The 230,686-nt window shown below is 60.6% G+C and carries 187 protein-coding genes, 10 tRNA genes and 8 pseudogenes (2 of these 205 cut by a window edge); 87 read left to right on the forward strand and 118 right to left on the reverse strand.

What is annotated here, in order from left to right; translation table 11 throughout:
• Positions 1-597, forward strand: partial view of a molecular chaperone gene (locus IWW33_RS04070; protein ID WP_174141829.1) — the 3' portion only. 141 nt of this gene lie to the left of the window's left edge; 597 of the gene's 738 nt are visible here — the last part of the coding sequence; its start codon lies beyond the left edge, outside the window; its stop codon occupies positions 595-597.
• A 14-nt stretch (positions 598-611) separates the two neighbouring features.
• Here IWW33_RS04070 and IWW33_RS04075 read toward each other — a convergent pair whose 3' ends face one another.
• The 7 genes from IWW33_RS04075 to IWW33_RS04105 all read right to left on the reverse strand — a co-directional run bounded on the left by IWW33_RS04075 (position 612) and on the right by IWW33_RS04105 (position 17,838).
• Positions 612-2,075 (reverse strand): hypothetical protein, encoded by a 1,464-nt coding sequence (locus IWW33_RS04075; protein ID WP_196997696.1) that lies wholly within the window; start codon positions 2,073-2,075, stop codon positions 612-614.
• A gap of 66 nt (positions 2,076-2,141) precedes the next feature.
• Positions 2,142-4,334, reverse strand: coding sequence for an autotransporter outer membrane beta-barrel domain-containing protein (locus tag IWW33_RS04080; RefSeq protein WP_119688510.1), 2,193 nt, complete (start codon positions 4,332-4,334; stop codon positions 2,142-2,144).
• A 170-nt stretch (positions 4,335-4,504) separates the two neighbouring features.
• Positions 4,505-6,505, reverse strand: coding sequence for a hypothetical protein (locus tag IWW33_RS04085; protein WP_115275604.1), 2,001 nt, complete (start codon positions 6,503-6,505; stop codon positions 4,505-4,507).
• A gap of 273 nt (positions 6,506-6,778) precedes the next feature.
• Positions 6,779-10,495 carry an RHS repeat protein gene (locus IWW33_RS04090; RefSeq protein WP_115275603.1) on the reverse strand — a complete coding sequence of 1,239 codons (3,717 nt, stop codon included), beginning with the start codon at positions 10,493-10,495 and terminating at the stop codon, positions 6,779-6,781.
• A 58-nt stretch (positions 10,496-10,553) separates the two neighbouring features.
• Positions 10,554-13,370 (reverse strand): hypothetical protein, encoded by a 2,817-nt coding sequence (locus IWW33_RS04095; protein WP_196914201.1) that lies wholly within the window; start codon positions 13,368-13,370, stop codon positions 10,554-10,556.
• Between the two features lie 2 nt (positions 13,371-13,372).
• Complete coding sequence (locus IWW33_RS04100; RefSeq protein ID WP_196914202.1) at positions 13,373-15,871, reverse strand: hypothetical protein; 2,499 nt, start codon at positions 15,869-15,871, stop codon at positions 13,373-13,375.
• A 170-nt stretch (positions 15,872-16,041) separates the two neighbouring features.
• Complete coding sequence (locus tag IWW33_RS04105) at positions 16,042-17,838, reverse strand: hypothetical protein (protein WP_196914203.1); 1,797 nt, start codon at positions 17,836-17,838, stop codon at positions 16,042-16,044.
• A gap of 303 nt (positions 17,839-18,141) precedes the next feature.
• On the opposite strand from IWW33_RS04105, the gene IWW33_RS04110 reads away from it, so the two are divergent.
• The 4 genes from IWW33_RS04110 to IWW33_RS04125 all read left to right on the forward strand — a co-directional run bounded on the left by IWW33_RS04110 (position 18,142) and on the right by IWW33_RS04125 (position 27,601).
• Positions 18,142-18,576 carry a hypothetical protein gene (locus IWW33_RS04110; RefSeq protein ID WP_115275599.1) on the forward strand — a complete coding sequence of 145 codons (435 nt, stop codon included), beginning with the start codon at positions 18,142-18,144 and terminating at the stop codon, positions 18,574-18,576.
• A 27-nt stretch (positions 18,577-18,603) separates the two neighbouring features.
• Positions 18,604-23,691 carry an RHS repeat-associated core domain-containing protein gene (locus tag IWW33_RS04115; protein ID WP_196914204.1) on the forward strand — a complete coding sequence of 1,696 codons (5,088 nt, stop codon included), beginning with the start codon at positions 18,604-18,606 and terminating at the stop codon, positions 23,689-23,691.
• Positions 23,692-23,942: 251 nt separating this feature from the next.
• A complete protein-coding gene (locus IWW33_RS04120; protein ID WP_119688506.1) occupies positions 23,943-26,522 on the forward strand; it encodes a fimbria/pilus outer membrane usher protein in 2,580 nt (859 codons plus the stop codon).
• On the forward strand, positions 26,519-27,601 hold the full coding sequence (locus tag IWW33_RS04125; RefSeq protein ID WP_119688505.1) for a fimbrial protein: 1,083 nt from the start codon (positions 26,519-26,521) through the stop codon (positions 27,599-27,601). Before IWW33_RS04120 ends, IWW33_RS04125 begins: the two co-directional genes overlap by 4 nt.
• 107 nt (positions 27,602-27,708) lie before the next feature.
• On the opposite strand, the gene IWW33_RS04130 is transcribed toward IWW33_RS04125, so the two are convergent.
• The 5 genes from IWW33_RS04130 to IWW33_RS04150 form a co-directional block, all read right to left on the reverse strand.
• Positions 27,709-27,784, reverse strand: a tRNA-Gly gene (locus IWW33_RS04130).
• An 85-nt stretch (positions 27,785-27,869) separates the two neighbouring features.
• A tRNA-Gly gene (locus IWW33_RS04135) sits at positions 27,870-27,945 on the reverse strand.
• Between the two features lie 3 nt (positions 27,946-27,948).
• A tRNA-Glu gene (locus tag IWW33_RS04140) sits at positions 27,949-28,024 on the reverse strand.
• 91 nt (positions 28,025-28,115) lie between these two features.
• A tRNA-Gly gene (locus IWW33_RS04145) sits at positions 28,116-28,191 on the reverse strand.
• 2 nt (positions 28,192-28,193) lie between these two features.
• Positions 28,194-28,269, reverse strand: a tRNA-Glu gene (locus IWW33_RS04150).
• A gap of 318 nt (positions 28,270-28,587) precedes the next feature.
• Here IWW33_RS04150 and IWW33_RS04155 point away from each other — a divergent pair.
• The gene (locus IWW33_RS04155) at positions 28,588-29,355 is read left to right on the forward strand and encodes a hypothetical protein (RefSeq protein WP_046786585.1); all 768 of its coding nucleotides are present in this window, start codon (positions 28,588-28,590) and stop codon (positions 29,353-29,355) included.
• A 93-nt stretch (positions 29,356-29,448) separates the two neighbouring features.
• On the opposite strand, the gene IWW33_RS04160 is transcribed toward IWW33_RS04155, so the two are convergent.
• Both IWW33_RS04160 and IWW33_RS04165 read right to left on the reverse strand, forming a co-directional pair.
• Positions 29,449-29,931, reverse strand: coding sequence for a GAF domain-containing protein (locus tag IWW33_RS04160; protein ID WP_115275595.1), 483 nt, complete (start codon positions 29,929-29,931; stop codon positions 29,449-29,451).
• Positions 29,932-30,819, reverse strand: a complete 888-nt coding sequence (locus tag IWW33_RS04165; RefSeq protein WP_046786587.1) for an ATP-binding protein — start codon at positions 30,817-30,819, stop codon at positions 29,932-29,934.
• A gap of 76 nt (positions 30,820-30,895) precedes the next feature.
• Between IWW33_RS04165 and IWW33_RS04170 the strand changes: the two genes are divergently transcribed.
• Entirely contained in the window at positions 30,896-33,253 is a 2,358-nt protein-coding gene (locus IWW33_RS04170) for a response regulator (protein ID WP_119688504.1), read from the forward strand.
• Here IWW33_RS04170 and IWW33_RS04175 read toward each other — a convergent pair.
• Together IWW33_RS04175 and msrB are read right to left on the reverse strand one after the other, a co-directional pair.
• Positions 33,243-33,731, reverse strand: coding sequence for a glutathione peroxidase (locus IWW33_RS04175; protein ID WP_046786589.1), 489 nt, complete (start codon positions 33,729-33,731; stop codon positions 33,243-33,245). The genes IWW33_RS04170 and IWW33_RS04175 overlap by 11 nt on opposite strands.
• A gap of 2 nt (positions 33,732-33,733) precedes the next feature.
• Positions 33,734-34,135, reverse strand: coding sequence for a peptide-methionine (R)-S-oxide reductase MsrB (gene msrB / locus IWW33_RS04180; RefSeq protein ID WP_046786590.1), 402 nt, complete (start codon positions 34,133-34,135; stop codon positions 33,734-33,736).
• Positions 34,136-34,303: 168 nt separating this feature from the next.
• On the opposite strand from msrB, the gene IWW33_RS04185 reads away from it, so the two are divergent.
• Entirely contained in the window at positions 34,304-35,515 is a 1,212-nt protein-coding gene (locus IWW33_RS04185) for a pyridoxal phosphate-dependent aminotransferase (RefSeq protein WP_060508805.1), read from the forward strand.
• Between the two features lie 292 nt (positions 35,516-35,807).
• Entirely contained in the window at positions 35,808-36,695 is an 888-nt protein-coding gene (htpX, locus tag IWW33_RS04190; RefSeq protein WP_115275592.1) for a protease HtpX, read from the forward strand.
• A gap of 141 nt (positions 36,696-36,836) precedes the next feature.
• Here the strand turns inward: htpX and IWW33_RS04195 are convergent, their stop codons facing one another.
• Entirely contained in the window at positions 36,837-37,484 is a 648-nt protein-coding gene (locus tag IWW33_RS04195; RefSeq protein ID WP_196914205.1) for a thiopurine S-methyltransferase, read from the reverse strand.
• Positions 37,485-37,585: 101 nt separating this feature from the next.
• Between IWW33_RS04195 and IWW33_RS04200 the strand changes: the two genes are divergently transcribed.
• The gene (locus tag IWW33_RS04200; protein ID WP_196914206.1) at positions 37,586-38,353 is read left to right on the forward strand and encodes a class III extradiol ring-cleavage dioxygenase; all 768 of its coding nucleotides are present in this window, start codon (positions 37,586-37,588) and stop codon (positions 38,351-38,353) included.
• 112 nt (positions 38,354-38,465) lie between these two features.
• Here IWW33_RS04200 and IWW33_RS04205 read toward each other — a convergent pair.
• A pseudogene (locus tag IWW33_RS04205) lies at positions 38,466-40,179 on the reverse strand (DEAD/DEAH box helicase).
• Positions 40,180-40,614: 435 nt separating this feature from the next.
• The gene (locus tag IWW33_RS04210) at positions 40,615-41,370 is read right to left on the reverse strand and encodes a spermidine synthase (protein WP_161872952.1); all 756 of its coding nucleotides are present in this window, start codon (positions 41,368-41,370) and stop codon (positions 40,615-40,617) included.
• A 118-nt stretch (positions 41,371-41,488) separates the two neighbouring features.
• On the opposite strand from IWW33_RS04210, the gene IWW33_RS04215 reads away from it, so the two are divergent.
• Positions 41,489-42,835 carry a 3-deoxy-7-phosphoheptulonate synthase class II gene (locus IWW33_RS04215; RefSeq protein ID WP_039603334.1) on the forward strand — a complete coding sequence of 449 codons (1,347 nt, stop codon included), beginning with the start codon at positions 41,489-41,491 and terminating at the stop codon, positions 42,833-42,835.
• A gap of 74 nt (positions 42,836-42,909) precedes the next feature.
• Here the strand turns inward: IWW33_RS04215 and IWW33_RS04220 are convergent, their stop codons facing one another.
• Positions 42,910-43,128, reverse strand: coding sequence for a DUF1127 domain-containing protein (locus tag IWW33_RS04220; RefSeq protein WP_115275588.1), 219 nt, complete (start codon positions 43,126-43,128; stop codon positions 42,910-42,912).
• A gap of 96 nt (positions 43,129-43,224) precedes the next feature.
• On the opposite strand from IWW33_RS04220, the gene IWW33_RS04225 reads away from it, so the two are divergent.
• Positions 43,225-44,076: a LysR substrate-binding domain-containing protein gene (locus IWW33_RS04225; RefSeq protein WP_012313384.1), complete on the forward strand. Its 852-nt coding sequence runs from the start codon at positions 43,225-43,227 to the stop codon at positions 44,074-44,076.
• Between the two features lie 22 nt (positions 44,077-44,098).
• Here IWW33_RS04225 and IWW33_RS04230 read toward each other — a convergent pair whose 3' ends face one another.
• Positions 44,099-44,848, reverse strand: a complete 750-nt coding sequence (locus IWW33_RS04230) for a sulfite exporter TauE/SafE family protein (RefSeq protein WP_115275587.1) — start codon at positions 44,846-44,848, stop codon at positions 44,099-44,101.
• 113 nt (positions 44,849-44,961) lie between these two features.
• Here IWW33_RS04230 and IWW33_RS04235 point away from each other — a divergent pair, with 113 nt between their 5' ends.
• The 3 genes from IWW33_RS04235 (at position 44,962) to IWW33_RS04245 (ending at position 47,001) form a co-directional block, all read left to right on the forward strand.
• Positions 44,962-45,918, forward strand: coding sequence for a LysR family transcriptional regulator (locus IWW33_RS04235; protein ID WP_046786598.1), 957 nt, complete (start codon positions 44,962-44,964; stop codon positions 45,916-45,918).
• 55 nt (positions 45,919-45,973) lie between these two features.
• On the forward strand, positions 45,974-46,429 hold the full coding sequence (locus tag IWW33_RS04240; protein WP_196914207.1) for a MarR family transcriptional regulator: 456 nt from the start codon (positions 45,974-45,976) through the stop codon (positions 46,427-46,429).
• 143 nt (positions 46,430-46,572) lie between these two features.
• The gene (locus tag IWW33_RS04245) at positions 46,573-47,001 is read left to right on the forward strand and encodes an organic hydroperoxide resistance protein (RefSeq protein WP_039605055.1); all 429 of its coding nucleotides are present in this window, start codon (positions 46,573-46,575) and stop codon (positions 46,999-47,001) included.
• 58 nt (positions 47,002-47,059) lie between these two features.
• Here IWW33_RS04245 and efp read toward each other — a convergent pair whose 3' ends face one another.
• Positions 47,060-47,629 (reverse strand): elongation factor P, encoded by a 570-nt coding sequence (gene efp, locus IWW33_RS04250; RefSeq protein WP_012271109.1) that lies wholly within the window; start codon positions 47,627-47,629, stop codon positions 47,060-47,062.
• Positions 47,630-47,677: 48 nt separating this feature from the next.
• Entirely contained in the window at positions 47,678-48,811 is a 1,134-nt protein-coding gene (earP, locus tag IWW33_RS04255) for an elongation factor P maturation arginine rhamnosyltransferase EarP (RefSeq protein WP_196914208.1), read from the reverse strand.
• Positions 48,812-48,941: 130 nt separating this feature from the next.
• Here earP and IWW33_RS04260 point away from each other — a divergent pair, with 130 nt between their 5' ends.
• From IWW33_RS04260 to IWW33_RS04280, 5 genes and pseudogenes are all read left to right on the forward strand, one after another.
• Complete coding sequence (locus tag IWW33_RS04260) at positions 48,942-49,334, forward strand: hypothetical protein (protein ID WP_046786601.1); 393 nt, start codon at positions 48,942-48,944, stop codon at positions 49,332-49,334.
• 2 nt (positions 49,335-49,336) lie between these two features.
• Positions 49,337-49,807, forward strand: a complete 471-nt coding sequence (locus tag IWW33_RS04265; protein ID WP_115275583.1) for a GreA/GreB family elongation factor — start codon at positions 49,337-49,339, stop codon at positions 49,805-49,807.
• Positions 49,808-49,880: 73 nt separating this feature from the next.
• Positions 49,881-50,086, forward strand: a pseudogene (locus IWW33_RS04270) (GreA/GreB family elongation factor); the annotation flags it as partial.
• A 73-nt stretch (positions 50,087-50,159) separates the two neighbouring features.
• Positions 50,160-50,365, forward strand: a pseudogene (locus IWW33_RS04275) (GreA/GreB family elongation factor); the annotation flags it as partial.
• A gap of 73 nt (positions 50,366-50,438) precedes the next feature.
• Positions 50,439-50,644, forward strand: a pseudogene (locus tag IWW33_RS04280) (GreA/GreB family elongation factor); the annotation flags it as partial.
• 329 nt (positions 50,645-50,973) lie between these two features.
• Here IWW33_RS04280 and IWW33_RS04285 read toward each other — a convergent pair.
• On the reverse strand, positions 50,974-51,909 hold the full coding sequence (locus IWW33_RS04285) for a LysR family transcriptional regulator (RefSeq protein WP_115275582.1): 936 nt from the start codon (positions 51,907-51,909) through the stop codon (positions 50,974-50,976).
• 117 nt (positions 51,910-52,026) lie between these two features.
• Between IWW33_RS04285 and IWW33_RS04290 the strand changes: the two genes are divergently transcribed.
• From IWW33_RS04290 to IWW33_RS04330, 9 genes are all read left to right on the forward strand, one after another.
• Positions 52,027-52,776 (forward strand): 3-oxoacyl-ACP reductase family protein, encoded by a 750-nt coding sequence (locus IWW33_RS04290; RefSeq protein WP_115275581.1) that lies wholly within the window; start codon positions 52,027-52,029, stop codon positions 52,774-52,776.
• Between the two features lie 79 nt (positions 52,777-52,855).
• Positions 52,856-54,049, forward strand: a complete 1,194-nt coding sequence (locus IWW33_RS04295) for an MFS transporter (RefSeq protein WP_115275580.1) — start codon at positions 52,856-52,858, stop codon at positions 54,047-54,049.
• A 95-nt stretch (positions 54,050-54,144) separates the two neighbouring features.
• A complete protein-coding gene (locus tag IWW33_RS04300) occupies positions 54,145-54,525 on the forward strand; it encodes a hypothetical protein (RefSeq protein ID WP_046786606.1) in 381 nt (126 codons plus the stop codon).
• A 122-nt stretch (positions 54,526-54,647) separates the two neighbouring features.
• Positions 54,648-56,786 (forward strand): TonB-dependent siderophore receptor, encoded by a 2,139-nt coding sequence (locus IWW33_RS04305; RefSeq protein ID WP_196914210.1) that lies wholly within the window; start codon positions 54,648-54,650, stop codon positions 56,784-56,786.
• A gap of 149 nt (positions 56,787-56,935) precedes the next feature.
• A complete protein-coding gene (locus IWW33_RS04310) occupies positions 56,936-57,844 on the forward strand; it encodes a LysR family transcriptional regulator (protein WP_196914211.1) in 909 nt (302 codons plus the stop codon).
• Positions 57,845-57,925: 81 nt separating this feature from the next.
• The gene (locus tag IWW33_RS04315) at positions 57,926-58,789 is read left to right on the forward strand and encodes an amidohydrolase family protein (RefSeq protein WP_119688490.1); all 864 of its coding nucleotides are present in this window, start codon (positions 57,926-57,928) and stop codon (positions 58,787-58,789) included.
• Positions 58,790-58,841: 52 nt separating this feature from the next.
• Complete coding sequence (locus IWW33_RS04320; protein WP_196914212.1) at positions 58,842-60,158, forward strand: dicarboxylate/amino acid:cation symporter; 1,317 nt, start codon at positions 58,842-58,844, stop codon at positions 60,156-60,158.
• Positions 60,159-60,227: 69 nt separating this feature from the next.
• Entirely contained in the window at positions 60,228-61,454 is a 1,227-nt protein-coding gene (locus IWW33_RS04325) for an OprD family porin (RefSeq protein WP_115272883.1), read from the forward strand.
• A 76-nt stretch (positions 61,455-61,530) separates the two neighbouring features.
• Entirely contained in the window at positions 61,531-62,436 is a 906-nt protein-coding gene (locus IWW33_RS04330) for a DUF1932 domain-containing protein (protein WP_115272884.1), read from the forward strand.
• Between the two features lie 49 nt (positions 62,437-62,485).
• On the opposite strand, the gene IWW33_RS04335 is transcribed toward IWW33_RS04330, so the two are convergent.
• A tRNA-Ser gene (locus IWW33_RS04335) sits at positions 62,486-62,575 on the reverse strand.
• A 289-nt stretch (positions 62,576-62,864) separates the two neighbouring features.
• On the opposite strand from IWW33_RS04335, the gene IWW33_RS04340 reads away from it, so the two are divergent.
• The 3 genes from IWW33_RS04340 (at position 62,865) to IWW33_RS04350 (ending at position 65,426) form a co-directional block, all read left to right on the forward strand.
• The gene (locus IWW33_RS04340) at positions 62,865-63,554 is read left to right on the forward strand and encodes a crotonase/enoyl-CoA hydratase family protein (protein ID WP_046786608.1); all 690 of its coding nucleotides are present in this window, start codon (positions 62,865-62,867) and stop codon (positions 63,552-63,554) included.
• Between the two features lie 117 nt (positions 63,555-63,671).
• The gene (locus IWW33_RS04345; RefSeq protein WP_046786609.1) at positions 63,672-64,391 is read left to right on the forward strand and encodes a lysophospholipid acyltransferase family protein; all 720 of its coding nucleotides are present in this window, start codon (positions 63,672-63,674) and stop codon (positions 64,389-64,391) included.
• A gap of 63 nt (positions 64,392-64,454) precedes the next feature.
• On the forward strand, positions 64,455-65,426 hold the full coding sequence (locus IWW33_RS04350; RefSeq protein WP_012313364.1) for a magnesium and cobalt transport protein CorA: 972 nt from the start codon (positions 64,455-64,457) through the stop codon (positions 65,424-65,426).
• Positions 65,427-65,458: 32 nt separating this feature from the next.
• Here the strand turns inward: IWW33_RS04350 and IWW33_RS04355 are convergent, their stop codons facing one another.
• A complete protein-coding gene (locus tag IWW33_RS04355) occupies positions 65,459-66,193 on the reverse strand; it encodes an amidotransferase (RefSeq protein ID WP_119688488.1) in 735 nt (244 codons plus the stop codon).
• 526 nt (positions 66,194-66,719) lie between these two features.
• Between IWW33_RS04355 and IWW33_RS04360 the strand changes: the two genes are divergently transcribed.
• Positions 66,720-67,520, forward strand: a complete 801-nt coding sequence (locus IWW33_RS04360) for a cytochrome c (RefSeq protein WP_115275442.1) — start codon at positions 66,720-66,722, stop codon at positions 67,518-67,520.
• 58 nt (positions 67,521-67,578) lie between these two features.
• Here IWW33_RS04360 and IWW33_RS04365 read toward each other — a convergent pair whose 3' ends face one another.
• From IWW33_RS04365 to IWW33_RS04380, 4 genes are all read right to left on the reverse strand, one after another.
• Positions 67,579-67,911, reverse strand: a complete 333-nt coding sequence (locus IWW33_RS04365; RefSeq protein ID WP_115272886.1) for a ribonuclease E inhibitor RraB — start codon at positions 67,909-67,911, stop codon at positions 67,579-67,581.
• A gap of 175 nt (positions 67,912-68,086) precedes the next feature.
• The gene (locus IWW33_RS04370; RefSeq protein ID WP_115272887.1) at positions 68,087-68,323 is read right to left on the reverse strand and encodes a hypothetical protein; all 237 of its coding nucleotides are present in this window, start codon (positions 68,321-68,323) and stop codon (positions 68,087-68,089) included.
• Between the two features lie 167 nt (positions 68,324-68,490).
• Positions 68,491-70,563: an LTA synthase family protein gene (locus IWW33_RS04375; protein WP_196914213.1), complete on the reverse strand. Its 2,073-nt coding sequence runs from the start codon at positions 70,561-70,563 to the stop codon at positions 68,491-68,493.
• A 148-nt stretch (positions 70,564-70,711) separates the two neighbouring features.
• Positions 70,712-70,906 (reverse strand): PLD nuclease N-terminal domain-containing protein, encoded by a 195-nt coding sequence (locus IWW33_RS04380; protein WP_039604611.1) that lies wholly within the window; start codon positions 70,904-70,906, stop codon positions 70,712-70,714.
• Positions 70,907-71,032: 126 nt separating this feature from the next.
• Between IWW33_RS04380 and IWW33_RS04385 the strand changes: the two genes are divergently transcribed.
• The gene (locus IWW33_RS04385) at positions 71,033-71,971 is read left to right on the forward strand and encodes a ZIP family metal transporter (protein WP_046786612.1); all 939 of its coding nucleotides are present in this window, start codon (positions 71,033-71,035) and stop codon (positions 71,969-71,971) included.
• Positions 71,972-73,863: 1,892 nt separating this feature from the next.
• On the opposite strand, the gene IWW33_RS04390 is transcribed toward IWW33_RS04385, so the two are convergent.
• Entirely contained in the window at positions 73,864-74,394 is a 531-nt protein-coding gene (locus tag IWW33_RS04390) for a hypothetical protein (protein ID WP_115272889.1), read from the reverse strand.
• Positions 74,395-74,452: 58 nt separating this feature from the next.
• Entirely contained in the window at positions 74,453-74,977 is a 525-nt protein-coding gene (locus IWW33_RS04395; protein WP_046786613.1) for an ankyrin repeat domain-containing protein, read from the reverse strand.
• A 269-nt stretch (positions 74,978-75,246) separates the two neighbouring features.
• Between IWW33_RS04395 and IWW33_RS04400 the strand changes: the two genes are divergently transcribed.
• Positions 75,247-75,519, forward strand: coding sequence for a DUF3509 domain-containing protein (locus IWW33_RS04400; protein WP_012313353.1), 273 nt, complete (start codon positions 75,247-75,249; stop codon positions 75,517-75,519).
• A gap of 117 nt (positions 75,520-75,636) precedes the next feature.
• Here IWW33_RS04400 and IWW33_RS04405 read toward each other — a convergent pair whose 3' ends face one another.
• The 3 genes from IWW33_RS04405 to aroC form a co-directional block, all read right to left on the reverse strand.
• A complete protein-coding gene (locus tag IWW33_RS04405) occupies positions 75,637-76,173 on the reverse strand; it encodes an oxidase (protein ID WP_196914214.1) in 537 nt (178 codons plus the stop codon).
• Positions 76,173-77,330 carry an MFS transporter gene (locus tag IWW33_RS04410; protein WP_196914441.1) on the reverse strand — a complete coding sequence of 386 codons (1,158 nt, stop codon included), beginning with the start codon at positions 77,328-77,330 and terminating at the stop codon, positions 76,173-76,175. Before IWW33_RS04410 ends, IWW33_RS04405 begins: the two co-directional genes overlap by 1 nt.
• A 146-nt stretch (positions 77,331-77,476) precedes the next feature.
• Positions 77,477-78,568 (reverse strand): chorismate synthase, encoded by a 1,092-nt coding sequence (gene aroC, locus IWW33_RS04415; RefSeq protein WP_046786616.1) that lies wholly within the window; start codon positions 78,566-78,568, stop codon positions 77,477-77,479.
• Positions 78,569-78,709: 141 nt separating this feature from the next.
• On the opposite strand from aroC, the gene IWW33_RS04420 reads away from it, so the two are divergent.
• On the forward strand, positions 78,710-79,672 hold the full coding sequence (locus IWW33_RS04420) for an alpha/beta fold hydrolase (protein WP_115272895.1): 963 nt from the start codon (positions 78,710-78,712) through the stop codon (positions 79,670-79,672).
• A gap of 81 nt (positions 79,673-79,753) precedes the next feature.
• Entirely contained in the window at positions 79,754-80,542 is a 789-nt protein-coding gene (locus IWW33_RS04425) for a hypothetical protein (protein ID WP_125924360.1), read from the forward strand.
• Between the two features lie 82 nt (positions 80,543-80,624).
• Here IWW33_RS04425 and prmB read toward each other — a convergent pair whose 3' ends face one another.
• Positions 80,625-81,533, reverse strand: a complete 909-nt coding sequence (gene prmB / locus IWW33_RS04430) for a 50S ribosomal protein L3 N(5)-glutamine methyltransferase (protein WP_196914215.1) — start codon at positions 81,531-81,533, stop codon at positions 80,625-80,627.
• A 179-nt stretch (positions 81,534-81,712) separates the two neighbouring features.
• On the opposite strand from prmB, the gene IWW33_RS04435 reads away from it, so the two are divergent.
• The 5 genes from IWW33_RS04435 to IWW33_RS04455 all read left to right on the forward strand — a co-directional run bounded on the left by IWW33_RS04435 (position 81,713) and on the right by IWW33_RS04455 (position 84,415).
• Entirely contained in the window at positions 81,713-82,303 is a 591-nt protein-coding gene (locus IWW33_RS04435) for a cysteine hydrolase family protein (RefSeq protein WP_012313346.1), read from the forward strand.
• Positions 82,304-82,392: 89 nt separating this feature from the next.
• Positions 82,393-82,713 carry a hypothetical protein gene (locus IWW33_RS04440; RefSeq protein WP_196914216.1) on the forward strand — a complete coding sequence of 107 codons (321 nt, stop codon included), beginning with the start codon at positions 82,393-82,395 and terminating at the stop codon, positions 82,711-82,713.
• A 96-nt stretch (positions 82,714-82,809) separates the two neighbouring features.
• Complete coding sequence (locus IWW33_RS04445; RefSeq protein WP_046786622.1) at positions 82,810-83,370, forward strand: Smr/MutS family protein; 561 nt, start codon at positions 82,810-82,812, stop codon at positions 83,368-83,370.
• Positions 83,371-83,440: 70 nt separating this feature from the next.
• Complete coding sequence (gene folE / locus IWW33_RS04450) at positions 83,441-83,986, forward strand: GTP cyclohydrolase I FolE (RefSeq protein ID WP_012313343.1); 546 nt, start codon at positions 83,441-83,443, stop codon at positions 83,984-83,986.
• Positions 83,987-84,043: 57 nt separating this feature from the next.
• On the forward strand, positions 84,044-84,415 hold the full coding sequence (locus IWW33_RS04455) for a glutaredoxin (RefSeq protein WP_115272898.1): 372 nt from the start codon (positions 84,044-84,046) through the stop codon (positions 84,413-84,415).
• A gap of 727 nt (positions 84,416-85,142) precedes the next feature.
• On the opposite strand, the gene IWW33_RS04460 is transcribed toward IWW33_RS04455, so the two are convergent.
• Complete coding sequence (locus IWW33_RS04460) at positions 85,143-85,745, reverse strand: glutathione S-transferase family protein (RefSeq protein WP_046786623.1); 603 nt, start codon at positions 85,743-85,745, stop codon at positions 85,143-85,145.
• A gap of 144 nt (positions 85,746-85,889) precedes the next feature.
• On the opposite strand from IWW33_RS04460, the gene IWW33_RS04465 reads away from it, so the two are divergent.
• A complete protein-coding gene (locus IWW33_RS04465; RefSeq protein WP_046786624.1) occupies positions 85,890-87,080 on the forward strand; it encodes a benzoate/H(+) symporter BenE family transporter in 1,191 nt (396 codons plus the stop codon).
• Positions 87,081-87,183: 103 nt separating this feature from the next.
• On the opposite strand, the gene IWW33_RS04470 is transcribed toward IWW33_RS04465, so the two are convergent.
• Together IWW33_RS04470 and IWW33_RS04475 are read right to left on the reverse strand one after the other, a co-directional pair.
• Positions 87,184-89,124 carry a methyl-accepting chemotaxis protein gene (locus tag IWW33_RS04470; protein WP_196914217.1) on the reverse strand — a complete coding sequence of 647 codons (1,941 nt, stop codon included), beginning with the start codon at positions 89,122-89,124 and terminating at the stop codon, positions 87,184-87,186.
• A gap of 201 nt (positions 89,125-89,325) precedes the next feature.
• Positions 89,326-90,087: an SDR family oxidoreductase gene (locus IWW33_RS04475; protein WP_196914218.1), complete on the reverse strand. Its 762-nt coding sequence runs from the start codon at positions 90,085-90,087 to the stop codon at positions 89,326-89,328.
• Positions 90,088-90,424: 337 nt separating this feature from the next.
• On the opposite strand from IWW33_RS04475, the gene IWW33_RS04480 reads away from it, so the two are divergent.
• From IWW33_RS04480 to kdsA, 3 genes are all read left to right on the forward strand, one after another.
• Positions 90,425-91,426: an NADP-dependent oxidoreductase gene (locus IWW33_RS04480; RefSeq protein WP_196914219.1), complete on the forward strand. Its 1,002-nt coding sequence runs from the start codon at positions 90,425-90,427 to the stop codon at positions 91,424-91,426.
• A gap of 136 nt (positions 91,427-91,562) precedes the next feature.
• The gene (locus IWW33_RS04485; RefSeq protein ID WP_196914220.1) at positions 91,563-92,402 is read left to right on the forward strand and encodes a lipopolysaccharide kinase InaA family protein; all 840 of its coding nucleotides are present in this window, start codon (positions 91,563-91,565) and stop codon (positions 92,400-92,402) included.
• Positions 92,403-92,438: 36 nt separating this feature from the next.
• On the forward strand, positions 92,439-93,281 hold the full coding sequence (kdsA, locus tag IWW33_RS04490; RefSeq protein WP_012313334.1) for a 3-deoxy-8-phosphooctulonate synthase: 843 nt from the start codon (positions 92,439-92,441) through the stop codon (positions 93,279-93,281).
• A gap of 129 nt (positions 93,282-93,410) precedes the next feature.
• Here the strand turns inward: kdsA and IWW33_RS04495 are convergent, their stop codons facing one another.
• Together IWW33_RS04495 and IWW33_RS04500 are read right to left on the reverse strand one after the other, a co-directional pair.
• Positions 93,411-93,674 (reverse strand): DUF3077 domain-containing protein, encoded by a 264-nt coding sequence (locus tag IWW33_RS04495; RefSeq protein WP_196914221.1) that lies wholly within the window; start codon positions 93,672-93,674, stop codon positions 93,411-93,413.
• Positions 93,675-93,687: 13 nt separating this feature from the next.
• Positions 93,688-93,969 (reverse strand): hypothetical protein, encoded by a 282-nt coding sequence (locus IWW33_RS04500; RefSeq protein WP_196914222.1) that lies wholly within the window; start codon positions 93,967-93,969, stop codon positions 93,688-93,690.
• A gap of 487 nt (positions 93,970-94,456) precedes the next feature.
• On the opposite strand from IWW33_RS04500, the gene IWW33_RS04505 reads away from it, so the two are divergent.
• Positions 94,457-95,347: a glycosyltransferase gene (locus IWW33_RS04505; protein ID WP_196914223.1), complete on the forward strand. Its 891-nt coding sequence runs from the start codon at positions 94,457-94,459 to the stop codon at positions 95,345-95,347.
• On the opposite strand, the gene IWW33_RS04510 is transcribed toward IWW33_RS04505, so the two are convergent.
• Positions 95,344-96,540, reverse strand: a complete 1,197-nt coding sequence (locus IWW33_RS04510) for an O-antigen ligase family protein (RefSeq protein WP_196914224.1) — start codon at positions 96,538-96,540, stop codon at positions 95,344-95,346. The genes IWW33_RS04505 and IWW33_RS04510 overlap by 4 nt on opposite strands.
• A 98-nt stretch (positions 96,541-96,638) precedes the next feature.
• Complete coding sequence (pyrF, locus tag IWW33_RS04515) at positions 96,639-97,340, reverse strand: orotidine-5'-phosphate decarboxylase (protein WP_196914225.1); 702 nt, start codon at positions 97,338-97,340, stop codon at positions 96,639-96,641.
• A gap of 180 nt (positions 97,341-97,520) precedes the next feature.
• On the opposite strand from pyrF, the gene IWW33_RS04520 reads away from it, so the two are divergent.
• A complete protein-coding gene (locus IWW33_RS04520; protein WP_012313328.1) occupies positions 97,521-97,688 on the forward strand; it encodes a DUF2897 family protein in 168 nt (55 codons plus the stop codon).
• Between the two features lie 51 nt (positions 97,689-97,739).
• On the opposite strand, the gene IWW33_RS04525 is transcribed toward IWW33_RS04520, so the two are convergent.
• Positions 97,740-98,072 (reverse strand): ComEA family DNA-binding protein, encoded by a 333-nt coding sequence (locus tag IWW33_RS04525; protein WP_196914226.1) that lies wholly within the window; start codon positions 98,070-98,072, stop codon positions 97,740-97,742.
• A gap of 358 nt (positions 98,073-98,430) precedes the next feature.
• On the opposite strand from IWW33_RS04525, the gene IWW33_RS26885 reads away from it, so the two are divergent.
• Positions 98,431-100,395, forward strand: a complete 1,965-nt coding sequence (locus tag IWW33_RS26885) for an acyltransferase family protein (protein ID WP_196914227.1) — start codon at positions 98,431-98,433, stop codon at positions 100,393-100,395.
• Between the two features lie 54 nt (positions 100,396-100,449).
• On the opposite strand, the gene IWW33_RS04535 is transcribed toward IWW33_RS26885, so the two are convergent.
• The 28 genes from IWW33_RS04535 to mtnA form a co-directional block, all read right to left on the reverse strand.
• On the reverse strand, positions 100,450-102,447 hold the full coding sequence (locus IWW33_RS04535; protein WP_196914442.1) for a nucleoside-diphosphate sugar epimerase/dehydratase: 1,998 nt from the start codon (positions 102,445-102,447) through the stop codon (positions 100,450-100,452).
• Positions 102,448-102,584: 137 nt separating this feature from the next.
• A complete protein-coding gene (locus IWW33_RS04540; RefSeq protein WP_196914228.1) occupies positions 102,585-103,601 on the reverse strand; it encodes a glycosyltransferase family 4 protein in 1,017 nt (338 codons plus the stop codon).
• Between the two features lie 2 nt (positions 103,602-103,603).
• Positions 103,604-104,554 carry an SDR family oxidoreductase gene (locus IWW33_RS04545; protein WP_196914229.1) on the reverse strand — a complete coding sequence of 317 codons (951 nt, stop codon included), beginning with the start codon at positions 104,552-104,554 and terminating at the stop codon, positions 103,604-103,606.
• Positions 104,551-105,735 carry a glycosyltransferase family 4 protein gene (locus tag IWW33_RS04550; protein ID WP_196914230.1) on the reverse strand — a complete coding sequence of 395 codons (1,185 nt, stop codon included), beginning with the start codon at positions 105,733-105,735 and terminating at the stop codon, positions 104,551-104,553. The genes IWW33_RS04545 and IWW33_RS04550 overlap by 4 nt, the downstream gene beginning before the upstream one ends.
• Complete coding sequence (locus tag IWW33_RS04555; protein ID WP_196914231.1) at positions 105,732-107,381, reverse strand: heparinase II/III family protein; 1,650 nt, start codon at positions 107,379-107,381, stop codon at positions 105,732-105,734. The genes IWW33_RS04550 and IWW33_RS04555 overlap by 4 nt, the downstream gene beginning before the upstream one ends.
• A 7-nt stretch (positions 107,382-107,388) precedes the next feature.
• On the reverse strand, positions 107,389-109,533 hold the full coding sequence (locus IWW33_RS04560) for a bi-domain-containing oxidoreductase (RefSeq protein WP_196914232.1): 2,145 nt from the start codon (positions 109,531-109,533) through the stop codon (positions 107,389-107,391).
• A 239-nt stretch (positions 109,534-109,772) separates the two neighbouring features.
• Complete coding sequence (locus tag IWW33_RS04565) at positions 109,773-110,621, reverse strand: glycosyltransferase (protein ID WP_196914233.1); 849 nt, start codon at positions 110,619-110,621, stop codon at positions 109,773-109,775.
• 2 nt (positions 110,622-110,623) lie between these two features.
• Positions 110,624-111,874: an O-antigen ligase family protein gene (locus tag IWW33_RS04570; RefSeq protein WP_196914234.1), complete on the reverse strand. Its 1,251-nt coding sequence runs from the start codon at positions 111,872-111,874 to the stop codon at positions 110,624-110,626.
• A gap of 51 nt (positions 111,875-111,925) precedes the next feature.
• Entirely contained in the window at positions 111,926-113,200 is a 1,275-nt protein-coding gene (locus tag IWW33_RS04575) for an oligosaccharide flippase family protein (RefSeq protein WP_196914235.1), read from the reverse strand.
• A gap of 26 nt (positions 113,201-113,226) precedes the next feature.
• Positions 113,227-114,453, reverse strand: coding sequence for an acyltransferase (locus tag IWW33_RS04580; RefSeq protein WP_196914236.1), 1,227 nt, complete (start codon positions 114,451-114,453; stop codon positions 113,227-113,229).
• 6 nt (positions 114,454-114,459) lie between these two features.
• Positions 114,460-115,029 carry a dTDP-4-dehydrorhamnose 3,5-epimerase gene (rfbC, locus tag IWW33_RS04585; RefSeq protein WP_196914237.1) on the reverse strand — a complete coding sequence of 190 codons (570 nt, stop codon included), beginning with the start codon at positions 115,027-115,029 and terminating at the stop codon, positions 114,460-114,462.
• Positions 115,026-115,907 carry a glucose-1-phosphate thymidylyltransferase RfbA gene (gene rfbA / locus IWW33_RS04590; protein WP_196914238.1) on the reverse strand — a complete coding sequence of 294 codons (882 nt, stop codon included), beginning with the start codon at positions 115,905-115,907 and terminating at the stop codon, positions 115,026-115,028. The genes rfbC and rfbA overlap by 4 nt, the downstream gene beginning before the upstream one ends.
• 3 nt (positions 115,908-115,910) lie before the next feature.
• Positions 115,911-116,801: a dTDP-4-dehydrorhamnose reductase gene (gene rfbD, locus IWW33_RS04595; RefSeq protein WP_196914239.1), complete on the reverse strand. Its 891-nt coding sequence runs from the start codon at positions 116,799-116,801 to the stop codon at positions 115,911-115,913.
• Complete coding sequence (gene rfbB / locus IWW33_RS04600; RefSeq protein WP_196914240.1) at positions 116,801-117,916, reverse strand: dTDP-glucose 4,6-dehydratase; 1,116 nt, start codon at positions 117,914-117,916, stop codon at positions 116,801-116,803. Before rfbB ends, rfbD begins: the two co-directional genes overlap by 1 nt.
• Positions 117,913-119,181 (reverse strand): UDP-N-acetyl-D-mannosamine dehydrogenase, encoded by a 1,269-nt coding sequence (gene wecC, locus IWW33_RS04605; RefSeq protein ID WP_196914241.1) that lies wholly within the window; start codon positions 119,179-119,181, stop codon positions 117,913-117,915. The genes rfbB and wecC overlap by 4 nt, the downstream gene beginning before the upstream one ends.
• Before the next feature lie 69 nt (positions 119,182-119,250).
• The gene (gene wecB / locus IWW33_RS04610; protein ID WP_196914242.1) at positions 119,251-120,375 is read right to left on the reverse strand and encodes a UDP-N-acetylglucosamine 2-epimerase (non-hydrolyzing); all 1,125 of its coding nucleotides are present in this window, start codon (positions 120,373-120,375) and stop codon (positions 119,251-119,253) included.
• A gap of 206 nt (positions 120,376-120,581) precedes the next feature.
• The gene (locus tag IWW33_RS04615; RefSeq protein ID WP_348635178.1) at positions 120,582-121,913 is read right to left on the reverse strand and encodes a Wzz/FepE/Etk N-terminal domain-containing protein; all 1,332 of its coding nucleotides are present in this window, start codon (positions 121,911-121,913) and stop codon (positions 120,582-120,584) included.
• A gap of 171 nt (positions 121,914-122,084) precedes the next feature.
• Complete coding sequence (locus IWW33_RS04620) at positions 122,085-123,143, reverse strand: Wzz/FepE/Etk N-terminal domain-containing protein (RefSeq protein ID WP_196914243.1); 1,059 nt, start codon at positions 123,141-123,143, stop codon at positions 122,085-122,087.
• Positions 123,144-123,360: 217 nt separating this feature from the next.
• Complete coding sequence (locus IWW33_RS04625; RefSeq protein ID WP_196914244.1) at positions 123,361-124,782, reverse strand: MBL fold metallo-hydrolase; 1,422 nt, start codon at positions 124,780-124,782, stop codon at positions 123,361-123,363.
• 103 nt (positions 124,783-124,885) lie between these two features.
• Positions 124,886-125,149 carry a lipopolysaccharide assembly protein LapA domain-containing protein gene (locus tag IWW33_RS04630; RefSeq protein WP_039601301.1) on the reverse strand — a complete coding sequence of 88 codons (264 nt, stop codon included), beginning with the start codon at positions 125,147-125,149 and terminating at the stop codon, positions 124,886-124,888.
• A 20-nt stretch (positions 125,150-125,169) separates the two neighbouring features.
• The gene (gene ihfB / locus IWW33_RS04635; RefSeq protein ID WP_012313292.1) at positions 125,170-125,466 is read right to left on the reverse strand and encodes an integration host factor subunit beta; all 297 of its coding nucleotides are present in this window, start codon (positions 125,464-125,466) and stop codon (positions 125,170-125,172) included.
• Positions 125,467-126,164: 698 nt separating this feature from the next.
• Positions 126,165-127,841: a 30S ribosomal protein S1 gene (gene rpsA / locus IWW33_RS04640; protein ID WP_012313291.1), complete on the reverse strand. Its 1,677-nt coding sequence runs from the start codon at positions 127,839-127,841 to the stop codon at positions 126,165-126,167.
• Positions 127,842-127,964: 123 nt separating this feature from the next.
• Complete coding sequence (cmk, locus tag IWW33_RS04645) at positions 127,965-128,651, reverse strand: (d)CMP kinase (protein WP_046787379.1); 687 nt, start codon at positions 128,649-128,651, stop codon at positions 127,965-127,967.
• On the reverse strand, positions 128,648-130,888 hold the full coding sequence (locus tag IWW33_RS04650) for a bifunctional prephenate dehydrogenase/3-phosphoshikimate 1-carboxyvinyltransferase (RefSeq protein ID WP_196914245.1): 2,241 nt from the start codon (positions 130,886-130,888) through the stop codon (positions 128,648-128,650). Before IWW33_RS04650 ends, cmk begins: the two co-directional genes overlap by 4 nt.
• 160 nt (positions 130,889-131,048) lie before the next feature.
• Positions 131,049-132,143, reverse strand: coding sequence for a prephenate dehydratase (gene pheA, locus IWW33_RS04655; RefSeq protein ID WP_039604669.1), 1,095 nt, complete (start codon positions 132,141-132,143; stop codon positions 131,049-131,051).
• Positions 132,143-133,228, reverse strand: coding sequence for a 3-phosphoserine/phosphohydroxythreonine transaminase (serC, locus tag IWW33_RS04660; RefSeq protein WP_039604670.1), 1,086 nt, complete (start codon positions 133,226-133,228; stop codon positions 132,143-132,145). Before serC ends, pheA begins: the two co-directional genes overlap by 1 nt.
• Positions 133,229-133,480: 252 nt before the next feature.
• The gene (gene gyrA, locus IWW33_RS04665) at positions 133,481-136,252 is read right to left on the reverse strand and encodes a DNA gyrase subunit A (protein WP_012313286.1); all 2,772 of its coding nucleotides are present in this window, start codon (positions 136,250-136,252) and stop codon (positions 133,481-133,483) included.
• Positions 136,253-136,566: 314 nt separating this feature from the next.
• On the reverse strand, positions 136,567-137,643 hold the full coding sequence (mtnA, locus tag IWW33_RS04670) for an S-methyl-5-thioribose-1-phosphate isomerase (protein WP_039602966.1): 1,077 nt from the start codon (positions 137,641-137,643) through the stop codon (positions 136,567-136,569).
• A 110-nt stretch (positions 137,644-137,753) separates the two neighbouring features.
• Between mtnA and ubiG the strand changes: the two genes are divergently transcribed.
• The 3 genes from ubiG to IWW33_RS04685 are packed head-to-tail and all read left to right on the forward strand — an operon-like array spanning position 137,754 to position 139,910.
• The gene (gene ubiG, locus IWW33_RS04675; protein ID WP_046787382.1) at positions 137,754-138,452 is read left to right on the forward strand and encodes a bifunctional 2-polyprenyl-6-hydroxyphenol methylase/3-demethylubiquinol 3-O-methyltransferase UbiG; all 699 of its coding nucleotides are present in this window, start codon (positions 137,754-137,756) and stop codon (positions 138,450-138,452) included.
• 2 nt (positions 138,453-138,454) lie between these two features.
• The gene (gene mupP, locus IWW33_RS04680; protein ID WP_012313283.1) at positions 138,455-139,126 is read left to right on the forward strand and encodes an N-acetylmuramic acid 6-phosphate phosphatase MupP; all 672 of its coding nucleotides are present in this window, start codon (positions 138,455-138,457) and stop codon (positions 139,124-139,126) included.
• A 43-nt stretch (positions 139,127-139,169) separates the two neighbouring features.
• Positions 139,170-139,910, forward strand: coding sequence for a YciK family oxidoreductase (locus IWW33_RS04685; protein WP_046787383.1), 741 nt, complete (start codon positions 139,170-139,172; stop codon positions 139,908-139,910).
• 135 nt (positions 139,911-140,045) lie between these two features.
• On the opposite strand, the pseudogene IWW33_RS04690 reads toward IWW33_RS04685, so the two are convergent.
• A pseudogene (locus IWW33_RS04690) lies at positions 140,046-140,297 on the reverse strand (TenA family transcriptional regulator); the annotation flags it as partial.
• A 15-nt stretch (positions 140,298-140,312) separates the two neighbouring features.
• On the opposite strand from IWW33_RS04690, the pseudogene IWW33_RS04695 reads away from it, so the two are divergent.
• Positions 140,313-140,471, forward strand: a pseudogene (locus tag IWW33_RS04695) (YciK family oxidoreductase); the annotation flags it as partial.
• A gap of 140 nt (positions 140,472-140,611) precedes the next feature.
• On the opposite strand, the gene IWW33_RS04700 reads toward IWW33_RS04695, so the two are convergent.
• The 7 genes from IWW33_RS04700 to IWW33_RS04730 form a co-directional block, all read right to left on the reverse strand.
• Complete coding sequence (locus IWW33_RS04700; protein WP_174142150.1) at positions 140,612-141,397, reverse strand: iron-containing redox enzyme family protein; 786 nt, start codon at positions 141,395-141,397, stop codon at positions 140,612-140,614.
• Positions 141,398-141,436: 39 nt separating this feature from the next.
• Positions 141,437-143,893: an EAL domain-containing protein gene (locus tag IWW33_RS04705; protein WP_196914246.1), complete on the reverse strand. Its 2,457-nt coding sequence runs from the start codon at positions 143,891-143,893 to the stop codon at positions 141,437-141,439.
• A gap of 116 nt (positions 143,894-144,009) precedes the next feature.
• Positions 144,010-145,842, reverse strand: a complete 1,833-nt coding sequence (locus IWW33_RS04710) for an ABC transporter ATP-binding protein (protein WP_046787386.1) — start codon at positions 145,840-145,842, stop codon at positions 144,010-144,012.
• A complete protein-coding gene (locus tag IWW33_RS04715; protein WP_196914247.1) occupies positions 145,835-146,467 on the reverse strand; it encodes a DsbA family protein in 633 nt (210 codons plus the stop codon). The genes IWW33_RS04710 and IWW33_RS04715 overlap by 8 nt, the downstream gene beginning before the upstream one ends.
• A 4-nt stretch (positions 146,468-146,471) precedes the next feature.
• Positions 146,472-147,404, reverse strand: a complete 933-nt coding sequence (locus IWW33_RS04720) for a rhodanese-related sulfurtransferase (RefSeq protein WP_046787387.1) — start codon at positions 147,402-147,404, stop codon at positions 146,472-146,474.
• A gap of 202 nt (positions 147,405-147,606) precedes the next feature.
• Positions 147,607-147,906 (reverse strand): BolA family protein, encoded by a 300-nt coding sequence (locus IWW33_RS04725; protein WP_046787388.1) that lies wholly within the window; start codon positions 147,904-147,906, stop codon positions 147,607-147,609.
• 10 nt (positions 147,907-147,916) lie between these two features.
• The gene (locus IWW33_RS04730; RefSeq protein WP_115272938.1) at positions 147,917-148,438 is read right to left on the reverse strand and encodes a DUF2059 domain-containing protein; all 522 of its coding nucleotides are present in this window, start codon (positions 148,436-148,438) and stop codon (positions 147,917-147,919) included.
• A 155-nt stretch (positions 148,439-148,593) separates the two neighbouring features.
• Between IWW33_RS04730 and IWW33_RS04735 the strand changes: the two genes are divergently transcribed.
• Positions 148,594-149,988, forward strand: coding sequence for a class II fumarate hydratase (locus IWW33_RS04735; RefSeq protein ID WP_046787390.1), 1,395 nt, complete (start codon positions 148,594-148,596; stop codon positions 149,986-149,988).
• A gap of 166 nt (positions 149,989-150,154) precedes the next feature.
• On the opposite strand, the gene IWW33_RS04740 is transcribed toward IWW33_RS04735, so the two are convergent.
• Positions 150,155-151,117, reverse strand: a complete 963-nt coding sequence (locus tag IWW33_RS04740) for a DMT family transporter (protein WP_174142149.1) — start codon at positions 151,115-151,117, stop codon at positions 150,155-150,157.
• A gap of 119 nt (positions 151,118-151,236) precedes the next feature.
• Positions 151,237-152,730 (reverse strand): polyphosphate:AMP phosphotransferase, encoded by a 1,494-nt coding sequence (gene pap / locus IWW33_RS04745; RefSeq protein ID WP_046787392.1) that lies wholly within the window; start codon positions 152,728-152,730, stop codon positions 151,237-151,239.
• A 156-nt stretch (positions 152,731-152,886) separates the two neighbouring features.
• Here pap and mnmC point away from each other — a divergent pair, with 156 nt between their 5' ends.
• From mnmC to IWW33_RS04770, 5 genes are all read left to right on the forward strand, one after another.
• The gene (gene mnmC, locus IWW33_RS04750) at positions 152,887-154,860 is read left to right on the forward strand and encodes a bifunctional tRNA (5-methylaminomethyl-2-thiouridine)(34)-methyltransferase MnmD/FAD-dependent 5-carboxymethylaminomethyl-2-thiouridine(34) oxidoreductase MnmC (protein WP_196914248.1); all 1,974 of its coding nucleotides are present in this window, start codon (positions 152,887-152,889) and stop codon (positions 154,858-154,860) included.
• A 167-nt stretch (positions 154,861-155,027) separates the two neighbouring features.
• Positions 155,028-156,815 (forward strand): N-acetylglutaminylglutamine amidotransferase, encoded by a 1,788-nt coding sequence (locus tag IWW33_RS04755; protein WP_196914249.1) that lies wholly within the window; start codon positions 155,028-155,030, stop codon positions 156,813-156,815.
• A 3-nt stretch (positions 156,816-156,818) separates the two neighbouring features.
• Positions 156,819-158,564 carry an N-acetylglutaminylglutamine synthetase gene (ngg, locus tag IWW33_RS04760; protein ID WP_046787395.1) on the forward strand — a complete coding sequence of 582 codons (1,746 nt, stop codon included), beginning with the start codon at positions 156,819-156,821 and terminating at the stop codon, positions 158,562-158,564.
• 118 nt (positions 158,565-158,682) lie between these two features.
• Positions 158,683-159,867 carry an osmoprotectant NAGGN system M42 family peptidase gene (locus tag IWW33_RS04765; RefSeq protein ID WP_046787396.1) on the forward strand — a complete coding sequence of 395 codons (1,185 nt, stop codon included), beginning with the start codon at positions 158,683-158,685 and terminating at the stop codon, positions 159,865-159,867.
• A 61-nt stretch (positions 159,868-159,928) separates the two neighbouring features.
• The gene (locus IWW33_RS04770) at positions 159,929-160,156 is read left to right on the forward strand and encodes a YheU family protein (protein WP_039603187.1); all 228 of its coding nucleotides are present in this window, start codon (positions 159,929-159,931) and stop codon (positions 160,154-160,156) included.
• A 54-nt stretch (positions 160,157-160,210) separates the two neighbouring features.
• On the opposite strand, the gene csrA is transcribed toward IWW33_RS04770, so the two are convergent.
• Together csrA and IWW33_RS04780 are read right to left on the reverse strand one after the other, a co-directional pair.
• Positions 160,211-160,399 (reverse strand): carbon storage regulator CsrA, encoded by a 189-nt coding sequence (gene csrA / locus IWW33_RS04775; RefSeq protein ID WP_046787397.1) that lies wholly within the window; start codon positions 160,397-160,399, stop codon positions 160,211-160,213.
• Positions 160,400-160,519: 120 nt separating this feature from the next.
• Positions 160,520-161,335 carry an SDR family oxidoreductase gene (locus IWW33_RS04780; protein WP_115272944.1) on the reverse strand — a complete coding sequence of 272 codons (816 nt, stop codon included), beginning with the start codon at positions 161,333-161,335 and terminating at the stop codon, positions 160,520-160,522.
• A 206-nt stretch (positions 161,336-161,541) separates the two neighbouring features.
• Between IWW33_RS04780 and IWW33_RS04785 the strand changes: the two genes are divergently transcribed.
• Positions 161,542-161,694 (forward strand): DUF3309 family protein, encoded by a 153-nt coding sequence (locus IWW33_RS04785; RefSeq protein WP_003252624.1) that lies wholly within the window; start codon positions 161,542-161,544, stop codon positions 161,692-161,694.
• Positions 161,695-161,778: 84 nt separating this feature from the next.
• Here the strand turns inward: IWW33_RS04785 and IWW33_RS26590 are convergent.
• From IWW33_RS26590 to IWW33_RS04825, 9 genes and pseudogenes are all read right to left on the reverse strand, one after another.
• Positions 161,779-164,856 (reverse strand): annotated as a pseudogene (locus IWW33_RS26590) (transporter substrate-binding domain-containing protein); the annotation flags it as partial.
• Between the two features lie 12 nt (positions 164,857-164,868).
• Positions 164,869-165,495 (reverse strand): response regulator transcription factor, encoded by a 627-nt coding sequence (locus IWW33_RS04790; protein ID WP_115272946.1) that lies wholly within the window; start codon positions 165,493-165,495, stop codon positions 164,869-164,871.
• A 30-nt stretch (positions 165,496-165,525) separates the two neighbouring features.
• Positions 165,526-166,707, reverse strand: coding sequence for a hypothetical protein (locus tag IWW33_RS04795; RefSeq protein ID WP_182445253.1), 1,182 nt, complete (start codon positions 166,705-166,707; stop codon positions 165,526-165,528).
• Positions 166,708-166,712: 5 nt separating this feature from the next.
• Entirely contained in the window at positions 166,713-167,447 is a 735-nt protein-coding gene (locus IWW33_RS04800; protein ID WP_119688433.1) for a molecular chaperone, read from the reverse strand.
• 87 nt (positions 167,448-167,534) lie between these two features.
• On the reverse strand, positions 167,535-169,955 hold the full coding sequence (locus tag IWW33_RS04805; protein ID WP_119688432.1) for a CS1-pili formation C-terminal domain-containing protein: 2,421 nt from the start codon (positions 169,953-169,955) through the stop codon (positions 167,535-167,537).
• A gap of 136 nt (positions 169,956-170,091) precedes the next feature.
• Positions 170,092-170,571 carry a CS1 type fimbrial major subunit gene (locus IWW33_RS04810; protein ID WP_046787402.1) on the reverse strand — a complete coding sequence of 160 codons (480 nt, stop codon included), beginning with the start codon at positions 170,569-170,571 and terminating at the stop codon, positions 170,092-170,094.
• A 193-nt stretch (positions 170,572-170,764) separates the two neighbouring features.
• Complete coding sequence (locus IWW33_RS04815; protein WP_046787403.1) at positions 170,765-172,429, reverse strand: cation acetate symporter; 1,665 nt, start codon at positions 172,427-172,429, stop codon at positions 170,765-170,767.
• On the reverse strand, positions 172,426-172,737 hold the full coding sequence (locus IWW33_RS04820; protein ID WP_039604303.1) for a DUF485 domain-containing protein: 312 nt from the start codon (positions 172,735-172,737) through the stop codon (positions 172,426-172,428). Before IWW33_RS04820 ends, IWW33_RS04815 begins: the two co-directional genes overlap by 4 nt.
• Before the next feature lie 241 nt (positions 172,738-172,978).
• Positions 172,979-173,839, reverse strand: coding sequence for a glycine betaine ABC transporter substrate-binding protein (locus IWW33_RS04825; RefSeq protein ID WP_174142144.1), 861 nt, complete (start codon positions 173,837-173,839; stop codon positions 172,979-172,981).
• Between the two features lie 197 nt (positions 173,840-174,036).
• On the opposite strand from IWW33_RS04825, the gene IWW33_RS04830 reads away from it, so the two are divergent.
• On the forward strand, positions 174,037-175,602 hold the full coding sequence (locus IWW33_RS04830; protein WP_196914250.1) for a beta (1-6) glucans synthase: 1,566 nt from the start codon (positions 174,037-174,039) through the stop codon (positions 175,600-175,602).
• A 39-nt stretch (positions 175,603-175,641) separates the two neighbouring features.
• Here the strand turns inward: IWW33_RS04830 and IWW33_RS04835 are convergent, their stop codons facing one another.
• The gene (locus IWW33_RS04835) at positions 175,642-176,010 is read right to left on the reverse strand and encodes a hypothetical protein (RefSeq protein WP_161872990.1); all 369 of its coding nucleotides are present in this window, start codon (positions 176,008-176,010) and stop codon (positions 175,642-175,644) included.
• 194 nt (positions 176,011-176,204) lie between these two features.
• On the opposite strand from IWW33_RS04835, the gene IWW33_RS04840 reads away from it, so the two are divergent.
• Both IWW33_RS04840 and IWW33_RS04845 read left to right on the forward strand, forming a co-directional pair.
• Positions 176,205-177,503 carry a serine/threonine protein kinase gene (locus tag IWW33_RS04840; RefSeq protein WP_039603299.1) on the forward strand — a complete coding sequence of 433 codons (1,299 nt, stop codon included), beginning with the start codon at positions 176,205-176,207 and terminating at the stop codon, positions 177,501-177,503.
• Positions 177,496-178,320, forward strand: coding sequence for a VacJ family lipoprotein (locus IWW33_RS04845; protein ID WP_115272951.1), 825 nt, complete (start codon positions 177,496-177,498; stop codon positions 178,318-178,320). Before IWW33_RS04840 ends, IWW33_RS04845 begins: the two co-directional genes overlap by 8 nt.
• Before the next feature lie 153 nt (positions 178,321-178,473).
• Here the strand turns inward: IWW33_RS04845 and IWW33_RS04850 are convergent, their stop codons facing one another.
• Both IWW33_RS04850 and IWW33_RS04855 read right to left on the reverse strand, forming a co-directional pair.
• A complete protein-coding gene (locus IWW33_RS04850; protein ID WP_196914251.1) occupies positions 178,474-179,622 on the reverse strand; it encodes a patatin-like phospholipase family protein in 1,149 nt (382 codons plus the stop codon).
• A 66-nt stretch (positions 179,623-179,688) separates the two neighbouring features.
• On the reverse strand, positions 179,689-180,624 hold the full coding sequence (locus tag IWW33_RS04855) for a lipid A biosynthesis lauroyl acyltransferase (protein ID WP_174142140.1): 936 nt from the start codon (positions 180,622-180,624) through the stop codon (positions 179,689-179,691).
• A gap of 111 nt (positions 180,625-180,735) precedes the next feature.
• Here IWW33_RS04855 and minC point away from each other — a divergent pair, with 111 nt between their 5' ends.
• The 5 genes from minC to IWW33_RS04880 all read left to right on the forward strand — a co-directional run bounded on the left by minC (position 180,736) and on the right by IWW33_RS04880 (position 184,849).
• Positions 180,736-181,488, forward strand: a complete 753-nt coding sequence (gene minC, locus IWW33_RS04860; protein ID WP_046787408.1) for a septum site-determining protein MinC — start codon at positions 180,736-180,738, stop codon at positions 181,486-181,488.
• Between the two features lie 100 nt (positions 181,489-181,588).
• On the forward strand, positions 181,589-182,401 hold the full coding sequence (minD, locus tag IWW33_RS04865) for a septum site-determining protein MinD (RefSeq protein WP_115272953.1): 813 nt from the start codon (positions 181,589-181,591) through the stop codon (positions 182,399-182,401).
• A 3-nt stretch (positions 182,402-182,404) separates the two neighbouring features.
• Entirely contained in the window at positions 182,405-182,659 is a 255-nt protein-coding gene (gene minE, locus IWW33_RS04870; protein WP_012313197.1) for a cell division topological specificity factor MinE, read from the forward strand.
• A gap of 141 nt (positions 182,660-182,800) precedes the next feature.
• Positions 182,801-183,436, forward strand: a complete 636-nt coding sequence (locus tag IWW33_RS04875; protein WP_012313196.1) for an RluA family pseudouridine synthase — start codon at positions 182,801-182,803, stop codon at positions 183,434-183,436.
• 123 nt (positions 183,437-183,559) lie between these two features.
• Positions 183,560-184,849 (forward strand): M18 family aminopeptidase, encoded by a 1,290-nt coding sequence (locus tag IWW33_RS04880; protein WP_039603106.1) that lies wholly within the window; start codon positions 183,560-183,562, stop codon positions 184,847-184,849.
• 44 nt (positions 184,850-184,893) lie between these two features.
• On the opposite strand, the gene IWW33_RS04885 is transcribed toward IWW33_RS04880, so the two are convergent.
• Both IWW33_RS04885 and IWW33_RS04890 read right to left on the reverse strand, forming a co-directional pair.
• Positions 184,894-185,631 carry a hypothetical protein gene (locus IWW33_RS04885; protein ID WP_174142139.1) on the reverse strand — a complete coding sequence of 246 codons (738 nt, stop codon included), beginning with the start codon at positions 185,629-185,631 and terminating at the stop codon, positions 184,894-184,896.
• A gap of 52 nt (positions 185,632-185,683) precedes the next feature.
• Entirely contained in the window at positions 185,684-186,115 is a 432-nt protein-coding gene (locus IWW33_RS04890) for a hypothetical protein (protein ID WP_148708292.1), read from the reverse strand.
• 213 nt (positions 186,116-186,328) lie between these two features.
• Between IWW33_RS04890 and IWW33_RS04895 the strand changes: the two genes are divergently transcribed.
• Positions 186,329-186,496 carry a hypothetical protein gene (locus tag IWW33_RS04895; protein WP_012313193.1) on the forward strand — a complete coding sequence of 56 codons (168 nt, stop codon included), beginning with the start codon at positions 186,329-186,331 and terminating at the stop codon, positions 186,494-186,496.
• Between the two features lie 44 nt (positions 186,497-186,540).
• Complete coding sequence (locus tag IWW33_RS04900) at positions 186,541-188,697, forward strand: mechanosensitive ion channel domain-containing protein (protein WP_125924314.1); 2,157 nt, start codon at positions 186,541-186,543, stop codon at positions 188,695-188,697.
• A gap of 15 nt (positions 188,698-188,712) precedes the next feature.
• Here the strand turns inward: IWW33_RS04900 and IWW33_RS04905 are convergent, their stop codons facing one another.
• The gene (locus IWW33_RS04905; protein WP_046787411.1) at positions 188,713-189,426 is read right to left on the reverse strand and encodes a UTRA domain-containing protein; all 714 of its coding nucleotides are present in this window, start codon (positions 189,424-189,426) and stop codon (positions 188,713-188,715) included.
• Positions 189,427-189,767: 341 nt separating this feature from the next.
• On the opposite strand from IWW33_RS04905, the gene IWW33_RS04910 reads away from it, so the two are divergent.
• The 6 genes from IWW33_RS04910 (at position 189,768) to IWW33_RS04935 (ending at position 195,038) form a co-directional block, all read left to right on the forward strand.
• On the forward strand, positions 189,768-190,832 hold the full coding sequence (locus IWW33_RS04910; protein WP_046787412.1) for an ABC transporter substrate-binding protein: 1,065 nt from the start codon (positions 189,768-189,770) through the stop codon (positions 190,830-190,832).
• A 109-nt stretch (positions 190,833-190,941) separates the two neighbouring features.
• Entirely contained in the window at positions 190,942-191,748 is an 807-nt protein-coding gene (locus tag IWW33_RS04915; protein ID WP_046787413.1) for an alkaline phosphatase family protein, read from the forward strand.
• A complete protein-coding gene (locus IWW33_RS04920; protein WP_039602573.1) occupies positions 191,745-192,584 on the forward strand; it encodes an ABC transporter permease subunit in 840 nt (279 codons plus the stop codon). The genes IWW33_RS04915 and IWW33_RS04920 overlap by 4 nt, the downstream gene beginning before the upstream one ends.
• Positions 192,574-193,380, forward strand: a complete 807-nt coding sequence (locus IWW33_RS04925) for an ABC transporter permease (protein ID WP_012313187.1) — start codon at positions 192,574-192,576, stop codon at positions 193,378-193,380. Before IWW33_RS04920 ends, IWW33_RS04925 begins: the two co-directional genes overlap by 11 nt.
• Position 193,381: 1 nt before the next feature.
• Complete coding sequence (locus tag IWW33_RS04930; RefSeq protein ID WP_039602575.1) at positions 193,382-194,371, forward strand: ABC transporter ATP-binding protein; 990 nt, start codon at positions 193,382-193,384, stop codon at positions 194,369-194,371.
• Positions 194,372-194,384: 13 nt separating this feature from the next.
• Positions 194,385-195,038, forward strand: coding sequence for an HAD family hydrolase (locus tag IWW33_RS04935; protein WP_012313185.1), 654 nt, complete (start codon positions 194,385-194,387; stop codon positions 195,036-195,038).
• A 100-nt stretch (positions 195,039-195,138) separates the two neighbouring features.
• On the opposite strand, the gene IWW33_RS04940 is transcribed toward IWW33_RS04935, so the two are convergent.
• Positions 195,139-196,101, reverse strand: a complete 963-nt coding sequence (locus tag IWW33_RS04940) for an NAD(P)H-quinone oxidoreductase (protein ID WP_046787416.1) — start codon at positions 196,099-196,101, stop codon at positions 195,139-195,141.
• Between the two features lie 142 nt (positions 196,102-196,243).
• Between IWW33_RS04940 and IWW33_RS04945 the strand changes: the two genes are divergently transcribed.
• A complete protein-coding gene (locus IWW33_RS04945) occupies positions 196,244-198,325 on the forward strand; it encodes a carboxy terminal-processing peptidase (RefSeq protein ID WP_012313183.1) in 2,082 nt (693 codons plus the stop codon).
• A gap of 111 nt (positions 198,326-198,436) precedes the next feature.
• Here IWW33_RS04945 and IWW33_RS04950 read toward each other — a convergent pair whose 3' ends face one another.
• From IWW33_RS04950 to IWW33_RS04965, 4 genes are all read right to left on the reverse strand, one after another.
• Entirely contained in the window at positions 198,437-198,805 is a 369-nt protein-coding gene (locus IWW33_RS04950) for a hypothetical protein (RefSeq protein ID WP_012313182.1), read from the reverse strand.
• The gene (locus IWW33_RS04955; protein WP_046787417.1) at positions 198,802-199,140 is read right to left on the reverse strand and encodes a helix-turn-helix transcriptional regulator; all 339 of its coding nucleotides are present in this window, start codon (positions 199,138-199,140) and stop codon (positions 198,802-198,804) included. Before IWW33_RS04955 ends, IWW33_RS04950 begins: the two co-directional genes overlap by 4 nt.
• A 100-nt stretch (positions 199,141-199,240) precedes the next feature.
• The gene (locus IWW33_RS04960) at positions 199,241-199,681 is read right to left on the reverse strand and encodes a YkvA family protein (protein ID WP_012313180.1); all 441 of its coding nucleotides are present in this window, start codon (positions 199,679-199,681) and stop codon (positions 199,241-199,243) included.
• A 279-nt stretch (positions 199,682-199,960) separates the two neighbouring features.
• The gene (locus IWW33_RS04965; RefSeq protein ID WP_012313179.1) at positions 199,961-200,725 is read right to left on the reverse strand and encodes an FKBP-type peptidyl-prolyl cis-trans isomerase; all 765 of its coding nucleotides are present in this window, start codon (positions 200,723-200,725) and stop codon (positions 199,961-199,963) included.
• Positions 200,726-201,086: 361 nt separating this feature from the next.
• Between IWW33_RS04965 and IWW33_RS04970 the strand changes: the two genes are divergently transcribed.
• Positions 201,087-202,409 carry a hypothetical protein gene (locus IWW33_RS04970; RefSeq protein ID WP_174142135.1) on the forward strand — a complete coding sequence of 441 codons (1,323 nt, stop codon included), beginning with the start codon at positions 201,087-201,089 and terminating at the stop codon, positions 202,407-202,409.
• 63 nt (positions 202,410-202,472) lie between these two features.
• Here the strand turns inward: IWW33_RS04970 and pcaQ are convergent, their stop codons facing one another.
• From pcaQ to IWW33_RS04990, 4 genes are all read right to left on the reverse strand, one after another.
• Positions 202,473-203,405 carry a pca operon transcription factor PcaQ gene (gene pcaQ, locus IWW33_RS04975; protein ID WP_046787419.1) on the reverse strand — a complete coding sequence of 311 codons (933 nt, stop codon included), beginning with the start codon at positions 203,403-203,405 and terminating at the stop codon, positions 202,473-202,475.
• A gap of 427 nt (positions 203,406-203,832) precedes the next feature.
• Positions 203,833-204,195, reverse strand: a complete 363-nt coding sequence (nirD, locus tag IWW33_RS04980) for a nitrite reductase small subunit NirD (protein WP_046787420.1) — start codon at positions 204,193-204,195, stop codon at positions 203,833-203,835.
• Positions 204,195-206,747, reverse strand: coding sequence for a nitrite reductase large subunit NirB (gene nirB / locus IWW33_RS04985; protein ID WP_174142134.1), 2,553 nt, complete (start codon positions 206,745-206,747; stop codon positions 204,195-204,197). The genes nirD and nirB overlap by 1 nt, the downstream gene beginning before the upstream one ends.
• Before the next feature lie 301 nt (positions 206,748-207,048).
• On the reverse strand, positions 207,049-210,822 hold the full coding sequence (locus IWW33_RS04990; RefSeq protein ID WP_174142133.1) for a bifunctional nitrate reductase/sulfite reductase flavoprotein subunit alpha: 3,774 nt from the start codon (positions 210,820-210,822) through the stop codon (positions 207,049-207,051).
• 333 nt (positions 210,823-211,155) lie between these two features.
• On the opposite strand from IWW33_RS04990, the gene map reads away from it, so the two are divergent.
• Complete coding sequence (map, locus tag IWW33_RS04995; protein ID WP_161871212.1) at positions 211,156-211,932, forward strand: type I methionyl aminopeptidase; 777 nt, start codon at positions 211,156-211,158, stop codon at positions 211,930-211,932.
• 86 nt (positions 211,933-212,018) lie between these two features.
• On the opposite strand, the gene IWW33_RS05000 is transcribed toward map, so the two are convergent.
• From IWW33_RS05000 to IWW33_RS05015, 4 genes are all read right to left on the reverse strand, one after another.
• Positions 212,019-212,095: transfer RNA gene (locus tag IWW33_RS05000), tRNA-Asp, on the reverse strand.
• A 13-nt stretch (positions 212,096-212,108) separates the two neighbouring features.
• Positions 212,109-212,184, reverse strand: a tRNA-Val gene (locus IWW33_RS05005).
• Positions 212,185-212,354: 170 nt separating this feature from the next.
• Positions 212,355-212,431, reverse strand: a tRNA-Asp gene (locus IWW33_RS05010).
• A gap of 13 nt (positions 212,432-212,444) precedes the next feature.
• Positions 212,445-212,520 (reverse strand) — tRNA-Val (locus IWW33_RS05015).
• 215 nt (positions 212,521-212,735) lie between these two features.
• On the opposite strand from IWW33_RS05015, the gene rdgC reads away from it, so the two are divergent.
• Positions 212,736-213,656: a recombination-associated protein RdgC gene (rdgC, locus tag IWW33_RS05020; protein ID WP_046787424.1), complete on the forward strand. Its 921-nt coding sequence runs from the start codon at positions 212,736-212,738 to the stop codon at positions 213,654-213,656.
• A gap of 186 nt (positions 213,657-213,842) precedes the next feature.
• On the forward strand, positions 213,843-214,160 hold the full coding sequence (gene sugE, locus IWW33_RS05025) for a quaternary ammonium compound efflux SMR transporter SugE (RefSeq protein WP_012313171.1): 318 nt from the start codon (positions 213,843-213,845) through the stop codon (positions 214,158-214,160).
• Between the two features lie 10 nt (positions 214,161-214,170).
• On the opposite strand, the gene IWW33_RS05030 is transcribed toward sugE, so the two are convergent.
• Positions 214,171-216,048 carry a 1-acyl-sn-glycerol-3-phosphate acyltransferase gene (locus tag IWW33_RS05030; RefSeq protein ID WP_174142132.1) on the reverse strand — a complete coding sequence of 626 codons (1,878 nt, stop codon included), beginning with the start codon at positions 216,046-216,048 and terminating at the stop codon, positions 214,171-214,173.
• Between the two features lie 267 nt (positions 216,049-216,315).
• On the opposite strand from IWW33_RS05030, the gene IWW33_RS05035 reads away from it, so the two are divergent.
• Entirely contained in the window at positions 216,316-218,235 is a 1,920-nt protein-coding gene (locus IWW33_RS05035) for a methyl-accepting chemotaxis protein (protein ID WP_174142131.1), read from the forward strand.
• Positions 218,236-218,300: 65 nt separating this feature from the next.
• Here IWW33_RS05035 and IWW33_RS05040 read toward each other — a convergent pair whose 3' ends face one another.
• Both IWW33_RS05040 and IWW33_RS05045 read right to left on the reverse strand, forming a co-directional pair.
• Positions 218,301-219,602: an SLC13 family permease gene (locus tag IWW33_RS05040; RefSeq protein WP_046787427.1), complete on the reverse strand. Its 1,302-nt coding sequence runs from the start codon at positions 219,600-219,602 to the stop codon at positions 218,301-218,303.
• A 32-nt stretch (positions 219,603-219,634) separates the two neighbouring features.
• A complete protein-coding gene (locus tag IWW33_RS05045; protein WP_119688415.1) occupies positions 219,635-220,468 on the reverse strand; it encodes an amidohydrolase family protein in 834 nt (277 codons plus the stop codon).
• Positions 220,469-220,634: 166 nt separating this feature from the next.
• Between IWW33_RS05045 and IWW33_RS05050 the strand changes: the two genes are divergently transcribed.
• Together IWW33_RS05050 and IWW33_RS05055 are read left to right on the forward strand one after the other, a co-directional pair.
• Positions 220,635-221,372 carry a GntR family transcriptional regulator gene (locus IWW33_RS05050; RefSeq protein WP_174142130.1) on the forward strand — a complete coding sequence of 246 codons (738 nt, stop codon included), beginning with the start codon at positions 220,635-220,637 and terminating at the stop codon, positions 221,370-221,372.
• Between the two features lie 154 nt (positions 221,373-221,526).
• A complete protein-coding gene (locus tag IWW33_RS05055) occupies positions 221,527-225,003 on the forward strand; it encodes a hybrid sensor histidine kinase/response regulator (protein ID WP_125924953.1) in 3,477 nt (1,158 codons plus the stop codon).
• Here the strand turns inward: IWW33_RS05055 and rmuC are convergent.
• Together rmuC and IWW33_RS05065 are read right to left on the reverse strand one after the other, a co-directional pair.
• Positions 224,975-226,348 (reverse strand): DNA recombination protein RmuC, encoded by a 1,374-nt coding sequence (gene rmuC / locus IWW33_RS05060; RefSeq protein WP_174142154.1) that lies wholly within the window; start codon positions 226,346-226,348, stop codon positions 224,975-224,977. The two genes, IWW33_RS05055 and rmuC, sit on opposite strands and share 29 nt — an antisense overlap.
• A 170-nt stretch (positions 226,349-226,518) precedes the next feature.
• A pseudogene (locus IWW33_RS05065) lies at positions 226,519-226,863 on the reverse strand (sel1 repeat family protein); the annotation flags it as partial.
• Between the two features lie 953 nt (positions 226,864-227,816).
• Here IWW33_RS05065 and IWW33_RS05070 point away from each other — a divergent pair.
• The 3 genes from IWW33_RS05070 to IWW33_RS05080 all read left to right on the forward strand — a co-directional run bounded on the left by IWW33_RS05070 (position 227,817) and on the right by IWW33_RS05080 (position 230,184).
• Positions 227,817-228,041 (forward strand): hypothetical protein, encoded by a 225-nt coding sequence (locus IWW33_RS05070; protein WP_012313162.1) that lies wholly within the window; start codon positions 227,817-227,819, stop codon positions 228,039-228,041.
• Between the two features lie 248 nt (positions 228,042-228,289).
• Entirely contained in the window at positions 228,290-228,772 is a 483-nt protein-coding gene (locus IWW33_RS05075; RefSeq protein ID WP_012313161.1) for a hypothetical protein, read from the forward strand.
• Positions 228,773-228,918: 146 nt separating this feature from the next.
• Complete coding sequence (locus IWW33_RS05080) at positions 228,919-230,184, forward strand: outer membrane protein transport protein (protein ID WP_046787433.1); 1,266 nt, start codon at positions 228,919-228,921, stop codon at positions 230,182-230,184.
• A 197-nt stretch (positions 230,185-230,381) separates the two neighbouring features.
• Here IWW33_RS05080 and IWW33_RS05085 read toward each other — a convergent pair whose 3' ends face one another.
• Positions 230,382-230,686: the 3' portion of a glutathione peroxidase gene (locus IWW33_RS05085; RefSeq protein WP_161871344.1), read on the reverse strand. Its footprint extends 247 nt past the window's final position; 305 of the gene's 552 nt are visible here — the last part of the coding sequence; its start codon lies beyond the right edge, outside the window — the gene reads right to left on this strand; it ends in the stop codon at positions 230,382-230,384.

The following is a 230,686-nucleotide window of genomic DNA, read 5'->3' on the forward strand; positions in this document are numbered from 1 at the left end:
ATTGTCGCAAACCCTTCGAAAACGGCGTTCGCCGCTCAGGCTTGGGTCAATACCGAAGCCGACGATGCAACCACTGCTGTCCCCCTCATAACCTCGCCTGGGCTGTTCCGTCTGGACCCCGGCAATGAGCAGACAGTGCAGATCAACGCACTACCCAATGACCTGCCGCAAGACCGTGAGTCGCTGTTCTATTTCAACTTGCAGGAAATTCCGCAGGCGACGGCCGATACCCGGCAAAATATTCTGAACATTGCCCTGCGTACGCGCATCAAGCTGTTCTATCGCCCCAGCCATCTGAAAGACCGCCCGCAAGACCGGCTCAAGGACCTGGCATGGTCGGTACAACTGATAGACGGCAAACCGCACCTGGTTGTCGACAACCCTTCGCCCTACCACTTCACTTTCAACCGACTGGTCATCAGCGGCGCTGGGTTTAGTGAAACCATTACGGCCCACGACATGGCCCTGCCATTGAGCCGTCAGACGTATGCGCTGAAGCGGTTACCGACAACCCAGGGCCTTCAGGTCAACTTCACCACGATCAATGACTACAGCGGCATTACAGCCGAACGCTCCAGCCCGGTGAAACCAGAGTGAGCCAACCTATACCCTCAGGCGCGCAACGTAAGGTTGATGGAGGGGAAACGGACCCAGTTGCCGCCCTCATCGAAACTCACCTGAACGCTGACAGTAAACCGTTCATTGAGCCTGAGGCTTGCCAGATAGGTTTTTGGCACCGTCACAGCGTTATCCATGCCAATCCCCTGCCTGGCTTGCGTAGCCGATACCGGATGTGCGACAAGTGCATCATGGGCGGGCGCCTCATTGCCACTTTGCAATACGCCCGTCACCTGGATGCTGACCCGCTGCCCTTCGGCGATCATCCGCCACGTGTCCAGCTTGATCGGTACATGGGCAGGCGCAGAAGCCAAGTGAAAGCCTGTACTGTCGGCACCCACCAGGTTTACCTGAGGCAGCCTTTGCGTCATCGCCCTCACCTCCAACCTGACCGGATCAGAGTCCAGAGCACTGTCACCACCATCGACTTGGTAGATGACCGGCAGGGTCCGCTTGCTTTGCGCCAAAACCTTCTGCACCGGAATTTCAAAGTGCCGGTCGCGCCCCTCGTACGGGGTCCGGGTTGAATAGTGCCCCACGCTTCCCGGCTCCCCCCACACGACAGTGATCGTTTCACCGGGATACACCATCACCTCGGCCGGAACCTCGATCAACAAGGGAGCGTCAAAGTCGTCAAGCGCAAGCGTCAGTTGTGGCCCTGAACCCTCAGCCTGGGCGATCAGCACCGGGCTCAAGCTCCTGGGCACCGGCGTGGCCGTTACCGCCAGTGTGACGGGCTGCGATCGTGCACTGACATTACCCGCGCGATCACGTACCCGATAATGGATATAACGCGCACCATCCTCACGCTCGCGAATCATGTCTCCGGGAAATTCGAGTACCAACGGCTGCCCGACGTTCTGATCTGTCACCTCAAGCTCGGCAACCTGCTCGTTGGCAAAGGGCGCTCGGTCCCAGTAATACGTCAGCATATCGCCCACTGCCGGGCTGTCGTACCCCGGCACAGTGGCCAACAAACGATCACCATGAGACTCCAGGTAGCTCACCGTAACGCCCTCGTCCAGGACCTGCTCCTCGACAATCAAGGCACCGTCCTCGCCCCCCAGCAACGGCGCGATCTTGTCGATCGTCAGTGTCAGCGGCTCAGACACCACCTGACTTCCGTTGTAACCATGGACGCGGTAGGTCACAAGCACCTGGCCGTGAGCCAATAGCGCTACCGGGACATCGGCGTACAGGTCTTGCGGCGGTATGGTGTCGAACCAGGTTTTCTCCTCGACCAACTGCGCGCCCCAATACAGGAAAAGCTTTTCCGGGTAGTCGGGTGAAGGGTTCGAGTAGTCCCACATAGGCACTTCAATCCGCAATGGACGTGCAAGCGCCGATACGGGCAGCAAGTTGTCCTGCCCTCCTGGGATATTGGGCAGAACATCTGGCGAAACAGGCGGTTCGAGGAGCGTATCGGTGGGCAGGCCTCTCGCTGATCGTTGCATCATGCTTCCCCTTACGTTTGTTACCGTGCACAAAAACGGGAAGGCTGAACCTTCCCTGTTGCGACCGACCTACCAGCTGTAACGCAGCCCGACGTTAGCCCCCCAAGGCTGCTCAATCTTTTCACCATTGGCATAATCAAAGTCTGCATGCAGCTGCAAGCGATCATTAAGGGTCGCGGCAACCCCTAGCCCAAGCTCGCCTCGCGAACCCGACAGATCGTTGTCGAATCGATTATTGTTGACCTTCACCTGATTGTTCTGAACGAACTCATGCGCATAGGCTGCGCGCAGATACGGCTGCAGCAATCGCCCCTCGCCCAGTTCGAAGGTCCGCCCAACGGTGGCACCGGCCTTGCCGAGCAGCGAACGGGTATCATCACCTTGGGCTTGCAAGCCATTGTCCAGCTGGTAGTCCTTGCCCTGGATATTGACCACCGACCATTGCGTGTAGGGCTCGATGAAGTAACCAGCCCCCAGCTCCAGGTGCCGACCAAACTCCACGGATGCCCCCACGCCAAGGTTGTCGTAGTCGCCCTTGGTCCGCGTGCCATCGCTCAAGGCGATTTTTGATGAGTTGTCAAAACGGTTTAGCTTCACCACACCGTCCAGGTAGTACCCACTCTGGGCATCGAGCCAGGTTGCATAAAGCCCCAGGTAGTAGCTCTTGACCTCTGCCGAGGCGCCCCGGACCAAGTCCAGATCAGAACCGCTGTGGCCCGCCATCACCCCGATCAACCATTGGCCATCGCCTACCGGAAGCGGCGCATCGGCACCCAACGAGAAACCCTGCTGAACTTGCCGGTAAGGGCTACCCGATGCGTCGGACACGTTGAATTTGTTGCCATAGGCTCTAACCCAGCCACCGGCACTTGCCTCATCCAGGCGTAACTCGCCCATGCGGCTACGCAACGTCGTCAGCTCGCCGTACCACACAGTCGGCGCCGTGTTGAACAGAGCCAGCACAGAAGCAGTGCCAGGGCTGATGACCTTGCGCGAGCCATCGAGGAACCAGTCGTTGCCTCGCTGCACCAGGTCATAGGAAAAAGCCCCCAGGTCGACTGGCCCGTTGAGTAATGAAAACTGCGCATCACCCGCCGCGGCGTGCACCAGATGCAGCTGGTTTTCAACCGAGGGATCAGCGCCGCTGCTGCCCACCAGCAAGCTATGGCTACCGGTGGCAGTTCCGGTGATATCAAGGAAGTCGGTCTGGCCAGTACTGAAGTCACTGTCCATGATGAACGTTCCGCTGCCTGCCAGAGTCCCCAAGGCCAAACGTTGATACTGGTCGGGTTCACCGAACCTGATACTGCCGCCATTGAGAGCCAGGCTGCCGACCTGGCTATCTTCGACCATGTTCCAACGCGCTTGGTCGTTAATGGACAGGCCGGACACATTCTCCAGGCGGCCTGTCAGGCTGGCCTGGTTGTCCAGCGTCAACGAGGCACTGGAGCCGGCTTCGACGCGTACATCTCCCACAAGTTGGCTGTTGTCGACAGTCATGCTCGCCGTCGACCGGCCCACCACTTCCAGCAGGGTACCGTTGCTACCGCGCAACGTGGAGCCGCCTGCCACGTTTATTACCCCATTGGCAGGGCCGAGCAACGGATTGCCGACAATGATGGCCGAGCCGTCCAGCCCTTGCACATCAGAGCCCACCAGGTTCAGCGTGGCTGTACCCGGCAAAGCAGCATCGGAGAAGATACGCACCCCAGCTTGCGCACCTACCAAGCGGCTGTCTTGAGCCGTCAGTGTCGCACCGCCAAACATGTTCGCTGCCGCAGCGGTCCCGGTACCGATCAACTCGCTGCGTTGCAGGCTCAAGGTGGCAGCTGATGACACCAATGCGCCGCCGCGGGCACCTTCAACATGACTGTCGCTGATCGTGGCCGAAGCCCCCGCAGTGCCGTCAGACTCCAAACGCAGGCCATAGCGGTCACTGACCACACGCGAGTTGTCCGCTATGGTCACCCTCGCCCCACCACGCAGGGCGATGCCATCAGCGCCTTGCGCATCCACGTTACTGCGTTGCATCTGCAACTGCGCACCGCTACCGATATCCAACTGCAGGGTCGATGCATCGACCGCCTCAAGCCAGGCGCCAGGGTTGAGCTGATAGCTGTCGACCGGCGTGGTGGCGTCGATCGCTCGCTTGCCCTCCACGACGGTCAACGCCTCGGTAACCGGGCTAGCCAGCAAGAGTACAGGTAACATGAGCACCGCCTGCATTGAAGGGTACGAGCGTTCTTTAAGCACAGTCGCCATTGAATCAAAGGTCTCCGTCGTATTAACTGAAATCACCCACGGATTAGGGGGTAAATTTCGTACAAGTTACGTGGCACTACCCGAAACCTCTGTAGGAATATTCGTCAATTGAGCAAAAGACATCTGACGGGAGATGAAGATGGCTGACGCCATCTTCATGCGTTGCCTGCTTACGGTTTGAGTGGGCAAGCTGCTCCCAGTTGATGCATTGAAATGATGCGTTCCTCAGTACCGGACGTGTACGTCGTACCGTCCAGTTCGAAGGTGTACCAAACACGGGCGCGCCCGTCTTTAAGGGCAGCATTGAAGTTAGGTATGGGCAGTATGTGTGTGTCATAGGGCTCCACACGCCATACAAACCCATTCAAACTTTCCGCTGTCAGGGTAATTTCCTCGACCTTGTCAATGTCCGGTATTGGCGTTTCACCGGTAAAGCCATGCACTGCCGTCCAATGCATCGTAACTTTGGCACCCGTCACTAAACCGTATGCCGCCAGGTCCGGCACCTGAACACGAATGGCCGCTGCGGCACCGCTATCGTCATCCGGGTCATACAATGATCGGCAGGTCAGCCAGCCCACGGGAGCCTCGGTATTGCCACCAAGAAACTCAGGGGCGTCCGGGACCAAGACAATGGCCGTTACGGTTACATCGGTCGATGGCGACACTGAGGCATTGGGAACACCGTCCCGAGTGATCCTGTAATGCACCGGCACTACGCCGTTTTTGTGGGCTTCGATGTAAGCCCAAGGGATCGTTGCCGTGACTTGCTCACCGGGATCGGTGTCCAGCACCTCATGATCCGCTTCAGTGATATGGGTTCCACCCCAATGGAAGGTAATTTTATCGCCCTCGATAAAGGTGCTATCGAGCACGAACGTCAGGGTCGCAGGCTTGAACTGATCGTCGGGCGTCAGTTCATTGTTTTTGCCCGAAACCTCACCTTTGACCGTGACGTTGTCCAACTTCGGGTTGACCGGGTCTGGCCAGGTTGGGTCTGGGCCTGGATCGACCGGCCCGATACGTTCAAGGTTAACGTCCACAGCCGTCCGCTCGGTGCCCGCTGGCACCGCCCCCCGTCGCAGTGCATAGCTGACAGGTGTCGACATCGCCCCGCTGCCTGCGGCCGCATACTCGCCCCACACTTGCAGCGGCAACAGGTTGATTGCCAGTGGGAAAGATGGCGCGTTGCCAATCGGCTGCCAACCCAGTTCGAGGGAGCCCCAGGTCACCTGTAACTCATCTGTGGGCTTGAAGTGCTCGAATGCCGGGATATGCACCGACACACCCGTGAACACATCCTCCTGGTCGATCACTCCATCGCCAGCCAGCGGCACTTCAGGAGCCTTCAAACCCGAAGGCAATGGCCCAAGCGCAACACCCACCGCGGTAGGAGGGGCGATTCGGCTGATGTTGCCGGCCTTGTCAACCAGCAGATAGAGGGCGTAAAGGCCACCATCGCCTGCGGCTTCGATGGCAGTCCGGGGCACCTTCAATTGCTGTGGTAACGTTCCGACATCTACAGTCACGGCAGGTAATACCGCGGTGAGGTCCTCGGGTACATCCTTCAACCAGTAGACGGCAACCTTGTCGCCGGCGGCATGATCAGGGTACGAACCCAACGTCAGCTCAACATCTGCCACGTTGGCGTCGGTGACATCTGCAATCGGCGCAAAAGCGGGCGGGACGTTACCTCGGTTGGGCGCAATGCGGTCAAAGATCAGCGCGAGCCTTCCGCCCTGAAGCCTCGTGCCCCCACTGTAAGGTAAAACCTCATAAGTGAATGTCTGTGTACCTTCACCCCACGCCTCAACTCTTTCCCTGGGCACGGTATACGGCAGGGGGAACTCGTCTCTATTACTTTCGTCAAGTTCCCTATTGATTAGTTCTTCCCGCCCCCCGTTCTCACTTAAATGATAAATATATAAAGTGTCGTAAACGCCGAAGCCGGGCGGCGCAAACGTGTCCCATGCCGGGATGCTGACTGTCAGTTCCCCATCAGCGCTGAGCAACACTTGGCTTTTCAGCGTGTTATCAGCGGGATCGGCCAATAGGCTCGGGTCGATCAACGGGGCTTCCAATGCAGTGGACACAGAAGCCTGCGCCCGCTGCTGACGCACGGCCTGGCGGGTTTGCTCGGCCGTCATGGTCCTTTTTTCATACGTGCTCATTACGTTTATCCTGTCGCGCTGGAGGGTTAAGGACGCCGAAACTAAGCGAGTTGCATACCGTTATTTAAAGGCCCCTGTTCAACACGAACAACTGGCAGAACTGACAGTTGACTTCTTGCATCAGCCTTTTAAACCGCCGAGTAATTATCGAGTTATCAACAAGATCGAGCGCCGCGCGGGCGGCGCTCGATCTCAAGGGCACCAGATCACTCCGGATATGCGCCTAACCGCATCGCCAAAGCCCAGAAACACCGGTTACACCGTGCGCACCGCTCAAAGGGTTTCCTGCATCGCCAGGCGATCCAGCGGGTCATACGCATAGTTCGCGCTGGCTGTACCGGCCGCCCCGTTGACGCTTTGCAAACGCCCCAGCGCATCGTACGCAAGCGTGCGCCCTTGCTCGTCAAGCACCAGGTTGCCGTCCAGGTCATACTCGAGCGCGACAATAAGCGGCGAATCCTCAAGCCCGCGAATTTCGAAACCAGTCAGCTGTGCAGGATCCAGTTCATTGTCGAACTGATAGCGGGCATCGAGGGTGCCACCGTCAAAACGCGTGCGCACTCGGGAGATATTGTCCAAGGCATCGAAATCGAAGCGCTGGGCCTGGATTTTCTTGCCGTAGGGGTCGACCGGCAGGTATGCGTCTTCGCCCTCACACATGTAATCGGTCAATCTGCCACGCTCGTCGTAGGTGTAAGCCTCCTCTCGCAGCACTCGCCCGTCCTCGGTGAGCGTCTTGCTCACGATCGCATCGAGCGCATCATAAGCCTGCGCCAGCACTTGTTGCGCATCGTCAAAATCAAAGCGGCGCGACGTTTCACGCTCAAACTCATCGTACTCAAGGGTGGTCTGCAAACTGCGAACGCTGCCATCGGCATCACGCGCCTGGGTCATGATCGACCTGTTACGCCCCAGCGAGTCATAGGTGAACGTACTGGTCAGCGTACCCAGGCTGGTTTGTTCGAGTTGGCCCAGCGAATTGTAGGTATAAGACTGAACCTGCCCGAGTACATCGGTGTAACTCAACAGGCGTCCGCCCAGGCTGTGTACATAGGCCATCTCGTAGCGAGCCCCCTGCTGAACTCGCGTCTCCGACCGTACCTGGCCGGTACTGAAATAAGTACGCGAAAGCTCCTCGCCCTGCTCCTTGCAGTACAGCAACCGCGCATTCTGCTTGTCATACTGGTATTGAGCCTCGACCCCCGAGTCAATCACCGTCCGTTGCAAAGGCTCTTCACCCAACTGAGGCAGATATTGGTAACGGATTTTCTGGCCACTGGGTGTGATGACCGATTCAGGCTGACGCATGCCATCGGCATACTGCAGCACGCGCCGGCGACCGCCGGTAATTGATTCGACCATGCGACCCAGGCCGTCGAACACCTGCTCACCCAGCACGCTCTGGGTAGCGCCATCGGGGTGCAGCACCTTGATCAGCACCGGCAAGTCTTCATCGCTGTGACCAGCATACTCACGCACCACCTGCGAGCCATCGGCCAGGGTATGCGTGTGCAAGCGGTCGAACTCATCAAAGGCGAAAGCAGTCTGGGCGGCGCGGCCGTCGATTTCTCGCGCCGTGCGCCCAAGGCCGTCATAAAAGTACTGGTGCAAGCTCTCGCGCGTACCATCCAGGCGCAAACGTTCGACCCGTACCGGCTTTTCGAAAAGATTCTGCCAGGTGACGGTCTTGCCAGTGCGCAACAGGCCGTCCGCCGACTCGCGCCACTGGGTGAGGATCGGCCCTTTCGATTCTGGCGTACCGATCGGGTCGATCTGCTCATGGGTGCGCACGCCGTCGGGGCCGATTTCACAGCTGCGCTGCCCCCAGGCGTCGTATTCGAAGCGGGTGCGCAGCGGCAGATCGTCCAGCGCCAGCCATTCATATTCGGTTTCTTCAAGCAGATTGCCCAAGGCATCGTAGGCAGCGCTGTAGCTCAACCGTGGCGCCTCCTGGGCGGCCATTGTCTGCGCGAAGTCAGGGTCCTGGCGCAACTGGCGAACCACACGATTGAGGCCGTCTACGTAGCTCCAGGTGGTAACCCCTTTGACATCTTTCATGACCTGCACAGCCTGATTTCCCGTGGAGGACAACTGGTAGCTGTATGCGCGCGCGGCTTTGAACTCCTCCATGTTCGGAGCCACCGTTTCCAGCACTACACGCCTGAGCTGGTCGTACTCGTAGGCAATCTGCACTTGGTTTTCATCATAGTTGAGCAGGGGCTCGCCGATCAGCTCCGAGTACTGCAGCGTATTGACCTTTTGCGCCCCGTCGAAGCCGGTCACCGTAGCTTGTGTCTCCACTACCGGGTGCTGATTCACCACCCGTAGGGCATAGCGGTAGTCGGTACGGGTAGGCTTGCCGCCCATGCTCCGCACCTCGCTCAGGCGCCGGCCATGCAGCAGCGGATCGGCCAGCGCCTCGGCGTACTCAATCCCGGTATGGCAGAGGATGGTGCCGTCAATCACACGCACCTGGGTTTCGCTGTCTGGCAAAAGCTGGCCCTTGGCCTGAGCATCGAGTGCGCCCAAGGCGATATAGGTGAAATTTCGGCTCAGCGCCTCTGCCCTCCCCTCACCGTCGGCTGCGGGCACCAGCACCTGTGATTTAAGGGTGCGCACGAAACCTTCCGGGTCGCTCGGACAACCCTCGCTGGCCTCGGCCGGGTAATAGCTATAGCGTGTCTGTACACCATTGGCCTGCACCTCCAGGGTGAGGTTGCCGTGACTGTCGTATTGCGTGGCGGACACTTCAGTACGGCGATCCCTGGAGTTGCCTTGTAACGACCAGGCAGAGGTCACCGTGTTTGGCAACTGGAAGTTGTTCGGCTGGTCTGCGAACCCAGTGTCACTTCGTTCGTGATAGGTCGTTGTGACGGTTTCGATGCAGCCTTGCTGGGTGGTGACCTGCGAGGTCAGCAAGTGAAAGCGATTGAATGTGCGCTCAGTCATACGCAGCGCGGTGCCGTCCTGATACTGACTCGCAGTCGAACTGTAGACAAAGCTGGAACCGGTGAACTTGTACAGGTTGTCCAGCCCGTTGTCCTCCCAGGCCACCCCCGTGCCATTACCAAGGAAGTTGTTGCTACTGAAGGCATACCGCGTTTCGATATCCGGCTGCCCCCCGCCCGGGCTCAGGACATGCCGCTGCACGTACGGCACCGTTCGCCCTTGGCCGCCGGGCAAGGCATGGCCGTCATCCTTGTACTCAATGACTTCGCGTGCACCGACGGGAGTGTGCAGATCAGTCAGGCAGCGCAACTCGCCCACCCGGCGATAAGTGAATGCCCAGCGTGCCTGGTCCGCAGTTGGCAAAACAATCTTGACCAGCTCATCACCCGTGCGCTCCAGGGTGTAGCGTGCGAACGCTTCGGAATCAGGGTTCAGGTCGATCAGCACCCGTGAATGGCTACTGTAATCGATCTTGAGCAAGGTGCGCGGGCGACCGTTGACCTGGGTGTCATCGGTAATGGATGCCAGGCACGGCTCGCCGTTTACCACCTGGTAGGTCAGATTGATGCCGTGCCCGCTCGCTGCCAGCACGCGTACAGGCAAAGCCACCGCAAATGTGGGTGCCTGCGGCTCAAGCAGCTCGATCAAGCCGGACTTGTGGGCGATCCGAAAACACTTGTTCCCTCCCTCGCTGACGTTGTCGAAATGAAAACTGTCGATCTTGCGTTCAGGTATCACGGCCTTTTCGCCAGGGCCATTGTCTGCCACCTTGAAACTCTCACCCGTATGCAAGCTGAGCATGCCGCTACTGACGACAAACTGGCTGAGGTTAAGGCTCCAGCCGACACCGAATCCGGTGTCCTGGCTGTTCAGCGGGTTGTAGCCCAGGCGCAGTGGCAGCGTGGGGCCGCTGAGGTGGTTGGCAGGCAACTCGGGCAGCTCTATCAGTAGTGAATACAACCCGGTTCGCGGGTCGACACTCCCCTGCACGAAGCTGAGAAAATTGAAAGCGTTGGAATGAATAAGGGATTGCGTCGTCATAGGAACACACTCGTTCTGATAGCGGAAAAAAGTCGCCCCGCCAAGGGGCGACAAACACTTACTGAAGTTCAAGCGTCAGTGTGTTTCGGCCATCGGCTCCGCCGCCAAAAGTGGCCTTGAGCCGGTGCGCAATGCCAAAGTTGTCGATCAGGGTGAACAACAATGGCTTGTCCAGCACTTCACGGTATTTCTTGCCGCCTGTGTCGTACCAGTAGTTCAGGTTGGGCGCCCGATCCAGGCTTAACAGCAGGCTGCCTTCGGCGACGTCTTCCTGCCCCTTGAAGCCGTAATCCAGTTCCTTGAAATTCACCAAGGACTCTTTCGCCAACAACTGCAACTCAGCCTGATACTCGATGCCCGTAGACGCAGGTACCGCACCCGGGTAACGGCGTGGCTTGAAGGCGAAGCCGGTGTACGTGCAATACGACTCCTTGAGCAGTTCGCTTTCCCACCTGATCATCGAGGCGTGATCGAAACGAGCGCTGGCAAACTGCACGTCCCTGGCGCTGATCACCCAGTAATCGGTGGTGTAGTGCCAATAGTTGAAGGTATCCAGCGGCTGGCCGTGATCCGAACCCATTCGGCTGGCCACACGTTTTGCCACCATCGAGTAGTTGCTGATGCTCGGTGCCGGTACACGCACCCCTTCAAGTTGCACGACCCCCTTGGTTTCGTCCTTTTCCTGCGAGTAGTGCCAGCCATTGGAATGGTCCTGGAACTTGGCCTTGAACTTACTGACTTCCGCCTCCAGGCAATGTACATAGACAGTCACCGTGCGCCTGGCATCAGCGGGCGTGCGCAATGGCACCTGCGCAGCCGGGGTGCTGCCGGTGGGCAAGTAGTCGAAGCGATTGCGAACCTTGCTGACCGCCCATTTCCTCGGGGAACCGGTTTCGTCCGGGTCAAGCCCTTCGCACCCGGGACTCAGATAATCGACTTCAGTGCCATCCTCATGCAGGATCACCAGCGTCGAGAGTTCCAGATCACTCACTGGGTCCCAGACCACACCCTCATCGCCCTCGAACGAGTTGGTTTCGATCAGAATGTCGATACCGACCTGCTGCAGCCCATTGGCCAGCACCCGGTTGCGGTTGGCGTTGTTGAGCGAAATTTCGAACCTGTTGAGCGTCTTCCAGCGCGCCCGCAGGCTGGCCACTTGTTGTGGCCTGTTAGGCTGGTGCTCGATAACGGCAAAACCGGAATGTATGCCAGCGATACCGGCGACCACGCTGACTTCGCCCGCGTCGCTTTCAGGCGCCGTGTACGCGCCGGTGGCCGAGTCGATCTCGCCGGCACCGAACAGTACCCACCGGTCAGCGGGGTAGTCGGCCAAAGTGAACGTCTGCATCCCGCTCGGTGGCATCGTGCTCACATGAAACGGTTCAACCTTCAGCACTGGGGCACGGTTGAGTATCACCACAGTGGCATAACCACTCTCGGCGCCGCAGCTGACCTTGATACGCTGCAGCACGACCTGGGCCGCCCCCGCCTGGTCCTTGGGCACAAAGTGGGCGATGCGCGGGTCGGCAGGGTCGGGCCGCAAGATGCCATGCTCCCCCCCCTCGAGCGACCATTGCACCCCTTCACTCTGGGACGCATTCAGCTTGATCGCAGCGTCTCCCTCGCCCCAAAGCACCACCCTGGGTGATATGGCCAAGGGGTCGCTGGACTCGACCACCAAGGCCGTACTGGTCTTGTTGCCCGTTTCGCCGGCAACGTGTGCAGTGACCACCACCACTTGTTGATGGCTGACGAACTCGTTCAGCGCTGAGGCGGTATAGCGGCCTTCGACGACCTCACCGCAGGCTCGCGGATGAAGCAGGTTGCGCGCCGACCATGCACCGGCGGGTGTTCCCTTGAGTTGGTAATTGACCTGGCGCGAGGCCGCGACACTGCTCAGGGCAGGTTGCAGGTCTGCGCTTTGCGCAGTGGCCCCGATGTCACCGAACAGAATTGCATCATGCGCAACATGCTCTTCGGCCATGCTCACCTGATAAGCCTGCACCAGCATTATCCGCGCCAGCGTGTTTTCGGCACGCCGGCTCAACAGTGACGCCCGCATGCGGTCTACCAGCAAGGCAGCGTTGTAGTTGCCGCCCCCGTCATCCAGCGCGGGCAACAGGTAGGGCAGCGCAGAAGGAACGTCCCCCCGGGCAGCACTGCCGCGCAGTTGCATCAACAGCAGCACTGCACCATCGTCTTCGGGTGAGGCGCCACTGCCGCCGCCCTCAGGTGCTTTCTGGGTCACGACATCGAAGCTCTCTATCGCCGTCGCGTCATAACCCAGCAAGTCGAGTGTCAGCACAGGCAGTACCCACTCAGTGCGTTGCTGATCAAGTTGCTGCTTGATGAAGTCTCCCATCGCACGGCTGGCGATCTCGGACGAGGCCAGATTACAGGTAGGCTCGGTGACAGTGCTCAGGTCCAGGATCAACTGGCTCTGGCTGGAAAAGGGTATGGGAATCACCCTCAACACCGCCTGCATCTGCAACTGGTAACCCATGCCCTGCATCAATACATGACTTCGACGCAGCCAGGCTGGCACCCCGGAATGCTGAGCGATCGCATGGCAGGTACCGGCGATCAACTCCATGCTGACGGTGACGTGCGCCGTTCTACCGCTGGCATGCTTGAACGACAGTTGCGGGGGGCCGAGCATGAGGTTGTCGAACACGACCTTCTCGGTACGATTCTCCATGAAGTACTCGCCGCTGATCGGCAAGGTAAAATCCTGCGTCGCGAAAGCATCGACAAATTGTGTCTGGAGCAACTGATTGAAGCGCTCACGCCCGATGGCCAGGATTGCGCCCCAGCCATGCAACACACTCCCTTTTTCCAGTTCATCGAGCAGGTTTTGTTTGGAGTTGGCAGCCATGATCAGCTCCTCCTTTGAGTGCTGTGCACCTGGACATGTTCGACCAGTTCGATGTGGGTCTGCTCGTAGGGCATGGGCAGCACTGCGTAGTCCCATAGAGGGAGCCGCGTGGAAGTCTTGTCAAACGCGGCAACGATGATGTAGTCACCTTCCGCACCCGGCGTGTAGATCCCTGTCGTTGACAGATCGCCCTCGCCCTTGACCAGAAACCACTGCGTGTCCGCAGGCGGTATCTCCACATCGCCCTCGTCCCAACTTTGTACCCACAAGGCCAGTTTGAGGGTATTGTCCGTTTGCGCAGTGACCCTTATCTCGGCAGTGGTGGTTGTCCACGGAATAACCACATCCATGGCCTCTGTGTGTGCCCCCGAGCTCACGGTGACCGTGTCCAGCTGCATCAGAAAATCGACTGTACCGGAAGCCCCCGGCTGTCTGGTTGGGGCGACGTAGATACGCGTTTCCTTGTCCACCGGAATGTCCAGGTCCGAATCTTCAGCGCCCGGTAACCGCAGGGTGCCTTTGGAGCCCGGCTTCATCGCCCAGCTCAACGGAGCGCCCAGGCTGCCGCCGACCACAACGTAACGGGATGGTTTGGCAGGCGACTGGTCAGAGAATTGGCCGCTGAGCATGAAGGGGAAAACCGAAACGCCCTGCGGCACGACGGTCACCAACGCCCGGCTGACCTGATCACCGGCCGTTGCGGTAACGATGACCCGCTTGGACGTCCCCGTGATCGCGTCGCTTGCCGGCGCGGTGTAAACACCGTTGGCAATGGTGCCCTTGTCCCCTGACTCACCTGGCAGGTGATCGAGGCTCCAGGCCACAGCTGCACCAGGAAGTGGCGCCAGCCTAAAGGTCTGTGTGGTGCCCGCAGAAAGCGTGGCTTCCAGCGGTTCGACGGCGAATGCGGTGAGCTTCGGTGCCAAAGTACCCAGCAATGACAGGTCGCCAGGTACCTGCAGGTTCCGAGGCTCAGCGATTTGCTCGCCACGGAACAGCAAACCGTTCAACCGCAGCACATCGATAGACGCGCCTGCCGACGCAACCGCCGTAACCACCTGATCGAACGCGTTTTTGAAAGAAGTTATGAAAAGGTCTTGGGCTGTTTTGAATACTTCTTCCAACCACACGAATTGCCGACCGTCGTATTGAGCCAGAGCAACATCGATCTGTTGTTCTTTTTTCACCACTTTGACACGGCCTTTGTGCTCGCCAGCGGTCTCGAGTTCAAGTGCAAAGTTTTGCCGACACGTATAGTCAATCACCACCGGATATTTGACTGCCAGACTGCCATTGCCCCCATTGGCTCTCCAGACAAATTCGTCAGACTCCAGAACCGGGTGGCCATCTTCAGACGGCGGCCATTGGCCTTTCCACTCCAGCACAATAACGCCGCCCTTTGAAGCAAGCGTCATGTTCACCGAGGTCCTCAGCAAATCAAACCGCCATGCTTTGAAGCCATCGATGCGCCTGGCGGTAATTGCACCGTCCAACCCTTCATACAAAGGAGGCGTTGAAAAACGGTGTGTCTGCTCGGGGCTTGTAACGGTGAGCCCCGGCCAAGTCAGCTGGGTGATGAAACCTGCCTGCGACTCATACTCCGGTTGCTCGTTTTCATAACCCGGGACTTTCTTGAACATCTGGGCAAGCACCTGTTTGCTCCAGACATCGTTGCCCACCAGCAGGTTCATCGTGAACGGATCCGAGGAACCCGACTCCGGCAACAAGTACGGCATGTCCTCGTCCCGGGTTGGGAAGTCGCCCCCCCGTGCACCATTGAACGCGACGCCGACCACCACTGCGCCCTCGTCCAGCTCAGCCGGATCACTGCTGACGATCGATTGCCCAGCCTTGGCCAACGAATGGGTACGCACCGCAAAAGACGTGGGTTTGAGTTCGCCCTCGACAGGCTTGAGAGTGTTCAGCTCCCACACCCGCTCCTCGGCCGGTAGCGCTGCGAAGGCGCGCTGAATGGCGCTGCCGACCTTTTCGTTCAAGTCTTTCCAACTCGACACTTCGAAGGTGTAAGCCGAACCCTGGGAGAGGTCCAAGGTCACTCGCCCTTCATCCGTGATCGTACCGTTATTACTTTGATTGAGGTTGATGTTCATGCGTACAGCCGGGGCGCTCAACGGATCGAGCCGCGAAAGCCCTACCAGTTCTGTTTGACCACTGCCGGGCGTTCTGCGCAGTTGTTTGAACTTGCCCCCCGACACGTGCATGCTTAAACGGGCAGCCGAACTACTGATGCTGGAATTGACGAACGACAGGCTGGGCTTGTCCAGCGTCAACTCAGAAATATCCGTCCAGCTGCCGCCCTCCGTTTCCACCCGCAGGCTGATCGGTTTCAACCAGTGACTGCCATCAAACCGTTCGATATGTTCTTGCGCCAACAGCATGTTGGTTTTAAACCGGTCATAAACCAGCAAGGCGCCCCACCCTTTCGTGCGGGGTTCGACGCTCAGGTAAGACAAATACTCTTCGAGTGTGGGCTTGGCCATTTAATGTATCTCCAGACAATCGAGTCTTCATTAACAGGCGAGCGACACCTGTCCTCAGGCCATGTAAATGCCTAAAGAAAACAGGTACGACGCACGTTGTTGGGTATCCGCAGACGCCCTTAATGGCGCAGTAGCAATGCGTTGGCCACAGGGCGGTCGGTCAGTTGTTTCTAGCGGTTCAACGTCAGTGTGATACTTCTAAACGGCGTGAAATAAACGCCGCCGTCAAAGCTGAGCCGTGGCGAAATGGTAAAACTTTCGCCCATTGTCAACCCTTCCAGAAATGCCTTGGGCAACTTCGCCCTTACGCCGTTCTCGGCTTGCTCGGCAGTGACAGGAGCGCTGTCCAGAATCACCTCTTCGACCTCGCCCGTCGCGGTCACGCCACTGACCACAACTGTCAGCAATTGGCCCTGCTTACCGAACAGCCAAGTGCCCAACGCCAGGTCGGCCCCCGCTGCCGGTACCTTCGCCAGAGAGAGCCCACCTGCATCGGCCTGCGTGCAGGTAATCTGTGGGTAGCTGGTGCTGGGCACCGGCGTAATCCGAAGGTTGTAGGGCGCCGAGTCGACTTGGCCGGTAGCACCGATCAGCCGGTAAAACACCTGAAAGCGCCTGGACTCGTCCTTTTCGCCGCGCCCAAAATTGGCTGGCACATAGTCTTTGGGAATGAAGAAGCGAAGCGGGTTGGCCGGGCTGACCGGCTCCTTGGCTATGTACTGGCCTAGCGCTGACTGGCCCATCCAGTGCACCTCGGCAAGCTCCCCTGGGGCCAGCGTGTCTGCAGGCACTACGACGTAAACCCCGTCCTTGGCTTCAAGGCCGGGGATGCGGCCAGCATCAGCCGGGCCTTCTGGAATGGCACCCCTTACATCGGCGGCAGGCAGCGACCGTATCAATGCCACAGTCACCTGAAGCTCACTCGAGCTCAAGTTGCCTCCCTTACGTCCATACAGGTAACTCAATCGCACACTGCTACCGGCGTTTTGCATCACATTCTCGACGGGCACTCGAAAAAAAAGCGAGCCGGCAGCCAGGCTGCTGGGATCGACCCGCGCCGCCTGGACCAAATCACCCGCCGGGCTGCGCCAATGCAGGACAACATGGTCAGACACCTGCATACCTGGATACGCCGGCACCGCAATGGCCAAACCATTGCGAAACTGTGTCGGGTCCAGAGGGTCACCTTCGCTGTGGCCCTCGATGCGCGGGGCAGCGAGCAGGTCGGGCAACGTTGCCTTCGAGTCGATTTCCCAGCGCTGCAGAGGCGAATCGACACTACCACCGTCCACCAGGTCAATGCGGTAGAAGCCTTCCATGTAGCCTTTTTCCAAGAAACCGAACCAGTTTTTGGGCACATCGGCAGACAATGGAATCTTGTCGAAATGGTCTTTTGTCACGGTCAGCGTACGCGACCAAACGCTATCCTCCACTCCGTCCTCGTCATACCCCACCAGTTGCAGCGTGATCGTGTCATCTACCTGCATGGCCTGATACGGTGCAACCAGCATCGTAATTGCCCCACCGGCGGGCAAGGCACCTGGCTGAAGTGTCAAGCCATGTGACGGCAAGGCATGCAGCACCGAAAGGGTTTCCGGTTCGGTCCGTGCGCGCAGCCCTACGTAACAGAACTTACGCAGGGACTCCTGCCCATCGTTGACCTGATAAGAGTAGAACGCCCAACCCCCTTCGGCGGCACGGAGCCTGTCGTTGCGGATAGTGACCTCAAGCCCATTGGCCACATCCTCCGGGCCAACTTGAAGCTGCGCTGTAACATCATCAAACGCCTCGCCGGACGGGCTGGCACCCACCCAACGGGGCCGAACAAAGTCTCCATCTTGCATACCGGTATATTTAATGTAGGTCATCAGGTTCCGGCCACCCAATGCCGTCAGATCAACTTCATCATATTCATTCAAATCAGGAACTTCTGGTTCCTCGAGCAATGCTCTGTGCTGCGCACTCATGTTTAACGACCTCGGATTAAAGACGGTGGATACCCAACCGTGGTAATGGCTGAATAACGCCGTTGACGGTTGATAAATAATGAAGGCGTTACCCCCTGCCCACCGTGTACCGCCTGCGACTGATCTGAACTCAGTTATAAACCGCCCTGAATAAGCCGGACAACTGGCAAAACTACTAGGTGCGCCTTAAGGCCAACTCTCCTAGCCTTTGATCAGGCTTTACAGGCCCTGCGCGCGAACCTGCGCTGACATTGGCGACTCACACCCAGATGAGTGAAGCGCTTAACCAATGAGGTTTCTGTCATGACACATGAAAATACTCCGCTTCAATCAGGGGTCATTATCGTTACCGATCCCGACCAGGATTCCCGGGCACTCAACATCCCTGTAATTACCAAGGGCGGCACCTTCACACTTGACCTGACAAGCGGCGACACTCGACTTGGCACACCGCGCAAAATTCAAATGGACGACATACCGTCTGCATCACTGATCACCTTGTATTCCAGAAATATGAAGGCGGGTGAACCCGAATGGAGTTTGCGCTTGAAAACCACGCACCATACGGCACGCTTGAACAATCAGGATGTTGATTATTTCTTCAACACCTATATTGCCAACGACTTTATCAAAGAGGGTTTGGGTATCGTCGTAGAGGGCAAAAGCACGGGTACAGTCAAGCGCGACACCCTCGGCAAAGTGGTCGTTGTAACTTCACCTACCCCCCCCACCCGCTGAGCTGAGTGGTTTCACGAGGAACACGGTATGTCTTTGCATTCCAATGCGTTCAACTTCATGAGTTTCGTTCAAGGCAGCGTCGATCCACGCACCGGCCAATATACGCTCGGTATCGATTTGCCGGAGCTCAACGCCAACGCGCTGTGCGGCCCCAACCTGCCCCTGCAACTGGGTTTCAACCCCCTGAACGAACGCAACACCGGCTTTGGCATCGGCTGGAGCTTGAAACTGACCAGGTTCAGCGTGCCCAACGGCATGCTTGACTTGCACACCGGCGAGAGCTTCCATGTCGCCGACAATGGCCCGGGAGAAACCGCCGTTATCACGGAGCGCAAGCTGGAAAGCTTCCAGTTCCGCAATATCAGCGAGGGGGAAAAAAAACGCTTTCGCATCGCGCACAAGTCTGGGCTCACCGAGATCCTTGAGCCACAGGCCCCCAACTTTGAAGTGGCCCTGCCGGTTCGAGTGCTGGCGCCTTCGGGGCATGGTATCGACCTGCTTTACACCCCGGTCAATGGCCAGCCTTGCCTGGCGACGATTCGAGACGACAGCCAGCGCACCCTGCTGAACATCGACTACGGCCGCAACGACCAGGTATTGCTGGACCTGCAACCAGAGACTGACGCCCGAGCCCGGTTCAGCCTGGGCCTGCAAGGCGACCAACTGATCAGTATGACTTTGCCCGGTGCCGACCAGGCCAGATGGGAGTTCAGCTATCGAGCCATCGGCGGGTCGTACTACCTGACCCGCTTGAGCAACCCGGTAGGTGGTGTCGAGACAGTGACTTACAAGGAAGACGGCCACGCGCTTCCCGGGGTTGCACAAACACTGCCCTATGCCGCCGAACATGTTCTCCAGCCCGATCCGCTGGATGAAACAACCCACATGAAAAACACCTACACCTTCAGCAGCAACAACTTTCTGGGCAACGGCGCGGGCGTCACCTGGACCGAAGGCGGCGAAGACAACCTCTACAAATCGACACAGGCCGGCTTCAGCTACGAATCCACGGCAAGCCACTACCTTGATGGCCAGGTACTGCGCACCGTCAAGCGCAGTTTCAACCGTTTCCATCTGATGACCGAACAGGTCACCACCCAGCAAGGCTGCATCGAAACCGTCAGCACCACCTATCACGAACTGGCCAATCGGCAATTCGCAGACCAGCCGAATTATTTCCAGTTGCCGCACAAGGTCACCAAGACCTTCACCCTGGAAGGCAACTCGCAAGACCGTCGCGATGAAACCCAGCTAACCCGCTATGACGCCAGCGGCAATCTGGTTGAAGAAATTCAGGCCAACGGCATGCGCACCGTGCGCGAGTACTATCCCAAGGAGCAAAGCGACGGCTGCCCGGCAGACCCGGAAGGTTTCGTGCGTAACCTCAAGTGCGAGACTGTCTACCCGGCCCCGGTTGATGATGACACGCTGCCAGCAGCCCCGATCAAACGTAATCGTTACCGCTATGTGCAGCTGCCCGGCCTGCGCCAGAGCACTTACAACGCGCTGCCTGATGGCTGGCTCGCGCTCGAGCAGGAAGACACCTTCGCGGTCACCCCCGAGCAGGGCGAGGAACATGAGACGCTGTTGCACAGCAATCATCGTACTTACTTGAACATGCCTGAAAAGCCACTTCTGCACGGCCGAATCGATCAGCATCAGTTCAGCATGAATGGTGTTTCGGCGGGCCGCCGCTGGCGCTATGAGTTGATCAATGACCCTGCAGGGCAACCTACCTGGATGCAGACCCGGGAGACCTACAGTGCGCCGTGCGGCACCCTGGAGGCCACCACTCGTTCGGCACAGTCGATCCTCAGTGGCCAACTGGTCGAAGAGCAAGACACCCTGGGCGTGGTCAACCGCTATCAATACGATGTGCTCAATCGCGTCGTGGAGCACACCACAGCGCCAGACGAACCGGCATACAAGGCGACCCGCCGCTTTGCCTATCCGCGTCTGAGCGAAGACGGCCGCACACGCACCTGCGAAGAAGTCATCGATGCCAAAGGAGTGCTCACGCGCATCGTCTACGACGGCCAGAACCGGCAGATCAGGGAAGAGCGTGAGGTCAGTGCCCCGGGCAACCCGCAACAGCGCCTCCAGTACACTGTGTCACAACAGCGCTATGACTCGGTGGGCCGCCTGATCGGCGAAACCTTCTACGACTACCCGCCTGACATCGTCGGTACTCAGGCGCTAGCGCCAGATGTGACCCGCAACTACAGCTATGGTTACGACGGCTGGGGCGCGCGCAGCGAGGTGCTTCGCCCAGATGGCATCAAGGAGGTGACGCACGCAACTCCTTTCGGTGACGGTGGCGATCTTGTCACTCGCTGGCGCGAGAGCCCGGATGCACCGGGGGTCAAGCAACAGCTACAAGTCAGCCAACTCAATGCCTTCAATAAACCGGTCTTCGAGTATCGCCAGCTCGAGCGGGGCGACCAGCCAGCCATTCAGGCGGGCCGCACGGACTTCGTGTATGACGGGCTTGGCCGCTGTATCAAAGACACGTTCAGTTTCACTGAGAGCAGCACCCAGGCAGCACGACGCGTCACCGAATACGTCTACGACGTTTGGGGGCGTATGGCCGAGACCGTGCGCCCGGACGGCACCGCACTGATCCGTCATTTTGCCCCGCAGAGCACCGGCGAGCTGACCACCTCGCTGCAGGTGCGCAAGGCGGGCGCCAGCGACAGCCAGACGGTTTGCGAGCGAGCGTTCGACGGCCTGGATCGCTTGGCCAAACTCAAAGTAGGCCCGCGGGTAGAAGAATACACCTACCAGGGCACAACCCAGCTGGTGGAAAAACGCACCGCCTACACCCTCCAGAGCACCGCCAAGGGCATGCGCAAGCGGGTGATCGGCTATCAGTACTTACCGCAGTTGACCGCGCAACCCACTCACGTGAACGCCAGTATCGAAATGGATGAGCAGGTACTGACCAACAGCACTCTGCAAGCCAATTTTGCATACGAACCGCTGAGCGCAGACATTTCCACTGCTGGCAACAGCAATGGGAGCCGCGAATACCAGTATTCCGATCAGGGCTACCTGGCAGCAGAATCCTGGAAGGTCGCCGGGCAGCTCAAGCATCACAGCGACTACCGCTACTCGCTGCAAGGCCAAATCAGGGCCCTCGAGCACTCCGATGTCCACGACAGCATCTATGGCCATGACGCATTGGGCCGGGTCACCAGCATCGAGCAGGGCACCCTGCAAGCGGCGTTCGAATACAATAGCCAAGGTTTGCTCGCCTGTACCACCACCCGCGACAGCGCCAATGCCGAGCGCCATGTGCAGTGCACGCAGGACTATGACTCGCTGGGACGCGAGGTAAAACGAACCCTGAGCGCAACCGGCAGTGAAATACAGGTCATCACCCTGACCTGGCTGGACAACGACATGCTGCAAAACCGCACCCTGGAACGCGGTGGTAAAGAGGTACGTAAGGAAACCTTCGAATACGATGAGCTCGACCGCCTGGTCGCGCACTACTGTGAAGGGGAGGCACTGCCGTGCAATGCCAAGGGGCGGCCGATCAGCAGCCAGCTGTTCCGCTTCGATGAGCTGGACAACCTCACCCGCTGCCAAACCGTATTTGCCGATGGCAACACCGACAGGGCTGACTTTACTTATGCCTCCGATGGCAGTTTCAAACTGTCAGGAGTCAAGCATCGGCTGCTTGAGGATTACCCCGAAGAGCAAGCCTTCGACTACGACGAACTCGGCAACATGCTCAATGACGAGCAAGGACGCAAGCTGGAGTACGACGCCCTCGGCCGCCTGCAACGAGTGCTGGATGCCGACGGGCTGACGCCTCTGGTCGAATACCAGTACGATGGCCATAATGTGCTGGTGGGCTCGCTGCACCGTGGCACCCGGCAGGACGCCCGCCGCTTCCTGGGCCAACAACTGCAGTGCACCTCGCAAGACGGTGTGCTCACACAGTACCTGTATGGCGCAAACCAACCCTTGGGGGTACAGCGCTACCCTACAGATCCCGCCGCCACGCAACTGCTGCTAAGCGACCTGCCCGGCAGCGTCATCGGCGAATGCGATGCTGACGGCACCCGCCATGCAGACTATAGCGCCTACGGCGAACGGCCTGAAGACAACGGCATGCGCAGCCTCCTGGCATTCAATGGCGAAGCCCGCGAGGAGGTACTTGGCTGGTACCTGTTAGGCAGCGGCTATCGCGCCTACAACCCCGCGCTGATGCGTTTCCACAGCCCGGACTCGTTTAGCCCCGAAGAGTCGGGAGTCAACCCCTACCTGTATGCCCTGGGCAACCCAGTCAACTGGCGCGACCCAACCGGGCACCGCTCTGAGGGCGTTTCGCCGCATCGCGATCCCCCCTCGTATGTCGACCCGCCCGAGAAGCCGAAGACGCCGTGGAGCGCATGGTTGGGGGTGGGCATCGCCGCTTTGATGCTGGGCGTATCAGTAATCACGATGCCTTGGACGGCACCGGCGAGCATCGGTATCACCCTCGGTTATATTGCAGGAATAGGCGGAGTAGCTGCCAACGCAGCGGCGCTAGGCATTCAAGCCTACTTGACGGCGACCAACGACGATAATGCCAACTTGGGCTACATCGCCTATGGGCTCAGCTTTCTGGGCGGCTTCGTCGGGGGTGTGGGGATCAATAGCGTCCGCGCTGCACTGCGCACAGCCAGGGCCGCCCAATCCGCGAAGGCGATGGCCGGTTATCAGGAGGCGAAAAAGAACTTCTTCAAGTATGCCAACGACCGCTACGCCCGCAAGAACTCAGGAAATTCGCAGACGCCGCCAGATTCACCGGCCGCCAACCGCCAGGAGTCCCAGCCGTTCGGCCAGGGGCCCCAGCACCGCAATTCGTCAAGTTCGTCAGACAACTTTGAAGGGCCGGGTCCGCAGACCAATGAAAACCATCAGTCGCCCCCACATACCCCTCCAAGCTCTCGCAGGAATCCGCAGTCGAACAACTCTCAAAAGGGTGGCGGTTCCAATACCGTTCCCGAATCAGTGCCGCCCAGTCCATGGAGACCGATTCCGGCTGACCTTACCTTAGTAGGTCTAGGTCAAAAAATAGCCTGGAGAAATAACGGCACGGAGTGGAGGATCGTATCGAGTTAACAAAAGCGTTAACTGATATGAACTCCCGCTGCGCATTGCGGCGGGAGTTCATTGCATTACGTGGACGACTCCACTGCAAAGCAAAGACCTTTCCTACATCCCACCTCCCCGCGCCAGCCTAACCTAGCGCCCTCGAACACGCTGTACCCAGGCCCTGATGCGGCCGGTACGCCGCTGCTCAACCCACGCACCACACATCGCTCACCGACCGCGCCCAGGCATTGATCGGTAGCGCAGTTCAGGACCCTCCCATGCTCCAATTTGACCGGCGCAGGCCTCTGCCGTCGCGCCTGCGCTTCGCCCTGCAACCGCCATTGATGGGCGGTTGCCTGACCCTGGTGCTGAGCGCCCCCTCTCTTGCCGCCGACCTTCCTGCACAGTTCCAGGCAGGCTTCATGCGCCAACCCCCTGGCCAGGCGGCAGAAGCCGGTGCGCTCGCGCTGCAGACACTGGCGGCCCAGACGCCGCTGACAGCAGGGCGCTATCGCGTGGCACTGCTGGTCAACCTCACGCCCGTCGAAGAACGCGAGATCGAATTCCATGAGGCCACCCAAGGTACAGGCCTGCAAGCCTGCCTGACCAGCGAACTGTTGCGCACTCTGAACCTGCGTGAACAGGCACTGGAAACGCCCCTGCCCGACGACGATCGCTGTGTCGACCTGCCAGCGCTGATCCCGCAAGCGAGCGTCGATTTCGACCCGTCGCAACTGCGCTTGTCGCTGTCCATTCCACAGATCGCCCTGCGCCAGGACCGCTCGGGCAACGTGCCGCAGGAGCGTTGGGATACTGGGATCAATGCTGCCTTCGTCAACTACCAGGCGTCTGCCCAGCACAGCACCAGACGCGACGGGCGCAACTCCAGCAGCCAGGACCTTTACCTGAGCAGCGGGCTCAACCTGGGGCCCTGGCGCCTACGCAGCCAGCAGGCCTTGCGCGAGAATGAAGAAGGCCTGCGCCGCTGGACACGCACCGACACCTACGCACAGCGCGACCTGCCCGGCCTGTATGCCAACCTCACGCTGGGTGAGACTTTTACCAGCGGCGAGGTATTTCGCACCTTTGCCTTCTCCGGTGCACGCCTGGCCTCGGACCAGGGCATGCTGTCCGACACCATGCGCCAATACGCTCCGGTAATCCGCGGTGTCGCACAGAGCCGGGCCAAGGTCGAAGTGCTGCGCAGCGGGTTTGCAATCTACTCGACCTACGTCGCGCCCGGGCCCTATGAAATCGATGACCTGAGTGTCGGCTCCGGCAACGGTGAGCTGGAAGTCGTGGTCACGGAAAGCGATGGCCAGGTCAGCCGTTTCATCCAGCCCTATTCATCGCTGGGCAGCCTGTTGCGTGAAGGCGTCTGGCACTACACCGCCACAGCCGGCAACTACAATGGCGCGAAGCACCTCGACAACCCGCGCTTCTGGCAGGGCACGCTGGCCCGCGGCGGCGCCTGGAACACCACCCTCTACGGCGGCGTGCTCGCCAGCGACCATTACCGCGCCACAGCACTGGGCATGGCCCGTGACTTTGGCGAGCTGGGCGCGCTGTCACTGGATGCCACCCAAGCCAATACAGACTTGGGAAGCACGCTTGGCCGCGTCCAGGGGCAAAGTTATAGCCTGCGCTATGGCAAGAGCTTCCAGACCCGCACCAGCTTGCGCTTTGCAGGCTACCGCTATTCCACCGAGGGCTATCGCGACTTTGACGAGTCCGTTCAGCAGCGCTATGCCGATGCTCGGTTTGCAGGCAGCCGGCGCAGCCGGGTCGAAGCCTCGATGTACCAGAACCTTGGGCGCAGCAGCTCACTGAGCCTGACGCTGTCCCAGGAAGACTACTGGCGCAGCGACTATCAGCGCCGCCAGTACCAGCTGCAGTACAACACACGCGTGGACAAACTGGCGATCAACCTGTTCGCCTCTCAATCGCTTAGCGCGCGCAATACCAACAGCCGCTTGTTCGGGGTAAGCCTGAGCCTGCCGCTTGATTTCGGCCGCCGCCCGCACACCGCCTCGTTCAGCCTGCAACATTCCGACGGCAAGCACAGCGAGCGGGCGAGCCTGCAGGGCGGCCTGCTGGATGATCGTCTCAGCTACCATGCTTCGCTCGCCAGCGACCAGAACAACCGCCAGAGCGGCGCTGTGGCGCTCGCGTATCAAGGCAGCCAAGGCAGCTTTGGCGTGGGTTACAGCGAAGCAAACGACCAACGCAGCCTGTCGCTGAACGCCAGCGGTGCGCTGCTGGTACATGCCGACGGCATCGCCTTGGGCAGCTACCTGGGCGAGAACCCTGCCCTGGTCCATGTTCCCAACGTCGCCAACGTCGGTGTGCAGAATGCGTCCTCGGCACGCACCGATGAGCAGGGCTATCTGCTGGTCTCACACCTGAACCCCTACCGGATCAATTCACTGGTGCTGGACACCGACCAGCTATCACCCGAAGTGGTCATCGACAATGCCAGCCAACAAGTGGTGCCTCGCCGGGGCGCAGTGATCAAAGCCCGTTTCGATGCACGCAAAGTGGTGCGCATGGTCCTTACCCTGCAGCAGCCCGACGGCCGGCCGCTGCCGTTCGGCGCTCAGGTCAGCGATACCCACGGCCAGGCACTGGGTGTGGTCGGCCAAGCCGGACAAACACTGCTGGCCACCACCGAACCCGGCCAGCAGCAATTGCAGGTGCACTGGGGCGACATCGAAATCCAGAAATGCCATGTGACGCTGGATGCACGCGCGATGCCGGTCAGCGACGGCTATCGCATGCAAACGATCGATTGCCTACCGCACTCAGCTGACGACACCGACCCGGCTTCCGCCAACGCCCCACAGGGACACACCTCATGACCTCATCTTGCCGCAGCCACCTGCACCCACTCGCTTTGATCCTGTGCAACCTGGCGCTCGGCCTGGCGTCCACCAGCGCCCACGGCAGCTGCGCATTTGCCGCTGGCGGCCCCACCTACCTGACCTTTCAAAAAGACCTGGGCACGTTCTGGGTCCCGCGCGACGCCCCGGTCGGAGCACTCATCGGCAAAGCCAACCTGTTCGCCCGCAATGAACAGGGCACTACGCTGCAATGCTTCTATAATCCCGTCACCCCGGTGACCGCCAGGCTTCTCAACACTGCACCGTTGTTCAGCGGCAGCCTGCCACCGGTCGACGGCAAAAACGTCGATGGCCATGTGCTGCAAACCAACATCCCGGGCGTGGGTGTCTACATCGATATGGGCATCCCGTACAATGGCGCTAGTAGCAACAGCTTCACACCGGACGACGGCACTGCCATTCCCTACTCCGGGGCCATGACCCAAGATACTGTGTTCGCCGCGCAACTGAGCGCGATCAACGGCCAAGCGCTGTTCATCAAGACCGGAGATATTGACCCAGGCCCGCAGCGGGTCAGTGGAGAGATGTTCCATGGCTTTGTCCACGACCTGGGCAAGGTGCTGGATTATCGGCTAACAGCGACGGTCAATCGCGCACAGTGCACCCTCAAAGCCGATGCGGTCAGTGCCGACCCTGTCCTGCTGGGCGATCACAAGGTAGATGACTTCAAGGGCGTCGGCACGCACACGCCGGCCACCCCCTTCCATATCACCCTCAACGATTGCCAGGACAACAGTACGCCGGGCGCCAAACGCGCAGATATCTACCTGCAACTCGACGGTGTCCGAGGATCCAGCGCCATTGACCCCGACCAAGGTCTGTTCAGCCTGACCACCACCTCGGATGCTGCAGGCATCGGTATCCAGATTCTACGCGGCGACGGCTCACCGATGCCCTTGGAGGCCGACCAATTGGTCAAAGAGCTTGACGTCGGCCTGACCCGCCTGGACTTTCAGGCACGCTACGTTCAGACCGCCCCAACGGTTAAACCTGGTGTGGCCGAAGGCGCCTTGAATTTCACCATCACTTACCGCTGAGCACGGCATCGCCCCTGCTCCAGGGGCATCGGCGTACTCACGCCGTCCATGGCAAAAAATCCAGACGCAAAAAAAGGGACCAGAGGTCCCTTTTTTCGTCTTACATTTGGAGCGGGAAACGAGACTCGAACTCGCGACCCCGACCTTGGCAAGGTCGTGCTCTACCAACTGAGCTATTCCCGCATTGTGAAGCTTTACCGCTGTCGGCGCGAAGCGTCTTGACGACCTTCACCACCACTGCACCGCATAGACGCCACAGTATTTAAACTGGAGCGGGAAACGAGACTCGAACTCGCGACCCCGACCTTGGCAAGGTCGTGCTCTACCAACTGAGCTATTCCCGCAAATGGCGTCCCCTAGGGGACTCGAACCCCTGTTACCGCCGTGAAAGGGCGGTGTCCTAGGCCACTAGACGAAGGGGACACACAACACTTTTCAGTGCACCAGATTTGAACCTCACGATTCACCCTGGGTTTTCTTTTCCTGCCCCGCCGTGAGGCGCTGCCGGAGAAACTGGAGCGGGAAACGAGACTCGAACTCGCGACCCCGACCTTGGCAAGGTCGTGCTCTACCAACTGAGCTATTCCCGCAATGGCGTCCCCTAGGGGACTCGAACCCCTGTTACCGCCGTGAAAGGGCGGTGTCCTAGGCCACTAGACGAAGGGGACACGCTACAAGCATTACTGCCTGCTTTCACTTCCTGCCGCGTTTCGCTTTGTGCTTTACGCTGCAAGTGGCGCGCATTCTATGGATGCCTTGAAAGGTCGTCAACCCTTTTCTAGAAATTTATTTAAATCAATGACTTCGCTCTCTATATAGGGTGCTCGAAAGGCGTGCCCAAGGATTGGCGTTGATTTTCTGGCGGGCTGAACGCAAAGTGCCATCACTGGAGAAATCCGGCGACGAGCCGACACAGAGTCACGTGGCGCCCTGGCTGGCCTGTTCGCTACACTCTCAATGTAAAACTTCCTGATGAGGCGTTAACGGTGACACCACTTCTGATCACACTGCTCATCGTTGCGGGTATCGCGTTGCTGATCGTGATCGGCTACCTCAACAACGTGGTCGAGAACAGCAAACTGGAGCGCGCGCGGCTGAAGATCGAACTCGCCGACCGCGTACGCCGCTGTGGCGAAATCACCGAGACCTTCCCCGGCCAGTTCATGACCCCGGCGCTCAAGCTGTTGCTCACGCGCCTGGAGCTCAACCTCGATCAGCGGCAACTGGCGCTGGACAAGAACAATGCCGAACTCAAAGCACGCATCGCCGAACTGGAAGGCCTGGTTGCCCAAGGCGAGCGAATCCCGGTGAACAACCCGCCCACCCCGATCCTGACCGAGGCCAAAGCCAAGGATGTGCGCTTCTTGCTGGAGGCTTTACACACGCAGATCGTCAAGGCCACCCAGGAGAACGTCCTGCAAACGACCGAGGGCAAGCATTGGGTAAAGGAGATTCGCCACCTGCTGGTGCTGCTGCACATCGAGTTCTTCAACAACCTGGGCCAGCAGGCGTTGCAGCAAGAGCAACCAGGCCAGGCGCGCCTGGCGTTCGAGCGCGGTGTGCAGTATTTGCGCAAACAGCCTGAACCCAAGGTATATGAAGAGCAGCTGACCTACCTGGAGAAACTGCTGGCCCGGGCCAATGCCCAGGTGCTGGACCAGATGGAGCCGGCCGAGAATGACGAAAACGCACTGACCCAAGGGCTCAAGACAGACCAGGAAGAAACCTGGAAAAAGCGGGTCATCTACGATTGATGTGAACAACGCCGGCAAGCCACAGATACAGCGCAGCCCCTGTAGGAGCCGGCTTGCCGGCGATGGGCTGCGCAGCAGCCCTGATAACGCAGGCTAGCAGTCGGTCAGCTCCAGGAAGACCGCCGCCAGCCGCTCCAACCCCCGCTGGTCCGCTTCACTGAAGCGCGCCAGCTTCGGGCTGTCCAAATCGAGCACACCAATCAGCCTGCCCTCCTTCACCAGCGGAATCACCAACTCACTATTGGATGCGCTGTCACAGGCAATATGCCCCGGGAAGGCGTGCACGTCTTCCACCCGCTGGGTCTGCCGAGTGGCCGCCGCCGCACCGCACACGCCGCGGCTGAACGGAATGCGCACACAAGCCACCTGGCCCTGGAACGGGCCCAGCACCAGCTCTCCATTACGGTTGAGGTAGAACCCGGCCCAGTTCAGGTCGTCCACCTGGTTGTACAAAAACGCCGAAAACTGCGCGGCATTGGCGATGAAGTCACGCTCGTCGGCGAACAGCGCCTGCACTTGCGCAGCCAGCAGGTCGTAGCCATCGAGGCCGGCGCCACTGGCATTGAGGTCGATCATTTATTTCTGCTCCAACAATTGCAGCCCCACCCAATAACGGGCGAACTGGTAGGCACAACGGCCATTACGGTTGCCGCGGCCGGTAGCCCAGCGCACGGCGAGGATGTCGAGTGCTTCGTCACGCTGCCAGGCCAGGCCGGCAGAGCGCGCCAGCTGGCCTATCCAGTGCTCGACCACATCGAGGAAATGCTCCTGGGTGAAGGGGTAAAACGACAGCCACAGGCCAAAACGGTCGGACAAGGCGATCTTGTCTTCCACCGCCTCGCTGGGGTGCAGTTCGCCGTCGACGCGCTTCCAGTTTTCGTTGTCACTCTCTTTTTCCGGCACCAGGTGGCGGCGGTTGGAGGTGGCGTACAACAACACGTTGTCCGGCGCCTGCTCCAGCGAGCCGTCGAGCACGCTCTTGAGCACCCGGTAGTCGCCCTCCCCGGCTTCGAACGACAGGTCGTCGCAGAACAGGACAAAACGTTGCGGCAGCTTCTGCAGTTGCTCGACCACACGCGGCAAATCAGCCAGATGGTCACGCTCGATCTCGATCAGGCGCAGGCCGGCTGCGGCGTGCTCGGCCAGCAGCGCGCGCACCAGCGACGATTTGCCCGTACCACGCGATCCCCACAGCAGCGCATGGTTGGCCGGCAGGCCATTGATGAACTGATGGGTATTGCGGCCCAGCTGGTCACGTTGCTTGTCGACGCCGATCAGGTCGGTCAGCCGGATGTCCAGGCTCACTTGCAGCGGCATCAAATAGCCGGTACGGCCATCGCGCTGCCAGCGGGCGGCCAGCGTAGTGTTCCAGTCGATGTCCGCACGCGGTGCCGGCAACAGCGGCTCAAGGCGCGCCAGCACGGACTCTGCGCGTTCCAGAAAAGCATTCAAGCGGGCGTCCATGACGACTCCTAGCAAGACAGGTGAGATTTGAAGCTGAATGTGCGACAGGCCCACCAGCAGCCGTGGCTGATCGGCTATGCTTGCGCAGCGCAAGGGACGTGAAACCGGCTCGGGGCTCATGGATATCAAGTTCACCAATCGCCTGTCATACAAGCAAGCCCGGTTGACAGTCCTGGTCGGCTTCATCCTGGGAACATTGCTCAGTCTCATCCAGATCGGCATCGATTATGCCAGCGAAGACGCATCCATCAACCGTGAAGTGCAAGCATTGCTGCAAATCAGCCACAACCCGGCCTCGCGCATCGCCTATAACATCGACTCGGAACTGGCCCTGGAGCTGACCCGGGGCCTGCTGCAGTCACCGGCCGTGTTCCGCGCGCGCTTGATCGACAACAACGAAACCGTACTGGCCGATGTCGAACGCGTCCGGCTGCAGGACAGCTACCGGCCCTTGAGCGATTTTCTGTTCGGCGAACAGCGCCAGTTCCAGGAGCGCCTGTTCCTTACCCATATGCCCGAAGAGTACCTCGGCACGCTGTACCTGGACGTCGACACCTTCGCCTTCGGCAGCCGCTTCCTGGACCGCGCCGGGGTCACGCTGCTCAACGGCTTTGCCCGCAGCCTGGTGCTCACCGGCATCCTCCTGGCACTGTTCTACATGATGCTGACCAAACCCTTGGTGAAAGTGATCGGCGCACTCAGCGGCCGCGACCCCCGCCACCCCGGGCAAACCCGCCTTGATTGCCCTCCCGGCCACGAACTCGATGAAATCGGCGTGCTGGTAAAGGTCGCCAACCAGCAACTGGTCAGCATGGCTACAGAAATCCAGCAACGGCGCACCGCCGAAAACCGCCTGACCCAGTACCTCAACGAGCTGGAAGACATCGTTTCGGCCCGCACCGAAGAGCTCAAGGCCAGCAACAGCCGCCTCAGCCAGTCCAACCAGGAGCTGGAGCAAGCCCGTCAGCGCGCCCTGGACATGGCCCAGGCCCGAGCGGCGTTCCTGGCCAACATGAGCCATGAAATTCGCACCCCGCTCAACGGCATGCTCGGCATGATCGCCCTGGCCCTGGACAGCCCGCTGGAGAGTGAGCAGCGCCAGCAGCTGTCGATTGCCCACGACTCGGGCAAGGTGCTGGTGGAACTGCTCAACGATATTCTCGACCTGTCCAAGTTCGATGCCGGGCAGCTTGAACTCGAACGCATCCCCTTCGACCTGGGCGCGATGGTGGAGGACACCGCCAACCTGTTATCGCAGAACGCCGCGCAAAACGTCGAGCTGACCTGCCTGATCGCCAGTGACTTCCCAAGTTCGGTATTGGGCGACCCCACCCGGGTACGCCAGGTAGTGAGCAATTTGCTGTCCAATGCCCTCAAGTTCACCCGGTTCGGCCGCGTCGACGTGTGCCTGACCACCATCGTCGGCGGCGTGCGCCTGGCAGTGCGCGACACCGGCATCGGCATTGCCGAAGATGCACAGGCACGCATCTTCCAGCCGTTCACACAGGCCGGCGCCGGCATTACCCGCCAATACGGCGGCACGGGCCTGGGCCTGGCACTGACCCGCAACCTGTGCAAAGCCATGCAGGGCCACCTGCACATCCGCTCCGAACCAGGTTTGGGCAGCTGCTTCAGCGCCGAATTACCGCTGACCACCCACACCGAGGCCATTGCACCTGCGCCCCTGGAGGGCCGCGTGGTGGCGCTGAGCAACGCCGCCAGCGGCCTTGGCGAACTGCTGCAGGACGTGCTGCCGCGCTGGGGCCTGAGCTACTCAAGGCATGACAGTGCCCAGGCACTGGCGGGCGGTACCATCGACCTGTTGATCACCGACGACCTGGACCACTTGTTCCAGCTGCGCCCTGCGCTGACAGCACCGATCCTGCTGGTGACCGCCTACGGCAATTTCCTGTCGCCAGAACAGGCGGCGCAACTGGCCCCGTTGCATCAGCTGGCCCGCCCATTGGCACGCAATGCCTTGTATCAGACACTGCGCCGCACCCTGCAGGGCCATGCACCCGAACACCCGCTGGCCATCCCCGCACTCACCGCCACCGACGGCCGGGCGCGCATTCTGCTGGTGGAGGACAACCCGGTGAACCAACTGGTGGCCAAGGGCATGCTGGCCAAGCTCGGCTGCCTGGTGCAAGTGGCCACCCAGGGCGTCGAGGCGCTGGAATGGCTCGAGCAGGAAGACTTCGACCTGGTGTTGATGGACTGCAACATGCCGGTGATGGACGGCTACGAGGCCAGCCGACGCATCCGCCAGAGCGGCCGCTGGCCAGAACTGCCGATCGTTGCCCTGACCGCCAACGCCATGCCCGAAGAGCGCGAGCGCTGCCGGGCGGCGGGCATGAACGACTACCTGGCCAAGCCGTTCCGGCGCGAAGAACTACTGGCGCTGATCGACCACTGGGTGCCGCTCAGCGGCTGAGCAGGCGCTCGATATCGGCCTCGAGTGCCTGTGGCTTGGTGGTTGGCGCATAGCGCGTGACCTTGCCGCTGGCCGGTTCGAACAAAAACTTGGTGAAATTCCACTTGATCTTCTGCGACCCGAGCAGGCCTGGCGCACGCTGCTTGAGCTCGACGAACAGCGGGTGGGCCCCCGGGCCGTTGACCTCCACCTTGCGAAACAGCGGGAAACTGACGCCGAAATTGCGCTCGCAGAACTGCGCGATCTCCCGCGCCTCCCCCGGCTCCTGCTTGCCGAACTGGTTGCACGGGAAACCCAGCACCACCAGGCCACGCTCGCGGTAAAGCTGCCACAGGTGCTCCAGCCCCTTGTACTGCGGGGTGAAGCCGCACTGGCTGGCGGTATTGACCACCAGCAGCGCCTTGCCTGCAAAGTCGCCCAGCACCTTGCGCTCACCGGCCAAGGTCACGCAGGGGATGTCCAGCATCGATTCAGCCATGGTCAGGCTCCGTCACGCGGTTTGAAGTCCAGGCACACCGAGTTGATGCAGTAACGCAGGCCGGTCGGTGGCGGGCCGTCGGGGAACACATGGCCCAGGTGGGCGTCACATTGCGCGCAGGTCACCTCGGTGCGGATCATGCCGTGGGAGGTGTCGCGCGTCTCGATCATCGCGCTGTCTTCGATCGGCGCGTAAAAACTCGGCCAGCCACAGCCAGAGTCGAATTTCGTGTTCGAATCGAACAGCGGCAGGTCGCAGCAGATGCAATGGTAGGTACCCGCACGTTTTTCGCTGTTGTACTTGCCGGTAAACGGCCGCTCGGTACCTTTGAGGCGGCACACCTGGTACTGCTCCGGGTCGAGCATCGCACGCCATTGTTCAAGGGTTTTGTCGATCTTTTGCATGTAGGGACCTCGGCAGGCTGAATTTCACCTCGCGCCGTCTTTTCCGTAGCGCGGGTGGCACGTATATTAGTTGGCTTCGTGTGCAAGGCCTCAAGTCTGGCACCCGCGCCCCGCCCTTTCAAACCTTTCGACGGCGGCGCACCGCGTATTCTCAATCGGGATCACATCATGCAGTTCAGCAAATCGAACAAGCTCGCCAATGTCTGCTACGACATTCGCGGCCCGGTGCTCAAGCACGCCAAACGCCTGGAAGAGGAAGGCCACCGCATCCTCAAGCTGAACATCGGCAACCCGGCGCCGTTTGGCTTCGAAGCGCCGGACGAAATCCTCCAGGATGTGATCCGCAACCTGCCCACCGCCCAAGGCTACAGCGACTCCAAAGGCCTGTTCAGCGCGCGCAAGGCGGTGATGCAGTACTGCCAGCAGAAAGAAATCGAAGGCGTCACCATCGAGGACATCTACCTGGGCAATGGTGTGTCCGAGCTGATCGTCATGTCGATGCAGGCACTGCTCAACAACGGCGACGAAGTGCTGATCCCGGCCCCCGACTACCCGCTATGGACTGCTGCGGTGAGCCTGGCAGGCGGCAAGCCGGTGCATTACCTGTGCGACGAGCAGGCCGACTGGTTCCCTGACCTTGAAGACATCAAGGCCAAGATCACCCCGAACACCAAGGCCCTGGTCATCATCAACCCGAACAACCCGACCGGCGCCGTCTATTCCAAAGCGTTGCTGCTGGGCATGCTGGAGCTGGCACGCCAGCACAACCTGGTGGTGTTCTCCGACGAGATCTACGACAAGATCCTCTATGACGAGGCCGTGCACATCAGCACCGCGTCACTGGCCCCGGACCTGCTGTGCCTGACCTTCAACGGCCTGTCCAAGTCGTACCGGGTGGCGGGCTTCCGCTCCGGCTGGCTGATCATCTCCGGGCCCAAGCACCACGCCCAGAGCTACATCGAAGGCATCGACATGCTGGCCAACATGCGCCTGTGCGCCAACGTGCCGGCCCAGCACGCCATCCAGACTGCGCTGGGCGGCTATCAGAGCATCAATGACCTGGTGCTGCCGCCGGGCCGGCTGCTGGAGCAGCGCAACCGCACCTATGAGCTGCTCAATGACATCCCAGGGGTAAGCTGCGTCAAGCCGATGGGTGCGCTGTATGCCTTCCCGCGGATCGACCCTAAAGTCTGCCCGATCCTCAACGACGAGAAGTTCGCGCTGGACCTGCTGCTGTCGGAAAAACTGCTGATCGTTCAGGGCACGGCGTTCAACTGGCCGTGGCCGGACCACTTCCGCGTGGTGACCTTGCCACGGGTGGATGACCTGGAAGCGGCGATTGGCCGGATTGGCAACTTCCTGCGCACGTATTCGCAGTAAGTACCGGCCTCATCGCCGGCAAACCGGCGCCCACAAGAACAGCACAAGTCTTCAGAACTGTGGTGTACCTGTGGGAGCCGGCTTGCCGGCGATTGGGCTGCAAAGCAGCCCCCTGCAACCCCACATAACCTTTCTTACATCCTGCAACGCTCTAGCTCACAGCCCCCGCCAGATCCTCTGCCATACTCCGCCGTACACAGTTTGAAATAGTCCCCCGATTGAATCAGCGCGTCCGGCCCCTTATATACCCCGCATACGCAACACACTCATCCGTCAGGAGAACGTAACAACCATGATGCGCATTCTGTTGTTTGTAGCCACCAACCTTGCGGTGGTGCTGGTTGCAAGCATTACCCTGAGCCTGTTCGGCTTCGACGGGTTCATGGCCGCCAACGGGGTTGACCTCAACCTCAGCAGCCTGCTGGTCTTCTGCGCCGTGTTCGGCTTCGCCGGCTCCCTCGTTTCGCTGTTCATCTCCAAGTGGATGGCGAAGATGAGCACCGGCACCCAGATCATCTCCCAGCCGCGTACCCGCCACGAGCAGTGGCTGCTGCAGACGGTCGAAGAGCTGTCCCGCGAAGCCGGCATCAAGATGCCCGAAGTGGGTATCTTCCCGGCCTACGAGGCCAACGCCTTCGCCACCGGCTGGAACCGCAACGACGCATTGGTAGCCGTGTCCCAGGGCCTGCTGGAGCGCTTCTCGCCTGATGAAGTGCGCGCCGTGCTGGCCCACGAGATCGGCCACGTGGCCAACGGTGACATGGTCACCCTGGCGCTGGTGCAGGGCGTGGTGAACACCTTCGTGATGTTCTTCGCCCGCATCATCGGCAACTTCGTCGACAAGGTGATCTTCAAGAACGAAGAAGGCCAGGGCATTGCCTACTACGTGGCGACCATCGTCGCCGAGCTGGTCCTGGGCATCCTCGCCAGCATGATCGTCATGTGGTTCTCGCGCCGCCGCGAATACCGCGCCGACGAAGCCGGAGCGCAACTGGCCGGCACCGCCGCGATGATCGGCGCCCTGCAGCGCCTGCGCGTCGAGCAGGGCCTGCCGGTGCACATGCCCGACACCATGAAGGCTTTCGGCATCAATGGCGGCCTCAAGCACGGCCTGGCCGGCCTGCTGATGAGCCACCCGCCGCTGGAAGAGCGCATCGAGGCGCTGCGCCGCCGCGGCTGATTCTCTGCCAACAAGCAAGGGCGACTTCGGTCGCCCTTTCTCATGCAGCCGGCCCGCACATGTAAGCCACAAATCCTCAGAACTGCGGGGGTATCTGTGGGCCGGCTTGCCGGCGATAGGGCCGGCACCGGCAAACCCACATCAGAACCGTACGCGATACACCCGCTCCATCAGGCGTTTGACCCCCGCCTGCAAGAACTTAGGGCTTTCCCCTATCACGTCTCGCGTCTCCACCTCCTCCACCTGCCACCCGGCAAAACCACGCCGCACTTCCTCGTCGGCGACCGAAAACGGCGGCCCCTCCAACAGTTTCTGCTCGTAGTCCAAAGTCACCAGAAGCCCACTACCCCCAGGCAGCATTCGCGAAAGCAAGCCCATGTAACGCTCACGCATTTGCGGTGGCAGGGCAATCAAGGCAGCCCGGTCATACAGCCCCACGCAATCGGCCACATCCTCGGCGCGCAAGGCGAAGAAATCGCCACACCACAGCTCCACCTCACCACTGCACCAGACCTCGAACGCCCCCTGTTGCCGGACCTGCGCCTGCAGCCCCTGCTCCTGGAAAAAATCCTCCACCGCCCGGCGCGACAGTTCGATACCCCGCACGCGATAGCCCTGCCCCGCCAGCCAGGCCAGGTCCAGGCTCTTGCCACACAGCGGCACCAGCACCCGGCTACCGGCAGCCAGGCCGAGCCCCGGCCAATAGCGTTGCAGATAGGGGTTGGCTTGAGCCTGGTGAAAACCGATCTGGTTATCGGCCCACTTTCGATGCCAGAACGCCGGCTCCATAGTTCCTCCTGGTTTTTAGATCGGTTGCGCAAAAATCTTATATTGGATATCGATCGGTGACTGATCGAAGATGACTGCATCTTACCCCTCAGGACCCTACCATGCTGCCCAGCCTGTTCATTTCCCACGGCTCCCCCATGCTCGCCCTGCAACCCGGCGCCAGCGGACCGGCACTGGCCCGGCTGGCCAATGGCCTGCCACGCCCGAAGGCGGTCGTGGTGGTTTCGGCGCACTGGGAAAGCCAAGAGCTGCGGGTTACCGGCAACCCGCACCCAGAAACCTGGCATGACTTCTACGGCTTTCCTGCAGCGCTGTATGCCGTCCAGTACCCTGCGCCTGGCCATGCGCAACTGGCCGCGAACGTCAGCGAGCGGCTGAACGCCGCCGGCCTGCCGGCTCGCCTGGATGCCCAGCGGCCATTCGACCATGGGGCCTGGGTGCCGATGTCGTTGATGTATCCCGACGCAAGCATTGCGCTGATTCAGGTGTCGCTACCGAGCCACATGGGGCCGGCGCTGCAAATCAAGGTCGGCCAGGCATTGGCCGGGCTGCGCAGCGAGGGTGTGCTGCTGGTAGGGTCCGGGAGCATCACCCATAACCTGGGCGAGCTGGACTGGCATGCCGGGCCGGACGTGATCGAGCCCTGGGCACTGGCGTTTCGTGACTGGGTGGTGGAGAAGCTGAGCGAGGACGACCAGGCCGCGCTGCTGGACTTCAAGCAACAAGCGCCGTTTGCGCTGCGTAACCATCCCAGTGATGAGCATTTCTTGCCGTTGTTCTTTGCCCTTGGGGCCGGGGGCAGATTTGGCATCGTGCACCAAGGGTTTACCCTGGGGGCGCTGGGTATGGACATCTATCGCTTCGACTGAAGAATCGCCCGTAGGAGCGGCCTTGCGTCGCGAAGGGCTGCATGGCAGCCCCAAAAACTGCAGGCAAAAAAAATCCCCGACCTAAGCCGGGGATTTTTTCATTACACCAGGATCAATCTTCGCGGTAGCGACGCAGCTTCAGCTGCTTGCCAGCCACGCGGGTGTCCTTGAGCTTGGTCAGCAGGCGCTCGAGGCCGTCTTCCGGCAGCTCGACCAGGCTGAAGCTGTCACGCACCTGGATGCGACCGATCGCATCACGGGCCAGGCCACCTTCGTTGAGGATCGCACCCAGCAGGTTCTTGGCGGCGATACCATCACGGGCACCCAGCGCGGTACGGCAACGCACGCGGCCTTCGGCCAGCGGCAGTGGCGCACGACGCTCGCGCTCACCACGGTCGCTACGCTCGGCACGGTCACCACGCTCCGGGCGCTCACCGCGCGGTGCGAAGCTTGGTACCAGCGGCTGCTCGCGCTCTACCGCTGCCAGGTCCAGCGCCTGGCCATTGGTGGCCTTGCGCAGCAGTGCTGCAGACAGGGCACGCGGGCTGCAACCCAGGGCGTCGGTCAGGCGGTCGAACAGTTCACCGTGGGTGGCTTCTGCTTCGGCCACCAGCGGCGCCAGGCTCGAGGTCAGCTTCTTGATGCGCGCATCCAGCACGGCCTGAGCGTTCGGCAGGCGCGCTTCGGCAACCTTCTGCCCGGTAACGCGCTCGATGACCTGCAGCATGCGGCGCTCACGCGGGGTGACCAGCAGCAGTGCACGGCCTTCGCGACCGGCACGGCCGGTACGGCCGATACGGTGCACGTAGGACTCCGGGTCGTACGGCATGTCCACGTTGAACACGTGGGTGATGCGCGGTACGTCCAGACCACGGGCAGCGACGTCAGTGGCGACGACGATGTCCAGGCGGCCATCCTTGAGCGAGTCGATGACGCGCTCACGCTGGTTCTGGGCGATGTCGCCGTTCAGCGCAGCAGCCTTGTAGCCTTTGGCTTCCAGGGCGGCGGCCAGGTCCAGGGTGGCTTGCTTGGTACGCACGAAGGCGATCAGCGCGTCGAACTCTTCCACTTCCAGCAAACGCAGAACAGCCGGGATCTTCTGGTCGGCGTGCACCATCAGGTGAGCCTGGTCGATCGCGGTGACGGTCTGGGTCTTGCTCTGGATCTTGACGTGCTTGGGTTCACGCAGGTGACGTTCGGCGATCGAGCGGATCGACGACGGCAGGGTAGCGGAGAACAGTACGGTCTGACGGCTGGCAGGGATGGCATCGAAGATCACTTCGAGGTCATCCATGAAGCCCAGCTTGAGCATTTCGTCGGCTTCGTCCAGCACCAGGTACTGCACGGTGGACAGGACTTTCTCGTCGCGACGCAGGTGGTCGCACAGACGGCCCGGGGTGGCCACGACGATTTGCGCGCCGTTGCGAATGGCACGCAGCTGTGGGCCCATCGGGGCACCACCGTATACAGCCACCACGTTAACGCCCGGCATCTGCTTGGCGTAGGTTTCGAAAGCGGTGGCTACTTGCAGCGCCAACTCACGGGTTGGCGCCAGGATCAGGGCTTGCGGTTCGCGCTTGCTCACGTCGATCTTGTTGAGGATCGGCAGGGCGAAGGCAGCGGTCTTGCCGGTGCCAGTCTGCGCCTGGCCGATCATGTCGTGACCGGCGAGGATGATCGGGATCGATTGATGCTGAATAGCCGAAGGCTCTTCGTAGCCGGTGGCCAGAACAGCAGCAACGATATTCGGATTGAGATCGAGAGCGGCGAATCCGCCGGTTTCCTGGGTCATGGGTCTGCCTCTATGTGCATCCGCAAAGACCCATGCTCCAAAGCTGCACATGCCTTGAAAGACCAAATGGTCACCCAGGCAGCTCTGGCGGCGGGGATTTGCGAAAACGATTGAAAAAGAAAAACTTGGGAAGGTCCGCCTAGCGGACGTGCAGCCGAAGCTGGACTCGGAGGATTTGCACCACCTGATTTTGAGGCCCGCTAAAAGACCGGCGCGTACTATACCCGAATTAATAGAGGGAAGTGTGGAAAATTTTCACGGGCATGGGGCCAGTACGAGGCCATCAATGGCCGATAGCTGAAACGATTATCTCTCAAAGCCTGGCACGGCCCCGGTAGGAGCGGCCTTGTGTCGCGAAAGGGCCGCAAAGCGGCCCCGGCAATGTATGCGGCGACGCTAAAATCCCGAGGGCGCTTCGCACCCTTTCGCGACACAAGGCCGCTCCTACGGGGGGGACCGCGCCAGGCCTTCACGTTGCGGGGCGGATTTCCTTGATCAACCCCTCAAGGCTGTACCCCAGCTGTGGCGCCAAGGCTTCAGCCCTGCCCTTGAGCCCACCCAGGTCCAGCGTTTGCTCCAGGTCCGCCGGCACCAGCAGGATCACATTGCCCTCCTTCACCGGCAGTTCCCAGTAATGCCGGTGGTACAAACCGCGCAACAGCGCCGCGCCGAGCGGCCTGCCGTCATCACCGGCCCACTGGTTGATCACCAGCCAGCCACCGGGGTTGAGCTGCTTCTGGCAATTTTCCAGAAAGGTCCAGGCCAGATGCCCGACACCCGGGCCGTGGTCGGTATACAGGTCGACGAACAACAGGTCGGTTTTCTCCGCCGTGGGCAGCAGCTCCAGCGCATCGCCAACCCGCACATAAAGGCGCGGGTCGTCGTCCAGGCCCAGGTACTCCATGGCCAGGCGCGGTACATCCGGGCGCAGCTCGATGGCCTCGATGTCTTCCAGCGGCAGGAATTTCATGCAGGCCTGGGTCAGGGTACCGGCGCCCAAGCCAAGAAACAGTGCGCTTTCAGGCTGTTCGTGGCACAGCGCACCGACCAGCATGGCGCGGGTATAGTCGTACTCCAGCCAGCTGGGGTCGGCCGTGAACACGCAGCTTTGCTCGATGGCATCGCCAAATTCGAGGAAGCGGTAATCATCCACTTCATACACGCTGATGACCCCAAAGGCATCCTCGACCCGAGCCAACAGCCGTTCTTCCCGCTCCGTCGCCATGAACCTGCCACCCGCCCGCGCAAAAACGCGCATTGTCCGCCAACGTCCCCGATGCAACAAGCTCAGCGCCAACTGTTACCATGGCAGACAGCCTATAACCGACAAGACCGAGCCTGTGATGAACCAACCGTGGAGCCCTGACAGCTGGCGTGCCCTGCCGATCCAGCAGCAACCGACCTACCCCGATGCCGCGCATCTGCTCAAGGTCGAGCAGACCTTGGCCAGCTACCCGCCGCTGGTGTTCGCCGGGGAAGCGCGCGAGCTGCGCCGGCAGTTCGCCGAGGTCACCGAAGGCCGCGCCTTCCTGCTGCAGGGCGGCGACTGCGCCGAAAGCTTCGCCGAGTTCTCGGCGGCGAAGATCCGCGACACCTTCAAGGTATTGCTGCAGATGGCCATCGTCATGACCTTCGCCGCCGGCTGCCCGGTGGTCAAGGTCGGGCGCATGGCCGGCCAGTTCGCCAAGCCACGCTCATCGGGTGACGAAACCATCGGCAACGTCACGTTGCCGGCCTACCGCGGCGACATCGTCAACGGGATCGGCTTCGACGAAAAAAGCCGCGTACCGGACCCGGACCGCCTGCTGCAGGCCTACCACCAGGCCACCGCCAGCCTCAACCTGCTGCGCGCCTTCGCCCAGGGCGGTTTCGCCGACCTGCACCAGGTGCACAAGTGGAACCTGGACTTCATCGCCAATTCGGCGCTGGCCGACAAATACCACCAGTTGGCCAACCGCATCGACGAGACCCTGGCCTTCATGCGCGCCTGCGGCCTGGACAGCGCCCCGCAATTGCGCGAAACCAGCTTTTTCACCGCCCACGAGGCACTGCTGCTGAACTACGAAGAAGCCTTCGTGCGCCAGGACAGCCTGACCGGCGACTACTACGACTGCTCGGCACACATGCTGTGGATCGGCGACCGCACCCGCCAGCTCGATGGCGCACATGTGGAGTTCCTGCGCGGGGTGCACAACCCGATCGGGGTCAAGGTCGGCCCGAGCATGAACCCTGAAGAGCTGATCCGCCTGATCGATACGCTCAACCCGGCCAACGACCCCGGGCGCCTCAACCTCATCGTGCGCATGGGCGCCGGCAAGGTCGGTGAGCACCTGCCAGGGCTGATCCGCACCGTCGAGCGCGAGGGGCGCAAGGTGCTGTGGAGCTCGGACCCGATGCACGGCAATACCATCAAGGCCAGCAGCGGCTACAAGACCCGTGACTTCGCGCAGATTCTCGATGAGGTGAAGCAGTTCTTCCAGGTGCACCAGGCCGAAGGCAGCCATGCGGGCGGCATTCACATCGAGATGACCGGGCAGAACGTTACCGAGTGCATCGGTGGCGCACGGCCGATCACCGAAGATGGGCTGTCGGATCGCTACCATACTCACTGCGACCCACGCATGAACGCCGACCAGTCGCTGGAGCTGGCGTTTTTGATTGCCGAAACGCTCAAGCAGGTACGCCGTTGAGGTAAGTGCCTGTCGCAGCCCTTCAGCGTTCTCAAGACCGAGCGCCGCCCCCGCGGCGCATCACGGCCCCACCCTCATTTACGCAGCGGATCATCCCAGAATGGCCGCTCTGCCTCCTGCTGGATATCTGCCCGGCTCAACCCCAGATCCTGCAACGTCGCATCGCTGAGACTGGCCAGCTCCCGACGCTGGCGGTACAGCTCCAACCAGCGAGCCGGGCGCTGCAAGGCCGCATGCCACAGGTGGCTAAGGGAAAAGGCTGGGTGCTGAATGCTGCTGACATGACCTTTCATCGTGAAGCCCTCCGTGTTGATGGCTTCAGTCTCGCGCCGGCCTTAAGATCAATCCAACGAATGTTTCTTATGCCATGCATCTAGGAGATTGATGCAATGTCCCACTACCAAAGCCTCGATGCCGACGTGCTGCGCACCTTTGTCGCCATTGCCGAGCAAGGTGGCTTCACCCGCGCCGGCGAAGTGGTCAACCGCACCCAGTCGGCCGTCAGCATGCAGATGAAACGCCTGGAGGAAGACGTCCTGCAGCGCCAACTGTTCGAGCGCGACGGCCGCCAGGTGCGCCTGACCGCCGAGGGCCAGGTACTGCTGGGCTACGCACGGCGCATCCTCAAGCTGCATGGCGAAGTGTTCAACACCTTGCGCATGCCGCACATGGTCGGCCTGGTGCGCATCGGCACACCGGACGACTACGCCATGCGGTTCTTGCCGACCATCCTGTCGAGTTTCGCCCAGGCCTACCCGCTGGTGCAGGTGGAGGTGCACTGTGATTCGTCGAAACACCTGATGCTGCGCCAGGACCTGGACCTGACCATCGTCACCCGCGAGCCCGGCAACGAGGTTGGCCAGTTGCTGCGCCAGGAACGCCTGGTGTGGGCCGCCGCCGAAAGCTTTTGCCCACAGGAGCAACGGCCCATGCCGCTCGCACTGTTCAACACCGACTGCTTCTGCCGCGCCTGGACCTGCAATGCCCTGGAGGCCCAAGGCATCGACTACCGCATCGCCTACACCAGCCCGAGCCTGGCGGCGATCTTCGCCATCGTCACGGCGGGGCTGGCAGTGACGGCGCAGTTGCAGAGCCTGATTGGCGGCAATATCCGCATCCTGGGCGAGCAGGACGGCTTGCCAGAGCTGCCGGTGGCCAATGTGATGCTGCTGCGCAATGCACAAAGCCAGTCACCGATCACCGATTGCATGGCTGACTACATCATCGAAGGCTTCCAGTAATGGCTGTGCCATACGCCACACCCTAAAGCTCAAAGCCCAGCATCACCGCGCACACCACCAAAAACACACAAAACATGCCGCGCAGCACCTTTTCCGGCAGCGCATGGGCCAGCCGCACTCCCCAGCTGATACTCAGCAGGCCGCCTACCGCCAACGGTATCCCCACACCCCAGTCGACACTGTGGTGCACGCCATAGGTCAGCAAGGTCACCATGGTGCTCGGCGCCGCCAGCGCCAGCGACAGCCCTTGCGCCACCACCTGCGTGGCGCCGAACACGCTGGTCAGGATCGGCGTGGCCACCACCGCGCCGCCCACCCCGAACAAACCGCCCATGGTTCCACTGAAGCAGCCCAACACTCCCAGCCAGGGCCAGGGATGGCGCAGCTCCGGGCTTGCCGGAGCTGCCTTGATAAACAGACGCGCCACGTTCCACAGGGCCAGCGCCACCAGAAAGCCGACGAAGCCCAGGCGCATGGCCTGCGCATCGACACCCACTGCCCAGATCGAGCCCAACCAGGCGAACACCAAGCTGCACACCGACAACGGCAAGGCATGGCGCAACTCGATGCGGTTGCGCTGGTGATAACGCCACAGCGCCAGCAGCACGTTCGGCACCACCATCACCAAGGCCGTGCCTTGGGCCAATTGCTGATCGAGCCCGAACAGCACACCCAGCGCCGGGATGGCGATCAACCCGCCGCCAATGCCGAACAACCCACCCATGGTGCCCAAGGCTGCGCCCAGCACGATATACAACAACCACTCGATCATCAGGGCCTCATCCGCCTGCGTTAACAATGCGAGCATGCTAACGATTACCCTCTGGCGGGGAAACGCACAGCAACGCACAATGGCTGTGCGATTCATGCAAAAGCAAGGCAGCCATGAGCCCTGACACCCTGACCGATCAACTGAGCCTGTTCCTCGATGTGCTGGAGACCGGCAGTTTTTCCGCTGCCGCCCGGCGCCATCCACTCACCCCCTCCGCCGTCGCCCGGCGCATCGACAACCTCGAGAGCGCCGTGGGCAGCCGCCTGTTCACCCGCAGCACCCATGCGGTGCGCGCCACGCCTGCAGGCAACGCTTTCGCCGAGCGCGCCCGGCGCATCATCGAGGAACTGCGCCTGGCCCGCGCCGAGGCCGTATCACTGAGCAGTGCTCCGGAGGGCTTGATCCGTATCGACGCCCCTGCCGCCTTCGGCCGCCGCCACCTGGCCCCGGCCATTGCCGACTTCCTGGTGGCCTACCCAGGCCTTGATGTGCACCTGCGGCTGATCGACAGCTTCGTCGACCTGCACGGCAGCCACCTGGGCGAGGTCGACCTGGTGCTGCGTGCGGGCCCTCTGGCCGATACCCGCCTGGTCGCCACACCGCTGGCCTACATGGTCCGCGTCGCTTGCGCCAGCCCCGCCTACCTGGCCAGCCGCGGCATACCCGCCTGCCCCAGCGAATTGCCCGACCACGACGGGCTGGACTGGGACGGCCTGGCACCACCGTTCGCCTGGCGCTTCAACGTCGATGGGCAATCACGGCTGTACCGGCCCTCGCGGATGCGCATGGCCGCCAACAATGCTGAAACGCTGCTGTTCGGCGCGCTTGCCGGCCTGGGCATTGCCCACCTGCCGACCTGGCTGGTCAGCGAGTACCTGCTGCGTGGCGAACTGGTGCCGCTTTTTTGCGACAACGGCCTGCCCGCGGCAGAGACCAGCGGTATTTATGCGCTGCGCCTGGCACATGAAACGAACTCTCGCAGCCGCTTGCTGCTCGAATTCCTCAAGAGCCGCTTCAGCCCGATCCCCCCGTGGGACCTGGCACTGCGAAGTGAGCTGCGATGGCAATGAGCGCGCAAACCTTCAGCGTGCTAGATTTCCCCATTGATCACATTCAAGGACCTGCATGAACGCCGACACCCAAGCTTCTTGCGACGAGCTGCTGCTGGACAACCAGGTCTGCTTTGCCCTGCACTCCACCTCGTTGCTGATGACCAAGGTCTACAAGCCCCTGCTTCAGGCATTGGGCCTTACCTACCCGCAGTACCTGGCCATGCTCGTACTGTGGGAACAGGACGGCCTGACCGTGGGCGAGATCAGCCAGCACCTGCTCACCGACCCAGGCTCCCTCACTCCCTTGCTCAAGCGGCTGGAAAGCGAAGGCCTGCTCAAGCGAACCCGTAGCCGTGAGGATGAACGGGTGGTGCTGGTGCAACTGACCGACAAGGGGCACGCCCTTCAGCAGCAGGCCAAAGAGGTGCCACAGTGCATTCTCAAGGCCAGCGGCCGCAGCCTGGAGCGCCTGCAACAACTACAGGCAGACCTGCTGGAGTTGCGCGACAGCCTGCAAAAGAACCTCTGACGGCTATGCTGTGCAATGCCCGTTCGGACGAGCGGTGAAGATTTATCTTGCGCGCTAACTAATTGCGCGCTAATTTAAATCCCGTACCCACCCGATGCACCCGGCATACACACGGGGCGCACAGCACACTAGCGAGGCTCAATATGCACAAGGTCACTCCGCTGTACATCGCAGAAGCCACCTCCACTGGCGGTCGCGACGGCAAATCCCGCTCCAGCGACGGCAAGCTGGAAGTCAAGCTGAGCACCCCCAAGGAACTGGGCGGCGCGGGCGGTGACGGCACCAACCCTGAGCAAATGTTCGCGGCTGGCTATTCGGCCTGCTTCATCGGCGCACTGAAATTCGTCGCCGGCCAGGAGAAAAAGCAACTGCCTGGCGACGCTTCGATCACCGCCAAGGTGGGCATTGGCCAGATCCCCGGTGGCTTCGGCCTGGATATCGACCTGCACATCAACCTGCCGGGCCTTGCCCAGGCCGAAGCCGAAGGGCTGGTGGAGAAGGCGCACCAGGTGTGCCCTTATTCCAACGCTACCCGCGGCAATGTGGATGTAAGGCTGCATGTAACGGTCTGAACACAGGCACAAAAAAACCCGGCCGAGGCCGGGTTTTTTGTGCACATCACAAGAAGAATTACTTCTTGGAACGGCCCTTGAAGCTGTTGTCGCGAGTGTCGATGTCGATCCACTCGTCGATCTGGATGAAGTCGGCAACCTGGATCTCGGTACCGTTCTTCAGCTTGGCAGGCTTCATGACCTTGCCCGAGGTGTCGCCACGCGCAGCGTTCTCGGTGTAGACAACCTGACGGCTGATGGTGGTCGGCAGCTCGACCGATACCAGACGGCCTTCGAAGAAGACGGCTTCGCAGATGTCTTCCATGCCTTCTTCGATGTACGGCAGAACGGCGTCGATGTCTTCGGCGTTCAGTTCGTACATGGTGTAGTCGGTGGTGTCCATGAAGGTGTACGAGTCACCGCTGATGAACGACAGGGTCGCTTCTTTGCGATCCAGGATCACGTCGTCCAGCTTGTCGTCCGCACCGTAAACGGTTTCGGTCTTGTAGCCGGTCAGCAGGTTTTTCAGCTTGGTCTTCATGATCGCGCTGTTGCGACCCGATTTGGTGAACTCGGCTTTCTGAACCAGCCACGGGTCGTTGTCGATCCGCAGTACGGTACCGGGTTTCAGTTCTTTACCAGTTTTCATTACGAAGTATCCGAATCTGGATGGATTTATAAAAATCGAGGCCGCATATCATAGCCAATTTCGGTAAAACTGTACCAGCGCCTTGGCGAGGTCCGGCCGAGCGGCTTGGCGCGCCGCCCACTCACGGGCATGCTGCTGCAGTTCCGGCCAGTGTTTACGGGCCCCTCGCCAGGCCTGGTGCATATCGTGGTTCATGTTCCAGGCGCGCCACAATGCCACCATTGCCTCGCCGGCAGCGTCCGACAGGCCCTGTCGATAAAGGTGCAGGAACGCGTCGAGCTTTTCCCAGTGGGCGTTTTCCTCTTGCACGTAGATGTGCCAGAGCATCGGCCGGCCGGCCCACTGCGCACGCACGAACGAGTCTTCGCCGCGTACGGCATTGAAATCGCAGCTCCACAGCAGGCGGTCATAGTCGTCCTGGCTGACGAACGGCAAGATCTGCACCCTCAGCGCCCCCCGCTGGAACACGTCGCCGACCTTGAGCCCCGGCTCGCCCAGCCAATTGGCCAGGTCCGGGAGAATACGGCCTTGCGGCACTAGCAAATGAGTGGCGCAGGTGTCGGTGGCCAATGCGTCGAGCCAGCTGCCCAGTTGCGGGTTTTCATAGGCGAACAGCGAGACCAGTTGCGCATCGGCCTGCACGTCTACACCCAGCCCTTGCAGGAAGGCGGCTCGCGCCTGTGCAGATTGCTCGAAAGCCTGCCGCTGCGCCAGCAACGAAGCCTCGCGCAGCAACCCGCCAGTCTTCTCGGTAAAGCCCGGGAAGAAAAACACCTTGCGCAGGCCATTGGGCTGCGGCGACGGCAAGCCGTGGCAGCCCTCCACCCAGTCTTCGGCACTGAGGTAGTCGAGGTTGAGCCAAAGGATCGGCGTGGAACGGGCACGCATCGCTTCGACGTACTGTGCGGGCAACTGGCAGGCAAAGGCACCAATCACAACATCGGCGGGCTCGACCGGCTGCCACTGGCCAGGCCAGGCGCGCACCTCGACGCCCTGCTGCCATTGCCGCGCGGCGCCGGCGTCGGCGCCTGGGCACAGGGGCACGAAAGCCTCCAGGTCGTCCACCCACAGGCGCACCGCCAGCCCGTGCTCGGCCACCAGCTGCCGGGCCAGGCGCCAGGTCACGCCGATATCACCGTAGTTGTCCACGACACTGCAGAAAATGTCCCAGGTGACGTTCATGTGCCCTGCCCTCGCCCTGCGCAAAATCACGAATTCTGCGGTTAAATTGTCGCCGACAAAAGCACCAACGCTGAAAAACCGCCCGATGCCATGCGACAATGGCCGACATAACGCCTGCCAGGAGGCCACCATGCCCCGCCACCGTGAACTGCAAATAACCCTCAAGCCTGTGCAACTGACCCTGTGTGTGGCATTGGGCCTGTGGCTCGGTGCCGTGGCCATCGCGCTGAGCCTGTGGCTGGCCGTACACCTGTGGCCCGAGCAGGTACAGCCGGTGGCCCAGGCCGTCGCCCCCGCCCTTGCCCGGCCCGCGGCCCCGCCGGCGCAACCGGCGGATGCGCAAAACGAGATGTTCGAGCGCTACAAGGCCATCCTGCACAAGCAGGAGCTGCAGCAGGCGGCCGAGGCCGCGCAAGGCAACCCACGCAACCTCAACAGCCCCAAGTGCCAGTTCTGGCTGTCGCAGAACCGCACTGCGCCGACCGAAAAGAGCCAGGCCAACGTGCTGGAGTTCTGTTACTGATCATGAACAAGGCCGCCCTGCTCACGCGTATCGTTGAAGCCCTGGAAACCGACATGGAAGTATTGCGCCGCGCCGCGCAAACCGCCTACGAAACCGCCACCGCCGAAGAAAACATCGCCGAAAACAAGTACGACACCCTTGGCCTGGAGGCCTCGTACCTGGCCACCGGCCAGGCGCGGCGCACGGCCGAGATTCGCCAGGCACTGCTGATCTACCAGCAACTGGTGCTGCGCGACTACGACCCGGCGCGGGGGATACAGATCGGCAGCCTGGTGATTCTGGAAGATGAAGCGGGGGCTCAGCGGCAGGTGTTCCTGGGGCCGGAAGCGGCCGGGTTGAAGATTGGCGAGGCAGACGCGCTGGTGACGGTCATTACCCCGCGCTCACCGCTAGGCCAGCAACTGATCGGTAAAAAAGTCGATGACGAGGTTAGCCTTGGGGCCCAGCTGTTCTTCATTATCGAGGTTGCCTGAACCGGCCCCATCGCCGGCAAGCCGGCTCCCACTGGTTTTGCGCTGAGCTTGAGAGCTGCGGGGTACCTGTGGGAGCCTGGTGATTCTGGAAGATGAAGCGGGGCTCAGCGGCAGGTGTTCCTGGGGCCGGAAGCGGCCGGGCTGAAGATTGGCGAGGCAGACGCACTGGTGACGGTCATTACCCCGCGCTCACCGCTAGGCCAGCAACTGATCGGTAAAAAAGTCGATGACGAGGTTAGCCTTGGGGCCCAGCTGTTCTTCATTATCGAGGTTGCCTGAACCGGCCTCATCGCCGGCAAGCCGGCTCCCACTGGTTTTGCGCTGAGCTTGAGAGCAGCGGGGTACCTGTGGGAGCCTGGTGATTCTGGAAGATGAGGCGGGGCTCAGCGGCAGGTGTTCCTGGGGCCGGAAGCGGCCGGGTTGAAGATTGGCGAGGCAGACGCACTGGTGACGGTCATTACCCCGCGCTCACCGCTAGGCCAGCAACTGATCGGTAAAAAAGTCGATGACGAGGTTAGCCTTGGGGCCCAGCTGTTCTTCATTATCGAGGTTGCCTGAACCGGCCCCATCGCCGGCAAGCCGGCTCCCACTGGTTTTGCGCTGAGCTTGAGAGCAGCGGGGTACCTGTGGGAGCCTGGTGATTCTGGAAGATGAAGCGGGGCTCAGCGGCAGGTGTTCCTGGGGCCGGAAGCGGCCGGGTTGAAGATTGGCGAGGCAGACGCACTGGTGACGGTCATTACCCCGCGCTCACCGCTAGGCCAGCAACTGATCGGTAAAAAAGTCGATGACGAGGTTAGCCTTGGGGCCCAGCTGTTCTTCATTATCGAGGTTGCCTGAACCGGCCCCATCGCCGGCAAGCCGGCTCACAAGTACAGTGCAGACCTCAAGAACTGCGCGTTCCCTGTGGGAGCCGGCTTGCCGGCGATAGGGCCGGTAAATCCGATGCAAGACTCAAAGGAAAGCCCCGCAAAGGTAATCCTGGCTAGAAAGTTCGCACGAGCGGCATTCGCCCTGATGAAAAATCAGGACGAATAGGTCACCAAAGGCGCGAAAATGGCTTGCTGATAACCATAGAATCTCCCACAGGTACCCCGCTGCTCTCAAGCTCAGCGCAAACCAGTGGGAGCCGGCTTGCCGGCGATGAGGCCGGCCATGCCAGCGACCGACTAACCGGCAAGCGCATCGAATTTGCGCGCCAACCCGCCATGAGCGAACTGCTCCTGCACGAACTCGATGAACGCCCGGGTCTTGCCCGGCAGAAGCTTGTGCTCGGCGTAATACAAGCTGATATGCCCATCATCCACATACCAGTCCGGCAACACCCTTTGCAGTTGGCCCGCCTGCAGGTAAGGCACGGCAAACGGCAGGCTGACCAATGCAATGCCCAACCCCTGCTGGGCTACGGCGCACGCTGCATCAGAGTCGCTCATGGTCATCGCCTGGCGCAATAGCAGTGGCTGCTGCGCCTGCCAACGGCTGGTCAACGGCCACGACCGCACACGGCCGGTCTGCGGTGAGCGAATCAAGATGCCGGCATGGTGGCCCAGCACCTGCGGGTCTTCAATGACCGGGTGCTGGCTCAAGTACCCAGGGGCTGCCACCAACACCCGATGCGCAGGGGTCAGCCGGCGCGCCACCACCCCCAGCGGTAGCTCGAACCCGCCGCCAATCGCCGCATCGAAACCTTGGCCGATCAGGTCTACCTGACGGTTGTCGAAATGCCAGTCCGGGGTGATCGCCGGGTAGCGCCGCAAGAATTCACCCAGCAGCGGCAATACGTACAGCCTGCCGAATACCGTCCCCATGCTCACCCGCAACAGCCCGGCCGGCTGGCCTTCGGCGCTGGCCAGGTTGGCCACGGCGTACTGGATGGTACGAAAGCTGTCACTGACTTCGCCTAAAAAACGCTGCCCGGCTTCGGTCAAGGTCAGCTTGCGGGTACTACGCTGGAACAGCCGCACACCCAGGCGCGCTTCAAGCTGGGCGACATGCTTGCCCACCGCCGCAGGGGTAATGCTCAAACGGCGGGCCGCTTCGGCGAAGCTGCCCACTTCGGCGCTGCGGATAAAACATTCAAGGGCGTTGAACGACTCCATGGCCATGATTACCAACCAAAGGTTTACTCTGCCAATAGTGATTGCCATCTTATCAGCAGGTAATCATCGGTCGATACTACGCCCATCCAAGGCATTCGGCCTTGCTTGCAGCAGGAGATCAGCATGTCCCAGCAACTTACCCTCGAAGGCAAAGTGGCCCTGGTCCAGGGCGGTTCACGCGGCATCGGTGCCGCCATCGTCCGCCGCCTGGCCCGTGATGGCGCCCAGGTTGCCTTCACCTACGCAAACTCCGAAGGCCCGGCCAACGACCTGGTGGCACAGGTCATAGCCGCCGGCGGCCAGGCATTGGCCCTGCGCGCAGACAGTGCCGACGCCGCCGCGGTGCAACTGGCAGTGGACGACACCGTAAAAGCCTTCGGCCGCCTCGATATCCTGGTCAACAATGCAGGCGTACTGGCCGTGGCGCCGCTAACCGAATTCGACCTGGCAGACTTCGACCGCACCTTGGCCATCAACGTGCGCAGCGTGTTCGTCGCCAGCCAGGCCGCCGCCCGCTACATGGGCCAGGGCGGGCGCATCATCAACATCGGCAGCACCAATGCCGAGCGCATGCCGTTTGCTGGCGGCGCACCGTATGCCATGAGCAAGTCGGCATTGGTCGGCCTTACCAAAGGCATGGCACGCGATTTGGGGCCACAGGGCATCACCGTGAACAACGTGCAGCCAGGGCCGGTGGATACCGACATGAACCCGGCCAGCGGCGAGTTTGCCGAAAGCCTGCTCCCCTTGATGGCAATCGGGCGCTATGGGCAGGTAGATGAAATTGCCAGCTTCGTGGCGTACCTGGCGGGGCCGGAGGCGGGTTACATCACCGGAGCAAGCCTTACCGCCGACGGCGGCTTTGCAGCCTGATCGAAATGTTTGCACGCTGGCGTCCACCTGAGCCGCCCAGATACTGAACGCCACTGACCTTCCCCGCACCGAGATATTGATGAACACCCCAACCTTGAGCCGCGCCCTGATCCTGCTGATGGCCACCGCCACCGGCCTGGCCGTGGCCAGCAACTACTACGCGCAGCCACTGCTGCACAGCATCGCCGAACAGTTCGGCCTGAGCACCGCCAGCGCCGGCAGCATCGTCATCGCCGCGCAACTCAGCTACGGCGCGGGCCTTCTGCTGCTGGCGCCTTTGGGCGACCTGTTCGAGCAGCGCCGCCTGATCGTGATCATGTCGGTCATTTCCACCTTGGGCCTGGTGATCAGCGCCTGCGCCCCCAGCCTGCCCTGGCTGATCCTGGGGACCGCGCTCACCGGGCTGTTCTCAGTAGTGGCGCAGATCCTCGTGCCCATGGCCGCCACCCTGAGCGAGCCGCATCAGCGCGGGCGCGCGGTGGGTACGCTGATGAGCGGCTTGCTGCTGGGCATACTGCTGGCGCGCACCGCTGCCGGCTTCATGGCCGAGCTGGGTGGCTGGCGCAGCATCTATGTGTTGGCCGCGGTGCTGATGGCTGTCACCGCCTTTGCCCTGTACCGCAGCCTGCCACAACACCACAGCCATGCCGGGCTGAAATACCCGGCACTGATCGGCTCTGTATTCCGCCTGTTCATTGAGGAGCCAGTGCTGCGCCTGCGCTCGCTGCTGGGGTTGCTGGCGTTCAGCCTGTTCGGGCTGTTCTGGACGCCGCTTGCGTTTCTGCTGGCGCGTGAGCCCTACCACTATTCCGACGCGGTTATCGGCCTGTTCGGCCTTGCCGGCGCGGCAGGTGCACTTTCGGCCAACTGGGCCGGCCGCCTGGCTGACCGCGGCAGAGGCTCGCTGGGCACCACAGTGGGCCTTGTTGCGCTGTTGCTGTCGTGGGTACCGCTGGGTTTCGCCGAAAGCTCGCTACTGGCCTTGCTGCTCGGCGTACTGGTGCTGGACCTGGCCGTGCAACTGGTGCACGTGAGCAACCAGAACGCGGTCATCGCCTTGCGGCCCGAAGCCCGTACCCGCCTCAATGCCGGTTACATCACCTGTTATTTCATCGGAGGGGCACTAGGCTCCTTGCTGGGCACACAGTTGTTCCAGTACCAGGGCTGGATGGGCATCGTGACGGCCGGCCTGTTGATCGGGGCGCTGGCGCTGCTGGTGTGGGGTTGGGCCGAGCACAAGCGCAAGCGCGCCGTGAAGGCCTGTGCGGCATGACACCGCAACCCTCCGTCGCCTGCTCGTTGACTTGCCCGTCGCGCCAGCGCTTCAGTAGGGATTGATCAAAGCCCCTTTACTGACAGGACGACTCAATGACAAGGCTCACGGTGCAATCCGGCGATTTCTTGCAAGGTGAAGGCGAGTATCGCAATGGATCGCTCACACTCAAGACCCCGCGCAGCCCCTCGCCTGGCGAGCGGATTTCCCTTGCCCGCATCAGCGACCTGCGCCTGGCCAGCCTGGAATCCAATCGCAGCCTGGGTACCGCGCTCGGCTGGGGCATGGCCGGTGCCCTGGTGGCCGGCCCGGTGGGCTTGCTGGCCGGGCTATGGCTCGGCGGCAAGGAGGAAGAAGCCACCTTCCTTGCGACGTTCAAGGACGGCCGCAAGCTGATGGCCAGTACCGATGGCAAGACCTGGTCCAAGATCGACGACAGCTGGCGCCAGCATCGGCACCCGCCTGCAGGGGATTGAACAACTTCAGGCGTACGGGGAGATACGCGCCTGATAACATGAGCGTTTTTTGACTGCACGGGCCCATTCGCGGGCTTACCCGCGAATGGGCCCGCGTGTGCTCACCGCTCAAGGACCCCAGCATGCCCCTGCCACACCCCCGCCTGCCCCTGAGCCTGCTCAGCCTGGGCCTGGCCCTGCACAGCCCCCACGGTTTGGCTCAAGACAGTGTCACCCTCGCCCCGGTAGAGGTTTCCGACACCTACGGCAACGACGGCTATCAGGTAACCGAAGCCTCGGCAGGCGGGTTTCAGGCAGCCCCCCTGCTCGATACCCCGGCATCAGTCAGTGTTTTCAACCGGCAACTGATCGAAGACCGCCAGGTACGCAAACTCAGCGAAGTGCTGCAAAGCGATGCCTCGGTCGGCGAAAGCTACGCCCCGATCGGCTATTACGAAAACTTCAACGTGCGCGGCTTCGAACTCAATGCCGCCAGCAGCTACCGCATCAATGGCCAGACCATCGCCGGCGAGCAGAACGTGGCGCTGGAGAACAAGCAGCAAGTCGAACTGCTCAAGGGCCTGTCGGGCCTACACAGTGGCGTGTCGGCGCCCGGCGGGCTGATCAATTACGTGACCAAGCGCGCCGAGGATGTGCGCAGCGTAACGGTATCGACCAACGAACAAGGCGAGCGCTACCTGGCCACCGACCTGGGCGGCTGGTTTGGCAGTGAACGGCAGTTCGGCCTGCGCGCCAACCTCGCCCACGAAGATATCCGCTCATATGTCGACCATGCCGATGGCAAGCGCGACTTTGCCTCGCTGGCGTTCGACTGGCAGATAAACCCCGATGCCACCTTGCAGCTCGATGCCGAGTACCAGCACCGCGAACAGCGCTCGGTACCGGGCTATCAACTGCTTGGCGGCAGCGAAGTACCGCACGGCATCGACCCGGATGACCGCCTGGCCTACCAGCACTGGGCCAAGCCGGTACAGACCGATTCACTGAACCTGGGCGGGCGTTTCCAGTACCGCTTCAACGATACCTGGAGCGGCACCCTCAGCGCCTCGCGCAGCAAAGTGGTGATCGATGACTACAGCTCGTTCGCCTGGGGCAGCGAAGCCGGCTGGCAGTCGCACTTCAGCCCGGAGGGCGACTACGACATCTACGACTTCCGCAGCCCTGACGACACCCGCCGCACCGATGAAGCGCAAGCGATGCTCGACGGCCACTTCGACGCGCTCGGCGTGAGCCATGAGCTGACGGTGGGTGCCAGCGCACAACGCCGCACGCTGGATCAGCGCCCCTACTACAACCAACTGGTCGGTAGCGGCAACATCTACACCGGCGCACCCGCCGTGGCGCCCTCGGACCTGCCGGTCGGTGCCAGCGAGCGGCGCCTGGACAGCCGCCAGTACGGCCTGTTCGTCAACGACCGCATCACCTTCAGCGAGCAGTGGCAGGCCGTGCTCGGCGCCCGCGAAGTACGCCTGGACGAAAAGACCTGGGACGAAACCGGCCTGGCCGGGCGCCATACCCGGCAATACCAGTTGCTGCCCAATGCCGCGCTGATCTACAAGCCGCGCCAGGACACCACCGTGTATGCCAGCTACTCCAAGGGCCTGTCCGCAGGGGGTACCGCGCCCTGGTACGCCAGCAACGCGGCAGAAATCCTCGCCCCTACCCTGTCGCATCAGCTTGAGCTGGGCATCAAACGCGACTGGCAGGGCATGAGTTTCAGCGCCGCGCTGTTCCAGATCCGCCAGGCCTATCAATACGCCCGCCCTGAAGGCGACGCCACCTTCACCTACGTGCAGCAGGGCCAACAGAAGAACATCGGCCTGGAACTGGGCGCCAGCGGCTGGGTGACCTCGAACCTGCAAATCCAGGCCAGCGCCGCAGCGATTCGCGCGCGCGTGAAGAACAGCGGTACCGAGGCCTACGAAGACCATCAGGCGATCAACGTGCCGCGCCTGCGCGCAGCCCTGCACGCCGACTACAGCCTGCCGGTGCCGGGCCTGGCCCTGCTGGGCGGGGCACGTTACAGCGCCAGCAAGTATGCGAGCCAGGCGGGGAATGTGCAGGTGGGCGGCTATACCGTGTTTGACGTGGGTAGCCGCTATCGCACGCGCATCGGCGGCTATGACACGGTGCTGCGCCTGACCGTGGATAACGTGTTCGACAAACGCTACTGGCGGGATGTGGGGGATTACCTGGGGGACAACTACCTGTTCCAGGGCGCGCCGCGGACGGCACGGGTGTCGGCTTCGGTGAGCTTCTAGACACCGTTGGCGGCGTATGTCAGAAAGCGGGATCTTCCGCTTGGTGAGCACGCATTACTCACCCGCCCATGGCTGTGATCAACAGATTCGCCCTTCGCAAATCAAGATGAATCCAACAGAATAATGTTTTGGATGCGGGGGCGTATCGGGTGGATCTCAAGCAACTGGAGTGCTTTGTACGCGTCGCTGAATTTGGTGGCTTCACCAGGGCGGCGGCGACACTGAACCTGTCCCAGTCGGTCGTAAGCCGTCAAGTGCGCCAGTTGGAGCTGGAGCTTGGGCAACACCTGTTACTGCGCAACGGTAGAGGCGTCACCCTTACCCCTGCTGGCACCCGGCTTTTCGAGCATGGCCAGGGCATCTTGCGTCAAGTACAAGTCGCCCGCGAGGATTTGCAAGAACAGCGTGACTCATTGACTGGCAAGGTGGTGATCGGCCTCCCCCCTAGTATTGCGCGGCGCCATACCGTTGGTATTGTCACAGCGTTTCAAAAGGCGTTTCCCGGGTGCTCGCTGGGCATCAAGGAAGGCTTGTCCCACTCCATGAGGGAGTGGCTGCTGTTGGGCCGCCTGGATTTTGCGCTGCTGTACAACCCCGCGCAAAACGCGCAACTGCATTTTGAGCCCCTTCAATCCGAACCCCTTTGGTTGATTGGTGCTGCCGGGGCAAGCCTCGCGCCAGAGGTGCCGCTAGCCACCCTCGGTGACTACCCACTGATCATACCCAGCCAGCCGCACTCCCTCAGGCGGCTGATCGAATCGGAAGCTGCACGGCATCATGTAGAACTCAACGTACACATGGAAATAGACGGCATTCCCTCTTTGATAGACCTGGTCGCCGCGGGCGCCGGCTTTGCCGTTCTGTCACGAATGGCACTCAGTGGCTCCTATGTGCCCCCAGGCTTGCAAGCGGCCCCAATCGTCGAGCCCACTATGAATACCCACCTGTTCGTCGCCACAACCAATCAGAGACCATTGACACGCCTGGCTTCGATGACCTTGGCCGTGGTCAAACATCAAATGCGCGATCAAGCCATGCAAAAACCACATAACTGCTAGTGGGGCTTGTCGATTGTTGCATGGCTCCTTGAGCGTCAAGATGGCTGAGAACTTACCCACGACAGCCAATAGAGACGTGCCATGAAAAGCTGCCTGCCACCCGACCTATTCCCCACCAAGCCTGTTGAGGCCCTGCCTGTTGGTTCGTGGGATGCTCACTGCCATGTATTTGGGCCAGCGGCGCAATTCCCCTACGCCGAAGACCGCAGCTACACCCCACCAGACGCCGCATTCGCGCAGCTTGTCGAACTTCATGACCACCTTGGCTTCGAACGCGGCGTTATTGTTCAGGCCAGCTGCCACGGCTCAGACAACCGCGCGATGCTAGATGCAATTGGCCGCAGTGCCGGGCGCTATCGAGGCGTAGCAATCATCGACGGCAGCGAGACTGACGAGGCGTTGGCGCGGATGGACGCCTGCGGGGTTCGGGGAGTACGGTTCAATTTCGTCGCTCACCTGGGCGGTGCGCCCGACCTTGCCATTTTCGACCAGGCACTGGAACGTATCCAACCCTTGGGCTGGCATGTGGTACTTCACCTGGATGCTCAGGACATCGTCACCTATGCCGATCGCTTGGCACGTATCCAGGTGCCGTTCGTAATAGACCACATGGGCCGCATCAAGGCTCAGGACGGCCTCGATCAAGCGCCGTTTCGGACGTTGCTTGAGCTGATGGACAATCCGCTGGCATGGGTGAAGGTCTGTGGCGCCGAAAGGGTCTCAGCGGGGCGCAAACCCTTTGATGATGCTATCCCCTTCGCCATGTCGCTTATCGAGACGGCGCCGGAGCGTGTGCTCTGGGGTACTGACTGGCCTCATCCAAACATCAGCAAGGACATGCCCAATGACGGGGGGCTTGTCGATCTGATGTACCGCTTCTGCCCGGACCCAGCGACACGTCAGAAGCTACTGATCGACAACCCCCTGAAGCTTTACGGACGCTGATTTCAGCGCTCGACCACACCAACTCCAAAAACAATCAGGTAGTGGAATCGATATGAACACTTCGACCGAAGCGACGCACCCTGCCGCGCAACTGAAGCCCGCGGCCCGCACACGACAGCCCTTCTATAAAGCGATGTATTTCCAGGTTTTGCTGGGGATTGTCTTGGGTGGGCTCGTCGGACATTTCTGGCCAGATTTCGCCGCCTCACTAAAACCATTGGGTGATGCGTTCATCAAGCTTATCAAGATGATCATCGGCCCTGTGGTGTTCTGTACCGTAGTGACCGGCATCGCGGGCATGCAAGACCTGAAAAAGGTCGGTCGTGTGGGAGGCAAGGCACTGCTTTACTTCGAGATAATTTCCACCGTCTCGCTGGTCATAGGGTTACTCGGCGGCCACCTGTTCAACCCAGGCGCCGGGTTTCACGTAAACCCTGATTCACTGGATGCCTCTGCAGTGACAGGTTTTGCTGAGAAAGCGCAGCACCTGGGTATCGTCGAATTCCTGATGAGTATCATCCCGAATACGTTCGTCTCAGCGCTGGCAGATGGCAACATCCTGTGCATTCTGCTGATTTCAGTACTTTTTGGCTGTGCCTTGTCCGCGATGGGGGATAAAGGTAAGCCGGTGTACACCATGATCGAAGGCGTTTCGGGCGTGTTCTTCGGTATTGTCCATATCATCGCCAAGTTTTCAGCAGTCGGCGCCTTTGGTGCAATCGCGTCTACCGTTGGCACATATGGCGCCGCATCGCTGCTGCCGCTGCTCAAATTGATCGCAAGCTTCTACGTGCTTTGCATATTCTTCATCGTGCTGGTGTTGGGCTTCGTTGCAAGGCTTTGCGGGTTCAGCATCCTGCGGTTCGTCTCGTATATCAAGGATGAACTACTGATTGTACTGGGCACCAGCTCATCTGAAGTTGTACTCCCCCAAATCATGGAGAAGATGGAACGACTCGGTTGTTCGAAATCGGTCGTCGGCCTGGTGATACCCACCGGCTATTCCTTCAACCTGGACGGCACCAACATCTATTTGACCATGGCTGTTCTGTTCATTGCTCAAGCGCTCGACATTGAACTTACGTGGGGGCAGCAACTGACCTTGATCATTGTTGCCATGCTGAGTTCAAAAGGTGCCAGCGGGGTTTCGGGGGCTGCGTTCGTGATGTTGACCAGTACCTTGCTCGTCGTGCCCGTTGTGCCCGTTGCGGGAATGGTGCTGATCCTGGGCATCCACCGCTTTATGGGCACTGGCTTGGCGATGACCAACCTCGTCGGGAATGGTGTCGCAGCACTGGTGGTATCCGCCTGGGAAAAAGAACTGGATCGCGGCAAGCTGAACCAGCAACTGCACCCCACCAAACACTGATCCCCACTGCTTGACCTCCACGGCCCTGCCGACAGGGCCGTGGATTGCTGCGCCCTGGAGAAAACAATAATGAATTCCAAACTGCGCTACGCCGTAACGCTGGCGGGGATGACGTGTGTCACACCCCTGCTGGCCGCCAGCTTTATCGAAGACAGCAAGGTACGCCTGGATATCCGCAATTTCTATTACAACGCAGACTTTCGCGACGGTACGGGTGTATCAAAGCGGGAAGAATGGGCTCAGGGATTTCTGCTCAACTATGAATCTGGATTTACCCAAGGAGATATCGGCGTTGGCCTGGATGCATTGGGCTATCTCGGCGTCCGTCTCGACTCCAGTGCAGATCGGACGGGAAGCGGGCTTCTGCCAACTACTGCATCGGGAGAGGCGGTTGAAGAGTACTCCAAGGGCGGTTTAGCAGCGAAAGTCAAAGTATCGAGGACTGAACTGCGCTACGGCATCGCGCTCCCCAAGGTACCGGTTTTGCAATTCAATGGTAGCCGGCTTTTCCCGCAGTCCTTCCAAGGGACGCAGATCAGTTCCAGCGAAATTGACGGGCTGACCGTCAACCTGGCCCAATTCAACCGCACAACCAGCCCCGACTCCACCGACCAACAACACATCATGCTGGCGGCAAAAAACGGCCGTTACTCAACCGCCGGCGTGGGTGATCACTTCCGGTACGCTGGCGCGAGCTACAAACCCGACCCAACACTGACGTTCAGTTACTACCACGGTGGCCTCGAGGACGTTTACGCGCAGCACTTTCTCGGCGCGACCCAGCGCCGAAAGCTTGGCCGTGGGTGGCTCGAGTTGGACCTGCGGGCTTTCTTCAGCCATGAAGCAGGCAATGCCAAGGCCGGTCGTGTTGACAACGAGGCTTACACCGCCCTGGTCAGTTACACACTCGACAATGGCCACAGCATGCTTGCCACCTATCAGCATATGGAAGGTGACACTGGCTTCCCCTACATCAATAACCCGTATTTGCCCAACTACGTTCAATACCACGACTTCGCAGAAGCAGGTGAGCGCAGTTGGCAGTTGCGCTACGGCTATGACTTCAGTCACCTGGGTGTGCACGGGCTGAGCTTTTATACCAGCTACATCCAGGGGGCACATCTGGACAAGCGAGGCGGCGGCGGCGAGTGGGAGCGCGACGTGGATGTGACCTACGAGATTCCACACTTCAAAGGCCTTTCGATTCGCTGGCGTAACGCCCTTTACCGAAGCGATATCAACCGTGGCATCGACGAGAACCGCTTGATCCTCAACTACTCGCTTGCATTCAAGTAAACAGCCTCTTTCTCTCCTGAAACGTTGCGAACAGAACGTTGCCGTTTTTCAGGCAACCGATTACGAGGAGCCCGTGATGTACATCAAAACGCTGGGGTTGATTGGTTTTGGCGAGGCCGGTGCGATACTCGCCCAAGATATCGCCCGCCAGGGTGTCCATGTGCAGGTATATGACAAGCTTCAGCAAGATGAAGCGTGTCGCGGCGCCCTGTTGACCAAGGCACAGGCGTGTGGCGTCAGGCTTTGTGCTTCGGCTATCGATGCCAGTGACGGCGCCGACCTGGTCATGTCTGCAGTGACCGCCGGTGCCGCCCTTGAGGTCGCCCTGCACCTCATGCCACAGCTCAGGTCCGGGCAAGTTTTCATGGATCTGAATTCTGTGGCGCCAGCAACAAAAAAAGCAGCGCACCAAGCCGCAACGCACCATGGTGTGGACTATGTCGATGCGGCAGTCATGGCACCGCTGCCGCCACAGCGCTTGAAAACCCCCATGCTATTGGGCGGCCCTCGGGCACTTGAACTCGAAACTGCGCTAAAGGGGCTCGGCTTGAAGGTTCAAACCGTAGCAAACACCATTGGTGTGGCGTCTTCCATCAAGATGTGCCGCAGCATAATGATCAAAGGGCTTGAAGCGTTGACAACAGAATGCATGGCCACTGCGCGGCAATATGGCGCCGAGGATTTCGTACTCGCTTCACTGCATGAAAGCTTTCCTGGCTCAGGCTGGGACGGAACACTTGCGCACTATCTCATCAGCCGGGTCGCCGAACATGGCTTCAGACGCGCAGAAGAGATGGAGGAAGTAGCGCGAACGGTATCTGACGTTGGCGTGGATGCGCATATGAGCTTGGCGACTGCCGCAACACAGCGCGCGTTTGCACAAGCAATCCGTAACGCAGGGCTTGTATATGCCGACCTTCTGCCTTTTGACTGGGCTCAGGTAGTCGATCAATTACAGGCCACGCCCACCAAGCGCCCGTAAAAAACAAAAAGCCCCCAAACCTTTCAGCTTGGGGGCTCTTCGTAGAATGTGGCGGTGAAGAAGGGATTTGAACCCTTGATACGATTTCTCGTATACACACTTTCCAGGCGTGCTCCTTCGACCACTCGGACACTTCACCGTTTCTCTTCAAGCCATTCAGCCTGTCGAGGCGCGCTAATTTAGTAGAAGACCTTTTCTTTGGCAAGCATTTTTTTCAGTTTTTTCATGCATTTAAGCCAGGCCACCGAAAAGCCGAGGCTGCCAAGGCAAAGCCGCCAATCTCGCCAGCGCTTTTACCGCACCCGGCCGCCCTGCCCTGATTGCGCAAGGCATGAGGGCCAGTCGCTGACTGGCTGGTCAGCCTTGCTGCTTTACCTGGCCCGCAGCGCTGGGTAACGTCATCGCCACGCCACCTAAAGGACTCTGTCATGAGCGAGCTGATTACCTACCACGCCGAAGACGGCATCGCCACCCTGACCCTGAACAACGGCAAGGTCAACGCCATCTCGCCGGATGTCATCACTGCCTTCAACGCCGCCCTGGACCGCGCCAAGGAAGACCGCGCCGTGGTCATCATCACCGGCCAGCCGGGCATCCTGTCCGGCGGCTATGACCTTAAAGTGATGACCGCAGGCCCCAAGGAAGCCATCAGCCTGGTCACCGCCGGCTCCACCCTGGCCCGGCGCCTGCTCTCTCACCCGTTCCCGGTGATTGTCGCCTGCCCCGGCAACGCCGTGGCCAAGGGCGCCTTCCTGTTGTTGTCCGCCGACTACCGCATCGGCGTCGAGGGGCCTTACAAGATCTGCCTGAACGAAGTGCAGATCGGCATGACCATGCACCACGCTGGCATCGAGCTGGCCCGCGACCGCCTGAGCCGCGCAGCATTCCAGCGTTCGGTGAACAATGCCGAAATCTTCGACCCACATGGCGCGATGCAAGCGGGCTTCCTCGACAAGGTGGTGCCGGCCGAGCAGTTGCTCGACACCGCGCTGGCCGCTGCGCGTGAATTGAAGAAGCTGAACATGCTGGCGCACAAGAACACCAAGCTGAAGGTGCGCAAGGGCCTGCTCGATGCCCTGGATGAGGCAATCGCGCTGGACCAGAACCCGATCGGTTGACCCTGCAGGCCCTCTGGCCGGTACGCCGCCCGGAGGGCCATTACGGCGAACCCAAGGTTTGCCCAACCCAGTGCACAGCCGTACACTGCACCGCGACTGTCTGGTGTGAGTCGTACCATGCTTTACTGCCTTCGCATGCTCCTGCTGGCGCTGCACTTCCTGCTGGTCGGGGTTTTAGGCCTGCTGATCGGCCTGCTGCGCCCCTTCAACCGCGACAACAGCCGCATCTTCGCCCGCTTATACAGCCTGCCGGCCACCTGGCTGCTGCGCATCAAGGTCAAGGCCGAAGTCGGCCCGCTGTGGGACCAGCCACCCGGCTGCGTGATCATTGCCAACCACCAGTCCAACTTCGACCTGTTCATCCTCGGCCACGTGGTGCCCCGGCGCACGGTCGCCATCGGCAAGAAAAGCCTCGGCTGGATACCGCTGTTCGGGCAGTTGTTCTGGCTGGGCGGCAACGTACTGGTGGACCGCAAGAACGCTTACCAGGCGCGCAAGGCCATGCAGGTGACCACGCGCATCCTGCGTGACGACACCTCGATCTGGATTTTCCCGGAAGGCACGCGCAACCCCGCAGACCAATTGCTGGCGTTCAAGAAAGGCGCCTTCCACATGGCCCTCGAGGCGGGCGTACCGATAGTGCCGGTGTGCGTCAGCCGTTATGCGCGGCGCCTGGGCCTGAACAGCTGGCGACGCCGCACAGTGATCGTGCGCTCACTGCCGCCGATCGCTACTGAAGGGCTGACCCAGCAGGACATCCCGGCCTTGATCGAGCAGTGCCGCGGGCAGATGCAGCAGTGCATCGACCACATGGAAGGCGAGCTGGCCAAACGCTAGGTTGCCCTCAAGGCCCATACGGCCCAAGCTGTAACCCGTGTGCAACCGGACAAGTGGATAACCATGGGTCGAGTCGTGGCATCGGCGGTATACAGCGCCGGCAGAAAAGTCACCAACATCAGCATCGACGAGGGCAGCGAGTGGGCGCGCAAGCCTGGGCATTTCGTCTGGATCGGCCTGGAAGAGCCCAATGCCGAAGAACTGGCCAACCTGCAGTGCCAGTTCAACCTGCACGAGCTGGCCATTGAAGACGCACTGGAGAAACACAGCCGGCCCAAGCTCGAGACCTTCGGCGACGCGCTGTTCATCGTCACCTATTCGCCCGTGCGCCATGAGGGCAAGCTGGAGTTCATCGAAACCCACATCTTCGCCGGCAACGGCTACATCATTACCTGCCGCAATGGCCACTCCAAATCCTATGCCCTGGTGCGCCAACGCTGCGAGGCGCGCCCCTTGCTGTTGGAGCACGGCGAAGATTTCGTGCTTTACGCACTGCTGGACTTCGTCACCGAAAACTACCAACCGGTCAGCGAAGCCATCCATGGCGAGATCGAGGAGCTGGAGCAAAGCGTGCTTACCGGCTCGTTGCTCGAAGACGACATTCGCCGCCTGCACAGCCTGCGCCGCGACATACTGCGCCTGCGCCGCTATGTGGCACCGATGGTGGAGATAAGCGAGGAACTGCAGCGCCTGAGTTTCCCGTTCATCGACAAGAACATGCGCCCCTACTTTCGCGACGTGCAGATCCACGTGACGCGGCAGATGGAAGACTTGGTCGGGATCCGCGACATCGCCAGCCAGACCATCGAGATCGGCATGCTGCTGGAGTCACGGCGGCAAAGCATCGTGCAGCGCAAGTTCGCAGCGTGGGCGGCGATTCTGGCTTTCCCCACGGCGATTGCCGGGATCTACGGGATGAACTTCCAGAACATGCCGGAGCTTGGCTGGCACTACGGGTATTTCGGGGTGCTGGCGGTGATCGGGCTGGGATGCACCGGGCTGTTCGCCAGCTTCAAGCGCTCCGGCTGGCTTTAGCGTGTCGGGGCTGCTGTTGCAGCCCCTGTGGCTCAGGCAGCGCTATCGCTGGCCTTGGCTGGCTGCTGGATGAAGCGCATCATCCACTCACCGACCAGGTCGCCCTGGTGTTCAGTGGCCAGGCTCGCCACCGCCTTGTGGTAAACCTCATCCCCCAGGTATTCCTGGCGCGCATCGAGCAAGGCCCGCGAATAGTCGTGGACAAACTCCGGATGCCCCTGGAAGCACAGCACCTGATCGCGAATGTGATACGCCGCATTCGGGCAGAAATCGCTCGAGGCGATCACCGTGGCACCTTCAGGCAGCTCGGTCACCTGGTCCTGGTGGCTGATCAGCAGGGTCAGCTCGGAAACCTCAGGGTCCATCCACGGCGCATGCGCCGCCAGCGAGTAGCGATGGATGCCCACACCCCACCCCTTGTCGGCCCGCTCGGCCTTGCCACCCAGGGTCAACGCCAGCAACTGGTGACCGAAGCACACACCCAGCAGCTTTTCGCCGCGCTCGTACAGCTTGAGCAGGTATGCCTTGAGGGTCTGGATCCATGGATCGGTACCGAACGAGTCCGCCTTGCTGCCTGTCACAAGGTAGGCATCGAAACGTTCATCGTCGGCGGGGTAGTCGCCGTTCATCACGTTGTACACACGAAATTCGGCGGCGATCGGCTGCCGCGAGAAGAGCTGCTCGAACATCCTGCCGTAGCCCTGGTACTGCGCGGTCAACTCCGGTCGCAGGACATCGGTCTCAAGGATGCAGATGCGTAACGACATAGGGATAGTCCTGAACGACGTGGGTGGGAATCAGCTGTAGAGACTGCCGTGAAAGGCACATACAAGCAAGTAGGCTGCACTGACGAACGGTCACATTTTGTCGAGTAGGCGCTGGGTGTTGCGCCACTGTCTAGCCAGAGCGTGCCAGATGGCTGGCTTTTTGCCTCATATCATCAAGCCACCGATTCTCAGCTTTAATAGAACAAAGGGTTCTTAAACATGGATGACGTTCACCCTACTGTTGGTTGTATATCGATACAAAGAGGTAAGTGGTAGGGCGTGCAGGCACGCTGCGGTGATCGACCCGAAGTGCGACAGGGAAGCCAACGGGTATTCAGGAATAACAACAAGAAGGCGGTCCGCCATGTTCAGACAATCGAAACTTCGCCAAGCTGGGCTCATTTTATTCGCCACGACGTTGCTGTTGATCTTGCCGAACCTGACACGTTTGTTCGGATGACGATGGCAGTGGCCTCAAGGGGCAACGCACAGGTAACCTGCCGGCCATGACGGTCGGAGAATGCTCATGCGCCTAGGTTTTGCCCTGCTAGCCCTTCTTCTGAGCCTGCCCCTTTCGGCGGCCCAACTGCACCTGGAACTCGACGGCTCGTCGCGCACTCTGGACAGCGCCGATTTGCTGCGCATGCCGCAAGCACGCGAAATAAACATCGAGCAGGACGTGTCCTATAAACGGCCCATGCGTTACCGCGCGGTGCCCTTGGCCACGCTGTTACAAGGCATAAAGGCAGATGACCACCTGCAGGCCGTGGCGCTGGACGGTTTCGCTGCCGAAATGCCGGCTGCGCCGTTGCTGCAGGAGGGCCCGGCGCGCGCCTGGCTGGCCATCGAGGACCCCGCCGCACCGTGGCCGGCACTGGGCAACGGCAAGCCAAGCGCCGGGCCGTTCTACCTGGTGTGGACCGCCCCCCAGGCAAGCGGCATCCGCCCCGAGCAATGGCCGTTCCAGATTGCCACGATCCGCCGCCTGGCGGCGGTGGAACAACGCTTCCCGGCGCTGCTCCCTGACCCGAAGCTGCCGGCCGAAGGCCCGGTGCGCCAGGGCTTTGCCCTGTTCCAGCAGAACTGCCTGGCCTGTCACCGGCTCAACGGTGCGGGGGATGCCCAGTTCGGCCCGGACCTGAACATGCCGCACAACCCGACCGAGTATTTCCAGCCGGGGTTCCTGCGCCAGTACATTCGTGACCCGCAAAGCCTGAGGCAGTGGCCACAGGCGCGCATGCCGGGGTTTGCCGAAAGTGTTTTGAGTGAAGAAGAACTGGATGCCTTGCTGGCTTACCTGGGGCATATGGCCAAGCGTAGGCCTTGAAGGCCAATCGCCGGCTGGCCGGCGATTGGATCGGGCTGCAAGGCAACCCCAGGGGGGTTCAGGCTGTCGGCCGTTCCTGCTTGACGCCCCACCCCTCTACCTCGCCGCCATAGGGTGACACGACCTGCTCGAAGGCCTCTTCGAAGTCCCCGATACCACCATAGGTGGCATACATGATCTTGCTCAGTTCCAGGTGCCACACACCATCATCCCGTTCTCGCACCTGAGCATTGAGAGACTCACCGCGAAACTGCCCGGCCGCGCGTCGCGCGCCGGCTTCATCTGGAAATACCGCGTAGAACTCGATGGGGTGGATACGGGTGAAGTCGAAACCGCCAGCTTTCATCTGACGCAGGACATTGCTGCTGATATCGTCGTTCTGGCTGCTCATGAATCGTCCTCCTGAATAAAGCAATGGATAGACTTTCCGTGCACTACGCACCTGCCGGCATTGCCGTGCAGTTCGAGCTGATGCAAGACGCGAATTGACAGGTGCAGCCCCGCAGAACAGGCCAACACCTCCCACTAGCGTAGTGCCTTGCGCGGCACCACGCCAACCGTGCGGGTCAGGAAGATTCCTGGATACGGGTGATGACTACGCCGTTCTGCTCCTTGAGCCAACGTGCCGTGGGGGATAGGGCACGGTCCTGGAAGTCGTTGAGGTCCAGCTCATCCATGACCGGGAAAAGATGCGAACGAATGGCCTTGGCCGCCTCTTCCTCGCTGGGGCACAGTTCACCGTGCATCAGCAGCGTGGTTGGCTCGCCTTTCTGGTCGGCAAAGATGACTTCCCACTCTTTCATTGAATAGCCCTCTCAAGCAGAGAACACCGGGGGTGATGCCTGTTAATGCTTGACCGTGGGCCGGGCGATTTGTTCAGTCAGTTGCAGCCACTGGTGACCGCAGGCCGGCGCCATCTTGTGGGAGCCGGCTTGCCGGCGATGGGCCGCAAAGCGGCCCTGTTTGCCAGTTACTTCGGTGTACCGTGCACCACACCGGCCGTGTTGTCGAGCAGGCTCTTGGTCGCGGTCTGGATATACGCTTCGAGCTGCTTGAGCATTTGCGGCTGGTCGGGGCTTTCGATCAGCTCGGCCTTGAACTCGCTGCCCAGCTGGTAGCGGTACAGGCGCGGGGTCATGTCCTTGGACTCGATGAGGATGCGGTCACCCTGCACCAGGCCAACGATCTGCTCGCTGCCCGACGGCTTGATCATACCGATGCCCTGGTCGCCCTCAGGCAGGTTGAGCAGGTCGCGGCCCCAGCACTGGTGCCGTGCCTGGCCACCCAGGCGGCCCATGATGGTCGGCACGATGTCGACCTGGGTGCCCACGGTGTGGTTGAGCGCACCGAACTTCTCCTGGATGCCCGGCGCGATCAGCAGCAGCGGCACGTTGAAGCGGCCCAGGTCCAGTTCGGTGACCTGCTGGTGGTTGCCAAAACCATGGTCGCCAACGATGACGAACAGGGTGTCCTTGAAGTACGGCTCCTTGCGCGCCTTCTCGAAGAACTGGCCCAGCGCCCAGTCGGAGTAGCGCATGGCGGTCAGGTGCTCGTCCAGGCGGCCCTGGCCTGTGACCTTCTCGACCGGCAGGTCCTTGGGCAAGGCATACGGGGTGTGGTTGGACAGCGTCTGCAGCAGCGCGTAGATCGGCTTCTTGCCATCGTGCTTGGCCAGCTCCTCGTTGCCACGGTCGAACATGTCCTGGTCGGAAACGCCCCAGGTTGGGTCGGAGAACACCGGGTCGACGAAGTCGTTGCGGCCGATGAAGGTGGTCATGCCCTGGTTGCCGAAGAAACCGGACTGGTTGTCCCAGGCGAAATCACCGTTGTAGACGTACACGTCGTCGTAGTCACGGGCGCTCAACAGCGCCGGCAAGCCCGACAGCTTGTGGCCGCCTTCCGGGGTCTGCATCAGGTATTCGAAGCCCGGCAGGTTCGGGAAGCAGGCCATGGTAGCGAACATGCCCTGGTGGGTATGGGTACCGTTGGAGAAGAAGCGGTCGAACAACAGCCCCTCCTTGGCCAGCTTGTCGAAGTACGGGGTGATGTTGTTCGGGCTGCCCAGGGCGCCTACCGAATGGCCCGCGAAGCTCTCCATGAGGATCACAACGACGTTCTTGACCGGCAAGGTACCTTCGGCCGGCGGCACGAAGTCACGGCGCACGGCGGCCTCATCGGCATCGACCAGCGTGTCGTAAGGGGTCAGGAGATGTTCACGCACGGTCTGCGTGGCCAGGTTCTGCTCCAGCACCGGCTTCCAGATGTTGGCACGGTCCTCGCCGAAACGGCTCTTGGCAGCGTCGATCAGTGTCAGGGTACCGTTGAGGCCCAGCTGGTTGACGAAGTTGGAGTCAGTGGTGAAGGCATCGCCCCAGCGCATGGGCGGGCCCTGGCGCAGGGTGCCACGGGCGGCAACCACAGCCACCAGCAGGATCACCATGAACACGGCCAGGCGGTGATACCACGGCGCAACACTGCGCTGCACGGTAACGCCACTGCCACCGATGCCACGGGTCAGGCGGTCGATGCCCTTGAACAGCAGGCTCAGCAGCCAGGTGCCGAACAGCCAGGCCAGCAGGTAGCGGACCACCGGGAAGCCGTACCAGAGCATGCTCATCACGGTTTTCGGGTCTTCCTTGATGTACTGGAAGACCAGGCCGTTGAGGCGCTGGTGGAACTCGCGGTAGAAGTCCAGCTCCATCAGGCCGAGGAACATCACCACGCTCGCGGTGATGGTCAGCCAGAAGCGGAACAGGCCGCGCCGGGCCATGGCCCATGGGCTCAGCGTTGCCAGCAGCAACGGGATGCTCAGGTACACCACCACGCGCAGGTCGAAGCGCAAACCGTTGAACAAGCCTTCGGCAACGGTGGAATAAGGGGTGTCGCCGATCATGTCACTGTTGTAGACCAGCAGCGCGAGGCGCACCAGGCTGAGCATCAGCATGATCACCAGGGCACTGAGCAGCGTATAGGCCAAGTGCGATTTCAAGGTCGGCGAGAAGGCTCGCGCGCCCTGTTGCTTCAAGGCATCCGTGTTAGCCATGAATGGGAAGGTCCTAGGATTGCGTGTTTGCGGGATGGCGCCGGCGCTAGACCAACGCAGCATTGTGCGGGTGCGGATTCTGTTTAAACCAATGTGAAAATTTTGTCACGGGGCTGTTGCTGGTTTTGTCTGCGCCAGCAAAATGCCCCTATCCAAGCCGCACATTGCCCCTGGGACCGGCAATGGCCCAGATCACCAGGCCGATCACCGGCAGCAGGGCGATCAGCAGTATCCACAGCACCTTGACCCCCACCTCCCGGCCACTCTTGATCACATTGAGGATTGCCCAGATATCCAGCGCCAGAATGATCAGGCCAACCAGCCCGTTGAACGTCGAACCCATGGCAAAACCCCCGTTGACAGTCAGTGTGGCTGAGCATAATCAGCTATCAGGTCGATAGAAGGGAATCCTTGGCCTGCCCTGCTGGTCACTGGGTAGACTGCAAGCATTCACAGATCCGAGGTTCGCATGCCCCCAGCCCAGACTCAAACCCCCGCCTCGCCCTCGTTGTTGAGTGCCTGGCGCCAGCAGGCAGTCAATACCCCGTGGCTCAGCGCGGGGCTGGGCGTGAGCTTGCTGGCGGTCATCGTGCTGCTGGCGGCGAGTTTCTGGAACGCCGTCAACGGCGAGCATGCCGACAGCCTGCACCTGGCGCTGCTCGGCGGGCTGTCCGGTTTCGGCGCCACGGCCTTGGGCGCGGTACTGGCCGTTGTGCTGCGCGATGTCAGTGCCCGCAGCCAGGATGTGATGCTGGGCTTTGCGGCCGGCATGATGCTGGCCGCCAGTTCGTTTTCATTGATATTGCCCGGCCTTGAGGCTGCCCGCGAAATTACCGGCAACGGCCCGGCCGCCGCTTTTACTGTGGTGCTGGGCATGGGCCTGGGTGTGCTGCTGATGCTCGGGCTTGACCGCTTCACCCCGCACGAACACGAAAGCACCGGCCCCTGCGGCCCCGATGCCGAGCGCATCAGCCGGGTGTGGCTGTTCGTGCTGGCGATCACCCTGCACAACCTGCCCGAAGGCATGGCCATTGGCGTGAGCTTTGCCAATGGCGACATGAATGTCGGCCTGCCGCTGACCAGCGCCATCGCCATTCAGGACATCCCCGAAGGCCTGGCCGTAGCGCTGGCCTTGCGCGCAACCGGTTTGTCCAACTTCAAGGCCGCGCTGGTAGCGATTGGCTCGGGCCTGATGGAGCCCTTGGGCGCGGTGATCGGGTTGGGGATTTCCACCGGCTTTGCCCTCGCCTACCCCATCAGCATGGGGCTGGCGGCGGGGGCGATGCTGTTCGTGGTGTCCCACGAGGTGATACCCGAAACCCACCGCAACGGGCACCAGACGGCGGCGACGCTGGGGGTGATGGGCGGGTTTGCGGTGATGATGTTTCTGGATACTGCGCTGGGTTGAAACGACTTACCGACGCCGCTCTTGTAGGAGCGGCCTCGTGTCGCGAAAGGGCTGCGCAGCAGACCCAGCAATTTGTGTTGCGCTGCTGAACCTTGGGGCCGCTTTGCGGCCCTTCGCGACACAAGGCCGCTCCTACAGGCGTGTGAGCTGCCTTGAGCGCTTTCAGTGCCATTATCACCTGGCTTTGTTCAGCGCGGCCATCTGCACCTTGCTGCAGGTAGGAGCGGCCTCGTGTCGCGAAAGGGCTGCGCAGCAGACCCAGCAATTTGTGTTGCGCTGCTGAATCTTGGGGCCGCTTTGCGGCCCTTTCGCGACACGAGGCCGCTCCTACAGGCGTGTGAGCTGCCTTGAGCGCTTTCAGTGCCATTATCACCTGGCTTTGTTCAGCGCGGCCATCTGCACCTTGCTGCAGGTAGGAGCGGCCTCGTGTCGCGAAAGGGCTGCGCAGCAGACCCAGCAATTTGTGTTGCGCTGCTGAATCTTGGGGCCGCTTTGCGGCCCTTCGCGACACAAGGCCGCTCCTACAGGCGTGTGAGCTGCCTTGAGCGCTTTCAGTGCCATTACCACCTGGCTTTGTTCAGCGCGGCCATCTGCACCTTGCTGCAGGTAGGAGCGGCCTCGTGTCGCGAAAGGGCTGCGCAGCAGACCCAGCAATTTGTGTTGCGCTGCTGAATCTTGGGGCCGCTTTGCGGCCCTTTCGCGACACAAGGCCGCTCCTACGGGCGTGTGAGCTGCCTTGAGCGCTTTCAGTGCCATTATCACCTGGCTTTGTTCAGCGCGGCCATCTGCACCTTGCTGCAGGTAGGAGCGGCCTCGTGTCGCGAAAGGGCTGCGCAGCAGACCCAGCAATTTGTGTTGCGCTGCTGAATCTTGGGGCCGCTTTGCAGCCCTTCGCGACACAAGGCCGCTCCTACGGGCGTGTGAGCTGCCTTGAGCGCTTTCAGTGCCATTATCACCTGGCTTTGTTCAGCGCGGCCATCTGCACCTTGCTGCAGGTAGGAGCGGCCTCGTGTCGCGAAAGGGCTGCGCAGCAGACCCAGCAATTTGTGTTGCGCTGCTGAATCTTGGGGCCGCTTTTCGGCCCTTCGCGACACAAGGCCGCTCCTACAGGCGTGTGAGCTGCCTTGAGCGCTTTCAGTGCCATTATCACCTGGCTTTGTTCAGCGCGGCCATCTGCACCTTGCTGCAGGTAGGAGCGGCCTCGTGTCGCGAAAGGGCTGCGCAGCAGACCCAGCAATTTGTGTTGCGCTGCTGAATCTTGGGGCCGCTTTTCGGCCCTTCGCGACACAAGGCCGCTCCTACAGGCGTGTGAGCTGCCTTGAGCGCTTTCAGTGCCATTACCACCTGGCTTTGTTCAATGCGGCCATCTGCACCTTGCTGCAGGTAGGAGCGGCCTCGTGTCGCGAAGGGGCTGCGCAGCAGACCCAGCAATTTGTGTTGCGCTGCTGAATCTTGGGGCCGCTTTGCGGCCCTTCGCGACACAAGGCCGCTCCTACAGGCGTGTGAGCTGCCTTGAGCGCTTTCAGTGCCATTATCACCTGGCTTTGTTCAATGCGGCCATCTGCACCTTGCTGCAGGTAGGAGCGGCCTCGTGTCGCGAAAGGGCTGCGCAGCAGACCCAGCAATTTGTGTTGCGCTGCTGAATCTTGGGGCCGCTTTTCGGCCCTTCGCGACACAAGGCCGCTCCTACAGGCGTGTGAGCTGCCTTGAGCGCTTTCAGTGCCATTACCACCTGGCTTTGTTCAATGCGGCCATCTGCACCTTGCTGCAGGTAGGAGCGGCCTCGTGTCGCGAAAGGGCTGCGCAGCAGACCCAGCAATTTGTGTTGCGCAACTGAATCTTGGGGCCGCTTTGCGGCCCATTCGCGACACAAGGCCGCTCCTACAGCCGATTCAGCTGTGAACGGCCACCTTGAGCGCCTCTAAGGCCGGCTCTACCTTGATACCCAGTTCAGCACCCAGCTCCAGCACACGCGCCAGGTCGTTTTTGCCAACCATCACCACCTGCAACTCATCATCGAGCAACTGGCTGAAGTTGAGCAGCACATAACCACCGGCCTCTTTGTTCAGCGCGGCCATCTGCACCTGGATGCGGTTGAGCGCCGTCAACGGCTCGGTACGCGCCAGCTGCTTGGGCTTGAGGGTGAACGGCACGCTCTTGTCGAACGAATCGCTGATGTGCTGGAACAACTCCTGATAGCTGTCGGCCTGGAACACCACGGTGTCCGGCAGGCTGCCAAGCACCACCCACTCGCCCAGCGGGATCGGGAAGCTGTCGTCGTAGTTGATGTCCGGGTTGGCGGCGAGGAAGGCGGCGGGGTCGGCGTAGGCCTGCGCGGCCTCGTCGGCGATGCGCTCGATGTCTTCATCGCGCATGCAGCCGGCGCCGATGAGGCTGATGAATTCGAGCAACTGGTTTTTCATGAAGGGGCCTGCGACGGGTGAAAAGTCGCCAAGGATAGCCGCAAATGCCCCCAGGCAGTTAGCCGGCCAGCGCCTGCAGGCGCGCTGCGGTATCGGCTGCGCCCATGGTGTGCGCCGCCATCAGCGCGGTGGCGCCGCGCGCATCCTGGTGTGCCGGGTCGGCGCCTTGGGCCAGCAGGTAGTCGAGAATCTCTACACGGTTGAACATCGCCGCCAGCATCAGTGCAGTACGCCCGTCCTGCGCAGCAGCGTCGACCGGCACGCCGTTTTCCAGCAACAGCCGGATCATCGCCAGGTCACCCTTGAACGCCGCACCGGCGATCGGCAGTTGGCCGTTGTCGTTGGCAACCAGCGGGTCAGCCCCCTGGCTCAGCAATACGCGGACCGCATCATGGTGGCCGTGGTAGCTGGCCAGCATCAGCAGCGTGTCGCCTTTGTGGTTGCGCAGATTGGCTGGCAAGCCACTGGCCAAAAGACGCTCGAGCATCGTGGCATCCCCCTGGCGGGCACACTCGAAGACCTGCTCGGCAAATGCCGCGGTCTCGTCATCGGTCATGGCGGCGGGTGCTTGTTGTTCAGACATCTGGAACCTCCTGGCAGAAAAGATTGCCCAAGTGTTTGTCAGGCAAGCCCGGCAGGTCAAAGGTTCAGAATCTATAGCGCCGATAGCCACCGGCCGGCTCGTGCAAAATGCACTGTGCAAAATGCACGACCATGCAGCCTGCACGGCACTACCCTCCCCGAAGAAACCTCAAGGCCTTGAAATTAAAGGCTTTTTATCAGAATCAAGTTTTGGCACGCTCACTGCACCTATCAACTCACGTCTGCCCACCAAATCAGTCAGGAGTTGATATGGACCTCATTCAGGAAAAGTTCGTCTCGGTGTTCTCGGCCTACCAGGTCACCACCCAGCCTCGCCCCGATGGCGGCATCCTGCTGACGCTGCGTGCCACCGATGGCAGGGTTACCCGCCGCGTGCTGACCTACGGGCAACTGCACAGCGCCGAACAGCTGTCCTGGGCGATCAGCGCCATTCGCCGCGACCTGGCCGAGCAAGCCAGTGAACTGCCGGTGATCTCGATGCTGCAGAGCCAGCAACGCTTCGCGCTGCCGACCTACCGTTGAGTTTTGTCTGCACCGGCCGCTTCGCGGGTAAACCTGCGCCCACAGGTACTGCATTGCCCTTAGGGATGGCGGGGTACCTGTAGGCTCAGGCTTGCCCGCGAGGGGCCGGAGCGGACACTAGAACTCGTCGATCCCAGCGTACGCACGCGCCGTATCGTCCCCGGTAAAGCGCGGCTGCATACCCTGCTCACTGGCATAGAGTCGCAGCGCCAGGCAGAACGGGTTGTCCCCCAGCTCCACCCAGCGCCGGCACCCTGCCGGGATCACCAGCTGGTCGCCTTTCTCACACACCAGCGCATACACATAGTCACCCAGGCGAAGCCCGATCTGGGCACGACCTGTGACTACGGCAAATACTTCATCAACCTCATGCACATGCTCATCACGCAGGTCGACCTGTGCCGGGTCGGCACCGTCGCGGTTGAGCACACTGAACGCTGCGCAGCCCTGGGCAGTCATCAACCGGTCAAGGTGTTCGCGGCAGGCGCTCATTACTTCATCCTGGCTGCTGCCTGGCCGTATGCGCAGCGCCAGCGCAGCGTGGTGAAAACGCACACCCTGCTCTGCCAGCGTTGCGGTGATGTCGTCGTGGTGGGTCAGCATCTTGTTCGGCAAGGCCGGGCTGGACGGGTGGAATACACAGAGGATGCTCATCAGCGGCAGGTCCTGGTCGATTTCAAACGAGTGGCAATGATAACGGCTGCCGCGAGCGCTGCGGCGCTGGCCATACCAAAGGTGAAGGTGGGGCCCAGCAGCTTCCAGCTGTAGCCCGAATACAACGCCCCCAGCGCACCGCCGGTGCCCGACAGCGCGGCATACAATGCCTGGCCCTGGCCTTGCTGACGGGCGCCGAAACTGGCCTGGACGAACGCGATGGAGGCAGCATGGAAGCAGCCGAACGTGGCTGCGTGCAGCACCTGGGCGAAGATCAGCACGCCCGGCTCGCCCGCCAGGTTGCCCAGCAGCAGCCAGCGCAGGGCGGCCAGCAGGAAGCTGGCCAGCAGCACCTGCTGCACGCTGAAGCGCATGAAGATACGGCTCATGGCCATGAATATCAGCACTTCGGCCACCACCCCCAGCGCCCACAGCAGGCCGATGGCGCCGCGGCTGTAGCCCAGGTGTTCCAGGTGCAATGTGAGGAAGGTGTAGTAAGGCCCGTGGCTGAGCTGCATCAAGGCCACGCACAGGTAGAAGGCAACCACCCCGGGCGCCCGCAACTGGCGCAGGAAGCCGCCCGCGTCGCGCCGCTCGCCCTGCTCCACCGGCTGGGCATTGGGCACCCACAGGCTGGCCGCGACGATGCCCGCCATGATGGTCACCAGGGCGACCGGGTAGATATCCAGGCTCAGCCATTCGAACAACCGCCCAAGGCCGACCACGGTGAGGATGAAACCGATCGAGCCCCACAGGCGCACCTGGCTGTAGCGCGCCGTCTGCCCGTGCAGGTGGGCCAGGGTGATGACCTCGAACTGCGGCAGTACCGCGTGCCAGAAGAACGCGTGCAGGGCCATTACCAGCGCCAGCCAGGCGTAGCTCTTGCCGAAGAAGATCAGCGAAAAGGTGGCCAGGGTACACAGCGCGCCGAGGCGCACGATCAGCAGCCGCTGGCCGCTGCGGTCACCCAGCCAGCCCCACAGATTGGGGGCGATGCAGCGCATCAGCATGGGGATGGCCACCAGCTCGCCAATACGCGCCGGGGGGAAGCCGAGGTGGTCGAAGTACAGGGCCAGGAACGGGGCTGTCGAACCCAGCAGAGCGAAGTAGAAAAGGTAGAAGCTGGACAGGCGCCAGTAGGGGATTGGGTTCATCAGGGCTCAGCCAGAATGGGGTATTGCCAGTACCGGCCCTATCGCCGGCAAGCCGGCTCCCACACGGGCAGCATGGGCGCCGGCTTGAACCGGCTCCACAGGTGCAGTGTAGGAGCCGGCTTGCCGGCGATAGGGCCGGTACTTGCGAATCAGAGCTGGCCCAGAACCGGCGTTGCGACCTTCACCTCGGCATTCTGCGCCCGGTGACGCAACAGGTGATCCATCAGCACGATAGCCATCATCGCTTCAGCGATCGGCGTGGCGCGAATGCCAACGCACGGGTCATGACGGCCCTTGGTGATGACGTCGACCGGGTTGCCGTCCACGTCGATGGAGCGGCCCGGCACGGTGATGCTGGAGGTCGGCTTGAGCGCCAGGTGGGCGACGATCGGCTGGCCAGAGCTGATACCGCCCAGGATCCCGCCCGCGTTATTGCTGAGGAAGCCTTCGGGGGTCAGCTCGTCGCGGTGCTCGGTACCGCGCTGGGCGATGCTGGCGAAACCCGCACCGATTTCAACGCCCTTGACCGCGTTGATGCTCATCAGCGCATGGGCCAGTTCCGCGTCCAGGCGGTCGAAGATCGGCTCACCCAACCCTGGCATCACGCCCTCGGCCACCACGGTGATCTTCGCCCCGACCGAGTCCTGGTCGCGGCGCAGCTGGTCCATGTAGGCCTCAAGCTCCGGCACCTTGGCCGGGTCGGGGCTGAAGAAGGCGTTGTCCTGCACCGAATCCCAGGTCTTGAAGGGGATTTCGATCGGCCCCAGCTGGCTCATGTAGCCGCGCACCTGGATGCCCTGGGTGGCCAGGTACTTCTTGGCGATGGCGCCGGCCGCCACACGCATGGCGGTTTCGCGGGCCGAGCTGCGGCCACCGCCGCGGTAGTCGCGGATGCCGTACTTGTGGTGGTAGGTGTAGTCGGCGTGGGCCGGGCGGAACAGGTCCTTGATCGCCGAATAGTCCTTGGACTTCTGGTCGGTGTTGCGGATCAGCAGGCCGATCGAGCAGCCGGTGGTACGGCCTTCGAACACACCGGAGAGGATTTCCACCTCGTCCGGTTCCTGGCGCTGGGTGGTGTGCCGGCTGGTGCCGGGCTTGCGCCGGTCGAGGTCGTGTTGCAGGTCGGCGAGGGAGATTTCCAGGCCCGGAGGGCAGCCATCGACAATGGCGACCAACGCCGGGCCATGGCTTTCGCCAGCGGTGGTGACAGTGAACAGCTTGCCGTAGGTATTGCCGGACATGGACGCTCCGCGAGTCTGCCTGAAGTGAACGAGGGGAGCAGTATACGGAAAATTTCACAAGGAATGCTTGCCCGCTCCGGGGGGCTGCAGAACCTTCCCATGAACATTGGGTCAAACGCTCATCTCCCCATGTAGTACCGCCTGATGCCGCGCTTCGTCGCTTTCTTCCTCCTGCTGTGCACCGGCCTTGCCCAGGCAGCCTCACCCACCGTCCTGCAACGCCCTATCGACCTGGACACCGGCCAGGGTGTGCTGCATGGCAGCCTGCTGTTGCCGCAACAGGCCACCCCGCCCCCTGTGGTATTGATCATCGCCGGCTCCGGCCCTACCGACCGCGATGGCAACAACCCGGCCTCGGGGCGTATCGACAACCTCAAACGCCTGGCGCTGCTGCTGGCCAATGAGCGCATTGCCAGCGTGCGCTACGACAAGCGCGGCGTGGCCGCCAGCCTGCCGGCCACACCCGATGAGCGCGACCTCAGTGTCGAGCGCTACGTCGCCGACGTGGTGGCCTGGAGCCGCAAGCTCAAGGCCGACCCGCGCTTCGGCCCGCTGATACTGGTCGGCCACAGCGAAGGGGCACTGATTGCCAGCCTGGCCGCCGAGCAGGCCGGCGCCAGCGCCGTCATCACCCTCGCCGGCAGCGGCCGGCCCATCGCCGATGTGCTGCGCGAACAACTGGCGCAACGCATGCCGCCCGCGCAACTGGCCCGCAGCAGCGCCCTGCTCGACCGCCTGCAGGCCGGGCAGACCAGCCTGGATGTCCCCGCCCCTCTGCGCCAGGTATTCCGCCCCAGCGTGCAGCCCTACCTGATCTCACTGTTCCGTCAGGACCCGGCCAAGGCCTTCGCCCGCCTGCCGATGCCTGCGCTGATCATCCAGGGCCGCAACGACGTGCAGGTGGATGTGGCCGATGCCCAGCGCCTGAAGGCGGCCAAACCCGATGCCCAACTGGTACTGATCGACGGCATGAACCACATGCTGCGCATCAGCCCCAAGGCCATGAGCGAGCAGCGCGACAGCTACCTGAACCCTGAACTGCCGCTGGCCCGTGAGCTGGGTGAGCGGGTGGTGACGTTCATTCATCAATTGCCCTCAGCCTGAGGAGATCGCCGCACAATGGCCTCAGGTCCTGGGCGATACGGCCGATAAGCTCGGTATTGGCTTGTATGTGAGAACGCCCTGATGACCGACGCCCCCGCCGCCGTAGAGCCGGCCGAAGAGCCGCAAGCCCCGGACAGCCCAGCGCTGCCCTGGGCTGACCTGGCAGTAGAACACTTTCAGTTGCTGCGCCTGGCGCCGCTGCCCACCGACCGCAACAGCGGCGCGCGGCCGCTGCGTTTCGTCGAGTTCGGCCATGCCGAGCGCCACGACAAGGCGCACAGCCTGCTGCGCATGGAAATCCGCCTGCCCGGGCAGAAGGTGCGCAAAGAGCAGAACCAGTTGGATGTGCGGGTTGACCACCTTGAGCGGCGGGTGAGCATCGGCAGCGACAGCGGCCTGCAGCTGGAGCCACTGAACCGCGGCCTGGGGCGTTTCATGCTGGCCCAGGCCGTGCAGTGGCTGCAGCGCAAATGGTCGCACTACCACATCGAAGGCATGGCGCTGCCAAACAAGGATGCCCTGAACGAAGACACGCGCCTGCGCCGCGACCGCTTCCTGAGCGCGACCGGCATCGAGGTGGAGTACGCCGACGGGCAGCACCTCAAAGGCCGCACGGTCGAAGCCACGGTGGGCCAGCTCAAGGGCGGCTGGAACAGTGAGAAGGTGCAGCGGGTGGCCATGCTCGAGGCGGCCGGGATGCTGCAGCAGGCCGAGCAGAACCTTCTGGAGAAGGAGGCGCAACTGCGCGAGCGCGATGAGCGGGTGGCCAAGTACCAGCGCGAGGACAGCGGGCTGCGCTTTACCATTACCTGCCTGGTGGCGTTTGCGGTGTTCCAGGCTGGGTTGTTGATCTGGATTGCCACCCGCTAGAGCAAGTGGGCGCATGCCATGGGTGCTACAGCGGCTTTGAGACCGTGCAACGCAAGGCATGCCCCACCCCATCAAGCCCCGGTCAAACGCGGGCCTTGAACAGCTCATGATGTTGCCGGCACTGCTCCGCCGTCAGCATGAACACCCCATGCCCACCGCGCTCGAAGTCCAGCCAGGCGAAGTCGACCTCCGGGTACAGCGCCTCGACATGCACCTGGCTATTGCCCACCTCGACAATCAGCAGGCCCTTCTCGGTCAGGTGCTCGGCCGCCTCGGCCAGCATGCGCCGCACCAGGTCCAGGCCATCGTTGCCGCAGGCCAGGCCCATCTCCGGCTCATGGTGATACTCGGCCGGCATGTCGCCGAAGTCCTCGGCATCGACATACGGCGGGTTGGACAGGATCAGGTCGAAGCGCTGCCCCGGCAGGCCCGCGAAGCCGTCACCCTGTACCGTGAATACCCGCTCGTCCAGGCCATGGCGTTCGATGTTCTGGTTGGCCACTTCAAGCGCTTCGAAGGACAGGTCGGCCAATACCACCTCGGCCTCGGGGAACACCTCGGCCGCTACGATACCGATGCAACCGGAGCCCGTGCACAGGTCGAGAATGCGCGCAGGCTCGTTGGCCAGCCACGGCTCGAAGCGTTTTTCGATCAGCTCGCCGATCGGCGAACGCGGTACCAGCACACGCTCGTCAACGATGAACGACATGCCGCAGAACCACGCCTCACCCAGCAGGTAGGCAGTGGGTACACGGTCTTCGATACGGCGCTTGAGCAGGTGCTGCAGGCGAACACGCTCGTCGTCCTCGAGCTGGCAATCCAGGTAGCTGTCGGCGATTTCCCACGGCAGGTGCACGGCGCCCAGCACCAGCAGGCGGGCTTCATCCCAGGCATTGTCGGCACCGTGGCCGAAAAACAGCTCGTGCTCGTGGAAGCGGCTGACCGCCCAGCGGATGTGGTCGCGCAAGGTGCGCAGACGAGATGTGATCACGGGGTACTCCTATTCAGATCTGGACAAAAGTCTAACAGCCCGCACCGCACAAATGTTCCTGCGGATCGCCCAGCGGGTAGCCACAGGCCAGTAACTGCGCCGGTTTCGATGTCAACCATTCCCATTGGCGCCAAGGCAAGGGAGAATAGGTATACAAAAGCCCTTCCAAGGAGCCCTTGATGTCCGTTCCAACCACGATGTTCCGCCTCACTGGCCGCGATTACCCGCCGGCCAAGCTGAGCCAAGCCAGCCTGATCGTCATCGATGCGCAAAAAGAGTACCTCAGTGGTCCGCTCGCGCTGTCGGGCATGGACGAGGCCGTGGCCAACATCGCCAGGTTGCTCGACGCCGCCCGCAAGGCCGGCCGTCCGATCATCCACGTCCGCCACCTCGGTACCGTCGGCGGTCGCTTTGACCCGCAAGGCCCTGCCGGTGAATTCATCCCGGGGCTGGAGCCACGCGACGGTGAAATAATCATCGAAAAGCGCATGCCCAACGCGTTCAAGAACACCAAGCTGCACGAAACCCTGCAGGAGCTGGGGCACCTGGACCTGATCGTCTGCGGTTTCATGAGCCATTCCAGCGTCAGCACCACCGTGCGCCGGGCCAAGGACTATGGTTATCGTTGTACCCTGGTGCAAGACGCTTCGGCGACCCGCGACCTGGCCCTGAAAGACCGCGTGATTCCCGCTGCGCAGATTCACGAGTGCGAAATGGCCGTGATGGCCGACAACTTCGCCTGCGTCGCCCCCACCGCCAGCCTGATCTGAGCCTGGCGAGCTGACCACCGCCCGGCAGCCGGGCGGAACCCGGGGGCCGGTTGCCGGTCGAATTTCTGATGCCCACAGAGGAAATCGGAATGAAGCTCAAAGGCAGTTTCGACGCCAAGCGCCTGCGCCAGCGCGAGCCACGCAACTGGGGCGCCCGCCTGGCCGCCGGCCTGTCGGCGCTGCTGGCCACGTCCGGTGTGCTGCTGGCCATGGCCGGCGTCGCCGGGCTGCTCGGTAATTACCCGGCCTTTGCCGAGCTCAATGCCAACCGCCCGCTTTCGATTACCCTGAGCGTGGTCGGGCTGGTGCTCCTGTACCTGGGCGTGCGCTTCTGGCGGCGCAGCCGCATTCGCCTGCGCCGCGGTCGGGAGCTGAACATGTCGCCGCACCTGATGAAAAAGCACGACTGAAGGCTGTGCTGAAGCCCCCTGGCCCTGCCAGCGGCAGGGCCATTGCTGACGCCACAGGGTTGATCGCGTAAACTACGCCGCCCACGTGGAGGCACCATGCAAGACGACGATTTTTCCCTGTTCAGCGCCGAGGTGCGCGGCGTCAAGCCGATCAAGCACGACCGTGCCGAGGTCGGCAAACCCAAGGCTGACCGCAAGCAGCTGGCCGGCCTGCGCCAGGCGGCGACCGTGCGCAGTGACCAGACGTTGGTGATCGACGGCCTGTCCGACCAGTTCGTCATCGACGTGGGTGCCGAAGACGAGTTGATGTGGCGCCGCGACGGCGTGCAGGAAACCCAGCTGCGCAAGCTCAAGCTCGGCCAGATCGCCTTCGAGGGCAGCCTCGACCTGCACGGCATGACTGTCGAGAAGGCCCGCGAAACCCTGTGGGCCTTCATTGCCGAGGCCACCAAGCTGGAAGTACGCTGCGTGCGCGTGACCCACGGCAAGGCCGCACGCCTGGATGGCAAGCGGCCAATGATCAAGAGCCACGTCAACACCTGGCTGCGCCAGCACCCGCAGGTGCTCGGTTTCGCCTCCTGCCAGGCCCGCCACGGCGGTACCGGGGCCGTGTACGTAATGCTCAAACGAACCATGATGGAAGGCCGAGACGAGTAACGCCGCGCTTGCAGCGCAGGCTTTGCCGCCGTAACCTTCGTTTTTGCGATTTTTTCCCACAGGTAGATACATGTCCCTGGAACAGAACTACACCGAGATCCTCAGCCAGATCGGCGAGGACGTCTCCCGTGAGGGCCTGCTCGACACGCCCAAGCGGGCTGCAAAGGCCATGAAATACCTTTGCCGCGGTTACGAGCAGACGCTGGAAGAAGTGACCAACGGCGCGCTGTTCACCTCCGACAACAGCGAAATGGTGCTGGTCCGGGACATCGAGCTGTATTCGATGTGCGAACACCACATGCTGCCGTTCATCGGCAAGGCGCACGTGGCCTACCTGCCCAAGGGCAAGGTACTGGGCCTGTCCAAGGTCGCGCGGATCGTCGACATGTTCGCCCGCCGCCTGCAGATCCAGGAAAACCTCAGCCGCCAGATCGCCGAGGCCGTGCAACAGGTGACCGGCGCTGCGGGTGTGGCGGTGGTTATCGAAGCCAAGCACATGTGCATGATGATGCGCGGTGTGGAGAAGCAGAACTCGACCATGCTCACCTCGGTGATGCTCGGTGAATTCCGCGACAACCCGGCCACGCGCATGGAGTTCCTCGGCCTGATCAAATGATCGGCGCGTGACCCGAGCCGGCCCTGAGGGTCGGCTTTTTATTTTCAGGAGTTGCAGATGATCGTCAAAGCCTTGCGGGTCGGCCTCGGCCAGCTCATCGTGATCGGCGACCTGATCAGCCGCCCGGCCAAGCGCAAGCGCGATGCCGCGGCCCAGGCGCATGTCGAGCAGCAGGCCAAGGGCCTTGCGCTGTACCAGTTCCATGCGTGCCCGTTCTGCGTGAAAACCCGCCGCACCCTGCACCGCCTCAACGTGCCAGTGGCATTGCGCGACGCCAAGAACGACCCAGAGCACCGCCAGGCGCTGCTCGAAGGTGGCGGCCGGGTGAAAGTGCCGTGCTTGCGCATCGAAGAGCAAGGCAACGTGACCTGGATGTATGAGTCCAAGGCAATCATTGCCTACCTGGACAAACGCTTCGCGAGTATCTGAGGCGGTTCTTTGTAGGAGCGGCCTTGTGTCGCGAAGGGCCGCAAAGCGGCCCCAGGAGATCAGCGGCGCAACCGATATCCTGGGGCTGCTGCGCAGCCCTTTCGCGACACAAGGCCGCTCCTACCCCCAGCAAGGTGCAAGTGGCCGCGCTGAACAAAGCCAGGTGGTGATGACACTGGAAGCGCTCAAGGTCGCTATTCACGCCTGTAGGAGCGGCCTTGTGTCGCGAAGGGCCGCAAAGCGGCCCCAGGATATCAGCGGCGCCACCGATATCCTGGGGCTGCTGCGCAGCCCTTTCGCGACACAAGGCCGCTCCTACCCGCTGCAAGGTGCAAATGGCCGCGCCGAACAAAGCCAGGTGGTGATGACACTGGAAGCCCTCAAGGTCGCTGTTCACGCCTGTAGGAGCGGCCTTGTGTCGCGAAGGGCCGCAAAGCGGCCCCAGGATATCAGCGGCGCCACAGATATCCTGGGTCTGCTGCGCAGCCCTTTCGCGACACGAGGCCGCTCCTACCCGCAGCAAGGTGCAAGTGGCCGCGCTGAACAAAGCCAGGTGGTGATGACACTGGAAGCGCTCAAGGTCGCTGTTCACGCCTGTAGGAGCGGCCTTGTGTCGCGAAGGGCCGCAAAGCGGCCCCAGGATATCAGCGGCGCCACCGATATCCTGGGGCCGCTTCGCAGCCCTTTCGCGACACGAGGCCGCTCCTACGGAACCTGTGAGGCCTGCTCAGCCCACCATCGGCACATGCCGAGGATGCGCGGCCACCCGGGCCAGCCAGGCTCGCACACCCGGGTACTCGGCCAGGTCGAACCCACCCTGATGCGCCACATGGGTGTAGGCATACAACGCCACATCGGCAATCGAATATTGCTCGCCCACCAGGTACGGCGTCATCTGCAACTGCCGCTCCATCACCCTCAATGCCTTGTAGCCGCCCTTGTGCAGCTTGCGGTATTCGTCCACGCGCTCGTCAGGCAAACCCAGGTAAAACTGGATGAACCGCGCCACGGCGATGTACGGCTCATGGCTGTACTGCTCGAAGAACTGCCACTGCAGCACCTGGGTACGCAAACGCGGCTCGCTGGGCAGGTACTCGCTGCCATCGGCCAGGAAATTGAGAATGGCGTTGGACTCCCACAGGCAGGTGCCGTCCTCAAGCTTTAGCACCGGCACCTTGCCATTGGGGTTCATCGCCAGAAATTCCGGCGTTTCGGTCCCCCCCTTGAGGATATCCACCGGATGCCATTCATAAGGGCGGTCCAGCAGGCTGAGCATCAGCTTGACCTTGTAACAGTTGCCCGACTGGTAGTCGCCATAGACTTTGTACATCGCCCCTCCCTCCCATGCAGTTGCGCATTCGTGCCCAATAGTTGGCGACTGTACGGCTAAAAGCAATGCCCGCTGTATGGCAAGGATCAACCCGACGCGCGTTAGTCTGAAAAAACTGCTTACACATGGACAAGGACTTACCCCATGACCGATGCCACCTCCGCACGCCTGCGGCCCCTGGCAGACAGCTCAACGTCGGCCGTCGTCGCCGGTTTCATCGCCATGCTCACCGGCTACACCAGCTCGCTGGTGCTGATGTTCCAGGCTGGCCAGGCCGCCGGCCTTTCCACGGCGCAGATCTCGTCGTGGATCTGGGCCCTGTCCATCGGCATGGCGGTCTGCAGCATCGGCCTGTCGCTGCGCTACCGCACGCCGATCACCGTGGCCTGGTCGACGCCCGGGGCTGCGCTGTTGATCACCAGCCTGGGCGGGGTCAGCTACGGCGAAGCGATCGGTGCCTACATCACCTGTGCCGTGCTGGTACTCATCTGCGGCCTGACCGGCAGCTTCGAACGCCTGGTCAAACGCATCCCGGCATCACTGGCCTCGGCATTGCTGGCCGGCATCCTGTTCAAGATCGGCAGCGAAATCTTCGTCGCAGCGCAACACCGCACGCTGCTGGTGCTGGGCATGTTCTTCAGCTACCTGCTAGTCAAACGCCTGTCGCCGCGCTACTGCGTGCTGGCAGCGTTACTGGTGGGCACAGCGCTGTCCGGCGCACTGGGTTTGCTGGACTTCAGCAGCTTCAGGCTGGAAGTGGCCACACCGGTGTGGACCACGCCCAGCTTCTCGCTGGCCGCGACCATCAGCATCGGCATTCCACTGTTCGTGGTGGCCATGACCTCGCAAAACATGCCGGGCGTTGCCGTGTTGCGCGCCGACGGTTATCAGGTACCGGCTTCGCCATTGATCTCAACCACCGGCTTTGCCTCACTGCTGCTGGCCCCGTTCGGCTCGCACGGCGTCAACCTGGCGGCCATCAGCGCAGCGATCTGCACCGGGCCGCATGCCCATGAAGACCCAAGCAAGCGCTATACAGCGGCAGTGTGGTGCGGGATTTTCTACGGCATTGCCGGGGTGTTCGGCGCCACGCTGGCGGCGTTGTTCGCTGCGTTGCCCAAGGAGCTGGTGTTGTCTATTGCGGCATTGGCGCTGTTCGGCTCGATCATGAATGGCCTGACGGTGGCCATGAGCGAGGCGCGCGAGCGGGAGGCAGCGCTGATTACCTTCATGGTGACGGCGTCGGGCTTGACCCTGTTTTCGATCGGGTCTGCATTCTGGGGGATTGTAGCGGGGGTGGTGACCCTGCTGATTCTCAACCCGCGCAGGGCCTGACCGAAGGGGTGCCGTACCGGCCCCATCGCCGGCAAGCCGGCTCCTACAGTTACACCACATGCCTTGAAATCAGTGGGGTTCCTGTGGAGGCCGGTACAAACGATCACAAACGAAAATGCCCCACCATCCCCTTAAGGTCACTGCCCAACTGCGCCAGCTCGATACTTGACTGCGCATTACCCTGCATTGCCAGCGCCGCCTGGTCGGCACTGCCCCGAATCTGCGTGACACTGCGGCTGATCTCTTCAGCCACCGAACTCTGCTGCTCTGCCGCCGCGGCAATCTGCTGGTTCATCTGCTGAATCAACGACACCGCTGCCGCAATACTGCCCAGGGCACTTTCGGTTTGCAGCGCATCGGCCACCGCCAGGCGCACCAGGTCGGTACTGCCACGGATCTGCGCCACCGACTGCTGGGCATTGCCGCGCAGGCTGGCAACCAACCGCTCGATCTCCTCGGTCGACTGGCGGGTACGCCGGGCCAGCGCCCGCACCTCATCGGCCACCACGGCAAAACCACGCCCCTGCTCGCCCGCCCGCGCCGCTTCGATGGCGGCATTGAGCGCCAACAGGTTGGTCTGCTCGGCAACGCTCTTGATCACTTCCAGCACATCGCCAATGGTGTGGATCTCGGCGCTCAGGCTGTCGATACCGGCGCTGGCCGCATCCGCCGCCGCCGCCAGTTGCTCGATACGCTGCATGCTCTGGCGCACCACCACCTGGCCCGAATCGACCTTCTCGTCAGCGGCCTGGGCCGCCAGTGCCGCCTCTTCGGCATTGCGCGCCACATCGTGCACGGTGGCGGTCATCTGCTGCATGGCGGTCGCCACTTGCTCGGTCTCCTCCTTCTGGCTGCCCACTTCGCGGTTGGTCTGCTCGGTTACCGCTGACAGCGCCTGGGCACTGCCAGCCAGTTGCTCGATACCCTGCTGCAGGCCGCTGACGATGCCCGACAGCCCGGCAGCCATCTGCTGCATGGCCTGCATCAACTGGCCCACTTCATCGTTGCGCGCAGCTTCCGCGTCCAGGCTCAACTCCCCGGCAGCGATACGCTGGGCACGGCCAATCACCCGTTTGAGCGGGCCGACCACCGCCCGCGTGATCAACCACCCCGCCAGTACCCCCACCAGCAGCGCCAGGCCGGTAGCCAGGGCGATGGCCACGGCATTACGCGTCAGCTCAGCCTGCATCGCTTGCTCGTCCGCCGCATAGGCCTGATCGACCCGCTGCGTGGCCTGCTCGGCACGCGCCTGCAGTTGCGCCTTGATACCGTGCTCTTTGCCGAGCAGGTCGGTGTATTCGTTGAGTTTGTCGGAGAAGCTGGTGATATGCCCCTGCACCTCGCCCAGCACGCTCTGGTAGCCCGCATCGCCGACCGCCGCCTTGAGCTGCTCGACCAGCCCTGCCGCCTCAACTGTCTGGGCGATGCGCCCTGCGGCTGCGCCCTCCTCGCCTTTGCGGCTCTGGTCCAGGCGCACGCGAGCCTCGTCCATGGCCTGCAGCATCAAGCGGGATACCTGGCTCACCTGCGCAGCCTGCTCCAAAAACTCCCCGCCTTGCTGGCCTTGTGACTGCTTGAGCGTGTAGGTGCCGTCATCGGCCAGGCCGGCCTGCAGTACATCCAGGTTGTTGGCCACGCTGGAGACCGACCAACTGGCCATGTCCAGCGCCAGCTCCTTGGCCTGCACCGCTTCGACAAAGGCTTCGAAGGCCTGGCCATACGCCGCCAGGTCCGCTTCGGCCGCCGCCAGTGCCGGCAGGCTAAGGGCGCGTTCGCTGAGGTTGTGCAGGCCGCTGCGCAAGGCCTCGGCCTCCTTGATATCGGAGCGCAGGGCAAAGGCCTGTTCGTGCTGGCGCAGTTTGAGCAGGTCGGTATTGAACTGGCCCAGCTGGCGCAGGCCACCGAAATGCTGGCCGACGCTGTACAGCGCGGCAATGCCGATGGCTGCCACCGCCAGGGTCAGCAGCAATACCAGGGCAAAGCCCAGGCCCAGCTTGCGGGCCATGCCCAGGTTGGCCAGAAAACCCTGCCTGCTCGCCTCCATACGCCGCCCCCTTGCTCTCAGAGTTTGCAAAGGCCAAGCGTGGCAACGATTGCGTTGAACTCACAAGGGCTTGAGGGCGCAATAGTGTCAAATAGCTATGAGCGTGTCGTAATCAGCTTGCTGAAGGTCGCCCCGCATGTGAAAGAAAGGCCAGAGCACGGGAACCCTGCCCATGAGCGACATCGATGCGCCAAATGCAGGTCAGATAGCCGTAGCCCCACCATCCACCGTCAGGCTATGCCCGGTAGTGAACGCAGCCCCATCACTGCACAGGTACAGCACCGCACTGGCGACTTCCTCGACCTTGCCGATGCGCCCGACCGGGTGCATTGCGGCGGCGAACTCGGCCTTGCGCGGGTCGGCCTCGTAGGCGCGGCGGAACATGTCGGTATCGATCACCGCCGGGCACACCGCATTCACCCGGATGCGCTTCTTGGCATATTCGATGGCCGCCGATTTGGTCAGGCCAATCACCGCGTGCTTGGACGCGCTGTAGATGCTCATCTTAGGCGCCGCGCCCAAGCCTGCCACCGAGGCAGTATTGACGATTGCCCCGCCGCCCTGGGCCAGCAACAGCGGCAGCTGGTACTTCATGCACAGCCACACCCCTTTGACGTTGACGCCCATGATGGCGTCGAACTCAGCCTCGCTGCCCTCAGCCAGGCGGCCCTGCTCGATTTCGATACCGGCATTGTTGTAGGCATAGTCCAGGCGACCGTAGGCCTGAATGACCTGCTCATGCAGCCGGCGCACATCAGCGTCACGGGTCACGTCACAGGCCACGAACAGCGCCTGGCCACCGGCCTCGTTGATCAACGCTGCGGTGCCCTCACCACCGACCGGATCAAGGTCGGCTACCACCACCTTGAGCCCCTCACGGGCAAACGCCAGAGCCGTCGCCCGGCCGATACCCGCCGCACCGCCAGTGACCAGTGCTACCTGGCCGGAAAAGGTCATGCTCATCGAATGCTCCAATCATGGGTGCAACAAAGCGCAATTTTTTAATGTGGGAGCCGCGCTTGCCGGCGATCGAGCGCGCAGCGCTCGCCCCGGCCTGCAGGCATTTCTCAACGCCCGAAACAAAGGGCCATTCCACAGCCCATCGCCAGCAAGCACGGCTCCCACAAATGGTTTGCAGCAGCCTTTGGCTTCTGCGCTCAGAGTCTAGTCAGCCTGCCAACCCACTGTGCAGCATCATCAAGCCAGCGGTTGGGCTATCATGCCTACCAGTGATTTTGCAGACCTGTTGTCATCACCACGTTAAATTGACCCCTCTGCTCCTGCCCACAAGGACCCCGCCATGACCCAGACCAACCGCCGCTTCCTGCTGGCCAAACGCCCGACCGGCGCCGTACGCCGCGACGACTTCACCTTCGAGACAGTGCCCACCGATGCCCCCGCCGAAGGCCAGATCCAGGTACGCAACCTGTACCTGTCGCTGGACCCGGCCATGCGCGGCTGGATGAATGAAGGCAAGTCGTACATCCCGCCCGTGGCACTCGGCCAGGTAATGCGCGCCCTGGGTGTAGGCGAAGTGGTGGCCTCCAACCACCCCGACTTCAAACCCGGCGACCATGTCAGCGGCGCGCTCGGCGTGCAGGACTATTTCACCGGCGAGCCCCAGGGCCTGCACAAGATCGACCCCAACCTTGCCCCCCTGCCCCGCTACCTCTCAGCCCTGGGCATGACCGGCATGACCGCCTACTTCGCCCTGCTCGATGTCGGCCAGCCAAAAGAAGGTGACACCGTGGTCATCTCCGGTGCTGCCGGCGCCGTGGGCAGCATCGTCGGCCAGATTGCCAAGATCAAAGGCTGCCGCGTCGTCGGCATTGCCGGCGGCGCGCAGAAATGCCAGTACCTCAAGGATGAACTGGGGTTCGATGGCGTCATCGACTACAAAGCCGAAGACGTGCTGGCCGGCCTGAAGCGCGAATGCCCCAAGGGCGTTGACGTGTACTTCGACAACGTCGGTGGCGAGATCCTCGACGCCGTGCTCACCCGCATCAACTTCAAGGCCCGCATCGTCATCTGCGGCGCGATCAGCCAGTACAACAACAAGGAAGCAGTCAAAGGCCCGGCCAACTACCTGGCGCTGCTGGTGAACCGTGCGCGCATGGAAGGGTTCGTGGTGATGGACCACGCCAAGGAGTATGGCAAGGCCGCGCAGGAAATCGCCGGCTGGCTGGCCAGTGGCAAGGTCAAGAGCAAGGAGGATGTGGTGGAGGGGCTGGAGACGTTCCCAGAAACCCTGCTCAAGCTGTTCAGCGGGGAGAACTTCGGCAAGTTGGTGTTGAAGGTTTGAAATACTGGGGCCGCTCACGCGGCCCCTTAGCACATTTCAATGTTAAGTATCGTTAAGAACCTGTACGAAAAATGTGAAAAAACTGTAGTATTGGATCCATTATTTATGGCTATTTGATACTACAAGGAATGAAGGTGTGGTTGGCGATTCACAGATCTGGCAAAACGAATACCCCCACACTCTGCGCCATCGCGACACCACCTTGCACCTTCAAGCCCCTATTGCCCAGCATACCCGGCAAGCCTTCGAACGACTGATCGAGCAGAGCGCCAGTGCCAAACGGGTCAGCGCCCCTCTTGAATGCTCCCGAAGCCTGCTGTTCACCAAACGCGAAAAGCTCGATTCGTTGAAAAAGAAGCTGCGCATGCAGCGTGGCCGGCCCAAGCGCAACGGCATGTACGACTGGTCCCTCGAAGAACTGATCAACACCCGCGAAGCAGCCCGGCGGGGTGCGCGGGTGCCCAGGCTGGTCGGCTATGGCTACAGCCGCTCCCGGTTCGGCCTGATGCAGGACTTTTTCCTCATCACAGAATTACTGAGCGGGCACGAGGACGGGCTGGCAAAAGTGCGCAAAAAGCCAGAGGCCGTGCACGGGGTGATCGCGGCAGCGTTCGAACTGCTGCATGCCCTGCACTGCCAAGGCGTCACGCACATGGACCTGTGGGCGGCCAACGTCATGCTCCCGGAAGAAGGACAAGCGCAGGCCATCGACCTGGAGAACAGCTTCTCCGGGCCCACGGCCTACATGAGCGAAACCTTGGGCTTTCAGTTCGGCTTTTTCTACTACCGAGAAATTTACCGCTATATAACCGAAGCGGACTATGATGCTGCGGTAGAATACGCACTGGCCGAGTACTTCCCTGATGTGCAACGCGCAGCCTTCAACCGGGTGTACGCGCTTGCCAAGCATGAGGAAATCGGGCGCCTGGAGCGCCGCGAAATCTTCACCAGCGGTGTACTCGAAAGTCGTTGGTAGAGCGCCATGGCTACCCCAGACTTCATAGAGTAGAAAATGATCAAGATCACCCAGAACATCGAATGTTCCAATGCCGCCCCGTTCGTGCTGTTCGGCGGCATCAACGTCCTTGAGTCCGAGGACCTGGCCCTTACAGCCTGCGCCGAATACGTGCGGGTTACCGAGAAGCTGGGCATTCCTTACGTGTTCAAGGCCAGCTTCGACAAAGCCAACCGTTCCTCGATCCACTCCTACCGTGGCCCGGGCATGGAAGAAGGCCTGCGCATCTTCGAGAAGGTCAAGGCCGAGTTCGGCGTACCGATCATCACCGACGTGCACGAGATCTACCAGTGCGCGCCAGTGGCCGAAGTGGTCGACGTGCTGCAGCTGCCTGCCTTCCTGGCCCGCCAGACCGACCTGGTGGTGGCGCTGGCCAAGACTGGCAAACCGGTGAACATCAAGAAGCCTCAGTTCCTGAGCCCTTCGCAGATGCAGAACATCGTGCAGAAGTTCAAGGAAGCGGGTAACGACCAGTTGATCCTGTGCGACCGCGGTACCTGCATGGGCTACGACAACCTGGTTGTGGACATGCTGGGCTTTGGTGTGATGAAGCGCACCTGCGATGACCTGCCGATCATTTTCGACGTAACCCACGCCCTGCAGAACCGTGACCCTTCGGGTGCTGCTTCTGGTGGCCGCCGTGAGCAGGTGGTTGACCTGGCCCGTGCCGGCATGGGCGTTGGCCTGGCTGGCCTGTTCCTGGAAGCCCACCCGAACCCGGACCAGGCCAAGTGCGACGGCCCAAGCGCCCTGCCGCTGGACAAGCTGGAGCCGTTCCTGGCGCAGATCAAGGCGCTGGATGACCTGGTGAAATCGTTCCCACCGCTGGTTATTGGTTGAGTCGCTGAGTGATTTGAAAGGGCCGGTACGCGCGCGCGTACCGGCCCTTTTTGTTGGCTTTTTGCGGCTTGCCTTGGGTGTTGCCGCGTGAAGGAAATCGAGTACCCGAAGATTCTGTGACAGGCAGCCTCAGCCTTTCATCCCCAACTCCGCATCATCCATCAGCGCCTTGGCCATCGCGCTCAGGTAATGCGCTGCCCAAATCATCATCGGCTTCTCATCCATCAGCCCAACGATGGTCAGCTCGCGCACATACCCCATCAACTCCGAAGCCTGCTCGCGGGCGTCCTGGCAAGGTATACCCGGCTCGATGCGGAACAAGGGATGGCTCTGGTGCTCACCCTGAAAAAACGTGGTCACGCCTGCTGTGACATGGGTAACGTCTGCAGTCATTGCCGATTCCCCCTCAGTGCAGGCTGTTCGTACGCTCCAAGGCCAGCGACAGCGCATCCGACTGACCCCAGGCAATCTGCATGGCCCGCAGCCCGTTTACCATCAACTCCCGGGTGGCCTCATCCTCGATCGCGTAGAGGGCCATGTGGCAGTGGTTGTAGGCCAGCATCAGGTAATGGGTGACGTTCATCACTACGTGATCGATCGGCACGATGCGCTCGCTGATGGCGCTGGAGAGGGTCTTGTCGGAGGGAAGGTCGAAATTATGGGGTGGATCCGGGACGATCTTTTTCATAAGCAACTCCTGGGTGGGTACGTAGGAATTGCCACCAACGTTTTCCATGCGTTGAGGCGGCAACTGTACGCGGGGTGGAAAACCGGACACCCAGGACCCGGCAGGCCAAGAGGCCTCCCGCGCACAGCTGCCATTACGACAGCGTTCTAGGTGATAACCGGGTTTCCACACCCGCATCGCTGAATATCAGCGACCCAAGAAGCCTAAAGGGCAGTGTTTCCAGGAACAATCAGACGCGTGTCGACAGAACATGTAGGGTATTTCCTCAGGCGAGGCATCACCAGTCCTGAGTCGTAGGAAATATCTGAACAAATCGCAGGATCCTCCCTACGTATAAGCCTGCAACACGCTATCGTATCCCTCAAGTGCCCCTTCCATTAGAATGGCCAATACCTGCATAAGATGCTGAATTGCCATCACTTTAGAAAAACCAGCAGGTAGCCTGCATAGAGGCGTCAAAAGAACGGATCAAAGCTAGGGGTTTCACATGTGTTCTGAGAATCACGGCGTTGCTGACACACCGTTGGTGACAGTGATCATCGCGTCCTACAACCACGCGCGCTACATCGAAGCAAGCATCAACAGCGTCATCAACCAGACCTACAAGAACATCGAGCTTCTGGTGGTGGACGACGGCTCCAAGGACGAAAGCCCAGCAGTGCTCAAGCGGCTTCAGGAACAGCATGGCTTCGATCTGCGCTTCCAGGCCAACCAGGGCCTGGCACGCACCCTCAACGACGCGATAGCACGCTCCAGGGGCGACCTGATCGTGCCTTTCGGCTCTGACGACATCATGATGCCCCACCGTATTGCCACCCAAGTGGAGTACATGAACGGCAAGCCTGAAGTGGGCATCTGCTCGGCCAACATCGAAACCATCGACCAGGACGGCAACGTGATGGGCGCCCGCGAGCAACGCAACCGCAACCTGCCCTTCCGCCGCCTGGACTTCGACGACCTGTTCCTCGACCGCAAGCCAGGCCCAATGGCAGCCACACTGATGCTGCGCCGTGAGGCGCTGGAAAAAGTGGGGGGGTTCAATGCCGATATCCGCCTGGAAGACGTTTATATCGAACTGTCGATCGCACGTGCCGGTTATTTCATCGACGTACTGGGCGAGGTACTGGCGCAGTACCGTGACCACCCGACCAACACTTTCAAGAACGGCCGCTTCATGGTGGACAACGTGCTGCGCACCTTTGCGGTGTTCAGCGACCACCCGCAATATGAGCAGGTGTGCATGAGGTTCCGTAACTCCATGGTGCTGAAGTACGCCAACCGCGACAAGGCATTGAGCCGGGAAATACTTTCGCAAATCCCGCTCAAGTACTGGAACCGCAAGACCTTGCGCGGTATATGGCGGATGGTCTGCTCTTAAGCAGACCGGCTGCGCTTCCAGTGGATCAGTGATTGCCCGTAGACCAAAGCCATCGGGATCCAGATCAGGAACCAATGCTCCTTCGGGCGCGACATGAAGGCACTGCCTTCGGTCAGGCCCGAAACGAAGCCGAAGATCAGCCAGGTTGCCGCAACGGTGACAGCGGGGTACTTGCGATAGACCCAACTGAAATAAAATGCCAAACCGTAGAGCACCATCCAGAGGAAGAGGCCCACGATGCCACCGGCGTAAAGAACGCCCAATTCGATGTTATGTGGGTCGGCGAGAGTCCCAGCCCGGCCTGGAATTATCACTGTCATCGGCGAATCGAACCCGTGACCCAGCCAAGGATGCTCACTGATCTGGCGCAGCGCATCCATCCAGATCGCTGGTCGCCACGACATGCCACGCTGCGTAATCGCTTCGGGATAGATTAGCGCTACATAGATCAATGCAAGAGCCAACACTCCAACTGCAAGCCCAGCACGTCGACGATCACCAACGATAAGCAACCAGCCTAACGCACCCGCCAGACCAATCAATGGCGTCCGAGAACCGGTTGCAAGGATCGCTACCCCTAGAACAGCCAGGCAAATCAGCGGTATCAGGCTGAGTACGCTGCGGGCCTGGAACCAAGACGCCAACCAGAATGCCGCAAACGCTCCAAAGACATGCGCTGTGAGCAATGGGTTGTAAAGCGCTCCATAACCCACCAATCGCCTACCAGCGAAAGCTGGGTTGTTGTAGAGAAAGAAAAATAACGACATCCCCGCTGCAATTGCGACGACAATGGCAGCGTAGCGCGTCCATTGCTCAAGCTGACCTGGCGAACGCAGGCTGATCATACCAGCCGACAGCAACAACATTGCGATGTACAGAGGCCGCTTGAGCAAGCTGCTGGTGGAGTTATCGGTGTCTGACCAAGCGATGCTTAAAAGCGTATAAGCGCTGAAGGCCAAGAAGGCTAAAAAAAGTGGGTTGAAAACCAGAGGCCTCAGAATCTCTCGGTTCTTGACAAGCATCACAAGCGTGGGCACCGCGAGGAAGATATAGAAAAGCTTGTGATAGACAGTACGATCCCAAGCCCAGAACATACCAGTAAGGACGATGAACCATCCCACTGGAAGTAGGTAGTTAGAGATCAGACTTCCAAAACGCTTTGCTGGTTTGTCTATCGGAAAATCAATCGACATCTAGCTTACTCATGTAAAGGATTCTTCCCTTCTTTTCTGCAAGACTTCAACCGCTAGAAGTCGCAGTCCTTGGGGCTAGAGCTACAGAGCAGCTCACTTTAACCGCGAATCTCTGCAACCACCGCCGCCAGTGCTGCTGCCGGGTCTGACGCCTGACTGATGGGCCGCCCGATCACGAGGTAGTCCGAGCCTGCATCCAGTGCCTGGCGTGGGGTCAGAATGCGACGCTGGTCATCCTGGGCACTGCCGGCTGGGCGAATGCCTGGCGTCACCAGTTGCAATGATGGGTGTGCAGCTTTCAACGCCGGAGCTTCCAAGGCCGAGCACACCAAACCGTCCATGCCAGCCTTCTCGGCCAAGGCAGCCAGGCGCAGCACCTGCTCTTGAGGGTCTACATCCAGGCCGATACCGGCCAGGTCTTCACGCTCCATGCTGGTCAGCACGGTCACGCCAATCAGCAATGGCTGAGGGCCGCTGCGCTTGGCCAGCACTTCGCGGCAGGCCGACATCATGCGCAGGCCACCGGAGCAGTGCACGTTGACCATCCAAACGCCCATTTCGGCCGCAGCCTTCACGGCCATGGCGGTGGTGTTGGGGATGTCATGGAATTTAAGGTCGAGGAACACCTCGAAGCCTTTCGCGCACAGGGTTTCGACAATTCCCGAAGCGCTGCTGGTGAACAGCTCCTTGCCAACCTTCACCCGGCACAGTGCGGGGTCGAGCTGGTCAGCCAGCTTCAGGGCGGCGTCACGGGAGGGGAAATCCAGGGCGACGATCAGGGGCGTCTGGCAGGCGGACATGGTCGGGGTCTCTTGGTAATTCGTAAACGGCGCGCATTGTAAACGAAGTCGCCACGCCTTGGGGGCCAGAGGCCATTAGAATTGGCCCGGCGGGGCACCCCTCCTATAATTGAACCAACGGGCAACGCGGTCGCTCAAAACAGGTACAAGCGAAGCCTCACAGCTCATAGGAGAACGACAATGCCCTGGTATGCCTGGCTGATACTCATCTTAGCCCTTGGCTCGATCGTGGGCGGGTTGATGATGTTGCGCGATACGGCGAAGAAACTGCCCTTGACCGATGAGCAACTGAAGAAGGTACATGAGCGCAATGCCGAGGCGGATGCCAAGGATGCGCAGGACAGGTAGGTTGCAGGCTATGACGCCGGGGCAGGCACCACGCCGCCCCGGCCCACTCCCCTACTCCACCGCCAATTTGTCCCGATTGCGCTCCATCAGCGCGTTGCCAATCCCTTTGATCTCCAGCAATTCATCCACTGAAGTGAACGCACCGTGGGCCTCCCGGTAAGCCACAATGGCCTCGGCCTTGGCCTTGCCTATACCATTGAGCTCCTTCTGCAAGGTCAGCGCATCGGCGGTATTGAGATTCAGCTTGGCTGGGGAGCCAGGCAACTGGGTGACCATCGGTATCGGTTCCTTCGGTACATTGGCCGTAGCAGGCGCCGCGCTGATCGAAAACGACAGGCCGGCAAACAGCGGCAGCAGCAGATAAGTGAGAACGGTATTGCGCATGAAGTTCACTCCTGTGAATTGAGATTGAGTGCAGCAGGCTCCTTGGCTGCTCACTAACGCTAGCGGGTCGCACGTTACTTACCAAGTGCTTGCAGCGTGCGAATGGTTACCAGATTAAACGTCGCAGAATGTTGCATGCGAGCCGGTACACCCGAAATGGTGTGGACACCCTCCAGAATCTCGAGAGGGCATAGCACGCAGCAGCCACTGCAAAAATCTGCCTCCCACCTGCTACAAGCCACGCAATGAGCATGTACGCTTTTTACCCTGATGCCGATAAATTATCTCAAATCCTATAGAGACTTGGCGCTGGCAACAGTATCATTAAGAAACATAAATTCTTGTATGCGAACACATAGTGCACAAAGAACAAATCGCTGGATCTGAGAACACGCACACAAAGGTACTCGAGTATCGTCCCGACATCGACGGGCTACGTGCCATCGCCATTTTGTCAGTCATCATATTTCATGCATTCCCGGAATATTTACCGGGTGGATTTGTCGGGGTAGATATATTCTTCACGATATCTGGATTTCTGATTTCCTCTATAATTTCGAAAGCAATTGAACAGAATCGGTTCAGCTTAAGGGAATTTTATGCCCATAGAGCCAAAAGGATTCTTCCAGCGCTCATAGCCGTTCTGCTTATCTGCTATGTTTGGGGTTGGCTTGCTTTAACGCCACCAGAGTTTTCTCAACTCGCTAAGCATATCGCTGGAGGCGCCGGATTTGTGCAAAACGCAATACTCTGGAATGAATCCGGCTATTTCGACACCGCATCTGAACTTAAACCGCTGATGCATCTGTGGTCCCTTGCTATTGAAGAACAGTTTTACTTGCTATTCCCCATAGTTATTTGGCTAAACTGGAAAACCAAGTTAAAATCAAGCATTTCAATAGCAGCACTTTTGCTAATCTCACTCAGCCTGAACCTGCAACTGATCAATACCGATCCAGTGCAGACTTTTTTTTCACCGGCCACTAGGGCTTGGGAGCTCTTAGCAGGCGCGTTACTCGCACAATTAATCAGGAATCCTGCTCCAAACCTCCAACACCATCTAGTCAGCAATCAGCGAATACAAAACTTATTTAGCACAGTAGGATTGTTACTGATAACCGTCTCAATATTACTGATCAAGGATGGTGAAAAATTCCCGGGGTGGAGGGCTATATTTCCTGTTTTAGGCACTTGTCTGTTAATCGTAGCTGGCACTCGGGCCTGGGCAAATCGAACACTCTTGTCATCGAGCCCAATGATAGCAATCGGGCTAATTAGTTACCCACTATACCTATGGCATTGGCCCCTATTGTCCTTTTCCAGGATCGCTGAGGGAGCCTCCCTGTCTAGTGCAACTCGTATGTCAATCGTTTTAGCCAGCTTCTGTCTAGCCGGGCTAACTTACAAACTTATCGAAAAGCCAATACGATTCGGCGAAAAAAAAGCCTGGAAGACCATTTCTCTGGCGGCAGTGCTTGCTGCCACAACCGCATTGGGCTACGGCACCTACCACCAGAAAGGGCTTCCCGAACGTTTCCCAAAAATTTATCGCGAATTAGCTACATTCAAGTATGAATATAAAGCTGGCTATCGTGAGGGGAGCTGCTTTTTAACACCCACTCAGAACTCATCAACGCTTGAAAAATGTGAAACTACAAACGAAAACGGAAACAAGAAGCCTATACTTTTCTTATGGGGCGACTCGCATGCGGCTCACCTGTACCCTGGCTATAAAGCCAACTACTCTGACGACTATGAAATTCGCCAGCGGACCGCGTCGGGGTGCCCTCCCATCGTCGGTATGGAAATCGCCAGCCGTCCATTTTGCCGCAGCATTAATGATCATATCTTAAATGAAATCCAAAAAAACAAGCCGGAGCGTGTCGTACTCGCAGGCATCTGGAATAATTACGAATGGAGAAAATTACAAACAACGATAATTCAACTACATAGTATGGGCATAGCCCAAGTTGACCTAATCGGTCCAGTCCCTCAATGGAAGGACGGGTTACCCAAGCAGCTACTACTAAGCGTTGAACACTCAACGATAATTAGCGTACCCACACGATTAAGACAAGGGCTAGTCCAAGCAGCTTTTAAAACCGACAAGGAGATGTCAGATTATTTTAAGAAAGCCAAAGTTAATTACATTTCTCCTATTGATATTTTCTGCAATGCGAATGGCTGCATGACACGCACAGGGGAAACCGCGAACACTTTGACTGCCTGGGACTATGGCCATTTAACCACACAAGGTTCGAAGTATTTAGTTTCCCATATACAAAAAATGATAGCTGATCGCGCCCAAGACCATAACATGTGAGCAGAAAAAAATTGGCTACCAGCAATCCTTGAAATACTGGTAGCTGCAGATCAATTAAATCTCAGACCGACGCTGCTGATAGACCCAGTCGACGATTTCTCCATCAGGTGAATAGCCACTAACGGACTCTCTCAGCAGTTGGCGCACACGGCTGAAATCTTCATTAGAAACCGCCGAAAGCAATTGTTCTAATCGGGCTTTTAACTCTTCCCAACTGAGATAGTCTTCCGTTGCCGTCATAATCATTGGGTGGCGGGTGGGTGCCACATTATCGCCAATCAATAATTCTTCGTATAGTTTCTCCCCTGGTCGGAGCCCAGTAAACTCGATAGCAATATCACCATTGGGGTTATGCTCTGAACGGACACTCAAACCGGAAAGATGAATCATTTTTTCAGCTAGGGCCGCTATGCGTACAGGTGACCCCATATCCAACACAAAGACGTCCCCACCCTGCCCCATTGATCCTGCCTGAATTACTAACTGCGCAGCCTCAGGAATAGTCATGAAGTAACGTGTGATTTTGGGGTGAGTTACAGTTAGCGGTCCGCCAGCCTTAATCTGCTTATGAAACAATGGAATAACCGAACCGGATGAGCCAAGTACGTTACCAAACCGCACCATAGTGAACCGCGTCTTATTGACTCGCGCAACATTGGCAGAATCCCCGAACAATACAGGTGCCAACTCACAACTCAGTGCTTGAAGTGTCATTTCAGCCAAGCGCTTCGTGCTTCCCATCACATTTGTAGGCCGCACAGCCTTATCGGTGGAGATCAGCACAAAGTTAGAGACATTCGCCTGCAGGGCAGCTTGAGCGGTATTTAAAGTACCGATCACATTATTTAAAACACCTTCTGCAATATTATGTTCCACCATTGGGACATGCTTATACGCAGCCGCATGATAAACCGTATCCACATGCCACATGACCATGGTATCGAAAAGATGCTTTTGATTACGTATCGAACCAAGGAATGGTATAAGACGCACCGGTAAGGATTCCCTGGTAATGCGTTGCTCAAGCTCACTACAAATGCTGTAAAGGTTATACTCACTATGCTCAAAAAGTAGCAGAGTAGTTGGTTTAAGGAGGAGTATTTGACGACATAGCTCTGAACCTATAGATCCACCAGCACCAGTCACCATGACCACTTTCCCGGTGATGCAGTGCGCCAGTAAGTCATTCTGAGCAGGGACCGCATCGCGGCCTAATAGGTCTGCAATATCGACCTCTTGGATGTCATCTACTTTGACTCGACCACTTGCGAGATCCATGAAGCTAGGGATACTCCGAACGTGCAAGGGGAAATTTTCCAGATACCCAAGCACTTCACGACGACGTGCGCGGCTACTAGAAGGGATTGCAAGCAACACCTGCTCCGCTCCAGTCACATCGATCATTCTCTGGATATCCTTGGCGCGAAACACTTGCAGGCCTGCAATCACCCTATCAGCAACACCCTCGTCGTCATCAATAAACGCCACCGGACGCATGTCACGCCCAAGCCTGAGGGCTGCGAGCAATTGGTTACCGGCGGCGCCGGCCCCATATATAGCAACCTTAGGTAACCCATTATCGCGATTGCTGAATGGCACGTGCTGAGCGGCGGCAAACCAGTCACCGAGAAAATATTGCCTCATGATCAAACGAACCCCGCCGATCATGATCAGACTCAACCACCAATAGTTGAATATGATGGAACGAGGCACAACGGCCTTGTGGCTACCATACCAGTAGACAACCAGAGCCAGCAGCAAAGCGGAAAGGCTAACAGCCTTTACGATGGTGATGAGCGCATCATTTCCAAAATAGCGCATCACTGCCCGATACATACCGAAACGGATAAAAATCGGTATACTCGCAAGCGGCGCAGCAGAGAAAAGCCACAAATGGGTCTCGATCGGATTGATCATATCATCAATCCCAAGGCGCACGACAAAAGCTAGCCAAAGGGCCAGCCAGACGAGCAGAAGATCAGCGCATACTTGCAACCCTCGCTTGTAGCGACGGGGCAGTGCCAGCATACGTGCTCTCAATCTATCCATAATTTCAATACATCCTCAGCTTCTACGACACGGGCATTGTCTAGCTAGCGTGCTCATTCGGTGGGCAGAGTGAAGCAACATCACCGCCGATTCACGACCACTGCAACCACCACCATTCTACATACACAGCAGCTGACCCATTAGCGCTTTTCGAGCTCACCTGCGCGATATTTGATCGCAAGCAATACCAATGGAGCGTAGGCGATGACAAGCCCTGCTACACCGTCGAGCCACCCAGCTGCCACACAGGCAGCCAATGGCAGTAGCCAGATCAAGTTGATCGAAGCAACAGTCAAAGTAACTGGAAGGTGACGACCGTATTGCCGGGACGCAAACTGATATGCATGGCTTCGGTGCGCTTCATAGACCTTGTCACCCCGCAACAGACGGCGCATCAGCGTAAATGTAGCGTCGACAATGAACACACCCAAAAGGATGATCCACCCCCACAACAGCTGAGGCGAGAGCCAAGCGGCTTGCAGCGAGAGGATACCTAGGATGACACCGAGAAAGCCGCTACCTGCATCCCCCATGAAGATACGGGCTGGTGGGAAGTTCCAAAACAAAAAACCGAAGACCGCAGCGGCTAATATCAACGGGGCAAACACCCCCTGGTGTTGACCACAAACGATATAGAGCAGTGCACCGCCTATACACACACTAATTGCTTCAATACTAGCTATGCCGTCAATGCCGTCCATGAAGTTGTACAAATTCAATAACCAAACCAAATAGACAGCTGCTAGAAAATGCCCTACGGGTCCTAGATCAACGGTGTACCCAAACACCTCAAGTGCCGGCATACCACCAAGCCACCACAGCGCCCAAGTGGCAGCAGCAAAATGTCCTAGCAATCGCCAACGGGCTGCAATGTGGCCGTGATCGTCTAGAAAGCCTAGAACAGCGACACCTAAACCCGCGCCAAAGAGTGCCCATGTAACATTCCACGGTAGATGGCCCCCCAATGACAACAATGGCAAGACCATGAGGAAGCTCACCACGATGGCGACCCCCCCTCCTCGCGGCGTAGGCACTGCATGGGAGCTGCGTGCGTTAGGCACATCCATCAAGCTGCGAGCGAGAGCGTATCGCCTCAAACCACCTGTCAAAACCAATGACAGCGCGCTGACGATAGGCAAGTAGAGCCAAAAGTCCATTGTTATCGACGCTCCAGAAAATTGCGGGCAGTCTTGCCCAAGGCTTCATCAACACTGATTGGCGGCTTCCAGCCCAACAATGCACGAGTCTTCTCAATATCAACCTGCAGCGAACCACAAAGTCGTTGGGCAATGGCAGGCTTACCCAGCAACCGCGCAGCAAGGTTTAGCAACCACACGGGTACAGGAAGCAAGCGTGCGGTCTTACCCAAAGCCTTCGCGGTACGCTTCATCAATTGAGTCGTTGAAAGATCTTCACCATCACTCACCAAAAAAACCTGGTTCGCAGCGGCTGGATGAACTGTGCAAACTGCAATGAGATCTACCAAATTATCCAAAGCAACCATGCTTCGCTTGTTTGAAATAGCTCCCAATGGCAGCGGAATACCTTTTGACAACCAAGCCATCATGCTCTGGAAGTTTGCCTTGACTCCAGGCCCATAGACTAATACCGGGCGAATGATTACCACATCTAGGTTAGTTTCCGATGCCAGAGCGAGCAGTTGCTGCTCGGCTTCGCATTTAGAAACGCCGTATGGGTCTTGAGGAGCAGCAGTGTCGTCCGCCGAAAAAGGGTGTCCCAATTGGGTACCTTCTCCGTTAACTTTTATGGAGCTGATGAATATGAATCGCTTCACACCGACACGGGCAGCGCACCGTGCAATATTAAGTGTGCCGTCAACATTGATCCTCCTGAACTCCATCAATGGATCTTGGGCCAGGTCATTCATGACGTGAACACGTGCAGCGCAGTGAACCACAACATCCTGCCCATTCAAGGCAGAGCTCCAATCATAGGTAACCAAGTTATCAAAAGGCACCAATGCAACATCTTCAATGTAGGATTTGTTAGTCTCCCGAATTGCAGCAGTAACACGATGCCCATCGCTCTGTAGCCGAGACGCGATAGCTCGACCTACAAAGCCGGTGATACCGGTAACGAATATATTCATAACGATTTACTTTTTATTAGCGAAATGAAGTCTTCTGCCAGTGCCTGCATTATTTTGCGACGTGCAAAGCGTTCAACAAACTCATGCCGAGGCGCTGTCACTATGTTTAACGCGGCAAAGGAGCGCTCGGCCTCTTCATCATTGCAAGGACTAAATACTGCAACGTTCGGAATCTCATCACGAATAAATTGAGCTGAGTAGCCAGCTACTCCAGCCCATATGGGCTTCCCTAACGCAGCGTACTCAAACACCTTTGAAGGAAGCACCTTACGAAACGCATCATAATCATTCAAATGGAGGAATAGCACATCAGCCTCCTGATAGGCTGAAATTAAATCCTTCCTGCGTATAGGCGGCTTTATTTCAACATTTGTTGCCCGAGTTTCAATGACAGCTTGTTCCAACTGCTTTTTTCGGCCGCCATCGCCAATACAAATGAATTTAAGCCTACCTGCAAAACGATTGGCAAGCTGAGGTACGATCATGTGCAAACCTTGACCTTCCCCCATATTACCTGCATAAAGCACAGTGATTACCCGATTCTCGCTCTTGCATGAGGATACAGGTTGAGCGTTGATAAACTCGTCATCTATACCATTGGTAAAAACAACGAAGTCGCCCTGTGGGTATCTCGCTTTAAAATAAGGCAAAAAACCAGCCGAAACTACGTTCACTCGAGCTGCTGCGCGAACCGTAAGACGCTCTATCAGCGAAAATACTGGCTTGAGTATCCAAGTAAACTTGGCAGGTAGTACGTCTTTGATGGTATCCACAAAAATATCGCGAATATCCAAATACAACGGGCAACCAATACGCTTCGAAACCACGGCACCTAAAGACGCAGTCATCAAGCGCGAGGATGTCGCGTAGACTGCTTGATACCGCCGATCACCTACAAGGCTAAGCACTCTCTTTGCGTAGCCTAGAAAAGCGCGAGATTGATCAAACATACCGCTATTATGCTGAGTCAGCGGTACACGATGAATAGTAAGCCGTGGCAATTCTTCGATCAAAGGCGCGTCTAATGAAAAACTGCTATAACGGTTGGGTTGGGTTGTAATGACATCAATACTAGCATCAGCAGGCAACTGATCAAGCAGCGCACGCACCAAAGCCGTGGTACGAAACGAGCCAGCTGATAAATCTGGCTGAAAATAAAAGCTTAGTAGCAAAATCCTCACATTAAACTCCAGCGAATTCGGGTAACTAGTGAATTCTTTGTAAAAGAAGCCTCAATACAGTAATTTTCTGTTGATCTACCAAATTCGGGATGCCAAGTCGAAGCAACCAGTCGCACATCATCAGCGCCAATGAACTGGATGTGTACACGCTGCTCCGATCCAAAGCAAGCTACTATTCCATCTTTATCTTCTCGGATTTGCACATCAGGATGGATGAAAAATCGAGCGACAGCCGATACATTCTCTCCAGTCACGGTGTCTACTATGTTCAATTGGTCGCGCGTGAACGTCCAGGAACGCTTATGTAAAGGCCTACGAGGTAAGCGACAATACCCGTCGTGACTGGCTTGTACGACAATCGATGAAGGCAGTTTTTCAAACCTCTCCAACATTGGCCGAGCGCGTCTGGCTACACGAAATCCTGCCCATACCTCCGAGGAATTTTGGCCTTCCACTTGAACGGTACTGTGTGCAGAAGTGCTACGCTGACGCTGCCTCTCCTGGTCCTCCCCATATTGCGAGGTACCAGAGTTAACGATAAAACGACGCCCAAAAATACTTAGTTCGAAGCTCAATGTGTCGGCGTGCGCATGGCCCGGCTGATAATCAGGACCAACTTCCGCTACATCCAGCAGTGCTTTAAACCCTTGAACCGGAGAAACAACCACATAGCCAGTATTCGAATTAAATCTGGCCTGCTCCGTAGATACTGCCGGCAGAGCTATACCGAGGTGATTCGCGTAGTCCAAGAGTTGAGAGTATTTAGGGGCGATGCCGAACGCCGAATCGTTGAAGAAGGAGATTTCTCCATCGGGGTGCAGCATGCTCTCCAACCAAATCAGGCCACGTACAACTACCTCCCGCCACACCGGCAGTCTGGCCTGTAAAGCTGGTAACTGGCTGCATTGCGCTAGCTGCACGAGGTCACACATATCCCAAAGCAATGTAGCGTGGTACATGGGTGATAGTTCGAAATGACCACCATCTTGAAGAAACTGCTCTGGAACCTGTCGATCGATGATATGCAGGCCCTTAGACAGCCAGCGATCCCCAGTATCTCCTGAAAAATAAGCACCCGAGAACACCAACGCTTTACCATTGGCAAAAATATGGTTTCCCAAGATATGATATTCAACTTGCTGAGAAAGGGCGTCAACTTGGACACCCAAACCATCAAGAAGATATTGACCTGAAGCTGGATTGAGCGCGCTCCATTTGACCAAGTTTACGATTCTTAAAGACAATGGATAGGGCTCCCACCCTTCCCCAGAGAAGGATGGATTGTTATCGTTCCACTTTTGAATTAACTTCTGGGCTAACTCCTGTCGTTGATCGATACCGCGAGCATTTAAATCATCGAGATAATGCAAGTTGTAAAGCCACAATTTGCTGTGCTTACCGGCTTGCCAATCAGCCTTATCACGCACTACACCTGAAATGCCCAGAAAAGTGAAACTCTCTGCATCTCGTGTCGACAGATCTAACCACGGTATACTGCGCCAGGTTGAGGCCCACGTGCGGGTGAATAGAGGTCCTACGTGACGGCGTCTAATCCGAAAATAGCGGTAGTACAACCGATAAAAAACCTGCTGTATCTTTAAGTACCGCACGGTGTGGTAAAGCCGGATAAGTTTGCGAAATTGCATGCGAGTTTTAACCTGCCTGATTGCGCAAAATGCTAGCAACTTCTATAGATACTTGTGCAACTTCCATGATTTCCTCATAAGAAATTACGGGTCCAGCCCCGCTGGCGACGGCTTCCAGAAATGCAGATGCGCACTGTCGCTGTCCTTTGTCTTGCTTCCATAAATTCATCTTGGTGAAACCGGGCCAGCCGTAGCCCTTCAGCTTGCGGAAATTATCAAGCTGTAGCACACGGCCCGCAGCAAAGACCTCAACCCGTTCTTTAGGGAATGCGCTTGCGCCGTTCGCCAAGTAGAGAATAGTTCCGAAAGAGCCATCTTCGAAACCAAGGGTAATAGCGGCCTTATCCTCAGTAACTTCTACTGCCGTGTTATCACCCATCCGGCGCGCCTGGACTGAGACAATTCGAGAGCCAGACAGGTATCGCATCAAGTCGATGAAATGACATGCCTCTCCGATGATTCGCCCCCCACCGACTGCAATATCCTGGGTCCAGTGGTCGCTCGGGATGGCTCCAGCATTCATGGTCATGATGAATGACTTTGGCTCCCTAACCGATGCCAGCAGACTCTTCATTTTCTGGACTTGTGGAGCAAAACGGCGGTTGAACCCGACCATCAGTTGAGGAGCCCCTCCGCTCTGATGAGCTGTTTCATAAGCCGCTTTTATGTCCTCCAGCTCGGGCAACGTGATCGCCAATGGCTTCTCTACAAAAACATTCTTGCCCGCCTGTAAGGCTTGAGATACAAAGCGAGCATGGCTGTCATGACGAGTGACGATAGAAATCGTATTGATCGCTGGATCTTGCAACATAGCTAACAGATCGGTTGACGCTTGAGCGAAACCAGCCTTTTCCCCATGGATGACGCTATTGATCCCACCCGCTGTAACTATCGTGTGAAGCTGAGCCCCGGCGGCCTTGAAAGCAGGAATCAAGACTCGCGATGCATAATTACCAGCCCCGATGAAACCCACCACTGGCTTCTGCGGACTGAAATTTTCTTGGTTCGAAAGGGAGACTTGGCGAACAGCTCTCTCTTGAACGTCAGACTCGTATTGTAGAAGCATACCCAGACCAGAGCTATCTTCAGTCAGAGCTGCATATGCTTCTGGAGCGCTCTCGAAAGCAAAGCGGTGAGTAATCAAGGCCTTAACGTTCAGCTGACCACTGGCCAACATGTCCAATACTGCTTCAAAATTTCGCTGTTGAGTCCAGCGGACAAATCCGAGCGGGTAGTCTTGTCCCTTATCCTCATAACTTGGATCATAGCGACCTGGGCCGTAAGAGCACGAAACTTGGAAACTCAGTTCCTTTTCATAGAAATCGGCACGATTAAGTTCAAGGCCAGTCACCCCCACCAGCACAATGCGGCCGCGCTTACGGCTCATTCTAGCCGCCTGGGTTACTGGATCGCTAGATTTAGTCGAGGCAGTGATGATTACACCATCGACGCCCTGCCCACGACTGAATGCCATTCCTACCGATATCGGGTCTTCGCCCCGACCAGGATTACATGTCTCAGCACCATATTGTCGAGCGATCTCGAGTTTTGTTTGATCAAAATCAATCGCGAGAACGCGGCACCCGTGCGCACGGAGCAATTGGACGGTAAGTAAGCCAATCAAACCTACACCAGTCACCACGAAGGCTTCACCCAGTGTTGGTTGGGCAAGTCTTATGCCTTGGAGTCCGATGCTAGCAACGACAACGAAAGCAGCAGACTCATCATCGACGCCTTCAGGAATGCGTGCACACAGGTTCTTGGGGACTTTTACCACATCTGCATGAGGACCGTTTGAAACGACGCGGTCACCAACTTTAAGGCCTTCTACGCCCGACCCCACCGCTGCAACTACACCGACGTTGCAGTAACCCAACGGTAGGGGTTGAGCAAGTTTCGACTGCACGGCTTCGATGGTGGTCATAAGCCCATCAGTTTTGACCTTTTCTAACACCATCCGAACCTTTTCAGGCTGTTGGCGAGCTTTGTCTAGGTAAGATGCCTTACCGAACCCGACCAGCATTCTCTCGGTCCCAGCAGAGATCAGCGAAACACTAGTATTAATGATCACGTGCTCACGCGAAATCTGTGGCGCGGGCGCAACAGCAACGGTGGTTCCGCCTTTAGCCATGTCTTGCAGAATTTGCTTCATAACGCCCTCAAATGCAAAAAAACAGTTTTAACCTAAACGAAAGCTTTGGGCAAATGGATATCGCTTTTTCAGCCCATTGAGAAGAGGTATCTTCATCAGAAGAAACAGCCCCGATAAACAAAGTGGCTTTAGGCGACCATTGCTGGCATGAGCGAAAACTGAACAATTCGCAACGACCCGGTGCATCCTACTAACCCATCGTGAGCGCAATAACCTCAATGTCTTTCCTGCTAAGAGCGTTATTTGAAATAGTTGCTAATAAGGTAATCGTAAGACTTTTTATGCTCCCCACTTATAAATTTAACGTTAGCCTGCGAGGTGGACGCATGCTCTTTGTCGAAGATTCGCAACTGTGGAATATGAGCCACATCCAATTGATGCATGCGCAACTGTTCTGCGACAAAAACTTCTTCTCCAAATAAAAAGCGGGGATAGTCAATTGTTGCCCCACGTAGAAAATAGCTTTTTGGGAAAATCATAAAGGAGCCATGCGCGCCATATATCTTTTTATTGTTATGAACCGGCCTAACATTCACTGAGCGAGCTTGACGCTTCTGGGAGTGTGAACGCGCACGTTCACGCAGCCTTACTAATTTCCCGTATGCACGAAAAAGCAAGACGTTCGAACAAACCAGACGCATAAACCTCAGTTTTGAGAGTTTCGGTCTATGCATGATTTTTGGATTAAGATCTCGGCCATCTCGGTCTGAGAAAATTCCAGGGGCTATCAAACCGACCTCGGATGAAAAACTCAACTCAACTAACTTAGAGAGAAAATCCTCCCCCACAACCAAGTCGACATTACACACCACAACATAGTCGTAATTAGCGGCATTGAGGTCAGACTGCATAGCTCGATAAAAAGCTGGAAAATAGCCCACATTCTGATTTTTATTATATTGATAACAGAATAAATAGTTATTCTGAACAATTTCAGCAGGTGCATCGCCAATTGAGTTGTCAGCAAGTATCACATCAAGATGCAAATTCTTTGTTTTACCAAATGCTACATTCAACGAGCTCAAAAAACGCAGAGCATCATCATAAGCGTTATAGCAAACGGGAACAACGCATACTCTCTTCAGCATCATCAAAGCCTTCGTAGATATTGAGCGGGCATGACTCGATTTCGAGCCGCGCAATTGAAAATCAGGATAGCAAAAATCATAAGTATCCGAGGCTCAAAGAAATAATTCAAAGCCACAGCTGCAACCACTGCATAGACAAGAATAATAATTAAGCACTTTCCATCAATACTTTCTGTAGAAAAAAACGCTACGCCCCTCATCAGGACTGAACTGAGCATTGCCACAAATACAAAAAAACCAACCAAACCATAATTTACAAGAACATAAACATAGTCACTATCGTAAGGAAGGTCATTAACGCCATAGAACTCCAACCCAGAACGCCCAACACCAAACAAGTAGAGAAACACAGAGTCTTCAACAAAAAAGACATGTAGCATCTGCTGCCAATTCCCTACACGGCTTTGTAGAGATGAAACGTCACCCCCTTGCTCCGCAAGTCGGAAGTACTCAGGAAATAACACTAACAACTGATCCTTAAAAGCAACTACGCCGCCAACCACTAGAACAAAAAGCAGCAGCACTCCAAGCTTTGATTTGTACCCTGCATGAGCCACAAAAAGGAAAAATACAACAACACTACCGATAGCGATGGCGATTAGAGCCGTTTTCGATTGACTCAAAACCATCCCTAATAATGAAACCAAACACATCATTAGTCTTTTTAATCCACCCCCGCCAAAAAAGAACTGAACCAGAAAATATGAAAAGAAGAAAAGGCATATAACACTTTGCTGCCCCGGGCCGGGTGAAAGGCCTAGGGCGCGAGGTGCGGTATAGCTAAGCGAGGCTTCAACATGATGCTTAGCATTATATAAATCTGTAATCTCGCGCACCCCAAACTCGTACACACCCAAATATTGCAGGAGAGATACAGCGCAATTCACAAGGACAAATATTGAAAAAATACCATCTAAGCCGTTTCGGCCTAATCGCACACCAAAAAAAGCCACCGAACAAAATAACGCAATTTTTAGATACTCTTTTAAGTCCTCAGAGTTCTCATAAGCTATCCACCGATAGAGACAGAGCAGCAACAAAAAAGTAACCAATGATACATAAATATAAAAAACCTCAACCTTCCATGGAACACTGCCACCACTACTCCAAACGAGCAGGAACAAACCAAAAAGCAAGGCAGCATAATAGCCGTAGAATGAACTCGTAGGTACGAACAGAACCATCACGGCAAAGAGATAACCAGCTTTACTGAATCGGCCCTCCGAAATTGGTTGCGCAAATCTCATCTGCATTGCTACCCCTCTTCTCAGATGCACAAAATTCTATTTCTAGCTCGGGAACGGTCAAACACCCAAAAAATGGGTTGCTGACCGCCTCCTATAGCGGATAACAAATGCAACTAATAGGCAGAATTCTGCCATAACAAACGCAGAGCCAGCTCCAGGGGCGCCAAACAAATAAGAAACGATCATCGAGACTGTAAATGCTAACACTCCAATCAATAAGACCGATTTAGCAAAGTATGACTGTGCGCCAATCAGACTTAATCCAACGGGGCCAAACATAGCATTAGCCACACCAAAGCATACCGCAGGTGACATTAGCGCGATTAATGCAACGACATGAGAATCAAAACCGTTTAGAAGCTCGAAATAGCTCCCCAAGTAAATAGCGCTCACCGCAACTGGCATGACGGCTAACATTAGCCAAACTTGTATACGGGTGTTACGCCAAAGCAAAATAAGCGCTTGTTTTTCGGTTCTACTCTCTTTATCTAAATCCGACCATGCCTTCGCCGCTTTCGGCGCAAAAATCTGATTTAGAGGGCGAGCAAGTGCTTGAATACTTTTAATTACCTTTTCTGCGATAGCATAGGTCGACACTGCGGCAGCATTAGATAATTCAGATAAAATCAAGACGTTTGCACCTCTAAAAAATGAAACAGATAAATTACCAAAAAAAATGTATCGTCCGTCCTGCAATAGCGTGTAGATTTTAGCGATGCGTATTGTGCGGAACGCTGAAACATCGAAGCGTGTAAGTAACAACAAAAACCCAGCAACCCCGGAAATAAAATAGCTACCTGCCAATAACGATGAAGCGAGAAGCAAGTCTTCCGGCCCATTAACAAAACAATATACGCCGACCACACCAATTATTCGAGACACAATAATACAAGACGCAAGTGCGAAATTATCTTCGATAGCCTGAAAGTAAAAGTTACTTTGGAGAATAGTACCTAAGACGAATAGCATCCATACCAATAAAACTTGCAGGCTGGAGTTGGAGAGAAAAGAAGCAACACCAACCAGTACAAATGAAGATAGCAGAAAAAGTACTATCCGGGTGGCGAAAATATTAAAGACACAACTAGCCTCTAAAATGCGCTCACCAGTTTTTCTAACATTGATGACCGACTGCACCCCACTAGTATCAAAACTATAGAGACAAACAGTCAAAGCATAAAAGGCTAAAGCTTCTGCCGTAACGATAATAGCAAAGCTCTCTTCCCCTATCACTGACAGTAAATAAGGAAATACCAACAATGGAAAAAGTGCATTAGCCCCTTGAATAGCTACCAATGACAGAGCATTTAATGTACCGATTTTAAATCTCATTAGCTTTTATTCACCTTAAGCTTTCATCAAGACCTACAAGAGAACCGCTTGAGTATCGGTTGATAGATTTTAGCTCGAATCACTTGGAATACAGGCTTACGATTTCTTAGCAGTGCTTTAGAACTACGCATTAGAGGGCGCTCAACAGACAAATGCACTATATGTGCCACAAGAATTACGACCGGTGTAATAGCGGCCACTAAACACCAATAATAAAAAGGCTGCAGAACCTTTACTTGCTCATACCCTACAACAAAGAAAAAAGCAACAAACAACACCAAACCATGTAGCATATATATCCCGTACGATAACTCCCCCATCCAACGCGCCGAAGTTAGCTTCAACATCCCAAAAAAAGAGTTCCCTGCAGCAAAAAACACAAAAACTAGTGAGAGCAATAGTAAAGCTAAGGGATCAAAAGCAGTAGGCAGAAAAGACACAGCGCCAAGTAAAAACAAACTAGCTACAGAAAACCAAAAACCACTAAGCAGGTTTTTGAGCCTTTGACTTCTGACAATAAACGCTGCCACCATCCCACCAACAAAGCTTTGAAGGACAAACCCTAGCGGAGCCCAATATTCAAGCATAGTGTAGAGAGCAACTGCTGAAAAAATTATCGCTCCTACGTTGACTCTTGCGAACAAGACTATTGAAATGAGTGGAAGGCAGAAATAGAAGTACCATTCATAAGGTAGGGACCAAGTAACGCTCGCGAGCATGATCGACGTCCGAGCAATCCCATTGACATCTGGTTTGCCAGCAATAGTGAACAGCATCCACTTATAGATTGTATTCAACAGCGTATCAAGATCGACATTAATTTGCCAGTTTGAACGAATTGCCACCAGGATGAACAGAGTCAGAACAGACAGCAGATAAACAGGAACAAGGCGAGCAACCCGCATTGCAAAAAAATCGAACCAATTTATTTGCGTACTTCTTGAGTCCAGAATTTTAGTAACGAATAAAAAACTCGTCACCATGAAAAACATTGTCACACCGCCTTGGCCCAGCATTACATAAAGTGTCGAGGGGGGGATTTCCCAACGACCTGTCTGTATGTAGAAATACCAAACACTAGAATGATGTAGAAAAACAAAAAAAGCTAGATACCCTCGCAACCCGTCAATAGTCTCAAATCGGCCGCCAACCATTGGCTCTGTATTTTTTGAGCGAGACTGGTTCAACACATGGGCTAAATACAAACCGATCAAAACAATGATTGGAACGATAAGGGGATTGACGGCCGACATTATGAGTCACTTAAGCGAAATGTGATTTTCAAAACTATTGGCTTCGGAATCTTTTTCCGAAATTATAAGGTCGCCGACGGCTTCAAGTGGCCACCGGATATTAATAACCGGATCATTCCAAATGATAGAGCGCTCAGCATCTCTGTTATAGAAGTTTGTAGTTTTGTATAAAAAGTGCGTATCATCTTCAAGTGTTAAAAACCCATGCGCGAACCCATCTGGAATCCAAAGCATCTTTTTATTTTTAGCACTCAACTCAAGCCCTACCCAGCTCCCGTACGTTCTCGACTCTGGCCTTATATCTACAGCAACATCAAAAACAGAACCTTGAACGACACGCACTAGCTTACCTTGCGAATAAGGCGCAGACTGAAAGTGCAGCCCTCTGAGCACACCTTTGTTAGAACAAGAGTGGTTGTCTTGCACGAACGGCCCAGGCTCATCTAAACCTAGCTCCGCTAAAGCAGAGCGAAAAGACTCATCGTTATAACTTTCGTAAAAAAAGCCTCGATCATCCTTAAAAATCGTGGGCTCTAAGATCACTACTTCAGGTATCGCTGTTTTAGTAAGTTTCACGGGTTAACATCTCTACTTAATGCATCTAGGTACTGGCCGTAATCAGTTTTCTTAAGTCGAACAGCTTGCGCCATCAGCTCTGCCTGGCTTATCCATCCCTGGTTGAATGCAATTTCTTCCAGGCAAGCCACTTTTAAACCCTGTCGCTGTTCAATGGTATGAACAAACTGACCGGCTTCAAGTAAAGAGGCATGAGTACCTGTGTCCAGCCATGCGAAACCTCGCCCTAACATCTCCACGCTCAGGCTTTTGTCGTCTAGGTAGAACTTGTTGATATCAGTAATTTCTAGCTCACCCCTAGTGGATGGTTTGATTGACTTGGCAACTTGAACCACTCGATTGTCGTAGAAATACAAGCCTGTCACAGCATAGTTTGATTTAGGTAAGGCTGGCTTTTCCTCAATGCTTATCGCTTGTCCTGATGCATTGAACTCAACAACACCAAAGCGTTCTGGATCGGATACATGATATCCGAAAACTGTGGCTCCATGACTGCGCAAGCTTGCCTGCTTCAGATGTTCAGAGAACCGTTGTCCGTAAAATATGTTATCTCCAAGGATCAAACAGCAATCATCGCCACCTATGAATTCCTCTCCGATAATAAATGCTTGCGCTAGTCCATCAGGAGATGGCTGCTCAGCGTAACTTATCGAAATACCAAACTGACTACCGCTCCCCAAAAGATTACGGAAATTAGGCAGATCTATAGGAGTGGATATAATAAGCACTTCACGTATACCAGCCAGCATTAATACTGATAGCGGGTAGTAAATCATAGGCTTATCATAAATCGGAAGCAGTTGCTTAGATACGCCCAATGTAATTGGGTGCAAGCGAGTTCCAGAGCCTCCGGCAAGAATGATTCCTTTACGACTCATATTTCAACCTCTTATCTCGGTTAGCATGCGATCAATACCTACTTGCCATGGAGGTAAAACCAATTTAAACGCGGCTTGCAGTCGTTGAGTATTCATAAGTGAGTTAAGCGGCCTTTCGGCGGGCGTAGGATACTCAATAGTACTTAGTTTTTCTATAGTTCTGATACGCAACTCATAACCTAGTACACGCGCAGTTTCAACAACATGACAAGCATAACCATGCCAACTGACAGCACCACTGGCCGCGAGGTGATAGACGCCACCCTCGAAATTACCTATTGCTGCGACTCTGAGCGCATGCGCGGTAATATCAGCAACTAAGTCTGCTCCGGTTGGTGCACCAACCTGATCGCTTACAACTTGAATTTGCTCCCTATCAGCAGCCAAACGTAGCATTGTCTTCGCAAAATTGTTTCCACGCGCCGCATAAATCCAACTGATACGAAATATAAGATGGCGGCAACCGCTTTTCTGAATAGCGCGTTCTCCTTCCAACTTGCTTTTTCCATAAATATTCAGCGGTGATGTTATGTCTTGTTCCGACCAGGGAGCATTGCCTTTACCCGAAAAAACATAATCGGTTGAGTAATGGATTAGCCAAGCGCCACTGGTAGCTGCATAATCAGCCATAACCCTTACGGCTTCGGCATTGATAAGGAACGCCTCCGCCTGGTCGCTTTCCGCCTTGTCCACTGCAGTGTAGGCGGCAGCGTTAACAATGAAATCGGGTTTGACGATTTCTAGCGTCTGCCGCAGGCCCGATAGATCTGTAAGATCGCCGACCAGCGTACCTTCGCCGCTTCGACCAAGAGCAATCAGCTCACCTAGACAGCGCAAGGAGCGCATCAACTCCCAGCCCACTTGCCCATCCTTTCCCAGCAACAAAATTCTCATCAGAGAGTTCCTTTGCCGTATTGCTTATTAAGCCAGGACTGGTACTCTCCACTTTCGACTCTTGCAACCCATGAGGGATTATCTAAGTACCACTGTACTGTCTTACGAATACCTGATTCAAAAGTCTCATCTGGAGTCCAGCCAAGCTCACGCTCAATTTTGGTAGCGTCAATTGCATAGCGCTGATCATGACCAGGTCGGTCTTTAACATGCGATATCAACTCTCTATAGTTTTTGCCATCCAGACCTGACTCCCGCATCACCGCCCGGGCATCTAAATTAACAGTGTCCAGCGGCCTCAATTCATCCAATATTGAGCAGAGTTTTTTTACAACATCGATATTTTTCTTTTCGTTATGCCCACCGATATTGTATGTCTCACCCACCTTTCCGCTTACTAGTACATTACACAGTGCCCGAGCATGATCCTCGACGTACAGCCAGTCTCGGACTTGATCACCCTTACCGTAGACTGGCAGCGCCTTGCCCCTCAATGCATTGAGTATAATTAACGGTATTAGCTTTTCAGGAAAATGGTATGGCCCATAATTATTAGAACAATTAGTTATCAGCGTCGGGAGCCCGTAAGTTCGCGCCCACGCTCTTACCAAATGATCGGAACTTGCCTTGCTAGCAGAATATGGTGAGCTTGGTGCGTAGGGCGTAGTCTCGGTAAATAAATCAGTTATACCGTGGAGGTCACCATACACTTCATCCGTCGAAACATGATGAAAACGAAATGCATCCTTAGCGCTGTCATTAAGTTGACTCCAATACCCACGCGCCACTTCAAGCAGTGTGTACGTACCAACAATATTAGTTTCTATGAATGCAGCGGGGCCTTCAATCGATCGGTCAACATGTGACTCTGCCGCCAGATGCATTATGGCGTCGGGACGAAACTCAAGAAACACTGCGTCTAACGCAGCACGATCGCAAATATCTACACGATGGAAACAATAGCGCTCATTATCGCTAACACTTGCCAAGGATTCCAAATTGCCAGCATAGGTAAGCTTGTCAACATTACAAACACTATGCTCAGTATGGTTGACAATATGACGCACAACCGCCGACCCGATAAACCCCGCACCACCAGTGACTAAAATTCTCATCGCGACCATACCCCTCGAGTATCAACTACTTGAAGAGCTTCGATCGCCTCGCGTGCAATGGCCTTGAATTCTTTATGATCAACCAAAAGAATCAAAATATCGGCTTGCTCCAGTGCGGCCTGTATATCAACCAAAATAAGCTTACTATTTAAATTAACAGGAAGCTCAGTGATATTAGGCTCGACAGCTAGAACGGTGCCTGGATGTTCTGCGGAGATGCTCTCGGCAATCGACACAGCGGGGCTTTCCCGTAGATCGTCAATATCCGGTTTGAATGACAATCCAAAACACGCGATTGTTACATCTCTCGCTGTTTTTTCACTATTCGCTTGCAGATATTCAGCCACAGCCAGCTTTGCTTTCTGGAGCACCCAGCGTGGTTTGTCATCATTAACTTCGCGTGCGGTGCGAATTAGACGAGCTTGCTCAGGAGTTTTGCTAACAATGAACCACGGATCAACTGCGATGCAGTGACCACCAACCCCTGGGCCCGGCTGAAGAATATTAACCCTAGGGTGGCGATTTGCCAGCCGAATCAGCTCCCACACATTAATATCTAACTTGTCGCAAATCATCGAGAGTTCGTTGGCAAACGCGATATTGGTATCACGGAAACTATTTTCGGTCAGCTTACACATCTCTGCAGTACGGGCATTAGTAATAACGCATTCACCCTCTACGAAGATTTTATAAAGTGCCGCAGCTGCCGCAGAACATTTTGGCGTCATGCCTCCGATTACACGATCATTTTGAACTAATTCGCGCAGTACATGCCCAGGTAGCACCCTCTCTGGGCAATGAGCTATTCGTATATCAGACGACTCACCGCAGGTTTGTGGAAAAGTCAGATCGGGACGAGCTTCGGCCAACCATGCCGACATTTGCTCAGTCGCGCCTACTGGCGAGGTTGACTCAAGAATGACCAAATCACCTACTTTAAGAACCGGCGCAATACTTTTGCAAGCTGATTCGATATAGTCCAAATCAGGCTCATGTCGCTCTTTAAAAGGAGTAGGCACAGCAATCAGAAAGGCATCAGCTGCCTCCGGCACGCTGGTAGCACGCAAATAACCACCGGTTACCGCTGCATGAACCACCATATCCAAGTCGGGTTCGACAATGTGAATATTGCCTTGATTGATGGTTTCGATAGCTTTCGGGTTCACATCTACGCCAATTACTCGTTTTTTACGCGACGCAAATACCGCGGCGGTTGGTAGCCCGATGTAGCCTAGCCCAATTACCGAAATAGTTTCAAATGCCATGTCAGTCCTTATAATTCCTACGTTTTAGGAGGTCGCGACAATCATTTCCACTGAAGCGACATTCGCTAATCAGATAGCAAGCAGCGCCTCAATTATACGCTGACTGGCAGCACCATCCCCATAGGGATTATGAGCGTAACTCATCGCCCGATAGGCCTCATCGTCATCAAGCAGACGGGAAAGCGCACCCACTATTTGACTCACCTCTGTACCGACCAACTTTACTGTCCCTGCCTCAACTGCCTCCGGCCGCTCGGTGGTATCCCGCATGACTAGCACCGGTTTCCCCAGCGATGGAGCCTCTTCCTGTATACCGCCCGAGTCCGTAAGAATAATGTAGGACCGGCTCATCAGATAGACAAAAGGCAAATAGTCAAGCGGCTCAATCAGATAAATATTTTCGACGCCGCTTAGCAAACGATTAACGGGCTCACGAACATTCGGATTTAGGTGTACTGGATAAACAATATCGATATCCGGATACTGCTTAGCGATACTCGATAGTGCTTGACAAATTCGCTCAAACCCATCACCAAAACTTTCACGTCGGTGACCTGTGACAAGGATGATCCGGCGTTCAAAATTCAGGAATGCCGTCGGCGCCGCCGCAGCCGAACTCAATGCCTCGTCCGTTTTTAATCGTTCGATTACGCCGAGTAGTGCATCAATAACCGTGTTACCGGTCACTATGATATCCGAGCATGCTACGCCTTCCCTTTTCAAGTTTGATCCCGATGTTTCAGTGGGGGCAAAATGTCGGCACGCGATAGCTCCAGTTAGCTTGCGATTTGCCTCTTCAGGCCAAGGCGAATATAAATTACCGGTGCGCAATCCTGCTTCCACGTGAGCTACTGGTATCTGCTGATAATAAGCCGCTAGAGTAGCTGCAAAGGTAGTTGCTGTATCGCCGTGAACAAGAACTATGTCAGGACGAAATTTTTTCAGGACTTGTTTCATACCCTGCAATATAGAAACCGTCACATCCGTCAAATCTTGGCCAGACTTCATTATATTGAGATCGAAATCAGGCTCAATATTAAAAAGCTCTAAAACCTGGTCAAGCATTTCACGATGCTGGCCGGTTACGCACACTTTTGCTTCAAACCGACTATCACCTGCAAGCGCAAGAACGAGCGGCGCCATCTTGATCGCTTCGGGACGAGTACCAAATACACATAATGTTTTCACGACCAATTAACCCCAAACATAGTAGTTACCAGCACCCCAGTAATATCGGTACAAAGCAGAGGTAAAATACTACTCCGCCATGAAGCTCGGTTATCGCTCAAACATGCAATAATACCGATCTTAAACAAGCCCAGATGACATACATCATAGAGGCAAACAATTTATAGGCGCCTAGCAATCTACAGACGCTAGCAGCACTTCGAATCTTTACTTCACCCCATACTCAGTGCCGGCTTGCTCTCCAACTCTGAGCTTCTTGAAAGTAGATTTTTCTCATAAGAACGACTACGCGCCTTAAAAAGACTCCTTGACAACGTAATAAACACACCCAAAATCAGACCAAGGAATAATGAAATACTGACTATCAGAGGCTTACGAGGCTTCACGGGGTAAAGAGGGTCAGTAGCATATTGATCAATGCTCACCAGACGCAATTGAGCAAGATTCGTATTGATATTATTCAGACGAGCGCGCTCAGCCCGTAACTCCTCAACACCCTCAAGGAATAAAACTTCATTCTCCCGAGCCAGTAGTACTTCCACTTCACGATTTGAGGTAAGCATCAGCAACTCTTTTTTAATTTGAGCTACACGTGGCTCAGTAAAATCGTCTGACGACCGCTTACGTAAAATATTTCGCTCTGCCTCAAGTACATCCGACCCCATGAAGTAAAGAGGCGTCTGCTGTGTATTTACCTCAGTACGAATAACATTCGCCGTCCCAACCACTTCCTCAGACATGGAAGACGGGCTGGCTGGCTTCTTCAGGCCCAAGCTGCGAGCGATGGCAATTGACTCATCGAGCTTAGCCATACGGGCCTCTCTTTTCAGTTTCAACTCAACCCTAAGAGCCCTCAATTCATCTCGAAGACGCGCACTTTGAATTAAATCTTTTTCAATGAGCTTGGCAATGCGACTATCTTTACTTGCATCATAGTCTGCCATTGCTGACTTAAGTTTCGCTTCCACTTCTTGAAGTCGATTAGAGACGATTCCCTTAAGATCTTCAGCGAGCTGCGTACGCTCTTGCTCTATCGCATAGCTGACAAAGTCATTAAGCAACGCGGCGCCTTCAATTCCTTCATCGTACCGCATATTTAAGCCAATATATGCTGTTAGCAAGTCAGCCTTCTTGGGATCAGGCTGAACTAACTTGAAGGCGTCATTGAAATTAGCAAATGCTTGATCAGCAGTTTCGCCCGACTGAGTGTAAGCCGCCACTAACTCTGGATGCGCGCGAAAAAAATTCAATCGAATTTCGTAAGAGTCTAATGCAGCCCCAACACGCACAAGGGCGGCGCCTGGTGGTAGGTTATAAACGCCCGATCGATTTAACGCATCAAGATCGTTCAATGCTGCAGGCCGTAAAACCGTCCTAACCTCATACTCGGGCGTTACAAAAAACGCGTAAACCAATCCCAAGAGTGTAACAACAAATGCAATAGCAATGATCATCGCGCGACGACGCCACAACTCCTTTATTACGCGAAACAGATCAAATTCGTCCTGAATTGCCGGATGGGGAACACGCGATAAATTGGTCACGTCACTAGCCTGTCTGCTAAGGGTCGATCAGCCAGGACAGGAATTTGTTAGCAGCTGAAACGACACGTAGGCCTTTCACCCATCAGTACAATCCCTGTCATGCGGTTGAACCCCGCATTCTCGCACTTTCCCCACGCCAGCAAAAGGCTTGCATTTCCACGTTGGCTTACGTCAGTAAACCCGCCCGCCCCCTCGGATGCGTACCCATTGCCCCCTAGCGATCGCTGTGAAACCACCCAACACCAATGCAATCAGCGCAGTTAACACCAAAATCAAGGTCTTCCTGGGCCTCACAGGCGTTTCAGGTTGATCGACCGCTCCATCCTGCTGATAAACGGAAATCACTTCATCACTCACCTGAAGATTACGGTAAAGGTCGGCCGACAGCTGTAGCCTCCTCAACCCCTTGATGAATGGATCATCTGAAGGGCGCGACTCAAGGTTTGCAATCTCAGTCTCCAAAGCATCACTGCCGCGCATATAGCTCAAGCTACCTGCCATCCCTGCCGACACCTCCGTTGACAAGGCGCCGGAGATGAGAGGTGGTTTTTTCAAACCAATCGCCCTTGCCACGATCAAGGCCTCTTTCAGCCTAGCTATTTTGTCATCCCGCTCCTTGCGAGCTGCGGACCGTGTGCCAGCAATCTGCTGCTCAATGTTATCGGCCTTTACGAGCATCTCACTCCGATTGCTCTTGAGCACCTCTTCCTTAGCAAGTGATGAAGCCATCTCAGCATAACGAGCCACCCAGTCTGCAGCGCGCTGCGGGTCCTCAACCTCTACCGTGATCACGTAACGGGTGGGTGTGTCCTTTGCCGCTAAAGAAACTCCAACAGCCCTGGCATAGTCTCTATACAACACATCCCAAGAAGCCTTCCGCTCGCTCTCAGGCAGGCTAGGGAGATAGACGTGCCGAAAAAAGTTATTCCGCAAGGCTTCTGACTGGAGTTTTCTTACGAATACCTCATACACATCCTTCACCCCCCAGACAGAAAGCCCTGTGTCCCCGCCCCGACCGAAATTTAATTGAGCAATATCATTTTGCGAAGGTGGCTGCACGTAGATCTTTGCTTCGTAGACCGGCTTCGCGATCAAGACATAAGCTAACCCTATAGCCAAAACGGGGATCGCTACAACAGCCATCCAAAATTTTTGTCGCCAGGCACCCTGGAGGAGCTCAAACAGACCAATTTCCTCTCCTCTCCGAAGATCTTCATGTTCATTTCGCATTTTATTCTAGAAATCCTCTAATCCAGCTGGCGACCTATGACTCCAAGGCTAGCTCCACCAACCGTAGCAGCGCTCCGCCGCCAAGGCATGCCTGAAGCGTAGCGGGCTTTTACGGAATTGGCGCCTCACCCGCGCATAGGTATTAATCAGAAGTAGAGGCATCTTTTGGCGCGTTTAGTTCCCATGATATCGACCGATGAACGTGGCCATCCGCACCCTAAGGAATATGGACCCTTAGGTAACCACCTGCAGGAAATCGATTTAGCAGCGCTCTCGCGAGGGATAGCTTCGCCCGCCTCTCCCCATGCACCAGCACCACCCGCCGCGCCGCGCACGCCATAGCAAACCTCACCAACCCGGCCTGGTCCGCATGGCCTGAATACCCGCCCAACGTCGTCACCTTAGCCCGCACCTCATATACAGCCCCATCCAACTCAACCTGCACAGCCCCTTCCGCACCCGCTTCGCGCTGAATGGCAGCCCCTGGTGCCCCCCTGGCCTGATACCCGACAAACATCACCTCATGCCGTGGATCACCAAGCATCGCCTTGAGGTAGTTGACGATCCGCCCACCCGAGCACATGCCATTACCGGCAATCACAATCGCCGGGCGCCCGGTGCTTTTCAGGTAATTGACCACCTGCTGGTGGCGGGCATGGGTATCGACGCACACCAGCTGGTTGAACCCAAGCGGGTCACGCCCCTCGCTCATCCGCGCCTTGGCTTCGTCATTCCAGTAGTCATGCAGCTGGCGGTAGACGGTGGTAATGCGCTGAGCCAAGGGTGAGTCGAGAATGATTGGCAGCTGCGACCAGGCGAACGTGCCATCGCCAGGCACCACGGCCGGGTCACCGAGCAGTGCCTTGCGGTGGAGAATGGCCTCGAGCTCGCACAGCAACTCTTGCGTGCGGCCCAGGCTGAACGCGGGAATCAGGATGGTGCCGCGGTCCTGCAGTGCGCGGTCAATAACCTGTTCCAGCTGCTGCTCGCGCATGCTGCGGTCGGGGTGCAGGCGGTCGCCGTAGGTACTTTCCAGCACCAGCAAGTCTGCACGCTCGGGTGGCTGCAGTGGGCGTAGCAGCGGGTTGCCTTCGGGGCCGAGGTCGCCGGAGAAAACGATGCGGTGGTTTTGCTCGGCCACGTCTACATCGCACTCTACATAGGCGGAGCCAAGCAGGTGGCCGGCGCGTTGCAGGCGCAGCTGGCACCTGAGGCCGGGCTTGTTTACCACCGAGTGCCACTGACCGAAGGGCATCGACACAACCAGGCCGCCGATTAGCTCGAGGTAACGCGCCACTTGTGCGGGCTCGCTGCTGATGGTCAGCCTGTAGGCATCTTCCAGTACCAGTGGCAACAGCTTTGCCGAGGGTTCGCTGCAGAGGATCGGACCGCGAAAGCCGGCCGCCAGCAGCGCGGGGATGCGGCCGACATGGTCGAGGTGTACGTGGGTGATCACCAGGGCTTGTATACCCTGGATATCAAAACCGAGTGATGCGCTGGCTGAACCCGGGGCGGCGTCGGCGCCCTGCTCCAGGCCGCAATCCACGAGCAGGCTGGTGGCTGAGTCGATGTGAAGCTGGTGACAAGAACCGGTTACACCGCGGGTGCCACCGTGATGGGAAAGGGTGGGGAATTCCATACTGCTGCACGCTCGTTTGGGCCGGAATAATGAAGCGGGTATTACTTCACTTACACCGTCGCGTGCACAGGCGAGCCTTTCCTAAAAAAGGTGGGAATTTTCCTTACTTACCTTCCAGCGCTGCCTGCCTGGCCGAGGCGCGAATCTTGCGTTTGCTGCGCTGTACGCCATAGGCGCCCAACAGCGGGCCAATCGCCAGGCCTACTACCAGGGCCGCCAGCACCGGTACCGCAACCGGTAACTCGGGCGCCGACCAGCCGAACAGCACGAGCGCCACGGCCTGCTGGTTCTCCAGCACGAAGAACAACACCACCGCTGCCAGCAGCAGCACGAACAACGCCGCCAGGGCGCGCTTGAGGTTACGCATCAGACTGGCTCCTTCATCGGTCAGGGGTGCTCGTGCTCTTCTTCATTGACGCGATCACGCAGCTCTTTGCCGGGCTTGAAGTGCGGAACGAACTTGCCTTCCAGTTCGACCGACTGGCCGGTCTTGGGGTTGCGACCTACGCGTGGAGCGCGATAGTGCAAAGAGAAGCTGCCAAAGCCGCGGATCTCGATGCGATCTCCGGTGGCTAGGCATTGGGACATCTGTTCAAGCATGGTCTTGATGGCCAGCTCCACATCCTTGGACGAGAGCAGCCCTTGATGGGTGACAATACGTTCGATCAGCTCCGACTTCGTCATATTTTTCCCTTCGTTATCAAGCAGCTAGATCATTGCTTAATCAGTTTGTAGCACGCTGGGAGGGATTTGAACAGGGTGGTTCTTGACTTAATAAAAAAATTCAAGAATGGAGTGTTGGGAAATAAGGCTGGGGGAGCTTTGTGGGGGATCGTGGGCGAGCCGGGTTCTACAGGGGATGGCGTTAGGCTGGGGGGATTTTTGGGGCTGGAAAGGGTGGGCTGGAGGGTAGGCATTTATGCTGGGCATACAGAGCTTGGCTATGGATTGGCCAATGCTTTGCGCGCAGGTGCAGACTCGGTTGGGCCTGCTTTGCAGGCCATCGCCGGCAAGCCGGCTCCCACAGGGATCGTGCCAGCTTTTAGAAGTTGAGCAAGACAGTGGCTCTGACAAGGAGCTGCGTTAACTTTTAGAAATTGGTGAGACAGTTGATCCGCCGGGGATCGCGTTTGGCTGGGGTAATTTTTTGGAGGGGAGAAAGGGTGGCCTGGAGGGCAGGCTTTTTTATGCTGGCCGTAAAGAGCTTGGTTATGATGCATTGGCGATGCTTTGCGCGGCGGTTTAGACGCGGTTGGGCCTGCTCTGCAGGCCATCGCCGGCAAGCCGGCTCCTACAGGGTATAGCGTTAGGCTTGGGGAGATTTTGGGCATAAAAAAAGGGTGGCCCGAAGGCCACCCTTTTTTACACCGATCAAACAGAACTTAGTTCTGCTTGGCCATTGCTTCGCGCAGCAGCGCAGCCATGGTGGTATCGGCAGCCGCTTCCGGAGCGTTTTTCAGGCTCTGGATGGCTTCACGCTCTTCAGCGTCGTCTTTCGACTTGATCGACAGGCTGATCACGCGCGACTTGCGGTCAACGCTGATGATCTTGGCTTCGATCTCTTCGCCTTCCTTCAGAACGTTACGCGCATCTTCAACGCGGTCACGGCTGATTTCGGAAGCTTTCAGAGTGGCTTCGATGTCGTCGGCCAGGGTGACGATGGCGCCTTTGGCGTCAACTTCTTTCACGATGCCCTTGACGATAGCGCCCTTGTCGTTGACAGCAACGAAGTTGGAGAACGGATCGTCTTCCAGCTGCTTGATGCCCAGGGAGATGCGCTCGCGCTCTGGGTCAACCGACAGGATGACGGTTTCCAGCTCGTCGCCCTTCTTGAAACGACGTACGGCTTCTTCGCCGGTTTCGTTCCAGGAGATGTCGGACAGGTGAACCAGGCCGTCGATGCCGCCGTCCAGGCCGATGAAGATACCGAAGTCGGTGATCGACTTGATGGTACCGGTGATCTTGTCACCCTTGTTGAACTGGCCGGAGAAGTCTTCCCATGGGTTGGACTTGCACTGCTTGATGCCCAGGGAGATACGACGACGCTCTTCGTCGATGTCCAGAACCATGACTTCCACTTCGTCGCCAACCTGAACGACTTTCGACGGGTGGATGTTCTTGTTGGTCCAGTCCATTTCGGAAACGTGTACCAGGCCTTCAACGCCTTCTTCCAGCTCAGCGAAGCAGCCGTAGTCGGTCAGGTTGGTAACGCGAGCCTGTACGCGGGTACCTTCTGGGTAACGCGCAGTGATAGCAACCCACGGATCTTCGCCCATCTGCTTCAGACCCAGCGAAACGCGGTTGCGCTCACGGTCGAACTTCAGAACGCGTACGTCGACTTCGTCGCCAACGTTAACGATTTCGGAAGGATGCTTGATGCGCTTCCAGGCCATGTCGGTGATGTGCAGCAGGCCGTCGATGCCGCCCAGGTCCACGAATGCGCCGTAGTCGGTGAGGTTCTTGACGATACCTTTGACTTGCTGGCCTTCCTGCAGGGTTTCCAGCAGGGCTTCGCGCTCGGCGGAGTTCTCGGCTTCCAGCACGCTGCGACGGGAAACGACAACGTTGTTGCGCTTCTGGTCCAGCTTGATGACCTTGAATTCCAGCTCTTTGCCTTCCAGGTGGGTGGTGTCGCGCACAGGGCGGACATCAACCAGGGAGCCCGGCAGGAACGCACGGATGCCGTTAACGTCGACAGTGAAGCCGCCCTTAACCTTACCGTTGATAACGCCCTTGACCACTTCTTCGGCGGCGAAAGCTGCTTCCAGAACAATCCAGCACTCGGCGCGCTTGGCTTTTTCACGGGACAGTTTGGTTTCGCCAAAGCCGTCTTCGACCGCGTCCAGCGCAACGTGAACTTCGTCACCGACCTTGATGGTCAGCTCGCCAGCTTCGTTGTAGAACTGCTCGAGCGGGATGACGCCCTCGGACTTCAGGCCAGCGTGTACGGTAACCCAGTCGCCGTCGATGTCGACAACGATACCGGAGATGATCGCACCCGGCTGAAGATTGAGGGTTTTCAGGCTTTCTTCAAAGAGTTCTGCAAAGCTTTCGCTCATTTTAATTCCTGTAGATTCGGGCGAAACAGACGCCCATCGCCACACTCCAGACAATGTGGGTTTCGTTAAGTAAAGGAAAGCGGGCAGGACGTTGACTGGTGCCCCTGCCTGCTTTCCTGACGATCAGACCAAGTCGCGCTGGGCGAGCTCGCTCCTGATACGGTGCAGCACCTGCTCGATGGACAGCTCCGTGGAGTCCAGCTGAATGGCATCGGCCGCCGGCTTGAGCGGGGCCACTGCGCGCTGGGTGTCGCGCTCATCGCGCGCACGAATCTCATCTAGCAGACTCGACAGACTAACATCTTCGCCTTTGCCCTTCAACTGCAGGTAGCGGCGACGGGCACGCTCCTCGGCACTGGCGGTCAAAAACACCTTGAGCGGCGCGTCCGGGAACACCACGGTGCCCATGTCGCGGCCATCGGCGATCAGGCCCGGCGCTTCGCGGAAAGCGCGCTGGCGCTGCAGCAGGGCTTCGCGCACTGCCGGCAGGGACGCCACCATGGACGCCCCGGCACCGACCGTCTCGGTGCGGATGACATTGCTGACGTCCTCACCTTCGAGAATGATCTGTTGCAGCTTACCCGGCTCGGCGGCGATGAACTGCACATCCAGATGGGCGGCCAGGGCCTTGAGCAGTTCTTCGTTGGTCAGGTCGACACCGTGGTTGCTGGCGTTGAACGCCAGCAGGCGGTAAAGCGCGCCGGAATCCAGCAGCCGCCAGCCCAGTTCGCGCGCCAACAGGCCTGCGACGGTGCCCTTGCCCGAGCCGCTCGGGCCATCGATGGTGATGACCGGCGCTTGTAAATTCACGACTTGCCCTCTTCTGCCACGCGAATACCCACTTCGGCGCACAGCGCGAGGAAGTTGGGGAACGAGGTGGCGACGTTGGCGCAATCATGGATACGGATTGGCGCGCTGGCGCGCAGCGAGGCAACGCTGAAGGCCATGGCGATACGGTGGTCGCCGTGGCCATGCACTTCGCCACCGCCAATCTGGCCGCCGTCGATGATGATGCCGTCGGGGGTTGGCTCGCACTTCACGCCCAGGGCGATCAGGCCGTCGGCCATTACCTGGATACGGTCGGACTCTTTCACCCGCAGCTCTTCCGCGCCACGCAGCACGGTACGCCCTTCGGCACAGGCAGCGGCCACGAACAGCACCGGGAATTCGTCAATGGCCAGCGGCACCAGGTGCTCAGGGATATCGATACCCTTGAGCTTGGCACCGCGCACACGCAGGTCGGCCACTGGTTCGCCGCCGACTTCACGCTGGTTTTCCAGGGTGATGTCGCCGCCCATCAGGCGCAGGATGTCGATGACACCGGTGCGGGTCGGGTTGATGCCGACATGTTCGAGCACCAGCTCCGAGCCCTGGGCAATGGATGCTGCCACCAGGAAGAACGCAGCCGAGGAGATGTCTGCGGGCACTTCGATGCGGGTGGCAGTGAGCTTGCCGCCGGACTGCAGCGAAGCCACCGGGCCGTTGGACTCCACCGCATAGCCGAAGCCGCGCAGCATGCGCTCGGTGTGGTCACGGGTGGGCGCAGGCTCGGTAACGGTGGTTTTGCCTTCGGCGTACAGGCCGGCCAGCAGCAGGCAGGATTTGACCTGGGCACTGGCCATCGGCAGCGTGTAGGTCAGCGCCTTGAGCGTGTGGCCACCGCGAATGGTCAGTGGTGGGCGGCCGTCCGGGCCGGTTTCGACCACCGCGCCCATTTCGCGCAGCGGGTTGGCCACGCGGTTCATCGGGCGCTTGGACAGCGAGGCATCGCCGGTCATGGTCACGTCGAACGACTGGCCGGCCAGCAGGCCCGAGAGCAGGCGCATGGAGGTGCCGGAGTTGCCCACGTAGATCGGCCCGGGCGGTGGCTTGAGGCCGTGCAGGCCGACACCGTGGATGGTCACGCGACCGTGGTTCGGGCCTTCGATGACCACCCCCATGTCACGGAAAGCCTGAAGGGTCGCCAGGGCGTCCTCACCTTCGAGGAAGCCTTCGACTTCGGTCGTGCCTTCGGCCAGGGAGCCGAGCATGATCGAACGGTGGGAAATCGACTTGTCGCCCGGTACGCGGATTCGCCCGGTCAGGCGGCCACCCGGTTGGGCCAGGAAAATCAGATCGTTGGCGTTCATAGCGTCCACATAGGCCCGGCGGGCCAAGATTTTACTGAAATGCTCGCGGGCAACCCGAGCGCGGGTGAATACACCCAGCAACTGGTGCCCGTCCCCTGCATCGACCGCGTCGCGCAAGGCGTCGAGGTCGCTGCGAAAAGTGTCCAGGGTGCGCAGGACAGCCTCGCGGTTGGCGAGGAAGATGTCATGCCACATGGTCGGATCGCTGCCGGCGATTCTGGTGAAATCGCGGAAACCACCGGCAGCGTACCGGAAGATCTCAAGGTTTTCATTGCGCTTGGCCAATGAATCGACCAGGCCGAACGCCAGCAAGTGCGGCAGGTGGCTGGTGGCGGCCAGTACTTCGTCGTGGCGCTCGACTGGCATGTGCTCCACGTCGGCCTCCAGCGCACGCCACAGGCGGTCGACCAGGGCCAGGGCGGCGGGGTCGGTTTCGGGCAGCGGCGTGAGGATGACCTTGTGGCGGCGGAACAGGGTGGCGTTGGAGGCCTCTACCCCGCTCTGCTCGGAGCCGGCGATGGGGTGGCCGGGCACGAAGTGGCGCAGGCGGTCGCCGAACACCTCACGCGCAGCACGCACCACATTGCCTTTGGCGCTGCCGACATCGGTGATGACGGCGCTGCCCAGGTCCAGTTGCGCCAGGCGCGCCAGGAGCTTTTCCATGGCCAGGATCGGTACCGCCAGCTGGATGACGTCGGCGCCGACACAGGCGGCAGCGAGGTCTTCTTCGCAGCGGTCGACCACACCCAGGGCCACAGCCTGCTTGCGTGAAGGGGCATCCAGGTCGACGCCGACCACTTCGCGGCACAGGCCGCTTTCACGCAGGCCTTTGGCGAAGGAGCCGCCGATCAGGCCCAGGCCTACGACGACGAGGCGGCCGATGAGCGGTGCGGGGTTGTTGTTTGCTGCATTTACCACTGGTACGAACCCTGTTCAGAAATCAGGACAGTCTTTGGGACCGCAGGGGGCTGCTTTGCAGCCCATCGCGACACAAGGCCGCTCCTACAAGGGATTGCAGACGCCTGTAGGAGCGGCCTTGCGTCGCGATGGGGCGCAAAGCGCCCCCAACAACCTTGAATCAAAGCACCGCCTTTGGATACGAGCCCAGTACCTTCAGCGCCACAGCCTCTTGGCTGATCTTCTCCAGCACGGCCTTGATCAGCGGGTCGCGGTGGTGGCCTACGAAGTCGATGAAGAACACGTAGGTCCACTTGCCACTGCGCGACGGGCGGGTCTCGATGCGGGTCAGGTCGATGCCGTTGTCGTGGAACGGCACCAGCAGTTCGTGCAGGGCACCTGGCTTGTTGCTCATCGAAACGATGATCGAGGTCTTGTCGTCGCCGGTCGGCGGCACTTCCTGGTTGCCGATCATCAAGAAGCGCGTGGAGTTGTCCGGGCGGTCTTCGATCTTCTCGGCCAGGCGGGTCAACCCGTACAGGTTGGCGGCCATGTCGCCGGCGATCGCCGCCGAATTCCACTCGCCCTTGACCCGCTTGGCCGCCTCGGCATTGCTCGACACCGCCACGCGCTCCACGTTCGGGTAGTGCGCGTCCAGCCATTTGCGGCACTGGGCCAGCGACTGGGCATGCGAGTAGATGCGGGTGATGCTGTCAGTCTTGGTGCTTTCGCCCACCAGCAGGTGATGGTGAATGCGCAGCTCGACTTCGCCGCAGATCACCATGTCGTGCTCGAGGAAGCTGTCCAGGGTGTGGCTGACCGCACCCTCGGTGGAGTTTTCCACCGGCACCACGCCGAAATTGACAGCGCCGGCCGCCACTTCGCGGAACACTTCGTCGATGGCTGCCATCGGGCGGCTGATCACGGCGTGGCCGAAGTGTTTCATGGCCGCGGCCTGGGTGAAGGTGCCTTCAGGCCCCAGGTAGGCGATTTTCAGCGGCTCTTCCAGGGCCAGGCAGGACGACATGATCTCGCGGAACAACCGCGCCATCTCTTCGTTGCCCAGCGGCCCCTTGTTGCGCTCCATCACGCGCTTGAGCACGGCAGCTTCACGCTCAGGGCGGTAGAACACCGGCTGCTCGCCTTCGGCCAGCGAGGCGGTCTTGACCTTGGCCACTTCCTGGGCGCAACGGGCGCGGTCGCTGATCAGCTCGAGGATTTTCTCGTCGAGGCTGTCGATGCGCACGCGCAGCGCCTTGAGCTCATGTTCGGACATCAGCCGTGCTCCTTCTCGAATTCGGCCATGTAGGCCACCAGCGCCTCGACAGCGTCCAGGCCCAGGGCGTTGTAGATCGAAGCGCGCATGCCGCCCACCGAGCGGTGGCCCTTGAGGTTGAGCAGGCCACGGGCATCGGCGCCGGCCAGGAAGGCCTTGTCCAGGCGCTCATCGGCCAGGCGGAACGGCACGTTCATCCACGAACGGGCGTTGTGGCTGATCGGGTTGGTGTAGAACTCGCTGGCGTCGATGAAGCCGTACAGGCGGTCCTTCTTGGCGCGGTTGCGCTGTTCCATGGCGTCGACGCCACCCTGCTCCTTGAGCCACTCGAAAACCAGGCCCGAGAGGTACCAGGAATAGGTGGCAGGGGTGTTGTACATCGAACCGTTGTCGGCCGAGACCTTGTAGTCGAGCATGGTCGGGCAGCTGCTGCGGGCGTGGCCCAGCAGGTCTTCGCGAACGATCACCACCACCAGGCCGCTCGGGCCGATGTTCTTCTGCGCGCCGGCGTAGATCAGGCCGTACTGCGACACGTCGATCGGGCGCGAGAGGATGTCGGAGGACATGTCGACCACCAGCGGAACGTCACCGGTTTGCGGCACCCAGTCGAACTGCAGGCCGCCGATGGTCTCGTTGGAGGCGTAGTGGACGTACGCTGCGTTCTTGGTCAGTTGCCACTCGTTCTGGCCAGGGATGGCCAGGTAGTCGTATGGCTTGGCGCTGGCGGCGACGTTGACGTTGCCGAAACGGCGCGCTTCTTCGATGGCCTTTTTCGACCAGATGCCGGTTTCGACGTAGTCGGCAGTGCCGTTCTCCGGCAGCAGGTTCAGCGGGATCTCGGCGAACTGCTGGCTGGCGCCGCCCTGCAGGAACAGGACTTTGTAGTTGGAGGGGACGGACAGCAGGTCACGCAGGTCCTGCTCGGCCTTTTCGGCAATGGCCACGTAATCGTCGCTGCGATGGCTCATTTCCATCACTGACAAGCCCTTGCCATGCCAGTCCAGCATTTCGGCCTGGGCGCGCTGCAGGACAGCTTCAGGAAGCGCGGCAGGGCCTGCGCAGAAGTTAAAGGCTCGTTTGCTCACATCCACTCTCGCTCTGCCAAATAGAACAAAATCGTTTGTTGCAGGCCGCGCACCCCTGTAGGAGCGGCCTCGTGTCGCGAAAGGGCTGCGCAGCAGCCCCCGCGATAGTTGTTGCGCTGCTTAACCCTGGGACCGCCAGGCGACCCTTTCACCACACAAGGCCGCCCCAAAAAAAGGCAGGTCCTGCTGTTGCCTGCTGTAATCAGTCAAACGGGGCGACCTTGGTCGCCCCGTTCGGGTTGTTGCGCTTGCTTACTCTTGCGGTGCCTCTTCGGCGCCCGCATTGTCATCGTCCGCCGCTTCCGGCGCATCGAGCTCCACGCCCTCCTCGTCCGCCCCGACCAGTTCGTCGAGCTCTTCCTCGGAAGGCTCCTGGATACGCTCCAGGCCTACCAGCGTTTCGTCTGCAGCCAGCTTGATCAGGGTTACGCCCTGGGTGTTACGGCTCAGGCTGGATACCTCGCCAACCCGTGTGCGCACCAGCGTGCCCTGGTCGGAGATCAGCATGATCTCTTCACCTTCCTGCACCTGGATAGCACCGATCAGCAGGCCATTGCGCCCCTTGGTGCCCATGGCGATCACGCCCTGGCCACCACGGCCGCGGCGCGGGAACTTGGACAGCGGGGTACGCTTGCCGAAGCCACGCTCGGACGCGGTAAGGATCTGCGCACCAGACTCCGGGATCAGCATCGAGATGATCTGCTGCCCCTTGCCCAGCTTCATGCCGCGCACACCACGGGCGGTACGGCCCATTTCGCGCACCACGCTCTCGGCGAAGCGGATCACCTTGCCGGCGTCGGAGAACATCATGACTTCCTTGGCGCCGTCGGTGATTGCCGCGGCAATCAGGGTGTCGCCTTCCTTCAGCTTCAAGGCGATCAGGCCATTGGAGCGCGGACGGGCGAACTGCACCAGCGGCGTTTTCTTGACGGTACCGGAAGCGGTGGCCATGAAGATGTACGCGCCAGTCGGCTCGGCCACCCACTCAGGGGTGTCGCCCTCTTCTTCGTCGATTTCTTCAGCCTCGACCACTTCGCCTTCGATCACGCCCTCGTCGCCGTCTTCCAGCTCTTCATCCGGGTCGGCGCTCTGCTGCAGGGCCTCGAGGTCGATCTGCAGCATGGCGGTGATGCGCTCACCCTCCTCCAGCGGCAGCAGGTTGACCAGCGGGCGACCACGCGCGGCGCGGGATGCCTCAGGGATCTCGTAGGTCTTCTTCCAGTACACCTTGCCCTTGCTGGAGAACAGCAGCAGGGTGGCGTGGCTGTTGGCGACCAGCAGGTGCTCGATGTAGTCCTCGTCCTTCACGCCGGTCGCCGACTTGCCTTTGCCGCCACGGCGCTGGGCCTGGTAAGCGGACAACGGCTGGGTCTTGGCATAGCCACCGTGGGAGATGGTCACCACGCGCTCTTCTTCCGGGATCATGTCGCCGTAGTTGAGGTCGTGGCTGGCGTTGAGAATCTCGGTGCGGCGCGCATCGCCGTATTCGGCGCGGATCGCTTCGAGTTCTTCGCGGATCACTTCCATCAGGCGCTCGGCGCTGCTGAGGATGCGGATCAGTTCGCCGATCTGCTCGAGAATTTCCTGGTACTCGGCCAGCAGCTTCTCGTGCTCGAGGCCGGTCAGGCGGTGCAGGCGCAGGTCGAGGATCGCCTGGGCCTGTTCCGGCGACAGGTAGTACTTGCCATCGCGCAGGCCGTATTGCTCGGGCAGGTCTTCAGGGCGGCAGGAATCGGCGCCGGCGCGCTCGACCATGACCTGCACGGCACTGGATTCCCAGGCAGTGGCAATCAGCGCTTCCCGGGCTTCGGACGGCGTCGGCGAGGCCTTGATCAGTGCGATGACTGGGTCGATGTTGGACAGCGCGACCGCCTGGCCTTCAAGGATATGGCCACGCTCACGGGCCTTGCGCAGCTCGAACACGGTACGGCGCGTGACCACTTCACGGCGGTGACGGACGAACGCTTCGAGCAGGTCCTTGAGGTTGAGCACGCGCGGGCGGCCGTCGATCAGTGCCACCACGTTGATGCCGAACACGCTCTGCAGCTGGGTTTGCTGATAGAGGTTGTTGAGCACCACCTCCGGCACCTCGCCGCGGCGCAGCTCGATGACGATGCGCATGCCGTCCTTGTCGGACTCGTCGCGCAGCTCGGTGATGCCTTCGATCTTCTTGTCTTTGACCAGCTCGGCGATCTTCTCGATCAGGCGCGCCTTGTTCAGCTGGTACGGCAGCTCGGTGACGACGATCTGCTGGCGGCCACCGACCTTGTCGATGTCTTCGATCTCGGAGCGCGCACGCATGTAGATGCGGCCACGGCCGGTACGGTACGCCTCGATGATGCCTTGGCGGCCGTTGATGATGCCGGCAGTCGGGAAGTCGGGGCCGGGGATGAACTGCATCAGCTCGTCGACGGTGACTTCCGGGTTGTCGATCAGCGCCAGGCAGCCGTCGATGACTTCACCGAGGTTGTGCGGCGGAATGTTGGTCGCCATGCCCACGGCGATACCGCTGGAACCGTTGACCAGCAGGTTGGGGATGCGGGTGGGCATGACCGCCGGGATCTGCTCGGTGCCGTCGTAGTTGGGCACCCAGTCGACGGTTTCCTTGTGCAGGTCGGCCAGCAGCTCGTGGGCCAGCTTGGCCATGCGCACTTCGGTGTATCGCATCGCCGCGGCGTTGTCGCCGTCGACCGAACCGAAGTTGCCCTGGCCGTCGACCAGCAGGTAGCGCAGCGAGAATGGCTGGGCCATACGCACGATGGTGTCGTAGACCGCAGTGTCGCCGTGCGGGTGGTACTTACCGATCACGTCACCGACCACACGGGCGGATTTCTTGTACGGCTTGTTCCAGTCGTTGCCCAGTTCGCTCATCGCAAAGAGAACGCGACGATGCACGGGCTTCAAGCCGTCACGTGCATCGGGCAGCGCTCGCCCGACAATCACGCTCATCGCGTAGTCGAGGTAAGACTGTCTCAGTTCGTCTTCGATATTGACCGGGAGGATTTCTTTGGCCAGTTCGCCCATGAGAAGCCTGATTCCTTTTTCTGGTGAAACTTCGCAGCTCCATCAAGGGCCGAACGAAGCTCGCCGCCGCAGCGCATAAGGGTGCGACGACTTACGACAAATCAATGAGTTGTGCCATGGATCTGCGCAATGAAGGCCGCCGTCATGGGCGGTCTTGGAAACTGCCGGATGTTATCACAAAGGCAGTAGCGGTGGGGAGATATGGCGCAGGGGGTGGAAGGGGGTTTTGTGGGAATTGTTGACGTGATTGGCGCCGATGCCGGATTACCGGCGCTCGGCCTCCCACACTCCCTCTCCCACCCCACCCCAAACGGTCAATGCAGGCGTTTGCGGCACATCAATTGTGCCAATTTGGCGGTATCCGGCCGTTCAACGACGCCCTTCTCAGTCACGATCACATCGATCAGGTCAGCCGGGGTCACGTCGAACACCGGATTGAACACCTCCACCTGCGGTGCCACGCGGGTGCCGGCGTAATCCAGCAATTCGTCGGCATCACGCTCTTCCAGCGGGATGTCTTCACCTGTGGCCAGGTTGAGGTCGATGCTGGTGCTGGGCGCCACCACCATGAACCGCACGCCATGGTGCATGGCGCTCACTGCCAGCTGGTAAGTGCCGATCTTGCTCGCCACGTCGCCGTTGGCGGCAATGCAATCAGCGCCGACCACCACCCAGGTGATGCCCTTGCTTTTCATCAGGTGGGCCAGCGCCGAATCGGCGCACAGGGTCACCGGAATGCCTTCATTGGCCAGCTCCCAGGCGGTCAGGCGCGAACCCTGCAGCCAGGGCCGGGTTTCGCCGGCATAGACGCGCTCGACCATGCCTTCGAGAAAGCCTGCGCGGATCACCCCCAACGCCGTACCGAAACCGCCACTGGCCAGGGCACCGGCGTTGCCGTAGGTCAGCAGGGCCTGCTCGCTGCCCTGGTGGCGGCGGATCAGCTCGATGCCCTGCTGGGCCATGGTCAGGTTGGCCTCACGGTCGCTTTCGTGAATGGCCACGGCCTCGGCCTCCAGCGCGGCCAGCACATCCTCGCCTGGGCGCAGGCGCTGCAGGCGCTCACGCATGCGGTTGAGCGCCCAGAACAGGTTGGCGGCGGTAGGCCGCGCCTCGGCCAGGCTGAGAAAATCCTCTTCCAGGTCCATTTCCCAGTCGCCGCCCTCGGCCAGGCGCTCTTCCAGGGCCAGCACCAGGCCATAGGCGGCAGCGATGCCGATGGCCGCCGCACCCCGCACAGCCATGTCGCGGATCGCCGCCGCCACCTGCGCAACATTGTCGCAGGCCAGCCAGCGTTCTTGCGAAGGCAGCAGGCGCTGGTCGAGCAGGTGCAAGGCGCCGTGGTGCCACCGGATACCGGTCACCTTCTCCGCCGCCATAAGTCGCTCGCGCATCACCTCTCCCTGACTTTCGCATATCAAAAGCGGACGATTATAGCGACCAACAGCCTTGGGCGCTCGGGTATACTCCGGCGCAATTCGTAGAAGTTTCAGAGGACTGTTCAATGAGCAACGTCGACCACGCCGAAATCGCCAAGTTTGAAGCCTTGGCGCACCGCTGGTGGGACCGCGAGAGCGAGTTCAAGCCGCTGCACGACATCAATCCGCTGCGCGTCAACTGGATCGACGAGCGCGTCAGCCTGGCTGGCAAGAAGGTGCTGGACGTCGGCTGCGGCGGCGGCATCCTCAGCGAAGCCATGGCCTTGCGCGGCGCCACCGTCACCGGCATCGACATGGGCGAAGCGCCATTGGCCGTGGCCCAGCTGCACCAGCTGGAGTCGGGCGTGGAGGTGGAGTACCGGCAAATCACCGCCGAGGCCCTGGCTGAAGAGATGCCCGAGCAGTTCGATGTGGTCACCTGCCTTGAAATGCTCGAGCACGTGCCCGACCCGTCCTCGGTCATCCGCGCCTGCTACCGCATGGTCAAGCCGGGTGGCCAGGTGTTCTTCTCGACCATCAACCGCAACCCCAAGGCCTACCTGCTGGCCATCATCGGCGCCGAATACATCCTCAAGATGCTGCCGCGCGGTACCCACGACTTCAAGAAGTTCATCCGCCCCTCCGAGCTGGGTGCCTGGAGCCGCGTGGCCGGCCTTGAGGTCAAGGACATCATCGGCCTGACCTACAACCCGTTGACCAAGCACTACAAGCTCAGCAGCGATGTGGACGTCAACTACATGATCCAGACCCTGCGCGAGGAATGAGCATGCGTTTGCGAGCGGTACTTTTTGACATGGACGGCACCCTGCTCGACACGGCGCCGGACTTCATCGCCATTTGCCAGGCCATGCTCGCCGAGCGCGGCCTGCCGGCCATCGACGACAAGCTGATCCGCGATGTGATTTCCGGCGGCGCGCGGGCGATGGTCGCCGCGACCTTCGCCATGAGCCCGCAGGATGAAGGTTTCGAGGCCCTGCGCCTGGAGTTCCTCGAGCGCTACCAGCGTGACTGCGCGGTGCACAGCAAGCTGTTCGACGGCATGGGCGAACTGCTGGCCGATATCGAGCGGGGCAACCTGCTGTGGGGCGTGGTGACCAACAAGCCGGTCCGCTTCGCCGAGCCGATCATGCAGCGCCTGGGCCTGGCCGAGCGTTCGGCACTGCTGATCTGCCCGGATCACGTGAAAAACAGCAAGCCCGACCCGGAGCCGCTGATCCTGGCCTGCAAGACCTTGAACCTGGACCCGGCCAGCGTGCTGTTCGTCGGCGACGACCTGCGCGACATCGAGTCTGGCCGCGATGCCGGCACGCGCACGGCGGCCGTGCGCTACGGCTATATTCACCCAGAAGACAACCCGAACAACTGGGGCGCCGACGTGGTGGTGGACCACCCGCTGGAACTGCGCAAGGTGCTCGACAGCGCCCTGTGCGGGTGCTGATCTTTTAGCGGCAAGCTGCAAGCTTCAACTCAAGGACAAACGCATGTTCGACTATACCGCCCGCCCCGACCTGCTCAAGGGCCGCGTCATCATGGTCACCGGCGCTGGCCGTGGCATCGGTGCAGCGGCCGCCAAGGCTTATGCCGCCTTGGGCGCCACTGTGCTGCTGCTGGGCAAGACCGAAGCCAACCTGAACGAGGTCTACGATGAAATCGAGGCCGCCGGCCACCCGCAGCCGGTGGTGATCCCGTTCAACCTGGAAACCGCCCTGCCCCACCAGTACGACGAACTGGCGGTGATGGTCGAGGAACAGTTCGGCCGCCTGGACGGGCTGCTCAACAATGCCTCGATCATCGGCCCGCGCACGCCGCTGGAGCAGCTCTCGGGCGACAACTTCATGCGGGTGATGCACATCAACGTCGATGCCACGTTCATGCTCACCAGCACCCTGCTGCCGCTGCTCAAGCTGTCGGAGGACGCCTCGGTGGTGTTCACCTCCAGCAGCGTCGGGCGCAAGGGGCGGGCTTACTGGGGCGCTTATGGCGTGTCCAAATTCGCTACCGAAGGCCTGATGCAGACCTTGGCAGACGAGCTGGAAGGTGTGGCACCGGTGCGCTCCAACAGCATCAACCCCGGGGCTACCCGCACGGCGATGCGGGCCCAGGCCTACCCGAGCGAGAACCCGCAGAACAACCCGCTGCCTGAAGAGATCATGCCGGTGTACCTGTACCTGATGGGGCCGGACAGTACCGGCGTGAATGGGCAGGCCTTTAACGCTCAGTAGGGCTTGAAACCGATGGGGCCGCTTTGCGGCCCTTCGCGACACAAGGCCGCTCCTACAGCGGTGCCGTTGAATCCGGCATCAAATCTGTAGGAGCGGCCTTGTGTCGCGAAAGGGCTGCAAAGCAGCCCCAAGCATTCAGCCCGCAGCCAAGGTCGGGCGCATGCGCCCTTGCTGGCGGCCCTCCAGCTGCATGCACCGTTCCAGGAACAGGTACATGCAGTCATAACTTTTGCAGATCGCCTTGCGCAGCTCATTGCGCAACCCCAAGGTCGGGTTTTCGCCAGCCAGCGTACAGATGATCTCCAGCGCCTCCCACGGGTGCGCATCGTCATACTGCGCATGCATCTTCAACCACTTCATGGCGCGCTTGCGCTGGTCCTCCGGGAAGCCCATGGCGTAGGTATCAACCCGGGGGCTACCCGTACGGCGATGCGGGCCCAGGCCTACCCGAGCGAGAACCCGCAGAACAATCCACTGCCTGAAGAGATCATGCCGGTGTACCTGTACCTGATGGGGCCGGACAGTATCGGGGTGAACGGGCAGGCCTTTAACGCTCAGTAGGGCTTGAAACCGATGGGGCCGCTTTGCGGCCCTTCGCGACACGAGGCCGCTCCTACAGGATAGCGGTACCGTTGAATCCGGCATCAAATCTGTAGGAGCGGCCTTGTGTCGCGAAAGGGCTGCAAAGCAGCCCCAGACATTCAGCCAGCAGCCAAGGTCGGGCGCATGCGCCCTTGCTGGCGGCCCTCCAGCTGCATGCACCGCTCCAGGAACAGGTACATGCAGTCATAACTTTTGCAGATCGCCTTGCGCAGTTCGTTGCGCAACCCCAAGGTCGGGTTTTCGCCAGCCAGGGTACAGATGATCTCCAGCGCCTCCCACGGGTGCGCATCGTCATACTGCGCATGCATCTTCAACCACTTCATGGCGCGCTTGCGCTGGCCCTCCGGGAAGCCCATGGCGTAGGTGTCTTCAGCACAGACCACCGCCGACCACTCCCCCGTCGCCCCTTCAATGGCATAGTTGGTAGCCGCCATGGCAATGGCCAGCGACTCGGTGGTACACACTCGCCAGCACCAGTCATTGAGGCCATTGAGCTCGGCGGGCACTTCCTGGGACTGCAGCTCGTGCAGGTGAATGCCATGGGCATGGCACCAGTGCACCCAGTAATCGGCATGGTGGAGCTCCACGCGGATATTGCGCATCAGCCAGCGCCGCGCCATGTCTTCGCCCGGATGGCGGGCATAGCGGGTCTTGGTCAGGTTGTGGGCCATGTACAACGAAAACTGCTCGACCACCGGCCAGCCACCGATCAGGTACTGGCGTATGGTGGCTTGGCGCAACTGGCCATCGCGCAGGCGCTGGTAGAACTCATGCTCCACCACCCGACGCTTGCCCGGGCGGCAATCTTCGATCAGTTGCTGGGCCCATTGGGGGTAACTGGCCGGGTCCATCAAAGGCCCGATACGGACGAATGCATCAATCACTTTTCAGCTCCTTGATCCCTGTGATTTACCAACGCTACTTCAGCGAAAGGTTCCAGGCGCCCGATGCAGCAGGGGCCGTGCAGCAATCCGTTGGCGCTGCAGACTGTCGCAAGTGAATACCTGCGGTCGTTCGATCAGATAGCCCTGGGCGTAGTCCACGCCGATCTCTTGCAAGGCCTGCTCGATCAACGGAGTTTCAACGAACTCGGCAATGGTCCGTTTACCCATGACGTGGCCGATGTGATTGATGACTTCGACCATGGCCCGGTTGACCGGATCATCCAGCATATCTTTGACAAAACTTCCGTCGATCTTCAAGAAGTCGACAGGTAAATGTTTCAAATAAGCGAATGACGACATTCCGGCACAAAAGTCATCCAGCGAGAACTTGCAACCCAGCCCTTTCAATTCATTGATGAACCGGATGGCACTGCCGAGGTTGGCAATGGCACTGGTCTCGGTGATCTCGAAGCAGATCAGCCGTGGCGGAATCGAATATTCGACGAACAGGCGCCGCAGGTACTCCAGGAACTTGTCGTCACCGATACTCGACCCCGACAGGTTGATGGCACACATCGACAGCGGGCCCTCGCGCCCCTCATCCAGGCACTGGCGAATGACCTGGAACACATTGCGCACCACCCAGCGGTCGATCGCGGTCATCAGGCCATAGCGCTCGGCCGCCGGGATGAAGCTGTCAGGCAGGATGGTGCGGCCGCTTTCGTCTTGCAGGCGCAACAGAATCTCGACATGCCCTGGCCCTTCAAGCGCGGTGAGTGCGGCGATTTCCTGGGCATACAGGCAGAAGCGGTTCTCCTCCAGAGCGACGTGCAGGCGCTGTATCCAGGCCATTTCACCAAACCGCATCGACAGTTCACTGTCATCGGCATGGTAGACCTGGATGCGGTTGCGGCCCTTCTCCTTGGCCATGTAGCACGCCATGTCGGCTGCCCGCAGGGAGGCTTCCAGCGTGGCCGGGGCTTGCGCCATGTGCACCAGGCCGATACTCACGGTGGTGACGAACGGCCTGCCTTTCCATACGAAGTGCAGGCTTTGCACCGCCTGGCGCAGGCTTTCGGCAATGCGCTCGGCCTGTTCGCCCGGGCAGTTTTCCAGCAGCACGCCAAACTCATCGCCCCCCAGCCGGGCCAGGGTGTCGCCTTCGCGCAGCACCGATTGCAGCACGGCGCAGATGTGCCGCAGCAATTCATCACCGGTGGCATGCCCACAGGTATCGTTGACCAGCTTGAACTGGTCGAGGTCAAGGAACATCAGCGAATGCCGCCCACCCTGGCGCACCAGGTCGTTCAGTGCCTGCTCCAGGCGGTACTCGAATTCACGGCGGTTGGCCAGGCCGGTCAGGGCGTCATGGGTAGCCTGCCAGGACAGGTTGGCGATGTATTGGCGCTCCTGGGTCATGTCATGCAGCACCAGGACGATGCCCGCCACCTGCCCGTTGTTGATGATGGGCGAACCCACCAGGTTGATCGAAACCGTGCTGCCATCCAGGCGCTGGATCAACCGTGCATGTTCGGCACCCCCTTTGAGGCTGCCGCTGAGCACCTGTTCGAGCAAGGTGCTGCTGTCGTTCTGGGCCTGCTCGTCCACCAGGCTGAACAGTGCTGTCAACGGCAGGCCCACGGCCTGGCCTGCCTGCCAATGGGTGAGTTGCTCGGCCGCCGGGTTCATGTAGCCGATGCTGCCATCGACATCGGTGGTGATCACAGCATCGCCGATCGCCTGCAGGGTAATCTGCGCGCGTTCCTTTTCTTCCTGCAGGGCGCTGGCGAAGGCCTGGCGCTGGGCCAGCAGCTTGCTCGAACGGCGCCAGGCAAAGGTGATGAGGAACAGCGCGGTGAGCAGGTTGGTGACCAACAGCACGCGCAACAGCATGCGCGAGCCCTCGCCCAGGGCATCGCTGAAGGCTTTGGCTGCCGGGGTCACGCCTTCGTTGATGGCGACGATGCGGGCGCGCCATTGGCTGACCTGGCGCGGGCCGGCCTGGCCGCTGGCAAAACCCTCGCGCATCTCGTTGGCCAGCACATCCAGTTGCTTGAGGTAATCGTCACCGACATTCCAGTAGGCGATCGCCGCCTGCACATAGCTGATCTGGCTGAAATTGCGGTAGAACCAGATGATACGGTCGACGTCGTCGGGGTGATTGCCACCTTGCAAAACGGCCTGGCGCGCGACATCAAGGTCTGGATCAGGCAGGTCGAGCACCTCACGCATCTGCCGATCACCGTGGGGCACAGTGATGACCTGACGATAGCGCTGGTAGGTGCGTTCATCGCCAGTATCGGCATACAGGTTCAGGTAATAGATGGCGTCTTTCTGTGCCTTGGACCACAGGCTTTCGCCAGCGACATAGGCACGCACAGCCGACAGCGCGTACAGGCTGAAGCTGCCCAACAGGACCTGGAAGACTACAACGGCGATGAAGGGCCAGATGATACCCAGCAGCCTTGGCGCCTCTAGTGTGCGATGTCCCTTCATGAAGTCCCTGTCACAGAGCAGATAAGGCTCGAACCAACCAGACAAGCTCAGCGTAGGCCATTTGCCATCTGTGTGGAGGGAATTTTGAGTGCCAAGCTGCAAGCTTGCCGCTTGGGTCAGGTCTGCTGCAGATGCCCGTACAGCTTGGCATACAAGCCGCCCTCGGCGATCAACTGCTGGTGGCCGCCATCCTCGGCCACGTGCCCGCCGTCGAACACCAGCACACGGTCGGCCTGCTTCACCGCCGAAAGGCGGTGGGCGATGATCAGCGTGGTACGGCCACTGAGAAAGCGCGCCAGGGCCTGGTGCAGGTTGTACTCGGTGGCGGCGTCCAGCGCCGAGGTGGCCTCGTCGAGGATTACCACCTTCGGCTCGGCCAGGACCATGCGGGCAATCGCCAGGCGCTGGCGCTGGCCGCCGGACAGGCGCACACCAGAGCGGCCGACCACGCTGTCCAGCCCTTGCGGCAAGGCGCCAATGGTGGCGTCCAGTTGGGCGATGCGCAGCGCCTGCCAGCAGGCCTCGTCCGTGCAGTCGCGGCCCATGGTCAGGTTGGCGCGTACCGTGTCGTTGAACAGTGACGGGTGCTGCAGCACCACCGCCACATTTTCACGCAAGGTCTCCAGGCCGATTTCCTGCAGGCTGGCACCGCCAAAACGGATAGTCCCGGCCTGGGCGCTGTACAGGCCCAGCAGCAATTGCACCAGGGTACTTTTGCCGCCGCCACTGGCGCCGACGATGGCGACCTTTTCGCCCGGGGCAATGGACAGGTCCAGGTGCTCGAGCACCGGCTCGTCGGCATAGGCGAAGCGCAGGTCGCGCACTTCGATGCCAACCGTTTCACGGCCGGCGAACGGGTCGCGGGCAGCCGGGTATTGCGGCTCGTCATCACGCGCCAGCAACTCGTTGAGCCGGCTCAGGGCGCCGCCTGCGGCATAGTAGGCATATTGCAGGTTGAGCAACTGCTCGACCGGGCCGATCATGAACCACAGGTAGCTGAACACGGCCAGCATCTGCCCGATCGACAGGTCGGAGAACAGCACCGTGAGCATGGCCGCAGCACGGAAAATATCGATACCGAACTGGAACAGCAGGCCACTGGCACGGCCACTGGCATCGCTTTTCCATTGCGAATCCACGGCGTAATCGCGCACTTCGCGGGCACGCAGGCCCAGGCGGCCGAGGAAGTAGCCCTGGCGATTGCTGGCGCGGATTTCCTGGATGGCATCCAGGGTTTCGGCCAGCGCCTGGGTGAACCGCGAGGTGCTGTCGTTTTCGAGCTTTTTAAGGTGTTTGACGCGCTTGCCCAACTGCACGGTGAAGTAGATCACCAGCGGGTTGAACAACAGGATCAGCAAGGCCAGCTGCCAGTGCATCCAGATCAGGATCGCCGCCGTGCCGGTCAGGGTCAGCATGGCCACCAGGAAGCGGCTCAGGGTTTCGCCGACGAACTTGTCGAGGGTCTCCAGGTCGGTGACCAGGTGCGTGGTCACGGTGCCGCTGCCCAGGCTTTCGTACTCCTTGAGCGAGATACGCTTGAGCCGCTCGATCAGGCGGATGCGCAGGCGATAGACGATGTCTTTGGCAAGGCCGGCGAACAGCTTGGCCTGCACCACGTTGAAGCCCAACGCGGCCACGCGCAGGCACAGGGTAACGACCAGCATCAGGCCGATATAACCGGCCGCCACCTGCCAACCGCTGGGCAGCAGGTGGTTCATGAACTTCAGCGCGCCATCGCCGTGGCCCAGCAGTACTTCGTCGACCAGCAGGGGCAGCAGCAACGGAATAGGCACGCTGCAGCAGGCCGCCAGCACGGCCACCAGGTTGGCGGCCCAGAGGTGTTTCTTGTGGTGCAGTGCCAAGCGGCGGATTTGCGCCCAGCTCAGCCGGTCAGGCACAGCAGCGGGCTTCCCTGGCACCGGGTCGGGCGAGCCTGGCAGGTCAAGCACAAGCGGCCTGCTGTAGCCAGCGGCCAAGCAAGGGCTGCAGGCTTTGCAGCGGCTGGTAGCCGTTGGTCAACAGGGCGAGCTGGCCGTTGCGCTCAGCCAGCAGCGTTGGAAAACCGGCAATCCCCAGGTCCTGTACCCAGCTGAAATCGGCTGCAGTGGCAGCGCGCACGTCGGCACGCAGCAGGGCATCGGCGAAGGTTGCCCGATCGAACCCGGCCTGCTCGGCCAGCTCGACCAGCTGCGGCGCGGTGGTGACGTCCAGGCCCTGCTGGTAGAACCCACGCTGGATCAGTGCCAGCAGCGGCCAGACGCGCTCGGCGTCCAGTTCGCGGGCGGCCACCAGGGCGCGGCAGGCAGGCTCGGTGTCGTAGACGAAGCCATCGGGCATGGCACCTTCGAACGCGAACGGCTGCCCGGTGGCCTCGGCCACCGCCTGCCAATGCTCGAGGATGTACTTGCGGGTCGAGGCGTCCAGCGGGCTGGCACCGCGGCGCAACCCACCCGGCACCACCCGGGTGGCCACGCCCGCTTCACGCGCCTGGGCGATAAGGGCCTGGGCCACCGGTGCAAAACCCCAGCACCAGGAGCACATCGGGTCCATCACATAGAGCAGGCGGGCAGTCATGCAATCAGGCCTCGGCTTTGTAGTTGTAACCGATCGGGTGCGGCAGGTTGCGGGCCTTGGCCAGCTCGATCTGCTTCTGCCGGTCGATGGCGCTGCGCCGGGTCTTTTCGCTCAGGCTGTCCCAGCAGTGCGGGCAGCTCACGCCTGGCGAATAGTGCTCGGACGCGCGGTCCTGGGCGTTGACCGGGTGGCGGCAGGCATGGCACTGGTCGTACTCGCCTTCGGTCAGGTCATGGCGCACCGTGACGCGGTTGTCGAAGACAAAGCAGTCGCCGTCCCACAGGCTTTCTTCCTGGGGTACTTCCTCGAAGTATTTCAGGATGCCGCCCTTAAGATGATAGACCGCCTCGAAGCCTTCACCGAGCATGTAGCTGGAGGCTTTTTCACAGCGGATGCCGCCGGTGCAGAACATGGCGACCTTCTTGTGCTTGCTGGGGTCGAAGTTGGCCTTGATGTACTCGGGGAACTCGCGGAAGGTCTCGGTCTTGGGGTCGATTGCGCCCTTGAAGGTGCCGATGGCCACTTCGTAGTCGTTGCGGGTGTCGATCAGCAGTACTTCCGGGTCGCTGATCAGGGCATTCCAGTCTTTGGGATCGACGTAGGTACCAACGGCATTGTTCGGGTCCACGCCCGGCACGCCGAGGGTGACGATCTCTTTCTTGAGCTTGACCTTGGTGCGGTAGAACGGCTGCTCGTCGCAGTACGATTCCTTGTGGTCGACATCGACCAGGCGCGGGTCGCTGCGCAGCCAGGCGAGCAGGCCATCGATGCCTTCGCGGGTGGCCGAAACGGTGCCGTTGATGCCCTCGTTGGCCAGCAGCAGGGTGCCTTTGACGCCATTGTCGAGCATGGCCTTGAGCAGGGGCTCGCGCAGCTCTACGTAGTCTTCAAGGGTGACGAACTTGTACAGCGCCGCCACGACGATCGGTTGGGTCATTGCGTTGAATCTCCAGGTGGTTGCCCTCGTAAGGGGCGGACCGGGTTTGACAAAAAGCTGGGGGGCGCTCTGCGCCCCTTTCGCGACACAAGGCCGCCCTACAGGTGAATACATAACCCCTGTAGGAGCGGCCTTGTGTCGCGAAAGGGCCGCAAAGCGGCCCCCCGGATGTAGCAAATTGTACCAGAACGCCAAAAAGGATTCAGTGCTTGCCGCCACCTGCACACACCGGCGACGCAGGTGCAACACCCACCTTCGCCCACTCCTCGCTGGTATAGGTGTGGATGGCCAGCGCATGGATCTGGCCCATCAGTTCACCCATGGTGGCGTACACCTTCTGGTGGCGCTTGACGCTGTTGAGCCCGGCAAACTGCTCGCTGACGATCACCGCCTTGTAGTGGGTTTCCTGGCCACGGCTGTGCATGTGGCTTTCGTTGAGCACTTCAAGGTGCTGCGGCGCCAGGGCGGCCAGCTGCTGCTCGATGCGTTGCTGCATGGTCATCGGGTATTACTCACTTCTTGGCCGGGGCGGCCTTGCCGGCATTGGGGTCAAGCTCTTTGGTCATGTCTTCGAGCAGCTTGTTGACCACCGGCACTGCCGGCTCCAGGCTTTGCTGGGTCAGCTGGGCCGACTGCTGGGTGACCTTGGGCATCTGGCTGAGGACTTTCTTGCCCAGCGGCGACTGGTAGAACTTCACCAGGTCCTTGAGCTCCTGCTCGGTGAAGGTCTGGGTGTACAGGTCAACCATCTTCGGCTTGAGCTTGTTCCAGCCGATGGCGCTGTCCAGCGCGGCGTTGGCCTTGGCCTGGTAGCTTTCCAGCACCGACTGCTTGGTGGCCGGGGCCTTGGTCTGGGCGAAGCGCTGGGCGAACATCTGCTGGACCTGCATGTACACCGGGGTGCCCAGCTTGTCAGCGTTGGCCAAGGTCAGGAATTTCTCGGCGGCAGCGTTGTGGCTGGCGGTGGCAGCGAGTACCTGGCCGCTGGCACAGGCCAGGGCGACGGCAGCACAGAGGGCACGGAGACGGGTCATTGCATATCCTTCAAGGAGGGGGAGGCGGTACCTCAGAGATGAGCATTCTGCTCCCGCCAGGGTGCAGCGCTCAAGTGGCACGACGAGCGATTGAACCGCTCGATCGCATGGGGGCCTAAACTGCTGATTCTGACTGACAAGGGAGTGAACGCAGCATGAGCCGTATCGAAACAGACAGCCTGGGCCCGGTCGAAGTTCCGGAGCACGCCTACTGGGGCGCGCAGACCCAACGCTCGCTCATCAACTTTGCCATTGGCAAGGAACGCATGCCGCTCCCGGTGCTGCACGCCCTGGCGCTGATCAAAAAAGCCGCAGCACGGGTCAACGACCGCAATGGCGACCTGCCAGCCGACATCGCCCGCTTGATCGAGCAGGCTGCCGACGAAGTGCTCGACGGCGAGCACGACGACCAGTTCCCGCTGGTGGTGTGGCAGACCGGCAGCGGCACGCAGAGCAACATGAACGTCAACGAGGTGATTGCCGGGCGGGCCAACGAGCTGGCCGGCAAAGGCCGCGGCGGCAAGGCGCCGGTGCACCCCAACGACCATGTCAACCGCTCGCAAAGCTCCAACGACTGCTTCCCCACCGCCATGCACATTGCCGCAGCACAGGCGGTGCACGAGCAACTGCTACCGGCGATCGCCGAACTGTCTTCGGGGCTGGCCGAGCTGTCGGCGCGCCACCATAAACTGGTCAAGACTGGCCGCACGCACATGATGGACGCCACGCCCATCACCTTCGGCCAGGAGGTGTCGGCCTTCGTGGCCCAGCTCGACTACGCCCAGCGCGCCATCCGCGCCACCTTGCCGGCGGTGTGCGAACTGGCCCAGGGCGGCACTGCCGTGGGCACCGGGCTCAATGCCCCGCAGGGTTTCGCCGAAGCCATTGCTGCGGAACTGGCCGCCCTCTCCGGCCTGCCGTTCGTCACCGCGCCGAACAAGTTTGCCGCCCTGGCCGGCCACGAGCCGCTGACCAGCCTGGCGGGGGCGCTGAAGACCTTGGCGGTGGCCTTGATGAAAATCGCCAATGACTTGCGCCTGCTCGGCTCCGGGCCCCGCGCCGGGTTGGCCGAGGTGCGCCTGCCGGCCAACGAGCCGGGCAGCTCGATCATGCCAGGCAAGGTCAACCCGACCCAGTGCGAAGCGCTGTCGATGCTGGCCTGCCAGGTATTGGGCAATGACGCGGCCATCGGTTTTGCCGCCAGCCAGGGGCACCTGCAGTTGAACGTGTTCAAACCGGTGATCATTCATAACCTGCTGCAGTCGATCACGCTGCTGGCTGATGGCTGCCGCAACTTCCAGCAGCACTGCGTGGCCGGGATAGAGCCGGATACCGAACAGATGGCGGCGCACCTGGAGCGCGGGCTGATGCTGGTGACCGCGCTCAACCCGCATATCGGCTATGACAAAGCGGCGGAGATTGCCAAGAAGGCCTACAGCGAGGGCAAGACCCTGCGCGAGGCGGCGCTGGAATTGAAGTACCTGACCAATGAGCAGTTCGATGAGTGGGTGCGGCCGGAGAACATGCTGGCACCGGGTGGCAAGGGCTGATTGATCGGTAGGCTGCTGCGGCCCCATCGCCGGCAAGCCGGCTCCCACCGGTACCCCACAGTCTTCAGGCTTGGTGGGGACCTGAGGGAGTGTCTTGCTCAACTTCTAAAAGCTGGCGCGATCCCTGTGGGAGCCGGCTTGCCGGCGATAGGGCCGGAACAGGCTCTCAACCAACCTGAGCCAGGCGCGCCCTCCTCGCCCGCCACCCGGCCACCAGCGATGGCCCCAAGGCCACCAGGGTCGACCCCAGCACCACGGTCACCGCGCCTACATAGCCCAGGGCATTGATGTCTTCGGCCTGCACATACGCAGGCCACATCCAGGCCGCCACTGCCACCGCCACAAAGGTCACCAGTGGCGTCAGCGCCAGCGTGGCACTCACCCGCGATGCCTCCCAGTGCGCCAGTGCCTCGGCAAAAGCACCATAGGCCACCAGCGTGTTCAGGCAGCAGGCCAGCAGCAGCCAGCCTTGCAGGGGCGTCAACTGCAACGCCTCCAGCGGGTGCACCCAGGGTGTCAGCAGCGCGGCGCAGCTCAGGTAGATCACCATCATCACCTGCTGCGAATGCCACACCGTCAGCAACTGCTTCTGGCTCAGGGCATAGAACACCCAGATACTGGTGGCCAGCAGGATGGTCAGCACGCCCGTGGTGTAGGTGCCCAGCGAGGTCAGCAGCTCTTCAAGGCGCTGGTTGAAGAACAGGCCGAAGCCGGCAAGCAGCACCAGCAACCCCAGGCCTTGGCCCAGGCTGAAGCGCTCCTTGAACACGAACACGCTGGCCACCAGCAGCAGCACCGGGCCGATCTGCACCACCAATTGCGCAGTACCGGGGCTCAGCAGGTTCAGGCCGATCAGGTACAGCACGTAATTGCCCATCAGGCCGCACACGGCCACAGCCACCAGGCCTTTGCCTTTGGCGCCGAGCTTGCCGAACGAAGGCAAGCGGCGCTTGGCTGCCAGCCAGGCGAACAGCAGGCCGCCGGACACCAGCAGGCGGAACCAGGTGACGGTCACCGGGTCGACCACCTGCAACACCTGCTTGAGTTTGATTGGCAGGATGCCCCACAGCAGTGCGGTCAGAAGCGCCAGGGCCAGTCCATAGCTCCGGCGTCCGGATGTGATGTGCATAAAATCCTCGGTCGAGCCCGTTGTAGGGTGCCTCGATTCTAAAGGCTTGCTACCTGCCAACGGGGAAAAAAGGCGGGAAAAGAATTCATCAGGTCATTCCCCTGCGGCATGGCGGCTGACTATTTCTTGTGTTTGGCAAACGCCGCTTCCAGGGCTTCATTGATGGTGCGCAACACCTTCACCCGCGCCCAACGCTTGTCATTGGCCTCGACCAAGGTCCATGGCGCGATCTCGGTGCTGGTGCGGTCGACCATGTCCCCCACTGCATCCACATACAGGTCCCACTTGTCGCGGTTGCGCCAGTCGTCCTCGGTGATCTTGTAGCGCTTGAACGGGATCTGCTCGCGCTCTTCAAAACGCTCCAGCTGGGTTTGCTGGTCGATCGCCAGCCAGAACTTGACCACTACCGCGCCGGCGTTCACCAACTGTTCCTCGAAATCATTGATCTCGCCGTAGGCACGCATCCAGTCGGCCGGGGTGCAGAAGCCTTCGATGCGCTCCACCAGCACCCGGCCGTACCAGGAGCGGTCGAAGATGGTGAACTTGCCGCGTGCCGGAATGTGCCGCCAAAACCGCCACAGGTACGGCTGCGCACGCTCATCTTCGCTAGGGGCGGCGATCGGCACGATACGGTACTGGCGCGGGTCCAGCGCTGCAGCCACACGGCGAATCGCCCCGCCCTTGCCTGCAGCATCATTACCCTCGAACACGGCCACCAGCGAGTGCCGGCGCATGTGCTTGTGGCGCAACAGGCCGGCCAGGCGAGCCTGCTCGGTCACCAGTTGCTCCTGGTAGTCCTGCTTGTCCAGGTGCAGGGTCATGTCCAGGGCGCCGACCAGGCTGCGCTGATCGATGCTGCGCCCCAGCGGCGCAATGTTGCCCTGGTGCTTGCCTTTGGGGTTGACGGCCAGTGCGGCCTGCAGGCTTTCCAGCAAGATGCGCCCAACGGCCAGGCTGCGGTAGTTGGGGTCGACCCCTTCAACTACATGCCACGGTGCATAGTCACGGCTGGTACGGCGCAACACCCGCTCGCCAAAACGCACGAAACGGTCGTAGGTCTGCGACTGTTGCCAGTCCAGCGGGCTGATGCGCCAGCTGTGCAAGGGGTCGTCCTTGAGCGACTTGAGCCGCGCTTTCATCTGTTTCTTGGACAGGTGGAACCAGAACTTGATGATCAGCGCACCTTCGTCGCAAAGCATCTGCTCCAGGCGTTCGGCACCGGTGATGGCCTGGTCGAGCACCGCATCCTTGAACTGCCCATGCACCCTGCCCTGCAGCATCTGGCTGTACCAGTTGCCGAAAAACACGCCCATGCGCCCCTTTGGCGGCAGCGCCCGCCAGTAGCGCCAGGCGGGGGGCCGGGCCAGCTCTTCGTCGGTCTGCTGGTCGAAGGTGAGCACGTCGATCATGCGCGGGTCCATCCACTCGTTGAGCAGCTTGACCGTCTCGCCCTTGCCGGCGCCTTCGATGCCATTGATCAGCACGATCACCGGGAAGCGCGCCTGCTGCTTGAGTTCGTACTGGGCTTCGAGCAAAGCCTCGCGCAGCGCGGGCACTTCTGCCTCAAAGGTATCGTCGTCGATGCTGTGGCCAATTTCGGCGGATTCGAACATGCACTGGCTCCTTCAATGGATAAGCAAGATTAGCGGAATCCTGGCGGCAAGCGGCACGCTTCAAGCTGCAAGAAAACGCGGGCCGTGCCACCATCTGCTTTTTCTTCCAGCTTGCAGCTTGCCGCTTGCAGCTCCCCACCTCCAGCGAAACCAGCCATGCCCGCATCCACCCTCCTTCAGCATGCCCAGATCGACTGGGACGACCAGGGCCGCCCCCATTCGCGGCAATACGGCGATGTGTACTTCGCCATCAACGAGGGCATTGCCGAAACCCAGCATGTGTTCCTCGAACAAACCCGCCTGCGCCAGCGCTTCGCCAACCTGGCGCCCCACGCCTGCCTGGTGATCGGCGAAACCGGCTTTGGCACCGGCATGAATTTTTTCTGCGCCTGGCAGCTGTTCGCCGAAACAGCCCACGCCGACGCGCGCCTGCATTTCGTCAGCGTCGAGAAGTACCCCCTGGGCCATGCCGACATGGCCCGGGCGATGCGCCTGTGGCCGGAGCTGGCGGCGTTCACCGAACCCTTTTTGCGCCAGTACGTCGCGGTGCACCAGGGCTTCCAGCAGTTCACCTTCGACCAGGGCCGAATCACCCTCACCCTGCTGATCGGCGATGTGCTCGAGCAACTGCCGCAGCTGGACGCACGCATCGACGTGTGGTTCCTCGACGGTTTTGCCCCGGCCAAGAACCCCGACATGTGGACACCCGAGCTGTTCACGCAACTGGCCAGGTTGTCCCATGCCGGCACCGCACTGGGCACCTTCACCACCACCGGCTGGGTTCGCCGCAGCTTGATCGAGGCCGGCTTCACCATGAAGAAGGTGCCTGGCATCGGCAAGAAGTGGGAGGTGATGAGCGGTGAGTACACCGGCACGCCCAACGCGCCCATGTCGGCGCCCTGGTACGCCCGGCCAACTGCCCCAGAAGGCCCGCGCGAGGCCCTGGTGATCGGCGCAGGGCTCGCTGGCAGCGCCAGCGCTGCCAGCCTGGCCGCACGCGGCTGGCAGGTAACGGTACTGGAGCGTCACGACGCAGCGGCCCGCGAAGCCTCCGGCAACCCCCAGGGCGTGCTGTACCTCAAGCTGTCCGCGCACGGCACGGCTTTGTCGCAGATGATCCTGGCCGGCTTCGGCTATACACGGCGCCAGCTTGAACTACTGCAGCGCGGCCAGGACTGGGATGCGTGCGGGGTGTTGCAACTGGCCTTCGACAGCAAGGAAGCCGAACGCCAGGGCAAGCTCGCCGACGCCTTCGAGGGCAGCTTGCTGCGTGCCGTGCAGCGCAGTGAAGCCGAAGCGATTGCCGGGGTCGCGCTGCCTGCCGGCGGGTTGTTCTACCCCGAAGGCGGCTGGGTGCACCCACCGGCACTGTGCAACGCTCAACTGCAGCACCGTAACATTCGCCTGCTGGCCCATCACGATGTGCTAGCACTGCGCAAGGCCGATGGCCTGTGGCAAGCCTGGGCCGGCGACCGGCTGCTGGCCAGCGCGCCAGTGGTGGTGCTGGCCGGGGCGGCTGACGTGAAGCGTTTCGGGCCCTGTACGCAGTTGCCGCTCAAGCGCATCCGCGGGCAGATCACCCGCCTGCCGGTGACCGACGCCAGCCGGGCGCTGGCTACCGTAGTCTGCGCCGAGGGCTATGTGGCACCGCCCAGGGGTGAGGAGCACACGCTGGGGGCCAGCTTCGACTTCCATAGCGAGGACCTGGCGCCGACCGTGGCCGAGCACCAGGGCAACCTGGCCATGCTGGATGAAATCTCCAGCGACCTGGCCCGGCGCCTGGGTGTCCCAGCGCTTGCCCCTGAGCAGTTGCAGGGGCGCGCAGCATTTCGCTGCACCAGCCCGGATTACTTGCCGATCGTGGGGCCGGTTGCCGACCCTGCAGCCTTCGCCGAAGCCTATGCCGTCCTGGCCAAGGACGCGCGGCAGGTGCCCGAGGTGCCCTGCCCCTGGCTGGAGGGGCTGTATGTGAACAGCGGGCATGGGTCGCGGGGGCTGATCACGGCGCCGCTTTCGGGCGAGCTGATTGCGGCCTGGGTCAGTGGCGAGCCATTGCCGCTGCCGCGGGCGGTGGCTGAAGCATGCCATCCGAACCGGTTTGGCTTGCGCAAGTTGATTCGGGGTAAATGAAGGGGCTGCTGTGCAGCCCAATCGCCGGCAAGCCGGCGATTGGCCGCATTACAAAGCGCTGCTTATAACAGATCGATCTAAAACTCTCGCAAATCCCCCAGGTCAGTTCCTTACAGGCGCCCTAATCCGGGGCGCTGATTCCCCAACGGAAAAACCGGTAAGGACCTATGTGCGGATTAGCAGGAGAGTTGCGTTTCACCCCCATCGACCAAGCCCCTCGCCCGGCGGACCTCGCCGCAGTAGAGCGCATGACCCATCACCTGGCGCCTCGTGGCCCCGACGCCTGGGGCTTCCATAGCCTGGGCCCGATTGCCCTGGGCCATCGCCGGCTGAAAATCATGGACCTGTCCGACGGCTCGGCTCAGCCCATGGTCGACAACACCCTGGGCCTGTCTTTGGCCTTCAACGGTGCCATCTACAACTTCCCCGAACTGCGCCAGGAGCTGCAAGACCTGGGCTACACCTTCTGGTCCGACGGCGACACCGAGGTGCTGCTCAAGGGCTACCACGCCTGGGGCGCGGCCTTGCTGCCCAAGCTCAACGGCATGTTCGCCCTGGCCATCTGGGAGCGCGACAACCAGCGCCTGTTCCTGGCCCGCGACCGCCTGGGCGTCAAGCCTTTGTACCTGTCGCGCAACGGCGAGCGCCTGCGCTTTGCCTCGACCCTGCCAGCGCTGCTCAAAGGTGGCGACATCGACCCGATGATCGACCCGGTAGCGCTCAACCACTACCTCAACTTCCACGCCGTGGTGCCGGCGCCACGCACCTTGCTGGCCAATGTGCAAAAGCTCGAACCCGGCACCTGGATGCGCGTCGACCGCCACGGTGAAGTCGAACGCCAGACCTGGTGGCAGCTGCATTACGGCCCCAACCCGGACGAGCGCGACCTCGACCTGGAAGGCTGGACCACCCGTGTGCTCGATGCCACCCGTGATGCCGTCGGCATCCGCCAGCGCGCCGCCGTGGACGTAGGCGTACTGCTGTCCGGCGGCGTCGACTCCAGCCTGTTGGTCGGCTTGCTGCGCGAAGTGGGCGTTGACGACCTGTCGACCTTCTCCATCGGCTTCGAGGATGCCGGCGGCGAGCGCGGTGACGAGTTCCAGTACTCCGACCTGATCGCCAAGCACTACGGCACCCGCCACCACAAGCTGCGCATCGCCGAAAGCGAAATCATCGAGCAATTGCCGGCCGCGTTCCGCGCCATGAGCGAACCGATGGTCAGCCACGACTGCATCGCCTTCTACCTGCTGTCACGCGAAGTGGCCAAGCACTGCAAGGGCGTGCAGAGCGGCCAGGGTGCCGACGAGCTGTTCGCCGGCTACCACTGGTACCCGCAGGTGGACGGCGCCAAGGATGCCTGTGGCGCCTACCGCGATGCGTTCTTCGACCGCAGCCATGCCGAGTACCGCGACACCGTGCAAGCGCCGTGGCTGCTGGAAACCGACGTGGCCGGCGACTTCGTGCGCGAACACTTCGCCCGCCCGGGCGCGGCCGAGGCAGTAGACAAGGCGCTGCGCCTGGACAGCACGGTGATGCTGGTCGACGACCCGGTCAAACGGGTCGACAACATGACCATGGCCTGGGGCCTGGAGGCCCGTACACCGTTCCTGGACTACCGCCTGGTCGAGCTGTCGGCACGCATCCCGGCGCGCTTCAAATTGCCCGATGGCGGCAAGCAAGTGCTCAAGCAAGCCGCACGCCGGGTGATCCCCCATGAGGTGATCGACCGCAAGAAAGGCTACTTCCCGGTACCCGGCCTCAAGCACCTGCAAGGCGCCACCCTGGACTGGGTACGCGAACTGCTCACCGACCCCAGCCAGGACCGCGGGCTGTTCAACCCGGCCATGGTAGACCGCCTGCTGAGCAACCCGCATGGCCAGCTTACCCCGCTGCGCGGCTCCAAGCTGTGGCAGCTGGCGGCGCTGAACCTGTGGCTCAGCGAACAAGGAATCTGACCGATGAAAGCCCATGAAACCGCCTACGGTCAGCGCCTGCTGCGTGGCCAGGCGCCGTCCTACGAGCGCCTGCAGGCGCGCCTGGCCGGCGATGGCAGCGAGCCCCACAGCCAGCCGCGTGCGCTGCACTGCGGCTGGGGCCGGCTGCTGATAGGCCACACCTACCCGGACCCGGCCAGCCTGGCCGAGGCGCTGCAGCAGGAACGTCCCGGCGAGCGTGACATCGCATTGTATGTGGCGGCCCCGCAACAGCTGCTGGCGCAGGCACCGCAGCAGCTGTTCCTCGACCCGTCCGACACGCTGCGGCTGTGGTTCACCGACTACCGCCAGGCGCAACGGGTGTTTCGCGGTTTCCGTATCCGCCGCGCACAAAGCGCCAGCGACTGGCAGGCCATCAACACCCTGTACCAGGCACGCGGCATGCTCCCGGTGCAGCCCGAGCTGCTGACGCCGCGCCACCAGGGCGGGCCGGTGTACTGGCTGGCCGAGGACGAAGACAGCGGCGCGGTGATTGGCAGCGTCATGGGCCTGAACCACAGCAAGGCGTTCGATGACCCCGAGCACGGCAGCAGCCTGTGGTGCCTGGCCGTGGACCCGCATTGCACCCGCCCTGGCGTGGGTGAGGTGCTGGTGCGCCACCTGGTCGAGCACTTCATGAGCCGCGGCCTGGCCTACCTGGACTTGTCGGTGTTGCACGACAACCGCCAGGCCAAGCGGCTGTACGAGAAGCTCGGTTTCCGCAACCTGCCGACCTTCGCGGTCAAACGCAAGAACGGCATCAACCAGCAATTGTTTCTTGGCCCCGGCCCTGAAGCGGGGCTGAACCCGTATGCACGGATCATCGTCGATGAGGCCTACCGCCGTGGCATCGAGGTGCAGGTGGACGACGCCGCAGGCGGGCTGTTTACCCTCAGCCTGGGCGGGCGTCGGGTGCGTTGCCGCGAGTCGCTGAGCGACCTGACCAGTGCGGTCAGCATGACCCTCTGCCAGGACAAGCGCCTGACCCAGCAAACCTTGCACAACGCCGGCCTGCTGGTGCCGGTGCAGCAACTGGCCGGCAATGCGGACGACAACCTGGCGTTTCTCGACGAGCACGGCGCGGTGGTGGTCAAGCCGGTGGATGGCGAGCAGGGCCAAGGGGTGGCGGTGAACCTGACCACTTACGAGGAAGTCAGCCAAGCCATAGAACACGCCCGCCGTTTCGACAGCCGTGTGCTGCTGGAGAGCTTCCACCCGGGCCATGACCTGCGCATCGTGGTGATCGGTTTCGAGGTGGTTGCGGCGGCGATTCGGCACCCGGCCCAGGTGGTCGGCGACGGTAAACACAGCATCCTTGAGCTGATCGAGGCCCAGAGCCGCCGCCGTCAGGCCGCTACGGGCGGTGAAAGCCGCATTCCGCTGGACGACGAGACCGAGCGCACCCTGCGTGATGCCGGCTTCGACTACACCAGCGTATTGCCTGCAGGCCAGCGCCTGGCCGTGCGCCGCACCGCCAACCTGCACACGGGCGGCACGCTGGAGGATGTTACCGAGCGCCTGCACCCTGTGTTGGCCGACGCGGCCGTGCGCGCGGCGCGGGCGCTGGAAATTCCAGTGGTGGGCCTGGACCTGATGGTGCGTGATGCCGAACAGCCGGACTACGTGATCATCGAGGCCAATGAGCGCGCCGGCTTGGCCAACCATGAACCGCAGCCAACGGCAGAGCGCTTTGTCGACCTGCTGTTCCCGCATAGCCGGGCGTTGGCGTGAATCCATGACGGCCCTATCGCCGGCAAGCCGGCTCCTACAAGGCTCATCACGGTCCATGTGGGAACCGGCTTGCCGGCGATAGGGCCCGCCAGAGCACAGCTTTACCCGAGGAGTACCCATGTCTGAACGATACCCCGAGCCGGACCTTGACTACCTCAAGCGCGTCCTGCTGGAGATGCTCGCCATCCCCAGCCCGACCGGCTTCACCGACACCATCGTGCGCTATGTCGCCGAACGCCTGGACGAACTGGGCATTCCCTTCGAGCTGACCCGCCGCGGCACCATCCGCGCCACCCTCAAGGGCCGGCAAAGCTCCCCAGACCGCGCCGTCTCGGCCCACCTGGACACCATCGGCGCCAGCGTGCGCCAATTGCAGGACAACGGCCGCCTGGCCCTGGCCCCGGTGGGCTGCTGGTCGAGCCGTTTCGCCGAGGGCAGCCGGGTCAGTGTATTCACCGACACCGGCGTGTTCCGCGGCAGCGTGCTGCCGCTGATGGCCAGCGGGCACGCCTTCAATACCGCCATCGACCAGATGCCCGTCAGCTGGGAGCACGTAGAAGTGCGCCTGGACGCCTACTGCACCACCCGCGCCGACTGCGAGTCGTTGGGGATTGCCATTGGCGACTTCGTGGCGTTCGACCCGCTGCCGGAGTTCACCGACAGCGGCCATATCAGTGCCCGCCATCTGGACGACAAAGCCGGCGTGGCCGCGCTGCTGGCTGCCCTCAAGGCAGTCGTGGAAAGCGGCCGCCAGCCGATGATCGACTGCCACCCGCTGTTCACCATCACCGAAGAAACCGGTTCAGGCTCTGCCGCTGCCCTGCCCTGGGACGTCAGCGAGTTCGTCGGCATCGACATTGCCCCGGTGGCACCCGGCCAGGCGTCGAGCGAACACGCCGTCAGCGTGGCCATGCAGGACTCGTCGGGGCCCTATGACTACCACCTGTCACGCCACTTGCTGAAACTGGCCGGCGACCAGGAGCTGCCGGTGCGGCGTGACGTGTTCCGCTATTACTTCAGCGATGCCCATTCGGCGGTCACCGCCGGGCACGATATCCGCACGGCGCTGGTGGCGTTCGGTTGCGATGCCACCCATGGTTACGAGCGCACCCACATCGACAGCCTGGCCGCGCTCAGCCGCCTGTTGTCGGGCTACCTGCTCAGCCCGCCGGTGTTCGCAAGCGATTCCAACCCGGCCAATGCCTCGCTGGAGCGCTTCAGCCACCAGCTGGAGCACGATGCGCAGATGGAGAGCGATACCCGGGTGCCTGCCGTCGACAGCCTGGTGGGGAACAAGGAGTGAGCCGTAGCGGCCCGGTTTGGCGTAGCATGGGCGCATTCTTTTACCAAGCTGAATGCCGCCCATGCTGATCCCCTACGAACACTTGCAAGCCGAAACCCTGACGCGCCTGATCGAGGATTTCGTCACCCGCGACGGCACCGACAATGGTGATGACACGCCGCTGGAAACCCGTGTGCTGCGGGTGCGCCAGGCGCTGGCCAAGGGCCAGGCGTTCATCCTGTTCGACCCGGAAAGCCAACAGTGCCAGCTGTTGGCCAAGCATGATGTGCCGCGCGAACTGCTCGACTGACCGGTACCGGCCGCTTCGCGGAGCAAACCCGCGAAGCGGCCGGTGAGGTCAACCTCAAGCCGAATTGCCCTTGCGCTTCTCCCCCGCCTTGATCCGCTTGTACACCTCCGCCCGGTGCACCGACACTTCACGCGGCGCACTCACGCCAAAACGCACCATGCCATTGCGTGTTTCCACCACCTTGATCTCAATATCGTCACCAATGTTGATGACTTCGCCGACTACGCGTCCAATGACCAACATGTTCCGGTCCTCCGGCAACAGGGAAAACCGGAGAGTGCATGGGGATATTCGGTGACTCAACGCCTTCGCAGCAATTCAGAACAAGCCTACATCGGCAGGTAATTCGCCCTACAGACGGAACTACAATCCGCGTGCCTGGGCCTTGCCACGCATTTTCACCGCCATCTCTGCCATCTCGTCATACAGCCGCTGTGGCGCCTGCTGCTTGAGCTGCCAGGCCTGGCGCCCTGCCTCGTGGGGCAGGATCAGGAATTCACCGGCGTCCACCTGCTGGTGGATGTAGTCGGCAATGTCCGACGCACTGATCGGCGAGCCCTCCAGCAGTTTGCCCACCTGGGCCTTCATGGCCGGGTTCGGGCCGCGGAAAGAGTCGAGCAGGTTGGTCTGGAAGAACGACGGGCACACCACGTGCACAGCCACTTCCAGCTGGCGCAGCTCTACCAGCAGGCTCTCCGACAACGCCAGCACACCGGCCTTGGCAACGTTGTAGTTGCTCATGCCCGGCCCCTGCATCAGGGCCGCCATCGACGCCACATTGATGATGCGCCCCTTGCTGCGTTCGAGCAGCGGCAGGAAGGCCTTGCAGCCCTTGACCACACCCATCAGGTTGACCGCGATCTGCCAGTCCCAGTCTTCCAGCGACAGCTCGGCGAAGAAGCCGCCCGAGGCGACACCGGCGTTGTTGACGATCACATCGATACCGCCGAACTTCTCTTCGCAGGCCTGGGCCAGGGCGGTCAGCTGGCTGTAGTCGCGCACGTCGCAGCGCTGGACGAAACCCTCGCCGCCGGCACCGCGCACAAGCTCCAGGGTTTCGCGCAGGCCTGGCTCGTTGACGTCGGCCAACGCCAGGCGCCAGCCCTCGCGCGCCCAGCGCAGGGCAATCTCGCGGCCGAGGCCGGAACCGGCGCCAGTGATCATGATGCGTTTGTGCATGGTGGCAGGCCTTGTACTGATGGGTGGTCAGCCCAGTCTAATCAAGGCGTTGGCGCCAGAGAGGGTTCATCAGGGTAGTGAATGGGCGGGCATGACCAAACGGTCAGTACCAGGCAAATGGAATCTTTGCCAAGCGGCGCCGGTCCGAATTAACAAGAGGCCAGCTGTACGAGGCTCTTGACCCCTAACCACGCAAGGACTCCGTCATGACCACGATCCTCATCATCATCCTGATCCTGCTGTTGATTGGTGGCTTACCGGTCTTCCCACACTCGCGCAGCTGGGGCTATGGCCCATCCGGCATCATTGGCGTGGTGCTGGTGATTCTGCTGGTGTTGTTGTTGCTCGGCATGATTTGAACCAGGGGCGTGCAAGGCCAGTTGCTGTTCAAGCTGCAGCATGGCCTCGCGCAGCGCCCCCACATCCTGCTCGATATCGCCCGGTGCGGGCGGTTTGGCTTGGCATCTGCGCTCCAACCGCTCGCACAGGTCGACTATCACTCTTGCCCGAGCGATCCGGGCGCCTCCCTTTATCCGATGGGCCAGCATGGCCAGCGCCTCAGCATTGGCCGGCACCTGCGCAAGTAGCTGCAGGTCCTGCAGGTTGCTGGCACGAAGGTCGGCCAACAACGCTCGCAGTGCAGCCTCGTCGCCGGCCACCAGCCGCCTGATGTGTTCGATGTCCAGCAGTGCAGGACTGGCACGGGCCAAGGCCCGAACCAGGCCGTCCAGCCCCAGAGGCTTGAACAGGCAAGCGTCCATGCCTGCTGCACGGCAGCGCCGGCGTTCAACCTGTGTGGCACTGGCAGTCAAACCGATCACCTGGCACCTGGGCCTGCCGCTGCGCCGCTCGTGCTCGCGGATGGCGCGGGCCAGCGCGTAGCCGTTGAGCCGAGGCATGTTGCAGTCACTGATCACCCCGTCGAAGTGCTCGCCCAACCACAAGCGCAAGGCCTGGGTACCGTCCTGGGCAACGCACGCCTGATGCCCGAGGTATTCGAGCTGTTGCACCAGCAACAGGCGGTTGGCCGGATAGTCGTCGACCACCAGCAGGCGCAGCGGCTGGGGCGGGTGACGAGTGTCACCGGTAGCGGCCGCCGGCCGTTGCTGGGCAGCACTCAACTGCGGCAGGCTCAGGCGCACGTTCACTTCGGTGCCCTGCCCCAGCACGCTGTGCAGGTGCAGGCTGCCGCCCATCATCTCGCACAGGCTGCGGCTGATGCCAAGGCCCAGGCCGGCGCTGCAGCGCGGTGACTGGCATTGGTTGCTGGCCTGACGGAACGGTTGCCCCAGGTGCGCAAGCTCGCTTGCGGCAATGCCGACACCGGTATCGCGCACCGTCAGCTCCACCGCCAGGTAACCGTCCACCGCTGTTGCCGACAGGTTCACCGTCACCTCGCCGTGTTCGGTGAACTTGATGGCATTGCTCAGCAGGTTGGCCAGCACCTGCTTGAAGCGCAGCGGGTCGAGCATGACCTGGGCATCCACCTGGCCTTGGGTAACCAGGCGCAACGCCAGGCCTTTGCTGCGCGCCTGCTGCTCGAACAACTGCAGCACCCGCCCCACGTGTTCGCGCAGGCACACCCGCTGGGCAGCAAACTGCAAGTGCCCGGACTCGATACGGGTGATGTCCAGGATGTCTCCGATCAGTTCCAGCAGGCCACGCGCCGCTTCGTCGGCCACCTCCAGTGCCAGGTGGTCGAACTCGCCTCGCTCGGCCTTGCGCCGTGCCAGTTCAAGCATGCCCTGCACAGCATGCAAGGGCGTGCGAAGCTCGTGGCTCATGGTGGTCAGGAACTGGGTCTTGGCCTGGTTTGCGGCATCGGCCTCACGCTTGGCACGGCGCAATTGCACCTGCAGGCGCCGCAGGTAGCGGATCCACAGCAAGGCCAGGCCGAGCAACAGCAGGGCCGTGGTAAAACCCAGCAGGATACGGCCGCGGTAACGTTGCCACACACCGTCAGCGACGATCATCGGGTTGCGCCAGCGACGTACCAGGCCGTCAATCTCGTGCGGTGACAGGCTGAGCAGGGCTTTGTCGAGTATGCCCTGCAGTTCAACCGCCCCGCGGGCGCTGGCCAGGGCGAAATGCGCGGGCGGCAGCGGCAGGCTGGCGCTGATCTTGAGCTGGCCCGGGTAGCCACGCGCGATCAGTGCTCGCGCGTCATCGAGGGTCAGCACGGCGGCGGCCGCCTTGCCGCGAGCCACGGCGCGCAAGGCTTCAACGGGGCTGGCCACGGCCATTGGCACAACCTGCGGATAATGCTGGCCAAGCATTTCATGCAGGGCACTGCCCCACACCAGGGCCAGCGGTCGCCCGGCCAGTTGCTCGAGGTTGCCAGGAGCCTGCGGTGCATCGCGCGTCACCAGTACCCGCGAGGCACTGAGGTAAGCACGGCTGAAGGACACCTGGCGCTCCAGGGCTGGGCTGCGCGGCAGGCCGGCAATCAGTTGCACCTCGCCCTCGCGCAGTTGTTCGAGCATGCCTTGCAGCGTGCCGCCAGCCTGCACCTCGAAACGCAGCCCGGTGCGCCGGCTGATCAGTTGCAGCACATCCAGGCTCAGGCCCCGCCATTGGCCCTTGCCATCGCGAAAGCTCAGCGGCAACAGCTGCTCGTCCATCGCCACCTGCACGCGTGGATTGTCGAGCAACCAGCGCTGCTCGGCCTCGCTCAACTGCAGCGGCACTGGCCGCTGCGCGGCGGCGCCCAGTGGGCTCCACCGTTCGCGAATGCGCTGGTGCTGGCGCTCGGTGAGGTTGCCAAGGGCGGCATCGACCAGCCCCGGCAAGGGCGTATCGCCATTGAGCATGGCAAAACCGATGCCCTGCCGGGGCAGCCCGGCGTGGCCGACTTCCTCGACACCGGCAAGTTGGCCGCGGCCCAACGCGTAGCGGGCCGCCAAGGCATTGCCCAGGTACAGGTCGGCATGCCCGAGTGCCAACGTCGCCAGGGCATCGAACGGAGAAAGGTGGGTTTGCACACGTGCCTGAGGGTAGCGGTCGCGGACCTGCTCCAGGCTGCGGTAGCCCTGGACCATCACCAGGTCGAGGCCGTGCGTGTCATCGACCCGTTCACGGCCACGCGCCTCACGCGCCAGCAGCAAGGGGCAATCCTCGGCGTAAGGCCGTGACAGCCGCAACCCCGCGTCCAGTGCCTGGCGGCTGGTGACCGAGCCGAGCAGGTCGACCTCGCCTGCACGCAATGCCGCATGCGCCTCGGCGAACGCTTCGAAAACCTGCACCTGCACCTGCAGGTTCAACTGTTCGCCCAGCAGCCCGGCGTAATCAGCGGTAATGCCTTCATAGGCGCTGCCGGTGCCGAGGATGTCGAGGGGCGGGTTGTCCTGGGCCAGCACGCCCAAACGCAGCGAGCGGCGCGCCCACAACCAGCGTATGCCTGCTTCATTGGGCTCGTGGCGGGGCCCGTCCAGGGTGGCCCGCGCGTGCAACTGCGGCCTGGCCAGCGCTGGCAGTGTCAGCACGAAACAGAGCAACGCCAGGAGCAAGGCACGTAAGGGCACGCGGGGCGAAATTCAGATCAGTTGATTGCGGCGAGCGAAATCCGCCAGGTCAATCAGCGAGTTGAGCCTGAGCTTTTCCAGCAGGCGCGTCTTGTAGGTGCTGATGGTCTTGTTGCTCAGCAGCATGGCCTCGCCGATGGCTTTGTTGCTCAGGCCGCGGGCCAGGTACTGCAACACCATCAGCTCACGGTCGGACAGGCTGGCGATACACTGCGGCTCGGTGGCCTGCAGGTCCTGTTTGTGCACCGAGCTCAAGGCCACTGCGGGGAAGTAGGTAAAACCCGACAGCGCAGCACGTACCGCCTTGCCCAGTTCATCCAGGTCATCGGTCTTGGCCACGTAGCCGGCTGCCCCCGCCTGCAGGCAGCGCAACGAGTAGGCCACGGCCAACTGTGAAGTCAGCACCACGACCTTGCTCGGACGGCTGCAGGCCTGGATGCGGCTGATGACCTCCAGCCCGTCCAGGCCAGGCATGGCGATATCGAGGATCACCAGATCCGGCGCCAGCTCGCGCACCAGGCGCACCGCATCGATGCCGTTGTCGGCCTGGCCAACCACTTCGACCTGCTGCTGGCGCAGCAACTGGCAGACCGTGGCACGGATAAATGGGTGGTCGTCGACCACCAGCGCTGTGGGCATGATGCACTCCTTTGTAATTCTGCTCGCTGCCTACAACTCGGCATCGAACACCACGGTGGCCAGCCCGGTATAGGTACTGCCGGTATTAGGTAACATACGACGCACATCCTCCTTGGCTATTTCAAAGTGCATCTGGCCAGGGCGGTTGAGGGTGGGCTGCACTGCTTCGAACTGCAGCGCTTGAGCACGCCCCGTCGGTAGCGCAAGCCTTTCGACCATCTGACCTCGGTGCTGGATGCCGGCGGGCAAGCTCAGGGACAGCAGGACAGGTACTTGATCGCCCTTGTCGTTGGTGATTGCGCACCGGGCGTCGATATCGTACTGGCACAGCTTGTAAACCTTGAACGGGCCAGAGGATGACAGCCTGAATGGCAAGTCTCTATACAGACGCTGCGGCACACTGCCCCCCGCAAGCCAGTGCTGCCAGCCATCGCGAGGCTCCAGCACGGCGCGGTCAGTACCCGGCGGAAACTCGAAAAAGAAGGCATGCTGGACGTCGAGCACGAGGTTGATTGTGACGCTGTTGGTATTGAGTGCAGTAACGCCATCACCAAAGTCGAAGTCGCCGCCAGGGCCAACGCTGTATTTGATGCTTCCTCGATAGAGCCCGGTTTTCATGCGAAATGGGGCAGGCATCCGGAGGTTGTAAGACACGCCCATGTCAGTCACGTCGATGAACCCGTGATAATCAGGCCCATTCCGGGAATTCAATGAGTGACAGCCGGCAGGCGCTGTCGGGTTGGTAATGTCCCAGAGGAAGAATACCCAGGGTGGATTGCCAATGGACGCTACACGGGTGCAACCACCCTGCACGACAGCGTTGTACGTAGGACTCTCATACCAGGGCACGCCCCCCGTTTTCTGGCTGACCCCTGTGAACTCGAACGACACTGTGTGCGGCTCACCGGTAACTTCGTGGAAGACATCGACCTGGCGCCGGCCCGGCATCTGGATGAAAAACTTTGCCCGTGGTGAGACGGTAGTCACCTCTTTTGTGTAGGTCAGGGGCAGATCGACCACGTCATTGTTGGTACAGCGATAGGCAAACCTGCGGCAGAACAATGCAGGAGGCGTCGTGTTTTCGAATTGCCCCGACCCTTTGCCCAGATACTGCGCCGACACCGTGACATCAAGTGCCTGGGCACTTGGGGCCAGCAGCATGAACCACGCCGTTACCACCCATGCCAGGCAAAATCGCATCAGATGAACCATCACGTTTACCCCTTCACCACCATGACTTTATGATCACGTCCTTCGTGAAGCTCGAACTGGTGCACCTTTTGCGAGTGCCCCTCGAACTGCCGGCTACGGCCTGGCAGCAGGTGATGCTTGGTCGCGGGCTCACACTGTTCCCCTGCCATCAGGCATTGACGGAAGCGGTCCAGAACCACGGTGGAGTTACCTTCATTGACCACAGTCAGTTGCCCGTTTTCACGCCGCACCGGCGTGTTGAAGCGTGCCTGCGCAGGCCGTACGAACAGCAGCGAGCCATAGCCGGCCAGCAGGTTTACCCCCGCCCTGAGGCCGTCGCGGTACTGCGCCGCCTCCTGTTCGTCCACGGCAAAACCGTCACCCAATTCCGGCAGCACTGGCATGAAGCGCAGGCGGAAGTAACGCTCCTGGTCCCGCGGGCCACGGTACAACAGGCGCACGGCCTGCATGCCGTGGGCCGGCACGATCAACCGCGCCGGGCTGGCGACCAGGCCGCGCTGCTCCAGGGCCAGGCCGTCGGTATCGATTTCGTGGGCCACCCCGGCATCGTCATAGACCAGCTCGGCGACGCTGACCTTGACGAACGCCGTGCTGTCGCCGCTGTTGCGCACACGCTTGAGCAGGGTGCTCCTGTCACCGTCGAGGTAATCGTACAATCCGCCAACGTTCAGTTCGGGGGTGGCCACGGCAGCCAGTGGCATGGCCAGCAGGACGAAGGCCGATAGAGAAAGCATTTTCATGTGGCGAAGCTCCCTGGTGATTTGATTAAGGGTATTGCCGTGCGCAACCCGTCGGCCACGGCTAAAGCAGTAGGAAAATTCCGAAACTCACGAAGATCGCGATGCAATCTCGGGCTGGCACTGTTGGTCGCCGGCCAGCAGCACGTCGCCTTCACGCGTCAGGCCTTCCAGGTCCAGGCGTACGAGACAGAGCGGTTGCCCGCGCTGGCGAATTTCCAGGGTCGGTGCCGCTTCGCTCATTTCCACCGCGAAAAAGCCATCGGCCTCGCTGACACTGCGGCTGGCATGGTTGATCACCTGGGCGCCACGCAACGGCAGGCCCTGGCCATCGAGCAGGCGCCCCAGCACGGTGACGGTGCGCAGTACACGAACCTGGCGGTAGTCGATGCCCCCGCGGTTGAGGTGGTAGTCAACGCTCGATGGCTGTATCACGGCGGCGGTCGCCTCGCTCCCGTCGAAATCGAACTGCACATGCCCGGGCTTGTAGGCGGTGACCGGGATGATGTTGCGCCCGGCATGCAGGTTGACGCCCATGGCATCGTCGGCACGCAACCTGAGGCCGTCGATGTCGGTGTCCACATCGACGATCAACGCGGCCTGGTGCCCCAGGGGCTGGCCGCTCACTGCCGCCTTGCCGGCACCCACGGCCAGCAGGCTTTGCAGGTTCAGGCCACCGGTGAATTCGCCGTTGTAGGAGGAGCGCTGCAGGTAAGCGTCACCTTGCATGAACGGGTTCTCGAACTGGGTATCGGCCCCCAGCCCCGTGCCGTAGCGGTCGGCGCTGAGGGTGGCGCCAATGCTGCGCAATGGGCCGATCTCTACATCCTGCCGATAGCCCAGCGAGGTATTGAGGTCACGCCCGCCGTCACGCGAGGTGCGGCTGCCGATGCTGGCGGACAAACGTCGGCCGCCGTCGCCCAGGCTCATGCTCAGGCTCAGGTTGATGCCACGGTTGCGCGCATCACCGGTACCGCTGTTGCCCGGGCGATCGAACAGCGACAAGCGCCAGTTGGCGTCAGAGCCAAACAAACGCCCGTAATAGGCCCACCCCAGATCGATGCCGATGCCGGCATCACTGCCACTGCTGTGCGACACACGCACACTGGCGGTATTGCGAGGGTCCAGGCGATGGTTCAAGGACAGCGATGATTGCGTCTGGCGCCGGGTGAATGGCCGTGCAGGTGCATTGCCAAGGTAGTCCCTGCCGGGCTGCGCCAGCCAGGTGCGGCTGTGGCTTGCGACCAGCGAGCCGCTCGCGTAGGCATGGATCAGTTGCAGGTCGAAGCCGTTGCCATGGCCCTGGGCCTGGAACAGGTTGCCATAGAGTTTGAGCCGGTCGCGCACATCCCAGTCCAGTGAGGTGCCGTATTGCATGGCATCGTCGAGCCGCTGAGCGGACACACCGACGATTGCCCTTGGGTGCAGCAGGTAGTTGGCCAGCACGCCCGCCGCCAGGGTGTCGTCATGCACGGCCTGCCAATTGCTGAGCTCACTGCTCTGGCGCCCGACATACAGGTTGTAACGCCAAGGTGCGTCGGTACTGCGCCAGTTGCCGGGCTTGTAGACGAATGCCTGGCTGCGCGAACTGACCTGGCCGTCCTCGACCAGACGTACTTCGACCTCGTAGATGCCGCCGGGCAGCACCTTGGTATCGAGGGTCTGCAACCCTGGCTGCACCGGCTGGCTGTTGATCAGCACACCGTTGCGGTAGATCTGCGCCACGGCCGGGCGGCTGGGTGTGACATGGATGGGCGTGGCACTGGGCGCGGCGCTGTCGATGAGCAGGCTGTCGCTGCTGCCGAACATCAGGCCCAGGGTCGTGTCAGGGCTGGCGCCCATCAGCCTGGGTTGGCGGGTCAGGCCCTGGGCGCTGGGGGTGAAGTACCCCAGGCGGTAGAAATGGTCCTCGACCAGGCGCTCGCCATACAGCTGGTCGACCCGGTAGCGGGTGCCCTCGCGGCTGTCGCTGCCGCGGTCGAGCTGGCCGTCGGCCAAGGCTGTCCACTGGCCGACACTGGCCTGGCCCTGCAAGGCGTAGCGGCCACTGGTGGCGACGCCATCATTGACCAGGTTGAGCTGGTTGCGCAGCAACAGGCCGTGGCTGCCCTGCTCCGGCAGGCGATGAAAACGTTCGGCAGTGGCGGCCACTTCGGCACGGTCGGTCAGCAGCGACAGCTGCGAGTTGGCCAGGCTGTAATGAATCGCACGCAAGCCTTCCGGGCAGTCTGCCTGGCAGTCGCCCAGGGGCCTGCCATCGGCCAGGCGCTCGCGCCAGCGTCGTCGCAGGCTCTCGGGCTCGCGGCTGTCGAAGGTTTCGGTGAATTCCAGCAACTGCACCCGCTGGTCGCGGCTGAGCACCACCATGGCATCACCGAGGTAACGGCCGTCCAGGTCGACCCGTACGGCCAACGGCACATCGAAGAAATGCGCCTCGAACTCGCGCGGCAGGCCTGCGACCGGCCCCAGGGCACTGGCCGCGCCATGACTCATGCCGGCCCACAAGGCCATGCTGGCAGCCAGTGGCAGCCAGCAGCGCAAGACGGCGGAGGAGGAATGTCGGGACATGGGTATCGCTTACAGGCATGACCTGCCCGCCCCTCGCCGTTGGCGAGGGCCCGGGCAGGCACTGGAGGTGAACGGAGCCTTAAGGGGCGGCGGTTTCGAAGATCATGCTGACCAGGCCCTGGTAGCTGCCTGGCTCATAACCGGTGCCTGGCGCCGGCTGGGCCTCGACCTGGAAACCGATGACCGCGCCCGGTGCCGCCTGGGTGGCACTGACCACTTCGGCCGGGGTGGTTTGCAACACGGTGTCACCGACCGTGACGTCCAGGCCAATGTTGTTGCTGCCGTTGGCGATCACTGCAGGCGATACCAGGTAGGCGCTGATCGGGCCGATGGTGCTCTTGACCTGCAGTTGCTTGCGGATCGGGTCGAGCTTGCCTTGAAAGGAATTCCAGGCCATTTCCTGCGGGTCGTTCATCCAGTTGCCACCCACGGGCTCGACGTAGAACGCGTCGGTGGGCACCTGGGCGACGATTTGCACCTGCTTCTCGATCGGGTCGACGGCATGGGCGGCGCCTGCGAACATCAGGGCCAGGGGAAGGGCGAGTAACGTGCGTTTCACGAATGGTTTCTCCTTGAAGGTAACAGGCCTGCCGGGTTGGCCCGGCGGGTGAGGAGAAGTATTCGGGAAGCATGGGGCGGGATAATCAGGAAGCTTCCGAGGGAGCTTCGGAAATTTCCGAGCGAAGGCAAAATGACACTGCACAATGCACAACGCCCCGACTGGCGGGGCGTTGTGTTTTTTGCGCTCTATGTCAGTGCGAAACCGCCCCGCTGGCCCCCAGGCCAGTTTGCGAGCGGACGAACTGCGGGAAGAACAGTGCGCGCTCGTTTTCAGCCGCCTTGGACTTGTCGGTGACCGAGAAGAACCAGATACCGACGAAGGCAATCAGCATCGAGAACAGCGCCGGGTACTCGTACGGGTAGATCGGCTTCTCGTGGCCGAGGATCTGCACCCAGATGGTCGGGCCAAGGATCATCAGTGTCACTGCGCTCACCAGGCCCAGCCAGCCGCCGATCATGGCGCCGCGGGTGGTCAGCTTCTTCCAGTACATCGAAAGCAGCAGTACCGGGAAGTTGCAGCTGGCGGCGATGGAGAACGCCAGGCCGACCATGAAGGCGATGTTCTGCTTCTCGAACAGAATACCCAGGCCGATCGCCAGCACGCCAAGGGCGATGGTGGTGATCTTCGAGACGCGGATCTCGTCCTTGTCGTTGGCCTTGCCCTTGCGCCATACGCTGGCGTACAGGTCGTGGGACACCGCCGAGGCACCGGCCAGGGTCAGGCCGGCAACCACCGCCAGGATGGTGGCGAACGCCACCGCCGAGATGAAGCCGAGGAAGATGCTGCCACCCACGGCATCGGCCAGGTGCACCGCAGCCATGTTGTTGCCGCCCAGCAGGGCGCCGGCGGCGTCCTTGAAGTCCGGGTTGGTGCTGACCAGCAGGATCGCGCCGAAGCCGATGATGAAGGTCAGGATGTAGAAGTAGCCGATGAAGCCGGTGGCGTAGAGCACGCTCTTGCGCGCTTCCTTGGCGTCGCTGACGGTGAAGAAGCGCATCAGGATATGCGGCAGGCCGGCGGTACCGAACATCAGCGCCAGGCCCAGCGAGAAGGCCGAGATCGGGTCCTTGACCAGGCCGCCCGGGCTCATGATCGCCTCACCCTTGCTGTGCACCTTGATCGCTTCGGAGAACAGGGTGTTGAAGTCGAAGCCCACGTGCTTCATGACCATCAGTGCCATGAAGCTGGCACCGGACAGCAGCAGTACGGCCTTGATGATCTGTACCCAGGTGGTGGCCAGCATGCCGCCGAACAGCACGTACAGGCACATCAGGATACCTACCAGGATCACCGCCACATGGTAGTCCAGGCCGAACAGCAGCTCGATCAGCTTGCCGGCGCCGACCATCTGCGCGATCAGGTAGAACGCCACCACCACCAGCGAACCGGAGGCCGACAGGGTACGGATTTCCTTTTGCCCCAGGCGGTAGGAGGCCACGTCGGCAAAGGTGTATTTGCCCAGGTTGCGCAGGCGTTCGGCGATCAGGAACAGAATGATCGGCCAGCCGACCAGAAAGCCGATCGAGTAGATCAGGCCGTCGTAGCCAGAGGTGAACACCAGCGCGGAAATACCCAGGAACGACGCTGCCGACATGTAGTCGCCGGCAATCGCCAGGCCGTTCTGAAAGCCGGTGATCTTGCCGCCGGCAGCGTAGTAGTCGGCTGCCGACTTATTGCGTTTGGAGGCCCAGTAGGTGATGCCCAAGGTGAAGGCGACGAAGGCCACGAACATGGCGATCGCTGCAACGTTCAGCGGCTGTTTCTGCACCTCGCCGGTCAGGGCATCGGCTGCCCACACGGCGGGTGCGAAAACGCCGCAGGCCAGTACGGCCAAGGCTTTGGTGTGACGAATCATTGTTGCGCCTCCTTGAGGATGGCCTTGTTCAGCTCATCGAACTCGCCGTTGGCGCGGCGCACGTAGATGGCGGTCAGGACGAATGCCGAAATGATCAGGCCGACGCCCAGGGGGATGCCCCAGGTAATCGACGACTCAGGGCTGAGCTTGGCGCCCAGCAGATGAGGACCGTAGGCGATCAGGAGGATGAAGGCGCAGTACAGGCCGAGCATGATCGCCGAGAGAATCCAGGCGAACCGTTCGCGTTTGGTCACCAGCTCCTTGAAGCGGGGGCTGTTTTGTATCGAGAGGTAAATGCTGTCGTTCATTGTTTTTGTCCTAGCAGCACAGATAGGGGATGGAACCCACACCGTCACTTTATGCTGCCTTTGAACGCCAACCAGACGACCTTAGTCTTAGATGCAACGGTGTTTTACCGAATAAGTAACAAAGCGGGGCCGCTGTGCGGCCCTTTCGCGACACAAGGCCGCTCCTACACGGATCGCCTGTAGGAGCGGCCTTGTGTCGCGAAGGGCTGCACAGCAGCCCCGCTTCGCAAAGTTTGATTCGTTACTTGCCAGTCCATTCCTTGACTCGGTCCGGATGCTTGGCCACCCATTCCTTCGCCGCTGCCTCAGGCTTGGCGCCTTCCTGAATCGCCAGCATCACCTCGCCAATCTCGTCCTTGGACTGCCAGCTGAACTTCTTCAGGAACTCGGCCACTTCCGGCGCTTTGGTCGCCAGTTCCTTGCTGCCGATGCTGTTGACCGTCTCGGCGGCACCATAAACGCCTTTGGGGTCTTCGAGGAACTTCAGCTTCCACTTGGCGAACATCCAGTGCGGCACCCAGCCGGTCACGGCAATGGACTGCTGCTTGCCGTAGGCGCGGCCCAGTTCGGCGGTCATCGCTGCGCCGGAGCTTGCCTGCAGCTTGTAGCCGGTAAGGCCGTAGTCCTTGATGGCCTGGTCGGTCTTGAGCATCACCCCGGAGCCTGCGTCGATGCCGACGATCTTCTGCTTGAAGCTTTCGTCGGTCTTGAGGTCGGTAATGCTGTTGGCCTTGACGTACTCCGGCACGATCAGGCCGATCTTGGCATCCTTGAAGTTGGCGCCGTAATCGACCACGTTGTCCTTGTTCTTGGTCCAGTACTCACCGTGGGTCACCGGCAGCCAGGCCGAGAGCATGGCGTCGAGTTTGCCGGTGGCCACACCCTGCCACATGATGCCGGTGGCCACGGCCTGCAGTTTGACGTCGTAGCCGAGCTTCTGCTTGATCACTTCGGCGGCCACGTTGGTGGTCGCCACGCTGTCGGCCCAGCCATCCACGTAACCGATGCTCACTTCTTTGGCCATCGCCTGCGCAGCGCTCATGGCCAGTACCAGGGCGGTGCCCGCCCCCAGGAGTCGTCGCATTTTTTTCAAAGTTGCCATCAAAGCATCCCCTCGTCAGGTCTCGGAGATTGCATGATGTTCCTGCAACAAAGCGTGACCTGCTCCCACTGCGACCTGTACCCGATGCCTTTGCGACAGCACTGTGCCATTAGCGGCGTCTGCCTGCACCATTCTGCGCGATCCTTGCATGCCAAAGGATTGGCGCCGGGCTACTATCTAACGTTTTGCGCCTGACGATGGACCGCCTGATGCCCAGCCCTGCCCGCCTGTTGCTGCCGCTGTACCTGTTCACCTGCCTGCTTGCCCTTGCAGGGCTTGGGGCGCTCTGGTACACGCTCGGCAAGCCGATCCTGCTGCCGGACGCCGCCAGCCCCACGCACAAATTGCAGTGCGCCTCCTATACCCCGTTCGACAAGGACCAGTCGCCTTTCGACCAGCCTTTTCGCTTGCGCCCGGCGCGCATGGACGCCGACCTGGCGCTGTTGGCCGAACGATTTCAGTGCATCCGCACCTATTCCATGGCCGGGCTTGAAGCGATCCCGGCACTGGCGCGCAAGCATGGCCTGAAGGTGATGCTCGGGGCCTGGGTCAATGCCAACCCGGTCGATACCGACAAGGAAGTGGACTTGCTGATCGCCGCCGCCAACGCCAACCCGGACGTGGTCAGTGCGGTGATCGTGGGCAACGAAGCGCTGTTGCGCAAGGAAGTGACTGGCGAGCGCCTGGCCGCGCTGATCGGCAAAGTGAAAAGCCAGGTCAAGGTGCCGGTGACCTATGCCGATGTCTGGGAGTTCTGGCTACAGCACCCGCAGGTGGCGCCAGCGGTGGACTTCCTGACGATTCACCTGTTGCCCTACTGGGAGGACGACCCACGCGGTATCGACGATGCCCTGGCGCATGTCGCTGATGTGCGCCGGGTGTTCGGCACGCGCTTTGCGCCCAAGGATATCTTCATCGGCGAGACCGGCTGGCCCAGCGAAGGCCGCCAGCGCGAAACCGCTGTGCCCAGCCGGGCCAACGAGGCACGCTTCATCCGCGGTTTCGTCGCCATGGCCGAGGCCAATGGCTGGCACTACAACCTGATCGAAGCCTTCGACCAGCCGTGGAAGCGCGTCAGCGAAGGCGCGGTGGGCGGCTACTGGGGCCTGTACGATGCCGACCGGCAGGACAAAGGCGTACTCGAGGGCCCTGTGAGCAACCTGCACTACTGGCCCCAGTGGTTGCTGGCAAGCGCGGTGTTGATGGCTGTGATGCTGGTGTTCGCAGGGCGCCCTGGCACCGCGACCGGGGCGTTGCTGTTGCCGTTGCTGGCGGCGTTTGGCGCTGGCTGCCTGGGGCTGTGGGGCGAATTGATGCGGACCCACGCAAGGTTTGCCGGGGAATGGCTGTGGGCGGCGTTGCTGGCGGGGTTGAATCTGCTGGTGCTGGCCCATGCACTGCTGGCGCTGGCGCGCCGGGCTGGCTGGCGGGAGCGTTTGTTTGCCTGGCTCGAGGCGCGCGCTGGGTGGCTATTGCTGGCGGCAGGCTTTGCCGCGGCAGTGAGTATGCTTGCGATGGTGTTCGACCCGCGTTATCGCAGTTTCCCTACCGCGGCGTTGGCGTTGCCGGCGCTGGTTTACTTGCTGCGCCCGGTGGTGGCAGCACGGGCGGAGGTGGCGTTGCTGGCGTTTATCGTCGGGGCTGGCGTGATGCCGCAGCTGTACCGGGAAGGGCTGGAGAACCAGCAGGCCTGGGGATGGGCGGTGGTCAGTGTGCTGATGGCTGCGGCGTTGTGGCGGAGTTTGCGGGTGCGCAAGGCTTGATACCCAGGTGCCGGCGAATGGGCTGCACGGCAGCCCCTGTCAGCTGCGACGCGCTTGCCGTACCAGCCGTAACCCCGCCAGCACCACCGCAAATACAGCAATGCTGGCGGTATACAGCACCAGCGCCGGGATGCCGAACACCAGCGCCAACACCGCCAGCCACCAACCGCTGCGCCCGCCAAGCACCTGCGCCAGCAACGCCAGCGCAAGCCCAGCCCAGGCCATCACCTGAAAGTGAATGCCCAGCCCCAGCATCGAGCGCACCTGGCACTGCCAGTGCTCACCCGGTACGGCGCAAAGGCCGACCCACTGCGCATCTTCCATCAACCCGTAGCGCACGCCGTAACTGGCAGCCAGCCACAAGGCGAGAAACAGCAACAGCAGCGCAGCCGGCAAGGTACGAGACATCCCGTTCTCCAATAGCAGTAATCGAAACAAGCCATGATCGCCCAAGGCCGGTTGTAAGGCAAAATCACAATCTGCAGCTATGTTGCAGATAACAAGCACACCAAAGGCCACCGCACTTGGCAACTTTGCCAAGGCACCTGTGGTCCTAGCCTGCGTAGCGCAGTACCTTGCTCGCGTTCTTTCTGGGGGATTACATGCTTCGATATTGGCGCCTAGCCGCCCTTCTTGGCGGCCTGCTCATGGCTGTGGCCGCTTCTGCGCGCGACATCGACGCCGCAACCTACGGCTTCCCCTTGACCAACCCGTTCGAGGCGACGATCGCCACGACGCCGCCCGACCAGCGCCCAACGCTGCCCAGCGACGACGAGATCGACCAGAGCGACTACAGCCTCAATTTGCGCCCGGAGCGTGAATTCACCCTGCCCGACAACTTCTGGGCAGTGAAAAAGCTCAAGTACCGCCTGGCTCGCCAGGACCATGAAGCGCCGCTGATCTTCATCATCGCCGGCACCGGCGCGCCGTATTCGAGCACCATCAACGAATACCTGAAAAAACTGTTCTACCAGGCCGGTTACCATGTGGTTCAGCTGTCGTCGCCGACCAGCTACGACTTCATGAGCGCCGCCTCGCGCTTCGCCACCCCGGGCATCAGCCGGGAAGACGCCGAAGACATGTACCGGGTGATGCAAGCCGTACGTGCCCAGCACCCGCGCCTGCCGATCAGCGAGTACTACCTCACCGGCTACAGCCTGGGCGCGCTGGACGCGGCGTTCGTCAGCCACCTGGATGAAACCCGCCGCAGCTTCAACTTCAAGCGTGTGCTGCTGCTCAACCCGCCGGTCAACCTGTACACCTCGATCAACAACCTCGACAAACTGGTGCAGACCCAGGTCAAAGGCATCGACCGCAGCACCACGTTCTATGAGCTGATGCTGGAAAAGCTCACCCGCTATTTCCAGGACAAGGGCTACATCGACCTCAACGAGGCGCTGCTGTATGACTTCCAGCAGTCGCGCCAGCACCTGTCCAACGAACAGATGGCGATGCTGATCGGCACCTCGTTCCGCTTCTCGGCGGCCGACATCGCCTTCACGTCGGACCTGATCAACCGCCGTGGCCTGATCATCCCGCCGAAGTACCCGATCACCGAGGGCAGCAGCCTCACGCCGTTCTTCAAGCGTGCCCTGCAGTGCGACTTCGACTGTTACATGACCGAGCAGGTGATCCCGATGTGGCGCGCCCGCACCGACGGCAACAGCATCCTGCAACTGGTCAACCAGGTGAGCCTGTACGCGCTGGAGGACTACCTGCGCGACAGCCCGAAAATCGCCGTGATGCACAATGCCGATGATGTCATCCTCGGCCCTGGCGATATCGGCTTCCTGCGCAAGGTGTTTGGCGAGCGCCTGACCCTGTACCCCCATGGCGGCCATTGCGGCAACCTCAACTACCGCGTCAACAGCGACGCCATGCTGGAGTTCTTCCGTGGTTAACAAATTCCTCTTCGCCACCGCCCTGCTGGTTGCCGGCAATGCCCTGGCCGCGGAAACCGCGCCGCGCACCAGCGTGATCGAGTCCGATCCTCAAGTAACCGCCGAACCCTTGGCCCCCGAAGCCGACGGCTTCACCGACCCGCTGCGCGAGCTGAAATTCAACCCAGGCCTGGACCAGCGCGAATTCGAGCGCTCCACCCTGGCGGCGCTCAACATATACGACCCGCTGGAGTCGCTGAACCGGCGCATCTACCACTTCAACTACCGCCTGGACCAGTGGGTGCTGCTGCCGCTGGTGGATGGCTACCAGTACGTGACGCCCAGGTTCGTGCGTACCGGGGTGAGCAATTTCTTCAATAACCTGGGCGATGTGCCGAACCTGTTCAACAGCGTGCTGCAGCTCAAGGCCAAGCGTTCGGCAGAGATCACCGCACGGCTGATGTTCAATACCATCATCGGTGTGGGTGGGCTGTGGGACCCGGCGACCAAGATGGGCCTGCCGCGCCAGAGCGAGGATTTTGGCCAGACGTTGGGGTTCTATGGCGTGCCTGATGGGCCATACATCATGCTGCCGGTGCTTGGGCCGTCCAACCTGCGCGATACCACCGGGGTGGTGGTGGATTACGCTGGCGAACAGGCGATCAATTACCTGAACATGGCCGAGGTCAGCACCGATCATCCGGAAATCTTCCTGCTGCGCGCGGTGGACAAGCGCTACACCACCAAATTCCGCTACGGCCAGCTCAACTCGCCGTTCGAGTACGAGAAGGTTCGGTATGTGTACACCCAGTCGCGCAAGCTGCAGATTGCCGAGTAACGTGCTGCCTGCACAACCGCTGTAGGAGCGGCCTCGTGTCGCGAAAGGGCCGCACAGCGGCCCCAGGTTTTCAGCGGCGCTGCAACTATCGATGGGGCCGCTTTGCGGCCCTTTCGCGACACGAGGCCGCTCCTACGCGCCGCGTAGGTTCGATTACACCCCCAGAAACTGCTCCAGCTCCCGCCGCTTGGCCAGCGCATCCCGCCGCCCCAGCTCGATCAGCTCGCTGCAATAGCTGGCTTCGAACAGCAAGTAGCTCAACACCCCCGCCCCGCTGGTCCGCGTCGCTCCCGGCCCGCGCAGGAACAAGCGCAGCGCCGCCGGCAGCTCGCGCCGATGCCGTGCGGCAATTTCGTCCAGCGGCTGGCTGGGCGCCACCACCAGCACCTCGATCGGCGCCAGGCCCAGGCGTCGCGCTTCCAGGTGGGCCGGCAGCAGGCGGCTGAGGTGGTTCAAACGCTGCAACAGCTCGATATCGCCTTCCAGGCTGTCGATGAACGTGCTGTTGAGCATGTGCCCAGCGATCTGCGCCAGGCTTGGCTGATGGCCACTGAACACGCGCTGGGTCGGCAGCGGCGGCGCTGGCCGCTGCGGGTTGCCGCTGACGCCGACCACCAGCACGCGGCTGGCACCCAGGTGCAGGGCCGGGCTGATCGGCGCCGACTGGCGCACCGCGCCGTCGCCGTAGTACTCATCGCCGAGCCGCACCGGGGCGAACAGCAGCGGGATGGCCGAGCTGGCCAGCAGGTGGTCAACGGTCAAGGGCGTGGGCACACCGAGCCGGCGGTGGCGCAGCCAGGCGTCGATGGTGCCGCGGCCTTGGTAGAAGGTCACCGCCTGGCCAGACTCGTAGCCGAATGCGGTTACCGCCACCGCGCGCAGCTGCTCGCTGGCCAGGGCATGGGTAATGCCATCGAGGTCGATGTGCGACTGCAACAGGCCACGCAGCGGGCTGCTGTCGAGCAGGGCAACCGGTGCCTGGCCACCCAGCCCCAGCAGGTTGTGGCCGACAAAGCGGCTGGCCTGGCGGATTACACCGGGCCAGTCGCTGCGCAACACCAGGTGGCTGCCCAGGTTCTGCCAGAAGGCGGTGAGCCTTTGCACTGCCTCGCTGAAGCGCATTGCGCCACTGGCCAGGGTCACGGCATTGATGGCGCCGGCCGAGGTACCGACGATCACCGGGAAGGGGTTGGCTGCGCCGGCAGGCAGCAGCTCGGCGATGCCGGCCAGAACGCCGACCTGGTAGGCGGCGCGGGCGCCGCCGCCAGAGAGGATCAGGCCGGTAGTCGGGGGTGGGGCCATGTCTTGCTCCCTGGAACTTTTACCGCCAGTGCTGGCCTCATCGCCGGCAGGCCGGCGCCCACATGATCAGCGCTTTTTCTTGTCATACAGCCGCGGCGCACCTTCAGGCCGCGACTTGAAGCGCCGGTGCGCCCACAGGTACTGCTCCGGGCACTCGCGCAACACGCCTTCGATCCACTGGTTGATGCGCAGGCAATCGGCCTCTTCGCTTTCACCGGGGAAGCCTTCCAGCGGCGGGTGGATCACCAGGCGATAGCCACTGCCATCCTCCAGGCGCTTCTGGGTGAAGGGAATGACCTGCGCCTTGCCCAGGCGGGCGAACTTGGTGGTGGCGGTAACCGTCGCCGCCTGGATGCCGAACAACGGCACGAACAGGCTCTGCTTGGCGCCGTAGTCCTGGTCGGGTGCATACCAGATGGCGCGGCCGGCACGCAGCAGCTTGAGCATGCCGCGCACGTCTTCACGCTCCACCGCCAGCGAATCGAGGTTGTGGCGCTCACGGCCGCTGCGCTGGATGAAGTCGAACAGCGGGTTGCCATGCTCGCGGTACATGCCGTCGATGGTGTGCACCTGGCCCAGCAACGCGGCGCCGATCTCCAGGGTGGTGAAATGCACGGCCATGAGGATCGCGCCCTGCCCGGCCTGCTGCGCGGCTTGCAGGTGCTCGAGGCCCTCGATGTGCGCCAGGCGCGCCAGCCTGGCCCTGGGCCACCACCAGCTCATGGCCATTTCGAAGAAGGCGATGCCGGTGGAGGCGAAATTCGCCTTCAACAAACGGCGCCGTTCGTCGACGGACATCTCGGGGAAACACAGTTCCAGGTTGCGTGCAGCGATGCGTCGGCGCTCACCGGCCACCCGGTACATCAGCGCGCCCAGGGCAGCGCCAAGCCACAACAGGGCGCGGTAGGGCAACTGCACCACCAGCCACAGCAGGCCCAGGCCCAGCCACAGGCCCCAGAACCTGGGGTGAAGGAAATAGGGACGAAAACGCGGGCGTTCCATTGAAGCTTCCGGTAAGTCAAAGGCCGAGCATTCTACATCGGATCGGCGCCGGTTGCGGCCAACCGGTCTTATCGTTATAAGTCAGGGCACTTTTTCCGCAACAAGCCGTCTATGCAGACCATGAGCCCAAACCACACACCCGACACCGCCTCCGTGTTCCAGCTCAAGGGCAGCATGCTCGCCATCACTGTGCTGGAGCTGGGGCGCAACGACCTTGAAGCCCTCGACCGCCAGCTGGCGGCGAAAGTGGCCCAAGCCCCCAATTTTTTCAGCAACACACCGTTGGTGCTGGCGCTGGACAAGCTGCCGGCCGACGAAGGGGCGATCGACCTGCCCGGGCTGATGCGCATCTGCCGTCACCACGGCCTGCGAACCCTGGCGATCCGTGCCAACCGCATCGAGGACATCGCTGCCGCGATCGCCATCGACCTGCCGGTATTGCCGCCCTCCGGCGCCCGTGAGCGGCCGCTGGAGCCGGAGCCGGAAGTGAAAAAGCCCGAGCCGGCGCCGGCGCCCGCTGCAGAGCCGGAAATCCGCCCGACCCGGATCATCACTTCGCCTGTACGTGGCGGCCAGCAGATCTATGCTCAGGGTGGCGACCTGGTGGTCACAGGGTCTGTGAGCCCGGGTGCGGAACTTCTGGCCGATGGCAACATCCATGTGTACGGCGCCATGCGCGGCCGCGCCCTGGCCGGCATCAAAGGCAACACCAAGGCCCGTATCTTCTGCCAGCAGATGACCGCCGAAATGGTCTCCATCGCTGGCCAGTACAAGGTCTGCGAGGACCTGCGCCGCGACCCGCTGTGGGGCGGCGGCGTGCAAGTCAGCCTGTCCGGTGACGTGTTGAACATCACCCGTCTTTAACGGATACTTGCCGTCATTTTTAGAGCAACTTTTTTACCTGTTGCCGTTTTTTTGCATTTTGCTGGGACGCCTGTCCCGACTTATTTAGGGGTGAAACACCTTGGCCAAGATTCTCGTCGTTACTTCCGGCAAGGGGGGTGTGGGCAAGACCACCACCAGCGCCGCCATCGGCACCGGCCTCGCACTGCGCGGCCACAAGACGGTCATCGTCGACTTCGACGTGGGCCTGCGTAACCTCGACCTGATCATGGGCTGCGAGCGCCGCGTGGTTTACGACTTCGTCAACGTGGTCAACGGCGAAGCCAACCTGCAGCAGGCCCTGATCAAGGACAAGCGCCTTGAGAACCTGTACGTACTTGCCGCCAGCCAGACCCGCGACAAGGACGCACTGACCCAGGAAGGCGTCGAAAAGGTACTGATGGACCTCAAAGCACAGTTCGAGTACGTCATCTGCGACTCGCCGGCGGGTATCGAGAAAGGCGCGCACCTGGCCATGTACTTCGCCGACGAAGCCATCGTCGTGACCAACCCTGAAGTGTCTTCGGTACGTGACTCCGACCGTATGCTGGGCATCCTGTCGAGCAAGTCGCGCCGCTCTGAAAACGGCGAAGAGCCGATCAAGGAGCACCTGCTGATCACCCGTTACCACCCCGAGCGTGTCGTCAAGGGCGAAATGCTGAGCGTGGCCGACGTCGAGGAGATCCTGTCGATCAAGCTCAAGGGTGTGATCCCGGAGTCGCAGGCGGTACTCAAGGCGTCCAACCAAGGTATCCCGGTCATTCTCGATGATCAGAGCGATGCCGGCCAGGCCTACAGCGACGCGGTCGACCGCCTGCTGGGCAAAGAGAAGCCGATGCGCTTCATCGATGTACAGAAGAAGGGATTCTTCGAGCGCATTTTCGGGAGCAAATAAACCATGAACCTTTTTGACTTCTTTCGTGGCAGACAGAAACAGACCAGTGCGTCGGTGGCGAAAGAGCGTCTACAGATCATCGTGGCGCATGAGCGCGGCCAGCGCAGCGAACCGGACTACCTGCCGGCCCTGCAAAAAGAGCTGCTCGAGGTGATCCGCAAGTATGTGAACATCGGCAGCGATGATGTGCACATCGAACTGGAAAACCAGGGCAGTTGCTCGATTCTGGAGCTGAACATCACCTTGCCCGATCGCTGATACAGCGAACGGGCTTGATCATTGGGGCTGCTTTGCAGCCCGTTCGCGACACAAGGCCGCTCCTACAGAGAGCGGCCTTGTGTCGCGAACGGGCCGCAACGCGGCCCCAATGGTTTTCCCCGATTTGACCGAGAACCCGCAATGCCGCTGTCGAACGTCCAGATCCTTCATGAAGACGCCGCCATCCTGGTGGTCAACAAGCCGACCCTGCTGCTGTCGGTGCCAGGCCGCGCCGATGACAACAAGGACTGCCTGATCACCCGCCTGCAGGAAAACGGCTACCCGGATGCGCTGATCGTCCACCGCCTGGACTGGGAAACCTCCGGCATCATCCTGCTGGCCCGCGATGCCGACAGCCACCGCGAGCTGTCGCGCCAGTTCCACGACCGCGAGACCGAGAAGGCCTACACCGCACTGTGCTGGGGCCAACCGGCGCTGGACAGCGGCAGCATCGATTTGCCCCTGCGCTACGACCCGCCCACCAAGCCCCGCCATGTGGTGGACCATGAGCAAGGCAAGCACGCCCTGACCTTCTGGCGCATCCTCGAGCGTTGCGGCGACCACTGCCGGGTGGAGCTGACGCCGATCACCGGCCGTTCGCACCAGTTGCGCGTGCACATGCTGTCGATCGGGCACCCGCTGCTCGGTGACCGTTTGTATGCCAACCCCGAGGCGCTGGCGGCACATGAGCGGTTGTGCCTGCATGCGGCCATGTTGAGCTTCACCCACCCGGTTTCCGGTGAGCGGCTGAAGTTCGAGTGCCCTGCACCTTTTTAAGCTGCAAGCTTCAAGCGACAAGCTGCAAGAAAAGCCAGAACAGATCGCGTTGCAGCTTGCTCCGCGGCCTGCTCTTGCTTGAAGCTTGCAGCTTGCGGCTTGAAGCTCGAATTGGAGTGAGTTATGCGCGAAGCACTGAACACCGGCCTGATCGATTTTCTCAAGGCCTCCCCTACGCCCTTCCACGCCACCGCCAGCCTGGCCCTGCGCCTCGAAGCGGCCGGCTACCAGCGCCTGGACGAGCGTGACAGTTGGGCCACGGTGCCTGGCGGCCGCTATTACGTCACCCGCAACGATTCTTCGATCATCGCCATCAACCTGGGCAAGCAAGCGCCGCTGCTGGGTGGCATTCGCATGGTCGGTGCGCACACCGACAGCCCGTGCCTGCGGGTCAAGCCGCAGCCGGAGCTGCAGCGCCAAGGGTTCCTGCAGTTGGGTGTGGAAGTGTACGGCGGCGCCCTGCTGGCGCCGTGGTTCGACCGTGACCTGTCGCTGGCCGGCCGCGTGACCTTCCGGCGTGATGGCAAGGTCGAAAGCCAGCTGATCGACTTCAAGCTGCCGATCGCCATCATTCCCAACCTGGCGATCCACCTCAACCGCACTGCCAACGAAGGCTGGCAGATCAACCCGCAGAACGAACTGCCACCAATCCTGGCCCAGGTGGCCGGCGACGAGCGCATCGACTTCCGCGCCCTGCTCACCGAGCAGCTTGCCCGTGAACACCAGCTCAACGCCGACGTGGTGCTGGACTACGAGCTGAGCTTCTACGACACCCAAGACGCCGCACTGATCGGCCTGAACGGTGACTTCATCGCCGGGGCGCGCCTGGACAACCTGCTGTCGTGCTACGCCGGCCTGCAGGCGCTGCTGGCCGCTGACAGTGACGAAACCTGCGTGCTGGTGTGCAACGACCACGAAGAAGTCGGCAGCTGCTCGGCCTGCGGCGCCGACGGCCCGATGCTCGAGCAGACCCTGCAGCGCCTGCTGCCGGACGGCGACACTTACGTGCGCACCATCCAGCGCTCGCTCATGGTCTCGGCCGACAATGCCCACGGCGTGCACCCCAACTACGCCGACAAGCATGACGGCAACCACGGGCCCAAGCTCAACGCCGGGCCGGTGATCAAGGTCAACAACAACCAGCGCTACGCTACCAACAGCGAAACTGCGGGCTTCTTCCGCCACCTGTGCATGGCCGAAGAAGTGCCGGTGCAGAGCTTCGTGGTGCGCAGCGACATGGGCTGCGGCTCGACCATCGGCCCGATCACTGCCAGCCATCTGGGCGTGCGCACGGTCGATATCGGCCTGCCGACCTTTGCCATGCACTCGATACGTGAACTGTGCGGCAGCCAGGATCTGGCGCACCTGGTGAAGGTGTTGACCGCGTTCTACCGCAGCCGCGAACTGCCCTGACCGCCGGCAGTGCCCGCCCCTTCAGTGGGGGCGGGCGTTGCCGACTAAGGCGCGGGGTTCAGCAGCGCTTCGAGGTCGAGGCGGCCTTCAGGGGCCCAGTTCATGTATTGCCAGAGGGAGAAGCCTTCGGGGAGGCTGCCAGATTCGCTTTGCGCACGAGCTAAAAGACCGGCTACCCGTTCACGTTCATCGGCTGGAAAATTGAGGCGTTCGACGTCGGTCAAGTTATCCAGATACTCAAGATATCCCTTGAACACGGGTCTTAGGTCGCCTGTGTTATAGGCATGGTCGCTGAGACGTGTGAAGAAAATATTGTCCAATGCTGTTTTTGCTCTAGCTGCCGCATAACGTTCCACTTCGGTATAACTGTTTTCATCCTGCTCGACTGCCACTAGATGAGCGCGGTCCAACCCCCAAAACGGGTTTTCCTCAAACTGAGTCTCCACCCCTAAGAGTTTTTCGATACCTACCAGATAATCCAGGGCTTGCCGGTGGCGTTCAGCCTGTTCAGGCGTGTAATTTTCTGGAGGCGGTTCATTCTTGAATTTTTCTTCTCCCCGTGTTCGATAGCTATAACTGATTCGATCCCCGAGCGACGGTGTTCCATAGATCCGTGCATGAAGTGCTCGAACCTCGTCCTTGTTTCTGGCGTCGTTAAGGGCCTCATCAGACAAACTCACCTTGCACCCTGGTTGTGCAGTACCCTCCTCCGACTTTGTGGGCGGTAGCAGAACGTTTTCCTGGCGTACGACAGGCGTGGCATTAACGCTGAAAATTTTCATGGGCGTTCCTCGGTGCTCATCGAGGGGCACCTTCACTGGCGCCCCGCGAGGTTCATTGAATAGTGAACCTCACCGTGTAGTGATAAGGCATTTGCGTTCCTATCCTTTCCATCTTCACCGTACAAGTTGCGCGCGATGACCCGATCGAAACAGCATCCTTTTTCCAGGTGGGTATATAGCGTGGTGGTGGCGCAGTATGCGATACGGAGAAACGACACTTTTTACTACCGGATGCGTACACAAAGCGCATGCCCGAAATTGAATCAGCAAAGCTTGTAACTAAAAACACTCTGTTCTGGCGGGCATTCACTTCACCCATGACCGGCTGTGACGTACCTGACATGTGCTCATAGGTGTAACTGGCTGCGGCACTTGTTTTATTATCGACAATCACCGTTGCCAAGTTATTCTCGGCATGGGCAGTAATGCTCAACCCTGCCACCGCCAACAACGATAAACTGTTGCGTACTGATTTTGCACTCATCGTCGAACCTTCTAAAAATCCCCACACACCGTGGTGAATCTTATATCGGCCAAGGGATGCATTCCTGTGTAGGAAACTGGTCTGATAGCTGCGTAGGAAATATGAACCTTTAACCCCACCGATTAAACATTATGTGATACAAGTCATTCCGCTTCGCCAGCTAGCCACTATGCTTAAAGCATCCCCCCCGCACGTGCAGAAGGATCGCCCGTCATGTCCCCTTTCCTGTCCCTGTTCGTCCCCGTGTTCGGTTTCCTGATGCTGCTGACCATCGGCTTCAGCCTGCGTGAGCGCGACGTCGGTGTGCTGATGATGTGGATCGGCACCCTGGGCATCTTCGGCCTCACCTGCTGGAAGATCCTGGAGAAACTCCCCACATAAACCTCTACACTCGGCCAATCGTTTGACCTGAGGTAGATTTCCCGGTGCCAGCCCTCCTGCGTTGCCTTGCCCTGCTGCTGTTTCTGTTCATCTCCCCGGTACAGGCCGCCGGCCTGCCTGGCCTGCTTGGCTCCAGTGCGCCGGCCCAGCCAGAAGCCACCGAGCCCTTGGGCAAATCGCTGGACGAGGTGATCAAGAACCTGGAGAACGACCAGCAACGCGCCAAGCTGCTGGCCGACCTGAAGAAGCTGCGCGATGCCACCAAGCAGTCGCAACCCACCGTCGAGCAGGGCGTGCTGGGCCTGATCGGCGGTGCGCTGCATGATTTCGAGAAGCAGTTCAGCGGCGACGCCAGCCCGTTCCAGCGGTGGGCGCTGGAAATCGACCAGGCCCAGGCGGAGCTGGCTGAACTGGTGGTGCCCGTGCACCAGTGGCCGGCGATCCTGTTCGGCTTTGCCGCGATCATCGCCGTGTGGAGCCTGCTGGCCTATGCGTTCAACTGGATCGGCCACCGGGTGCGTGTGCGCTTCGGCCTGACCGAGGAGTTGCCACAGCACCCGCGCACCTGGGACCTGGTGCGCTTCGCCCTGCGCAAGCTGGGGCCGTGGCTGGTGGCGCTGGTGTTCACGGTGTACCTGAGCTTTGCCCTGCCCTCCTCGCTTGGCAAGTCCATGGCCATGGTGCTGGCCTATGCGCTGGTGGTAGGCACCTGCTTTTCGGCCATCTGCGTGATCGCCTTCTCGCTGCTCGACGGCCCGCACCGCCACCGCGCGCTGCACATCCTGCGCCACCAGGCATTTCGGCCGCTGTGGCTGATCGGCAGCTTCGCCGCCTTTGGCGAAGCGATGAGCGACCCGCGCCTGACCGTCGCCCTTGGTACACACCTGGCGCACGCCCTGGCCACTCTGGCCAATGTGATCGCCGCGCTGTGCACCGGCCTGTTCATACTGCGTTTCCGCCGCCCGATCGCCCACCTGATCCGCAACCAGCCACTGTCGCGGCGCCTGACCCGGCGCACCCTGAGCGACACCATCGAAATCCTTGGCAGCTTCTGGTACATACCGGCGATGATCCTGGTGGCGATCTCGCTGTTCGCCACCTTCGTGTCGGCCGGCGACACCAGCACCGCGCTGCGCCAGTCACTGATGTGCACGGTGCTGGTGGTGGTGTGCATGGTGCTCAATGGCCTGGTGCGCCGCCACGCCGCCAACCCCAAGCGCGCCAACAAGCGGCAAGCGGTATACACAGAGCGCCTGCGCAACTTCGGTTATGTGCTGGTGCACCTGTTCATCTGGCTGGTGTTCATCGAGCTGGGGCTGCGCGTTTGGGGCCAGTCGATGATCAGCTTCGCCGAAGGTGAGGGGCATGAAGTCAGCCTGCGCCTGCTGGGCCTGGCCGGCACGCTGATTGTCGCCTGGCTGGTGTGGATCCTGGCCGACACGGCCGTGCACCACGCCCTGGTGCGTTCACGCCGGGGCCTGGCCAACGCCCGCGCGCAAACCATGATGCCGCTGATCCGCAACGTGATGTTCGTGGTGATTTTCATCATTGCGCTGATCGTCGCCCTGGCCAACATGGGCATGAACGTCACGCCGCTGCTGGCCGGTGCCGGGGTGATCGGCCTGGCCATCGGTTTTGGCGCGCAGTCGCTGGTGGCCGACCTGATCACGGGCCTGTTCATCATCATCGAAGACTCCCTGGCCATCGACGACTATGTCGATGTGGGTGGCCACCTGGGCACCGTTGAAGGCCTGACCATCCGCACCGTGCGCCTGCGCGACATCGATGGCATCGTGCACACCATCCCGTTCAGCGAGATCAAGAGCATCAAGAATTACTCGCGCGAGTTCGGCTATGCGATCTTCCGTGTGGCCATCCCGCACAGTATGAACATCGACCAGGCCATCACGCTGATCCGCGAAGTGGGGCAGAAACTGCGCAACGATCCACTGATGCGCCGCAATATCTGGTCACCCCTTGAGCTGCAAGGGGTGGAAAGTTTCGAGTCTGGTTCGGCGATTCTGCGGGCACGCTTCAAGACCGCACCCATCAAGCAATGGGAAGTGTCGCGGGCGTTCAACCTGGCCTTGAAGCGCCAGCTGGATGCAGCCGGGCTGGACCTGGCGATGCCACGCTTGTCGGTACAGGTGGTGACGGCGGGTGGCGGCGCGATGGCAGAGGCCGGCGGGACCACCGATTAGGGTCGCCAGCAGCCGCTATCCGGCCTGGGCGCGGATGCGGATCGCATCATGGCGCCAATACTCAAGGTCACAGTCGATCAGGTGCCCATGCTGGTCACTGTTGACCCGGGTGATATGCAGCCCCGGGCTGCCGGTGGATACCTTCAAGGCTGCGGCCGCAGCCACGGGTAACGCCGTGGGCAGGATTTCAAAGCACACCTGCCCGTAGCGGATGCCGTAGACCCGCCCATAAATCTCGGTCAGCGACTGCGCCAGGTCATGTTCGAGGATGTCGGGGAAGTAACGCGGGTTGAGGTAATGCTCGGCATACAGCACCGCCCGCCCATCGATACGCCGCAACCGGCAGATGCGTATCACGCTGGATAGCGCCGGCAGGTGCAGACGCGCGCAAATGGCCGCCGATGCCGGCTGCAACCGGGCCGAAAGCAGTTCGGTACTGGCCACCCGCCCCTGGTCCCGCACCATCGCGTGAAAGTGGCTACGCTCGATCAGGTCGTAGGTCAGCCGCTCGGGGGCAACGAACCAGCCGCGCCGCTCTTCGCGGTAGATCAGCCCTTGGGCTTCCAGCTGCACCAGCGCCTCGCGCAGGGTGATACGCGTGGTATCGAACACCTCGCTGAGTTTGCGCTCGGCCGGCAGCTTGCCGCCCGGCGCCAGCAGGCCGTGCTCGATCTGCTCCTGCAAGGCATGGCAGATGGCTGTTACCGCACGCGGTGGCGTCGACTGCATCAAGGGTTACCTATCTGGACTAGTCCAGCCCCAGAACAGGGCACTTGGAGAATAGTGCAAGCCTAGGCAGGGCTGATGAACATGCTGTGACAAAGCAGCTGTACACGCTTCATCAGAGCACTGCCAGATTCGGGCCAAGCCTTATGAATCGGGGCTTGCGATCTGGTCTACGCTGTATTCGCAGGAGGCGGCAGCACCTGGTTCAACCCTTCCCTTACATCAAATTGTCACGCAACCGGCCTACCTTGGCGCAAGGTTTGCTGACCTAGACCAAAGGTTAGCCAAGCAAGGCTTCACTCATAACAACGATCGCGCAAGGCACCCACCCAAAGGAGCTTCGGATGAAAAAGTTGTTCATGGCGTCACTGCTCGGCTCGGCCATGGCCCTGTGTACCTCGGCCATGGCCGCCGGCACCGACCTCAAGGCCCTGGAAGACGCTGCCCGCAAAGAAGGCACGATCAACAGCGTGGGCATGCCCGATGCCTGGGCCAACTGGAAAGGTACCTGGGAAGACCTGGCCAGCAAGTACGGCCTCAAGCACACCGACACCGACATGAGCTCGGCCCAGGAAATCGCCAAGTTCGATGCCGAGAAGGACAACGCCAGCGCCGATATCGGTGACGTCGGTGCCGCCTTCGGCCCGATTGCCGTGGCCAAGGGCGTGAGCCAGCCGTACAAACCGAGCACCTGGGACCAGGTACCGGGCTGGGCCAAGGACAAGGATGGTCACTGGGCGCTGGCCTATACCGGCACCATCGCCTTCATCATCAACAAGGACCTGGTGAAGGAAGAAGAACGCCCTAAAACCTGGCACGACCTGGAAAAAGGCAAGTACAAGGTCGCCATCGGCGATGTCAGTACTGCCGCCCAGGCCGCCAACGGCGTGCTGGCCGCAGCCATCGCCTACAAGGGCGATGAGAGCAACGTCGCCCCGGGCCTTCAGCTGTTCACCAAGCTGGCCCAACAGAAGCGCCTGTCGCTGGCCAACCCGACCATACAGACCCTGGAGAAAGGCGAGGTCGAAGTGGGCGTGGTGTGGGACTTCAACGGCCTGAGCTACCGCGACCAGATCGACCCGAAACGCTTCGAAGTGCTGATCCCCTCGGACGGGTCGGTCATCTCCGGCTACACCACCATCATCAACAAGTACGCCAAAAACCCCAATGCAGCCAAGCTTGCGCGTGAGTACATCTTCAGCGATGCCGGGCAGATCAACCTGGCCAAGGGGCATGCCCGGCCGATCCGCGCCGAGCACCTGAAACTGCCCGCGGACGTGCAGGCCAAGCTGCTGCCTAACGAGCAGTACGGCGCTGCGCAGCCGATCAAGAAACCCGAAGTGTGGGAAGCGACCTCGAAAAAGCTGCCGCAGATGTGGCAGGAGCAAGTCATCATCGAGATGGAATGAAGAAGCTTCAAGCTGCAAGCTGCAAGCTACAAGTGCAAGCAGGTGATCGACATGCCGGCTCGTTCTTGCAGCTTGTAGCTTGAAGCTTGCAGCTCCACTGGGAGCCACCATGCAACACAATGTCATCCTGGTCCTGCTCGACGGCCTCAACCACCAGGTGGCCCATCACGCCATGGGCCACCTGCACGCTTACGTCGAAGCCGACCGTGCCGCGCTGTACCGCGTGGAATGCGAGCTGCCGTCGCTGTCCCGGCCGCTGTACGAGTGCATCCTCACCGGCGTGGCGCCAATCGACAGCGGCATCGTGCACAACAACGTCAACCGCCTGTCCAACCAGCGCAGCGTGTTCCACTACGCCCGCGAGGCCAACCTGGGCACGGCGGCGGCGGCTTATCACTGGATGAGCGAGCTGTACAACCGCTCGCCCTTCGACCCGCAGCGCGACCGCCATACCCACGCGCCGAAGCTGCCGATCCAGCATGGCCTGTTCTATTGGGACGACCGCTACCCCGACTCGCACCTGCTGGCCGACGCCGAGTACCTGCGCCGCCGCCATGCGCCGAACTTTTTGCTGGTGCACCCGATGAGCATCGACGACACCGGCCACCGCCACGGCCTGGACAGCAGCCAGTACCGCAACGCTGCGCGCAGCGCCGACATCCTCTTGGCCGACTACCTGCCGCACTGGCTCGAAGAGGGCTACCAGGTACTGGTCACCGCCGACCACGGCATGAACAACGACCGCTCGCACAACGGCCTGCTGGCCGAAGAGCGCGAAGTGCCGCTGTTCGTGTTTGGCGACGCCTTCAGCCTCGACCCGGCCGCCAAGCCGCTGCAAACCGAGCTGTGTGGCACCATCTGCGAGTTGCTGGGCGTTGCCCACGACAAGACCGTCTGCCGGGAGCTGCTCAAGTGAATGCCGGCGCCCGCGGGCGCTACCTGGCCCTGCTCTGCCTGCTGCCGTTCGCTGTGTTCTTCGTCATCTTCCAGATCGCCCCGCTGGCCTGGGTGGCCATCAACAGCGTGCAGTCGGAAGCGGGCTGGGGGCTGGCCAACTTCAGCAAGGTGTTCGCCTCGAAGTTCTACCTGCAGGCACTGCAACGCAGCCTGGAAATCAGCTTCTGGTCGAGCCTGTTCGGCATCATCATCGCCACCCTCGGTGCTTACTCGCTGCGCCAGGTGGATTCGCGCCTGCGCGACTTCGTCAGCGCTTTCGCCAACATGACCAGCAATTTCGCCGGCGTGCCGCTGGCCTTCGCGTTCATCATCCTGCTTGGTTTCAACGGGGCGCTGACCCTGCTGCTCAAGCAGGTTGGCCTGCTGGAAGACTTCAGCATCTACTCCAAAAGCGGCCTGATCCTGGTCTACACCTACTTCCAGATCCCCCTGGGCGTACTGCTGCTCTACCCGGCCTTCGATGCCCTGCGCGAAGACTGGCGCGAATCGGCCGCGTTGCTGGGCGCCAGCCACTGGCAATACTGGCGGCACATCGGCCTGCCAGTGCTGACCCCGGCTCTGCTCGGCACCTTCGTGATTCTGCTGGCCAATGCCCTGGGCGCGTATGCCACGGTGTATGCCCTGACCACCGGCAACTTCAACGTGCTGCCGATCCGCATCGCCGGCCTGGTGGCCGGTGACATCAGCCTGGACCCCAACCTGGCCAGCGCGCTGGCCATGGTGCTGGTGGGCTTGATGACGGTGGTCACGGTCGTCCATCAATGGCTGCTGAAACGGAGCTACCATGCACGCTAACCGCTCAACCAGGCCCAGCGCCGGCAGCCTCTACCACCGCGCTGTGGTGTACCTGCTGTTTCTCATTCTGCTGCTACCACTGGCCGGCACCCTGCTCTACTCGCTGGCCACCAGCTGGTCAGCCAGCCTGCTGCCCAGCGGCCTGACCCTCAAGTGGTACGTGGCGCTGTGGGGCGAGCCGCGCTTTCTCGCGGCCTTCGGCCAGTCGCTGCTGGTGTGCGTGGGCGCACTGCTGCTGTCGGTGGTGCTGATCCTGCCACTGCTGTTCGTGGTGCACTACCACTTCCCCAAGCTCGACGCACTGATGAATATCCTCATCCTGCTGCCGTTCGCGGTACCGCCGGTGGTGTCCTCGGTGGGCCTGCTGCAGCTGTACGGCAGCGGGCCGATGGCCATGGTCGGCACGCCGTGGATCCTGATCGGCTGCTACTTCACCATCGCCCTGCCGTTCATGTACCGGGCGATCACCAACAACTTGCAGGCGATCAACCTGCGCGACCTGATGGACGCCGCCCAACTGCTCGGCGCCAGCACCTGGCAGGCGGCGTTCCTGGTGGTGCTGCCCAACCTGCGCAAAGGCCTGATGGTGGCGCTGCTGCTGTCGTTCTCGTTCCTGTTCGGCGAATTCGTGTTCGCCAACCTGCTGGTCGGCACGCGCTACGAGACCCTGCAGGTGTACCTGAACAACATGCGCAACAGCAGCGGCCACTTCAACAGCGCGCTGGTGATCTCGTACTTCGCCTTCGTGCTGGTACTGACCTGGGTCGCCAACCGCCTGAACAAGGACAAGACCTGACATGAGCTTCGTCAGCGTACAGAAACTGCACAAACGCTATGCCGGCACCCCCGTGTTCGAAAATATCGACTGCCAGATCGAGCGCGGCGAATTCGTCACCTTGCTCGGCCCCTCCGGCTGCGGCAAGTCCACCCTGCTGCGCTGCATCGCCGGGCTGACCCCGGTGGACGGCGGGCAGATCCTGCTCGACGGCCAGGACATCGTGCCGCTGAGCCCGCAAAAGCGCGGTATCGGCATGGTGTTCCAAAGCTATGCGCTGTTCCCCAACATGACCGTGGAACAGAATGTCGCCTTTGGCCTGCGCATGCAGAAGGTCAAGGCCAGTGACACTCAGGTACGTGTGCGCGAGGCGCTGGAACTGGTGGAACTGGGCAGTTTTGCCGGGCGCTACCCGCACCAGCTGTCCGGTGGCCAGTGCCAGCGGGTGGCCCTGGCCCGCTCGCTGGTCACCCGGCCACGCCTGCTGCTGCTCGACGAGCCGCTGTCGGCGCTGGATGCGCGTATTCGCAAGCACCTGCGCGAGCAGATCCGCGCCATCCAGCGCGAACTGGGGCTGACCACCATCTTCGTTACCCATGACCAGGAAGAGGCGCTGACGATGTCTGATCGCATCTTCCTGATGAACCAGGGGCGCATCGTGCAGAGCGGCGACGCCGAAACCCTGTACACGGCCCCGGTGGACCTGTTTGCCGCCGGCTTCATCGGCAACTACAACCTGCTCGACCCGGACAGTGCCAGCCGCCTGCTGCAACGCCCGGTGGCCAGCCGCCTGGCGATTCGCCCCGAGTCGATCACCTTGAGCCGCGATGGCGAACTGGACGGCGAAGTGCGCAGCCACAGCCTGCTGGGCAATGTGATCCGCTACCGGGTACGGGTTCGTGACGTGGAGCTGGTGGTGGATGTGCTCAATCGCTCATCGGCCGACCTGCACGCGGACGGCCAGCGGGTATCCTTGTCGATCGACCCCACGGCGCTACGGGAAGTGGCCTAAGGAGATTCAACGCATGGCACTGGCAATTTTCGATCTGGACGAAACCCTGATCCATGGCGACTGCGCGTCGCTGTGGAGCGAGCAAATGGCGCGGCTGGGCTGGGTCGACGGCAAGGAGTTCCTGCGCCGCGACCATGCCCTGATGGAGGCCTACGGCAAAGGCCACTTGCAGATGGAAGAGTACATGGCCTTCAGCCTGGAGCCGATTGCCGGGCGTACGCTGGAAGAGGTCGAGCACCTGGTCGAACCATGGGTGGAAGACGTCATCGAGCCGATCATTTTCGGTGATGCCTGCCGCTGCATCGCCGAACATCGCAAGCGTGGCGACCGCATCCTGATCATTTCCGCCTCGGGCACTCACCTGGTCGGGCCGATTGCGGCGCGGTTAGGGGTGGACGAGTACCTGGCGATCGAGCTGGAGGCTGTGAACGGGGTGTATACCGGGAAGACTCATGGGGTGCTGACTTACCGGGAGGGCAAGATCACCCGCCTGCTGGAGTGGCTGGACCAGGAGCAGGAGAACCTGGAGGGGGCGAGCTTCTATTCCGATTCGCGCAACGACCTGCCGTTGTTGCTGAAGGTGGATCATCCGCATGTGGTGAACCCGGATGCAGTGTTGCGCGAGCATGCCGAGAAGAATGGCTGGCCGATACTGAGCTGGTCTTGAGGGCCATGGGGGCGCTTTGCGCCCCTTTCGCGACACAAGGCCGCTCCTACGGTAGGAGCGGCCTTGTGTTGCGATGGGCTGCAACGCAGCCCCGGCAATCTCACGCCAGGCTAGCGTCGATCACCATCACCAGCTTGCCCGACACCTGATTGCTCTCAAGCTCGGCATACGCTGCCTGGGCGAATTCGACCGGGTAGGTGTCCACCAGCTGTGGCGACAAGCGCTTTTCGGTGAACAGCGGCCACACCTGCTGCTGCAGCTCACGCAGCAGCTCGGCCTTGAACCCGTCATCACGGTTGCGCAAGGTGGAACCGGTGATTTCCAGGCGCTTGCCCAGCACCTGCGCCAGGTCCAGTTCAACCGTGCGCCCGCCCATCAGGCCGATGATCACCCAGCGCCCATCGCGTGCCAGCAACTTGAGGTTGAGCTGCCCGTAACTGGCACCCACCGGGTCGAGAATCACGTCGAACGGGCCCATGCCCTCCAGCGCTTCCAGGTTTTCGTTGCGCACCACTCCGCCCGTCGCGCCCAGGGCCTGGCAGTACGCCAGGCGGTCCTGCGAGCCAACGCTGACGTACACCGGGTTGCCGAACGCCTTGCACAACTGAATGGCTGCCGAGCCGACACCGCTGGCACCGGCGTGTACCAGTACCTTCTCGCCGGCCTTCACCGCACCGAGCTGGAAAATGTTCAACCACGCGGTGGCGTAGACCTCGGGCAGCGCTGCTGCCTCGTGCAGGCTCAGGCCCTCGGGCACCGGCAGCACATGGCGGGCATCGACCACCACTTCCTCGGCCATGGCCCCGCTGGCCAGCAGCGCGCACACCCGGTCGCCTACCCGCCAGTCGGCGCCTGGCCCCACTTCTTCCACTACCCCGGCGCATTCCAGGCCCATGTACGGGCTGGCACCGGGTGGTGGCGGATAAAGGCCCTTCATCTGCAACAGATCGGCCCGGTTCAGGCCCGCCGCAGCCACGCGGATGCGTACCTGGCCGGCATCCAGGGCCGGGCGCTCGGCCTCGACCCACTCCACATGTCCGTCTTCGCCTTGCAATGCCTTCACAGTGCCTCCATAGTTGATTGACATGACTGAGCCTGGGGTATCCACGCCCCTGGCTTTTTGCAGTATTTGTCCGGCTCCATGGAACCGGCAACGGAAAAGACGGCCTACTATGCGTGATCAATTGCCTCCACGTCGAATCAGCATGAAGCATTTCCTCCCAAGCACCGCCCTGGCCCTGATGATCGGCCTGGGCAGCCTCACGCTCGGCGGCAATGCGGCGGCCGCCAACAAATGGGACAGCCTGCAGCCGGACCGTGACGAAATCGTCGCCAGCCTCAACGTGGTTGAGTTGCTCAAACGCCACCATTACAGCAAGCCGCCGCTCGATGACGCCCGTTCGGTGATCATCTACGACAGCTATATCAAGCTGCTCGACCCTGCGCGCAGCTACTTCACTGCAGCCGACATCGCCGAGTTCGACAAGTGGAAGAGGCAGTTCGACGACTTCCTCAAAAGCGGCAACCTCGACCCGGGCTTCACCATCTACAAGCGCTACCTGGACCGCGTCAAGCAACGCCTGGACTTCGCCCTGGCCGAGCTGAACAAGGGCGTCGACAAGATGGACTTCACCGCCAAGGAAACCTTGCTGATCGACCGCAAGGACGCCCCGTGGCTGAAGAACCAGGCCGAGCTGGACGACCTGTGGCGCAAGCGCGTCAAGGACGAGGTGCTGCGCCAGAAGATCGCCGGCAAAGAGCCCAAGCAGATTCAGGAAACCCTGACCAAGCGTTACAAGAACCAGCTGTCGCGCCTGGACCAGACCCGTGCCGAAGACATCTTCCAGGCCTACATCAATACCTTCGCCCAGTCCTACGACCCGCACACCAACTACCTGTCGCCGGACAACGCCGAAAACTTCGACATCAACATGAGCCTGTCGCTCGAAGGCATCGGCGCGGTGCTGCAGAGCGACAATGACCAGGTCAAGATCGTGCGCCTGGTACCTGCCGGCCCTGCGGCCAAGACCAAGCAGGTGGCCCCGGCCGACAAGATCATCGGCGTCGCCCAGGGCAACAAGGAAATGGTCGACGTGGTCGGCTGGCGCCTGGACGAAGTGGTCAAGCTGATCCGTGGCCCGAAAGGCTCGGTTGTGCGCCTGGAGATCATCCCGGCCAGCAATGCCCCGAGCGACCAGACCAGCAAAGTGGTGTCGATCACCCGCGAGGCGGTCAAGCTTGAAGAGCAGGCGGCCAAGAAGTCGGTGCTCAAGCTCAAGCAGGCTGGCCGTGACTACAAGCTGGGCATCATTGAAATCCCGGCCTTCTACCTGGACTTCAAGGCTTACCGAGCCGGGGACCCGGAGTACAAGAGCACCACGCGCGACGTGAAAAAGCTGCTCACCGAATTGCAGAAAGAAAAAGTCGACGGCGTGGTCATCGACCTGCGCAACAACGGCGGCGGTTCCCTGCAAGAAGCCACCGAGCTGACCAGCCTGTTCATCGAGAAGGGCCCCACGGTGCTGGTTCGCAACAGCGATGGCCGGGTTGACGTGCTAGAAGACGAAAACCCTGGCGCCTTCTACAAAGGCCCCTTGGTACTGCTGGTCAACCGTCTCTCGGCCTCGGCCTCGGAAATCTTCGCCGGCGCCATGCAGGATTATCACCGGGCCCTGATCATAGGCGGCCAGACCTTCGGCAAAGGCACCGTGCAGACCATCCAGCCGCTCAACCATGGCGAGCTGAAACTGACCCTGGCCAAGTTCTACCGGGTGTCCGGGCAGAGCACCCAGCATCAGGGCGTGCTGCCAGACATCGACTACCCGTCGATCATCGACACCAAGGAAATCGGTGAAAGCGCCCTGCCCGAGGCCATGCCGTGGGACACCATCCGCCCGGTGGTCAAGCCGGCGGCCGACCCGTTCAAGCCCTTCCTGGCGCAGCTCAAGGCCCAGCATGAAGCGCGCAGCGACAAGGACGCAGAGTTCACTTATATCCGTGACCGCCTGGCACTGACCCAGAAGCTGATGAACGAGAAGACCGTCAGCCTCAACGAGCAGGACCGCCGTGCCCGCCACGATGAGATCGAGGCCAAACAGCTGGCGCTGGAAAACATCCGCCGCAAGGCCAAGGGTGAAGAGCCGCTGAAGGAACTGAAGAAAGAGGACGAGGACGCCCTGCCGACCGAGGATGAAAACACCAAGCCCGAAGACGACGCTTACCTGTCCGAGACCGGTCGCATCCTGATCGACTACCTGAGTGCCAGCACCAAGGTGGCCAAGCAGTAATCAGTCAGCGCTGATGTGAAACACAAGGGGCCGGACACGTAAGTGCCCGGCCCCTTGTGTTTTCGAAGTGTGGCGTTGGTGGAAGCTTGGCGGGGCAGGTCTATCGGCCTGTCAGGCAATCTCCGGGTAGGCGTACTCGAATACCCGCACAACTTCCGAAGCATGCCACGACGCTGCCTCCATGCCGTCGACCGGCCCGGAGAAGCGCCCAAGGCGCTCCACACATTCGAAGAAGCCGGTACGCGGCAGGCGGCTGGCGCCCTGGCTGATCACCAGCGAGCTGCGCAGCGGCTGCTCGGCACGGGCATCGAGCACCGCCAGGTATTCAAGCGCTGCGGTCAGCGTCTGCATGGCCGGGCTGGGCAATTGCAAACGCTCGATCAGCGCGCGGTAAGTCAGCAAATGCCGTTGACGGCGGGCCAGGTCAAGCTCATCCAGCAAGCTTTGCCAATGCTGACGGCTGATCCTGACCTGGCTCATGACGGCTCGCTCCAGCCCGCCACACCCAAGTGCCAGGCCAGGGCACGGCGGATCGCCGCATCCGGCTGGCGTTCACCCGACTCGATCATCGCCAGGTAGGCGGGGCTTACCCCCACATTTCGCGCCAATTGCTCTGGTGCGATGCCTTTGGCCTCACGCAGCTGCGCCACTTCGCTGAAGGCGGGCAAACTGGCGCTTGCCGCACTGTGATCGCTGGTTTCGCCAACCGCCTCGGCAGGCGCCTGGCCGGCCGCCTTGAGCAGCGCCTGATACTGCTCCCAGGGAACGACTGCGTACTCGGGCTGACCGTCCCGGCTAATGACCTGAATACCCATTACAACCCCCTTACGTAGGATTACCGCATGTAATCCGTAGGCATAACCCTTATGCCAATTATATTACCAAGCCCGGGGGTCTGTGGGGATCTGCTCGATTTCAGTGCGTTTTACGCTCCAGGCGCAAAGCTTCAGGGGTGTCGGGCAAGCGCTCGACCACGCGCAGGCGCTCGGGTGCCTGGCTGTCGCGCCAGGCCTTGAAACGCGCCAGCTCATCGGAGACGGTCTTCAGCACCCAGCCGAGCACGGCGATATCATCGAGAAAGCCTACGCCCAGCAGCCAGTCGGGGATGGCATCGATGGGGCTGACGAAGTACAGCAGGCCGGCGACGATGGTCACCAGTGCCTTGGGGCTGATCGCCCGGTACTCGCCACGCCACCAGGCCAGGCACAACGACTGCAAAAGCTTGATGTCTTCACGCAACTGGCCCAGGCGTGGGCCTTTGCGGGCCACGGCGAACAGCAAAGCCGGCAAGCGGCCACGGCTAAGCAGGCGCTCGGCCAAGGGCAGGAAGCGGGCGAAATTCCAGGGTGCGCTCATGTAGCCTCCAGCAGGGAGAGGTTATCCACATTTATTGTGGATAACCTTGTGAACAGGGCGAAGTTTCTGACGGCAGGTGCCTGTAAAGCAAGGGCCTCGGTCAGATCGGGCGTTTTTTACACAGTCGTTTCAGAACCGCAAACGATTTGCGTCAGAAGCCTCCTGCTTCTTCACACTGCCCTTTCTCGGACAATCTCCTGGCCACGAGGTTCGGCCCGATGCCTGATGCACAAACGACAACGCCCCGGCGAGCGGGGCGTTGTGCACTACCAGCCAGTATTACTTGGCAGGTGCTTCAGCCGGAGCTTCGGCAGGTGCCTGAGCTTCAGGCGCGTCGCCCTGCAGCTGGGCCGGGTCTTTGATGGCGATCAGTTCCAGGTCGAACACCAGGACCGAGTTGGCCGGGATCAGCGGGCTTGGGCTCTGTGCGCCATAGGCCAGCTCAGCCGGGATGAACAGTTTGTACTTCTCGCCAACGTGCATCAGTTGCAGGCCTTCGACCCAGCCTGGGATGACACCGCTGACCGGCAGGTCGATCGGGCTGCCACGCTCTACCGAGCTGTCGAACACCTTGCCATCGATCAGCTTGCCTTCGTAGTGGACAGTGACCACATCGGTCGGCTTGGGCTGCGGGCCGTCGGCCTTCTTGACCACTTCGTACTGCAGGCCCGAGGCGGTGGTGACCACACCTGGCTTCTTGGCATTTTCTTCGAGGAACTTCTTGCCGGCGGAGGCGGCTTCTTCGCTGGCCTTGGCCAGGCGCTCCTCGGCGCGCTTCTGCAGCGAGGTGAAGGCTTCTACCAGCTCTTCGTCCTTGATGCGCTGTTCTTTCTTGCCAACGGCGTCTTCGATGCCGAGGGCGACGGCTTTGGAATCAAGGTCTTCCATGCCTTCCTGAGCCAGGCTCTTGCCCATGTTCAGGCCGATACCGTAGGAGGCTTTCTGTGCCGGAGTTTTCAGCTCGGGGCTGCTGGCCTGTTGATCACAGCCAGCCAGTACCAGGCCTACCAGGGCAACCGCAGCCGCCAAACGATGCTGTTTCATGCTATTTCCTTGTTCATGCGCCATGTGGGCAATCAGGGTAAAGCCGCGAGCTTATCAGGCGGCCATTACCAATGGCTACCGGCATAAGAGCGGGTTTCATGGAGTAAGTTCACTCGACAACGCGCTTGCACACAACCTTACGGGCGTTTGGCCAGTATTGACCATATGCACAGCGGGCGCCCCTGCAAAACTGGCTCTTCCAGCGACCAGCCCCGCCCTGGCATTTCTGCCAGTAGCGCCGGATTCGAGCCTGGCCTCCAATGGCCCTGCAACGCATCCAGCCGCATCTGAGTGAGCCGCGATGGCTGATAACGGCGTGAAGCCTTGATGCCCAGCGGTCACTCATCACCAAGGAAAAGTCATGAACACTTCACGAAAGCCTGCCCGCTCAACCCGCGTGCCCCCAACCTTGGCCCAAGCATCCATGCAGTTGCCACAAGCTCCCATCGATGGTGCTTATGGCATCGATGGGATTGCCTACATCCTTGAAAAAAGCGCCGGGTCTCGTGCCGACAGCACTGCAATCATCAACAGCATGGTCACCGATGGACGCAGTTATGTAATCGGTGAAAGCTTCAACCCGAACACTGAGGACGCCAGGGTCTTCGTGGCTTGCCTGAAACAAAACGGAAAGCTGGATGGCAGCTTCAATGGCGATGGAATTTTCGATTTCAACAAGACCGCAAGCGCAGCCTATGAGGCACCCGAGAGCATCGCAGAAGATGATGCAGGTAATTTACTGATCGTTGTCCCGGTGCAGGGGGAGTCAGCCAGTCACCTTTGGAAACTGAATGCCGAAGGGCAACCGGATCTGACGTTTGGTGAGGGCAAGGGGTACGTTGCTACCCATGCATTGGTCAAGGAGGAACTGCTGCTGGAGCACCTGGCTTTGGCGAAAGACCATATTTTCGTCACAGGCTTGCGTCGCGGCCCACAGAAATTCGAACCGGTGGTGATCGGGCTGGACCGTGACGGCGCATTGCGCTTGGATTTTGGCGCTGATGGCATCCTCGATGTCAGCAAGCTGATTCCCGATACCCACTCACACATCATCGACGGCATTGCCAGTTTTACACCCCCCTCAGGTTCGCAGCACCTTGTATTGGCCTTGTATCTGATGCAGGGGGAAGACGCGTATGGCGTCACCACAGCCTTGACCACCGACGGGAAAGTGGACAATGCCTTTGGCAACAATGGCCAGCACTGGTCCGCGCCATGGATCATCAATAACGGTTTTTCCGTAGACCCCGTCGCGGAACGAATCACTTTCTACGGGGAACTGTACGATCTCGATGAAGATATCAGCCACCCGAGTGTTTACCGAATCGACTATTCGGGCATGCCGGCCAGTGAGTTCAACGGCGGCGAAGCGCTGGTGTTTGACCAACCGGGCGGTTGGTATGCGGGAGTAGAGACAGGCGATGGCCTGGTCGGCTACGGTAGTTTCTACACTTATACGCTTGCCTTTAGCTTGACCTCGGATGGCACGTTTGACACCCGCTTCGTCCCGCCTCTCGGTTATGGCCAGGTCGGTGCTCAAGTGCCAGAGGATGGCTTCTATGCATCGGGATCGACGGTCACGCTCGATCCAGGCAACAAGCGCTTATTGATCAATGGCCGTGACGAAGAGGCGCGAGGTTCCACTGTTCCTTGTGTGGTCGCGGTGTCCTTGCGAACCGCTTGATAACAGTTGGGACGTACACCACACGAGCGTTTCTGGGCCAGGAACGCTCGGCTACAACGAAGCTTACGGGTACAACCGCTCGCGATATTGCCCCGCCACTTCACGCAACACATCGCATACCCACTGCCCCGGCAGGCTCAGCGCCAAGGCGGCATTGCGGCAGATGCCCACCGACCCGCCTGGCTCCCGCACCCCCAGATCGAGCTCGGCCAACTCACCGCGGCGCAGGTCAAGCAGCACCGCATCACGCGGCGCCACCCACACAGCATCACTGCCCAGCAGGTAGCGGCGGCTCAAGGCCAGCGAAAGGGTCTCCAGGCGCTGCGCCGGCAGTTGAATGCCGCATTGCACGAACAGGCTGTCGGCGTGCTGGCGAATGGTAGTGCCCGGTGGTGGGAGCACCAGTGGATAACGGCCAACGCGTGATCGGTCTACCTGCATACTGGCCAGCAAGGGGTGCCCGGGGCGCACGACCAGGGCCATCGACTCGCTGTACAGGTGTTCGAACGACAACCCCTGGATCTGTGGGCTGTCGGTCATGCGCCCGACCACCAGTTCCAGTTCGCCCAGGCGCAACTGGCCGAGCAACTGTGCACTGGCGCCGGTCACCACGCTGATCAGCAACGCTTCATGGCGTTGATGCAGGCGGCACAGCACCTCGGGCATCAGCAGGCCTTCGACCGTGGACAGCACGCCGATGCGCACCTGCGACGGCGCCCGCGCTTCACCGCGCAAGCTGCTCACGCCATCGCGCAGGGCCTGCACGCTGGGCCCGGCGTAATGCATGAAGCGGGTGCCGGCCGGGGTCAGCTCGACGCCCTGGCGGCTGCGCTCGAACAGGCGCGTCTCGAGCAGGTCTTCAAGCTCCTTGAGGGTCTTGGAAATTGCCGGCTGGCTGATCGCCAGAATGTCGGCGGCCCTGGCCAGGCTGCCCTGCCGGGCAATCTCCAGGAAGCACAGCAGGTGGCGGTACTTAATGCGGGTGTCGAGGTTCATGCGCCAAGCTTACCGCATCGCCACCTGTGGCGTATCCGGGTCGCGCGGCTTGCGGCTTGCGGCTTGCGGCTTGCGGCTTTCAGATCGGGTGAATATCCATTCGCCATGGAGGCGCTGATTCACCTTTGCGCCCTTACGGCGGGTTACTTTGGTCGTGGCCAAAGTAACCAAAACCGTCGGCTCCCATCATCCGGCCCCTACGCTGCGCTCCGGGGTTCCCTCGCTCCGGCCTTGCTCCCGGGAGGACCGCGCTGACGGCCCATCCATGGGCCGCAGCGCTTGACGGGCATCCATGCCCGTCACCTCCCTTCGCAAGACCTGCGCTCGGCCTCCTGAAGTCGCAATCGGCGGCGACTGAGCTATCGCGCGCTTAGAAGCAAAAGCAAAGCAAAGCAAAAGCAACGCAAGAGACAGGCAAGAGCCGGGATCAGGCCACTGCCACTTCCACCGCCTCCCCGTTCATTCGTACCGGCCACACACGTAACCGCTGGCCGGGATCTTCCAGGCACGCACCGCTGTGCAGGCTGAAGTGCTGTTTGTACAGCGGTGCTGCCACCACCAGCTCGCCTTGCAGGCTGCCCACCAGCCCGCGGCCAATGATGTTGGCTCCGGAGCGTGGGTCGCGGTTGTCCACCGCGTACAGGCTCTGCGCCTGCCCAGGCAGGTAGAACAAGGCGACCTGGGTGCCATCGAGCCACACCACCACACCAGAGTCGGCGACCAGGTCATCGGTGTTGCACACCGCTTGCCAGTTGGGTTGCTTTGCCACAGCAGCATTGGACAGGTTCATCACACAGCCTCCTCGACGGTAGGGATCAGGTGCAGGGGTGCAGCGGGGCGACGCTGTTCACGCTCGCGGACAAAATGCACGTCCGGGTCGGCGCGTCGATCGTTGACGAACGTACGGAAGCGCTTGAGCTTTTCCGGGTCGTTGAGGGCGTTGGCCCATTCGCATTCGTACTGCTCGACCACATGCTGCATCTGCGCTTCCAGCTCGGCAGCCAGGCCCAGGCTGTCGTCGAGGATCACCTGCTTGAGGTAGTCCAGGCCGCCGTCCAGGCTTTCGCGCCATACCGACGTGCGCTGCAGCTTGTCGGCGGTGCGGATGTAGAACATCAGCACGCGGTCGATCAGGCGCACCAGGGTCTCGTCGTCCAGGTCGGTAGCGAACAGTTCGGCATGCCGTGGGCGCATGCCGCCATTGCCACAGACGTAAAGGTTCCAGCCTTTGTCGGTGGCGATCACGCCGATGTCCTTGCTTTGCGCCTCGGCACATTCGCGGGTGCAGCCAGAGACCGCGAACTTGAGCTTGTGCGGGCTGCGCAGGCCCTTGTAGCGGTCCTCCAGGCGCAGCGCCATGGCGACGCTGTCCTGCACACCGTAGCGGCACCAGGTGCTGCCTACGCAGGACTTCACCGTGCGGGTCGATTTGCCATAGGCGTGGCCAGTCTCGAAGCCGGCCTCGATCAGCTCGCCCCAGATCAGCGGCAGCTCGTGCAACTGGGCGCCGAACAGGTCGATGCGCTGGCCGCCGGTGATCTTGGTGTAAAGGTCGTACTTCTTGGCCACCTGACCGATCACGATCAGTTTGTCCGGGGTGATTTCGCCGCCGGGAATGCGCGGCACCACCGAGTAGGTACCGTTTTTCTGCATGTTGGCCATGAAGGTGTCGTTGGTGTCCTGCAGTGGCACCAGCGCAGGGTCCATGATCGGCTGGTTCCAGCACGAAGCGAGGATGTTGCCCACCGCCGGCTTGCAGATGTCGCAGCCGACATGGCCCTTGCCATGGCGCGCCAGCAAATCGTTGAAGGTGCGTATGCCACCCACCCGCACCAGCCCGTACAGCTCCTGGCGGGTGTAGGCGAAGTGCTCGCACAGGCTCTTGTCCACGGTCACGCCACGGGCGGTGAGTTCATGCTCGAACACTTGCTTGAGCAACGCCGCGCAGCCGCCACAGCCGGTCGCCGCTTTGGTGCAGCCTTTGACCGCGGCAAGGTCGGCGCAACCACTGTCGATCGCTGCGCACACTGCGCCCTTGCTGACGTTGTGGCACGAGCAGATGGTCGCGCTGTCAGGCAGCGCATCGGCGCCCAGGGCCGGTGCGCCACCGCTTTGCGGCAGGATCAGCGCCGCCGGGTCGGCAGGCAGGGCGATGCCGTTCTGAGCGTATTGCAGCAGTGTGTCGTAGTAGCTGTTGTCGCCCACCAGCACCGCACCGAGCACATACTTGCCGCTGGCATCGACCACCAGCCGGCGATAGGCGGCGTTGGCCTCGTCGATGAAGCGGTAGCTGCGCGAGCCGGGCGTGGCGCCATGGGCGTCGCCGATGGAGCCGACATCGACGCCCAGCAGCTTGAGCTTGGTCGACATGTCGGCCCCGGTGAATTCCCCGGCCGCCTCGCCCAACAGCAGCGCCGCCAGGTTGCGCGCCATGCTGTAGCCCGGAGCAACCAGGCCGAACACGCTGCCGTTCCACGAGGCGCATTCACCGATGGCGAAGATGCGTGGGTCGCTGGAGCGGCAGTGATTGTCGATCACCACCCCGCCGCGCGCGGCGATCTCCAGGCCGCAGGCACGGCCCAGGGCGTCCTGCGGGCGGATGCCGGCAGAGAACACGACCAGGTCGGTTTCCAAGTGTTCGCCACCGTCGAAATTCATCCGGTAGCGGTAGGCCTCACCATCGCTGATCGACTGGGTAGCGCGCGACAGGTGCACGCCGACGCCCAGGGCTTCGATCTGCGCCTTGAGCGCGGCGCCGCCTTCAGCATCCAGTTGCACCGGCATCAGCCGCGGGGCGAACTCCACCACATGCGCTTGAAGGCCCAGGGACTTAAGGGCGTTAGCTGCCTCGAGGCCCAGCAGGCCGCCGCCAACCACCACGCCACGGGTGGCATCAACGGCAGCGGCGCGTATCGCGTCGAGGTCGTCGAGGGTGCGATAGACCAGGCGCGCGTTGCCGCTGGAGCCCTCGATCGGGGGCACGAAGGGGTAGGAACCGGTGGCCAGGATCAGCTGGTCATACCCGTAGCGGCCTTCGGCGGTAACCACTTCACAGCGCTCGCGGTCGATTTGCAGCACCGCTTCACCCAGGTGCAGGTGCACACCGTTGACGCCATAGAAGCCCTGCTCGCACAGCGCCAGGGTTTCGGCACAGCTGCCGCCGAAGTATTCAGACAGGTGCACGCGGTCGTAGGCGCGCTGGCGCTCCTCGCCGAACACACGCAGCTCGAAGCGCGCCAGCGCGCCGCGTTCGACCAGTTGCTCGACGCAATGGTGGCCCACCATGCCGTTGCCGACGATGACCAGTCGCTCTCGTTGCCCGCTGCTCGCTGTTGCCTTCATAAGCCGATCCTCGATCAAAAAAAAAGCGCCTGGAGCCGAAGCTCCAGGCGCCTTTGCCTGTATTCATCACGGTGTGCCCCCGGTTGATCGCCGTTGATCAGTGGGGCTTGTTGTGTTGGAGATAAAGCACGGAATGTGCCAGTTATGTTGCCAGTTACGGCCCTATCGCCGGCAAGCCGCTCCCACAGGTGCAGCAAAGGGATTGAGAGCAGCGGAGCCCTTGCAGGAGCCGGCTTGCCGGCGATAGGGCCAGCCCAAACCATGCACATTCAAGGTGCATGGCTCCCCATCCTGGAGCACTTCAGTAAACGTCGCGCCGATAACGCTTGGCCTTGCTCAACGCCTGCACATACGCATCGGCGTCCACGCCCCCATGCTCGGCAATAATTTCGCGCAGCACCGCATCCACATCCTTGGCCATGCGCTGAGCATCACCACAGACATAGAAGTACGCCCCCGCCTCCAGCCACTGCCACACTTGCGCGCCCTGCTCACGCATCCGCTGCTGCACATAGATTTTTTCTGCCTGGTCGCGGGAAAACGCTGTATCCAGGCGCAGGTGTCCGCTCGCTTGCCAGGCCTGCAACTGCTCCTGGTAGTAAAAGTCGGTGGCTGCATATTGCTCGCCGAAGAACAGCCAGTTTTCCCCTTTTGCACCCCGCGCTTCACGCTCTTCGAGGAACGCACGAAACGGTGCGATGCCTGTACCGGGGCCAATCATGATCAGCGGTACATCATCGTCATCAGGCAGGCGAAAATGCCTGGAGGCCTGGGGGAAGATCGCCACCTTCACAGCCTGCCCCCGGTCAGCGAGGAAGCTTGAGCACACCCCTTTTCGCTGGCCATAACGCACGGTAGAGACGGTCAAATGCACCTGGCCAGGGTGGGCCAATGGGCTTGAGCTGATCGAGTACAGTCGCGGTTGCAAGGGTTTGAGCAGGTCGAGCCAGGTTGCCAGCGGAAGGTCCTGTGGAAACGCGCGCAGAACGTCAACCAACTGCCGGCCCCACAGCCAATCCTGCAGTGCGGCCTTGCGTTCAGGCTGCAACAGGTGCCGCAGGTCCTCAGCCTGCTGGCTGAACACCTGCAGTTGCTGTGGGCTGACCCTGGCAATTTCCAGGTGCGACGCCAAGGCCTGAGCCAACGGCATGGGCGGCAGGCCCTTGAGTTCGACCTGGGCCTGGCCGTCCTGCCGCATGAGTGCCAGCAATTCCTCCACCAGCGCCGGGCAGTTGCGGGGCCACACGCCCAGCGCATCGCCCGCTGCATAGGTGAAGCCGCTGGCTGGAAGGTCGAACACCAGCTGGCGGGTTTCCTTGCTTGACCCGGGGCCACTGAGCAGGTTGTTTTCCAGCAGGGTGGCCGCCCACGGCCGTTGCTTGCTGTAGGGCGCAGCGAGTGCGGGCTCGTTGACCGGTAGCGCCACGGCAGCGCTGCCCAGCTCGGGCAAAAGCGCGTCGAGCCAAGCGGCAAACGCCTCATCGAAATCCGGTTCACAATCGACGCGCGGCAGCAGGCGGCGCCCCCCCAATTCGGCCAGGCGCTGGTCGAGCTTGCGACCAAACCCACAGAACTGGGCGTAACTTGAGTCGCCAAGGGCCAGCACGGCATAAGGCAGCTCGGCGCAGTGGGCGCCCTCCTCGCCCTGCAGCGCCCGCCAAAACGCGGTGGCGCTGTCGGGCGCATCACCATCGCCGAAGGTGCTGGCAATCAGCAGCACACTGGCCGCACCCTGCAGCTGGCTTGGGCTGACCGCCTCCATGCAACTGAGCTGTACCTGCAGCCCTGCGCCGTGCAAACGCTCTGCGCAGCGCTCGGCCAGCGCCTCGCCATTGCCGGTCTGCGAGGCCCACAACACCTGATGTCGGGGCGGGCCGGGGGGCATGGCCAGCAGCACGCGGGCAGGCTCCGGGGCAAGGGTGGTGGTGCCAAGGTCGAGGGCATCGATGCGCTCGCCGGCAACCCGCTCAAGGGCCACGGCGCAGTGCTTGAGGGCAGGCTGCAGCGACAGCGGGTCGACCGCATCGCAAGTCACGGCATTGATTGCCAGGTGCTCGCCGATCACATCGTTCCAGTGGAACGGCGCGAAGCAATCGCCCGGCATGACCCGGTCGCTGACCCGCGCCGGCAGCACGGCCCGGCCACGGCGCGAGCGGATCGCCACCTGGTCCTTGTCCTGGATACCCAGCCGCGCGGCATCCTCGGGGTGGAGTTCGACAAAGGGGCCGGGCTCCAGCCTGTTCAGCGCCGGTACCTTGCCGGTCTTGGTCAGGGTGTGCCACTGGTGTTGCACGCGGCCGGTATTGAGCACCAGCGGGTAATCGGCGTCCGGCAACTCCGACGCGGGCAGCCAGGGCCGGGCGAAGAAGCGGGCCTTGCCACTGGCTGTAGGGAACACCAGGGACGAGGGTGCGCCTTCTTCGATGTAACGCACGGGGCTGCGGTCGTCCACGCGGCCCGGCGCGCAAGGCCACTGGTGCGGCTTGTCACGCAGTTGCGGGTAGCCGACCCCACGCAGGTCGTAGCCGGTGAGCGGGTTGTGGAAGCGGCGGATTTCGTCATACACCGCTTCGGCGTCGGGGTAATCGAAGGCCTCGGCATAACCCATGGCACAGGCGACCCGGGCGATGATCTGCCAGTCCGGCAAGCTCTGGCCTGGTGCAGCCACGGCGCGAGGCATCAGTGTGAGGTTGCGTTCGCTGTTGATCATCACGCCCTCACCTTCAGCCCAGAGGGCGGCGGGCAGGAGAATGTCGGCGTAAGGGTTGGTTTCGGTGTCGAGAAAGGCATCCTGGGTGATCACAAGCTGCGCCTGGCGCAGGCCATCGATCACCTGCTGGCGGTTGGCGACGCTGGCCACCGGGTTGCTGCAGATGATCCAGCAGGCCTTCACTTCACCCGTTTTCATCTGCTCGAACAGCGCTACCGTGCCCTCGCCGCTTTCTGCTCGCAGGCTGCCCGGTGCCAGGTCCCATTGCGCTTCGACAAAACTACGGTCGGCGTCGATCAGCGCCGAACGTTGGCCCGGCAGCCCCGGCCCCATGTAGCCCATCTCACGGCCACCCATGGCATTGGGCTGGCCGGTCAGCGAGAACGGCCCACTGCCGGGGCGGCAGATGGCGCCGGTGGCCAGGTGCAGGTTGCACAGCGCATTGGTATGCCAGGTGCCGTGCACGCTCTGGTTCAGGCCCATGGTCCAGCAGCTCATCCACTCACCCGCGCTGCCGATCAACGCGGCAGCCTGGCGGATTTCATCTTCTGCAAGGCCGGTGATGGCCGCGACGCGTTCAGGCGTGTAGTCCTCGAGGAAGGCTGGCAGCGCTTCCCAGCCCTCGGTGTGGCGGGCAATGAAGGCGCGGTTTGTCTGGCCATTGCGGTGCAGCAGGTGCAGCAGGCCGTTGAGCAGGGCCAGGTCGCTGCCGGGGCGCACTTGCAGGAACAGGTCGGCCTTGTCGGCGGTGGCGGTGCGCCGCGGGTCGACAACGATCAGTTTCGCTCCAGCCTTTACCCGGTCGAGCAGGCGCAGGAAGAGGATCGGATGGCAGTCGGCCATGTTGGCACCGATCACCAGGAACACCTCGGCACGCTCGAAGTCCTGGTAACTGCCGGGCGGGCCATCGGCCCCCAGCGAGAGTTTGTAGCCGCTGCCGGCGCTGGCCATGCACAGGCGTGAATTGGACTCGATATGGCGCGTGCGGATAAAGCCCTTGGCCAGTTTGTTGGCCAGGTACTGGGCCTCCAGTGACATCTGCCCGGAGACGTAAAGCGCTACGGCGTCCGGGCCGTGCTGGTCGATGATGCCGCGCAGGCGCTCGGCAGCCTGGGCGATGGCCTGGTCCATGCTGCTGCGCGCCGGTTCATGGTCGCGTTGCTGGCGTACAAAGGCACTTTCCATGCGCCCGGCGGCGGTCAGGGGCAGGTGCGCGGTGAGGCCTTTGGTGCAGAGGCGGCCGAAGTTGCTCGGGTGCAGCTTGTCACCGCTGATCTTGCTGACCTTGCCATCGGCCACGCTCATGACGATGCCACAGCCTACGCCGCAATAGGGGCAGACGCTGCGTACTTCGGTGCTGGCCATGGGGGGGTCTCCTGGTGCAAACGCAAAAGGCGCCGGCTGCCCCCGGCTTGCTTGGCAAGCGAGGGCAACACGGCGCCTTTGTCGTGAAGGGTTGAAGGCGGTCGACGTTGACGGCCTTGATGGTGGTCTTTCAGCAATTGTTGGGCCAGCTGTGCCCTGGGGCCGCTTTGCGGCCCTTTCGCGACACAAGGCCGCCCCTACAGGCGCTAGCCATGTGCCGCTAACGGTTGCACAGCAGCCCCAAAACGGTGACCGACGCACCATCAGGTGGCAGCCGGGCGCCCCATGGCGCTATGCTGAAAGCTTTCCGCCTCAGAGCTACTTTGCACCCACATGTCCCAGGTGATCCTCAAGACCCCCGCCCAACTCGACCTGATGCGCAACGCCGGCCGTTTACTGGCCCAGGTATTCGCCGACCTCGATACCTTCATCCGCCCCGGCGTGACCACCATGCAGATCAACGACCGCGCCGAGGCCTTCATCGTCGGCACCCTCAAGGCGCGCCCGGCGAGCAAGGGCCAGTACGGTTTCCCCTACGCGCTCAATACCTCGGTGGACCACGTGGTCTGCCACGGCATGCCCAAGGCCGATGAGGTGTTGAGTGAAGGGTCGATCATCAACGTCGACATCACGCTGGAACAAGGCGGCTATATCGCCGACTCGTCGAAAATGTATTGCCTGGGCCCGGTCAGCGATGAGGCACGGCGCCTGGTCGACACCACCTATGAGGCCTTGTGGAAGGGGATTGAGCAGGTGCGCCCGGGGGCGACGCTTGGCGACATCGGCCACGCCGTCCAGGCCCATGCCGAGGCGGCGGGCTACAACGTGGTGCGCGAGTACTGCGGCCATGGCATTGGCCAGCAAATGCATGAAGGGCCAGAGGTGCTGCATTACGGCCAGCGCGGCATGGGCATGAAGCTCAAGCCGGGCATGGTGTTTACCATCGAGCCGATGATCAACCAGGGCGGGCGTGGCACGCGGACCTTGAAGGACGGGTGGACGGTGATTACCCGTGACCACACGCTGTCGGCGCAGTGGGAACATACCGTCGCGGTGACCGAGGATGGGGTCGAGGTGCTGACGCTACGCAAGGAAGAGCACGTGGGCTGAGCGCACGGCGCAGACACAAAAAAAGCGACCCTAAGGTCGCTTTTTTTGTTACTTCCGGGTGTTCAGTGGGCCCTGGAAGTGGAATATGGCGCAGCGGACGGGACTCGAACCCGCGACCCCCGGCGTGACAGGCCGGTATTCTAACCGACTGAACTACCGCTGCGCTATTCATCGAGTGGTGGGTGATGACGGGATCGAACCGCCGACCCTCTGCTTGTAAGGCAGATGCTCTCCCGGCTGAGCTAATCACCCTTCGTCTCGGTGAGGCGCGCATTCTACGGAGCAAGCGCAAGCGTGGCAAGTCGTTGGGCTGTTTTTTTTAAAAAAATTGAAAAGATTCAAACAGCACAAACAAAAAAAGCGACCCTAAGGTCGCTTCTTTTTTTACTTCCGGGTGTTCAGTGGGCCCTGGAAGTGGAATATGGCGCAGCGGACGGGACTCGAACCCGCGACCCCCGGCGTGACAGGCCGGTATTCTAACCGACTGAACTACCGCTGCGCTATACATCGAGTGGTGGGTGATGACGGGATCGAACCGCCGACCCTCTGCTTGTAAGGCAGATGCTCTCCCGGCTGAGCTAATCACCCTTCGTCTCGGTGTGGCGCGCATTCTACGGAGGGAGCGCCACCCTGGCAAGCACATTTTTCAACTTTTCTAAAAAAAATTCTCAGGCCTTTCAAAGACCTAGCGCCGTCTACGGTTTCTTTCCTCTATATGGCTGCTGGCCCGATGACAGGGCTGGCCTGGAACGGCTGCACGGAGAATAATGCCCCCCTTATGCATTAAGGAGAGACTCACCCTCATGTGGTTCAAGAACCTGCTGACCTACCGCCTGACCCAGGATGTCCCGTTCGAGGCTGAAGCACTGGAGGCCGCCCTGGCCAGCAAGCCGGCCCGCCCCTGCGCCAGCCAGGAGCTGACCACTTATGGTTTCGTCGCGCCGTTCGGCAAAGGCGAAGACGCTCCCCTGGTGCACGTCAGCGGCGAGTTCCTGCTGATTGCCGCGCGCAAGGAAGAACGCATCCTGCCAAGCAGCGTCGTAAACGATGCTGTCAAAGAGAAGGTCGAAGAGATCGAGACCGAGCAGATGCGCAAGGTCTATAAAAAGGAACGCGACCAGATCAAGGACGAGATCATCCAGGCCTTCCTGCCGCGCGCGTTCATCCGCCGCTCGATGATCTTCGCCGCCATCGCCCCGCGCCTGGGCATGATCCTGGTCAACTCGGCCAGCGCCAAGCGCGCCGAAGACCTGCTGTCGACCCTGCGTGAGGTGATGGGCTCGCTGCCGGTGCGCCCTGCCACGGTCAAGATCGCACCGGCCGCGACCATGACCGACTGGGTCAAGTCGCAGCAGGCTGCCGAAGGGTTCTATGTGCTGGATGAATGCGAGTTGCGCGACACCGCCGAAGATGGCGGCATCGTGCGCTGCAAGCGCCAGGACCTGACCGGCGAGGAAATCCAGCTGCACCTGAGCACTGGCAAGGTGGTTACCCAGCTGGCCTTGGCCTGGCAGGACAAGCTGTCGTTCGTGCTCGACGACAAGATGGTGATCAAGCGCCTGAAGTTCGAGGAGTTGCTGCAGGAGCAGGCCGAACAGGATGGCGGCGATGAAGCGGCGCAGCAGTTCGATGCCAGCTTCCTGCTGATGATGATGACCTTCAGCGAATTCCTGCCGGTGCTGTTCGAAGCGCTGGGCGGCGAAGAGATTCCGCAAGGGGTCTGACGCGGCTTGGAGCTGCAAGCTGCAAGAAAAATCAAAAGCGGTACCGCGGCGCCCAAAACGACGCCGTACTGCTTGCAGCTTGCAGCTTGCAGCTGCACTATCATGCCCACGGTGAGGACGACCTCACGACGCACCGCGTGACCATTCCGGGGACGGCCCCATCATTCAAACGATGGAGACTCACTCATGTCCTGGATCATCCTGTTCTTCGCCGGCCTGTTCGAAGTCGGCTGGGCTGTCGGCCTCAAATACACCGACGGTTTCACCCGCCCGCTTCCCACCGTGCTAACCGTCGGCGCCATGGTCATCAGCCTGGGCCTGCTGGGCCTGGCCATGAAAGAGCTGCCGCTGGGCACCGCCTATGCCATCTGGACCGGCGTAGGTGCCGTCGGCACAGTGATCGCCGGGATCATCCTGTTCGGTGAATCCATGGCCCTGGTGCGGCTGGTCAGTGTGGCGCTGATCGTTACCGGCCTGATCGGCCTGAAAGTCAGCGCCAGCTGACGGCTTATGCCTAACGCAGGTCGCCGCGCAAGCGGCTGACCTGCTCACGCAGCAACTCAGGCTGCGCCACCTCCACCGGGATGGACGCTCCGGCGACGATGGTCACCCGCGACCACAAGCGCTTGAAGAACCCCTTGCCCGGATCGCGGCTGAAGAAACTGCCCCACAGCCCCTGCAGCGCCAGTGGAATCACCGGCACCGGCGTTTCTTCGAGAATGCGGCTGACACCACCGCGGAACACATCGATCTCGCCATCGCCGGTCAACTTGCCTTCCGGGAAAATGCACACCACCTCCCCCGCCGCCAGGTACTCGGCGATACGGGCGAACGCGCGCTCGTAAGTGGCCTGGTCTTCATTGCGCCCGGCAATCGGGATGGCACCTGCGGTGCGGAACACGAAATTGAGCACCGGCAGGTTGTAGATCTTGTAGTACATCACGAACCGGATCGGGCGGCGGATCGCCCCGCCGAGCAGCAGCGCGTCCACGAATGACACATGGTTGCACACCAGCAGCGCTGCGCCTTCGTCGGGGATGCGTTCGAGGTCGCGATGCTCCACGCGGTACATCGAGTGGCTCAACAGCCAGATCAAAAAGCGCATGGTGAACTCGGGCACGATCCTGAAGATGTAAGCGTTGACCAGGATATTGAGCAGCGACACCACCAGGAACAGCTGCGGGATGCTCAGGTCCGCAAGGCCCAGCAGGACGATGGTGAGGATGGCCGACACCACCATGAACAAGGCATTGAGAATATTGTTGGCGGCGATGACTCGCGCGCGCTGGCCCTCGGCGGTGCGCGCCTGGATCAGCGCGTACAGCGGCACGATATAGAAGCCGCCGAATACCCCAAGGCCGACGATCGACACCAGGATCCACCAGGCCTGGCTCATGCCCAGCAGTGCCAGCCAGTCGTGCGGCGCTGCGCCGGCCGGCACATCACCGGAGTGCCACCACCAGAGCAGCCCGAACAGCGTCAGGCCAAACGAGCCGAAAGGCACCAGGCCAATCTCGACCTTGCGCCCACTGAGCCGCTCACACAATAACGAGCCCAAGGCGATACCCACCGAGAACAGGGTCAGCACCAAGGTCACCACCGTGCCGTCACCATGCAGCCAATCCTTGGCGTAGGCCGGGATCTGGGTCAGGTAGATGGCGCCGACGAACCAGAACCACGAGTTGCCGACGATCGAACGCGACACCGCGGGCGGTTGCCCCAACCCCATGCGCAGGATCACCCACGACTGCTTGAAGATGTTCCAGTCCAGTGGCATTTGCGGTGATACGGCCGCCGCACGCGGGATCCAGCGGCTGGCCAGGTAGCCCAGCACTGCGGTGCCCACCACCCCGCCCGCCACCACCGTGGCGTAGCTGTCGCTGGCCATCATCACCCCGGCGCCAATGGTGCCGGCGAGAATGGCGAGGAAGGTGCCCATCTCCACCAGGCCGTTGCCACCCACCAACTCTTCTTCACGCAGCGCCTGGGGCAGGATCGAATACTTCACCGGGCCGAACAGCGCCGAATGGGTGCCCATGCAGAACAGCGCCACCAGCATCAGCAGCAGGTTATCGCTGACAAAACCGAGCGCACCGATGGCCATGATGGCAATTTCGGCCAGCTTGATCGCGCGGATCAAGGCGTCCTTGGCGAACTTCTCGCCAAACTGCCCGCCCAGTGCCGAAAACAGGAAGAACGGCAGGATGAACAGCAGCGCGCAAAGGTTGACCCAGATCGAGCGGTCCCCGTCGCCAAGGCTGAGCTTGAACAGGATCGCCAAGATCAGCGACTGCTTGAACAGGTTGTCGTTGAAGGCACCCAGCGACTGGGTGATGAAAAACGGCAGGAAGCGCCGCTTGCCGAGCAAGGTGAATTGCGAGGAATGACTCATCGTCCTTGTTCCCTGAGGGGCTTTTGTCATTTGAGGCACGCAGGCCGCAATAAGCCACAAATTTGCACAGGAACGCCTGTTGCTGGCAAGCCAGGCACGTCGGGCACAGCGCCCGCGGTGCCGCATGATGGCATTTTGACGCCAATCTTCTTGATATCAGTGTTCAGATTTTGTTACATCTGCCGATTAAACATATAGATGACTGTATCTACCAGAAGGAACGGACCTCCGGTCTCCTCCAACGCACAAGAAAAGGAGCTCAGCAGCATGCTTACCTGGATAGGCGACCTCAGGATCGCCCACAAACTCTTCCTCGGTTTCGGCCTGGTGCTGGGCCTGACCTTGCTCCAGTCGCTGATCAGCTGGGAAGGCATGGGCAGCCTGGTACGCCGCAGCGAGGTGGTCAGTGAGGTGTCGCGCCTCAACGATGCCTTGGGCGACCTGCGTGAGGCGCGCCTGCGCCACGCCATCGCCAATGGCGCAGAAAACGAAGGCAAGGCGTTGCAGGGCGCGCTTGAAGCGTTCCAGACGCCGCTGGCGAAACTGCGTGGGACCTTGGTCAAGCCACAGAGCCTGGCGTTGATCGACAAGGCCGAGCAGACCCTTCGCGGGTATGCCGCCAACCAGGCGCAGAGCTTCCAGTCGTACCAGAAAATGCGCGCGGCACAAAAGGAAATGGGCGCCCTCGCCACCCGTTCGTTCGCCAGCATCGAGGCCATTCGCACCCAGGTACGCGCCCTGCCCGATGCCGAGCAACGCGTTGTACGCAGCGAAGCGATCAACCAGATCCGCGAGAACCTGATCCTGCTCCGCTACCACGTACGCGGCTACACCGGTAACACCAACGCCGACACCGAAAAACTGATGAACGCACAGATCGCCACCACGGTGAACGAGTTGCCAGGGCTGGTGGCGCGTTTCAATGGCAGCTTCGACGCACAGTTCGCCACCCTGAACCAACAGGTTCGCGCCTATGCCGAGGCGGTCGAAGCTTTCCGTGGAGAAGTGAGCAAGCTGGTCGCGTGCCGCAACGCCATGGCCAGCGACATAAACACGCTCACAGGCCTGATCGGTGAACTGCTCGACGCCCAGGCGGTATCGGTGGTCAGCGACAGCCAGTTCGCCAAGAACCTGCAGATCTTCACCACGCTGCTGGCGCTGCTCATGGGCATCTTTGCCGCGCTCATCATCGCCCGCCAGATCAGCGCGCCGCTGCAGCAGGCCTTGCGTGCCATGCAGCAGGTAGCCGCCGGAGACCTCAGCGAGCAACCGGCCAGCCGCCGCCGCGACGAAGTCGGCCAGTTGCAAAATGCGTTGCAGGGCATGACCGGCAACCTGCGCGACTTGATCGCGCAGGTGCGCGACGGTATTTCGCAGATTGCCAGTGCCACTGAAGAACTGTCGGCCATCACCGAGCAGACCAGCGCCGGCGCCAGCAGCCAGAAAGTGGAAACCGATCAGGTTGCCACGGCCATGCAGGAAATGGCCGCCACCGTGCATGAAGTGGCGCGCAACGCCGGTGAGGCCTCGCAGGCCGCCAGTGCCACGGACGAGGAAGCACGCGAAGGGGAAAGTGTGGCCAACCGCGCCGTCGCTCAGATCGGCCGGCTGGCCAACCAGGTGGACGCCACTGGCCAAGCCATGGGTGCGCTACGCAACGAGAGCCAGCGTATCGGCAAGGTCATGGACGTTATCAAGGCAGTGGCGGAGCAGACCAACCTGCTGGCGCTCAATGCCGCGATCGAAGCAGCACGCGCTGGTGAGGCTGGCCGTGGCTTTGCCGTGGTGGCCGATGAAGTGCGCAGCCTGGCGCAACGTACCCAGGCGTCGACCCTGGAAATCGAGTCGGCCATCGGCAGCCTGGAAGAAGGCACCCGCTCAGTGAGCGAACTGATGGACGAAAGCCAGAGCCTGACCCAGAGCAGCGTGGCGCTGGTGCGTGAAGCCGGGGTAGCGCTGGAAGGCATAACCCAACGCGTTTCGGGGATTCAATCGATGAACCAGCAGATTGCTGCGGCTTCCGAGCAGCAGAGCGCGGTGGCCGAAGAGATCAGCCGTAGCGTGGTGACAGTGAGGGATATTTCCGAGCAGACGGCGCAGGCCAGCCAGCAGACGTCCGCTTCCAGTGTCGAGCTGGCGCGCCTGGGTGGGCAGTTGCAGCAGATGATCAGCCGGTTCCGGTTCTAGTCACTGCAACGACAAGCATGAAAAAACCGCAGCCAGGCTGCGGTTTTTTTTCATGCTTTTGAACGTCAGAGCACGAAGGTCAGCAGCACATTGAACGCCAGCGCCGCCACGAAGCCGATGGGCGCCGCCTTGAACAGCAACTGCGGGAACAACGAAGCGCGGCTCTTCTCGTTGCTGCAGGAGCCCAGAATCAGGCTGCCGCCGGAGGAAAACGGCGAGATCGAGGTGGCTTGGGCACCCGCAACGATGGCAATGAACAGGATCATGGGCTCGATACCCATGTTCTGTGCAATCGGCAGCACCATGGGGAACAGCGCCGGCGTCACGACGCCCAAGGTGCTGGAGAAGATGGACATGAATGCCGCCACCGCACCGAATACCACCGGCACCATGATTGGCGGGATGCTGGTGCCGATCCAGGAGGCGAGAATGTCGATGGTGCCGGCCTTGATCGCCACGGAAATCAGCATGCCCACACCACAGATCATGATCAGCGTGCCCCAGGGCACGGTCGCCATGGCCTTGCGTTCGTCACCGAGCTTGAGCAACAGGGCGATCACCGAGAACAGGCTGGCGATCAGGCCGATATCCACCTTGGCGTTGATGAAGGCTACCGTGGCATTGCCCGGCAGGGCGATGCTGGCCACCGGCGCAGCCAGCACCATCAGCATCATCGCCAGGGTCAACCACAACGTGGTTCGCTGCTGGCTGTTGAGCGCCGCTGGCGCCTCGACAGCAACGGCCGAAGCCTTCAACGCGCGGCCATGGCCGGTGAGGAAGACGAATACCCCGATCACCAGCAATGGGATGACCAAGGTGCTGACGAAGATACCGGCCGCGTTGATGAACGCCTGGTTGTCGCTCACGCCGGCATTGGTCATCAGCCCGCGGAAGATGATGCCGCTCTGGCTGGACATGAAGTTGGCCCCGCTGAGCGCGCCATAGTTCACGGCCATGCCGCCGACGATCAGGCTCATGCGGGTACGCTCGCACAGCAGCAGGGTAATCGGCGCCATGAACGCCAGCACGGTGTAGTACCCCGCCCCCATCGCGGCGATCACGGTGGCGGCGAAGAACACGGCGAACGGCAGCAACTGCGGCACTGCCCGGCAGCGGTAGATAAGGTGCTCGGCCAGCTTCTCCAAGGTGCCATTGACCGTGGCGAAGCTGTAGAACAGGCAGACCGAGAAGATCACGAAGAAGATCTTGAGCGGCCACAGGCCGATGACCTCCGAAGGGCTCAGGCCCATGCCGAAACAACCGATCAGATAGGCAAAGGCGATGGCGAAAAGGCCGATGTTGATCTTGGTCTTGTAACCGAGGGCCACGGCGACGACGATGGCCGCGACGACGAGCATGCTCATCATGTTGAAAGTGTCCTGTTGTTATTGTGTAAGTATCAGCGCGAACGGTCGAAGCCGAACAGCTTCGCCGGGTTGAGTCTCAGCACCTGGGCACGCTCGCCCGCATCGGGGAGCAGCGCTTCGAAGAAGGCATACTGATCGGCGTAGCTGGTCTGGCGTTCGAACTGGGTATTGGGCCAGTCGCTCCCCCACAGCAAGCGCTCCAGGCCACCCGCCGCTTGCCGTATCTGCGCCAGAAGTACCTGCGCTTTGGCCAGATCGGTCTGGCTGCGATACCCGGCAGACAGCTTCAGCCACAGCTTCGGTTCGCTGAGCAGGTGAAGGAAAGTGCGGTGGCTGTCCTTTCGCGGGTCGATCCCTTCGCCAGGCAGACCAAAATGATCGACCACCACATCCACGCCACAGGCGAGGATCGCCGGCACGATCAATGCCAGGTCATCGAAACCACGCTGGATTTCCACCTGCCAGCCGCGCGCAGCCAGGCGTTTGAACAATGCGGTCCACTCGGGCCCGGCATAGTCTGCCAGGTGCTTGCCGATCAGGTTCAGGCGGATACCGACCACGCCAACGTCAGCCAGCGCATCCAGCTGCTGATCGCTGACCGTCGCATCGACGACCGCCACAGCGCGCAGGCGCTCTGGAAAGCGGCGCAGGGCCTGGACCATGAAGCTGTTGTCGGTGCCCAGGAAACTGGGCTGGATCAGTACGCCATGGGACAGGCCATGCTGATCCAGGTGAGCAAGGTACTGCTCGATCAGCGCATCGTAGTCCGGGCTGTAGCGACGGTTGGCCACCATCGGCAGGTCTTGGCGAAAGATATGGGCATGGGTATCGACGCCGGTGATGGCGGGCAGATAGGGGTTGGTCATGAAGCGAACCCTGGTCGATTGTTATGGCAGCTGAAGCGCTGTGTTTTTATACAAACATGCAGTCATATATATGAATATATGACCATATCTTCAGTCGACCGACTCTGTCAATCGAGCCCCGGGTGGTAAAGTAGCGCCAACTCGTCAGCCATGGACCCTTCGCACAATGAGTAACGGGATACTCGGACAAGACCCGCGCCTACCGCTTTATCAGCAAGTACGGGAAGAAATCCTCGCCAGGATCGCCGCCGGGCAGTGGCTACCCGGGGCACCGATCCCTACTGAAACGGAGCTGACCCGCCTCTACGGTGTCGCCATCGGCACTGTGCGCAAGGCGGTCGACACCTTGGTCAATGAAGGCCTGCTGTTGCGCAGCCAGGGCCGCGGCACCTTCGTGCGGCGCCCTGACTTCGAGGGTTCACTGTTTCGGTTTTTCCGACAGGTGGATTCGACCGGCCAGCGCCTGGTGCCGATCAGCCGCATACTGGAAAAGCAGTTGCGCGAGCCGCCGGCTGAAGTCAGCAAAGCCCTTGGGCTGGGCGACGCAGAACAGGTCATCTGGCTCGAGCGCCTGCGCCTGGTAGATGGCCGCCCGCTGTTTCATGAGCAGATCTGGCTACCAGCTGCGCGTTTCATGGCCCTGCTGGATATCGATGCAGACGCCTTCGGCGACCTGCTCTACCCTTTCTACGAGTCCCACTGTGGCCAGTGCGTAGCCTCGGCCAAGGAAACACTGACAGTCGGTACGGCCGATGCCGCCAGTGCCCGCCACCTGGCAATCGAGGAAGGTGCGCCGGTGGTGATAATCCAGCGCACGGCCCTGGGTTACGACCGCAACCCGCTGGAGTACCGCGTGTCCCAGGCAGCAGCAGAAGGCTTCCGCTACCAGATCGACATTTCCTGAGGCGATGGCGGGCATTGCCGGGCACCGGCACAGGCTGATGTGCCCGGCCCTGCGACGACACGCCACTGCGACCATCGTCGGCGCTGACGAACCTGTGCCTGCGTGCCAGACTGACTGATCGGGACCGCGTTACTTTTTTTGCTCCGGAGTCTTCATGTCGTTGTCCAGCGGGCTGATCGCCCTGGTCGCCCTGGCCTACATGGCCGTCATGTTCGCCATCGCCTTCTACGGCGACCGCCGCAGCACACCATTGCCGCCGCGGCTGCGCGCCTGGGTGTACAGCCTGTCCCTGGCGGTGTACTGCACCAGCTGGACTTTCTTCGGTGCGGTCGGCCAGGCGGCCGAGCAGCTTTGGGCGTTCCTGCCGATCTACCTGGGCCCGATCCTGCTGCTGATCTTCGCACCCTGGGTGCTGCAGAAGATGGTGCTGATCAGCAAGCAGCAGAACATCACCTCGATCGCCGACTTCATCGCTGCGCGCTACGGCAAGTCGCAGACCCTGGCCGTGGTGGTGGCGCTGATCTGCCTGGTCGGGGTGCTGCCCTACATCGCCTTGCAGCTCAAAGGCATCGTGCTCGGTGTCAACCTGCTGATCGGCGCGAATGCCGACGCCACCGGCACCCGTGTGCAGGACACCGCGCTGGTGGTGTCGCTGGTACTGGCGCTGTTCGCCATCGTTTTTGGCACGCGCAGCCTTGACGTGACCGAACACCACCGCGGCATGGTCCTGGCCATCGCGTTCGAGTCGCTGATCAAGCTGCTGGCCTTTCTCGCCGTCGGCGTGTTCGTGGTGTTCAACCTGTACGACGGGTTTGACGACCTGTTCACCCAGGCTCGCCAGTCGGTGCTGCTGGACAGCTACTGGCAGGAGACGATCAACTGGCCATCGATGGTGGTGCAGACCGCCGTGGCGATGATGGCGATCATCTGCCTGCCCCGGCAGTTCCACGTGACCGTGGTGGAGAACATCGAACCGCAGGACATGCGCCTGGCGCGCTGGGTGTTCCCGATGTACCTGGCCCTGGCCGCGCTGTTCGTGGTGCCCATTGCCTTGGCCGGGCAAATGCTGCTGCCAGGCACGGTGATTTCCGATTCCTTCGTGATCAGCCTGCCGCTGGCCGAAGCGCACCCGAGCCTGGCCTTGCTTGCCTTCATCGGCGGTGCCTCGGCCGCCACCGGCATGGTCATCGTCGAGGCCGTGGCGTTGTCGACCATGGTCTCCAACGACATGCTGCTGCCGTGGCTGTTGCGCCGCAATAACGCAGAGCGGCCTTTCGAGGTGTTCCGCCACTGGATGCTGTCGGTGCGCCGGGTGACCATCGTGGTCATCCTGCTGCTGGCCTATGTCAGCTATCGCCTGCTTGGCTCTACCGCAAGCCTTGCAACCATCGGCCAGATTGCTTTCGCCGCGGTGACCCAACTCACCCCGGCCATGCTCGGTGCGCTGTACTGGAAGCAAGCCAACCGCCGTGGCGTGTTCGCCGGCCTCGCTGCGGGTATATTCCTGTGGTTCTACACCCTGGTGCTGCCGATCGCCGCCCACAGCCTGGGCTGGTCGCTGCAGCTGTTCCCGGGCCTGGCGTGGCTGCACGGCAACCCGCTGGGCCTGCCGATCACGCCGCTCACCCAGGGCGTGGTGCTGTCACTGGCGGGCAACTTCACCTTGTTCGCCTGGGTCTCGATGCTGTCACGCACGCGCGTGTCGGAGCACTGGCAGGCCGGGCGCTTCATCGGCCAGCAGACCAGTGCCCGCCCCAATGGCAAACCGCTGCTGGCGGTGCAGATCGATGACCTGCTGACGCTGGCCTCACGCTTTGTCGGTGAGGAACGTGCGCGGCAAAGCTTCATCCGCTTTGCCTATCGCCAGGGCAAAGGCTTCAACCCCAACCAGAACGCTGACGGCGACTGGATCGAACACACCGAGCGCCTGCTCGCCGGGGTGCTCGGCAGCTCCTCGACCCGCGCCGTGGTCAAGGCGGCCATCGAAGGGCGCGACATGCAGCTTGAAGACGTGGTGCGGATCGCTGACGAAGCCAGCGAAGTGCTGCAGTTCAACCGCGCGCTGCTGCAAGGCGCCATCGAGAACATCAACCAGGGCATCAGTGTGGTCGACCAGAACCTGCACCTGGTGGCCTGGAACCGCCGCTACCTGGAGCTGTTCAACTACCCCGACGGCTTGATCAGCGTCGGCCGGCCGATCGCCGACATCATCCGTTACAACGCCGAACGCGGCCTGTGCGGCCCGGGCGAGGCACAGGTGCATGTGGCGCGGCGCCTGCACTGGATGCGCCAAGGCCGTGCGCATTCCTCCGAGCGGCTGTTCCCCAATGGCCGGGTGATCGAACTGATCGGCAACCCGATGCCCGGGGGCGGCTTTGTGATGAGCTTCACCGACATCACCCCGTTCCGCGAGGCCGAACAGGCGTTGCGCGATGCCAACGAGCGCCTTGAACAGCGGGTGGCCGAACGCACCCACGAGCTGTCGCAACTCAACCAGGCCCTGTCGGAGGCCAAAAGCCAGGCCGAAGCGGTCAGCAAGTCCAAGACCCGCTTCCTGGCGGCGGTCAGCCATGACCTGATGCAACCGCTCAACGCCGCGCGGCTGTTCTCCGCCGCCTTGTCGCAACAGGCCGGGGGCATGAACGACGAGGCCCAACAGTTGGTGCAGCACATGGACAGCTCGCTGCGTTCGGCCGAAGAGCTGATCAGCGACCTGCTGGATATCTCGCGCCTGGAAAACGGCAAGATCACCCCCGACATCAAGCCGTTTGCCCTGAATGAGCTGTTCGATACGCTGGGTGCGGAGTTCAAGGTCCTGGCCGCCGAGAAGGGGCTGGAGTTCCGCTTGCGCGGTAGCCGCCTGCGGATCGACAGTGACATGAGGCTGCTACGCCGGGTGCTGCAGAACTTCCTTACCAACGCCCTGCGCTACGGCAAGAGCCCGATCCTGCTGGGCGCCCGGCGCCAGGGCGAACGGCTGTGGCTGGAGGTGTGGGACCGCGGCCCAGGCATCGCCGACGACAAGCTGCAGGTGATCTTCCAGGAATTCAAGCGCCTGGACAGCCACCAGACCCGCGCCGAAAAGGGCCTGGGGCTGGGCCTGGCGATTGCCGATGGCCTGTGCCGGGTGCTCGGCCACACGCTGCAGGTGCGCTCATGGCCGGGCAAAGGCACCGTGTTCCGCGTCAACGTACCGATCGCCCGCCAGGCCGTAGCCGCGCCGAGCGCACCGGTGGAGCAAGCCAGCCAGCCGCTGGCCGGGCTGCAAGTGCTGTGCATCGACAACGAAGACAGCATCCTGATCGGCATGAACAGCCTGCTCAGCCGCTGGGGCTGCCAGGTGTGGACAGCGCGCAACCGCGCCGACTGCGAGGCGTTGCTGGCGCAGGGCATGCGCCCGCACCTGGCGCTGGTGGACTATCACCTGGATGACGGCGAAACCGGAACCGGGCTGATGGGCTGGCTACGCGCCCGCCTGGGCGAGCCGGTGCCTGGGGTGGTGATCAGCGCCGACGGCAGCAAGGAAACCTTGGCCACGGTGCATGCCGCAGGCCTCGATTACCTGGCCAAGCCGGTCAAGCCGGCGGCCTTGCGCGCGCTGCTCAATCGCCATCTGAGCCTGGTTCAGTAACCGCCTCGTCCGGCAACGTTTCATCCGTCAGTGCCCGCTCCAGCAAGTCGGCCGGCAGGCTCTTGCTGGCACGGGCGCCGAGCAGCTTGAGCTGCTCACTGCGGCTGACCAGGTTGCCACGCCCTTCACAGAGTTTGTTGCGCGCAGCGGCATAGGCCTTGTCGACCTGCTGCAGGCGATTGCCCAGCTCGTCAAGGTCCTGGATGAACAGCACGAACTTGTCATACAGCCAACCGGCGCGTTCGGCGATCTCGCGGGCATTCTGCCCCTGGCGTTCTTGCTTCCATAAGCTGTCGATGACCCTCAGGGTAGCGAGCAAAGTGGTCGGGCTGACGATCACGATCTGCCGGTCGAAGGCCTCCTGGAACAGGTTCGGCTCGGCCTGCAGGGCTGCCGAGAACGCGGCCTCGATGGGCACGAACAACAGCACGAAATCCAGGCTGTGCAGGCCTTCCAGGCGGCTGTAGTCCTTGCTCGACAGCCCTTTCACGTGGCTGCGCAGCGACTGTACGTGCTGCTTCAGCGCGCTTTCATCATTGCTGCTGACAAACTGCTGGTAGGCAGTGAGGCTGACCTTGGCATCGACCACCACCTGCTTGTCACCCGGCAACATGATCAATACGTCTGGCTGGAAGCGTTCACCATCGGCGCTCTTGAGGCTGACCTGGGTCTGGTACTCGCGGCCTTTTTCCAGCCCGGCATGCTCGAGCACACGCTCGAGAATCAACTCACCCCAGTTGCCCTGGGTTTTCTGGCCCTTGAGCGCCTGGGTAAGGTTGGTGGCTTCGTCGGACAGGCGCAGGTTGAGTTGCTGCAGGCGTTCCAGTTCCTTGCCCAGGGAAAAACGCTCACGGGCTTCCTGCTGGTAGCTCTCCTCGACACGCTTTTCGAAGGCCTGGATGCGCTCCTTGAGCGGGTCGAGCAACTGGCCCAAGTGCTGCTGGCTGGTCTGTGCGAAACGCTGCTCGCGTTCGTCGAAGATTTTCGTGGCCAGGTCGGCGAACTGCGCACGCAGGGTATCGCGGGCTTCCTGCAGGTCTTCAAGGCGCTGCTGATGGCTGTCCTGCTGCTCACGCAGCTCAGCTTCCAGGCGTGCTGCCTGGGCCTCCAGGCGACGCTGTTCGGCTTCCCGGTTGACGCGTTCGAGGTGCCAGCCGTGGGCAGCGTCTCGGGCATTGTCGCGGTCAATCTGCAGCAGCTCGAGTTCGCGGCCCTGGGCGGCCAGTTGGGCCTGCTTGAGCGTGTTGGCTTCGCTGAGGTCACTGACCTCGTCCCGGCTGGCATCCAGTTGCGCCTGCAGGCCGGCCTGGGCCAGCAGGGCGCCATTGAGGCGTTCTTCGAGCAAGGCCCGCTCGCTTTGGCGGGCAGCCTGACGGCGCTGCACCTGCATGACCCAAACCAGGCAAGGCAAGGCGCCTGCCACCAAGCCCAGCACAATGCTGGTCAGATCCACTGCCATGCTTACCCCGAACAAGTCTGTCGCAAATGAGATGCAGCTTAACAGTCCGTATGTTCCTGCGCCTGCCCCGGCTCACTGGCCTGGCAGAGCCGCGCGTACTCCAGTTGCGCAAGGCGGTCGCCGGCCCGCGCCGCCTGGCGCAGCAGTTCATGACCGATGCGCCTGTCACGGGAATTGCCGCAGTCGCGGCAGAGCATCTGCCCCAACCGGCTCTGGGCCACTACCACGCCCTCGCGAGCCGGCTGTTTGAGCAGGCGTCCGGCCAAGTGCTTGACCTGCGGCTTTTCGCCCAGGCGCGGGTTGTCCAGCAGCCATAGGGCCACTTTCAGTGAAAAGCGTTTGGACGAAGGGGCTGATGAAGTGACAGCGGGTTCGGTGGGGGATTTACCGCGAAATTTCATGACAAACAGAGAAGGCAATTCGAAAGGCGCGCCACTCTACCCTTTTTTTCATATCGTGACCTGAGGATTTTCTGCGCCCGGAAAAAAATTTCGATGATCTTTTCTTGACGTTTCCAAGTGGATGGCCGGCGGATCTGCAGCTGCCTGATGATTGTCGGACAGTTCTGTAATTTGCTGGCACTCCCGTCCTAGAGCAAGCGCTCGGGACAATCCACAGTTCCTGTGGATAACTCGGTGGACAACCCCCCAAACCACCCCGCAAACCCGCGTGAAACGGGGCTTTCAGTCAAACTGACGATTTTTTCACCAGCTAAAAATAGTGTTTTTTTTCATTGACTTAAGGTAGCAGTCAAGGCATTGGCAGGCTTGGCGGGGGGTGTTGTCGAGCTGTTACAAGTCACGCCTCGAATGTGAACAAGTGCACCGAAAACCTGCATTTGAATGCACGAACTTGGTACATCCAGCCGGTTGTGCGCCATTTGCCCCCTCTTCACACAACGCAAAAGAAACGCCATACTGCTCGGCTTACCTTAAGACCTGTGACAAAGCTTGCAAAGCACCTCAGCTTCCGGTAAGGTGCCCCTCGTTAGTACCAAGCTGAAAGTCAATTCTGGCCAGAAACGTCCTTGCAGGCCTGCTCCCCCCAAGAGCAACACTGCTGAAACCAGGACCGGCCCTTTCGATGATTCACTCACCAGCCTTGCGCTGTTCAGCACGAATCACGTGACAGATTGATCAGGATTCCATACCGATGGCCTAGAACCTTGGCCCCGGCATGCTGCCTGCCCTCTGAAGTACCTACCAGTCAGCCCAAGCGCCCACCTTATGATTGCGCCCCCTCTGGCTGCCCTGTTCCAGTCAGGTTCGTTCGTCCCTTAATAAAGGCGTCACTGGAACGTTTCTATCATGCACGGATCATAATCCCCGTGTTTAAAGCAGGAACATCCAACAATATGCAAACTCATCATCAAATTCAGGCTGCCATTGGCACCCTTTCCCAGGCCTTCTCGCCGTTGAAGTGCCTTATCACTGCCCCACGCAAGGGCAACTTCAGCTTCACCCTGGTGGACGAGCACGGCGTTGCCTGCCACACCGAACGCCTGTACCCAGAACAGTACAGCCGCTCGGAACCGCTGCAGGCCGTCATTGCCCGGACGCGCCAGTCGCTCACTGCGTGAGCGGCGAATACCGTAGCATTCAGCTGTTGAATGCAGTAAACGGTAAGCTACCTGATCGTTCTTGGCCTAATTGCCGCAGGGCATATAGCGCCGAACGTCAGGCAGCAATCGATTTAAAAACAGCCCTTTACACCACGATTATCACACTACACTTCAACTCGAGCGGTCCTTGCCGCTTCCGGCGGGCCTGATCACTCACCAGCTGCCAAGCTCCCACGCCCGTCGGCCCCTTACTGCTCGAGGGCATCATGGGTATTGCGGCGAATGAATTGTGTCAGTATGTGATTCGACCAACCTTGGTCTACCTCAATCGTCATTGCGCCAGTGCCGAAGCCCTTTTGCTGGGCATCGCGGCCAGCCAGTCGGCACTCGGTTCGGCGTTGCATGATCGCCGCGGCCACGGCCTGTACCGTATTGGCGAGCATCGCCATCGGGCGGTCTGGGACGATTTTCTCGCCCGTGACCCTGAGCTGGCCAGCCTGGTTCGCGGCCTGGCGAGCCAGCATGCCTTCCTGGGCGGCCCGCACCTGGAACTGGCAGTCAACCTGCGCTACTCCACCGCCATTGCCTGGATGCTCATCGAAGCACAAGCAACGCCCCTGCCTGCCGTTGACGACCTGCTAGGCCAGGCGCGAATCTGGCGCCAGATTTTTCACCCCCAAGGTCGTCTGCGCGACTTCACCCAGGCCTGGCATCTGTGTATTGCTCAGAAATTGCCACAGGCATCTTAAGAAACGTCCTACAGCATTGCCGGAAAAAATGGAATTTTGGTCGGATTGTCCTACAAAACCGCTCTATCTCCTGCGATACAGGCTATGGCGCGGCGCGTGAATTGTTGGTAGCTTTTCGCCCCGGAGATCCCAAGGAGTTTCTAATAATGAAAAAAGTAATGCTCAAAACCTCCCTCGGCTTGGCCGTGGCTTTCGCTTCCAGCCATCTGTTCGCTGCCGGCTTTGCCCTCAACGAACAGAGCATCAGCAGCATGGGGACAGGTTTCGCGGGACGTTCTTCTTCTGCCGAAGATGCCAGTACCGTGTTTGGCAACCCGGCAGGCATGTCACGCCTCAAGCGCGAACAATTCACCGTGGGCGGCGCAGCCGTCATCGCCAAAACCGATATCTCGGGCCCTGGAAGCAACCTCGGGGGGGAAACCGATGGTGACATGGTGCCTGTGGTCGGCGTGCCGATGGGTTACTACGTCAAACCTATCGATGATCACTGGAGCGTCGGTTTCGGCGTTTATGTACCTTTTGGCCTGGTAACCGACTACGGTAGCGACGATGCCGCGCGCTATTGGGGTAAAAAGAGCCACGTCGAAGTCATCACCTTCCAGCCCACCGTCAGCTACGCCTTCAACGATAAAGTCTCGATCGGTTTCGGCCCGACCATCAACCGCATCAAGGGCGAACTGGGCTCGAGCCTGATCAACCCGTTCACCCCGGGCAGCAATGACGGTGAAGTGAAGATCAAGGGCGACGATACCGCCGTCGGTTACAACATCGGTATCTTGGTGCAGGCCACCGACCGCACCCGCGTAGGCCTGACCTACCACTCCATGGTCGACTACAAGCTCGAAGGCAAGACCCGTGTCAGCACACCACTGATCGGCCCCTTCAACGGCGACAAGTTCGACGCCAGCCTGAAGATCAAGACACCGGAATCGGTCGACCTTTCGGTCACCCATGAGCTCGACGACCAATGGACCCTCTACGCGGGCAGCACCTGGACCCGCTGGAGCCGCCTGGAAGACATCACCGTGCAGAACGATGTTCCAGCACCGCTGGCAGGTTCGGCGTTCGAGACCATCAGCGAAGAGCAGAACTGGCATGACACCTGGGCCCACGCCATTGGCGCGTCCTACAAGGTGAACAAGGAGTGGGTGCTGCGCACCGGCTTTACCGTCGACCAGTCGCCAACCAACAACCACGACCGTTCACCGCGCATCCCGACCGGCGACCGCAAGGTGTTCAGCCTGGGTGCGGGCTGGAGCCCGAACGACGACATGACCATCGATGTTGCCTACTCCTACCTGTGGGAGGAAGACACCAAGGTCAACCAGGTCAGCGCCAGCAAAGGCAGCTACCAGGCCAAGTACGAGAACAGCGCTCACGGTGTGGGTGCCTCCCTCACCTACCGCTTCTGATACGTACGGCTGTGTGAACGCCGCCCTTGTGGCTGATGCCAGTCAGTTAGCTTTATCAGGGCTGCTACGCAGCCCATCGCCGGCAAGCCAGCTCCCACAGGGACCGCGCAGCTCTTGAGGCCTGCGCGGTACCTGTGGGAGCTGAATTGCCGGCCATGGCTGCAAATCACAAGGACAGCAAAAACAAGAGTGCGGGGTTATGGCTGCGATGCAATCGCCTTTTCGATCGCCGCCTTGAACTCAGGATCATCCGGCTTGGTCAGGCTGGAGAAGTTGGCAATCACCTTGCCCTTGCGATCAACCACGTACTTGTAGAAATTCCACTTCGGAGCACTGCTCTGCTCCGCCAGCCCCACGAACAGCGGGATCGCATCTTTGCCCCGTACCGACTGGGTCTTGGTCATGGTGAACGTCACGCCATAATTGGCATAACAGACCTTGGCCGTCTTCTCGCTGTCAGCATCTTCCTGCTTGAAATCGTTGGATGGCACGCCGAGCATTT

Source organism: Pseudomonas sp. M2 (assembly GCF_015751845.1).
Lineage (GTDB): Bacteria > Pseudomonadota > Gammaproteobacteria > Pseudomonadales > Pseudomonadaceae > Aquipseudomonas > Aquipseudomonas putida_E.

What these genes read in the sequence shown, in the direction of transcription:
- IWW33_RS04075 (WP_196997696.1), bottom strand. Translation starts at nt 2,075, where the DNA reads ATGATGCAACGATCAGCGAGAGGCCTGCCCACCGATACGCTCCTCGAA.
- IWW33_RS04080 (WP_119688510.1), bottom strand. Translation starts at nt 4,334, where the DNA reads ATGGCGACTGTGCTTAAAGAACGCTCGTACCCTTCAATGCAGGCGGTG.
- IWW33_RS04085 (WP_115275604.1), bottom strand. Translation starts at nt 6,505, where the DNA reads ATGAGCACGTATGAAAAAAGGACCATGACGGCCGAGCAAACCCGCCAG.
- IWW33_RS04090 (WP_115275603.1), bottom strand. Translation starts at nt 10,495, where the DNA reads ATGACGACGCAATCCCTTATTCATTCCAACGCTTTCAATTTTCTCAGC.
- IWW33_RS04095 (WP_196914201.1), bottom strand. Translation starts at nt 13,370, where the DNA reads ATGGCTGCCAACTCCAAACAAAACCTGCTCGATGAACTGGAAAAAGGG.
- IWW33_RS04100 (WP_196914202.1), bottom strand. Translation starts at nt 15,871, where the DNA reads ATGGCCAAGCCCACACTCGAAGAGTATTTGTCTTACCTGAGCGTCGAA.
- IWW33_RS04105 (WP_196914203.1), bottom strand. Translation starts at nt 17,838, where the DNA reads ATGAGTGCGCAGCACAGAGCATTGCTCGAGGAACCAGAAGTTCCTGAT.
- IWW33_RS04110 (WP_115275599.1), top strand. Translation starts at nt 18,142, where the DNA reads ATGACACATGAAAATACTCCGCTTCAATCAGGGGTCATTATCGTTACC.
- IWW33_RS04115 (WP_196914204.1), top strand. Translation starts at nt 18,604, where the DNA reads ATGTCTTTGCATTCCAATGCGTTCAACTTCATGAGTTTCGTTCAAGGC.
- IWW33_RS04120 (WP_119688506.1), top strand. Translation starts at nt 23,943, where the DNA reads ATGCTCCAATTTGACCGGCGCAGGCCTCTGCCGTCGCGCCTGCGCTTC.
- IWW33_RS04125 (WP_119688505.1), top strand. Translation starts at nt 26,519, where the DNA reads ATGACCTCATCTTGCCGCAGCCACCTGCACCCACTCGCTTTGATCCTG.
- IWW33_RS04160 (WP_115275595.1), bottom strand. Translation starts at nt 29,931, where the DNA reads ATGATCGACCTCAATGCCAGTGGCGCCGGCCTCGATGGCTACGACCTG.
- IWW33_RS04165 (WP_046786587.1), bottom strand. Translation starts at nt 30,819, where the DNA reads ATGGACGCCCGCTTGAATGCTTTTCTGGAACGCGCAGAGTCCGTGCTG.
- IWW33_RS04170 (WP_119688504.1), top strand. Translation starts at nt 30,896, where the DNA reads ATGCTTGCGCAGCGCAAGGGACGTGAAACCGGCTCGGGGCTCATGGAT.
- IWW33_RS04175 (WP_046786589.1), bottom strand. Translation starts at nt 33,731, where the DNA reads ATGGCTGAATCGATGCTGGACATCCCCTGCGTGACCTTGGCCGGTGAG.
- msrB (WP_046786590.1), bottom strand. Translation starts at nt 34,135, where the DNA reads ATGCAAAAGATCGACAAAACCCTTGAACAATGGCGTGCGATGCTCGAC.
- IWW33_RS04185 (WP_060508805.1), top strand. Translation starts at nt 34,304, where the DNA reads ATGCAGTTCAGCAAATCGAACAAGCTCGCCAATGTCTGCTACGACATT.
- htpX (WP_115275592.1), top strand. Translation starts at nt 35,808, where the DNA reads ATGATGCGCATTCTGTTGTTTGTAGCCACCAACCTTGCGGTGGTGCTG.
- IWW33_RS04195 (WP_196914205.1), bottom strand. Translation starts at nt 37,484, where the DNA reads ATGGAGCCGGCGTTCTGGCATCGAAAGTGGGCCGATAACCAGATCGGT.
- IWW33_RS04200 (WP_196914206.1), top strand. Translation starts at nt 37,586, where the DNA reads ATGCTGCCCAGCCTGTTCATTTCCCACGGCTCCCCCATGCTCGCCCTG.
- IWW33_RS04210 (WP_161872952.1), bottom strand. Translation starts at nt 41,370, where the DNA reads ATGGCGACGGAGCGGGAAGAACGGCTGTTGGCTCGGGTCGAGGATGCC.
- IWW33_RS04215 (WP_039603334.1), top strand. Translation starts at nt 41,489, where the DNA reads ATGAACCAACCGTGGAGCCCTGACAGCTGGCGTGCCCTGCCGATCCAG.
- IWW33_RS04220 (WP_115275588.1), bottom strand. Translation starts at nt 43,128, where the DNA reads ATGAAAGGTCATGTCAGCAGCATTCAGCACCCAGCCTTTTCCCTTAGC.
- IWW33_RS04225 (WP_012313384.1), top strand. Translation starts at nt 43,225, where the DNA reads ATGTCCCACTACCAAAGCCTCGATGCCGACGTGCTGCGCACCTTTGTC.
- IWW33_RS04230 (WP_115275587.1), bottom strand. Translation starts at nt 44,848, where the DNA reads ATGATCGAGTGGTTGTTGTATATCGTGCTGGGCGCAGCCTTGGGCACC.
- IWW33_RS04235 (WP_046786598.1), top strand. Translation starts at nt 44,962, where the DNA reads ATGAGCCCTGACACCCTGACCGATCAACTGAGCCTGTTCCTCGATGTG.
- IWW33_RS04240 (WP_196914207.1), top strand. Translation starts at nt 45,974, where the DNA reads ATGAACGCCGACACCCAAGCTTCTTGCGACGAGCTGCTGCTGGACAAC.
- IWW33_RS04245 (WP_039605055.1), top strand. Translation starts at nt 46,573, where the DNA reads ATGCACAAGGTCACTCCGCTGTACATCGCAGAAGCCACCTCCACTGGC.
- efp (WP_012271109.1), bottom strand. Translation starts at nt 47,629, where the DNA reads ATGAAAACTGGTAAAGAACTGAAACCCGGTACCGTACTGCGGATCGAC.
- earP (WP_196914208.1), bottom strand. Translation starts at nt 48,811, where the DNA reads ATGAACGTCACCTGGGACATTTTCTGCAGTGTCGTGGACAACTACGGT.
- IWW33_RS04260 (WP_046786601.1), top strand. Translation starts at nt 48,942, where the DNA reads ATGCCCCGCCACCGTGAACTGCAAATAACCCTCAAGCCTGTGCAACTG.
- IWW33_RS04265 (WP_115275583.1), top strand. Translation starts at nt 49,337, where the DNA reads ATGAACAAGGCCGCCCTGCTCACGCGTATCGTTGAAGCCCTGGAAACC.
- IWW33_RS04285 (WP_115275582.1), bottom strand. Translation starts at nt 51,909, where the DNA reads ATGGCCATGGAGTCGTTCAACGCCCTTGAATGTTTTATCCGCAGCGCC.
- IWW33_RS04290 (WP_115275581.1), top strand. Translation starts at nt 52,027, where the DNA reads ATGTCCCAGCAACTTACCCTCGAAGGCAAAGTGGCCCTGGTCCAGGGC.
- IWW33_RS04295 (WP_115275580.1), top strand. Translation starts at nt 52,856, where the DNA reads ATGAACACCCCAACCTTGAGCCGCGCCCTGATCCTGCTGATGGCCACC.
- IWW33_RS04300 (WP_046786606.1), top strand. Translation starts at nt 54,145, where the DNA reads ATGACAAGGCTCACGGTGCAATCCGGCGATTTCTTGCAAGGTGAAGGC.
- IWW33_RS04305 (WP_196914210.1), top strand. Translation starts at nt 54,648, where the DNA reads ATGCCCCTGCCACACCCCCGCCTGCCCCTGAGCCTGCTCAGCCTGGGC.
- IWW33_RS04315 (WP_119688490.1), top strand. Translation starts at nt 57,926, where the DNA reads ATGAAAAGCTGCCTGCCACCCGACCTATTCCCCACCAAGCCTGTTGAG.
- IWW33_RS04320 (WP_196914212.1), top strand. Translation starts at nt 58,842, where the DNA reads ATGAACACTTCGACCGAAGCGACGCACCCTGCCGCGCAACTGAAGCCC.
- IWW33_RS04325 (WP_115272883.1), top strand. Translation starts at nt 60,228, where the DNA reads ATGAATTCCAAACTGCGCTACGCCGTAACGCTGGCGGGGATGACGTGT.
- IWW33_RS04330 (WP_115272884.1), top strand. Translation starts at nt 61,531, where the DNA reads ATGTACATCAAAACGCTGGGGTTGATTGGTTTTGGCGAGGCCGGTGCG.
- IWW33_RS04340 (WP_046786608.1), top strand. Translation starts at nt 62,865, where the DNA reads ATGAGCGAGCTGATTACCTACCACGCCGAAGACGGCATCGCCACCCTG.
- IWW33_RS04345 (WP_046786609.1), top strand. Translation starts at nt 63,672, where the DNA reads ATGCTTTACTGCCTTCGCATGCTCCTGCTGGCGCTGCACTTCCTGCTG.
- IWW33_RS04350 (WP_012313364.1), top strand. Translation starts at nt 64,455, where the DNA reads ATGGGTCGAGTCGTGGCATCGGCGGTATACAGCGCCGGCAGAAAAGTC.
- IWW33_RS04355 (WP_119688488.1), bottom strand. Translation starts at nt 66,193, where the DNA reads ATGTCGTTACGCATCTGCATCCTTGAGACCGATGTCCTGCGACCGGAG.
- IWW33_RS04360 (WP_115275442.1), top strand. Translation starts at nt 66,720, where the DNA reads ATGCGCCTAGGTTTTGCCCTGCTAGCCCTTCTTCTGAGCCTGCCCCTT.
- IWW33_RS04365 (WP_115272886.1), bottom strand. Translation starts at nt 67,911, where the DNA reads ATGAGCAGCCAGAACGACGATATCAGCAGCAATGTCCTGCGTCAGATG.
- IWW33_RS04370 (WP_115272887.1), bottom strand. Translation starts at nt 68,323, where the DNA reads ATGAAAGAGTGGGAAGTCATCTTTGCCGACCAGAAAGGCGAGCCAACC.
- IWW33_RS04375 (WP_196914213.1), bottom strand. Translation starts at nt 70,563, where the DNA reads ATGGCTAACACGGATGCCTTGAAGCAACAGGGCGCGCGAGCCTTCTCG.
- IWW33_RS04380 (WP_039604611.1), bottom strand. Translation starts at nt 70,906, where the DNA reads ATGGGTTCGACGTTCAACGGGCTGGTTGGCCTGATCATTCTGGCGCTG.
- IWW33_RS04385 (WP_046786612.1), top strand. Translation starts at nt 71,033, where the DNA reads ATGCCCCCAGCCCAGACTCAAACCCCCGCCTCGCCCTCGTTGTTGAGT.
- IWW33_RS04390 (WP_115272889.1), bottom strand. Translation starts at nt 74,394, where the DNA reads ATGAAAAACCAGTTGCTCGAATTCATCAGCCTCATCGGCGCCGGCTGC.
- IWW33_RS04395 (WP_046786613.1), bottom strand. Translation starts at nt 74,977, where the DNA reads ATGTCTGAACAACAAGCACCCGCCGCCATGACCGATGACGAGACCGCG.
- IWW33_RS04400 (WP_012313353.1), top strand. Translation starts at nt 75,247, where the DNA reads ATGGACCTCATTCAGGAAAAGTTCGTCTCGGTGTTCTCGGCCTACCAG.
- IWW33_RS04405 (WP_196914214.1), bottom strand. Translation starts at nt 76,173, where the DNA reads ATGAGCATCCTCTGTGTATTCCACCCGTCCAGCCCGGCCTTGCCGAAC.
- aroC (WP_046786616.1), bottom strand. Translation starts at nt 78,568, where the DNA reads ATGTCCGGCAATACCTACGGCAAGCTGTTCACTGTCACCACCGCTGGC.
- IWW33_RS04425 (WP_125924360.1), top strand. Translation starts at nt 79,754, where the DNA reads ATGACCGACGCCCCCGCCGCCGTAGAGCCGGCCGAAGAGCCGCAAGCC.
- IWW33_RS04435 (WP_012313346.1), top strand. Translation starts at nt 81,713, where the DNA reads ATGTCCGTTCCAACCACGATGTTCCGCCTCACTGGCCGCGATTACCCG.
- IWW33_RS04440 (WP_196914216.1), top strand. Translation starts at nt 82,393, where the DNA reads ATGAAGCTCAAAGGCAGTTTCGACGCCAAGCGCCTGCGCCAGCGCGAG.
- IWW33_RS04445 (WP_046786622.1), top strand. Translation starts at nt 82,810, where the DNA reads ATGCAAGACGACGATTTTTCCCTGTTCAGCGCCGAGGTGCGCGGCGTC.
- folE (WP_012313343.1), top strand. Translation starts at nt 83,441, where the DNA reads ATGTCCCTGGAACAGAACTACACCGAGATCCTCAGCCAGATCGGCGAG.
- IWW33_RS04455 (WP_115272898.1), top strand. Translation starts at nt 84,044, where the DNA reads ATGATCGTCAAAGCCTTGCGGGTCGGCCTCGGCCAGCTCATCGTGATC.
- IWW33_RS04460 (WP_046786623.1), bottom strand. Translation starts at nt 85,745, where the DNA reads ATGTACAAAGTCTATGGCGACTACCAGTCGGGCAACTGTTACAAGGTC.
- IWW33_RS04465 (WP_046786624.1), top strand. Translation starts at nt 85,890, where the DNA reads ATGACCGATGCCACCTCCGCACGCCTGCGGCCCCTGGCAGACAGCTCA.
- IWW33_RS04470 (WP_196914217.1), bottom strand. Translation starts at nt 89,124, where the DNA reads ATGGAGGCGAGCAGGCAGGGTTTTCTGGCCAACCTGGGCATGGCCCGC.
- IWW33_RS04475 (WP_196914218.1), bottom strand. Translation starts at nt 90,087, where the DNA reads ATGAGCATGACCTTTTCCGGCCAGGTAGCACTGGTCACTGGCGGTGCG.
- IWW33_RS04480 (WP_196914219.1), top strand. Translation starts at nt 90,425, where the DNA reads ATGACCCAGACCAACCGCCGCTTCCTGCTGGCCAAACGCCCGACCGGC.
- kdsA (WP_012313334.1), top strand. Translation starts at nt 92,439, where the DNA reads ATGATCAAGATCACCCAGAACATCGAATGTTCCAATGCCGCCCCGTTC.
- IWW33_RS04495 (WP_196914221.1), bottom strand. Translation starts at nt 93,674, where the DNA reads ATGACTGCAGACGTTACCCATGTCACAGCAGGCGTGACCACGTTTTTT.
- IWW33_RS04500 (WP_196914222.1), bottom strand. Translation starts at nt 93,969, where the DNA reads ATGAAAAAGATCGTCCCGGATCCACCCCATAATTTCGACCTTCCCTCC.
- IWW33_RS04505 (WP_196914223.1), top strand. Translation starts at nt 94,457, where the DNA reads ATGTGTTCTGAGAATCACGGCGTTGCTGACACACCGTTGGTGACAGTG.
- IWW33_RS04510 (WP_196914224.1), bottom strand. Translation starts at nt 96,540, where the DNA reads ATGTCGATTGATTTTCCGATAGACAAACCAGCAAAGCGTTTTGGAAGT.
- pyrF (WP_196914225.1), bottom strand. Translation starts at nt 97,340, where the DNA reads ATGTCCGCCTGCCAGACGCCCCTGATCGTCGCCCTGGATTTCCCCTCC.
- IWW33_RS04520 (WP_012313328.1), top strand. Translation starts at nt 97,521, where the DNA reads ATGCCCTGGTATGCCTGGCTGATACTCATCTTAGCCCTTGGCTCGATC.
- IWW33_RS04525 (WP_196914226.1), bottom strand. Translation starts at nt 98,072, where the DNA reads ATGCGCAATACCGTTCTCACTTATCTGCTGCTGCCGCTGTTTGCCGGC.
- IWW33_RS04540 (WP_196914228.1), bottom strand. Translation starts at nt 103,601, where the DNA reads ATGGACTTTTGGCTCTACTTGCCTATCGTCAGCGCGCTGTCATTGGTT.
- IWW33_RS04545 (WP_196914229.1), bottom strand. Translation starts at nt 104,554, where the DNA reads ATGAATATATTCGTTACCGGTATCACCGGCTTTGTAGGTCGAGCTATC.
- IWW33_RS04555 (WP_196914231.1), bottom strand. Translation starts at nt 107,381, where the DNA reads ATGCAATTTCGCAAACTTATCCGGCTTTACCACACCGTGCGGTACTTA.
- IWW33_RS04560 (WP_196914232.1), bottom strand. Translation starts at nt 109,533, where the DNA reads ATGAAGCAAATTCTGCAAGACATGGCTAAAGGCGGAACCACCGTTGCT.
- IWW33_RS04565 (WP_196914233.1), bottom strand. Translation starts at nt 110,621, where the DNA reads ATGCTGAAGAGAGTATGCGTTGTTCCCGTTTGCTATAACGCTTATGAT.
- IWW33_RS04570 (WP_196914234.1), bottom strand. Translation starts at nt 111,874, where the DNA reads ATGCAGATGAGATTTGCGCAACCAATTTCGGAGGGCCGATTCAGTAAA.
- IWW33_RS04575 (WP_196914235.1), bottom strand. Translation starts at nt 113,200, where the DNA reads ATGAGATTTAAAATCGGTACATTAAATGCTCTGTCATTGGTAGCTATT.
- IWW33_RS04580 (WP_196914236.1), bottom strand. Translation starts at nt 114,453, where the DNA reads ATGTCGGCCGTCAATCCCCTTATCGTTCCAATCATTGTTTTGATCGGT.
- rfbA (WP_196914238.1), bottom strand. Translation starts at nt 115,907, where the DNA reads ATGAGTCGTAAAGGAATCATTCTTGCCGGAGGCTCTGGAACTCGCTTG.
- rfbD (WP_196914239.1), bottom strand. Translation starts at nt 116,801, where the DNA reads ATGAGAATTTTGTTGCTGGGAAAGGATGGGCAAGTGGGCTGGGAGTTG.
- rfbB (WP_196914240.1), bottom strand. Translation starts at nt 117,916, where the DNA reads ATGAGAATTTTAGTCACTGGTGGTGCGGGGTTTATCGGGTCGGCGGTT.
- wecC (WP_196914241.1), bottom strand. Translation starts at nt 119,181, where the DNA reads ATGGCATTTGAAACTATTTCGGTAATTGGGCTAGGCTACATCGGGCTA.
- IWW33_RS04620 (WP_196914243.1), bottom strand. Translation starts at nt 123,143, where the DNA reads ATGCGAAATGAACATGAAGATCTTCGGAGAGGAGAGGAAATTGGTCTG.
- IWW33_RS04625 (WP_196914244.1), bottom strand. Translation starts at nt 124,782, where the DNA reads ATGGAATTCCCCACCCTTTCCCATCACGGTGGCACCCGCGGTGTAACC.
- IWW33_RS04630 (WP_039601301.1), bottom strand. Translation starts at nt 125,149, where the DNA reads ATGCGTAACCTCAAGCGCGCCCTGGCGGCGTTGTTCGTGCTGCTGCTG.
- ihfB (WP_012313292.1), bottom strand. Translation starts at nt 125,466, where the DNA reads ATGACGAAGTCGGAGCTGATCGAACGTATTGTCACCCATCAAGGGCTG.
- rpsA (WP_012313291.1), bottom strand. Translation starts at nt 127,841, where the DNA reads ATGAGCGAAAGCTTTGCAGAACTCTTTGAAGAAAGCCTGAAAACCCTC.
- pheA (WP_039604669.1), bottom strand. Translation starts at nt 132,143, where the DNA reads ATGTCCGAACATGAGCTCAAGGCGCTGCGCGTGCGCATCGACAGCCTC.
- gyrA (WP_012313286.1), bottom strand. Translation starts at nt 136,252, where the DNA reads ATGGGCGAACTGGCCAAAGAAATCCTCCCGGTCAATATCGAAGACGAA.
- mtnA (WP_039602966.1), bottom strand. Translation starts at nt 137,643, where the DNA reads ATGCGCGAGCGACTTATGGCGGCGGAGAAGGTGACCGGTATCCGGTGG.
- ubiG (WP_046787382.1), top strand. Translation starts at nt 137,754, where the DNA reads ATGAGCAACGTCGACCACGCCGAAATCGCCAAGTTTGAAGCCTTGGCG.
- mupP (WP_012313283.1), top strand. Translation starts at nt 138,455, where the DNA reads ATGCGTTTGCGAGCGGTACTTTTTGACATGGACGGCACCCTGCTCGAC.
- IWW33_RS04685 (WP_046787383.1), top strand. Translation starts at nt 139,170, where the DNA reads ATGTTCGACTATACCGCCCGCCCCGACCTGCTCAAGGGCCGCGTCATC.
- IWW33_RS04705 (WP_196914246.1), bottom strand. Translation starts at nt 143,893, where the DNA reads ATGAAGGGACATCGCACACTAGAGGCGCCAAGGCTGCTGGGTATCATC.
- IWW33_RS04715 (WP_196914247.1), bottom strand. Translation starts at nt 146,467, where the DNA reads ATGACTGCCCGCCTGCTCTATGTGATGGACCCGATGTGCTCCTGGTGC.
- IWW33_RS04720 (WP_046787387.1), bottom strand. Translation starts at nt 147,404, where the DNA reads ATGACCCAACCGATCGTCGTGGCGGCGCTGTACAAGTTCGTCACCCTT.
- IWW33_RS04725 (WP_046787388.1), bottom strand. Translation starts at nt 147,906, where the DNA reads ATGACCATGCAGCAACGCATCGAGCAGCAGCTGGCCGCCCTGGCGCCG.
- IWW33_RS04730 (WP_115272938.1), bottom strand. Translation starts at nt 148,438, where the DNA reads ATGACCCGTCTCCGTGCCCTCTGTGCTGCCGTCGCCCTGGCCTGTGCC.
- IWW33_RS04735 (WP_046787390.1), top strand. Translation starts at nt 148,594, where the DNA reads ATGAGCCGTATCGAAACAGACAGCCTGGGCCCGGTCGAAGTTCCGGAG.
- IWW33_RS04740 (WP_174142149.1), bottom strand. Translation starts at nt 151,117, where the DNA reads ATGCACATCACATCCGGACGCCGGAGCTATGGACTGGCCCTGGCGCTT.
- pap (WP_046787392.1), bottom strand. Translation starts at nt 152,730, where the DNA reads ATGTTCGAATCCGCCGAAATTGGCCACAGCATCGACGACGATACCTTT.
- mnmC (WP_196914248.1), top strand. Translation starts at nt 152,887, where the DNA reads ATGCCCGCATCCACCCTCCTTCAGCATGCCCAGATCGACTGGGACGAC.
- IWW33_RS04755 (WP_196914249.1), top strand. Translation starts at nt 155,028, where the DNA reads ATGTGCGGATTAGCAGGAGAGTTGCGTTTCACCCCCATCGACCAAGCC.
- ngg (WP_046787395.1), top strand. Translation starts at nt 156,819, where the DNA reads ATGAAAGCCCATGAAACCGCCTACGGTCAGCGCCTGCTGCGTGGCCAG.
- IWW33_RS04765 (WP_046787396.1), top strand. Translation starts at nt 158,683, where the DNA reads ATGTCTGAACGATACCCCGAGCCGGACCTTGACTACCTCAAGCGCGTC.
- IWW33_RS04770 (WP_039603187.1), top strand. Translation starts at nt 159,929, where the DNA reads ATGCTGATCCCCTACGAACACTTGCAAGCCGAAACCCTGACGCGCCTG.
- csrA (WP_046787397.1), bottom strand. Translation starts at nt 160,399, where the DNA reads ATGTTGGTCATTGGACGCGTAGTCGGCGAAGTCATCAACATTGGTGAC.
- IWW33_RS04780 (WP_115272944.1), bottom strand. Translation starts at nt 161,335, where the DNA reads ATGCACAAACGCATCATGATCACTGGCGCCGGTTCCGGCCTCGGCCGC.
- IWW33_RS04785 (WP_003252624.1), top strand. Translation starts at nt 161,542, where the DNA reads ATGACCACGATCCTCATCATCATCCTGATCCTGCTGTTGATTGGTGGC.
- IWW33_RS04790 (WP_115272946.1), bottom strand. Translation starts at nt 165,495, where the DNA reads ATGCCCACAGCGCTGGTGGTCGACGACCACCCATTTATCCGTGCCACG.
- IWW33_RS04795 (WP_182445253.1), bottom strand. Translation starts at nt 166,707, where the DNA reads ATGGTTCATCTGATGCGATTTTGCCTGGCATGGGTGGTAACGGCGTGG.
- IWW33_RS04800 (WP_119688433.1), bottom strand. Translation starts at nt 167,447, where the DNA reads ATGAAAATGCTTTCTCTATCGGCCTTCGTCCTGCTGGCCATGCCACTG.
- IWW33_RS04805 (WP_119688432.1), bottom strand. Translation starts at nt 169,955, where the DNA reads ATGGCCTTGTGGGCCGGCATGAGTCATGGCGCGGCCAGTGCCCTGGGG.
- IWW33_RS04815 (WP_046787403.1), bottom strand. Translation starts at nt 172,429, where the DNA reads ATGATTCGTCACACCAAAGCCTTGGCCGTACTGGCCTGCGGCGTTTTC.
- IWW33_RS04820 (WP_039604303.1), bottom strand. Translation starts at nt 172,737, where the DNA reads ATGAACGACAGCATTTACCTCTCGATACAAAACAGCCCCCGCTTCAAG.
- IWW33_RS04825 (WP_174142144.1), bottom strand. Translation starts at nt 173,839, where the DNA reads ATGGCAACTTTGAAAAAAATGCGACGACTCCTGGGGGCGGGCACCGCC.
- IWW33_RS04830 (WP_196914250.1), top strand. Translation starts at nt 174,037, where the DNA reads ATGGACCGCCTGATGCCCAGCCCTGCCCGCCTGTTGCTGCCGCTGTAC.
- IWW33_RS04835 (WP_161872990.1), bottom strand. Translation starts at nt 176,010, where the DNA reads ATGTCTCGTACCTTGCCGGCTGCGCTGCTGTTGCTGTTTCTCGCCTTG.
- IWW33_RS04840 (WP_039603299.1), top strand. Translation starts at nt 176,205, where the DNA reads ATGCTTCGATATTGGCGCCTAGCCGCCCTTCTTGGCGGCCTGCTCATG.
- IWW33_RS04850 (WP_196914251.1), bottom strand. Translation starts at nt 179,622, where the DNA reads ATGGCCCCACCCCCGACTACCGGCCTGATCCTCTCTGGCGGCGGCGCC.
- IWW33_RS04855 (WP_174142140.1), bottom strand. Translation starts at nt 180,624, where the DNA reads ATGGAACGCCCGCGTTTTCGTCCCTATTTCCTTCACCCCAGGTTCTGG.
- minC (WP_046787408.1), top strand. Translation starts at nt 180,736, where the DNA reads ATGCAGACCATGAGCCCAAACCACACACCCGACACCGCCTCCGTGTTC.
- minE (WP_012313197.1), top strand. Translation starts at nt 182,405, where the DNA reads ATGAACCTTTTTGACTTCTTTCGTGGCAGACAGAAACAGACCAGTGCG.
- IWW33_RS04875 (WP_012313196.1), top strand. Translation starts at nt 182,801, where the DNA reads ATGCCGCTGTCGAACGTCCAGATCCTTCATGAAGACGCCGCCATCCTG.
- IWW33_RS04880 (WP_039603106.1), top strand. Translation starts at nt 183,560, where the DNA reads ATGCGCGAAGCACTGAACACCGGCCTGATCGATTTTCTCAAGGCCTCC.
- IWW33_RS04885 (WP_174142139.1), bottom strand. Translation starts at nt 185,631, where the DNA reads ATGAAAATTTTCAGCGTTAATGCCACGCCTGTCGTACGCCAGGAAAAC.
- IWW33_RS04890 (WP_148708292.1), bottom strand. Translation starts at nt 186,115, where the DNA reads ATGAGTGCAAAATCAGTACGCAACAGTTTATCGTTGTTGGCGGTGGCA.
- IWW33_RS04895 (WP_012313193.1), top strand. Translation starts at nt 186,329, where the DNA reads ATGTCCCCTTTCCTGTCCCTGTTCGTCCCCGTGTTCGGTTTCCTGATG.
- IWW33_RS04905 (WP_046787411.1), bottom strand. Translation starts at nt 189,426, where the DNA reads ATGCAGTCGACGCCACCGCGTGCGGTAACAGCCATCTGCCATGCCTTG.
- IWW33_RS04910 (WP_046787412.1), top strand. Translation starts at nt 189,768, where the DNA reads ATGAAAAAGTTGTTCATGGCGTCACTGCTCGGCTCGGCCATGGCCCTG.
- IWW33_RS04915 (WP_046787413.1), top strand. Translation starts at nt 190,942, where the DNA reads ATGCAACACAATGTCATCCTGGTCCTGCTCGACGGCCTCAACCACCAG.
- IWW33_RS04925 (WP_012313187.1), top strand. Translation starts at nt 192,574, where the DNA reads ATGCACGCTAACCGCTCAACCAGGCCCAGCGCCGGCAGCCTCTACCAC.
- IWW33_RS04930 (WP_039602575.1), top strand. Translation starts at nt 193,382, where the DNA reads ATGAGCTTCGTCAGCGTACAGAAACTGCACAAACGCTATGCCGGCACC.
- IWW33_RS04935 (WP_012313185.1), top strand. Translation starts at nt 194,385, where the DNA reads ATGGCACTGGCAATTTTCGATCTGGACGAAACCCTGATCCATGGCGAC.
- IWW33_RS04945 (WP_012313183.1), top strand. Translation starts at nt 196,244, where the DNA reads ATGAAGCATTTCCTCCCAAGCACCGCCCTGGCCCTGATGATCGGCCTG.
- IWW33_RS04950 (WP_012313182.1), bottom strand. Translation starts at nt 198,805, where the DNA reads ATGAGCCAGGTCAGGATCAGCCGTCAGCATTGGCAAAGCTTGCTGGAT.
- IWW33_RS04955 (WP_046787417.1), bottom strand. Translation starts at nt 199,140, where the DNA reads ATGGGTATTCAGGTCATTAGCCGGGACGGTCAGCCCGAGTACGCAGTC.
- IWW33_RS04960 (WP_012313180.1), bottom strand. Translation starts at nt 199,681, where the DNA reads ATGAGCGCACCCTGGAATTTCGCCCGCTTCCTGCCCTTGGCCGAGCGC.
- IWW33_RS04965 (WP_012313179.1), bottom strand. Translation starts at nt 200,725, where the DNA reads ATGAAACAGCATCGTTTGGCGGCTGCGGTTGCCCTGGTAGGCCTGGTA.
- IWW33_RS04970 (WP_174142135.1), top strand. Translation starts at nt 201,087, where the DNA reads ATGAACACTTCACGAAAGCCTGCCCGCTCAACCCGCGTGCCCCCAACC.
- pcaQ (WP_046787419.1), bottom strand. Translation starts at nt 203,405, where the DNA reads ATGAACCTCGACACCCGCATTAAGTACCGCCACCTGCTGTGCTTCCTG.
- nirD (WP_046787420.1), bottom strand. Translation starts at nt 204,195, where the DNA reads ATGAACCTGTCCAATGCTGCTGTGGCAAAGCAACCCAACTGGCAAGCG.
- nirB (WP_174142134.1), bottom strand. Translation starts at nt 206,747, where the DNA reads ATGAAGGCAACAGCGAGCAGCGGGCAACGAGAGCGACTGGTCATCGTC.
- IWW33_RS04990 (WP_174142133.1), bottom strand. Translation starts at nt 210,822, where the DNA reads ATGGCCAGCACCGAAGTACGCAGCGTCTGCCCCTATTGCGGCGTAGGC.
- map (WP_161871212.1), top strand. Translation starts at nt 211,156, where the DNA reads ATGTCCCAGGTGATCCTCAAGACCCCCGCCCAACTCGACCTGATGCGC.
- rdgC (WP_046787424.1), top strand. Translation starts at nt 212,736, where the DNA reads ATGTGGTTCAAGAACCTGCTGACCTACCGCCTGACCCAGGATGTCCCG.
- sugE (WP_012313171.1), top strand. Translation starts at nt 213,843, where the DNA reads ATGTCCTGGATCATCCTGTTCTTCGCCGGCCTGTTCGAAGTCGGCTGG.
- IWW33_RS05030 (WP_174142132.1), bottom strand. Translation starts at nt 216,048, where the DNA reads ATGAGTCATTCCTCGCAATTCACCTTGCTCGGCAAGCGGCGCTTCCTG.
- IWW33_RS05035 (WP_174142131.1), top strand. Translation starts at nt 216,316, where the DNA reads ATGCTTACCTGGATAGGCGACCTCAGGATCGCCCACAAACTCTTCCTC.
- IWW33_RS05040 (WP_046787427.1), bottom strand. Translation starts at nt 219,602, where the DNA reads ATGATGAGCATGCTCGTCGTCGCGGCCATCGTCGTCGCCGTGGCCCTC.
- IWW33_RS05045 (WP_119688415.1), bottom strand. Translation starts at nt 220,468, where the DNA reads ATGACCAACCCCTATCTGCCCGCCATCACCGGCGTCGATACCCATGCC.
- IWW33_RS05050 (WP_174142130.1), top strand. Translation starts at nt 220,635, where the DNA reads ATGAGTAACGGGATACTCGGACAAGACCCGCGCCTACCGCTTTATCAG.
- IWW33_RS05055 (WP_125924953.1), top strand. Translation starts at nt 221,527, where the DNA reads ATGTCGTTGTCCAGCGGGCTGATCGCCCTGGTCGCCCTGGCCTACATG.
- IWW33_RS05070 (WP_012313162.1), top strand. Translation starts at nt 227,817, where the DNA reads ATGCAAACTCATCATCAAATTCAGGCTGCCATTGGCACCCTTTCCCAG.
- IWW33_RS05075 (WP_012313161.1), top strand. Translation starts at nt 228,290, where the DNA reads ATGGGTATTGCGGCGAATGAATTGTGTCAGTATGTGATTCGACCAACC.
- IWW33_RS05080 (WP_046787433.1), top strand. Translation starts at nt 228,919, where the DNA reads ATGAAAAAAGTAATGCTCAAAACCTCCCTCGGCTTGGCCGTGGCTTTC.